Annotated in this window: 219 protein-coding genes and 7 tRNA genes (2 of these 226 running past the window's edge); 123 read left to right on the forward strand and 103 right to left on the reverse strand. The window is 64.6% G+C overall.

Features of this window, described 5'->3' with window-relative positions:
* Positions 1-62, reverse strand: the beginning of a protein-coding gene (locus tag I603_RS14470) for a hypothetical protein (RefSeq protein WP_143736743.1). Its footprint begins 673 nt before the window's first position; the window shows 62 of its 735 coding nt (coding positions 1-62); its start codon is at positions 60-62; its stop codon lies beyond the left edge, outside the window.
* 123 nt (positions 63-185) lie between these two features.
* On the opposite strand from I603_RS14470, the gene I603_RS05355 reads away from it, so the two are divergent.
* Positions 186-851 carry a hypothetical protein gene (locus I603_RS05355; RefSeq protein ID WP_068862883.1) on the forward strand — a complete coding sequence of 222 codons (666 nt, stop codon included), beginning with the start codon at positions 186-188 and terminating at the stop codon, positions 849-851.
* Between the two features lie 21 nt (positions 852-872).
* Here the strand turns inward: I603_RS05355 and I603_RS05360 are convergent, their stop codons facing one another.
* On the reverse strand, positions 873-1,610 hold the full coding sequence (locus tag I603_RS05360; protein ID WP_068862884.1) for a GGDEF domain-containing protein: 738 nt from the start codon (positions 1,608-1,610) through the stop codon (positions 873-875).
* Between the two features lie 265 nt (positions 1,611-1,875).
* Between I603_RS05360 and I603_RS05365 the strand changes: the two genes are divergently transcribed.
* The 3 genes from I603_RS05365 to I603_RS05375 all read left to right on the forward strand — a co-directional run bounded on the left by I603_RS05365 (position 1,876) and on the right by I603_RS05375 (position 2,850).
* Entirely contained in the window at positions 1,876-2,088 is a 213-nt protein-coding gene (locus I603_RS05365) for a cold-shock protein (RefSeq protein WP_068862886.1), read from the forward strand.
* 90 nt (positions 2,089-2,178) lie between these two features.
* Positions 2,179-2,406 (forward strand): hypothetical protein, encoded by a 228-nt coding sequence (locus tag I603_RS05370; RefSeq protein WP_068862888.1) that lies wholly within the window; start codon positions 2,179-2,181, stop codon positions 2,404-2,406.
* 93 nt (positions 2,407-2,499) lie between these two features.
* On the forward strand, positions 2,500-2,850 hold the full coding sequence (locus tag I603_RS05375) for an HPF/RaiA family ribosome-associated protein (protein WP_232305254.1): 351 nt from the start codon (positions 2,500-2,502) through the stop codon (positions 2,848-2,850).
* A gap of 13 nt (positions 2,851-2,863) precedes the next feature.
* Here I603_RS05375 and I603_RS05380 read toward each other — a convergent pair whose 3' ends face one another.
* Entirely contained in the window at positions 2,864-4,096 is a 1,233-nt protein-coding gene (locus I603_RS05380) for an FAD-binding domain-containing protein (protein ID WP_068862890.1), read from the reverse strand.
* Between the two features lie 65 nt (positions 4,097-4,161).
* On the opposite strand from I603_RS05380, the gene I603_RS05385 reads away from it, so the two are divergent.
* Together I603_RS05385 and I603_RS05390 are read left to right on the forward strand one after the other, a co-directional pair.
* Entirely contained in the window at positions 4,162-4,590 is a 429-nt protein-coding gene (locus I603_RS05385; protein ID WP_068862891.1) for a COG3650 family protein, read from the forward strand.
* Between the two features lie 27 nt (positions 4,591-4,617).
* Entirely contained in the window at positions 4,618-5,025 is a 408-nt protein-coding gene (locus I603_RS05390) for a GFA family protein (protein WP_068862893.1), read from the forward strand.
* Between the two features lie 8 nt (positions 5,026-5,033).
* Here the strand turns inward: I603_RS05390 and I603_RS05395 are convergent, their stop codons facing one another.
* A complete protein-coding gene (locus tag I603_RS05395) occupies positions 5,034-6,332 on the reverse strand; it encodes a S41 family peptidase (RefSeq protein WP_324613986.1) in 1,299 nt (432 codons plus the stop codon).
* 423 nt (positions 6,333-6,755) lie between these two features.
* On the opposite strand from I603_RS05395, the gene I603_RS05400 reads away from it, so the two are divergent.
* Both I603_RS05400 and I603_RS05405 read left to right on the forward strand, forming a co-directional pair.
* Positions 6,756-7,346, forward strand: a complete 591-nt coding sequence (locus I603_RS05400) for a YbhB/YbcL family Raf kinase inhibitor-like protein (protein ID WP_068862897.1) — start codon at positions 6,756-6,758, stop codon at positions 7,344-7,346.
* A 30-nt stretch (positions 7,347-7,376) separates the two neighbouring features.
* Positions 7,377-7,628 (forward strand): SWIB/MDM2 domain-containing protein, encoded by a 252-nt coding sequence (locus I603_RS05405; RefSeq protein ID WP_068863310.1) that lies wholly within the window; start codon positions 7,377-7,379, stop codon positions 7,626-7,628.
* Between the two features lie 40 nt (positions 7,629-7,668).
* On the opposite strand, the gene I603_RS05410 is transcribed toward I603_RS05405, so the two are convergent.
* Positions 7,669-7,905 (reverse strand): DUF3253 domain-containing protein, encoded by a 237-nt coding sequence (locus tag I603_RS05410; protein ID WP_232305255.1) that lies wholly within the window; start codon positions 7,903-7,905, stop codon positions 7,669-7,671.
* Entirely contained in the window at positions 7,902-8,345 is a 444-nt protein-coding gene (locus I603_RS05415; protein ID WP_084439916.1) for a cupin domain-containing protein, read from the reverse strand. The genes I603_RS05410 and I603_RS05415 overlap by 4 nt, the downstream gene beginning before the upstream one ends.
* Before the next feature lie 52 nt (positions 8,346-8,397).
* Between I603_RS05415 and I603_RS05420 the strand changes: the two genes are divergently transcribed.
* The gene (locus I603_RS05420; RefSeq protein WP_068862900.1) at positions 8,398-9,687 is read left to right on the forward strand and encodes a dipeptidase; all 1,290 of its coding nucleotides are present in this window, start codon (positions 8,398-8,400) and stop codon (positions 9,685-9,687) included.
* Here the strand turns inward: I603_RS05420 and I603_RS14475 are convergent, their stop codons facing one another.
* The 6 genes from I603_RS14475 to I603_RS05445 all read right to left on the reverse strand — a co-directional run bounded on the left by I603_RS14475 (position 9,688) and on the right by I603_RS05445 (position 16,022).
* A complete protein-coding gene (locus I603_RS14475) occupies positions 9,688-9,849 on the reverse strand; it encodes a hypothetical protein (RefSeq protein WP_157090860.1) in 162 nt (53 codons plus the stop codon). It abuts the gene before it with no gap.
* 82 nt (positions 9,850-9,931) lie between these two features.
* The gene (gene dapD / locus I603_RS05425) at positions 9,932-10,768 is read right to left on the reverse strand and encodes a 2,3,4,5-tetrahydropyridine-2,6-dicarboxylate N-succinyltransferase (RefSeq protein ID WP_068862902.1); all 837 of its coding nucleotides are present in this window, start codon (positions 10,766-10,768) and stop codon (positions 9,932-9,934) included.
* Between the two features lie 66 nt (positions 10,769-10,834).
* Positions 10,835-11,917 (reverse strand): phosphotransferase family protein, encoded by a 1,083-nt coding sequence (locus I603_RS05430; protein ID WP_068862904.1) that lies wholly within the window; start codon positions 11,915-11,917, stop codon positions 10,835-10,837.
* On the reverse strand, positions 11,917-13,005 hold the full coding sequence (locus tag I603_RS05435) for a zinc-binding dehydrogenase (RefSeq protein ID WP_068862906.1): 1,089 nt from the start codon (positions 13,003-13,005) through the stop codon (positions 11,917-11,919). Before I603_RS05435 ends, I603_RS05430 begins: the two co-directional genes overlap by 1 nt.
* A 117-nt stretch (positions 13,006-13,122) precedes the next feature.
* Entirely contained in the window at positions 13,123-14,457 is a 1,335-nt protein-coding gene (locus I603_RS05440; protein WP_068862908.1) for an acyl-CoA dehydrogenase family protein, read from the reverse strand.
* Between the two features lie 80 nt (positions 14,458-14,537).
* Positions 14,538-16,022, reverse strand: coding sequence for an MFS transporter (locus I603_RS05445; RefSeq protein ID WP_084439873.1), 1,485 nt, complete (start codon positions 16,020-16,022; stop codon positions 14,538-14,540).
* Between the two features lie 213 nt (positions 16,023-16,235).
* On the opposite strand from I603_RS05445, the gene I603_RS05450 reads away from it, so the two are divergent.
* From I603_RS05450 to I603_RS05460, 3 genes are all read left to right on the forward strand, one after another.
* Positions 16,236-17,429 carry an acyl-CoA dehydrogenase family protein gene (locus I603_RS05450; RefSeq protein ID WP_068862910.1) on the forward strand — a complete coding sequence of 398 codons (1,194 nt, stop codon included), beginning with the start codon at positions 16,236-16,238 and terminating at the stop codon, positions 17,427-17,429.
* 117 nt (positions 17,430-17,546) lie between these two features.
* Positions 17,547-18,686 (forward strand): acyl-CoA dehydrogenase family protein, encoded by a 1,140-nt coding sequence (locus I603_RS05455; RefSeq protein ID WP_068862911.1) that lies wholly within the window; start codon positions 17,547-17,549, stop codon positions 18,684-18,686.
* A 136-nt stretch (positions 18,687-18,822) separates the two neighbouring features.
* Positions 18,823-19,632: an SDR family oxidoreductase gene (locus I603_RS05460; RefSeq protein WP_068862913.1), complete on the forward strand. Its 810-nt coding sequence runs from the start codon at positions 18,823-18,825 to the stop codon at positions 19,630-19,632.
* 67 nt (positions 19,633-19,699) lie between these two features.
* Here I603_RS05460 and I603_RS14480 read toward each other — a convergent pair.
* Positions 19,700-19,792 (reverse strand) — tRNA-Leu (locus tag I603_RS14480).
* Positions 19,793-19,960: 168 nt separating this feature from the next.
* Positions 19,961-20,401 carry an Lrp/AsnC family transcriptional regulator gene (locus I603_RS05465; RefSeq protein WP_084439875.1) on the reverse strand — a complete coding sequence of 147 codons (441 nt, stop codon included), beginning with the start codon at positions 20,399-20,401 and terminating at the stop codon, positions 19,961-19,963.
* A gap of 136 nt (positions 20,402-20,537) precedes the next feature.
* On the opposite strand from I603_RS05465, the gene ald reads away from it, so the two are divergent.
* Entirely contained in the window at positions 20,538-21,632 is a 1,095-nt protein-coding gene (ald, locus tag I603_RS05470; protein WP_068862917.1) for an alanine dehydrogenase, read from the forward strand.
* 161 nt (positions 21,633-21,793) lie between these two features.
* On the opposite strand, the gene I603_RS05475 is transcribed toward ald, so the two are convergent.
* Positions 21,794-21,868 (reverse strand) — tRNA-Val (locus I603_RS05475).
* Positions 21,869-21,959: 91 nt separating this feature from the next.
* Positions 21,960-22,337, reverse strand: a complete 378-nt coding sequence (gene cpdR / locus I603_RS05480) for a cell cycle two-component system response regulator CpdR (RefSeq protein ID WP_068862919.1) — start codon at positions 22,335-22,337, stop codon at positions 21,960-21,962.
* A 130-nt stretch (positions 22,338-22,467) separates the two neighbouring features.
* Between cpdR and I603_RS05485 the strand changes: the two genes are divergently transcribed.
* A complete protein-coding gene (locus I603_RS05485) occupies positions 22,468-23,457 on the forward strand; it encodes an N-formylglutamate amidohydrolase (protein WP_232305256.1) in 990 nt (329 codons plus the stop codon).
* 210 nt (positions 23,458-23,667) lie between these two features.
* Here I603_RS05485 and I603_RS05490 read toward each other — a convergent pair whose 3' ends face one another.
* Positions 23,668-24,447, reverse strand: coding sequence for a SapC family protein (locus I603_RS05490; protein ID WP_068862923.1), 780 nt, complete (start codon positions 24,445-24,447; stop codon positions 23,668-23,670).
* Positions 24,448-24,532: 85 nt separating this feature from the next.
* Complete coding sequence (locus I603_RS05495; RefSeq protein ID WP_086621990.1) at positions 24,533-25,990, reverse strand: FAD-binding oxidoreductase; 1,458 nt, start codon at positions 25,988-25,990, stop codon at positions 24,533-24,535.
* A 338-nt stretch (positions 25,991-26,328) separates the two neighbouring features.
* Between I603_RS05495 and I603_RS05500 the strand changes: the two genes are divergently transcribed.
* Positions 26,329-26,727, forward strand: coding sequence for a hypothetical protein (locus tag I603_RS05500; protein WP_232305257.1), 399 nt, complete (start codon positions 26,329-26,331; stop codon positions 26,725-26,727).
* Between the two features lie 154 nt (positions 26,728-26,881).
* A complete protein-coding gene (locus I603_RS05505) occupies positions 26,882-28,309 on the forward strand; it encodes a DEAD/DEAH box helicase (RefSeq protein WP_068862929.1) in 1,428 nt (475 codons plus the stop codon).
* Positions 28,310-28,312: 3 nt separating this feature from the next.
* Here the strand turns inward: I603_RS05505 and I603_RS05510 are convergent, their stop codons facing one another.
* From I603_RS05510 to I603_RS05525, 4 genes are all read right to left on the reverse strand, one after another.
* The gene (locus I603_RS05510; RefSeq protein ID WP_068862931.1) at positions 28,313-30,619 is read right to left on the reverse strand and encodes an ATP-dependent helicase; all 2,307 of its coding nucleotides are present in this window, start codon (positions 30,617-30,619) and stop codon (positions 28,313-28,315) included.
* Between the two features lie 73 nt (positions 30,620-30,692).
* Entirely contained in the window at positions 30,693-31,247 is a 555-nt protein-coding gene (gene rsmD, locus I603_RS05515; RefSeq protein WP_068862933.1) for a 16S rRNA (guanine(966)-N(2))-methyltransferase RsmD, read from the reverse strand.
* Positions 31,244-32,035 carry a pseudouridine synthase gene (locus I603_RS05520; RefSeq protein WP_068862934.1) on the reverse strand — a complete coding sequence of 264 codons (792 nt, stop codon included), beginning with the start codon at positions 32,033-32,035 and terminating at the stop codon, positions 31,244-31,246. Before I603_RS05520 ends, rsmD begins: the two co-directional genes overlap by 4 nt.
* Before the next feature lie 18 nt (positions 32,036-32,053).
* Entirely contained in the window at positions 32,054-33,214 is a 1,161-nt protein-coding gene (locus tag I603_RS05525) for an aromatic ring-hydroxylating oxygenase subunit alpha (RefSeq protein WP_068862936.1), read from the reverse strand.
* A 72-nt stretch (positions 33,215-33,286) separates the two neighbouring features.
* Here I603_RS05525 and I603_RS05530 point away from each other — a divergent pair, with 72 nt between their 5' ends.
* Positions 33,287-35,002, forward strand: coding sequence for an AmpG family muropeptide MFS transporter (locus I603_RS05530; protein ID WP_068862938.1), 1,716 nt, complete (start codon positions 33,287-33,289; stop codon positions 35,000-35,002).
* Between the two features lie 7 nt (positions 35,003-35,009).
* Here the strand turns inward: I603_RS05530 and I603_RS05535 are convergent, their stop codons facing one another.
* The 11 genes from I603_RS05535 to radC form a co-directional block, all read right to left on the reverse strand.
* A complete protein-coding gene (locus I603_RS05535; RefSeq protein ID WP_068862940.1) occupies positions 35,010-36,332 on the reverse strand; it encodes a bifunctional folylpolyglutamate synthase/dihydrofolate synthase in 1,323 nt (440 codons plus the stop codon).
* Between the two features lie 7 nt (positions 36,333-36,339).
* Positions 36,340-37,191 carry an acetyl-CoA carboxylase, carboxyltransferase subunit beta gene (gene accD, locus I603_RS05540; protein WP_068862943.1) on the reverse strand — a complete coding sequence of 284 codons (852 nt, stop codon included), beginning with the start codon at positions 37,189-37,191 and terminating at the stop codon, positions 36,340-36,342.
* The gene (gene trpA, locus I603_RS05545; RefSeq protein ID WP_068862944.1) at positions 37,188-37,982 is read right to left on the reverse strand and encodes a tryptophan synthase subunit alpha; all 795 of its coding nucleotides are present in this window, start codon (positions 37,980-37,982) and stop codon (positions 37,188-37,190) included. The genes accD and trpA overlap by 4 nt, the downstream gene beginning before the upstream one ends.
* The gene (gene trpB / locus I603_RS05550) at positions 37,979-39,190 is read right to left on the reverse strand and encodes a tryptophan synthase subunit beta (protein WP_068862945.1); all 1,212 of its coding nucleotides are present in this window, start codon (positions 39,188-39,190) and stop codon (positions 37,979-37,981) included. Before trpB ends, trpA begins: the two co-directional genes overlap by 4 nt.
* Positions 39,187-39,816: a phosphoribosylanthranilate isomerase gene (locus tag I603_RS05555; protein ID WP_068862947.1), complete on the reverse strand. Its 630-nt coding sequence runs from the start codon at positions 39,814-39,816 to the stop codon at positions 39,187-39,189. Before I603_RS05555 ends, trpB begins: the two co-directional genes overlap by 4 nt.
* 11 nt (positions 39,817-39,827) lie before the next feature.
* Positions 39,828-40,334 (reverse strand): GNAT family N-acetyltransferase, encoded by a 507-nt coding sequence (locus tag I603_RS05560; RefSeq protein ID WP_084439877.1) that lies wholly within the window; start codon positions 40,332-40,334, stop codon positions 39,828-39,830.
* On the reverse strand, positions 40,331-41,005 hold the full coding sequence (gene pyrF, locus I603_RS05565) for an orotidine-5'-phosphate decarboxylase (RefSeq protein ID WP_068862948.1): 675 nt from the start codon (positions 41,003-41,005) through the stop codon (positions 40,331-40,333). The genes I603_RS05560 and pyrF overlap by 4 nt, the downstream gene beginning before the upstream one ends.
* On the reverse strand, positions 41,002-41,382 hold the full coding sequence (locus I603_RS05570; RefSeq protein WP_068862950.1) for a LapA family protein: 381 nt from the start codon (positions 41,380-41,382) through the stop codon (positions 41,002-41,004). The genes pyrF and I603_RS05570 overlap by 4 nt, the downstream gene beginning before the upstream one ends.
* A gap of 76 nt (positions 41,383-41,458) precedes the next feature.
* Positions 41,459-42,769: an adenylosuccinate lyase gene (gene purB, locus I603_RS05575; protein ID WP_068862952.1), complete on the reverse strand. Its 1,311-nt coding sequence runs from the start codon at positions 42,767-42,769 to the stop codon at positions 41,459-41,461.
* A gap of 104 nt (positions 42,770-42,873) precedes the next feature.
* Positions 42,874-44,802, reverse strand: coding sequence for an acyltransferase family protein (locus I603_RS05580; RefSeq protein ID WP_068862953.1), 1,929 nt, complete (start codon positions 44,800-44,802; stop codon positions 42,874-42,876).
* Complete coding sequence (radC, locus tag I603_RS05585; RefSeq protein ID WP_068862955.1) at positions 44,802-45,536, reverse strand: RadC family protein; 735 nt, start codon at positions 45,534-45,536, stop codon at positions 44,802-44,804. The genes I603_RS05580 and radC overlap by 1 nt, the downstream gene beginning before the upstream one ends.
* Positions 45,537-45,609: 73 nt before the next feature.
* Between radC and I603_RS05590 the strand changes: the two genes are divergently transcribed.
* From I603_RS05590 to I603_RS05630, 9 genes are all read left to right on the forward strand, one after another.
* Complete coding sequence (locus I603_RS05590) at positions 45,610-48,801, forward strand: intermembrane phospholipid transport protein YdbH family protein (protein ID WP_068862957.1); 3,192 nt, start codon at positions 45,610-45,612, stop codon at positions 48,799-48,801.
* Positions 48,802-48,872: 71 nt separating this feature from the next.
* Complete coding sequence (locus I603_RS05595; protein WP_068863316.1) at positions 48,873-49,076, forward strand: YnbE family lipoprotein; 204 nt, start codon at positions 48,873-48,875, stop codon at positions 49,074-49,076.
* Between the two features lie 53 nt (positions 49,077-49,129).
* On the forward strand, positions 49,130-49,492 hold the full coding sequence (locus tag I603_RS05600) for a YdbL family probable chaperone protein (protein WP_232305258.1): 363 nt from the start codon (positions 49,130-49,132) through the stop codon (positions 49,490-49,492).
* Between the two features lie 260 nt (positions 49,493-49,752).
* On the forward strand, positions 49,753-50,088 hold the full coding sequence (locus tag I603_RS05605) for an AtpZ/AtpI family protein (RefSeq protein WP_068862960.1): 336 nt from the start codon (positions 49,753-49,755) through the stop codon (positions 50,086-50,088).
* Positions 50,089-50,170: 82 nt separating this feature from the next.
* The gene (locus I603_RS05610; RefSeq protein ID WP_198157221.1) at positions 50,171-50,962 is read left to right on the forward strand and encodes a F0F1 ATP synthase subunit A; all 792 of its coding nucleotides are present in this window, start codon (positions 50,171-50,173) and stop codon (positions 50,960-50,962) included.
* A 62-nt stretch (positions 50,963-51,024) separates the two neighbouring features.
* Positions 51,025-51,249, forward strand: a complete 225-nt coding sequence (locus tag I603_RS05615) for a F0F1 ATP synthase subunit C (protein WP_066530046.1) — start codon at positions 51,025-51,027, stop codon at positions 51,247-51,249.
* 74 nt (positions 51,250-51,323) lie between these two features.
* Entirely contained in the window at positions 51,324-51,818 is a 495-nt protein-coding gene (locus tag I603_RS05620; protein ID WP_068862962.1) for a F0F1 ATP synthase subunit B family protein, read from the forward strand.
* On the forward strand, positions 51,811-52,341 hold the full coding sequence (locus I603_RS05625) for a F0F1 ATP synthase subunit B family protein (protein WP_068862963.1): 531 nt from the start codon (positions 51,811-51,813) through the stop codon (positions 52,339-52,341). Before I603_RS05620 ends, I603_RS05625 begins: the two co-directional genes overlap by 8 nt.
* Before the next feature lie 101 nt (positions 52,342-52,442).
* The gene (locus I603_RS05630) at positions 52,443-52,943 is read left to right on the forward strand and encodes a hypothetical protein (protein ID WP_068862965.1); all 501 of its coding nucleotides are present in this window, start codon (positions 52,443-52,445) and stop codon (positions 52,941-52,943) included.
* Positions 52,944-52,952: 9 nt separating this feature from the next.
* On the opposite strand, the gene I603_RS05635 is transcribed toward I603_RS05630, so the two are convergent.
* The 3 genes from I603_RS05635 to rpsA form a co-directional block, all read right to left on the reverse strand.
* On the reverse strand, positions 52,953-53,933 hold the full coding sequence (locus I603_RS05635; RefSeq protein ID WP_068862967.1) for an NADPH:quinone oxidoreductase family protein: 981 nt from the start codon (positions 53,931-53,933) through the stop codon (positions 52,953-52,955).
* 4 nt (positions 53,934-53,937) lie between these two features.
* On the reverse strand, positions 53,938-54,693 hold the full coding sequence (gene gloB / locus I603_RS05640) for a hydroxyacylglutathione hydrolase (RefSeq protein WP_068863320.1): 756 nt from the start codon (positions 54,691-54,693) through the stop codon (positions 53,938-53,940).
* Between the two features lie 108 nt (positions 54,694-54,801).
* On the reverse strand, positions 54,802-56,508 hold the full coding sequence (rpsA, locus tag I603_RS05645; RefSeq protein ID WP_068862969.1) for a 30S ribosomal protein S1: 1,707 nt from the start codon (positions 56,506-56,508) through the stop codon (positions 54,802-54,804).
* Between the two features lie 336 nt (positions 56,509-56,844).
* Here rpsA and I603_RS05650 point away from each other — a divergent pair, with 336 nt between their 5' ends.
* Positions 56,845-57,372, forward strand: coding sequence for a hypothetical protein (locus I603_RS05650; protein WP_143736742.1), 528 nt, complete (start codon positions 56,845-56,847; stop codon positions 57,370-57,372).
* A 21-nt stretch (positions 57,373-57,393) separates the two neighbouring features.
* On the opposite strand, the gene cmk is transcribed toward I603_RS05650, so the two are convergent.
* Together cmk and aroA are read right to left on the reverse strand one after the other, a co-directional pair.
* A complete protein-coding gene (cmk, locus tag I603_RS05655; RefSeq protein ID WP_068862972.1) occupies positions 57,394-58,017 on the reverse strand; it encodes a (d)CMP kinase in 624 nt (207 codons plus the stop codon).
* Positions 58,014-59,333, reverse strand: a complete 1,320-nt coding sequence (gene aroA / locus I603_RS05660; protein ID WP_068863322.1) for a 3-phosphoshikimate 1-carboxyvinyltransferase — start codon at positions 59,331-59,333, stop codon at positions 58,014-58,016. The genes cmk and aroA overlap by 4 nt, the downstream gene beginning before the upstream one ends.
* 172 nt (positions 59,334-59,505) lie before the next feature.
* Here aroA and I603_RS05665 point away from each other — a divergent pair, with 172 nt between their 5' ends.
* The 21 genes from I603_RS05665 to I603_RS05765 all read left to right on the forward strand — a co-directional run bounded on the left by I603_RS05665 (position 59,506) and on the right by I603_RS05765 (position 75,854).
* Positions 59,506-59,847, forward strand: coding sequence for a TIGR02300 family protein (locus I603_RS05665; protein WP_068862973.1), 342 nt, complete (start codon positions 59,506-59,508; stop codon positions 59,845-59,847).
* Between the two features lie 86 nt (positions 59,848-59,933).
* Positions 59,934-60,009 (forward strand) — tRNA-Ala (locus I603_RS05670).
* Between the two features lie 119 nt (positions 60,010-60,128).
* Entirely contained in the window at positions 60,129-61,592 is a 1,464-nt protein-coding gene (ffh, locus tag I603_RS05675) for a signal recognition particle protein (RefSeq protein WP_068862975.1), read from the forward strand.
* A 56-nt stretch (positions 61,593-61,648) separates the two neighbouring features.
* Positions 61,649-62,173: a 30S ribosomal protein S16 gene (rpsP, locus tag I603_RS05680; protein ID WP_068862976.1), complete on the forward strand. Its 525-nt coding sequence runs from the start codon at positions 61,649-61,651 to the stop codon at positions 62,171-62,173.
* A gap of 6 nt (positions 62,174-62,179) precedes the next feature.
* A complete protein-coding gene (gene rimM, locus I603_RS05685) occupies positions 62,180-62,680 on the forward strand; it encodes a ribosome maturation factor RimM (protein ID WP_068862978.1) in 501 nt (166 codons plus the stop codon).
* A 4-nt stretch (positions 62,681-62,684) separates the two neighbouring features.
* Positions 62,685-63,233: a glycine-rich domain-containing protein gene (locus I603_RS05690; RefSeq protein ID WP_068862979.1), complete on the forward strand. Its 549-nt coding sequence runs from the start codon at positions 62,685-62,687 to the stop codon at positions 63,231-63,233.
* Positions 63,233-64,051 (forward strand): TIGR04222 domain-containing membrane protein, encoded by an 819-nt coding sequence (locus I603_RS05695; RefSeq protein WP_068862981.1) that lies wholly within the window; start codon positions 63,233-63,235, stop codon positions 64,049-64,051. Before I603_RS05690 ends, I603_RS05695 begins: the two co-directional genes overlap by 1 nt.
* A gap of 23 nt (positions 64,052-64,074) precedes the next feature.
* A complete protein-coding gene (locus tag I603_RS05700; protein WP_068862983.1) occupies positions 64,075-65,025 on the forward strand; it encodes a carbon-nitrogen hydrolase family protein in 951 nt (316 codons plus the stop codon).
* The gene (locus I603_RS05705; protein ID WP_143736741.1) at positions 65,016-65,321 is read left to right on the forward strand and encodes a hypothetical protein; all 306 of its coding nucleotides are present in this window, start codon (positions 65,016-65,018) and stop codon (positions 65,319-65,321) included. The genes I603_RS05700 and I603_RS05705 overlap by 10 nt, the downstream gene beginning before the upstream one ends.
* Positions 65,322-66,065: a tRNA (guanosine(37)-N1)-methyltransferase TrmD gene (trmD, locus tag I603_RS05710; protein ID WP_068862987.1), complete on the forward strand. Its 744-nt coding sequence runs from the start codon at positions 65,322-65,324 to the stop codon at positions 66,063-66,065. It abuts the gene before it with no gap.
* Positions 66,062-66,430, forward strand: a complete 369-nt coding sequence (gene rplS / locus I603_RS05715) for a 50S ribosomal protein L19 (protein ID WP_068862989.1) — start codon at positions 66,062-66,064, stop codon at positions 66,428-66,430. Before trmD ends, rplS begins: the two co-directional genes overlap by 4 nt.
* Before the next feature lie 185 nt (positions 66,431-66,615).
* Entirely contained in the window at positions 66,616-68,859 is a 2,244-nt protein-coding gene (locus I603_RS05720; protein WP_068862991.1) for a S9 family peptidase, read from the forward strand.
* 79 nt (positions 68,860-68,938) lie between these two features.
* Positions 68,939-69,964, forward strand: a complete 1,026-nt coding sequence (locus tag I603_RS05725; protein WP_068862993.1) for an aspartate-semialdehyde dehydrogenase — start codon at positions 68,939-68,941, stop codon at positions 69,962-69,964.
* A 5-nt stretch (positions 69,965-69,969) separates the two neighbouring features.
* Positions 69,970-70,536: a hypothetical protein gene (locus tag I603_RS05730; RefSeq protein ID WP_068862995.1), complete on the forward strand. Its 567-nt coding sequence runs from the start codon at positions 69,970-69,972 to the stop codon at positions 70,534-70,536.
* Positions 70,533-70,994 carry an SAM-dependent methyltransferase gene (locus I603_RS05735; protein WP_068863324.1) on the forward strand — a complete coding sequence of 154 codons (462 nt, stop codon included), beginning with the start codon at positions 70,533-70,535 and terminating at the stop codon, positions 70,992-70,994. The genes I603_RS05730 and I603_RS05735 overlap by 4 nt, the downstream gene beginning before the upstream one ends.
* Before the next feature lie 29 nt (positions 70,995-71,023).
* On the forward strand, positions 71,024-71,677 hold the full coding sequence (locus I603_RS05740) for a 2-hydroxychromene-2-carboxylate isomerase (RefSeq protein WP_068862996.1): 654 nt from the start codon (positions 71,024-71,026) through the stop codon (positions 71,675-71,677).
* Positions 71,674-72,429 (forward strand): alpha/beta fold hydrolase, encoded by a 756-nt coding sequence (locus tag I603_RS05745; RefSeq protein WP_068862998.1) that lies wholly within the window; start codon positions 71,674-71,676, stop codon positions 72,427-72,429. Before I603_RS05740 ends, I603_RS05745 begins: the two co-directional genes overlap by 4 nt.
* Positions 72,430-72,487: 58 nt before the next feature.
* Positions 72,488-73,498: a beta-propeller fold lactonase family protein gene (locus tag I603_RS05750; protein ID WP_068863000.1), complete on the forward strand. Its 1,011-nt coding sequence runs from the start codon at positions 72,488-72,490 to the stop codon at positions 73,496-73,498.
* Positions 73,495-73,950, forward strand: coding sequence for an ATP-dependent zinc protease family protein (locus I603_RS05755; protein ID WP_068863002.1), 456 nt, complete (start codon positions 73,495-73,497; stop codon positions 73,948-73,950). The genes I603_RS05750 and I603_RS05755 overlap by 4 nt, the downstream gene beginning before the upstream one ends.
* Before the next feature lie 24 nt (positions 73,951-73,974).
* Entirely contained in the window at positions 73,975-74,880 is a 906-nt protein-coding gene (gene rimK / locus I603_RS05760; RefSeq protein ID WP_068863004.1) for a 30S ribosomal protein S6--L-glutamate ligase, read from the forward strand.
* 65 nt (positions 74,881-74,945) lie between these two features.
* Entirely contained in the window at positions 74,946-75,854 is a 909-nt protein-coding gene (locus tag I603_RS05765; RefSeq protein WP_068863006.1) for a DUF4019 domain-containing protein, read from the forward strand.
* Positions 75,855-75,868: 14 nt separating this feature from the next.
* Here the strand turns inward: I603_RS05765 and I603_RS05770 are convergent, their stop codons facing one another.
* The 5 genes from I603_RS05770 to rpsF all read right to left on the reverse strand — a co-directional run bounded on the left by I603_RS05770 (position 75,869) and on the right by rpsF (position 79,425).
* Positions 75,869-76,627, reverse strand: coding sequence for an SDR family NAD(P)-dependent oxidoreductase (locus tag I603_RS05770; RefSeq protein WP_068863008.1), 759 nt, complete (start codon positions 76,625-76,627; stop codon positions 75,869-75,871).
* Positions 76,624-78,060 (reverse strand): AMP nucleosidase, encoded by a 1,437-nt coding sequence (locus I603_RS05775; RefSeq protein ID WP_068863011.1) that lies wholly within the window; start codon positions 78,058-78,060, stop codon positions 76,624-76,626. The genes I603_RS05770 and I603_RS05775 overlap by 4 nt, the downstream gene beginning before the upstream one ends.
* Positions 78,061-78,204: 144 nt before the next feature.
* The gene (gene rplI / locus I603_RS05780; protein WP_068863012.1) at positions 78,205-78,822 is read right to left on the reverse strand and encodes a 50S ribosomal protein L9; all 618 of its coding nucleotides are present in this window, start codon (positions 78,820-78,822) and stop codon (positions 78,205-78,207) included.
* Positions 78,823-78,835: 13 nt separating this feature from the next.
* On the reverse strand, positions 78,836-79,060 hold the full coding sequence (gene rpsR / locus I603_RS05785; protein WP_034954295.1) for a 30S ribosomal protein S18: 225 nt from the start codon (positions 79,058-79,060) through the stop codon (positions 78,836-78,838).
* Positions 79,060-79,425: a 30S ribosomal protein S6 gene (gene rpsF, locus I603_RS05790; RefSeq protein ID WP_068863014.1), complete on the reverse strand. Its 366-nt coding sequence runs from the start codon at positions 79,423-79,425 to the stop codon at positions 79,060-79,062. The genes rpsR and rpsF overlap by 1 nt, the downstream gene beginning before the upstream one ends.
* A gap of 209 nt (positions 79,426-79,634) precedes the next feature.
* Between rpsF and I603_RS05795 the strand changes: the two genes are divergently transcribed.
* The 3 genes from I603_RS05795 (at position 79,635) to I603_RS05805 (ending at position 82,527) form a co-directional block, all read left to right on the forward strand.
* Positions 79,635-80,573, forward strand: a complete 939-nt coding sequence (locus tag I603_RS05795; protein WP_068863015.1) for a DUF808 domain-containing protein — start codon at positions 79,635-79,637, stop codon at positions 80,571-80,573.
* Between the two features lie 10 nt (positions 80,574-80,583).
* On the forward strand, positions 80,584-81,225 hold the full coding sequence (locus I603_RS05800) for a glutathione S-transferase family protein (protein ID WP_068863017.1): 642 nt from the start codon (positions 80,584-80,586) through the stop codon (positions 81,223-81,225).
* A gap of 207 nt (positions 81,226-81,432) precedes the next feature.
* Positions 81,433-82,527 carry a phytanoyl-CoA dioxygenase family protein gene (locus I603_RS05805; protein ID WP_068863019.1) on the forward strand — a complete coding sequence of 365 codons (1,095 nt, stop codon included), beginning with the start codon at positions 81,433-81,435 and terminating at the stop codon, positions 82,525-82,527.
* A 93-nt stretch (positions 82,528-82,620) separates the two neighbouring features.
* Here the strand turns inward: I603_RS05805 and I603_RS05810 are convergent, their stop codons facing one another.
* From I603_RS05810 to I603_RS05820, 3 genes are read right to left on the reverse strand one after another with little or no spacing between them, the layout of a single operon-like run.
* Entirely contained in the window at positions 82,621-84,162 is a 1,542-nt protein-coding gene (locus I603_RS05810) for a class I adenylate-forming enzyme family protein (protein WP_068863021.1), read from the reverse strand.
* A gap of 9 nt (positions 84,163-84,171) precedes the next feature.
* Positions 84,172-84,447 carry a hypothetical protein gene (locus tag I603_RS05815; RefSeq protein ID WP_068863022.1) on the reverse strand — a complete coding sequence of 92 codons (276 nt, stop codon included), beginning with the start codon at positions 84,445-84,447 and terminating at the stop codon, positions 84,172-84,174.
* A gap of 35 nt (positions 84,448-84,482) precedes the next feature.
* Positions 84,483-85,910 carry a glutamate ligase domain-containing protein gene (locus I603_RS05820; protein ID WP_068863024.1) on the reverse strand — a complete coding sequence of 476 codons (1,428 nt, stop codon included), beginning with the start codon at positions 85,908-85,910 and terminating at the stop codon, positions 84,483-84,485.
* A 56-nt stretch (positions 85,911-85,966) separates the two neighbouring features.
* Between I603_RS05820 and I603_RS05825 the strand changes: the two genes are divergently transcribed.
* The 5 genes from I603_RS05825 (at position 85,967) to I603_RS05845 (ending at position 90,934) form a co-directional block, all read left to right on the forward strand.
* Positions 85,967-86,797, forward strand: coding sequence for an LD-carboxypeptidase (locus I603_RS05825; RefSeq protein ID WP_068863026.1), 831 nt, complete (start codon positions 85,967-85,969; stop codon positions 86,795-86,797).
* A gap of 34 nt (positions 86,798-86,831) precedes the next feature.
* Positions 86,832-87,770: an ACP S-malonyltransferase gene (gene fabD / locus I603_RS05830; protein ID WP_068863326.1), complete on the forward strand. Its 939-nt coding sequence runs from the start codon at positions 86,832-86,834 to the stop codon at positions 87,768-87,770.
* Positions 87,770-88,534 carry a 3-oxoacyl-[acyl-carrier-protein] reductase gene (fabG, locus tag I603_RS05835; RefSeq protein WP_068863028.1) on the forward strand — a complete coding sequence of 255 codons (765 nt, stop codon included), beginning with the start codon at positions 87,770-87,772 and terminating at the stop codon, positions 88,532-88,534. The genes fabD and fabG overlap by 1 nt, the downstream gene beginning before the upstream one ends.
* 161 nt (positions 88,535-88,695) lie before the next feature.
* Positions 88,696-89,823, forward strand: a complete 1,128-nt coding sequence (gene dnaN, locus I603_RS05840; RefSeq protein WP_068863030.1) for a DNA polymerase III subunit beta — start codon at positions 88,696-88,698, stop codon at positions 89,821-89,823.
* 28 nt (positions 89,824-89,851) lie between these two features.
* On the forward strand, positions 89,852-90,934 hold the full coding sequence (locus tag I603_RS05845) for a DUF2855 family protein (protein ID WP_068863031.1): 1,083 nt from the start codon (positions 89,852-89,854) through the stop codon (positions 90,932-90,934).
* A gap of 9 nt (positions 90,935-90,943) precedes the next feature.
* On the opposite strand, the gene I603_RS05850 is transcribed toward I603_RS05845, so the two are convergent.
* Positions 90,944-92,710 carry an N-acyl-D-amino-acid deacylase family protein gene (locus I603_RS05850; protein ID WP_068863033.1) on the reverse strand — a complete coding sequence of 589 codons (1,767 nt, stop codon included), beginning with the start codon at positions 92,708-92,710 and terminating at the stop codon, positions 90,944-90,946.
* 172 nt (positions 92,711-92,882) lie between these two features.
* Here I603_RS05850 and I603_RS05855 point away from each other — a divergent pair, with 172 nt between their 5' ends.
* Positions 92,883-93,767: a glycerophosphodiester phosphodiesterase family protein gene (locus I603_RS05855; RefSeq protein WP_068863035.1), complete on the forward strand. Its 885-nt coding sequence runs from the start codon at positions 92,883-92,885 to the stop codon at positions 93,765-93,767.
* A 30-nt stretch (positions 93,768-93,797) separates the two neighbouring features.
* Here I603_RS05855 and I603_RS05860 read toward each other — a convergent pair whose 3' ends face one another.
* The 4 genes from I603_RS05860 to I603_RS05875 all read right to left on the reverse strand — a co-directional run bounded on the left by I603_RS05860 (position 93,798) and on the right by I603_RS05875 (position 99,570).
* Positions 93,798-94,862, reverse strand: coding sequence for a hypothetical protein (locus I603_RS05860; RefSeq protein WP_068863037.1), 1,065 nt, complete (start codon positions 94,860-94,862; stop codon positions 93,798-93,800).
* 129 nt (positions 94,863-94,991) lie between these two features.
* Positions 94,992-95,927, reverse strand: a complete 936-nt coding sequence (locus I603_RS05865; protein WP_084439882.1) for an ROK family protein — start codon at positions 95,925-95,927, stop codon at positions 94,992-94,994.
* Complete coding sequence (locus I603_RS05870; RefSeq protein ID WP_068863038.1) at positions 95,927-97,012, reverse strand: glycoside hydrolase family 68 protein; 1,086 nt, start codon at positions 97,010-97,012, stop codon at positions 95,927-95,929. The genes I603_RS05865 and I603_RS05870 overlap by 1 nt, the downstream gene beginning before the upstream one ends.
* 92 nt (positions 97,013-97,104) lie before the next feature.
* The gene (locus I603_RS05875) at positions 97,105-99,570 is read right to left on the reverse strand and encodes a TonB-dependent receptor domain-containing protein (RefSeq protein WP_068863039.1); all 2,466 of its coding nucleotides are present in this window, start codon (positions 99,568-99,570) and stop codon (positions 97,105-97,107) included.
* A 177-nt stretch (positions 99,571-99,747) separates the two neighbouring features.
* Between I603_RS05875 and I603_RS05880 the strand changes: the two genes are divergently transcribed.
* The 5 genes from I603_RS05880 to I603_RS05900 all read left to right on the forward strand — a co-directional run bounded on the left by I603_RS05880 (position 99,748) and on the right by I603_RS05900 (position 105,502).
* Positions 99,748-101,076, forward strand: coding sequence for an MFS transporter (locus I603_RS05880; RefSeq protein ID WP_068863327.1), 1,329 nt, complete (start codon positions 99,748-99,750; stop codon positions 101,074-101,076).
* Position 101,077: 1 nt separating this feature from the next.
* Positions 101,078-102,106: a LacI family DNA-binding transcriptional regulator gene (locus I603_RS05885; protein ID WP_068863040.1), complete on the forward strand. Its 1,029-nt coding sequence runs from the start codon at positions 101,078-101,080 to the stop codon at positions 102,104-102,106.
* A gap of 124 nt (positions 102,107-102,230) precedes the next feature.
* Positions 102,231-103,424, forward strand: a complete 1,194-nt coding sequence (locus I603_RS05890; protein WP_068863041.1) for an acyl-CoA dehydrogenase family protein — start codon at positions 102,231-102,233, stop codon at positions 103,422-103,424.
* A gap of 24 nt (positions 103,425-103,448) precedes the next feature.
* Positions 103,449-104,579: an acyl-CoA dehydrogenase family protein gene (locus I603_RS05895; protein WP_068863042.1), complete on the forward strand. Its 1,131-nt coding sequence runs from the start codon at positions 103,449-103,451 to the stop codon at positions 104,577-104,579.
* A 29-nt stretch (positions 104,580-104,608) separates the two neighbouring features.
* Positions 104,609-105,502, forward strand: a complete 894-nt coding sequence (locus I603_RS05900; RefSeq protein ID WP_068863330.1) for a DUF1295 domain-containing protein — start codon at positions 104,609-104,611, stop codon at positions 105,500-105,502.
* Between the two features lie 264 nt (positions 105,503-105,766).
* Here the strand turns inward: I603_RS05900 and I603_RS05905 are convergent, their stop codons facing one another.
* Complete coding sequence (locus tag I603_RS05905; RefSeq protein ID WP_068863044.1) at positions 105,767-109,078, reverse strand: TonB-dependent receptor domain-containing protein; 3,312 nt, start codon at positions 109,076-109,078, stop codon at positions 105,767-105,769.
* Between the two features lie 463 nt (positions 109,079-109,541).
* Between I603_RS05905 and I603_RS05910 the strand changes: the two genes are divergently transcribed.
* Complete coding sequence (locus I603_RS05910; protein ID WP_068863046.1) at positions 109,542-111,200, forward strand: acyl-CoA dehydrogenase family protein; 1,659 nt, start codon at positions 109,542-109,544, stop codon at positions 111,198-111,200.
* On the opposite strand, the gene I603_RS05915 is transcribed toward I603_RS05910, so the two are convergent.
* The gene (locus I603_RS05915; RefSeq protein WP_068863048.1) at positions 111,197-111,661 is read right to left on the reverse strand and encodes a response regulator; all 465 of its coding nucleotides are present in this window, start codon (positions 111,659-111,661) and stop codon (positions 111,197-111,199) included. The genes I603_RS05910 and I603_RS05915 overlap by 4 nt on opposite strands.
* 150 nt (positions 111,662-111,811) lie before the next feature.
* On the opposite strand from I603_RS05915, the gene I603_RS05920 reads away from it, so the two are divergent.
* Positions 111,812-112,615 carry a tyrosine-protein phosphatase gene (locus I603_RS05920; RefSeq protein WP_068863050.1) on the forward strand — a complete coding sequence of 268 codons (804 nt, stop codon included), beginning with the start codon at positions 111,812-111,814 and terminating at the stop codon, positions 112,613-112,615.
* A 55-nt stretch (positions 112,616-112,670) separates the two neighbouring features.
* Positions 112,671-113,645, forward strand: a complete 975-nt coding sequence (gene trxB / locus I603_RS05925) for a thioredoxin-disulfide reductase (RefSeq protein WP_068863052.1) — start codon at positions 112,671-112,673, stop codon at positions 113,643-113,645.
* A 21-nt stretch (positions 113,646-113,666) separates the two neighbouring features.
* On the opposite strand, the gene I603_RS05930 is transcribed toward trxB, so the two are convergent.
* The 5 genes from I603_RS05930 to I603_RS05950 form a co-directional block, all read right to left on the reverse strand.
* Entirely contained in the window at positions 113,667-114,101 is a 435-nt protein-coding gene (locus I603_RS05930) for an MAPEG family protein (RefSeq protein ID WP_068863053.1), read from the reverse strand.
* Between the two features lie 10 nt (positions 114,102-114,111).
* Entirely contained in the window at positions 114,112-114,564 is a 453-nt protein-coding gene (locus I603_RS05935) for an MAPEG family protein (protein WP_068863054.1), read from the reverse strand.
* Positions 114,565-114,635: 71 nt separating this feature from the next.
* Positions 114,636-115,268 (reverse strand): class I SAM-dependent methyltransferase, encoded by a 633-nt coding sequence (locus I603_RS05940; RefSeq protein WP_169711380.1) that lies wholly within the window; start codon positions 115,266-115,268, stop codon positions 114,636-114,638.
* Between the two features lie 2 nt (positions 115,269-115,270).
* Entirely contained in the window at positions 115,271-116,485 is a 1,215-nt protein-coding gene (locus I603_RS05945; RefSeq protein ID WP_068863056.1) for a BtaA family protein, read from the reverse strand.
* Positions 116,486-116,564: 79 nt separating this feature from the next.
* Positions 116,565-117,527, reverse strand: a complete 963-nt coding sequence (locus I603_RS05950; RefSeq protein WP_068863058.1) for a threonine ammonia-lyase — start codon at positions 117,525-117,527, stop codon at positions 116,565-116,567.
* A gap of 122 nt (positions 117,528-117,649) precedes the next feature.
* On the opposite strand from I603_RS05950, the gene I603_RS05955 reads away from it, so the two are divergent.
* From I603_RS05955 to I603_RS05970, 4 genes are read left to right on the forward strand one after another with little or no spacing between them, the layout of a single operon-like run.
* Positions 117,650-118,876 (forward strand): saccharopine dehydrogenase family protein, encoded by a 1,227-nt coding sequence (locus tag I603_RS05955; RefSeq protein WP_068863060.1) that lies wholly within the window; start codon positions 117,650-117,652, stop codon positions 118,874-118,876.
* Positions 118,876-119,883, forward strand: coding sequence for a N(4)-(beta-N-acetylglucosaminyl)-L-asparaginase (locus I603_RS05960; RefSeq protein WP_084439885.1), 1,008 nt, complete (start codon positions 118,876-118,878; stop codon positions 119,881-119,883). Before I603_RS05955 ends, I603_RS05960 begins: the two co-directional genes overlap by 1 nt.
* Positions 119,883-121,076: a carboxynorspermidine decarboxylase gene (locus I603_RS05965; RefSeq protein WP_068863062.1), complete on the forward strand. Its 1,194-nt coding sequence runs from the start codon at positions 119,883-119,885 to the stop codon at positions 121,074-121,076. Before I603_RS05960 ends, I603_RS05965 begins: the two co-directional genes overlap by 1 nt.
* A gap of 37 nt (positions 121,077-121,113) precedes the next feature.
* On the forward strand, positions 121,114-121,644 hold the full coding sequence (locus I603_RS05970) for a type III secretion system chaperone family protein (RefSeq protein ID WP_068863064.1): 531 nt from the start codon (positions 121,114-121,116) through the stop codon (positions 121,642-121,644).
* Here I603_RS05970 and I603_RS05975 read toward each other — a convergent pair.
* The gene (locus I603_RS05975; RefSeq protein ID WP_232305259.1) at positions 121,641-122,696 is read right to left on the reverse strand and encodes a DUF3137 domain-containing protein; all 1,056 of its coding nucleotides are present in this window, start codon (positions 122,694-122,696) and stop codon (positions 121,641-121,643) included. The two genes, I603_RS05970 and I603_RS05975, sit on opposite strands and share 4 nt — an antisense overlap.
* A 110-nt stretch (positions 122,697-122,806) precedes the next feature.
* On the opposite strand from I603_RS05975, the gene I603_RS05980 reads away from it, so the two are divergent.
* Entirely contained in the window at positions 122,807-123,379 is a 573-nt protein-coding gene (locus tag I603_RS05980; protein WP_068863068.1) for a LemA family protein, read from the forward strand.
* A 226-nt stretch (positions 123,380-123,605) separates the two neighbouring features.
* Positions 123,606-124,811, forward strand: a complete 1,206-nt coding sequence (locus I603_RS05985; RefSeq protein WP_068863070.1) for a type III PLP-dependent enzyme — start codon at positions 123,606-123,608, stop codon at positions 124,809-124,811.
* 112 nt (positions 124,812-124,923) lie between these two features.
* Here I603_RS05985 and I603_RS05990 read toward each other — a convergent pair.
* Positions 124,924-125,000, reverse strand: a tRNA-Pro gene (locus I603_RS05990).
* Between the two features lie 113 nt (positions 125,001-125,113).
* Here I603_RS05990 and thyA point away from each other — a divergent pair.
* The 5 genes from thyA (at position 125,114) to I603_RS06015 (ending at position 130,063) form a co-directional block, all read left to right on the forward strand.
* A complete protein-coding gene (thyA, locus tag I603_RS05995) occupies positions 125,114-126,082 on the forward strand; it encodes a thymidylate synthase (RefSeq protein ID WP_068863072.1) in 969 nt (322 codons plus the stop codon).
* A 114-nt stretch (positions 126,083-126,196) separates the two neighbouring features.
* Positions 126,197-127,513, forward strand: coding sequence for a 3-methyl-2-oxobutanoate dehydrogenase (2-methylpropanoyl-transferring) subunit alpha (locus I603_RS06000; RefSeq protein WP_068863073.1), 1,317 nt, complete (start codon positions 126,197-126,199; stop codon positions 127,511-127,513).
* Entirely contained in the window at positions 127,510-128,574 is a 1,065-nt protein-coding gene (locus I603_RS06005; protein ID WP_068863075.1) for an alpha-ketoacid dehydrogenase subunit beta, read from the forward strand. The genes I603_RS06000 and I603_RS06005 overlap by 4 nt, the downstream gene beginning before the upstream one ends.
* Before the next feature lie 7 nt (positions 128,575-128,581).
* Positions 128,582-129,868: a dihydrolipoamide acetyltransferase family protein gene (locus tag I603_RS06010; protein WP_068863077.1), complete on the forward strand. Its 1,287-nt coding sequence runs from the start codon at positions 128,582-128,584 to the stop codon at positions 129,866-129,868.
* 118 nt (positions 129,869-129,986) lie between these two features.
* Positions 129,987-130,063, forward strand: a tRNA-Asp gene (locus I603_RS06015).
* 43 nt (positions 130,064-130,106) lie between these two features.
* Here the strand turns inward: I603_RS06015 and I603_RS06020 are convergent.
* From I603_RS06020 to I603_RS06040, 4 genes are all read right to left on the reverse strand, one after another.
* Positions 130,107-130,361 (reverse strand): DUF2842 domain-containing protein, encoded by a 255-nt coding sequence (locus I603_RS06020; RefSeq protein ID WP_068863079.1) that lies wholly within the window; start codon positions 130,359-130,361, stop codon positions 130,107-130,109.
* Between the two features lie 2 nt (positions 130,362-130,363).
* Entirely contained in the window at positions 130,364-130,936 is a 573-nt protein-coding gene (locus tag I603_RS06025) for a 5-formyltetrahydrofolate cyclo-ligase (protein WP_086621866.1), read from the reverse strand.
* 300 nt (positions 130,937-131,236) lie between these two features.
* Positions 131,237-131,704: a cell division protein ZapA gene (locus tag I603_RS06035; protein ID WP_068863082.1), complete on the reverse strand. Its 468-nt coding sequence runs from the start codon at positions 131,702-131,704 to the stop codon at positions 131,237-131,239.
* Positions 131,705-131,709: 5 nt separating this feature from the next.
* Positions 131,710-131,925, reverse strand: coding sequence for a hypothetical protein (locus tag I603_RS06040; RefSeq protein WP_068863084.1), 216 nt, complete (start codon positions 131,923-131,925; stop codon positions 131,710-131,712).
* Between the two features lie 238 nt (positions 131,926-132,163).
* Here I603_RS06040 and tkt point away from each other — a divergent pair, with 238 nt between their 5' ends.
* From tkt to thiE, 7 genes are all read left to right on the forward strand, one after another.
* A complete protein-coding gene (gene tkt, locus I603_RS06045; RefSeq protein ID WP_068863086.1) occupies positions 132,164-134,140 on the forward strand; it encodes a transketolase in 1,977 nt (658 codons plus the stop codon).
* A gap of 15 nt (positions 134,141-134,155) precedes the next feature.
* A complete protein-coding gene (gap, locus tag I603_RS06050) occupies positions 134,156-135,163 on the forward strand; it encodes a type I glyceraldehyde-3-phosphate dehydrogenase (protein ID WP_068863087.1) in 1,008 nt (335 codons plus the stop codon).
* Between the two features lie 177 nt (positions 135,164-135,340).
* Positions 135,341-136,546: a phosphoglycerate kinase gene (locus I603_RS06055; protein WP_068863089.1), complete on the forward strand. Its 1,206-nt coding sequence runs from the start codon at positions 135,341-135,343 to the stop codon at positions 136,544-136,546.
* A gap of 1 nt (position 136,547) precedes the next feature.
* Positions 136,548-136,973, forward strand: coding sequence for a nuclear transport factor 2 family protein (locus tag I603_RS06060; protein WP_068863091.1), 426 nt, complete (start codon positions 136,548-136,550; stop codon positions 136,971-136,973).
* Positions 136,974-136,977: 4 nt separating this feature from the next.
* The gene (locus I603_RS06065) at positions 136,978-137,430 is read left to right on the forward strand and encodes a PaaI family thioesterase (protein ID WP_068863093.1); all 453 of its coding nucleotides are present in this window, start codon (positions 136,978-136,980) and stop codon (positions 137,428-137,430) included.
* 123 nt (positions 137,431-137,553) lie between these two features.
* Positions 137,554-138,438: a fructose bisphosphate aldolase gene (locus tag I603_RS06070; protein ID WP_068863095.1), complete on the forward strand. Its 885-nt coding sequence runs from the start codon at positions 137,554-137,556 to the stop codon at positions 138,436-138,438.
* A 41-nt stretch (positions 138,439-138,479) separates the two neighbouring features.
* Positions 138,480-139,133 carry a thiamine phosphate synthase gene (gene thiE, locus I603_RS06075; protein WP_068863097.1) on the forward strand — a complete coding sequence of 218 codons (654 nt, stop codon included), beginning with the start codon at positions 138,480-138,482 and terminating at the stop codon, positions 139,131-139,133.
* A gap of 659 nt (positions 139,134-139,792) precedes the next feature.
* On the opposite strand, the gene I603_RS06080 is transcribed toward thiE, so the two are convergent.
* Positions 139,793-140,236: a hypothetical protein gene (locus I603_RS06080; protein WP_068863098.1), complete on the reverse strand. Its 444-nt coding sequence runs from the start codon at positions 140,234-140,236 to the stop codon at positions 139,793-139,795.
* Between the two features lie 173 nt (positions 140,237-140,409).
* Between I603_RS06080 and efp the strand changes: the two genes are divergently transcribed.
* The 5 genes from efp (at position 140,410) to I603_RS06105 (ending at position 145,284) form a co-directional block, all read left to right on the forward strand.
* Positions 140,410-140,973 carry an elongation factor P gene (gene efp, locus I603_RS06085; protein ID WP_068863100.1) on the forward strand — a complete coding sequence of 188 codons (564 nt, stop codon included), beginning with the start codon at positions 140,410-140,412 and terminating at the stop codon, positions 140,971-140,973.
* A gap of 10 nt (positions 140,974-140,983) precedes the next feature.
* Positions 140,984-141,802: an inositol monophosphatase family protein gene (locus tag I603_RS06090; protein ID WP_068863101.1), complete on the forward strand. Its 819-nt coding sequence runs from the start codon at positions 140,984-140,986 to the stop codon at positions 141,800-141,802.
* Between the two features lie 145 nt (positions 141,803-141,947).
* A tRNA-Leu gene (locus tag I603_RS06095) sits at positions 141,948-142,032 on the forward strand.
* Positions 142,033-142,099: 67 nt separating this feature from the next.
* Complete coding sequence (locus tag I603_RS06100; protein ID WP_068863103.1) at positions 142,100-143,935, forward strand: SLC13 family permease; 1,836 nt, start codon at positions 142,100-142,102, stop codon at positions 143,933-143,935.
* A gap of 29 nt (positions 143,936-143,964) precedes the next feature.
* Positions 143,965-145,284, forward strand: a complete 1,320-nt coding sequence (locus tag I603_RS06105) for an amidohydrolase (protein WP_068863105.1) — start codon at positions 143,965-143,967, stop codon at positions 145,282-145,284.
* A 128-nt stretch (positions 145,285-145,412) separates the two neighbouring features.
* Here the strand turns inward: I603_RS06105 and I603_RS06110 are convergent, their stop codons facing one another.
* Together I603_RS06110 and I603_RS06115 are read right to left on the reverse strand one after the other, a co-directional pair.
* Positions 145,413-145,598 (reverse strand): hypothetical protein, encoded by a 186-nt coding sequence (locus tag I603_RS06110; RefSeq protein ID WP_068863107.1) that lies wholly within the window; start codon positions 145,596-145,598, stop codon positions 145,413-145,415.
* Between the two features lie 94 nt (positions 145,599-145,692).
* Positions 145,693-147,291 (reverse strand): isocitrate lyase, encoded by a 1,599-nt coding sequence (locus tag I603_RS06115; RefSeq protein ID WP_068863109.1) that lies wholly within the window; start codon positions 147,289-147,291, stop codon positions 145,693-145,695.
* Between the two features lie 178 nt (positions 147,292-147,469).
* Here I603_RS06115 and I603_RS06120 point away from each other — a divergent pair, with 178 nt between their 5' ends.
* From I603_RS06120 to I603_RS06145, 6 genes are all read left to right on the forward strand, one after another.
* A complete protein-coding gene (locus I603_RS06120) occupies positions 147,470-148,825 on the forward strand; it encodes a helix-turn-helix domain-containing protein (RefSeq protein WP_068863111.1) in 1,356 nt (451 codons plus the stop codon).
* 119 nt (positions 148,826-148,944) lie between these two features.
* On the forward strand, positions 148,945-150,330 hold the full coding sequence (locus I603_RS06125; protein WP_068863113.1) for a TIGR03013 family XrtA/PEP-CTERM system glycosyltransferase: 1,386 nt from the start codon (positions 148,945-148,947) through the stop codon (positions 150,328-150,330).
* A gap of 17 nt (positions 150,331-150,347) precedes the next feature.
* Positions 150,348-152,453, forward strand: coding sequence for an XrtA/PEP-CTERM system histidine kinase PrsK (gene prsK / locus I603_RS06130; RefSeq protein ID WP_068863336.1), 2,106 nt, complete (start codon positions 150,348-150,350; stop codon positions 152,451-152,453).
* Positions 152,453-153,817: a PEP-CTERM-box response regulator transcription factor gene (gene prsR, locus I603_RS06135; protein WP_068863114.1), complete on the forward strand. Its 1,365-nt coding sequence runs from the start codon at positions 152,453-152,455 to the stop codon at positions 153,815-153,817. The genes prsK and prsR overlap by 1 nt, the downstream gene beginning before the upstream one ends.
* Positions 153,801-155,282: a tetratricopeptide repeat protein gene (locus tag I603_RS06140; protein WP_158093659.1), complete on the forward strand. Its 1,482-nt coding sequence runs from the start codon at positions 153,801-153,803 to the stop codon at positions 155,280-155,282. Before prsR ends, I603_RS06140 begins: the two co-directional genes overlap by 17 nt.
* A 42-nt stretch (positions 155,283-155,324) precedes the next feature.
* A complete protein-coding gene (locus tag I603_RS06145) occupies positions 155,325-156,293 on the forward strand; it encodes a bile acid:sodium symporter family protein (RefSeq protein ID WP_068863118.1) in 969 nt (322 codons plus the stop codon).
* Here the strand turns inward: I603_RS06145 and I603_RS06150 are convergent.
* Together I603_RS06150 and panB are read right to left on the reverse strand one after the other, a co-directional pair.
* The gene (locus I603_RS06150; protein ID WP_068863119.1) at positions 156,271-157,338 is read right to left on the reverse strand and encodes a DUF475 domain-containing protein; all 1,068 of its coding nucleotides are present in this window, start codon (positions 157,336-157,338) and stop codon (positions 156,271-156,273) included. The genes I603_RS06145 and I603_RS06150 overlap by 23 nt on opposite strands.
* A 35-nt stretch (positions 157,339-157,373) precedes the next feature.
* A complete protein-coding gene (gene panB / locus I603_RS06155) occupies positions 157,374-158,246 on the reverse strand; it encodes a 3-methyl-2-oxobutanoate hydroxymethyltransferase (protein ID WP_068863121.1) in 873 nt (290 codons plus the stop codon).
* A 140-nt stretch (positions 158,247-158,386) separates the two neighbouring features.
* On the opposite strand from panB, the gene I603_RS06160 reads away from it, so the two are divergent.
* The 7 genes from I603_RS06160 to I603_RS06190 all read left to right on the forward strand — a co-directional run bounded on the left by I603_RS06160 (position 158,387) and on the right by I603_RS06190 (position 168,779).
* A complete protein-coding gene (locus I603_RS06160; RefSeq protein ID WP_068863123.1) occupies positions 158,387-159,790 on the forward strand; it encodes a sodium-dependent transporter in 1,404 nt (467 codons plus the stop codon).
* 176 nt (positions 159,791-159,966) lie between these two features.
* Complete coding sequence (locus I603_RS06165; protein WP_232305260.1) at positions 159,967-160,671, forward strand: recA-like protein; 705 nt, start codon at positions 159,967-159,969, stop codon at positions 160,669-160,671.
* Positions 160,565-162,184 carry a Y-family DNA polymerase gene (locus I603_RS06170; RefSeq protein ID WP_086621864.1) on the forward strand — a complete coding sequence of 540 codons (1,620 nt, stop codon included), beginning with the start codon at positions 160,565-160,567 and terminating at the stop codon, positions 162,182-162,184. Before I603_RS06165 ends, I603_RS06170 begins: the two co-directional genes overlap by 107 nt.
* Positions 162,185-162,238: 54 nt before the next feature.
* Positions 162,239-162,571 carry a PilZ domain-containing protein gene (locus tag I603_RS06175; RefSeq protein WP_068863126.1) on the forward strand — a complete coding sequence of 111 codons (333 nt, stop codon included), beginning with the start codon at positions 162,239-162,241 and terminating at the stop codon, positions 162,569-162,571.
* Positions 162,572-162,669: 98 nt separating this feature from the next.
* Complete coding sequence (locus tag I603_RS06180) at positions 162,670-163,908, forward strand: putative DNA modification/repair radical SAM protein (protein WP_068863128.1); 1,239 nt, start codon at positions 162,670-162,672, stop codon at positions 163,906-163,908.
* Entirely contained in the window at positions 163,908-165,350 is a 1,443-nt protein-coding gene (locus tag I603_RS06185; RefSeq protein WP_068863130.1) for a UdgX family uracil-DNA binding protein, read from the forward strand. Before I603_RS06180 ends, I603_RS06185 begins: the two co-directional genes overlap by 1 nt.
* Complete coding sequence (locus tag I603_RS06190) at positions 165,351-168,779, forward strand: error-prone DNA polymerase (protein WP_068863132.1); 3,429 nt, start codon at positions 165,351-165,353, stop codon at positions 168,777-168,779.
* Between the two features lie 16 nt (positions 168,780-168,795).
* Here I603_RS06190 and phoB read toward each other — a convergent pair whose 3' ends face one another.
* The 8 genes from phoB to recJ all read right to left on the reverse strand — a co-directional run bounded on the left by phoB (position 168,796) and on the right by recJ (position 177,351).
* Positions 168,796-169,485, reverse strand: coding sequence for a phosphate regulon transcriptional regulator PhoB (gene phoB, locus I603_RS06195; RefSeq protein WP_068863134.1), 690 nt, complete (start codon positions 169,483-169,485; stop codon positions 168,796-168,798).
* Between the two features lie 277 nt (positions 169,486-169,762).
* Positions 169,763-170,431 carry a phosphate signaling complex protein PhoU gene (gene phoU / locus I603_RS06200; protein ID WP_198157222.1) on the reverse strand — a complete coding sequence of 223 codons (669 nt, stop codon included), beginning with the start codon at positions 170,429-170,431 and terminating at the stop codon, positions 169,763-169,765.
* On the reverse strand, positions 170,431-171,198 hold the full coding sequence (gene pstB, locus I603_RS06205; protein ID WP_068863339.1) for a phosphate ABC transporter ATP-binding protein PstB: 768 nt from the start codon (positions 171,196-171,198) through the stop codon (positions 170,431-170,433). The genes phoU and pstB overlap by 1 nt, the downstream gene beginning before the upstream one ends.
* 17 nt (positions 171,199-171,215) lie before the next feature.
* Positions 171,216-172,523, reverse strand: coding sequence for a phosphate ABC transporter permease PstA (gene pstA, locus I603_RS06210; protein WP_084439893.1), 1,308 nt, complete (start codon positions 172,521-172,523; stop codon positions 171,216-171,218).
* On the reverse strand, positions 172,520-173,905 hold the full coding sequence (gene pstC / locus I603_RS06215; RefSeq protein ID WP_068863136.1) for a phosphate ABC transporter permease subunit PstC: 1,386 nt from the start codon (positions 173,903-173,905) through the stop codon (positions 172,520-172,522). The genes pstA and pstC overlap by 4 nt, the downstream gene beginning before the upstream one ends.
* Before the next feature lie 112 nt (positions 173,906-174,017).
* Complete coding sequence (locus tag I603_RS06220; protein ID WP_068863138.1) at positions 174,018-175,271, reverse strand: sensor histidine kinase; 1,254 nt, start codon at positions 175,269-175,271, stop codon at positions 174,018-174,020.
* 113 nt (positions 175,272-175,384) lie between these two features.
* Positions 175,385-175,459, reverse strand: a tRNA-Glu gene (locus I603_RS06225).
* 92 nt (positions 175,460-175,551) lie between these two features.
* The gene (recJ, locus tag I603_RS06230) at positions 175,552-177,351 is read right to left on the reverse strand and encodes a single-stranded-DNA-specific exonuclease RecJ (RefSeq protein ID WP_068863140.1); all 1,800 of its coding nucleotides are present in this window, start codon (positions 177,349-177,351) and stop codon (positions 175,552-175,554) included.
* Positions 177,352-177,435: 84 nt separating this feature from the next.
* Between recJ and I603_RS06235 the strand changes: the two genes are divergently transcribed.
* The 3 genes from I603_RS06235 (at position 177,436) to I603_RS06245 (ending at position 179,385) form a co-directional block, all read left to right on the forward strand.
* Positions 177,436-177,930, forward strand: a complete 495-nt coding sequence (locus tag I603_RS06235) for a flavodoxin family protein (RefSeq protein ID WP_068863142.1) — start codon at positions 177,436-177,438, stop codon at positions 177,928-177,930.
* Positions 177,931-178,131: 201 nt separating this feature from the next.
* Positions 178,132-178,866: a hypothetical protein gene (locus I603_RS06240; protein WP_143736740.1), complete on the forward strand. Its 735-nt coding sequence runs from the start codon at positions 178,132-178,134 to the stop codon at positions 178,864-178,866.
* On the forward strand, positions 178,867-179,385 hold the full coding sequence (locus tag I603_RS06245; RefSeq protein WP_084439895.1) for an AHH domain-containing protein: 519 nt from the start codon (positions 178,867-178,869) through the stop codon (positions 179,383-179,385).
* 3 nt (positions 179,386-179,388) lie between these two features.
* On the opposite strand, the gene I603_RS06250 is transcribed toward I603_RS06245, so the two are convergent.
* From I603_RS06250 to I603_RS06265, 4 genes are all read right to left on the reverse strand, one after another.
* A complete protein-coding gene (locus I603_RS06250) occupies positions 179,389-180,393 on the reverse strand; it encodes an NAD(P)H-dependent flavin oxidoreductase (RefSeq protein WP_068863146.1) in 1,005 nt (334 codons plus the stop codon).
* Positions 180,394-180,486: 93 nt separating this feature from the next.
* Positions 180,487-181,530: an amidohydrolase family protein gene (locus I603_RS06255; RefSeq protein ID WP_068863148.1), complete on the reverse strand. Its 1,044-nt coding sequence runs from the start codon at positions 181,528-181,530 to the stop codon at positions 180,487-180,489.
* A 58-nt stretch (positions 181,531-181,588) separates the two neighbouring features.
* Positions 181,589-182,368 carry a DUF2189 domain-containing protein gene (locus I603_RS06260; protein ID WP_068863150.1) on the reverse strand — a complete coding sequence of 260 codons (780 nt, stop codon included), beginning with the start codon at positions 182,366-182,368 and terminating at the stop codon, positions 181,589-181,591.
* 81 nt (positions 182,369-182,449) lie between these two features.
* Positions 182,450-183,490, reverse strand: coding sequence for a TIGR00341 family protein (locus I603_RS06265; protein ID WP_068863151.1), 1,041 nt, complete (start codon positions 183,488-183,490; stop codon positions 182,450-182,452).
* A 133-nt stretch (positions 183,491-183,623) separates the two neighbouring features.
* Between I603_RS06265 and I603_RS06270 the strand changes: the two genes are divergently transcribed.
* Positions 183,624-184,487, forward strand: a complete 864-nt coding sequence (locus I603_RS06270) for a CPBP family intramembrane glutamic endopeptidase (RefSeq protein WP_068863154.1) — start codon at positions 183,624-183,626, stop codon at positions 184,485-184,487.
* Here I603_RS06270 and leuA read toward each other — a convergent pair.
* From leuA to miaA, 7 genes are all read right to left on the reverse strand, one after another.
* On the reverse strand, positions 184,484-186,163 hold the full coding sequence (gene leuA, locus I603_RS06275; RefSeq protein WP_068863157.1) for a 2-isopropylmalate synthase: 1,680 nt from the start codon (positions 186,161-186,163) through the stop codon (positions 184,484-184,486). The two genes, I603_RS06270 and leuA, sit on opposite strands and share 4 nt — an antisense overlap.
* Positions 186,164-186,356: 193 nt before the next feature.
* The gene (locus I603_RS06280) at positions 186,357-186,803 is read right to left on the reverse strand and encodes a hypothetical protein (protein ID WP_068863160.1); all 447 of its coding nucleotides are present in this window, start codon (positions 186,801-186,803) and stop codon (positions 186,357-186,359) included.
* Between the two features lie 105 nt (positions 186,804-186,908).
* A complete protein-coding gene (locus tag I603_RS06285) occupies positions 186,909-188,057 on the reverse strand; it encodes an alpha-hydroxy acid oxidase (RefSeq protein WP_068863163.1) in 1,149 nt (382 codons plus the stop codon).
* 67 nt (positions 188,058-188,124) lie between these two features.
* Positions 188,125-189,144 (reverse strand): ketol-acid reductoisomerase, encoded by a 1,020-nt coding sequence (ilvC, locus tag I603_RS06290; RefSeq protein WP_068863166.1) that lies wholly within the window; start codon positions 189,142-189,144, stop codon positions 188,125-188,127.
* A 38-nt stretch (positions 189,145-189,182) separates the two neighbouring features.
* Complete coding sequence (gene ilvN, locus I603_RS06295) at positions 189,183-189,698, reverse strand: acetolactate synthase small subunit (protein ID WP_068863169.1); 516 nt, start codon at positions 189,696-189,698, stop codon at positions 189,183-189,185.
* Positions 189,699-189,714: 16 nt separating this feature from the next.
* Complete coding sequence (gene ilvB, locus I603_RS06300) at positions 189,715-191,514, reverse strand: biosynthetic-type acetolactate synthase large subunit (RefSeq protein ID WP_068863172.1); 1,800 nt, start codon at positions 191,512-191,514, stop codon at positions 189,715-189,717.
* A gap of 135 nt (positions 191,515-191,649) precedes the next feature.
* The gene (gene miaA / locus I603_RS06305) at positions 191,650-192,603 is read right to left on the reverse strand and encodes a tRNA (adenosine(37)-N6)-dimethylallyltransferase MiaA (RefSeq protein WP_068863175.1); all 954 of its coding nucleotides are present in this window, start codon (positions 192,601-192,603) and stop codon (positions 191,650-191,652) included.
* Here miaA and serB point away from each other — a divergent pair.
* Together serB and I603_RS06315 are read left to right on the forward strand one after the other, a co-directional pair.
* Entirely contained in the window at positions 192,596-193,468 is an 873-nt protein-coding gene (serB, locus tag I603_RS06310) for a phosphoserine phosphatase SerB (protein ID WP_068863346.1), read from the forward strand. The two genes, miaA and serB, sit on opposite strands and share 8 nt — an antisense overlap.
* 117 nt (positions 193,469-193,585) lie before the next feature.
* Complete coding sequence (locus I603_RS06315) at positions 193,586-194,425, forward strand: Coq4 family protein (protein WP_084439920.1); 840 nt, start codon at positions 193,586-193,588, stop codon at positions 194,423-194,425.
* Between the two features lie 10 nt (positions 194,426-194,435).
* Here the strand turns inward: I603_RS06315 and I603_RS06320 are convergent, their stop codons facing one another.
* Positions 194,436-195,122, reverse strand: coding sequence for a nitroreductase family protein (locus I603_RS06320; RefSeq protein WP_068863178.1), 687 nt, complete (start codon positions 195,120-195,122; stop codon positions 194,436-194,438).
* 107 nt (positions 195,123-195,229) lie between these two features.
* Between I603_RS06320 and I603_RS06325 the strand changes: the two genes are divergently transcribed.
* Positions 195,230-196,027 carry a Coq4 family protein gene (locus I603_RS06325; RefSeq protein WP_068863181.1) on the forward strand — a complete coding sequence of 266 codons (798 nt, stop codon included), beginning with the start codon at positions 195,230-195,232 and terminating at the stop codon, positions 196,025-196,027.
* Positions 196,028-196,034: 7 nt separating this feature from the next.
* Here I603_RS06325 and purL read toward each other — a convergent pair whose 3' ends face one another.
* Genes purL through I603_RS06340 form a run of 3 tightly spaced genes read right to left on the reverse strand, consistent with a single transcriptional unit; the run spans position 196,035 to position 199,391 of the window.
* On the reverse strand, positions 196,035-198,275 hold the full coding sequence (gene purL, locus I603_RS06330) for a phosphoribosylformylglycinamidine synthase subunit PurL (protein WP_068863183.1): 2,241 nt from the start codon (positions 198,273-198,275) through the stop codon (positions 196,035-196,037).
* Positions 198,276-198,303: 28 nt separating this feature from the next.
* Positions 198,304-198,978 (reverse strand): hypothetical protein, encoded by a 675-nt coding sequence (locus I603_RS06335; RefSeq protein ID WP_068863186.1) that lies wholly within the window; start codon positions 198,976-198,978, stop codon positions 198,304-198,306.
* The gene (locus I603_RS06340) at positions 198,978-199,391 is read right to left on the reverse strand and encodes a DUF2177 family protein (protein ID WP_068863189.1); all 414 of its coding nucleotides are present in this window, start codon (positions 199,389-199,391) and stop codon (positions 198,978-198,980) included. Before I603_RS06340 ends, I603_RS06335 begins: the two co-directional genes overlap by 1 nt.
* An 81-nt stretch (positions 199,392-199,472) precedes the next feature.
* Here I603_RS06340 and I603_RS06345 point away from each other — a divergent pair, with 81 nt between their 5' ends.
* The 10 genes from I603_RS06345 to I603_RS06390 all read left to right on the forward strand — a co-directional run bounded on the left by I603_RS06345 (position 199,473) and on the right by I603_RS06390 (position 207,046).
* A complete protein-coding gene (locus I603_RS06345; protein WP_068863192.1) occupies positions 199,473-199,742 on the forward strand; it encodes an exodeoxyribonuclease VII small subunit in 270 nt (89 codons plus the stop codon).
* A gap of 4 nt (positions 199,743-199,746) precedes the next feature.
* A complete protein-coding gene (locus tag I603_RS06350; RefSeq protein ID WP_068863194.1) occupies positions 199,747-200,658 on the forward strand; it encodes a polyprenyl synthetase family protein in 912 nt (303 codons plus the stop codon).
* 23 nt (positions 200,659-200,681) lie between these two features.
* Positions 200,682-201,194, forward strand: a complete 513-nt coding sequence (gene coaD / locus I603_RS06355) for a pantetheine-phosphate adenylyltransferase (RefSeq protein ID WP_068863196.1) — start codon at positions 200,682-200,684, stop codon at positions 201,192-201,194.
* An 83-nt stretch (positions 201,195-201,277) separates the two neighbouring features.
* A complete protein-coding gene (locus I603_RS06360) occupies positions 201,278-202,009 on the forward strand; it encodes a peptidylprolyl isomerase (protein ID WP_068863350.1) in 732 nt (243 codons plus the stop codon).
* Between the two features lie 43 nt (positions 202,010-202,052).
* The gene (queA, locus tag I603_RS06365; protein WP_068863199.1) at positions 202,053-203,090 is read left to right on the forward strand and encodes a tRNA preQ1(34) S-adenosylmethionine ribosyltransferase-isomerase QueA; all 1,038 of its coding nucleotides are present in this window, start codon (positions 202,053-202,055) and stop codon (positions 203,088-203,090) included.
* Between the two features lie 9 nt (positions 203,091-203,099).
* On the forward strand, positions 203,100-204,044 hold the full coding sequence (locus I603_RS06370) for an ABC transporter ATP-binding protein (protein ID WP_068863202.1): 945 nt from the start codon (positions 203,100-203,102) through the stop codon (positions 204,042-204,044).
* Positions 204,044-204,811: an ABC transporter permease gene (locus tag I603_RS06375; protein WP_068863204.1), complete on the forward strand. Its 768-nt coding sequence runs from the start codon at positions 204,044-204,046 to the stop codon at positions 204,809-204,811. The genes I603_RS06370 and I603_RS06375 overlap by 1 nt, the downstream gene beginning before the upstream one ends.
* A gap of 161 nt (positions 204,812-204,972) precedes the next feature.
* A complete protein-coding gene (locus I603_RS06380) occupies positions 204,973-205,503 on the forward strand; it encodes an outer membrane protein (protein WP_068863207.1) in 531 nt (176 codons plus the stop codon).
* A 107-nt stretch (positions 205,504-205,610) separates the two neighbouring features.
* Positions 205,611-206,744, forward strand: a complete 1,134-nt coding sequence (gene tgt, locus I603_RS06385) for a tRNA guanosine(34) transglycosylase Tgt (RefSeq protein ID WP_068863352.1) — start codon at positions 205,611-205,613, stop codon at positions 206,742-206,744.
* Positions 206,744-207,046 (forward strand): chorismate mutase, encoded by a 303-nt coding sequence (locus I603_RS06390; RefSeq protein WP_068863210.1) that lies wholly within the window; start codon positions 206,744-206,746, stop codon positions 207,044-207,046. The genes tgt and I603_RS06390 overlap by 1 nt, the downstream gene beginning before the upstream one ends.
* Here I603_RS06390 and I603_RS06395 read toward each other — a convergent pair.
* The 7 genes from I603_RS06395 to I603_RS06425 form a co-directional block, all read right to left on the reverse strand.
* Positions 207,036-207,674, reverse strand: coding sequence for an NAD(P)H-dependent oxidoreductase (locus I603_RS06395; protein WP_068863214.1), 639 nt, complete (start codon positions 207,672-207,674; stop codon positions 207,036-207,038). The genes I603_RS06390 and I603_RS06395 overlap by 11 nt on opposite strands.
* Before the next feature lie 112 nt (positions 207,675-207,786).
* Positions 207,787-208,401 carry a 30S ribosomal protein S4 gene (rpsD, locus tag I603_RS06400; protein WP_068863217.1) on the reverse strand — a complete coding sequence of 205 codons (615 nt, stop codon included), beginning with the start codon at positions 208,399-208,401 and terminating at the stop codon, positions 207,787-207,789.
* 180 nt (positions 208,402-208,581) lie between these two features.
* The gene (locus tag I603_RS06405; protein WP_068863220.1) at positions 208,582-209,328 is read right to left on the reverse strand and encodes an RNA methyltransferase; all 747 of its coding nucleotides are present in this window, start codon (positions 209,326-209,328) and stop codon (positions 208,582-208,584) included.
* Positions 209,329-209,335: 7 nt separating this feature from the next.
* Positions 209,336-209,797, reverse strand: coding sequence for a transcriptional regulator NrdR (nrdR, locus tag I603_RS06410; protein ID WP_068863222.1), 462 nt, complete (start codon positions 209,795-209,797; stop codon positions 209,336-209,338).
* An 8-nt stretch (positions 209,798-209,805) separates the two neighbouring features.
* Complete coding sequence (locus I603_RS06415) at positions 209,806-210,027, reverse strand: hypothetical protein (protein ID WP_068863225.1); 222 nt, start codon at positions 210,025-210,027, stop codon at positions 209,806-209,808.
* Positions 210,028-210,036: 9 nt separating this feature from the next.
* The gene (gene glyA, locus I603_RS06420) at positions 210,037-211,362 is read right to left on the reverse strand and encodes a serine hydroxymethyltransferase (RefSeq protein WP_068863228.1); all 1,326 of its coding nucleotides are present in this window, start codon (positions 211,360-211,362) and stop codon (positions 210,037-210,039) included.
* Complete coding sequence (locus I603_RS06425; protein ID WP_068863354.1) at positions 211,359-211,838, reverse strand: RpiB/LacA/LacB family sugar-phosphate isomerase; 480 nt, start codon at positions 211,836-211,838, stop codon at positions 211,359-211,361. Before I603_RS06425 ends, glyA begins: the two co-directional genes overlap by 4 nt.
* A gap of 116 nt (positions 211,839-211,954) precedes the next feature.
* On the opposite strand from I603_RS06425, the gene I603_RS06430 reads away from it, so the two are divergent.
* Positions 211,955-213,103, forward strand: coding sequence for a sterol desaturase family protein (locus I603_RS06430; RefSeq protein WP_068863356.1), 1,149 nt, complete (start codon positions 211,955-211,957; stop codon positions 213,101-213,103).
* A gap of 6 nt (positions 213,104-213,109) precedes the next feature.
* On the opposite strand, the gene I603_RS06435 is transcribed toward I603_RS06430, so the two are convergent.
* The 4 genes from I603_RS06435 to I603_RS06450 form a co-directional block, all read right to left on the reverse strand.
* Entirely contained in the window at positions 213,110-213,625 is a 516-nt protein-coding gene (locus I603_RS06435; protein ID WP_068863230.1) for a hypothetical protein, read from the reverse strand.
* An 8-nt stretch (positions 213,626-213,633) separates the two neighbouring features.
* A complete protein-coding gene (gene rpoD / locus I603_RS06440; RefSeq protein ID WP_068863233.1) occupies positions 213,634-215,661 on the reverse strand; it encodes an RNA polymerase sigma factor RpoD in 2,028 nt (675 codons plus the stop codon).
* Positions 215,662-215,724: 63 nt separating this feature from the next.
* Positions 215,725-217,596, reverse strand: coding sequence for a DNA primase (gene dnaG, locus I603_RS06445; RefSeq protein ID WP_068863236.1), 1,872 nt, complete (start codon positions 217,594-217,596; stop codon positions 215,725-215,727).
* 60 nt (positions 217,597-217,656) lie between these two features.
* Entirely contained in the window at positions 217,657-218,109 is a 453-nt protein-coding gene (locus I603_RS06450; protein WP_068863239.1) for a GatB/YqeY domain-containing protein, read from the reverse strand.
* Between the two features lie 142 nt (positions 218,110-218,251).
* Here I603_RS06450 and carA point away from each other — a divergent pair, with 142 nt between their 5' ends.
* From carA to greA, 4 genes are all read left to right on the forward strand, one after another.
* Complete coding sequence (gene carA, locus I603_RS06455) at positions 218,252-219,433, forward strand: glutamine-hydrolyzing carbamoyl-phosphate synthase small subunit (protein ID WP_068863241.1); 1,182 nt, start codon at positions 218,252-218,254, stop codon at positions 219,431-219,433.
* Positions 219,430-220,335 (forward strand): hypothetical protein, encoded by a 906-nt coding sequence (locus I603_RS14780; protein WP_232305261.1) that lies wholly within the window; start codon positions 219,430-219,432, stop codon positions 220,333-220,335. Before carA ends, I603_RS14780 begins: the two co-directional genes overlap by 4 nt.
* A complete protein-coding gene (gene carB, locus I603_RS06465; RefSeq protein ID WP_068863243.1) occupies positions 220,335-223,688 on the forward strand; it encodes a carbamoyl-phosphate synthase large subunit in 3,354 nt (1,117 codons plus the stop codon). The genes I603_RS14780 and carB overlap by 1 nt, the downstream gene beginning before the upstream one ends.
* Positions 223,689-223,811: 123 nt before the next feature.
* Positions 223,812-224,241, forward strand: partial view of a transcription elongation factor GreA gene (greA, locus tag I603_RS06470; RefSeq protein ID WP_068863244.1) — the 5' portion only. The gene runs 47 nt beyond the window's last position; the window shows 430 of its 477 coding nt (coding positions 1-430); the start codon lies at positions 223,812-223,814; its stop codon lies beyond the right edge, outside the window.

The following is a 224,241-nucleotide window of genomic DNA, read 5'->3' on the forward strand; positions in this document are numbered from 1 at the left end:
ATTTCGGCATAGTTATTGGGTCTAGCGAAAAGTGGGACAACAGCCTTTATAAGATTTGTCACGGCTCATGGCTCCCATCGCGCTCTAAGGTCCCAACTCTGACATAGGGAGGTGCGTCCGTCACGAGTTTTCCGCGCCCTTTCAACCCCTTTCCTACACCCCACCCCCTCAGTCATCCTCCCGCGATGACCCGCACCCCGTCCCCCCGTTCGCCCAGCAGCGCGGCCAAGCTTCGCGCTGTTCCTGACACCCCTGAAACGCCCCGTGGCCGACGCCATGATGGCTGGACCCGCGAAAAGCAGGTCGCTTTCCTGCGCCAGCTCTCCGCCACGCATTCGGTCTCGGAAGCCGCGCGGTCGGTGGGGATGAGCCGGCAATCGGCCTATCAGCTCCGATCACGCCTCAAGGGCCAGCCCTTCGATCTGGCGTGGGAGGTGGCGTTTCACCATTCCTATGATGTGCTCGCCCACACCGCGCTCGAACGGGCCTTGAACGGCGTCGAGGTGCCGGTGTTCTTTCAGGGCGAGCAGGTCGGCTCCTACCGCCGGTTTGACGAGCGGCTGACGGTCGCGCTGCTGTCGCGCTTTACCATGGGCGGCAATCCCGCCTTCGGCCGCCTAGGGCCGATGGCCGAGCGCCACGCCCGCGATTTCGAGGCGCTGCTGGCAAAGCTGGAAGCGGGCGAGGCGGTGGCAACCGGTGCGCTTTCTCCGCAAGACCCGGACGAGTTCGCAGCCTTGCGCGGCGGCTTCGGGGCTGCGGAACAGGGGGGCTTCCCCTGTCCGTCAAGCATGAGCGATGACGAATTAATGGATGTATTACAGGAACATGGCTGGGAAGGCGATGCTTGACAGGTTGTCAAGTTTGTCAAGTTACGCGGCGCGCTCGATGCGGTTGCGGCCGGCTTGCTTGGCGGCATAGAGCGCGGTGTCGGCGCGGGTGATCATGCGGTCTGCCGGCTCTCCTGCAAGGCGCTCGGCGAGGCCGAAGCTTGCGGTCATTTGCCACGGGCCGGCCGAAACGATCAGCGGGGTCTGCGCCACCGCGACCCGCACCGCCTCGATCCGCGCGGCAAAGGCGGGGAAGTCGGCATCGCGGGCAGCGATCAGGAATTCCTCGCCGCCGATGCGCGCCACCAGCCACTCGGCAGGGAGCAGCTTCCGGAGCATCGCGGCAAAGTGGACGAGGCTGGCATCGCCCGCGTCATGGCCGAGCCGGTCGTTGACCCTCTTGAAGAAATCGATGTCGGCAATCGCCAGCGCGATCCTGTCGGGTGTTCCGGCCCATTGTTCCAGCCGGGCCAGCGCCGCACGGCGGTTCGCCAGTCCGGTCAGCGGATCCTGGTGGGCCATCCGTTCAAGCTCGCGGCGCGAGGCGTCGAGCCTCAGGGTCAGGGCCGCGATCCACGCAAAGGCGAGGCTTGCCACCACCAGCGGGATCGCCACCGCGGCAACCATCGTGCCTGCATAGTCGATCGTGCCGAACATCGTGAAAGACAGATGCGCGAACATGGCCGAGGCGATGACCGACGCGCCAACCACCAGCAGGTCGGTCCGCCAGAGGTGGCGGCGCAGGGCACCGGGGGTGCGGGGGGCAAGGGGGGTGAACATTGCAACATCAGGTTAGCAGCGGACCTGTCGCGATTGTCTTAACGCCGGTCTAGGAGCCCGCGATTAGGAGAACCCTCTCTTCCGTGCTAGAGGCACGGTTGCTGACGTCGAAATTTGCGACGGACTTCGAACTTTGCGCTCCGCCGCCTGGGCTCTGGCCCCCCGGCGTTAACCAGACGACGACTTCCTTTCATCGGACGATTTGACGCACTTCCCGCCCGCATGTCGCAGGCGGGCAACGACATGTTCTTGAAAGGAACACACCATGAGCAAGACCGGAACCGTGAAGTTCTTCAACAGCGACAAGGGCTATGGCTTCATCCAGCCCGACGATGGTTCGTCCGACAGCTTCGTCCACATCACCGCCGTTCAGGCAGCGGGCATGGCGACGCTCGATAAGGACCAGCGCCTGAACTACGAACTGGAGCGCGGGCGCAACGGCAAGGAAAGCGCCGTGAACCTTTCGGCCGCCGACTGAGCGAGGATACCGGGGCAGGACGGCGCAAGGGTGCCGTCCTGCTCCACCCCTAGCCGCCTTCCCCTCTCTCTTACGGCAAGGACATTCCCCATGGCCCAGACCTACGAATTCTATTGCGAACGCGCGGACGAGGCGGCGGCGCTCGCCGATGCGGCGACGCTCGAGAATGTCCGTGAGCGTGAACTGCGCTCGGAAAAGACCTGGCGAGGCCTTGCCGAACAGGCCCGCAAGACCGCGATCCAGCGCGAAAAGGCCGAGCGTGAGCGGGCCGGGAAACGCGCTGCCGAAGCCGAAGAGGCGCTCGCCCGCGACGACTGATCGCCGCTGCCGATTTCGGCTGGAAACCTCCTGCGTCTCTCCCCATATTGAATGGTGCAACAGAACCATAACAAGCGCGAGGAGGAGAGCCCCATGGCAATGCAGTTCCAGTTCAATACCGACAGTTCGGTGATGGGCACGGAAAACGTGGCGGAGCGGATCGAACAGCAGGTGCGCCACCGGCTGGCGCGGTTCGAGGACCGGCTCACCCGCATCGAGGTGCATGTGAGCGACGTCAACGGGCGCAAGCATGGCGCGGATGACAAGCATTGCATGATCGAGGCGCGCCCGCGTGGCGGTCGTCCGATCGGGGTGACGGGCAAGGCAGCCGATGTCGATGCCGCGGCGCGGATCGCAGCCAATACGCTCGCCGAACGGCTCGAGCGGGTGTTCGGCAAGGCCGAGCGGCACAAGCACGACCCCTCGCCCGACAAGGCGCTCTGACAGGGAAGGGGGCCTAACCGCCTCCGATCCCGCATTCGCCCAGCACCGCGTCGATCTGCTTGGCGACGCCGAAGAACCCGGCCTTGGCGTGTGGCCAGGTGGCACGGTGGAGCGGGGCGAGGAGGGTGGTAACGCGGCCCTGCCGCTGCAGCTCCGCCAGTCTGGGAGCAAGCGCATCGCGGGTCCATCCGGCAGGCAGCCATGGCAGCGCCACGCGTTCCACATCCGCTTCGGCGAGCAGCGCTTCGATCGGCTCTCCGGCGCGCCATTGCATCGACGGACACCCGAAGGCGGCAGCAGCCTCGGTCAGGCCGCTCTCCATCGCTCCCGCAGTGAACGCTCGCGCCGGCGAGCCTGTCACTCCTGGCGAACGCGCCTCGGGACGGGTTGCGCCGATCACCAGAGCAGGACGCGCCGGGAGGATAAGCGGCGCGTGATGCGCTGCCTCGTCGTGTAGCAGCAGGGCGAAAGGCTGGGCGAGATCGGCAGTGGTAACAGGGGGCGGCAGGTCGGGCAGGCGGCGCGGATGTTCGACCGGCTCGGTCATCGGCGCGGCGTTCTCTGCAAGCCCCTCGGCCGTCAGCGGGCCATCCGCGCGCCCGGCGGTGAAGCGTGCGATGTTGTCGGGCCGGGCGAGGTAGTGCTTGCCCTTGGTATGCAGCCCCGCCACCCAGCGCCACGACAACGTGTTCGATGCCGCATCGCCATCCATCAGGTGCCGCAGGAAGAAATCCGCACCCAGCTGCCAGTCGAGCTTGAGGGTGAAGATCCAGATGCTGGCAAACCACATCCGCGCATGATTGTGGAGGTAGCCGGTCTCCACCAACTCGCGCGCCCAAACGTCGAAAGCTTCTATGCCGGTGCGCCCTTCGGTGGCCTCTCCATAGGCGGTGCACAATCCGGCATTGCGCTCCAGTGCGGCCAGAGCATCGTCACGGCCGGCAAGGTAGCTTGTCCATATCGACGGGCGCTGTTCGAGATAGCCCTTGAAATAGATCCGCCAGAAGACCTCCGCGATGAACTTTTCGGCTGCGCGCGGGCTGTGCTGTTCGAGCACTGCGCAAAGCACTTCGGCCTCTCCCAGCAGCCCGGCGTGAAGCCATGGCGAGAGCTGCGAGACGTTGTCGCGCCCGCCCCGGGCAGGGCCATGGTCGTGATTGCGCTGCTCGGCATAGCTGCGCCCGGCGAGCGGCAGGAAGCTGGCGAGACGCTCAAGGCCGCGCGCGCGGGTCGGGTTCCAGTCCATGCGCGCCCAACCCCTTGGCCCGTGCATGGTTCCGTCCTATCCTCCGGCAAGGAGGAGAAACCGTCATGATCTGTCGCCCCTGCGCTCTTGCCGCGCTACTGCTTGCCCTGTCGGCCTGCACCTCCGGCAATGATGCAATCGATCCCGAGGGCAAGACCTTCGATGCGGTGGCAACGGATGAGGTGGTGACGCTTCTGGGCAACGAGCCGTTCTGGAACACGCGCATCGATGGTGATGAGGCGTTGTGGGCCACGCCGGAAAATCCGGATGGCACGCGCTTTGCCGTTAGCCGCTTTTCCGGGAACAACGGGCTGGGCTTTTCCGGGACCTTGGCGGGCGAGGCCTTCACCGCCACGCTCACGCCGGGCACCTGCAACGATACCATGAGCGACCGTAGCTATCCCTTCGTCGCCACTATCGCTTTGGGCGGTGAGACATTGGAAGGTTGCGGCTATACGGACAGGCAGCCGTTTACCGGCGATCCTGCGCCCTGAGGCGCTCTCAGAAGGGGGAGAAAGCCCATGTCCATCACCGGAGGCTGCCTGTGCGGCAAGGTGCGCTATTCCTGCGCCGCCGATCCGCTGCTTTGCGTCACCTGCCATTGCAAGAACTGTCAGCGCCAGGCGGGCAGCAGCCTGTCGGTGATCATCGGCGTACCCGAGGATGCGGTGAGCTTCGAGGGCGAACTTGCCACGTACAACGACACGGGCGACAGCGGCGCGACGGTACGGCGGCAGTTCTGCCCCAATTGCGGATCGCCGGTGTTCACCCGCGTCGAGAGCCCGCCGGGAATGATGTTCATCAAGGCCGGGACGCTGGACGATACCAGCATCCTGAAGCCCGCCTTCCACTGCTATACCAAGAGCAAGCAGGACTGGGTCGATCTGGGCGATATTCCCGGTTTCGAGACGGTACCCCAGGGGCTTTAGGCCCGGCTTTAGAACAGACCGGGTAACTCGCGCTGTGCAGGGGTGGGCCGGTCCGGCTGGAGCGGCTGGCGTTCCGGCAGGTCGAGACCGATCCGCATGCGCTGGCTCTGGGTCATTCCGGTTGCGCTGATATCCCCGGCAGCCGAACTGATTGCAGTGCACGAGCGTCCGGCAAGGAAATCAAGCGCTGCCGCGATCGAGGCTTCGCGGGGGTCGCCAAGCGGGCGCGAAAGGTCATCCCCTGCGCGGCAGGTATTGGGCACCACACTGGCCAGACCCGTGAAATATTCGCCCTCGTCATCGGCATTGACGGTCTGGAACGTCACCGCACGCACCCTGAGGTCGCAGGCGGCAAGGTCGAACCCGAACTGGCCGACCGGTTTGCCAAAGGTGTTCGCACCCACCAGCGCCATGTTGTTGCCGAGATAGGGGATCATCGAATTGGTCACCAGCTCGCTCGCCGATGCGCTTGCACCGGTCGTGATGAAGGCGATACGGGTCGGAGTGATCGCGTTGGCCTCGCTCCGGAACACGCGCGTCTGGTTGTCGCCCGCCTTCGATGCCCGCAGCACTGTCTTGCTCCATACCTGTCCGGTCAGGCCCTGTCCCATCAGGTCGCCCAAGGTGTCAGCAACGTCGACTAGGCCGCCGCCATTATATCTGAGGTCGATGATGAGCTCGCTCACACCCTCGGCACCGAACTGTCCGAAGGCATTGCGCAGCTGGTTGGCGGCATCGGCGACGATGAAGGTTCTGAGATTGAGATACCCGACCCGCTTGCCACCCTCGTTGATGATCAGGGCGCCATAGCGGTCCGAGATCGGATCGAGCGCGAAATCGGTCTTGGTGATGCTGCGCTCGATGGTCGGGCCGCTGGGCTGGGTGAAGCGCAGCACGCGGGTGGTGCCGGCGGTCGAGGGGCCAAGCGCGTTGATCACTGCCTGCGGTCCACCGCTTGACATCAGGCTGGAGACGCTTTGCAGGTTGGCGCTCGATGTGCCGATTGCGGTGATCTCGCTGCCCCGGTCGAGACCCGCTGCCAGGCCGTTGGCACCTTCATAGGCCTCGGTAACGAATACCCGGTTGGCCTGACTGTCGAAAAACAGACGGATGCCGAAGCCGGCGCTCGCGCCCGAATTGATCAGCGCGTTTTCCTCCGCGATCGAGGTTGCGAAGGTGAAGAAGCGGTCGCGGTTCTGAGCGCGCGCCGGGGCCACGCGGGCATCGAGATAATCGTTGAGGTCGTTGAAGGCCGCCGGGTTGGCGTTGGCAAGCAGGCTGGGGAACAGGTACCATTCGTTCAGCACGCTGTCGGCAAAATCCTGCTGAGCACGCAAGGAGCAAGCGGTGTTGGTTGGCGTCGGCGTGGGCGCGGGGGTCGGGTTTACGGCGACCGGGGGGGCTGATGAACCGCCCCCTCCGCAGCCAACGAGAGCACAGGCCAGAACAGCGCTAAGAGCGGTACGAGCAACTTTCATGGGGAGATGCGACTCCGGATAGTGATGGGTTGGAGCTGTGACTTGTCTGAAGTCCTCCGGATACGTCGTGGATGCAATGTCTGGCAACCGAGGGCAAGAACCTGCACGCGATCTGCCCAAAAATGGCCCGCCTACGTGTTATTTTTGCCTGCTTTTGCTGGGTTTTCCTCAGAAACCGGCGAAAACCCCTTTCCCGCGTCTCGTTTCTCGCCGCCGATGGGACTAGCAAAGGGGCGATGAAACGGCAGAATCATGACTGAATTTCCCGCCTGGCTTGCCTCGCATGTACCCGCGCCCGCCCGCCATCCCGGCCTTGCGGTGGCTGCGCTCGGCGCTGCACAGACGCTCGGGCGCGGTGGTTTTGCGCTGACCAGCCCGGCCTTCGGTGCGGGCGAGGAACTGGATGCCAGTTTCACTGCGGGGGAAGAGGATGCCGTGGCTCCGCCGCTCGAATGGAGCGCGCCGCCGCCCGGATCGCAGGAACTGGTGATCGTGGTGGAGGAAGCCTCGGCCAAGGGAGCGGACCCTGCGTGCCACTGGCTCGTGTGGGGCCTGGCCGGCCAGCGCGGCAAGCTGCTCGAGGGCGAGGTCCCGCCGCGCACCGGCAAAAACGCTTTCGGCAATTCCGAATGGTTGCTGCCCGACCCGCCCGAAGGCGAGACGCGCCACTACCTGTTCCAGATTTTCGCGACCGACCTGCCACTGGTGCTGATGCCGGGGGCAAGCCGCGCGGAACTGCTCGCATCATTGCAAGGGACAATTACAGCCTGCGCAGTGCTCCACGCCACTTTTACCGGTGGCACACAGGACGATGATGCGGACTGGGACGACGACGATTTTTGAGTAACCTGCCACAAGACAAGGGAGTAGATGATGGCTGGCACTACCAACGCACTGCAGAAGCCGGTGCAACTTTCCGGTGAACTCGAAGCGCTGATCGGCAAGGGTCCGATGACCCGCGCCCAGGTGACTTCGAAGGTCTGGGACTACATCAAGGCCAATGGCCTGCAGGACAGCAAGGACAAGCGTCAGATCAATCCTGACGCCAAGCTCGGCGCTGTGATCGGCAAGGACCAGATCTCGATGTTCAAGATGACGGCTGCGGTTTCCAAGCACCTCAGCTAAGCGGCCGGGCGCCTTTGCGGCGCCTTGTCACCAACACACATCAGCGGCGTGCGATCCGGTAGGGTCCGCGCCGCTTTTGTATGGGCGCTCCTTTCCAGCTGAGTGCGATCGCCCCGCTCTCGAGCAGCCTGTCGGCGGCGGCGTGGATAAGGTCCATCTGACCCCGCCAGTTGCCGTGTGGGCCGGCGAGACGCCGCGCTGCCTCGCTGGGGCAGATGGTTGTGCCTCGCGCGCGTTCGGCCAGCAGTGTCAGGATCGCTTCCTCGGCTGGGCTCAAGCCTGTGGCTCCCATCCTTCAGGCGCGAGTGTGAAGCCGGCAAAGTCGAACCCCGGCACCACCACGCAGGAGACAAGGGTATAGCCGTGTTGCGGCTCGCCGAAGGGACGGGCCGCCTGCCATTCGTCCTTCGCAACCAGTCCCTGCAATTGCTGGCCGGTTGCGATGTCCTTGCCTAGAGTGACCGTGCGCACCGGCCCGGCATCGCTCGCCGCAAGGCGCAATTCAAGCGGATCGCCCGCCTGCCACAGCCACAGTTCGGACGCATCGACCCGGTGCCAGTGCGAAGCCTCGCCCGCTCGCAGGAGAAAGATGATCGCCGTGCCGCCCGCGCGCCCGTCCGCGCCGGGTTCGCCGCGCCAGGTTTCCTTGTACCAGCCCCCTTCTGGGTGGGGGGCGAGGCCCAATTGTTCAATCATTGCAGCCGCGCTATCACCCATCAGCATATCCTTGCCTGTCTGTGCGGGCGCTCTAGCTTCGGGAACCTCGCCCATGCAACTTTTCGTCTCCTCGCGAACCGTGCTCGCCGCTGCGCTGATGCTGTCAGCCCCGCTCGCCGCGCAGCAGATCGATCCGGCCGAGGAGACAGCAAAGGCCGCGCTTGAAGTCGCGCCGGTGTTTGACGGGCACAATGACGTGCCCAACCAGCTGCGTTCGCGTCGCGCCAACCAGATCGCCACCTTCGATTTCACGGACACCACCGACACCGGCGAGGACCACCCAGAAGGCCGCGCGTTGCACACCGATCTCGCCCGGCTGAATGAGGGGAAGGTGGGAGCGCAGTTCTGGTCGGTCTACGTGCCCTCCAACCCCGAAGAGGCCGAGGCGGTGCAGCAGGTGATCGAGCAGATCGATGTCACACGGCGCCTGATCGCCCGATATCCGGGCGCATTGCGCTTCGCGACGACCGCTGACGAGGTCGAAACCGCCATGGGCGAGGGCAAGATCGCCTCCTTGCTGGGCATGGAGGGCGGCCACTCGATCGGATCGAGCCTTGCGGTGCTGCGCCAGCTTTACGCTCTGGGCGCGCGCTACATGACGCTCACGCATAACAGCAATACGCCCTGGGCCGATGCGGCCACCGACACGCCGGTGCATGGCGGCCTCAGTGACTTCGGCAAGGACGTGGTGCGCGAGATGAACCGGCTGGGGATGCTGGTCGATCTTTCCCATGTGAGCGAGGCGACCATGCTCGATGCCATCGACGTGGCCAAGGCACCGGTGATCTTCAGCCACTCCGGCGCGCGGGCGATCAACGGGCATCCGCGCAACGTGCCCGACAGCGTTCTCAGGCGCCTGCCCTATAATGGCGGCATCGTGATGGTCGTGGCGCTGCCCGGATTTCTCAACGAGGAACGCCGTCAGTGGAATGCGAGGCGCGAGGCCGAAGCAGCGCGGCTGAAGGCGCTGTTCCAGGGTCAGCCCGAAGCCGTTGCTGAGGCCATGGTAGCGTGGGACAAGGCGAACCCCGAACCTGCGACAACGATCGGACACATGGCCGACCATATCGACCACATCCGCGAGGTCGCGGGAGTGGAATCGATTGGCATCGGCGGGGATTTCGACGGGATGCCGACAGGGCCCGTCGGGTTCGAGGATGTGCGCGGCTACCCGGCTCTGTTCGCAGAGCTCGCTCGGCGCGGCTATTCGCAAGCCGAGTTGGAGATGATCGCGAGCCGCAACGCGATCAGGGTAATGCGCGCCGCCGAGGCCTATGCAGCGAGTGTGCGCGACATGCCGCCGATCGAGGCTCTGATCGGCCAGCCTGCGACGGCGCAGTAATCAGTGCGCCGCGCGGGCGAGCGCGGGTATGATCCACACGAGGCTCATCGCGATCACCGCGAAACCCAAGCTGAAGGCCAGTACATAGCGCAGGCCCGTGTTGCTGACTGCCCCGCGAGCAGCTTCGTCGCTGATCTGGGTTGACGTGTTCTGATCTGTCATTGCCGCTCTCCCCGTTGTTATTGCCGTAACGGAAAGACTTTCCGTTACGGCAATCAACGTCAGGGCGCGTGCAAGGTTCCGGTCAGTCTCTGAGCAACTCGTTGATGCCGGTTTTCGAACGGGTCTGCGCATCGACCGTCTTGACGATCACGGCACAGTACAGGCTCGGCCCCATCGTGCCGTCGGGCAGTTCCTTGCCGGGCATCGATCCGGGGACGACCACCGAATAGGGTGGCACCTCGCCGCGGTGGATCTCGCCGGTTTCGCGGTTCACGATCTTGGTCGAGGCGCCGAGATAGACCCCCATCGACAGAACGGCGCCTTCGCCCACGCGCACGCCTTCGGCGACCTCGGCACGGGCGCCGATGAAGGCATTATCACCGATGATGACGGGTTCGGCCTGCAGCGGTTCGAGCACCCCGCCGATTCCCGCGCCGCCCGAAATATGGACGTTCGCGCCGATCTGGGCACACGAACCGACGGTGGCCCAGGTGTCGATCATGGTGTTTTCGCCGACATAGGCACCGATGTTGACGAAGCTCGGCATCAGCACCGCACCCTTGCCGATGAAGCTGCCGCGCCGCACCACTGCGCCCGGTACCGCGCGAAAACCGGCCTCGCGAAAGCGGCTGTCGCCCCAGCCGGCAAATTTCAGCGGCACCTTGTCGAAGGCGGACTCGCCAGCGGCACCAAATTCCATCACGCGGTTGTCGTTGAGGCGGAAGGATAGCAGCACGGCCTTCTTGAGCCACTGGTTCACTTTCCAGCCCCCGTTCCCGTCCGGCTCGGCAACTCGAGCCTCGCCGCAGTCGAGCATGGCGAGGGCATCGCTTACCGCATGGCGCAGTTCGTTGGTGGAGGTGAGGTCAGCGCGGTTCTCCCAAGCCTCCTCAATGACGGGGATCAGGTTTTCACTCATGGTGTTTCTCCGGCGCGGATTGGACGTTTGCGCGCTGCTAGCCCCGCCGGACAGGCTCGGCAATGCCTAACCCTTCATCCCCGCCGCAAGTGCGAACTGGTAGGCCCGCTCGGCCAGCGGACGAACCCGCTCGCTCATGGCCTGTGCATGGGCGCTTGACGCGGTGCCGTCGATCACGCGCTTCTTGATGCCCTGCATGATCCCCGCAAGCCGGAACAGGTTATAGGCGAAATACCAGTCCATCGGCGGCACGGGGTATCCGGTGCGCGCGACGTAGCGTTCCACCGCTTCTTCCTGCGAGGGGATTCCAAGCGCTTCTATGTCCAGACCAAGCAGCCCGGCGCGGCCATCGGCCGGGTTGTGCCAGTTGAGCATCAGGTAGCTGAAATCGGCAATCGGATCGCCCAGCGTCGACAGTTCCCAGTCGAGCACCGCGATGATGCGGCTTTCCGTCTTGTGAAAGATGACATTGTCGAGCCGGTAATCGCCATGCACCACGCTCGATGCGTTCTGCGGTGGGATGGTTTCAGGCAGCCATGCGATCAGGCGCTCCATTTCCGGCATGTGCTCGGTTTCGGAGAGCTTGTACTGCTTGGTCCAGCGGGCGATCTGGCGGGCGCAGTAATCGGTCGGCTTGCCATAATCGCCCATGCCGATTTCCTGCGGATCGTTGCGGTGCAGATCGGCCATGGTGTCGATCAGCGCGTGGTAATGCGCGCGGCGTTCATCCGGGGTCATGCCCGGCAGCGCGCCGTTCCACAGCGAGCGGCCATCGGCGAGGCTCATCACGAAGAATTTCGAGCCGATCACATCCGGGTCTTCGCACAGGCCATAGGTGCGCGGCACGGGAAATCCGGTGGGATAAAGCCCGGTCATCGCCGCATATTCGCGGTCGACCGCATGCGCGCTGGGCAGCAGCTTGCCGAAGGGCTGGCGGCGCAGCACGTAGCTCGCGCCCGGCGTGTCGATCCGGTAGGTCGGGTTCGACTGGCCGCCCTTGAACTTGGTGTAGCTGATCGGGCCGGCGAAGCCTTCGACATTGGCTTCGAACCACCGCGTCAGGCTGTCGAGGTCAAGCGCGTCCTTCTCGGTCACTTCGACCGTGCCGACCATTTCCTTGTCGAAATCGATTTCGTTCGTTTCTGGCATCAGTCGAACACCACCACGCTGCGGGCCGAATGGCCGGCACGCATCTTGTTGAAGCCCTCGTTGACCTGTTCGAGCGGGATGCGTTCCGCGATGATCGTGTCGAGATCGAGCAGCCCGCGCAGGTAGAAATCGACGAGGCGTGGCAGGTCGACGGGGAAGTGGTTCATCCCCATCAGCGCGCCCATCAGCTTCTTGCCGCCGAGCAGATCGAAGGCCGACAGCCCGACCTTGCAGTCGAGCGGCATCATGCCGAGGATCACCGCCGTTCCGCCACGCTTGAGCGATGCTACCGCGAGATCGGCCGAGGCTTGCCGACCCACGGCCTCGATCCCCCAGTCGACCCCGCCGCCGGAGAGGGCGATAATCTGCTTGGCCGCATCTTCCGCGAGCGCATCAACCGTGTGGGTCGCGCCCAGAACCTGTGCCAGTTCACGCTTTTCGGGGAGCGGATCGGCGGCGATGATCTTGGCCGCACCCGCGATCTTTGCGGCGTTGATGACGGCAAGGCCGACCCCGCCGCAGCCGACCACCGCCACGGTTTCGCCCGGCGTGACCTTGCAGGCATTGAAGATCGTTCCCGCACCAGTCGTCACCGCACAGCCGAGCAACGCGGCGCGATCGAACGGCATGTCCTTGTCGATCGCGACGCAGGCATGCTCGTGAATCAGCATCTGTTCGCTCAGCGCCGACAGGTTGAGCATCTGGTTGACCGGCGAACCGTCGGCAAAGGCGATGCGCGATGCATCTCCCTTGGCGCGTCGGGTGTCGCCGCCCAGGCACAGCGCCATGCGACCGGTCACGCAGAACTCGCAGTGTCCACAGAAGGCCGAGAGGCACGAGACGACGTGATCGCCGGGCTTAACCGTTTTTACCTCCGAGCCGACCGCGCGCACCACGCCCGCCGCTTCGTGCCCCGGAATGCAGGGCAGGGCGTGGGGGTAGTGGCCGTCGATGAAGTGCAGGTCCGAATGGCACAGCCCGCAGGCCTTGGTGTCGATCAGCACTTCGTGCGGCGCCGGGTCAGCATAGGTGACCTCGGCGATGCGCAGGCCCTCGCCAGGTTGTTCAAGGATGGCGGCTTTTGCCATGAGCAAACTCCGTTCGCCCTGAGCCTGTCGAAGGGCCGTTCTTCCTTCGCAGCTCAGGATCAGAAAGAAAAACGGTGCTTCGACAAGCTCAGCACGAACGGCAGTTTGTTCGGTTCCTTAACGCGCCACGCCCACGTCGCCCGAGCTGAAGCTCTGGGCGTCGGTTGCACGGCCATGATCGCCGCGCAGGGCATTGGCGGTCGGGCCGGGGCGGGGTGCGTGCTTGGCGAACTCCATGTGCGCGATCGAGCGGGCGTGGACCTCGTCAGGCCCGTCGGCAAGGCGCAGCGTCCGCTGGTTGGCGTAAGAGCGCGCAAGGCCGTAATCCTCCGAAACGCCGCCGCCGCCATGCGCCTGGATCGCATCGTCGATGATCCGCAGAGCCATATTGGGGGCCTGCACCTTGATCATGGCGATTTCCTGCTTGGCAGCCTTGTTGCCGACCTTGTCCATCATGTCGGCGGCCTTGAGGCACAGCAGACGGGTCATGTCGATGTCGATCCGCGCGCGCGCCACGCGCTCTTCCCAGACCGAATGCTTGTAGACCGGTTTGCCGAACGCCTCGCGCTCCTGCAACCGGCGACACATCTTCTCCAGCGCCTCTTCCGCCGCGCCGATGGTGCGCATGCAGTGGTGGATGCGGCCCGGCCCCAGGCGCCCCTGCGCGATCTCGAAGCCGCGCCCTTCGCCCAGCAGCATGTTGGTGGCGGGCACGCGCACGTCCTTGAGTTCGATCTCCATGTGGCCGTGCGGCGCATCGTCATAGCCAAACACCGGAAGGTGCCGCAGGATATTCACCCCCGGTGCATCGAGCGGCATCAGCACCATCGATTGCTGTGCGTGGCGCTGCGCGGCGAAATCGGTTTTGCCCATGACAATCGCAACCTTGCAGCGCGGATCGCCTGCGCCCGAAGACCACCACTTGCGCCCGTTGATCACATATTCGTCGCCGTCCCGCTCGATCCGGGTCTCGATATTGGTCGCGTCCGAGGATGCGGTGTTGGGCTCGGTCATCAGGAAGGCCGAACGGATTTCGCCGTTCATCAGCGGGCGCAGCCATTGTTCCTTCTGTTCACGTGTGCCGTAGCGGTGGAACACTTCCATGTTGCCGGTATCGGGCGCGGAGCAGTTGAACACTTCGCTGGCCCAGCCGATGCGGCCCATTTCCTCGGCGCACAGGGCATATTCGAGGTTGGTGAGGCCCGGGCCTTCGAACTCGAAGCTGTCATCGACATGGTGATGGCTGTCGTTGCGCGGCGGCATGAACAGGTTCCAGATGCCCGCTTCCTTGGCGAGCTTCTTCTTGTCCTCGATCACCTGGATTACCTTCCAGCGATCGCCCTCCATGTCTTGCGCCTTGTAGGTGTCCATGTTGGGGCGCACATGGGCCTCGATGAAATCGCGCACGCGATTGCGCCAGTAGACCTGACGTTCGGTGGGTTCGAAATCCATGGGTGAAGTTCCTCTCTCGTCCTGAATGAAAACCGAATCTGGCTGTGACCGTGGCAGAGCGCGGGCGGCGCGCCAAGCTCTCAATTGTTGGGTACTGCGACCCCTTCCGGCTCTGCCGTTGCGGTGCCGCTGGCAGGGGTGGGCGCATTGCGGCGGTCGCGGGCGCGGCGCTCTGCCAGCCGGGCGACGCGCGCTTCGTGTTCGGCGCGGCTGATCGGAAAGCGCGCCAGCCACCACGCCGATATGGCGGCGAGCAGCAGCATCGCGCCGCCATAACAGATCACCAGATGCTCGACGACAGCCAGCGGCACCTCGCCGGGCTGGGCGTTGGTGGGCAATTGCGACAGGGCGATGATCTGGCCCGAGACGAAAATCCCCGCCCCGGTTGCGCATTTCTGCACCAGCCAGTTGCCCGAATAGAACGACCCTTCCGCGCGCCGTCCGGTGCGTTCTTCAAAGGCTTCGACGATCTCCGCGATCATCGAGGTGGCCGATACCAGCGATAGGATGCCGAGCGCGGTCGCGACCAGTGCGAAGGCGTAGAACAGCGCGGCTGACAGGTTGCTGCCCGGCTGCGGCCACAGCCCCGCCAGCAGCAGCACGAAGGGGATCATCCCGATTGCGGTGCCCACGATCATCCCCATCGCCGCGCTGCCCGCCTTGCCGAGCTTGCGGTGCAGCGGCGCGATCACCACGAACATCACCAGCACCGAGCCAAACAGCACCAGCGGGAAGAACATCAATTGCGCGCTGGTGAGCTGCCAGACGAACAGATTGATGTAATTGGTCATCGAGAAGTTCAGCCCCTGATGCACATAGGCCGCCAGCCCGCCAGCGGCGAAGATCAGGAAGGCGCGTTCCGAAAAGGCTTCGGTAATCTCGTGAAAGGCGCCCCTGATGGTGAAGGGCGCGGGGCGCGTTGCGGGGAGGCGGGCAACGATGGAATGCTGCCCGGCCGCAGAGCCGATCACCGAAGCCGCCATCAGCACCGCGCCGAAAATGCCGAAAACGAGATAGCCCTCGCGCTGTAACAGCCCCTCCGGCCCCGGCATGAAAACGGTATAGGCTAGGATCATCATGCCCAGCCCTCCGATCCACCCGCCCAGCGCACGGTAGCGGAACAGGGTGGTGCGCTCGTCGTAATCGGCGGTGATTTCCGGCACGAGGCTCGCCGAGGGCACCTCGCAGGCCGACAGCAGCACGCGCACCGCAATCGCAATGCCGACCAGGCCTGCAAAGCTCGGCGCTTCGCCTGTTGGCGGACTCCACAGCATGATCCAGGCAAAAGCGAGCGGGATGGGCGCCGCATAGAGCCACGGCAGGCGGCGGCCCCATCGGGTGTAGGTGCGGTCCGACAGGTTGCCCAGGATCGGATCGACGACCGCATCCACCAGCAGCGCGATCAGCAACGCAAGGCTGACCAGACCCGCGTCCATCCCGAGCACCTGATTGTAGAAAATCAGCAGGAAGAAGGAAAAGCCGTTGTCCTTAACTCCGAATGCCACCGCACCGAAGCCCTGCACGAGCTTGATGCGCATCGGCAGGCGGCCTTCGGTAAAGCTCACGCGGCGCTGCTCCGCGCTGGCGCGGGCCGTGCGAATCCGGTCACGTTTCTCTCCCTCTCTAGGCTGCGAATCCTAGGCCGATTGCACGATGCGTCAATTGCCTCGCGGCTGACGCTACGGCATCGCGGACCGCACGAAGAGCGCTTGCAGCGCCGCGCGAAATGCCACTAACGTAAGCGTCAAGTGAGAGTGACAAGAGAGGAGAGTCGGCTGATGTCCGATCTGGAAACATTCCGTGCCGAAACCCGCGCATGGCTTGAAGCCAACTGCCCGCCCGAAATGCGCGAGCCGGTGCGCGATGACGAGGACGTGTATTGGGGCGGTCGCCGCGCGACTTTCAAGAACGCGGCGCAAAAGGCATGGTTCGAGGCCTGCGTTGCCAAGGGCTATACCGTGCCGGCCTGGCCCAAGGAATATGGCGGGGCGGGGCTTTCGCCGGCAGAAGCCAAGGTGCTGCGCGAGGAAATGAGCCGCATCAACGCGCGCCCGCCGCTGTCGTCCTTCGGCATCTGGATGCTCGGCCCGGCGCTGCTGCAATTCGGCACCGAGGGGCAAAAAGCACGCTTCCTCAATGAAATCGCCCGCGGCGAAATCCGTTGGTGCCAGGGCTATTCGGAGCCCGGTTCGGGTTCCGACCTCGTCAGCTTGCAGACCTTTGGCGAAGACGAGGGCGATCACTGGGTCGTCAACGGCCAGAAGATCTGGACCTCCTATGCCGATCAGGCCGACTGGATCTTCTGCCTGGTCCGCACCGACAAGAACGACAAGTACAAGGGCATCACCTTCATGCTCTACGACATGGCGAGCGAAGGGGTGACCACCAAGCCGATCCTGCTGATCAGCGGCAACAGCCCGTTCTGCGAAACCTTCTTCGACAATGTGAAGGTGCCCAAGTCCTATGGCGAGGATTGCCCGGCTTATGTCGGCGAGGTCAATCGCGGCTGGGACGTGGCCAAGTACCTGCTCGGCCACGAACGCGAGATGATTTCCGGTGCAGGCGGCGGGGAACGCAGCGCAGCCATCGGCGCGATGATGAAGCGCCATGCGGCCAAGCTTGGCGATGATCTCGACCCGGTGCTGCGGGCAGAGCTTGCCATGTTCGATGTCGATGCGCTGGCCTATACCGCGATGGGCGAGAAGTTCCTCGACGAGATCAAGGTCGGCAAGGCGCACCCTGCGCAGCCGAACATGATGAAATATGTCGGCACCGAGCTGAACAAGCGTCGCCACGAACTGATGATGGCGGTCGGCGGCTCGCGCAGCCTCGAATGGGAGAGTGAGGAGACCGGCGGCGGCAAGCCTGCGCGCGGCTGGCTGCGCACCAAGGCGAACTCGATTGAAGGCGGCACCTCGGAAGTCATGCTCAACGTGATTTCCAAGCGCATCCTCGATCTGCCGGGGGCTTGACTTAGCAACACGCGCCTCCCCGGGCGTGACCCGGGGCCCCGCTTCTTGTGGCGGGGAAGAAGGAAGCGGGATCCCGGGTCACGCCCGGGAAGACGAAGAATGGGAGAGGGAAAACCAATGCCCCTGTATCACAACGAAGATCAGGCGATGCTGGCCGATACCGCGGCCGGTTTCATGGCCGAGGAAGGCAATATCGCCAAGCAACTGCGCCACTGGCGCGACCGCAACTGCAAGGATGGTTTCGGCCACGGCTTCTGGAAGCAGATGGCCGAAATGGGGTTTACCGGGATGCTGGTGGACGAGGCCGATGGCGGGCTGGGCATGGGCCATGTCGAGGCCGGAATCGTGCTGGAGGAAATCGGCCGCAACCTCACGCCTTCGCCCTTCCTCACCTCCTCGGTGCTGGCGGCGACGGCACTTAAGGCTGGTTCGGACGATTTGAAGGGCCGCTATCTGCCCGGCCTGATCGCAGGCGATGCCGTGTTCGCGGTGGCGATCGACGAGACCGCCAAGCACCGCCCCAGCCGCATCGCCACCCGCGCCGAGAAATCGGGCAATGGCTTCCGCCTCACCGGGTCCAAGAGCTTCGTCATTCACGGCGGCAGCGCCGACATGATCGTGGTCGCCGCGCGCACCTCCGGTTCGGATGAAGACGCTGACGGCATTACCTTGTTTGCCGTTCCGAAGGATGCCGCCGGCATGAGCCACGATTCGGTGCGCCTCGTGGATTCCTCGATGGCTACTCATACGAAGTTCGATGGTGTCGAACTTGATGGCGATGCGGTGATCGGAGAGATCGACGGCGGTCGTGTGGTGCTAGAGGCCATGCTGCTGGCAGGCCGGGTTGGCGCGGCAGCGGAAGGTGTCGGTGTTGCCCGCGGGGCGATGGACATGACCGTCGATTACCTCAAGCAGAGGAAGCAGTTCGGCAAGCTGATCGGCGAGTTCCAGGCATTGCAGCACCGCGCCAGCCATCTCTATTCGGAGGTCGAAATCGCTCGTGCGGTGACGATCAAGGCGCAGCAATTGCTCGATGCGGGCAGCGAGCAGGCCGACCTCATGGCCAGCGTCGCCAAGGCCAAGGTCGCCAGGGCCGCGCGGCTTGCGGTGCAGGAAGGCGTGCAGTTGCATGGCGGCATCGGCATGACCGACGAATACGACATCGGCCTCTACATGAAGCGCGACCGCGCGTTGGCTGAGTTCCTGGGCGATGCCTTCTTCCACGCCAACCGCGTGGCGCAGCTGAGCGGATATTGATCAAACTTGCTCCTCGTCATTGCGAGGAGCCGCAGGCGACGCGGCAATCCATGGATCACGCTCTCCGCGAGCGGCAAGGTCGGGCCATGGATTGCTTCGCTCCGCTCGCAATGACGAATGAGGGAGAAATAAAATAATGGACATTCAATCACTTTTCAGCCTCGAAGGCCGAATCGCTCTCGTCACTGGCGGCAGCCGCGGGATCGGCAAGATGTTCGTCGAGGGGCTGCTAGCGGCAGGCTGCGCGCGGGTCTACATCTCGGCGCGCAAGGTCGAACAGATGCAGGCGACCATCGACGAGTTCGGGCCTGACAAGGTCATCGGCATCCCTGCAGACCTTTCACAGATGGACGGTATCGTCAGTCTCGCCAACGAACTGAAGGCGCGCGAGAGCCGGCTTGATATCCTGATCAACAATGCCGGCGCGGCCTGGGGTCAGCCCTATCTCGAATTTTCCGAGGCCGGCTGGCACCGGACGATGGATCTGAACGTCAAGACGCCGTTCTTCCTCACCCAGAAGCTGCACGACCTGCTGGTCGAAGGCGGCAAGGCGGGGCATCCGGCCAAGGTGATCCACGTCTCCTCGATCGACGGGCAGCGCATCAACCCGTGGGAGACCTATGCCTATCAGGCATCCAAGGCGGGCGTGATCCAGCTGACCCGGCGCATGGCTGCGCGGCTGATCCAGGACAATATCATCGTCACCTCGATCGCACCGGGGGCCTTCCCGAGCGAAATGAACAAGGCCGCCAAGGACGCGCCCGACGCCTCGGCGAGCGGCATTCCGGCCAAGCGCATCGGCACAGCTGAGGATATGGCCGCCGCCGCGATCTACCTGTGCAGCCGCGCGGGCGATTATGTGGTCGGCGAGACGCTGACCGTCGACGGCGGGGTGGTCAATGCGCTGCTCCCGAACCACTTCGCCGATCCGGGTGGCAAGGGCTGATCTGCCGCGCTGCCACGAGGCAACAAAAAGCCCCGCCAACTCTCAGATTTGCGGGGCTTTTTTGCGATGGTGGGCGTGGGAAGGATCGAACTTCCGGCCCCGGGCCTTTTGGAGGATCGGCGACCCGCAGATACCCGCCAGCTTCATTCTGGATCATCCCGGATTGATGATTTTTGCCGACGATTCCGCAGTATCCGGCACTTGATGGCTCCTTCATGCGGCATCGCCCTTTCTGACCGCGAAGGAGCGCGTCGCGGGATTCCCGATAAGGCGGGCTCCAGCTCTCCAACCAAGCCACGCAGGCCGCGCCTGCGTTTGCAGCGGTGGTTCATTCACCGCCGTTCAGCGTGCGAATGGTGAACTGGCTCACCAACCGCTGCACGCCGGGCAGAGCCGAGAGAATTTCCCGGTGGATACGCTCGTAGCTGTCATCGCTGCGCACCAGCACCTTGAGCAGATAATCGGATTCGCCGCTCATCAGATATGTCTCGGCCACAAGCGGTGTCTGCGCGAGCGCTTTCTCGAACGCCAGCATGGTCGCCTGGCGCTGATCGGTCAGCGTGACATGGACAAAGACGGTCGAGGGATTTCCGCGCGCCGCGTTCGAGAGGCGCGCGCGATAGCCGAGGATCGCGCCGCTTTCCTCCAGCGCCTTGACCCGTCGGTGGGCGGCTGAGGGCGACAGGCCCACGCGCTCGCCCAATTGTTCGCCGGTCAGCCGGGAGTCGCCTGCAAGCAGATCAAGAATTTTTCGGTCGATACGATCCATTCGCAAATTTCTTGCAGCATTAGGCAATTTCACACAAGCCATTCTCGATTAATCGCTGCCATGCGCCGATCATTGCGAAGATCATGCAGGCCCTTGCTGCTAAATCGCGCCCAGTCACCGCAAATGAGAGGCGAGCATGCGCATCGGGGTCCCGGCAGAGATCAAGAACAACGAATACAGGGTCGGGCTGACTCCGGCGGCAGCTCGGGAGTTGACCCGCGCGGGACATGAGGTGGTCGTCCAGAGCGGCGCGGGTCTCGGTGTGGACTTTGCCGATGCCGATTACCTTGCCGCAGGCGCGCAGATCCTGCCCGATGCCCGCGCGGTGTTTGATACGGCCGAGATGATCGTCAAGGTCAAGGAGCCGCAAGCCAGCGAGGTCGCCATGCTGCGGCCCGGCCAGGTGCTGTTCACCTATCTCCACCTCGCCGCCGACAAGCCGCAGACCGAAGGGCTGATGGCCTCGGGCGCGACCGCCATTGCCTATGAGACCGTGACCTCCCGCGACGGCACCCTGCCGCTGCTCAAGCCGATGTCCGAAGTCGCCGGTCGCATGAGCGTGCAGTGCGGGGCGCATTACCTTGAAAAGCATCAGGGCGGGCGCGGGGTGCTGCTCGGCGGGGTGCCGGGGGTTGAGCCGGGCCGGGTGGTGATCCTGGGCGGGGGCGTCGCAGGGTTCAATGCTGCGCAGATGGCGGTCGGCCTGCGCGCCGATGTGACGATCTTCGACATCTCCAACGCCCGCCTCGCCGAACTCGACACAATCTTCGACAACCGCATCAGGACCGCCTTTGCCTCGTCCGACGCGATTGCCGCGGCGGTGCGGGAAGCCGATCTGGTGATCGGTGCGGTGCTGGTGCCGGGGGCGGCGGCGCCCAAGCTCGTGACCCGCGAGATGGTGCGAACAATGCGGCGCGGGGCGGTGCTGGTCGATATCGCGATCGATCAGGGCGGCTGTTTCGAGACCAGCCATGCCACCACGCACGAAAACCCGGTGTTCGAAGTGGACGGAGTGATCCATTACTGCGTCGCCAACATGCCCGGCGCGGTCGCGCGCACCTCGACCATGGCGCTGGGCAATGCGACGCTGCCCTTCGTGCTGCGGCTGGCGAACATGGGGGCAGAGGCGGCGATGGCGGCCGATCCGCATCTGGCGGCGGGCCTCAATGTCGCCGGGGGCAAGCTGCTCCACCGGGCAGTGGCCGATGCGCTTGATCTGCCTTTCGGTTAGACTTCGCGGGCGCGGGGCGGGCCGTCATGCGACGTCGTCAGGAAGCCTAAAGGGCTCTGGCGCGGATTTCCGGGTCTTTCGATCCGCTCGTCGCTCGATCCCCCCATTGACCGGCAACAAAAAGCCCCGCCAACTCGCCGAGTTGCGGGGCTTTTTTGCGATGGTGGGCGTAGGAAGGATTGAACTTCCGACCCCTGCGATGTCAACACAGTGCTCTACCACTGAGCTATACGCCCATTCCATCGGGCAGCCTCTCGAAGAGGCGGAGCGCGCCCTTAACGTAAGCCCGCCGAAGGTGCAAGCGATTCGACCCGCATTTTCGCCGATCTAGCTTGCCTCTTCAAATACCCGTTCCACCTCCAGCACCAGATCGCGCAGGTGGAAGGGTTTGGAGAGAACCTTCGCTTCGGGTTGTTCACGGCTGGCACGCAGGGATACGGCCGCAAATCCGGTAATGAACATCACCTTGGTGCGCGGCGAGATTTCCGCGCAGCGCTGGGCCAGCTCGATTCCGTCCATCTCCGGCATCACGATGTCCGACAGCAGCAGGTCGAAATCGCCGCTCTCGAGCAGCGGTATGGCCTCGGTGCCGCGGTCTACAGCGCTCACCCGGTAGCCGGCATTGGTGAGCGCGCGCTCGAGATAGGTGCGCATCGCCTCTTCGTCTTCGGCGAGCAGGATATGAGGGGTATTTGCTGCGGTCATGTCCGCGTGACTAACATGGTCAGCTTAAGAAATCTTTCTCCGTTAGTGCCGGATTTCGGGCCACCCTGCGGACACCGCCCGCTATCAGGCTTTGACAGGTGAAGGCAGAGGCGGCAGCAAGGGATACGGCATGACTTCCTCTCCGCCCGATTTGCCATATCCGGATGCCATCCTGCATGGTGAGCACATGCGCGTGCGTGGCGGGCGGGTGCCGGGGCTGGAGGATGCGCCTGCCTACAGCTTTGTCGCACCGCGGCGTATGCGCTTGCCGGTCCTGGTCGCGGTGCCCCATGCCGGGCGTGACTATCCCGCGCAGGTCGTAACGCGGATGCGTGATCCGCAAGAAGCGCAATTGCGGCTTGAGGATCGGCTTGTCGACCGGCTCGGCATTGCCATTGCCGAAGCCACTGGTGCGAGCCTGCTGGTCGCCCATGCACCGCGCGCTCTGCTTGATCTCAACCGTGCCGAGGATGATGTCGACTGGGACATGATAGAGGGCGGCAAGCCCGAATTGTCCGACTTGCCGAAGACGGGGGTTCAGGGCTGCAACCGGCGAGCGCGCAGCGGGTTGGGGCTGGTGCCGCGCAGGCTTCCGGGAACAGGCGAGATCTGGCGCGGCCGATTGGGACGCAGTGAGCTTGCGGCGCGCATTGCCGGGATCCACCAAGCCTATCATGGCTTCCTCGCAGCCGAACTCGAACGCATCCGCAGGACCTGGGGTGCGGCCCTGCTTGTCGATCTGCATTCCATGCCGCCCCTGCGAGCCGCCGATGACGAGGCGAGGGCACCGCAGATCGTGCTGGGCGACCGGTTCGGAGCCTCATGTCATCACGGGCTGATGTCGGCTGCCCTGCGGCATCTCGACGCGCGCGGATGTCTTGCCGCGCAGAACCGGCCCTATTCGGGGGGCTATGTGCTTGATCGCCACGGTGCACCCCAGCTGGGTATTCATGCGCTTCAGGTCGAGGTGTGCCGCACCACGTATCTTGATGTGCGGCTGGCCGAGCCGGGCGAGGGTCTGGCGGCCATGGCGGAACTCCTGGCCACTTTGGTGTCTGCGCTTGGCTCCGAGACCGCGTTGATGGGCGATAGCGACAACCTGCTGCAGGCTGCCGAATAATCAGCCTTGCCGCTTCACAAGGAACCACCCCGATGCTTGAGGGGGGTGCATGGGGTGGCCAAGGTTCAGGGGAATTGCGCTTTTTCGCCAGCGCTTGACGGCAACACCCATGAGGGAAAGCGCTGCCGACTTGTTCCATATGGAAAGCGGGCGGCCCCGTTACAACCGGAGCCGCCCGCCTTTAGGGTCTTTGCGCTGTATGCGCGCTGCTCAGTTGGCAGCGCCCTGGCTCATCGGCACCTTGCCGAGCGCCATCTGGCGTTCGAACAGCGTGCGCATCAGGTTGAGCGAAAACAGATGCGCGTGGATCAGGATCAGCATCCCGTTCTTGTGCAGGGTTTCAAGAGTTGCCACCGGCAGTTCGCGCAGCTTGTTCTCGTCGACCATGCGGAAGCCGCGGTAGACGAACGGCTTGTCGGGCTCGTCGGCGCGGGTGATCGCGATCTCGCCATCCATCATGATGTCGAGCTTCTGCAATTCGTCCATGAAAGCCTTGGTACGCTGACCGGCTTCCTCAAAGCGGCGGCAGAATTCGAGCACACCCTGGGTGTATTCGGTCGGCTCGGTCTTTTCGTTGAACAAGGCAAGGCCGTCATCGCGCTTGCCGATGAACTCCACACTCGGGTCGAAGCACAGCGAAAGGTCTTCGGCATCGGGACGCAGCTTGGCGAGCATGAAGGGGTAACGCCGCACATAGGCCGGCACGTAAACTTGGCTGACGAGCTTGTTATCCGCGTCCATGAAGGTGTTCACGCCTTCGTTCAGGCCGAACAGCGCGATGGGCAGGGGGTTGTCGCCAGCGGTGAAAACGATCGGATAGTTGCGCTGGGCATCGATGAATTCATCGGTGGTCAGCGGCACGGCATGGGTCTGCGCCAGGAACGGGGCGCCTTGCATGGTGCCGACTTTCCATTCGGCATGGTCGCGGCTGTTGAGAGGCAGCAGGTCCTTGTAGAACAGCGGAAGTTGCGGTTGCGGCGCGCTGGCCATGTGGTCGTCTCCGAAAATCAGTTGCGGGTCATCCCTGCGGCAGGCTCCCCCGCCGGACGAGGGCGGCCCTTAAGCTGTTGCGGCCTCAGGTGCAAGCCGCCGCCGGATCGGGAATTACCAGTTTACCCGGATTGAGCAGACCATGCGGGTCGAGCGCCTGCTTGATGCTGGTCATCAGCGCCAGCGCAACCGGATCGTGCAAGCGGGCGAGTTCGGCGACCTTCATCTGTCCGATCCCGTGCTCGGCACTGATCGAGCCGCCCCACTGCGTGACCAGATCATATACTCGGGCGCTGACGGCCTTGCCCTCGGCCTCTTCCCAGGTTCCGGGCACCGCTCCTGGCGGGGCGAGCACATGGAAATGCACATTGCCGTCACCGAGATGGCCGAAGGCGACCGCGCGGGTGCCGGGAAATGCTTCCTCGATCAGCGGACTGGCAGCGAGGATGAATTCGGGCATCCGTTCGACCGGTACGGAGATATCGTGCTGCATCGCCGGGCCGAGCGCGCGCTCGGCGGCCGAAATCGAATCCCGCAGCAGCCAGAAATCCTCAGCCTGGCGTTCGTTGGCGGCGATGACCGCATCTTCCAGCAGCGCCTCGTCCAGCGCTCCGGCAAGGCTTGCCTCGAGCCGTTCGTAAAGGGCGGTACTGTCGGCGCTGGCAGAAACGCATTCGACAAGGGCGTTCCATTCATGCCGTCCGCCGAGTGGTGCGCGCGCGGCAGGCAGATGGGCGAGCACGCTGTCGAGGCAATGTGCGGGCACCACTTCGAAGCCCTCCAGCGCTTCGCCCATGTCGCGCTCGACATGGCGCAGGAGGCTGCGGGCTGCGGTGATCGAGGGCAGTCCCGCCCACGCCGTCACCCGCCCGGTCGCCGCGGGCAGCAGGCGCAGGGTTGCAGCCGTCACGATGCCTAGTGTGCCTTCCGAACCGATCAGCAGCTGTTTCAGGTCGAAGCCGCGATTGTCCTTCTTGAGCGGGGTCAGGGTGTCGAGCACCTCGCCGGTGGCCAGCACGGCCTCAAGCCCCAGAACCTGCGCGCGCATGGTTCCGTGACGCAGCACCTGCGTGCCGCCCGCATTGGTAGACACGAGCCCGCCGATGGTCGCCGAACCCTTGCCGCCCAGCGTCAAAGGGAAACGCATCCGCGCCGTCTCCGCGGCATCGTGGAGATGCTGGAGGATCACGCCTGCCTCGCAAACGACTTGTCCGGCATCCGGATCAAGGCTGCGGATCCGGTCCATGCGACGCATGCTAAGAAGCAGCGCGGTGCCCGTTGCATCGGGGGTCGCACCACCTGCCATCCCGCTATTGCCGCCCTGCGGCACGATCGGGACACGGTACGCAGCGGCCAGCTTCATCAGCGCTGCGACTTCCTCGGTCGATGCGGGCGCCGCCATTGCGATGGCGCTGCCGGTATAGCGTCCGCGCCAGTCGGTCAGCCAAGCTTCCATCAGCCCGGCATCTGTCGTCAAGCCGCGCGGGCCAAGCAGGTTGGCCGCCTTTTCCAGAAACGGGGTCAGGAAAGCAGGGTCGCTCATTGTGGCGCCCATGCCACACTCGGCAGCAAATTTGCCAGAGATTTCGCGCCCGCTTGCCGCACAGTTAAGCCGCGGTTCAATTGCTGCAGCTACGGGTACTGCTGCCCGCGTGCGCCTGTCGCACCCGTGTCACCTTCGAGGAGAAAGCCGCGGCTGCCATGCCAAGCCTGCTAACCCTGACAGCGCCCGCCGCGTTGCTTCTGCCGCTTGCGGCAGGAGCGGGCGTGCCTGCCGCTTGCGAGGCGCCGTCTGCGCATGAGGCGGCGCAGGCTTCGGGGTGTGATGGGGCGGTGCGGGCCGATGGAGGCGCACGCGTCAATCCCCTTTCCGCACTGAGCATGCAGCAGATCGCGCGTCAGGTGCGCATAGAACAGCGGGTTGTGGTGCGGATTGCCCCGCAGCGGCCTGCTGCCCGTCAGAACATGCTTGCCGAACTCCCCCAGCGCGCCATCCCGCGCCGGCTAGAAGAAACGCGCAAGGAAAAATGCGTGCCGCTTGACGGGATTGCGGGAGTGCAGACCGGAAGTGGCAACCGGCTGGTTCTGTTCTTGCGCGATGAGCGGATGATCTCGGTGAATCTCGAAAAGTCCTGCCGCGCGCGTGACTTCTATTCCGGTTTCTATGTCGAGAAGAACAAGGACGGCCGCTTGTGCGTCGACCGTGACAAGTTGCAGTCGCGCACCGGTATGCGGTGCGAGGTCGAAGCCATGCGCCAGCTGGTCGAAGCGAGCGACTGACGCGGGTCCACGCAAAGACGACCAGGATACGCGCGTTTCCTTGACTTTTGCGCGCAATTGGAGGAAAGGCGCGCCAGCCTGGCGACGTCTTCTGCGCGCGCAGGCCAGTAACCCGGCAGCAACCCTGCCAGCATATCCGGACAGCACGCCAAGCATGACCTTCGCCGATCTCGGCCTTTCGCCCGAATTGCTCAAAGCCGTGGAGGACGCGGGCTATACGACGCCCACCGCAATCCAGGCGCAGGCGATCCCGACCGTGCTGATGATGAAGGATCTCATCGGCATCGCGCAGACCGGCACCGGCAAGACGGCGAGCTTCGTACTTCCGATGATCGATGTGATGGCCGCCGGGCGCCGCCGCGCGCTGATGCCGCGCTCGCTGATCCTCGAACCGACCCGCGAACTCGCCGCGCAGGTGGCGGAGAATTTCGAGAAATACGGCAAGAACCACGATCTCAAGATGGCGCTCTTGATCGGGGGCGTGCAGATGGGCGACCAGCTCAAGGCGCTGGATGAAGGCGTGGACGTGCTGATCGCCACCCCGGGCCGGTTGATGGACCTGTTCGAACGCGGCAAGATCCTGCTGAATGGCTGCGAGTTGCTGGTGATCGACGAGGCCGACCGGATGCTCGACATGGGGTTCATCCCCGATATCGAGTTCATCTGTTCCAAGCTCCCCGAAACCCGCCAGACCATGCTGTTTTCGGCCACCATGCCCCCGCCGATCGAGAAGCTGGCGAAGAAGTTCCTGACCAATCCCAAGCGCATCGAAGTCAGCCGTGCGGCCTCGACCAATGCCGACATCACAGCCTTCAAGGTGCCGGTGAAGTCGCGTTCCAAGCGCGAGACGCTGCGCTGGTTTCTCGAAAATGACCTGATCGAGACGGCGATCATCTTCGCCAACAAGAAGACCACGGTGCGCGAACTGAACCAGAGCCTCAAGCGCCATGGTTTCCGTTCGTCCGAGATCCATGGTGACATGGACCAGACAAGCCGCTTGAAGGAACTGGAACGCTTCAAGTCGGGCGATGTAAACATCCTCGTGGCATCGGACGTCGCCGCCAGAGGCCTCGACATCAAGGGCGTCTCCCACGTCTTCAACTTCGACACGCCGTGGCACCCGGATGATTACGTCCACCGCATCGGCCGCACCGGCCGCGCCGGGGCCAAGGGCAGGGCCTTTACCTTCGTCTCGGAAGAAGACGCCGAAGCCATCGCCAATGTCGAGAAGCTGACCGGCAGCCCGATCAAGGTGTTCGGCAAGGAAGATGTGCGGGTCGATCTGAGCGAAGTCCTCGCAAAGGCCGAAGCGGCCAAGGCGGAGGCGCCTGCCGAGGAGGCGCGCGAAGATCGTCCCGAGCGCAAACCCCGCCGCGCCAAGGAAGAACGGCGCGAGGAGCGAACCGAGCGTGAATCGCGCGAGGGGCGCCCGCGTCGCGAGCGTTCCACCCCCCGCACAGACCGCGTCACCGCAAGCGAGGAGCGCAAGCCTCGCCGCCGCTATCACGAGGACGATGAACCCGTCCCCGCCGGTGAATGGAATGGCCCGCGTCCGGGCTTTCTGGATGTGGGTTTCGGCTGAGACCTAACCGACCACCGTCACGAAGCTGTCGAGCACCCGCTTTTCCCCAGCATCCTCGAACAGGATGGTGAGCTTGTTGCCTTCCTGATCGATCACGCAGCCGGTGCCGAATTTGTCGTGGGTGACCATCGCCCCGATCGCGATATCGCTGCGGGCCGGAGCGGCGAAGCTGGCCGCTGACCGCGTGTTTTCACGCAGGCGGGCGGGCCTTGTCTCGTAGCCCGATGTCAAAGCCCGCTGCCAGCCGGGCCCGCGCGTCTGCGCCTTTGCTGGATGATCGCGCGCGACATGGGCGAAGGGGTCTTCCTGCTCGCGCCAGTTTGCCCGCCACAGCGATGCGCCACCGGTGAGCGTGCTTTCCTGTTCGATATGATCTGCGGGCAGTTCCTCGATGAAGCGCGAGGGAATGGAACTGACCCACTGGCCATAGATCCGGCGGTTGGCGGCGTGGAGGATCGTACAATGCCGCTTGGCCCGCGTGATCGCCACGTAGGCGAGGCGGCGCTCTTCCTCCAGCGAGGCGAGCCCGCCCTCGTCGATCGCGCGCTGGCTGGGAAACACGCCTTCCTCCCAGCCGACACAGAACACGTTGTCGAATTCGAGGCCTTTCGCTGCGTGGATCGTCATGATCGTCACCGTCTCGCCCTGATCGGCGCGGTCATTATCCATGACGAGGCTGACATGCTCCAGAAACTCGCCGAGCGTCTCGTATTCCTCCATCGCTCGCGCAAGTTCGGAGAGGTTCTCCGCGCGTCCTGCGCTTTCGGGTGAACGGTCGGCGGCAAGCATAGTGTTGTAGCCCGATTCCTCCAGCACCAGCCGCAGGAGATCGGCGGGCGAAAGCGTCTCGGCCTGTTCGCGCCAGTGCAGGAACTGGCGCATCAACCCGCCGATGGTGTTCGCTGCGCGCTTGGGTAATTCGTCGCTGTCGGCCAGTTGCAGCGCCGCGGCTGCCAGCGGCAGGCCCATGCGCCGGGCGTGGAGGTGCATGGTCTCCAGCGCCTTGGCCCCAAGCCCGCGCTTGGGGACGTTGTGGATCCGTTCAAACGCCAGATCGTCCTGCGGCTGGGCGATCAGGCGCAGATAGGCCAGCGCATCGCGGATTTCGGCGCGTTCGTAGAAGCGGAAACCGCCGATGATGCGGTAATTGATGCCGATCTGTATGAAACGGTCTTCGAACTCGCGGGTCTGGTACTGGGCGCGCACGAGGATCGCGATCTGGTCGAGCGGGGCGCCCTCGGCCTCGAGCCGCTCGATCGCCTCGCCCACCCGGCGCGCTTCCTCGGGCGCGTCCCAAACGCCGATGACCTTGATCTTGTCGCCGCCATTGACCTCGGTCCACAGGGTCTTGTCGTGGCGCTGGCTGTTCGCGCGGATCAGGCCGGAGGCTGCGCCCAGAATATGCGGAGTGGAGCGGTAGTTCTGTTCCAGCCGGATCACCTCCGCGCCCGGAAAATCCTTTTCGAAGCGCAGGATATTGGCGACTTCCGCCCCGCGCCAGGAATAGATCGACTGGTCATCATCACCGACGACGCAGATATTTTTGTGGCTCTGCGCGAGCAGCCGCAGCCACAGATACTGCACCGCGTTAGTGTCCTGATATTCGTCCACCATGATGTAGCGGAAGCGGCGCTGGTAATCGGCGAGGATATCCGGGTGGCTGCGCAGGATGTTGAGCATGTGCAGCATCAGGTCGCCGAAATCGCAGGCGTTGAGTTGCTTCAGCCTCTCCTGATAGCGGGCATAGAGCGCGGTGCCCCTGCCGTTGGCGTAGGCCTCGTTCTCGACCGCGTCCAAGTCGGCCGGGTTCAACCCGCGGTTTTTCCAGCGGTCGATCAGCCCGGCAAGCTGGCGCGCGGGCCAGCGCTTCTCGTCGAGATCTGCCTCGCTGATGAGCTGCTTGAGGAGCCTGATCTGGTCGTCGGTGTCGATGATGGTGTAATTCTGCTGCAAGCCGACCAGCTCTGCATGGCGGCGCAGCGTCTTGGCGCAGATCGAATGGAAGGTGCCAAGCCAGGGCAGGCCCTCGGCCGCCGGGCCGAGGTGATGCGCCACCCGTTCACGCATCTCGCGAGCGGCCTTGTTGGTGAAGGTGACGCAGAGGATCTGCGAAGGGTAAGCGCGGCCCGTCGCGACCAGATGGGCAAGGCGCGCGGTAAGGGCTGCGGTCTTGCCCGTTCCCGCCCCCGCCAGCATCAGCACCGGGCCTTCGGTCGCCAGCACGGCGGCGCGCTGGGCCGGGTTCAGCCGCGCGGCATAGGCGGGGACGCTGTCACGCGCCGAAGCGGGAGAGGGCAAATTGTTGCTCATGGAGTAATATGAACAGGTAGGGAACATTGCCCGCGCGGGCAAGCGCGTTCGGTCGGCTTATCGACCGCGCGCATCAGGCATCGGGTGCAGCGAGGCGCAGAAGGTGCAGCTTGCCCTTGCCGACCCGGCGCTCTGCTTCGAGCGACAGATCCTTGACCGCAACATCTTCGTTGAAGGCGGTCTCCACTGCAATCCATGTCTCGGGGCCGATCCAGCCGAGGCGCAGCAGCCGGTCGAGCGCCACCTCGCCCGCGCCAGAGCGGTAGGGCGGATCGGCGAGGATCAGGTCGACCGGGGCGGTGGCGGCGCGCAGGCCCATCACCGAACCGGCTTCGATCCGTGTCTGCTCGCGCGCGCCCAGCGCCGCGATATTGGCCTTGATCGCATCGAGCGCGGCGCGGTCCTGTTCGACGAACAGGCAGGTGGCAGCGCCGCGAGAAAGAGCTTCAAGCCCGAGCGCACCCGAACCGGCAAACAGGTCCGCGACCCGCAAGCCCTCGAAGCTGCCAAGCCTGCTGGTGAGCATCGCAAACAGCGTCTCGCGTGCGCGGTCCGCGGTGGGGCGGGTGGCCTCGCCCTTGGGCGCGGCGAGCTTGCGCCCGCGCCATTCGCCCGCGATGATCCTCACTTGCGCTGCGTCCCTGCCTTGCCCTTCGCAAGGTCGGCAAGGAAGCGTTCGACCGGCTTGCCCCTGAGCTCCACCGCCTGGCCTCGCGGCAGATCGCCGAGATGGAACGGGCCATAGCCGACCCGGATCAGGCGGTTGACCTGAAGCCCGAGAAATTCGAGCACGCGGCGCACTTCGCGATTCTTGCCCTCGGTGATGGTCATCTCGATCCACAGGTTGCGGCCAGAGGAGCGTTCGAGATTGGCATCGATCGAACCATAGCGCACCCCGTCGATCTCGACGCCTTCGATCAGGTCTTCGAGGTGCGCCTGCGTCACTTCACCAAAAGCGCGCGCGCGATAGGTGCGCGGAATGCCGCTGGCGGGCAGTTCGAGCTTGCGCTTTACCTCGCCGTCATTGGTCAGCAGCAGCAGGCCTTCGGTGTTGAGGTCGAGGCGCCCGACCGGCATCACGCGGCCCGCGTTCTTCGGCAGGGCATTGCGCAGCGCGGTGTAGATCGTCGGACGGCCCGCCGGATCGCGCTCGGCTGTGATCAGGCCGGCGGGCTTGTGGAAGGCGAACAGGCGGGTAGGTTCGGCGGCGGTGACAGGCTTGCCATCAACTGTCACGCCCCTGAGGCTGGTCAGGATCGTTGCCGGGGTCTCCAGCACCTTGCCGTCCAGCGCAACGCGCCCCTCGGCGATCATCCGCTCGATCTCGCGACGGCTGGCTATGCCTGCGCGGGCAAGCAGCTTGGCGATGCGGTCGCCTTCGGGACGATTTTCGGAGCGTGGGGGCTGGGTGGGCATGGGCCGGCGCCTAGGCGCTCAATTGGCTGCCCGCAAGGCCTCGCTCACTATCTCGTCAAACCGCGTGATCCCGCCTTCCAGCGTGCCAAGCGTGACGTGGCTCACCGCGCCGCTTGATAGTCCCTGCTGGCCCAGCTCGGCCGCGCGGAAATCCTCTGACGCGAACACGCCGCCATCGAGCAGTTTCCAGCTGCGCTCCCAGTGATCGCGCGCCTTTTCGGTCGCGGGCGCTTCAGGGATGAGCATGAAATCCTCAACCAGCGTCAGGTCTGCTGCCTGCGGCATGAGCACCATGACATTGACGTAATCGGGGCTGGGAACGATGATCGTCGCGGGCAGCAACTGGTAGGCGAAGGTCACCACACGGCGCAGGGAGGCCATGTCGGTCAGGTCGACGCCCTCCATCTCCTCCAGCCGGCCGACTGCCGAACGCTGGTGCGGGCCGATCTGGTCGCCTGCGGTAATCCCGTCCTTGAAGAAGGGGCCGATGGTATTCGCGTGCAGCCGGGTGACATGGTAGCTTTCGAGGAAGGCATCCATGATCAGCTTCCAGTTGCCTCTTACCGTGTGCAGCTTGCGCCGGAACAGGTGCGATTGCGGCAGACCGAAAGCGTCGAGATCGCTGCCCAATTCTTGTGCATGGGTAAAATCGGCACCATCGACCGGCGCGAACCAGATTAGACCCCCTGCCTCCAAAACAGGCAGCTCGACGAGGCCGTAATCGCCCTTGTCGAGGCCCGGAAAGGTCTCGGGCCGGGGCAGGGCCATCAGACCTCCGTCCAGCCGGTAGGTCCAGGCGTGATAGGGGCAGACCAGCCGCTTTGCGCATTGCACCTCGCTGCCTTCGACCAGCCGCGTGCCGCGGTGGCGGCAGACGTTGAGGAAGACGTGGGCCTTGCCGTCATTGTCGCGGGTGATGAGCAGCGGGCGCCCGGTGGCATCATGTGGCACTGCCATGCCGGGTTCTGGCAGCAGCGCGGATGGTGCGATAACCTGCGGCAATCGGTCGAACAGCGCCGCCTGCTCGCGCGCGAAGTGATCGGGGCAGGTGTAGTTCGTCGACGGAACCGTCTGGACCCCGCCTGCCTGCCTGCCGATACCCCCGCGGATCGTTTCGGCCAGCGCCAATTGGCCCGGCGTCGGGCGCAAATCGGGCATATCTGTTGTCGCGGTGTTCATCGCTCTTTGCTCATCCTCTCGTCCCGGCGTAATGGTGCAGGGAAATGAGGTTAAGAACAAGGATCGATCCGAATGGCTGAAGCGCGCGCCGGAAAGCCCGGCTGGGGCGTGGTCCTGCGCGCGATGGGTCAGCGCAAGACCGGCTACATGGCGCTGTTCGGTTTTGCCAGCGGCCTGCCTTTCGCGCTGTTCCTCGGCACGCTCTATGCCTGGCTGTCAGAGGCCGAGGTTGATCTGGAAACGATGGGCGTGTTCTCGCTGATCGGGCTTTCCTATGCCTTCCAGTTCCTGTGGTCGCCGCTGATAGACAAGGTGAACATCGCAGGCTTTTCGCGGCTGGGGCGGCGCAAACAGTGGATGGTGCCCGCGCAATTGCTGCTCGGCGCGATTCTCGTAACGCTTTCGCTGCTCGATCCGGTGAGCCAGTTGGGCTGGTTCTCGCTGCTCGCCGGGATCGGGGCCTTCGCCAGTGCGACGCAGGACATTGCGATCAACGCCTGGCGCATCGATGTGGCGGACGAGAAGGCGACGCTCGACATTCTCTCGACTGTCTACCAGATGGGCTACCGTCTCGCCGCGCTGGTGGGCGGGGCTTTCGGCCTCATCATTGCGGCACGGATCGGCTGGCCGGAAACCTATGCGCTGATGGGCGCGATCCTGCTTGGAATCGGCACCTTGGGCCTGTTCGCGCCCGATACGCGCGTAGGGGACCTTGCCGAGGATGCCGCCTCGGACGCGCAGATTCTCGCATTGAGGCAGGCGGGCGAATTGCGCCCCGAGGTGCGCGCGCGGGCGCTGGTGGCGGTGGGCGTGCTGTGGGCGGCGGCGATCGGCGTGGTGCTGGCCTTCATGGTCATGTCGCTTGCCTTCCCGCCCGATCAGCGCCCCAATCCGACCGAGTTCACGCTCAATTACGGCCCGTGGATCATTGTTGCGACCGTGGTGGTGCCCGCGCTGATCGCAGGCTGGCTGGCGGGGCAGAAGCGCGATGGGACAAACCTGCTGGCCGAGGATGCGCCGCCCGCAAGCGGGGCGGGGTTTGCGATGGACCACCTCTACCGCGCGCTGGTGCTGCCACTTGTGGAGTTCGTCGGGCGGATCGGCTGGAGCCTCGTGCTGATCCTCGCGCTGGTGCTGACCTACCGCATCTGCGACGCGATCTGGGGAACGTTTGCCTATCCGTTCTATCTGGGCGAGCTTGAATACACCAATGACGAGGTGGCCTTTGCTTCGAAGTTCTTCGGCGTCGGTGCGATCATCGCCGGGCTGGCGCTGGGTGGCTATCTGCTCACAGTGCTGGGCCGCATGGCGACGCTGACGCTGGGCGCGCTGCTCGCGGCGCTTACCAACCTGCTCTATGCCGACCTCGCGATCGGCGGCGCGCGGATGCAGGCGGCGAGCGATGCGGTGGGGTTCACGTGGCTCATCATGCAGGTGCCGGTGATCGGCAGTCCGGCGCTCGCCAAACTGACCTTTACCGTGATGTTCGAGAACCTCGCCATCGGCATCGCGGGCGCGGCCTATGTGGCGTGGCTCTCATCGATCGTGTCGAAGCAATACAGCGCTGTGCAATATGCGCTGCTGTCCTCGCTCACCATGCTGGTGGGGACGCTCGGTCGCGGGGCGCTGGGCGAGATGATCGAGGATCAGGGCTATTATGATGTCTTCGTGCTGACGACGCTGATCGGGTTGGTCGCGGTGGCGCTGTGCATTGCCGAATGGGTGCGGCAGGCGCGGGCCGGGCGAACATCGGGGGTGGTAACGCCGGAGGCGGCTCCGGCGGAATAGCAGAGCTTCAGTCGGGTAGTTCGTCATTCAATCGCAGCGCTTCGCCTGCGAGGTAAAGCGAGCCTGCGATGATGACTTCGCCATATTTGGGCTCGCCCGGACGACCGGAGCTGCTGTGCCAGTGCGCGGCCGCTTCGATCGATTGTGACGTGTGCACGATTGGCACGCCCCGGCTGAAGGCATAGGCCGCCAGAGCCAGCGGTGAGGCGCTGTCGTGTCCCGGTACAGGAACTGCGACGAGCGCGCAGACATGGGACGCGATGCGGTCTATGAAGCCGCGCCAGTCTTTTGAATCCAGTAAGCCGATGATGGCATATCGGGGCAATTTGCTGCCGGTCTGTCGGAAAATCCGATGGGCCTCAAAATGCCGCGCGAGAGCATCAGCCGCCTGCACATTATGCCCCCCGTCCAACAACCAATCGCAGCTCTCGATCATCCTTGTTAGCGGACCAGCCTGCAAATATTGCAGGCGCGCAGGCCAGCGCGTTGCGAGCAGGCCTGTACGCACGGCCTCGTCCGAAACCGTGAGGGATTTTTGCTGTTGAACCATGGCCACGGCGAGGCTCGCGTTCGCGATCTGGTGATGGCCAAGTATGCCCAATTGATAACCTGGAAACGCCACTGCGACGTGGAGCGGAGCGCCAATCCGGCTGGCCACATCCGTGATCGCCTGCATTTCGAGATCGGGCTGAGGAATGGTCACCAGCGGCACGCCATTCTTCGCGATCCCCGCCTTTTCGAACGCGATCCGCGCCATCGGCTCGGTCGGCACGCCATTGTCAGGCGCAAGCAGGAAGCGTTCGTGATCGAGGCCTAACGCCGCGATTCCGCAGGCGGCTAGCGCCTCGGGCTCCAGCACATTGGTCGCATCGAACCGCCCGCCCATGCCGACCTCGACCACGCAGGCATCGGCAGGCGTGCGGGCAAAGGCGAGGAAAGCGGCGGCGATGGTGACTTCGAAGAAGCTCGGACCCAAGTCCTCACCCGCATCGAGCACTTCCTCCAGCACCTCGGCCAGCATCGCATCGGTGATCAGCTCGCCCGCCAGCCGGATGCGCTCGTTGTAGCGCACCAGATGCGGGCTGGTGGTGACGTGGACGCGATACCCTTCCGCCTCCAGCATCGCGCGCAGGAAGGCGCAGGTCGAGCCCTTGCCGTTCGTGCCCGCAACGTGAAAGACCGGCGGCAGCTGCCTGTGGGGATTGCCGAGCCGCTCCATCAACGCGCGGATCGTCTCCAGCCCGAGCCGCCCCTGCGGCAGGCTCAGGCGGGCGAGGCGATCCAGCTGGGCCTGAACCCGCGGGTCGTCGGACCGACCGAAATCGCGCATGGGTGCGTTACGCCGCCTTCACCGGAGCGAGGTAATCGAGCACGCTCGCAAGGGTCGCCTTCAGCTCGCGGCGCGGCACCACCATGTCGACCATGCCGTGCTTGTGGAGATATTCGGCGCGCTGGAAGCCCTCGGGCAGCTGTTCGCGGATCGTGTCCTGGATGACGCGCTGGCCCGCAAAGCCGATCAATGCGCCCGGCTCTGCAATATGGATGTCGCCGAGCATGGCATAGCTCGCCGTCACCCCGCCGGTGGTGGGGTCGGTCAGCACCACGATATAGGGCAGGCCGGCCTGCTTGAGCCGCCGGGTCATCACCGTCGCGCGCGGCATCTGCATGAGCGACAATATCCCCTCCTGCATCCGCGCGCCGCCAGCGGCCGTCACCACGACATAGGCGCAGTGCCGCTCGAGCGCCTTTTGCGCGCCCTCGCAGAAGGCCTGGCCCACGGCCATGCCCATAGATCCGCCCATGAAGCTGAAATCCTGTACGCCCACCACGGCAGGCCGGGTGTCGATGGTGCCCGAGCCGACCACGAAGGCATCCTCATGCGGATTGGCGGCGCGCGCGGCCTTCAGCCGGTCGGTATATTTCTTGGTGTCCTTGAAGCCCAGCGGGTCTTCGGTGACCTTGGGCAGGGGCAGCACCTCGAAGCCCGGATCGAGCAGCAGCGCAAGCCGCGCGTCGGCGCCGATCCGTCCATGGTGCTCGCATTTCGGGCAGACCGAGAGATTGTCCTCGTATTCCTGCACGAAGAGCATTTCCTGGCAGGACGGGCACTTGATCCACAGGTCCTTCTCGGTGGACTTCTTCTCGGGCGCGAAGCCGAGCGAATTGCGGACGCGGGTGAACCAGTTCATGCGGCTTGCTCCTGACGGGCGGTGTGAACCGCGTGGGCGAGGGCGGCGGTCAGTTCCTTTAGCTTGGCCGGAGCTTCGGCGCCATACTCCCCGCAGATCTCGACCAGCGCCGAGCCAACCACCACGCCGTCGGCGACCTTCGCGATAGCCGCAGCCTGTTCAGGCGTGCGCACACCGAAACCGACTGCGACGGGCAGGTCGGAGGATTGCTTGATGCGCGCGACGTTGGCCTCGATGCTTTCGATCTGAGCCTGCTGCTTGCCGGTGATCCCGGCGACCGAGACGTAATAGAGGAACCCTTCCGACCCGGCGAGCACCTGGGGCAAACGCGCGGCGTCGGTGGTGGGGGTGGCAAGGCGGATCGCGGCGATGCCCTTCGCGCGCAGGGCCGGGCCGAGCGCATCGTCCTCCTCGGGCGGAATGTCGACGCAAATCACCCCGTCAACGCCAGCGGCGGCGGCGGCCTCGGCGAACCATTCCGGCCCGCGCCGGACCATCGGGTTGGCATAGCCCATCAGCACCAGCGGCACGTTCGGGTGCCGGGCACGGAAGGCGGTGGCGTAGCGCAGCACGTCCGCCGTGGTCGTCCCCGCGCCCAGCGAGCGCAGATTGGCGCTCTGGATCGCGGGGCCATCGGCCATCGGATCGGTGAAGGGCATTCCCAGCTCGATCACATCCGCCCCGGCTTCGACCAGCGCATCGAGATTGGCTGCGGTGTCGCCATCACCTGCGGTGATGAAGCAGACGAGCGCGGGTACCGACTTTCCGAATGCCGAAGCGAACCGGCTCACAGCTCCACCCCCAGACGCTCCGCGACCGCAAAAATGTCCTTGTCTCCGCGCCCGCACAGGTTGGCGAGGATGATGCTGTCCTTGGACATAGTCGGCGCGACCTTCTTCACCGCGGCAATCGCGTGCGAGGGTTCCAGCGCCGGGATGATCCCTTCGGTCGCGCACAGCAGCTGGAAGGCGTCGAGCGCCTCCTCGTCGGTGACGGCGGTGTAATCGACGCGGCCCGATTCCTTCAGCCATGCGTGCTCCGGCCCGATACCGGGGTAATCGAGCCCTGCGCTGATCGAGTGGCCTTCGGTGATCTGGCCGTCCTCGTCCTGCAGCAGATAGGTGCGGTTGCCGTGGAGCACGCCGGGCGATCCGCCGAGCAGGCTTGCGGCGTGTTCGTCGCCGTCGAGGCCGTGGCCCGCCGCTTCGACACCCAGCATCTTGACCGACGGATCATCAAGGAAGGGATGGAACAGCCCCAGCGCGTTTGACCCGCCGCCGATCGCCGCGACCAGCAGGTCGGGCAGACGGCCGGTGCGGTCAAGCATCTGGGCGCGGGCCTCTTTGCCGATCACGCTCTGGAAGTTGCGCACCATCTCAGGGTAGGGGTGCGGGCCAGCGGCGGTGCCGATGATGTAGAAGGTGTCGTGAACATTCGCGACCCAGTCGCGCAGGCCTTCGTTCATTGCGTCCTTGAGCGTCGCCCCGCCGCTGGTGACGGGCACGACTTCTGCCCCCAGCAGCTTCATGCGGAACACGTTGGGCGATTGCCGTTTCACGTCCTCGGCGCCCATGTAGATCACGCAAGGCAGGCCGAAGCGCGCGCAGACCGTCGCGGTCGCCACCCCGTGCTGCCCCGCGCCGGTCTCGGCGATGATGCGCTTCTTGCCCATGCGGATCGCCAGCAGGATCTGGCCGATGCAATTGTTGATCTTGTGCGCGCCGGTGTGATTGAGCTCGTCGCGCTTGAACCACACCTGCGCGCCGCCCAATTCCTCGGTCAGGCGCGGCGCGAAATAGAGTGGCGAGGGGCGGCCGACGTAGTGTTCGAGCAGGTCGTCGAATTCCGCCTGGAACGCTGGATCGGCCTGCGCCTTGCGGTATTCGCGCTCGAGATCGAGCACCAGCGGCATCAGGGTTTCGGCGACATAGCGCCCGCCGAACTCGCCGAAATGGCCGCGATCGTCGGGTTGGTTACGAAATGAGTTTGGAGAGTTCATAAGCGGGCGGCTTTGCAGAAGGCGGCGATCTTGTCCATGTCCTTGATCCCCGGGGAACGCTCGACCCCCGAGGATGTATCCACCAGCGGCGCGCCTGTTAGCCGGATCGCCTCTGCGACATTGGCCGGGGTCAGCCCGCCCGCCAGCCCCCACGGGGTCGGCCCGCGGTAAAGCCGCAGCAGGTTCCAGTCGAAGGCCTCGCCGTTTCCGCCCGGTAGCGCCGAGGCAGGCGCATCGAACAGCAGGCGGTCGGCGGCGCCATGATAGGGCGCGGCCTTGTCCAGCGCGGCTGCGTCCTTCACGCCGAGCGCCTTCCACACCTCGACGCCGAACTCCGAACGTGTGCGGGCGAGCACAGCGGGCGGCTCTGACCCATGAAACTGCACCACTCTGGGGCCTATAACGCGGATCGCCTCGGCCAGCGCGTAGGGTTCGGGATCGACCACCAGCAGTACGACCCCGGCGCTTTCGGGCAGATCGCGCCGCAACATCGCCGCTTTCGCCACCGAGACATGGCGCGGGCTCTTGGGAAAATGGACAAGCCCGACATAGGCGGCCCCCGCCTGCACCGCGGCGGCGATGGTTTCGGGGGTCGAAAGCCCGCAGATCTTGACGAGGGTTGTCATTGCCAGCGCCTCTAGGCGGTGCGAAGCCGCTTTTCCAGCACCGCGAATGTCAGTGGCGGATCGCGCCGCACCGGAAAGGGGCGCGTCTCGCCGGTGCGCAGGTAGCCGCGCCGTTCATACCAGGCGATAAGACTTGCGCGGCTGTCGATAACGGTCATCTCCATAGCCGCGATGCCCAGGCCGCGCGCGTGATCCTCTGCCGCATCGAGCAGCTGTCTTCCGACACCTGCCGATTGCAGATCGGGCGCAACGCAGAGCATTCCGAGATAGGCAAGGGCTGCGTCCTTCACCGTCACCGCCACGCAGCCGGTCAGCGTGTCCCCGTCGCGCGCGGTCAGGATCGTCACTGCCGGATCTGCCAGCATCGCCTCGAGTTCGCCCGGAGCGATGCGTTCGTCATCCAGAATGTCCGCCTCGTGGTTCCACCCGCGGCGCGCCGAATCGCCGCGATAGCCGGCCTCGAGCAGGGCCTTGAGAGCGGGGGCATCCTCAGGGGATGCCGCAATGATTGCCTTCAAAGCGTTGCCTCGATCGCGCGCGCCGCAGCTTCCGGGTCCTCCGCGCGGCTGATGGGGCGGCCGATGACGAGCACGCTGGCACCATTGTCGCGGGCCTGACGCGGTGTCACCACACGCTTCTGGTCGCCTGTGCCGTTTCCGGCGGGGCGCAGGCCGGGGACGACGAAGAATCCGTCGCGCCAGGCCTTCCTCACCATGCCGACCTCCTGACCCGAACACACGATCCCGTCGAGACCCGCCGCATGGGCAAGCTCGGCCAGGCGCATCACCTGCGTTTCGGCGCTGCCATAGACTCCGGTTGCGGTCAGATCATTGGCATCAAGGCTGGTCAGCATGGTGACAGCCACCACCTTGCAACCTTCGGCAGCGGCGGCCTTGGCATCTTCCATCATCGCTCGCCCGCCGCTGGCATGGACAGTGACGATCGCGGGCTCGTAGACGTGGATCGCCTGCATCGCGGCGGCGACCGTATTGGGGATGTCGTGGAATTTCAGGTCGAGGAAGATCGGCAGGCCAAGATGCGCGATCTCGTGCACGCCATGCGCGCCATGGGCGCAAAAGAACTCCAGACCCAGCTTGACCCCGCCGACGTGGGCCTTGACCTTGCTGACCAGCGCCTTGGCCGCCTCGAGTTGCGGCACGTCGAGCGCGAGATAGACGGGGTTCGTCATTCGCCTGCGCCTCCGTCGGTGGCATTGTCCGCCGGCGCGAGCGGATCGGCGGATTCTCCCCCCTTTGTCACCGGCTTTTCCCCAGATGTATCCACCGGTGCGGGGGCATGTGGTTCATGATGGCGGGCAAGTGCGGCGGTCTTGAGCGAGTTCTCCAGCGCCTTCACGCGCCGGTTCAGCCCCCATTTCACGCTGAGGTGATAGGCCCACAAAGGCAGGAAACCCAGCATGAACGCCATCAGCGCCAGCACCGGCAGGCGCGTTTCCATCACGAGGTTCTGCCACAAGGTGACCTCGACCGGCTTCCAGTTGTAGATCGAAAAGATCAGGAAGGCGACGAGGGCGAGAACCCAGATCATGGTGCGCAGGATCTTCACGGGCGGTCTGCCTCCTTATGGCCGATGAGCGCGCTGAGCCTAGGCGATTTGGCCCCGGTGTCCAGTAGTCCCGCTTTCACCCGAAGACCCGCGCGAAGATCGTGTCGACATGCTTGAAGTGGTAAGCGAGATCGAATTTCTCTTCGAGTTGCTCCGGCGAAAGCGCGGCCGTTACTGCCTCGTCCGCCTTGAGCAGATCGAGCAGCGACAGCGCGCCGTCCGATTCCCACACCTTCATCGCGTTCCTCTGCACCAGCCGGTAGGCATCGTCGCGGGTGAGGCCGGCCTGCGTCAGCGCCAGCAGCACACGCTGGGAATGGATCAGGCCGCCCATGCGGTTGAGGTTCTTCTCCATCCGTTCGGGATAGACCAGCAGCTTCTCGACCACGCCGGTGAGGCGTGCCAGCGCGAAATCGAGCGTGATGGTCGCATCCGGGCCGATGAAGCGTTCGACCGAGGAATGGGAGATGTCGCGCTCGTGCCACAGCGCGACATTTTCCAGCGCGGGCAGGGCATAGGAGCGGATCATGCGGGCCTGACCGGTGAGGTTCTCGGTGAGGATCGGGTTGCGCTTGTGGGGCATCGCGCTCGAACCCTTCTGGCCGGGCGAGAAATATTCCTCCGCTTCCAGTACTTCGGTGCGCTGAAGGTGGCGGATTTCCACCGCCAGCCGCTCGATACTGCCTGCGATCACGGCGAGCGTGGCGAAATACATCGCATGACGATCGCGCGGGATGACCTGCGTCGAGACAGGCTCTACCGCGAGGCCAAGCTGCTGTGCGACGTATTCCTCGACCTGCGGATCGACATTGGCAAAGGTGCCGACCGCGCCCGAAATGGCGCAAGTGGCGATCTCGGCCCGCGCTGCGACCAGCCGCGCACGGCAACGGTCGAATTCGGCATAGGCTTGTGCCAGCTTGAGGCCGAATGTCACCGGCTCGGCATGGATGCCGTGGCTGCGACCGATGGTGGGGGTGTATTTATGCTCCTCGGCCCGGGTGCGGATCGCGGCGAGCAACGCGTCGAGGTCGGCGATCAGGATGTCGCTTGCGCGCGCCAGCTGCACCGAGAGCGTGGTGTCGAGCACATCGGAACTGGTCATGCCCTGGTGCATGAAGCGGGCTTCCTCGCCCACTTGCTGAGCGACCCAGTCGAGAAAGGCGATCACGTCATGCTTGGTGACCGCCTCGATTGCATCGATGGCAGCAACGTCGATCGCCGGATTGGTCGCCCACCAGTCCCACAGTGCCTTGGCGGCGCTCTGCGGGACGACACCCAGCTCGGCGAGCTTCTGGGTCGCATGAGCCTCGATCTCGAACCAGATGCGGTATTTCGCTTCCGGCTCCCACAGGGCGGTCATTTGCGGACGGGCGTAGCGGGGGACCATGATCGACTCCGGAAAGGCAGGTTTCGGCGTGCGCGGTAGGGAAGGGTGCCGCTCTAGGCAAGGACCCAGCGATGCCCGATCCGCACCCGGGCGTCGAGGCAGGTTCAGCGCGGCAGAAGTGCGGGCGGCTGCTGTGGCAATGCGATCCCGGCCATGACCCGCGCGGCGGCAGCATCGGTCATGTGACTGCCATCCCAGTAATTGAGCTTGCCCTCCTGTAGCAGGAGACAACGCCCGTTCGGGCAAAGCGGGGCTGCGGCGTCCACATAGTCGAACCGCTGCGAGCCGGCCGTGAAGTCGCGTAGCGCGGCGCTGATTGCGCGACCTTCGGCAAGGGATGCGGGATAGGAATCGGCGCAGGTCACGTTGCGCCAGGCCCGGCAGCGCAGCCAGCCCTTGCCGAACAAACTGCCAGCGGCCCAGGCCGTGGGCGAATTGCCGACGATGATGATCCGGGTGCCGGCCGGGAGGCGTGCTGCCAACCGTTCCATGGCCAGCAGCAGACGCGCCCTGCCTTGCGCTCCGGTGGTGAGACCGACTGATCGGTTGGTTCCTGCCGCGAAGAGCTCGCGCTCCCATCGCTGTGCCCAGATCACCGTGCCGATGCCGCGGCGCCGGACGATGTCGGTGAGCTGGCGGGGCAGCGCGCGGCAGGCTTCGCTCTGCGGATCGGCGGCGCTCCGGCTCGTCAATTCCCCGGTCGAAAGACAGCCCGAATGGCTCACTAGCGCCCCCGGTCCGAAACGCGCGGTCGCGGCGGCATAATATTGGGCGGCGTGACTGTCGCCATAAAGGACAAAGGCAAGCGGGTCGTCCGGCGGTTCGCTTATGCCCAGACTTGCCAAAGGGGGGCGCAGCCCGCCGAGCTGCCCTGCCTCGGCCATGCTGCGCGGACCGACAGCTCCGAGATATCCGGCTGCTCCCAACGCCAGCGGCAACGCGAGGCCCATTACGCTCGCGCCGGCCAGCAGATCCCGTCCGGCGAGCAGGCGCCCTCGGCGGACCGGCTGTTCGATCAGCCGGAAGGACAACCAGCCCAGCATGACGGAAAGCGCTATGCCGCCGATCTTAGTGGCCAGGGGCAGAGGGCCGAAATGGACGTAACCGATGAAGAACAGCACCGGCTGGTGCCACAGATAGATGCCGAAGGACGCCAGGCCGAGCAGCACCGGCAGCCGCAGTGCCAGCATCCGGCCCGCAAGCGTATTCCGGTCAGAGAACAACAGCACCAGCGCCGTGCCGACCGTGGGAAGAAGAAACATGGGGCCGGGTGCCGGGGTCGTCGGCCCGATCAGAACAAAGCCTGCAAGGATCAGTGCGATCCCCGCCGAAGCGGCCGCACCATTGGTGCGCGGCGCACGCGGAAGCAGCGCACAGGCAGCGCCAAGCATGAGCTCCCACATGCGCGTCGGCAGGAGATAGAACGCCGCGAGCGGCCAGCGCGGGGCAAGCGCGACGGCCAGCGCAAAACTCGCCAGCCCGATTGCCGCGACCGCCAGCCACATCGCCCGCCTGCCGCCCCGGCCAAAGGCGACCAGCATCAACAGCGGAAAGATGATGTAGAACTGTTCCTCCACCCCCAGCGTCCACGTGTGGATCAGGGGCTGCGCACCCTCGAAGCTGAAGAAATAATCGGTGCGCTCGGCGAAATGGATGTTGGCGGCGAAAACCGATGCGGCCACCAGCGCCTTGGCAAAGAACGTGAAGTCTTCCGGTATAAGCAGCGCCCAAGCTGCAAGCGATGTGGCCGCCAGCATGGCCGCAAGTGCCGGGACGATGCGGCGCACGCGTCGTTCCCAGAAGCGCAGCAGGGAAAACCGTCCCTCTGCCAGTTCGGTAGCCACAATCCCGGTGATGAGATAGCCACTGATAACAAAGAATATATCGACCCCGACGAAGCCCCCGGGCAAAAGCTCGGGTTCGGCATGGTGGAGCACCACCGGCGCAATCGCGAGAGCCCGCAGCCCGTCGATTTCGGGCCGATAGCGCGCACGGCTGTCCGGCAGCGCCCCGGGCGACGCCGCATCGGCCATCAGATGAGCCCCTTCGACCTCAGCGAGGTGTGCCCCTCGCGCCCGATAATGACATGATCGTGGACCGTAACGCCCAGCAGTCGGCCGGCTTCGGCGATGCGCTGGGTGATCTGGATGTCGGCGCGGCTCGGCTCCGGGGAGCCGGACGGGTGGTTGTGGACAAGGATCATTGCCGATGCACCCACGTCCATTGCCCGGCGGATCACTTCGCGCGGGTGAATTGCCGCCTCGTCGATCGACCCGTCGCCGAGGTGATGATCCTCGATCAGCCGGTTGCGGGTGTCGAGATAGAGGATCCGCACCCGCTCGATGGTCAGATGCGCCATGTCGGTGGTGAGATAGTCGATCAGCGCCTGCCAGCTGCCCAGCACCGGCTTCTTGACGATCTCGCCGCGGGTCATGCGCCGCGCGGCAATGGCGACGGCCTTCAATGCCGCAGCGCTGTTCTCGCCGACGCCCGCGACCCGCTGGATCGCCCGAGGGTCGGCATTGAGCACGCCGGCAAGGCTGCCGAATTGTGCGATCAGGGCCTTGGCAATGGGTTTGGTGTCGCCGCGCGCGATGGCCGCGAAAAGCAGGTATTCGAGCACCTCGTAATCGGCCAGCGCCTCGGCGCCGCCGGTGAGCAGCCGCTCACGCAGGCGGGCGCGATGGCCGGCCCCCGCGCTCTTGCCCGCATCGGGGCGAGCGCGCGGCGCCTCGCGAAAATCGAAACCCTCTTCAGCTTCCGGCAATGCGGCCCCCGGCAGGAATTACACCCGCTCTATCATTGCCTTTGGGCGGCGATGGGCGCAAGGGTGACGAGCAATGGCGGTGGCTGAAACGCATGACGAGACTTCCCTGCCAGTCGGGCGCAATCGCCGCTGGTTGCGGCTGTGGCGAACCCGGATCGGACTGGGCGGCGCGGCGCTGGCGCTGGCCGCCGGAGGTGCCGCATGGCTTGATCGTGACCGGATTGCGGGCAATTTTCTCGACGACTATCTGAAAGAGAGCGGCGTTCGTGCGTCGTATCGTATCCTTGCAATCGGTCCGCGCACACAGGTGATCGAGGACCTCGTGGTCGGCGATCCGGCCCGTCCTGATCTTACCGCGCGGCGATTGGTGGTGGAGTTGGGCGTCGGCTGGGCGGGGCCGGAGGTGCGGCGCGTGCGTGTCGACGGCGCGCGGCTCTATGGCTCATATGCCGGCGACAAGCTCAGCCTCGGCGCGCTCGATCCGCTGGTGTTCACCGGCAGCGACGCGCCGCCGGCATTGCCCGCGATCGACCTGGTGCTGAACGATGCCCGCGCGCTGCTGGAGAGCGATTACGGCGCGGTCGGAGTGAAGCTGGAGGGCCATGGACGGCTCGATGACGGCTTTGCCGGGACCCTCGCCGCGACCGCGCCGGGGATCGGGATCGCGGGCTGCAAGGCCGGGACTGCAACCCTTTTCGGAAAGCTGTCGACCGCAGGCGGCGCACCGCAGTTCAACGGGCCGCTGCGTCTGTCACAGCTCGATTGCGGCGGTGCGAGCGTGACACGGGCGGATATCGGCACCCGTCTTGCGCTGGCGCGGGATTTCGCCGGGGCCGAGGGCGACTTCCGCCTCGAGGCTTCGGGCATTCGCTCCGACACGCTGGCGGGCGAGGGGCTGGAAGGCACCGCCCGGCTCGCCTGGTCGGACAAGGGGCTGGTCATCGCGCATGATGTGGCACTAGCAGACGTCACTGCGCCGCAAGGCCGCCTTGCGCGGCTGGCCGCGAAGGGCACCTGGCGCTCGTCCGCCGGCGGCTCGCTTGCCGCGCGCGGGGAATGGCAGGGCGATTTCCGCGGCGAGGGGCTGAGGGCCGATGCCGCCCTGTGGGAAACCCTCGCCACGGCAGGGCACGGGCTCGAGGGCACGCTGCTCGCCCCGCTGCTTGGGCAGGCGCGCGGGGGACTGTCGCAGGCGCTCGATGGCGCAAGCTTCCGCGCCGAGGCGATCCTGCGCCGCAAGGACGCATCGACCGCGCTGATCGTGCCTGAAGGCAGCCTTTCTACCCGCACGGGCGAGCGGGTGCTGGCCCTGTCGCAGATCAGCGCCGGACTGACAGGCGAGGGACTGTCCGGCCTGCGCGGCAACATCCTTGTCGGCGGCGCGGGTCTGCCGAACATCAACGGCCGGATGGAGCAGGCCCGCGGCGGCTGGGGGCTGCGGCTGGCAATGGCTGAATATCGCGCGGGCGCAAACCGGATTTCCATCCCGCGGCTGACCGTGCGGCAGGAAGGCGGCGACGGCTTGCGGTTCGATGGCGTGGCCACTGCCAGCGGAGAACTGCCGGGCGGCGCGTTGGACGGGCTGGAGCTGCCGTTCGAGGGGCGCTGGTCGGCTGCCGGGGGCCTGGTGGTGGGCAACCGCTGCATGCCGCTGAAGTTCCGCGCGTTGGCGCTCTCCGGGCTGGAACTGGCGGGGCAGCAGGTCACGCTTTGTCCCGAGGATGGGTCGCCGCTCCTGGCCTATCGCGACGGGCTGCGCGTTGCAGCGCGCACCGGCCCGCTCGAACTGGCGGGCAGGCTGGGCGATACGCCTGCGCAGCTGGCGGCAGGCGGAGCATGGCTGCGCTATCCGGCGCCTTTTGCGCTGGAGGATGTCGCGATCCGGATGGGCGAAGCCGACAGCGAGGTGCGCCTCGCTGCCGCAAAGATCACCGGCAGCCTTGCCCAGGGGATTGGCGGCGCTTTCAGCGGCGGCACGGCCCGGCTCGTGGCGCTGCCGTTCGATCTCGATAGGGTGTCGGGCGAATGGACCTTTGCTGACGGGGCGCTGCGGCTGGTGGAGGGCGCTTTCACGCTTTCCGACCGCCCGCCCGAAGGCCCGGCGCGCTTTGTGCCGCTTGCCGCGCGCGGGGCCACGATGACGCTGAGCGACACGGCGATCGACGCCCGCGCCCGGCTGAACCATCCGGCATCCGACCGGCTTGTGGCGCAAGTGACGGTGTCCCACGATCTGGAATCGGCCGCAGGTGGCGCGCGCCTTACCGTGCCGAGCCTGGTGTTCGACAAGGGTTTTCAGCCCGAGGAGCTGTCCTACCTTGCCGAAGACCTGATCGTGTTCGCGGACGGCACGATCACCGGTGAAGGCCGGATCGACTGGCGCGGTGAGGAAATCACCAGCAGCGGACGTTTCGCCAGCGACGGCTTTGATTTCGCCGCACCCTTTGGTCCGGTGCGCGGCTTGAAGGGCGAGGTGGTGTTCACCGATCTCGTCAATCTCACGACCGCGCCGGATCAGTTGCTGACTATTGATGCCATCAATCCCGGGGTCGAGGTGCTGGACGGCACGGTGCGCTTTGATCTCAGCGAGGGCACGCTGCTTTCCCTGCGCGACGCGCGCTTCCCCTTCATGGGCGGCCAGCTGGTGCTGCGCCCGCTCAAGCTGGATTTCTCGCGGCCCGAGGAACGCCGCTATGTGTTCGATATCGTGGGACTGGATGCAGCCCGCTTCGTCGCACAGATGGAGCTCACCAATATCGGCGCAAGCGGCACGTTTGACGGCACGGTCCCGATCATCTTCGATGCCGAGAGCAACGGGCGGATCGAGAGGGGCGAATTGCGCAGCCGCGAGGGCGGCGGCAATGTCGCCTATATCGGCGAACTGACCTACGAGGATCTCGGTGCGATGGGCAATTTCGCATTCGCTGCCCTGCGCTCGCTCGATTACCGCAAAATGAGCGTCGGACTGAACGGCAGCCTCGGCGGAGAAATCATCACCAATTTCGACTTCGATGGCGTGCGCCAGGGGGTTGGCACCAGCCGCAACTTCATCACCCGGCGGATCGCGCGGCTGCCGATCCGATTCCGCATCAACGTCCGTTCCGAAAACTTCTACGAGTTGTCCACCATGGTCCGCTCGTTCTGGGACGTGGACTATCTCGGCAACCCGGTCGATCGCGGGCTGCTGAAGGCCGAAAACGGCCGCTTTGTCCCGGCCGACACCTTGCGCATTCCCGTTCAACCTCCCGAAAGCGAAGACCAGCCATGAAGATCACGCAATTGACCGCGTCCCGGCGCGCTGCCACACCCGAGGACGGACCGCGGGGAGGGGCAGCACGCATGGCAAGGCGAGGACACGCGAGGGCCGGAGCCAGTCTGGCGCTGGGCGCGCTCCTTTCGGCAGGTCTGGGCGGCTGCATCAATATCGCCGCGCCGGACGAGCCGATCGTGATCGAGCTCAACGTCAACATCCGGCAGGAAGTGATCTATCGTCTGGCCGAGGACGCGGCCAATACGATCGAAGAGAACGCGGACATATTCTGATGTTTATGCGCGGGCGACACGGAGGACTGACAATGCGCAAGGCGACCCTTGGGATGACAGCGGCAGCAGCAGCGCTGCTGGGTCTGGCAGCCACCCCGGCCATGGCCGATCGCGATCCCGCCTATGCTGCGGCGCGCGCGCAGGGCAAGGTGGGCGAGAAGCCCGACGGTTATCTCGGCATCGTCGGAAGGGCTGACCCGGCATTGCAGCGCGTGGTCGACAATATCAATATCAAGCGCAAGGCGGTCTATTCGCAAAAGGCGCTGGAGAACAAGGCTACGCCCGATGCCTATGCCTTTACCGCAGGTTGCCAGGCCATCGCCCGCACGGTTCCGGGAGAAAAATACATGGCGCCCGACGGCAGCTGGCAGACCCGCACCAGCGCGCCCCCGATCAGGGATCCGCGTTGTCCTTGATTCTTGCCTGTTCGCCTGCACGGGCATGTCGTCGGCGCCGTTTCAGCTGGTGCGGGCTTGAGCATCTGCAGGCAGCCGGCCTTCGGCCCGCGTAATCCAGGATTTCGTATCGCGGGGGCAATGCGGAACACAAAGGTTCGCAACTGCACAAACAAGGCCCGCCCGATGTTGACTTGGGTGTGACCCCCTTCTAAGGGGGCGGCGCCCTCGGCGGGCACCTCATTGCGCGTGCCTTGTCTTTCCTTTTTCGGTAGCATGGCATGAGCGACGAGAAACCCGCCCGAGAACCCATCGTCGAGGATGCGCGAATTGACGCGCTCGAAGCGCGGCTCAAGGCTGCACGCGAGCGCGAAGAGCAGCGCAACCGGCCGAAGGTGCAGGGGACCGATGCGAATTACCGCAGCGGCAACCGCGCTCTGGCCAACCTGCTCGGTGGGATCATCGGTGGTCTGGTCATCGGCTTTGCGGTGGATTCGCTGGCCGGTATCGCGCCATGGGGCCTGTTGGGCGGACTGTTCCTCGGAACCGCTTCGGCCTTCAGAAGCATTATCCTTGCGGCGAATACGCGCCCCGAGGAGCCGTCTGACGGGGAGTAGCGGGCGTTCAGCCCCTGTTTGCCCCCCTCTTGGACTGCTTTAGGGGCGTGTTTCATGTGAAACATTTGAGGGCCGACAGATCGTGGCAGCCGAAGAAGGCAAGGTCGATCCGATGAAGCAGTTCACCATCGAACCCCTCATGGGGTCCGATTGGCAGCTGGCTGACGGATACAACATCGCGTTCACCAATTCCGCGCTGTGGATGGCGATCACCGCCGTCCTCGTCTGGGTGTTCGTCGCCGGCGGGATGAAGCGCGAGCTGGTGCCGGGGCGCTGGCAGATGGCGGTCGAGACGATGACCGGCTTCATCGACGACCTGCTCGAAGCCAATGTCGGCAAGGCCGGGCGCAAGTATGTGCCCTATATCTTTACGCTTTTCATGTTCATCCTGTTCGGCAACCTGCTTGGCCTGGTGCCGGTGGGTCTTGTTCCCGGGGTGCACGCATTCACCTTCACCAGCCATTTCACGGTGACCGGGGTTCTGGCGATCCTGAGCTTTTCGATCGTCCTGATCGTCGGCTTTGCCAAGCACGGCCTGCACTTCTTCTCGCTGTTCTGGCCCTCGGGAACGCCGGTGTTCCTGGCGCTGCCGATCAGCCTGATCGAATTCGTGTCCTTCATGGTTCGCCCGTTCAGCCTCGCTCTGCGACTGTTCGTGGCGATGATGGCGGGCCACGTGCTGCTCAAGGTGCTGGCGAGCTTCGTCATCGCCGGCGGCGGGGCAGGGCTTGGCCTTGGCGCGCTGGTCGGCCTGCCGAGTTTTATCCTGATGGTCGCGATCAGCGCGCTCGAAATCCTCGTTGCGGGCATTCAGGCCTATGTCTTCGCGCTGCTGACCTCGCTCTATATCAACGATGCGGAAAACCTTCACTGAGAGCTAAGCGGCTCTCTTCACTACCCTCGACAACAATCAGAATTCAAACGGAGTTTAATACCATGGACGCTCAAGCTGCTGCTCTTCTCGGTGCCGGTCTCGCGGCGATCGGCGCTGGCCTCGCCGCGCTCGGCGTGGGCAATGTCTTCGCCTCGTTCCTCGAAGGCGCCCTGCGCAATCCGGGTGCCGCCGATGGCCAGCAGGGCCGTCTGTTCATCGGCTTCGCGGCCGCCGAACTTCTCGGCCTGCTCGCCTTCGTTATCGCCGTCCTGCTGATCTTCAGCTAAGACAAGGTGCATGGAATGGCCGGTGATGCGGGGTTACCCTCGCGTCCCCGGCATTCCGTACCAAAGGCGCAAGCATGCCCCAGATCGACCAAATCGCTGATACCCTCTCGAGCCAGGTGTTCTGGCTGCTGGTGTTCTTTGGCCTGACCTTCCTCGTGGTGGGGCTGGGCATGGTGCCGAAGATCATGGGCACGGTCGACCTGCGCGACCAGCAGATCGCCGGTGACCTCGCCGCAGCCCAGGCCGCGCGCGATGCGGCCAACAGCGAGGAAGAGGCCTGGCGCAAGCGCGAGAATGAAAATCGTGCCGCTGCCCAGGCGCTGATCGCCGAGGCCAAGGCCAAGGCGGCCAAGGCGAACGAGGCGAAGCTCGACAAGGCGCAGGCCAAGCTCGACAAGCGTCTGGCCGAAGCCGAAGCCGCGATTGACGCCGCTCGCAGCAGCGCCATGGCGGAAATCGAAGGCGTGGCGGCGGATGCTGCGCGCGAGATCGTCGCCCGGATCGCCGGGACCGACGTCGAACCCGCCGCCGCCGAGGCTGCGGTCAAGGAGGTGATGGCCCATGGCTGACATTCTGACCCTGCTTGCCAGCGGTGCCGAAGGCCATGCCGAACCGGCAGTGCTGGGGCTCGATTCCTACCAGTGGGTTGCGCTGGCGATGACCGTGCTGATCGCGGTGTTTGTGTGGAAGAAGGTCCCCGGCATCATCACCGGCGGGCTGGACGCGAAGATTGCAGAGATCCGCACCCAGCTCGACGAAGCCAAGACGCTGCGGGCCGAGGCCGAGGCGCTGCGCGCCGAGTATTCCGCCAAGATCGCCAGCGCCGAGAAAGATGCCGAAGCGATGCTGGCCGGAGCGCGCGAGGAAGCCGAAGCGATCCTCGCCAAGGCCGAGGCCGACAGCGAGGTAATGGTCGCCCGCCGCCAGCGTATGGCAGAAGACAAGATCGCCGCTGCCGAGCGCGCCGCTGTGGCCGAGGTAAAGGCGAAGGCGGTAACCGCCGCCGCAGCCGCTTCGAAGGTGCTGATCGCCAAGGCGCACGACAAGAAGGCCGACAAGAAGCTCGCCGACGAGGTGATTTCCTCGCTCTGAGCCACGCATTTTTCCGGTTACGGAGAGGGGGGCGGTCCAGCGAGGCCGCCCTTTTTCTTTTGTCCGTCGCAGTTTATGCGTTGGCAGAACGGGAGACAATCATGCGACATCCTGCCGCCCTGTGGTTGATCATGCCGGCCCTCGGCATTTCGGCATCGCTCGGTGCCAAGACCGACGGAACGCACGCGCCCATTGCGCTGTGGGGCCAGTTCACGACCGAGAGCACATCGGCGGACGTCAAGGCGTTCAAGGCCTCGCTTGAGAAGAAGCGGGTCGAGGTGCTGCCCGGCTGCGACGCTCCGATTGGCTATCGCACCGAGAAGAAGGCGTTGGTCACCATCATCTTTGCCGCGCAGGATGGCGATGCCGATTGCCATGCGCGCCTGCTTCGCCAGCTGCGCGAAGACAATGGCGAACCTGAAATCGGCCATACCACTTTCGGCAGTGTCATTGGTTACGGCAACGGCGGTGTGCTGGACACGACCTCGTCCGGCGTCGTCCTGATCTGGCGAGACGGCGAAAAGAAAACCAAGCTGATCAAGTCGCCGGGCAATGGCTACAATCTGATCTTCACTGTGCGCGAGGACAAGTACATCTATTGAGGCCGGTGCCTAGCTGCCCGGCACGAACACCACTTTGCCCACCAGCTGGCGCTGCGCCATCGCGTCGAAGCCCTCGCGCCAGCGCGACAGCGGCAGGGTGCAGTTGATCGCCGGGGTGATCCGGCCTTCCTCTGCCAGCTCCCTGATTGCGGCGTTGATCGCGGCTCCTCGTTCTGGGAAGCGGCGGGCATATTCCCCGGCGCGCAGGCCGATGATGCTGAAGCCCTTGATCAGCGGGATGTTGGTGGAAATCTCGGCGATGCGACCAGAGGTGAAGCCCACCACCACCAGCTTGCCGCCGAAGGCGACGCAGCGGGTCGATTCGTCGAACACATCGCCGCCGACGGGGTCGAAGACGATGTCGGCCAGTTTGCCTCCGGTAATTTCCGATACCCGCTCTCTGAAGCGTCCCTTGGCGAGCAGCACCGCTTGCGGAGAGGCGAGGGCGGCGATGCGCTCGGCCTTGTCGGCGCTGCCGGTGGTCGCGATCACCTTAGCGCCCAGCGCGCGGGCCAGATCGCAGGCGGCAAGGCCCACCCCGCCGCTCGCGCCGTGGACGAGCGCCCACTGGCCGGGCTGCAATCCGCCCAGTTCGACCAGGCCGGTATAGGCGGTGGAATAGGCCGCGCCCATGGCCGCCGCCTGCGCAAAGTCCATGCCGCGCGGCATCGGCGAAAGCTTGTCCGCCGCAACGCTGGCAATCTCGGCAAAGGCCCCGGTCTTGTTGCCGCCCATCACCCGGTCCCCGCGCGCAACGCCGCTTTCCGGATCCGCCTCGATCACTTCGCCGGCGAATTCCAGCCCGCTGGTGAAGGGGACTTGCGGTTTGAACTGGTATCCCCCTTGCGTCATCAGCAGATCGGGGAAGTTTAGCGAGGCTGCGCGCACCTGCACCAGCACCTCGCCCGTGCCGCGCACGGGTGCCGGGATATCGGCCAGCATCACGCCGGACAGGTCGTCCGACAGGCGCTCGACCCTGAGAGCCTGCATCGTCCTAGAAACTGTCCTTGGCCGCCCTGAGCGCTGCAAAAGTCTCGTAAGGCGCGGCGCCGCCCCACTTCGCCATCATCGCCGGATCATCGGCACGCAGGAAGGGATTGGTGGCAAGCTCGCGTTCGAGCGTGGTCGGCACTGTCCACTCGTCCTTTGCGCGCTTGGCCGCGATCTCCTCGGCATAGGCCTGAAGCGCCGGATTGTCGGGATCGGCATGGAGCGCGAACTTCGCGTTCGAGGCGGTGTATTCGTGCGCGCAATAGAGCAGCGTCTCCGGCGGCAGCGCCTTGATGCGGCTGAGGCTCGCCCAGAACTGCTTCGGCTCGCCCTCGAACATTCGCCCGCAGCCCAGTGCGAACACCGAATCGCCGACAAAGGCCACGCCCGCGCTCGGCAGATGATAGGCGATATGGCCGTTGGTATGGCCCGAGACGTCGATCACCGATGCCTCGACCGGCCCCAGCATCACCGGGTCTCCGTGGGCCACGATCCGGTCGATCGGGAACTTGCCCTCGATCTCTGCAGGGCCGGTGATGGTGCAACCGGTGGCTTCCTTGATTGCCGCATTGCCGCCGGCGTGATCGGGGTGCCAGTGGGTGTTCCAGATCTGGGTGATGCGCCAGCCCCTCAATTCGGCTTGCCGCAAATATTCCGCGCCATCGGGCGTGTCGATTGCCGCTGTCTCGTGGCTGTCGGTATCGTGGACGAGATAGCCGTAGTTGTCGCTGAGACAGGGGAACTGGTGAACATGGATCATGGCCGCCATCCTACAGGCGCAGCCCTCAAAGGAAAAGGCCCGCCTGCCGGAGCAAGCGGGCCTTTCGTCATTTCAAGGCGCTCGCCCAAGGGGACGAGCGCCTGAAAATCAGTCGTCCTTGCGCTTGAGCGCTTCGCCGAGGATGTCGCCCAGCGAGGCACCCGAATCCGACGAACCGAACTGCGCCACGGCTTCCTTTTCTTCGGCGATCTGACGCGCCTTGATCGAGAAGTTGGGCTTCTTCGAACGGTCAAAGCCGATCACCATCGCGTCGACCTTGCTGCCAACCTGGAAGCGGTCGGGACGCTGTTCGTCGCGGTCGCGGCCAAGGTCGCTGCGCTTGATGAAGCCGGTCGCGCCATCTTCGCCGACCTGCACCTCGAGGCCGCCGTCGCGAACTTCGAGCACGGTGACGGTGACGGTCTGGTTCTTGCGCAGGCTCGAGCCGCTGGCAGTACCTTCAGCAGAGGGCGCACCCTTTTCGAGCTGCTTCATGCCGAGGCTGATGCGCTCCTTCTCGACATCCACATCGAGCACGACGGCCTTGACCATCTCGCCCTTGCGGTGGAGCGCCAGCGCGTCCTCACCCGAGATGCCCCAGGCGATGTCCGACATGTGCACCATGCCATCCACGTCGCCGTCGAGGCCGACGAACAGGCCGAATTCGGTCGCGTTCTTGACTTCGCCTTCGACCACCGAGCCGACCGGGTGCTTCTCGGAGAATTCTTCCCACGGATTGCGCTGGGCCTGCTTCAGGCCGAGGCTGATACGACGCTTCTCGCTGTCGACTTCGAGCACCATCACTTCGACTTCCTGCGAGGTCGAAACGATCTTGCCCGGGTGGACGTTCTTCTTGGTCCAGCTCATTTCCGACACGTGAACGAGGCCCTCGATGCCCGGCTCGAGTTCGACGAAGGCGCCGTATTCGGTGATGTTGGTGACCTGGCCCGACAGCTTCATGCCGACCGGGTACTTGGCGGCCACGCCATCCCACGGATCGCTTTCAAGCTGCTTCATGCCCAGACTGATGCGCTGGGTATCGGCGTTGATGCGCACGATCTGGACGGTCACGGTGTCGCCGATGGCGATCACTTCGCTCGGGTGGTTGACGCGCTTGTAGCTCATGTCGGTTACATGCAGCAGGCCGTCGATACCGCCGAGGTCGACGAAGGCGCCGTAATCGGTGATGTTCTTCACGACGCCGTCGATGATCTGGCCTTCGGCGAGATCATTGATGAGTTCGCTGCGCTGTTCGGCGCGGGTCTCTTCGAGGACGGCACGGCGCGAGACGACGATGTTGCCGCGGCGGCGATCCATCTTGAGGATCTGGAACGGCTGCGGCACGTCCATCAGCGGGGTGACGTCGCGCACGGGGCGGATGTCGACCTGCGAGCCGGGGAGGAAGGCCACGGCGCCATCGAGGTCGACGGTGAAGCCGCCCTTGACGCGGCCGAAGATGCGGCCCTCGACGCGCTTGCCTTCGCCGAATTCGTTTTCGAGCTTGTCCCACGCGGCTTCGCGGCGGGCGCGGTCACGCGAGAGCATGGCTTCGCCATCGGCGTTCTCGACGCGGTCGACGAAGACTTCGACTTCGCCGCCGACGGTCAGGCCGTGGTCGTCCTCGCCGCGGGCGAATTCCTTGAGGGGGATGCGGCCTTCGCTCTTGAGGCCGACGTCGATCACGGCATAGCCGTTCTCGATCGCGGTGACGGTGCCCTTGACGACGCGGCCTTCAAAGCCGTCTTCGCCGGCGCCGCCGAGCTGTTCATTGAGGAGCGCCTCGAAATCGGCGCGGGTGGGCATCTGGGTTGCCATAAGGTCAGTCAGTCCTGTTTCGTTGTGCTACCGGCCACCGGTTTTTCCGGGGTCTTTCTCCGCTTCCCAGGCACCATTGCCGGGGCTGGCGGGGCAAGAGGCAGACTTCTCCGCAAGGCCCCATGCCTGTACGAAGGTTCCTTCAACCAGAGATGATTGCGAGAACGGGGCGGCGCCTATGCGAGATGCTCGCGAAATGCAAGGAAAACCGCCCGCGGCACAAGGAGAGGGGAAAGGACGATGTTAACCAAATTCCCCTATAATCCTGCCCCAGTGCTTCAGCTTTCACGGGAATTGCCGATCATGCCTGTTCTTGGACGATATCCGCGCCGAACCTTGGCGTTGGTTGCAGGATGCCTGTTTCTCGGGGCATGCGGTGCGGGTGCCGATGCTGACGTCTATGCCATCCCCTTGACCGAGGCCAAGGCGAAGGTCCGCAGCACCCAGGCGTCCTACATTGCTGGCTCGCAGACCCGTTCGATGCGCTCTGCCGGGGTTGAGGCCGGAGGGCTTCGGGTGACAATGCCCAACGCCGGCACCTTCTCGTCATCCTGCTTCCTTCGCTTCGAGGCGGTGGACGAACAGAGCACCCGAATTACTCCCGATTGCGGCGATACCGGAGCAGCCACCAGCGATGCGGCGGCACGCTTCGTCGAACTCGAAATTGCCGCACTGGTCCGCCAGACGCTGACGGGCGAGCCGGTCGATGCGGAGGCGCTCGGCAAGCAGATGGCGAAGGTTGCCTTGAAGAACATGCCCAAGATGCAGCAGGAAGGCTTCGCCGCGAACGAGGAGTGGGTCCAGCAGCAGCAGGAAAAGGCGATCCAGCGAGCCAAGGATGCCGAGGACGGTTGGGGCGAGTGACGTGCAAGTGGGCTGAGCCAGTCAGCCCGCGCGCATCTGCTCCACCGCCTCGATCGCCGCCTCGACCGCCGCTTCGCGCCCGAAATGGGTGGTGTCGATCACCAGTGCGTCCGTCGCGGCACGCAAGGGGGCGTCGGTGCGATTGATGTCACGCGCGTCGCGGGCGACGATGTCACGCTCGATCTCGGCCAGCGGAATGTCGATCTCGCGACCTGTCATCTCCAGCCAGCGCCGCCGCGCGCGCTCCTGCACGCTGGCGGTGATGTAGAGCTTTACTTCTGCCTCGGGGGCGATGACGGTGCCGATATCGCGCCCGTCGAGCACCGCGCCGCCGGGCTGGGTGGCAAAGGCGCGCTGGCGTTCGTATAGTGCCTGCCGCACGGCCGGATGCACCGAAACCCTGCTGGCGAAACCACCAACCTCCTCCGACCGCAGGATATCGTCATCAAGCAGCGTGTCGTAAAAGGTGCAGGCGGCCAGCGCGTCGGCGGGATTGTCCGGATCGCCGCCGTTCAATTGCACCTGCCGCCCGACCGCGCGGTAGAGCAGGCCGGTATCGAGATGCGGCAGGCCGAAATGCGCGGCCAGCGCCTTGGCGATGGTGCCTTTGCCCGAAGCGGTGGGGCCGTCGACGGCGATAATCATCCCGCTGCCTCGTCCAGCATGCCCATGAAGGTGGGGAAGCTGGTGTTGATGGGGGCGGTGTCATCGACGCTCACCCCGGTGCGGCTGACAAGCCCGGCCACGGCCATGCTCATGGCGATGCGGTGATCAAGGCGGGTGGCGACGCTCGTCCCCTCGCGTGTGCCGGTGAGCGGTTCTCCGCCGGTGCCGTGAATGGTGAGGCCATCCTCGTGCTCCTCCACCCGCGTGCCTGCCAGTTGCAGCGCGCTCGCCATGGTAGCCAGACGATCGCTTTCCTTGACCCGCAGTTCCTCAAGCCCTGTGGTGCGAGTGGTGCCGCTGGCGAGTGCCGCGGCGACGAACAGCACCGGAAACTCGTCGATCATCGAGGGGGCAAGGGCAGGGTCCACATCGACGCCCGAAAGCGGCGCATGGCGCACTCGCAGATCGGCCACCGGCTCGCCGCCGACCTCGCGGGGGTTCACCTCGGCAATGTCCGCGCCCATCTGCCGCAGCACGGCCAGCAGGCCTGCGCGGGTCGGGTTGAGGCCGACATTCAGGATTGTGAGGTCGCTGCCAGGGACGAGCGTGGCTGCGACCATGAAGAAGGCCGCCGAGGACGGATCGCCCGGCACGGTCACATCCATGGGCCGCAAATCGGCCTCGCCGCGGATTGCGATAATCCGTGTTCCATTTTCCTCGCCGACTTCGAGCCTCGCACCGAAGCCCGTCAGCATCCGCTCCGTATGGTCACGGGTCGGGACGGGCTCGATCACGCGGGTGATGCCGGGGGTGTTGAGGCCCGCCAGCAGCACCGCGCTCTTTACCTGCGCGCTCGCTACCGGCAGGTGATAGGTGATTGGCACGGCGGGGCTCGCGCCGCGCAGCATCAGCGGCAGGGTTCCGCCCGCGCTTGCCTCGATCGATGCGCCCATCATCGAAAGCGGATCAATCACCCGCTTCATCGGCCGTCCCGAAAGGCTCGCATCCCCGGTAAAGGTCGCGGTGATGGCATGGCTGGCGACAAGCCCCATCAATAGGCGCGTCGAGGTGCCCGAATTGCCCATGTCGAGTGCGGACTTGGGTTCGAGCAGGCTGCCGACGCCCGCGCCATACACCGTCCACGCACCTTCGGGGTCGCGTTCGATCTGCGCGCCGAGCTGGCGCATCGCGGCCGCCGTCGCCAGAACGTCCTCGCCTTCCAGCAAGCCGGTGATGCGGCTCTGCCCGACGGCAAGCCCTGCAAACATCAGTGCGCGGTGGCTGATCGACTTGTCGCCCGGCACGCGGATCGTGCCTTTGAGCGGGCCGGTATGCGAGAAGCGGTGGCTGGTCATAAGGCCGCGGTCTTTGACAGCGCCCCGCGCTTCTGGCAAGGCGCGCCGCGCGCGGGGCCGCTCGCTCTTGATAAAGGGCTTGCCGGAACCCACAATCCCGATCACAGCACCCGTGAATATCGCAAGTTTTCGCCCGCCCCTTAGGGGGGTTGGCCCCTATTGAGGAACAAAGATGGCAAAGCCCGAATGGGGTACCAAGCGTACCTGCCCCAAGTGCGGGGAGCGGTTCTACGATCTCGGCAAGGAAGATCCGGTCACCTGCATCGAATGCGGCGAGACCTGGACGCCCGAGCCAGTGCTCAAGTCCAAGCAGCCGATTCCCTTCGAGGAAGAGAAGAAGAAGGATGTCGAGGCCGATGCCGATCTCGGCGGCGATGACGATATCGACGATCTGGAGGATATCGAGGACATCGACGATGATGGCGATTCGCCCGACAACGACGTCGATCTCGGCGGTGACGATGACCTGGGCGTCTCGACCGGCAAGGGTGACGACGACGACGACGAGAGCTGATTTAGCTCTTGCAAAGGGAGGTGTGCCCCTATATTGGGCGCCTCCCGCGAGCAGGGTGAATGCCCCGTTCGCATGATGACTGGCTCGGGGCCTTAGCTCAGCTGGGAGAGCGCAACACTGGCAGTGTTGAGGTCAGCGGTTCGATCCCGCTAGGCTCCACCAGTCACTCTGATAAAGTCGGAACTTCGCGAGGAAGTCCGCAACGCTGGCCGACGAGGTTTCGTCCGCCGGCGTTTTTCGCGTTTTCCGGGCGTTTCGGCACCCGGCAGGAGAAGCAGGCGATGTTCGATACCCTGTCCGACCGGCTTGGCGGCGTATTCGACAAGCTTAAGGGTCGCGGTGCGCTGCGTGAGCAGGATGTGCGCGATGCCATGCGCGAGGTCCGCATCGCTCTCCTCGAGGCCGATGTCGCCCTGCCAGTTGCCCGCCGTTTCATAGATGCGGTCACCGAAAAGGCCGTCGGGCAGGACGTGCTGCGTTCGGTCACGCCGGGCCAACAGGTCATCAAGATCGTTCATGACGAACTGGTGGAAACGCTTGGCGGGGCCGAGACCGAGGGTCTGAACCTCGATGCGAAGCCGCCGGTCGTGATCATGATGGTCGGTCTGCAGGGCTCGGGCAAGACCACCACCACGGCCAAGCTCGCCAAGCTGATCCGCGAACGTCACGGCAAGAAGGCGCTGATGGCCTCGCTCGACGTCAACCGGCCGGCCGCGCAGGAACAGCTCGCCGTGCTGGGCGGGCAGGTCGATGTCGCGACCCTGCCGATCATCAAGGGCCAGCAGCCGGTCGATATCGCTCGCCGGGCGATGGAAGCTGCGCGTCTGCAGAATTTCGACGTGCTGCTGCTCGACACCGCAGGCCGTCTGCATGTCGATGATGCGTTGATGGCCGAGATGAAGGCCGTCGCCGGCGTTTCCGCTCCCAATGAAGTGCTGCTGGTGGTCGATTCGCTGACCGGCCAGGACGCGGTCAACGTCGCGCAGAGCTTTTCCGGCGAAGTCCCGCTGACCGGCGTGGTGCTGACCCGGATGGACGGCGATGCGCGCGGCGGCGCGGCGCTCTCGATGCGCGCGGTCACCGGCAAGCCGATCAAATTTGCCGGGACGGGCGAAAAGCTCGACGCGATCGAGGTGTTCCGCCCCGGCTCGGTGGCCGACCGCATCCTTGGCATGGGCGATGTCGTCAGTCTGGTCGAGAAGGCCGCGGCGACGATCAAGGAAGAGGACGCCGAAAAGCTCGCCCGCAATATCGAGAAGGGCAAGTTCGACCTCGACGACCTCGCCATGCAGCTGCGCCAGATGCGCAATATGGGCGGGCTCGGGATGCTGGCGGGGATGATGCCGGGAATGAAGAAGGCCAAGGCCGCGATGCAGGCCAGCGGCATGGACGACAAGGTGCTCGTCCATCTCGAAGCGGTGATCTCGTCGATGACGCCGAAGGAACGCGCCAATCCCGACCTGATGAACGCCAAGCGCAAGAAGAGGGTTGCGGCGGGCAGCGGGACGGACGTGCAGACCGTCAACAAGCTCCTGAAGATGCATCAGGAAATGGCCCGCGCCATGAAGCAGATCAAGAAGATGGGCGGCCTCAAGGGTTTGGCGGCCATGTTCGGCGGCGGGGGCGGGATGGGCGGCATGCCCGGTCTCGGCGGTCCGACGGGCGGTGGCCCCGGCGGTCTTCCCGGCCTTGGGTCAGGCATGGGTGGTCTGCCCGGCCTTGGCGGGCCTCCGCGCAAGAAATAGTTTCATCTCAGTATTTTCGTTTCAATAGTTCAATTCCAGTCGAAAGGTAAAACCCCATGTCCATTTCCATCCGGCTTTCGCGCGGCGGTGCCAAGAAGCGTCCTTATTACCGCGTCGTCGTCGCCAACAGCCGTTCTCCCCGCGATGGCAAGTATCTCGAGCAGATCGGCACCTATAACCCGCTCCTCGCCAAGGATTCGCCCGAGCGCGTGAAGCTCAATGAAGACCGTGCCCGCTACTGGCTGGGCGTGGGCGCGCAGCCGACCGACCGGGTTGCCCGCTTCCTCGACGCCGCCGGCATCAAGGAACGTGCGGCCCGCAACAACCCCAAGAAGGGTGAGCCGGGCGAGAAGGCCAAGGAGCGCGCCGAGGAGCGTGCGGCCAAGATCGCCGAGGCTGAAGAAGCCGCGCGCGCCGCTGAAGAAGAAGCCAAGGCTGCTGCTGCTGCCCCGGCTGCCGAAGAAGCGCCCGCCGAAGAAGCTCCGGCTGCCGAAGAGACGCCCGCTGCCGAAGAGGCGCCCGCTGCCGAGGAAGCTGCTGCTGCCGAGGAAGCTGCTGCCGAAGAGCAGTCCGAAGGCTAAGCCCGCATGACCAGGCCCGTCACCCTCGCTGCCATCGTTGGCGCGCACGGGGTGACGGGCGAGGTGCGCCTCAAGTTGTTCGGAGAGGGTGTCGCTGAACTCTCCCGTCACAAGACCTTCAACGACGGCGCACTGACACTCTTCAAGATCCGCGAGGACGGCAAGGGCGGGGCCATTGCCCGGCTCGCCGAAAGCACCTCGCGCGCCGATGCCGAGAAGCTGCGCGGCACGGTGCTCAGCGTACCGCGCGAGGCGCTGCCTCCGCTTGGCGAGGGCGAATACTACCACGCCGACCTGCTTGGCTTGCCGGTGCTCACCGACGCGGGTGAGCGCATCGGAATCGTCGCCGCAATCGAGAATTTCGGTGCAACAGACATCGTCGAAATTGCCCGCGAGCCTGTGCCGGAAAAAGGGCAGAAGACTTTCATGGTCCCGATGATTCCCGCAGCGGTTCTGGAGTGGGACGAACACCGGCTTGTGATTGCGGGCGCTTTCGCAGAAGACTAGGGGCGTGAGCCCGCCCGCCAATGACGCCTTGTGGCAGCGCCTAGCCGACCACTACATCGGCCCAACCGACGCATCGCTGTCTTTCGTCGCCCGGCTTGCCCGCGAAAACCGCTGGAGCTTGGCCCATGCCGAGCGTGTGATCGGCGAATACAAGCGCTTTTGCTATCTCGCGATGACCGCCGGCCACGAGGTCACGCCGTCGGATGCGGTCGATCAGGCCTGGCACCTCCATCTGACCTACTCGCGCGATTACTGGCAGGTTTTCTGCCCGCAGGTGCTAGGGGCCGACTTGCATCATGGCCCGACGCGCGGTGGACGCAACGAACGAAGCCGGTTCTATCATCAGTACGCCGCCACTCTGGCCGCATACCAAACCGCTTTCGGCCATCCGCCGCCGGGTGACATCTGGCCGGTTGCACACCGGCGCTTTACCATCGACCCGCAGGGAGTGCGTGTTAACTTTTCCGATGTTATCGTTCTTCGACGCCGGGTCGCGCTGGCGGTGGGTCTGCTTGCTTTCGTGGCAGGCTGGCTCGCGGGAAGGATAATATAATGCAGCTGTTCTCGTCTTGGACGGGCGGCGACTTTCTGTTGTTTTACACGCTGCTGCTTGGCTTTGCCATGCTTGCGTCATGGTGGATGCCGATGCAGCTGCGCCCGTCCGGGCGGACCGCCGAATCGCTCGAAGCCGAAGATCTTGCCCTGCTGTCAGGCGGCCGAGCGCGCTTTGCCGATTCGCTCATGGCCGATCTTTTCGTGCGTGGTGGCCTGGCTGAGGCAGGTCGCGGCAAGCTGGCGGTGGTTCAGAGCAGTCTGCCGGCCAGTCCTGCGGGCAAGGCATTGTTGAGGGTCTCGGGACCGATTTCGCCGGTAGAGGCACGGTCTCTGCTTGCCTCCCAGGCCGATCGAGTCGCTGCCCGGCTGGAACGCCACGGCTTGCTGCTGCGCTACGAGGAAATGCTGCGGCTGCGGATGCTCTGTATTGCACCCTTCGTTTTTCTGCTGGTGGTGGGTCTATACCGCCAGCGCGCGGGCAGCATGCTGGGTGAACCGACGGGGGCGCTTGTAGGGTTGATGGTGGTCACCGTGCTTGCGGCTGTGATCCGCTTGGCGAAGTTTGACCGCCGTACCGAAGGCGGCATCGCGACACTCCACAATATGCAGGACAAGTTTGCACGCCTGCGCCTTGCGCCGGAGCCGCAGGAGGTGCCCCTTGCTGTGGCGCTGTTCGGCACGGCGGTTCTGCTAGGTACCCCATGGGAGCCGGTCCACGCGATGCTCCACAAGAACAAGGACGGTGACGGCGGTGACAGCAGCGACAGTGACGGCGGATCGGGCTGTGGCGGTGGCTGCGGCGGTTGCGGGGGCTGATTTCCCGGCGTAAGCGCACGGGCATGACCACGCTTCCTGTCGCCGTCATTCAAGCCCCGCCGGTTCCGCTCGATTTTCAGGCGGGGATCGACAAGGCGCTGCATCTTGCCCGCGAAGCCACTGAAAATGGCGCGAAGGTGGTGGCCTTCGGGGAGACCTTCCTCGGCGGCTATCCGCTGTGGCTGGACGAGGCGCCGGGCGCTGCCTTGTGGGATCATCCGGGCACGCAGGCGCTGCATGCGATCATGCTGGAACAGGCGGTGGTGGCCAATGACGAGCGCCTTTTGCCTTTGCAGGAACTCGCGGACGCGAGCGGCGCGATCATCAGCATTGGCGCGCATGAGCGGGTGCGGCGCAGCCTCGTCAACAACCAGCTGACATTCCGCCCCGGCCTGCCGGTGCTGGACCATCGCAAGCTCGTGCCGACCCATGGCGAACGCCTGATCTGGGCACGCGGCGATGGTTCGACGCTCTGCGTGCATCAGGCCGAGTGGGGCCGCCTCGGCACGCTGATCTGCTGGGAGCACTGGATGCCCTTGGCGCGCGCGGCGATGCATAATCTCGGCGAGGATGTGCACGTAGCCGCATGGCCGACGGTGCGCGAGAGCCACGCGATTGCCTCGCGCCACTATGCAATGGAGGGGCGCTGCTTCGTGCTGGCGGCGGGGCTGGTGCAGGTGAAGGATGATTTGCTGGATGGGCTGGAACGTGTGGGCGGTGATGCCGACGCGCGCGAATTGCTCGAAGCCATCCCCGGCGAGGTGCTCAACAAGGGCGGCTCGCTGATCGCCGCGCCCGATACCCGTGTGATCGCACAGGCGGGTGAAGGGGAGGAGACGCTGTTTGCCGAGCTTGATCTTGCCGAGGTGGCCGAGGGTTTGACGAACCTCGATACCGACGGGCACTATGCGCGGCCGGATGTGTTTGAACTGATGGTCGATACGCGCGCGAAGGATGGGGTGGCATGGCAATAATCTCGGGTGTCTTGACGCTCGCCTTTCTCGCGGGTCTGGCGATGCTGTTCGGCTTCATCGCCAATTTCGCCTTCAAGCGCAGTTCCCCGGCACGGCGCGCCGGCTATGCGGCGGCGGCGCTGGGAGTGTTGCTCACAATCCCCGCCTTCGCCGCCTTGATCGGAACCGGTGCGGGGCTGCTTCCGATCATCGCCGTCGGGGTCGGGACGCTCCTCTTCGCTGCGCTGGCGTTCCCGCTCGCGCTGGTCGTGACGAAGCGCAGGCCGGCCGATCCGGATCACAATGTGTTCGACTGAATGACCTTCGCCGCCACCATCCTCACGCTCTATCCGGAGATGTTCCCCGGGCCGCTCGGGCACTCCATCGCGGGGCGCGCGCTGGCTGATGCCAAGTGGGCCTGCGAGACGGTGCAGATCCGCGACTTCGCCACCGACAAGCACCGCACGGTCGATGATACCCCCGCAGGTGGCGGGGCGGGGATGGTGCTCAAGTGCGATGTGCTCGCGCGAGCGTTGGACAGCGTGCCTGCCGCCGGTCGCGCGATCCTCGCCATGACCCCGCGCGGGAAACCCATCACCCAACAGCGCATCCGCGAACTCGCCAGCGGCCCCGGGGTCATCATCCTGTGCGGGCGGTTCGAGGGGTTCGACGAGCGGCTGTTCGAGGCCCAGCCGGAGATCGAGCAGGTCAGCCTCGCCGACATCGTCCTTTCCGGCGGCGAGATGGCAGCGCTCACCATCCTTGACGCTTGCATTCGCCTCATTCCCGGCGTAATGGGCGCGGCTTCCAGCGGGGCCGAGGAGTCGTACGAAAACGGCCTCCTCGAATACCCGCACTACACCCGACCTCAGGAATGGGAAGGGCGCACGATCCCCGAAGTGCTGCGATCGGGGGATCATGCGAAGATCGCTGCTTGGCGCAAGGCAAGGAGCGAAGACGATACACGGTCACGCAGGCCGGACTTGTGGGAGCGCCATGAGGGCGCTCGGGTCCAACCTGCCTCTGGCGCGCAGCGAAAAACGAAGGAACCGGACCAGTGAACCTGATCCAGCAGATTGAAGCCGAAGAAATCGCCAAGTCCGGCAAGGACATCCCCGAATTCCGCGCGGGCGACACCGTCCGCGTCGGCGTGAAGGTGAAGGAAGGCAACCGCGAGCGCGTGCAGAACTACGAAGGCGTCGTCATCGCCCGTTCGAACCGCGGCATGGGTTCCAACTTCACCGTGCGCAAGATCAGCTTCGGCGAAGGCGTGGAACGCGTCTTCCCGCTCTACTCGCCGATCGTCGAAAGCATCACCGTGGTGCGTCGCGGCGTCGTGCGCCGGGCCAAGCTCTATTACCTGCGCGGCCGCACCGGCAAGAGCGCGCGTATCGCCGAGCGCAAGGTCAACGCGCCCAAGGCGTAAGGCTTCATTGCCAGCAAATACACGAAGGGCGACCCTGCGGGGTCGCCCTTTTCGTTTTGGGCCCCTTGCCATTCCGGTCGGTCATTGCGAGGAGCGTCAGCGAGGAAGCAATCCAGAACGGCACGGACCGGCGCTGGATTGCCGCGCCGCCTTCCGGCGGCTCGCAATGACGAGGTGAGCTTTGGATGCGTTCGGTTTTTGCTGCGGTTGCCCTTTCCCTTTCCACTTGCCTGACAACTCCCGTGCTGGCGGAGACAGCGACCATGTCTGAGATGGCACCCACGCTCACTTTCGAGCGCGTCTTCGCTTCACCCGGCCTTGACGGCCCCGCACCCCGGCAGGTGAAGCTCTCGCCCGACGGGCGCTATCTCGCCCTGCTGAGAAACCGCGCCGACGAGCGCGAGCGCTATGACCTTTGGGGCTATGACATCGAAACCGGGGAATGGCGGATGCTGGTGGATTCGGAGAAGCTCGGCAGCGGCAAGGAATTGTCCGAGGACGAAAAGATGCAGCGCGAGCGCGCGCGCGTGGCGGGGCTCAAGGGCATTATCAGCTACCAGTGGGCAAGCGACGGTTCGGGTGTGCTGGTGCCCTTGGACGGCGATCTTTACCTCGCGCGGCTCGACGGCACGGTGACTCAGCTCACCGATACCGAAGGGACCGAACTCAACCCCAAGCTGTCGACCAAGGGCGGGTTTGTTTCCTTTGTCCGCGACCGGCGGCTGTGGGTTGGCCCCGTGGGTGGGGAAGCGCAGCCTGTTACGCCCGCCGATGAGGCCGATACGATCCGCTGGGGCGAGGCTGAGTTTGTCGCACAGGAGGAAATGGCGCGGCTTCAGGGCTATTGGTGGTCGCCCAATGACGACCGGATCGCGGTGCAGCGCACCGACGAGAGTCCGGTGGGCATCGTTACCCGCGCTGCCATCGGCGCGAAGGGCACCCGCGTGTTCGACCAGCGCTATCCTGCCGCCGGCACCGATAATGCCGTGGTAGAATTGTTCCTGATGGATCCCGATGGGGCGAACCGGGTGAAGGTCGATCTGGGACCCGATCTCGATATCTATGTCGCGCGGGTTAATTGGGGGCCGGACGATTACCTTTATGTCCAGCGGCAGGACCGCGCGCAAACGAAGATCGATGTGCTCAGGATTGATCCGGCAACCGGCGCGAGCACTGTTCTGTTCACCGAGAAGGCCGCGCGGTCGGATTACTGGGTGAACCTCTCGGATAATTACCGCTTCCTCAAGGATGGCAGCCTGCTGTGGTGGTCGGAGCGCGATGGCTACGGGCACTTCTACCGCTACGCCGACGGCCAGTGGACGCAGCTCACCAGCGGCACCTCGCCCACCACCACGCTGGTCGGGGTGGACGAGGAGGCGGGCACCTTCACCTATCAGGCGACAGCTGGCGTGCTGACCCAGCAGATCTACCGTGCGCGGCTCGACGGAACCGGAGAGCCTGAGTTGCTCACCGACCCAGCCTTCACCAATTCCGCCAGCATGGATGGCAAGGGACGGCTGCTCTACGTCACCCGCTCCGCGCCCGAACAACCGCCGCAGTCCTATCTGGCAACGCCGGACGGCAAGCGCGTGGCCTGGATCGAGGAAAACCGCGTCGAGGGCGAGCATCCCTATGCGCCCTACCTGGCGAGCCATGTCACCCCCGAATTCGGCGTCATCGCCGCAGAGGACGGGACGCCGTTGCACTGGATGATGCTCACGCCCAAGTTGGAGCCGGGCAAGCGCTATCCGGTGTTCTTCCAGCACTATGGCGGCCCCGGTCCGCAGACGGTGACGAAAGGATGGGGCGGTGCACTCGCTCAGGCGATTGTCGACAGGGGCTATATCTGGTTCCAGCTCGACAATCGCGGGTCGGCCAATCGCGGGGTGGACTTCGAGCAGCCGCTTTACCGCGCGATGGGCGGCGCCGAAGTGCGCGACCAGAAGACGGGCGCGCAGTTCCTGAAAGCGCTCGATTTCGTCGATCCGGCCAAGATCGCGACCTATGGTTGGTCCTACGGTGGCTATATGACGCTCAAGATGCTGGAGGCCGATCCCGGGCTCTACGCCGCGGGCATTTCCGGCGCGCCGGTGACCCGCTGGGAGCTTTACGACACCCACTATACCGAACGCTATATGGGCGATCCGCGCGAAGTTCCCGGGGCCTACGAGCAGGCGAGCGCTATTCCCGATGCTACGAAGATCGCTGACCCGCTGCTGCTGATCCACGGAATGGCCGATGACAACGTGGTTTTCGAGAACTCTTCCGAGTTGATCGGTGTCCTGCAGGAAGCCAACCTGCCCTTCGAGATGATGCTCTACCCCGGTTACACCCACCGCGTGTCGGGGGAGAAGATCGGCCCGCATGTCTGGAACACGATCTTCCGCTTTCTGGAGAGCCACGGCGTCGCGCCCCAGACCAAGGAATAGGTCTGCGATACGCGGATAGCGGTTGCGCTTGGCCGCGCGCGCGCTATCTCGCGCAGCCTAGATCCAAGGAGAACGTCTAGTGGGTTACCGGGTGGCAGTGGTCGGGGCGACCGGCAATGTCGGGCGCGAGATGATGCAAGTGCTCGCCGAGCGCGATTTCCCGTGCGACGAGGTTGCGGCGGTTGCTTCCTCGCGCTCGGTCGGCACCGAAGTCGAATTCGGCGACACCGGCAAGATGCTCAAGTGCAGGAACATTGAGCATTTCGACTTCACCGGCTGGGACATCGCGCTGTTCGCCGCCGGCAGCGGCCCGGCCAAGGAATATGCCCCCAAGGCAGCCGCAGCGGGTTGCATCGTAATCGACAATTCCTCGCTCTACCGCATGGATCCCGACGTGCCGCTGATCGTGCCGGAGGTGAACCCGGATGCGATCGACGGTTACAAGGCGCGCAACATCATCGCCAACCCCAACTGCTCGACCGCGCAGCTGGTGGTGGCACTGAAGCCGCTGCACGATGCCGCGACGATCAAGCGCGTGGTGGTGTCGACCTACCAGTCGGTCTCGGGCGCGGGCAAGGCGGGGATGGACGAACTGTTCGCCCAGAGCCGCGCGATCTTCGTCGGCGATCCGCTGGAGCCGCAGAAGTTCACCAAGCAGATCGCCTTCAACGTCATTCCGCACATTGACAGTTTCCTCGACGATGGTTCGACCAAGGAAGAATGGAAGATGGTGGTCGAGACCAAGAAAATCCTCGATCCGAAGATCAAGCTGACCGCGACCTGCGTGCGCGTGCCGGTGTTTGTCGGCCACTCCGAGGCCGTGAACATCGAGTTCGAGAACGAGATCTCGGCAGAGCAGGCAATGGACATCCTGCGCGAAGCCCCCGGCGTGATGCTGATCGATAAGCGCGAGGACGGCGGCTACATCACACCGGTCGAATGCGTCGGCGATGCGGCGACCTTTGTGAGCCGCGTGCGCGAAGACCCGACGGTGGAGAACGGCCTGACCTTGTGGTGCGTCTCCGACAATCTGCGCAAGGGCGCCGCATTGAACGCGGTGCAGATCGCCGAACTGCTGGGGCGGCGGCATCTGAAGAAGGGATAAGGCTTATGCGGCTCGGTCTGATGGCACTCACTGGTGCGCTTGCTCTCGCCGGCTGCGACAGCGGCGAGGTGCCGAGCCCGGCGGAGCGCCAGCAGGGCGAGGTGGCTGGACTGGCCGTCGCGGCCGATGTCGTCGAACTGCGGCCAGAAGGGCTCGCGGCGGGGCCGGAAGCCTTTTATTTCGCCGCCGGCCAGAGAGAAGTCGAAACCGCGCTCGCCAAGGCGCTCGGCCCGGCGCTGCGTTCGGGTTCCAACAAGGAGTGCGGCGCCGGCCCGATCACCTTCACCGATTTCTCCGGCGGCCTGACCGCGCATTTTCAGGACGGTCGTCTGGTCGGGTGGAACTGGCACCTTGCACAGGAAGGCGATGCTCCGGCGAGCGGTGTGGTGAAGCTTGCGGGCGAGGTGCAGGTGGGCAGCCCGCGCAGCCTCGCTGAAGCCGCGCCGGGCTATGCCCCGGTCGAAGGCAGCACGCTGGGCGAGGAATTTGCGCTGGGGCAGAGGATCGGAGGCTTCATCGCGGGCGATAGCGTGGAGATGCTCTACGCCGGTACCCAGTGTTTCTTCCGGTGAGTTTCACGCTTGACCCCGTCGGCACCGTACGCGGCGGGCGCGCTGTGGTGGAGGATGATGACTGGGGCATGGTCGAGGCGGAGATCGTGCTCGATCCGGCGCGCTTCGATGCCGAGGCGCTGGCGGGCCTTGATGCCTTCAGCCACGCCGAGATCATCTTCCTGTTCGACCGGGTGCCGGACGGGAAGGTCGAGACCGGCGCACGCCACCCGCGCGGGCGGAAGGACTGGCCGCGCGTCGGCATCTTCGCCCAGCGCGGCAAGAACCGCCCGAACCGTATCGGTCTGACCACCTGTGAAATCCTATCGGTCGAGGGAACGTGCCTCAGGGTGCGCGGCCTTGATGCGGTCGACGGCACTCCGGTGCTCGACATCAAGCCGGTGATGAGCGGTTTTTCGCCGCGCGGGGCGGTGTGCGAGCCCGATTGGGCGCGCGAAATCATGGCGGACTATTGGTAAGTGCCGCGCGATTGTCTAGCACCGGCGGCATGACCCTTCGCGCCGATCTGTTCTTCAGCTTCCGCTCGCCCTATTCCTATCTCGCCGTAGCCCGCTACCGGGCCATGGCCGAGGAATATGACCTTGCGATAGCGCTGCGCACCGTGCTGCCGATTGCGATCCGCGATCCCTCGATCCTGTTCGCCGGCAATCCCAATGTCGGGCGGTACATCTTCATCGATGCGGCGAGGAGCGCGCAGATGCTTGGCATACCTTATCGCTGGCCGCGCCCCGATCCGGTGGTGCAGAACCTCGCCACGCGCGAGATTGCGCAAGAACAGCCGCACATCCACCGCCTGTGCCGTCTGGGCCAGACTGCGGAGCGACGGGGTCGGGGGCTTGCATTCGCCGACGAGGTATCGCGGGTGATCTGGTCCGGCGCAGTTGATGACTGGCACGAGGGCGATCATCTCGCCGAGGCTGCGGCACGCGTCGGGCTCGATTTCGCCGAGCTCGAGGCCGAGGCGCAGCACGATGCCCACGCACTCGATGCGGAAATCGCCGCCAACCAGCAAACGCTTGAAGCGGCGGGCCACTGGGGCGTGCCGACCCTCGTGTTCGAGGGCGAGCCCTTCTTCGGGCAGGACCGCATCGCCATGGCCCAGTGGCGGATGGAGCAGCGGGGACTGGAGAAGCGCGCGTGAGCACCGGGCATTTCGTCAGTTTCGACGGCACCCGCATCGCCATCCACACCGAAGGCGAGGGCCGCCCGGTTGTCCTGCTGCACGGGCTGTTCTCCAGCGCGCAGATGAACTGGATCAAGTTCGGTCACGCAGACAGGCTGGCTGCGTCCGGCTTCCGCGCGATCATGCCCGATTTCCGCGTCCACGGCGAGAGCGAGGCCCCCCATGATCCGGCGGCCTATCCCGCTGGCGTGCTGGTGCGTGATGTTGCTGCCCTGGCGGAGCATCTGGAACTTGGGGAGGGCGTGTTCGACCTCGTCGGCTTCTCGCTCGGCGCGCGCACCGCAATCCACGCAGTTGCGCATGGCGTGCTGACCCCGCGGCGGCTGGCGATCTGCGGCATGGGTGTGTCGGGGCTTGGCGAATGGCAGCGGCGGGCGGATTTCTTCAAGCGGGTGATCGACGAATTCGACACCATCAGGCCCGGCGATCCGGCCTATCTCGCACGCACTTTCCTGAAGTCGCAGGGGGTGGACCCCGTGGCGGCGCGATTGCTGCTCGATGCGATGGACGATTTCGACCTTGCCCGGCTCGCGAATATCACCATGCCGACAGCGGTCATCTGCGGTGACGAGGACCAGGACAACGGCTCGGCTGAAGACCTCGCCGCGCTGCTGCCGGATGCGCATTATGTCGAGGTTCCAGGCACTCACATGAGCAGCGTCACCAAGCCCGAACTTGGCGAAGCGATAGCGGATTTCCTCGCCGCTTGATTCGTATGACGGTCGGGTTCACACCAATGTTGCGCGTCAGCCGAGGGGAGGGCTTGCCATGAAGTATGTTGCCGTGTTGGCCGTGGGGCTGGCTTTCTCGCTTGCAGCCTGCGCGCCTGCTGCCGGACCGGTGCAGGCGGGGGCTGATGCGATGCCGCCGACGCTGTTCGTAGCGAACAAGCGCGGGAACACGCTGTCCAAGGTCGATCTGGCAAAAGGCGAGGAGGTGCTTCGCCTGCCAAGCTGCACCAACCCCCACGAACTGGCGACTTCGCCGGATGGACGCCAAGTGGCGTTGGCCTGTTACGGCGGGACGAGCGTCGACATCTTTCGTACCGACAGCCTTGCCCGGGTAGCCAGCATCGACCTAGGAGAAAATGCCCGGCCGCATGGTATCGTCTGGCATCCGAACGGTAACCTCTACGCGACCGCCGAGGGTCGGCGATCGGTGTTCTGGATCCGCGATCCGCTCTCCGAAACGCGGGCTTTGTTCGAATACGGAACCGGCAAGGACGGCAGCCATATGCTCGCTGTCAGCCCGGATGCGCGCACGGCGTGGACCACCGATCTCGGCTCGCGGACTGTCACGCGCATCGATCTTGTCACCCGCCGCGCACCAATGTCTGTAACGGTGGGGGAGGAGCCCGAGGGCATCGCGCTTTCGCCTGATGGCAAAACCCTGTGGGTTTCGGCGCGTGGATCCAATCAGGCCTTCGCGCTCGATCCGCAGACGATGGAAGTGCGCGAGACGATCCCCACCGGCCGCTTTCCCCTGCGCATCGCCGTGCGCCCGCAAGGCGATGTCGCGGTGACGTCCGATTTGCAGGACGGCAGCCTCAGCGTGATCGACACCGCAAGCGCCAAGGTTATCCGCACCATTGCCGTCTCCAGCCCCGAGGAGACCGAGGCGCGGTTTCAGGTCACTATCCTGTGGTCCGACGATGGGAATCGCATCTATGTCGCAGAGACAGCGAGCGACACCGTCGCCGAGGTCGATTACGCCAGTGGCGCGGTGTTGCGGCGCCTGAAGGTCGGGAATGGCGGGGACGGGATGGCGATCCTGCCTTGAGCACTGCCAGACCTCTCACCGTCGTCGGCTGGCGCGAGCGGGTCAGCTTGCCCGATCTGGGGCTGGCGGGCATCCCGGCCAAGATCGACACCGGCGCGCGCACATCCTCGCTCCACGCCGAGGTGCTCGATGATTTTTCCCGCGACGGCCAGCGGTTTGTGCGCTTTGCGGTCGATTGGGGCGGGGAACGGCACTTCTGCGAGGCCGTGCATGTCGATATCCGGGGCATCACCAGTTCGATGGGCGAACGGCAGCGCCGGTTTGTCATAAAGACGCCGCTGAGGATCGGTAAGGCCACCTTCCGGGCGGAAATCAGCCTGGCGGATCGTTCCCAGATGCAATTCCCGATGCTGATCGGGCGCACGGCGCTCAGGCGTCGTTTCGTTGTCGATAGTGGTCATTCGTGGCTGCAATCGGAAGGATTTGCGGATAAGGGGCCGAGCCGCCGGTAGAGTGCCGGCTTTGAAAGGTATCCAATGAAAATCGCGATGCTGGCGCGTAATCCCAATCTCTATTCGCACCGGCGCCTGAAAGAGGCTGCCGAGGCACGCGGCCATGAACTCGACATTCTCAACACCCTGCGCTGCACGGTACATATCGCCAGCCACCGACCGCAGGTGTTCTATAACGGCAAGCCGATTGCCGCCTATGACGCGGTGATCCCGCGCATTGGTGCCTCGATCACCAATTATGGCCTCGCGATCCTGCGGCAGTTCGAGATGCGCGGGATCTGGTCCCTGAACGAGAGCGTCGCCATCGGCCGGAGCCGCGACAAGCTCAGAAGCCTGCAGATCCTCGCCAAGCACGGCCTTGGCCTGCCGCTCACCGCCTATGCCAATGACCCCAAGCAGGCCGAGGAGATCATCCGCGCGGTGAAGGGCCCGCCGGTCGTCATAAAGCTGATCGAGGGGACGCAGGGCATCGGCGTGGTTCTGGCCGAGACGATGTCGAGCGCCAAGTCGGTGATCGAGGCCTTCCGCGGGGCCAACGTCAACATCCTCGTGCAGGAGTTCATCAAGGAAGCCGGCGGCACCGATATCCGCGCGCTGGTGGTGGGCGGCAAGGTGGTCGCCGCGATGAAGCGCACCGGCGCGCCGGACGAGTTCCGCTCCAACCTGCATCGTGGCGGCAGCGCGGAAGTGATCAAGATCACGCCGGAAGAACGCTCCACCGCGGTTCGCGCGGCCAAGCGCATGGGGCTCAACGTGTGCGGGGTGGATATGCTGCGCAGCAATCACGGCCCCGTCATCATGGAGGTCAATTCCTCGCCGGGTCTGGAGGGCATCGAGACTGCGACCGGTAAGGACGTGGCAGGGCTGATCATCGACTTTATCGCCGCCAATGCGAAGGACGGGGCGACCAAGACCAAGGGGCGGGGGTAGACCGACCTTCGCTCGACTCTGACGAGCGGGCGGGCTAGCTTGCTGACTTTCATGGGGGATTTGCCGTGATCGTCAGGCTTGCCGCGCTCGCACTCGCTCTGTCTGTCAGCAGCGCTGTCGCCGCGCAGCAGACCATGCGCGAAGTCAATATCACGCAAGGCTCCAGCCCGGGCTGGATCCCCAGCGAAGAGCTCGAGGCCGAGGCACTGGCGACGTGGCAGCGCTTCAACGAGCTCGTCGAGACAGGCGATTACGATGCCGCCTATGCGATGATCGGCGAGGGCTTGCGGGCGAAGTATTCGCCGGAGCGGTTCCGCGAGGACCGGACGCAGGCCGCAGCCGACCGCGGTGCGCTTGTGTTGAGCAATCGGGTCAAGATCACCTGGACCAAGGATTCGCCCGGCGTTCCCTATCCCGGCACTTTCGTTGCGATCGATGCCAGCGCCGCCTTCGCCAAGGCAAACCGCATGTGCGGTTATACTATTCTCCATCAGGCGCCCGGTGCGAAAGGCTTCAAGGTCACCCGCTTCGAGGAAAACGTGATGGGCAATGCCAACTTCGCCCAGATCGCCGCGTCGCACAGCGAATTGCAGGCCGTGCTGGTGTGGCGAATGCTGGCGCGCAATTGCCCCAATTATGTCCCCGAGCCGCTGCCCGACACTCTTGCACAGGGGATCGAATATGGCAGCGTTGCCGAAGCACGCGCCGCCGTTTCGGCGAAGGAGGGTATCGAGACCAAGATCGAAAATGGTTGGACTGTGATCGCCCACCAGCCGAGCTATTCTGTCTGGTCGTTTGCTCCCGAGGGCGCGCTGACTTATCCTGCGGTGATCAAGCGGTGGGTGGAGCCTGTGGGAGAGAAGGGCTCACGCGCGATGATGGCGATGCGATGCGAGGCAAACAAACTGGCCTGTGATGCGCTGTTCGACGAAATGGCGCTGCGCAACGGCTTTACCCAGGCCGCGTTCGAGTAATTGGCACCCACGCCTCAGGCGTTCCTTGCCGTCAACCCGCCATCGACCGGGATCGCTGCGCCGGTAATATAGCTGGCTGCAGGCAGTACCAGCGAGAGCGTGACGTGCGCGACTTCTTCGGGTTCGCCATAGCGCCTCAGCGCAGTGCGGCGCTTGGCGAAGATCGTCTTGTGATCTTCGGCAACGGCGTCGGTCATTGCGGTGCGGATCGGGCCGGGGCAGATGCAGTTGACGGTGATGCCTTCGGGGCCAAGATCGACCGCAAGGCCGCGCGTCAGGCCGATCACGCCGGTCTTGGCCGCGACATAGGGCGTATCGCCCGGGGTCGCTCCAAGCCCCTCGGTCGAGGCGATATTGACGATCCTTGGTGCATCGCTCTGGCGAAGATGGGGCAGGGCGGCGCGCACCATGCGCTGGTGGGCGGTCAGCATCACGGCGATCGCACGGTGCCAGATGTCCTCATAGGCGGGATCATCAAGCCCGCAGAAGCTGGAGACTCCGGCATTGTTCACCAGAATGTCGATCCGCCCGAAATCTGCGGCGATCTGCGCGACGGTGCGCGTGATGGCATCGCCATCCGCCAAATCCAGCGCATAGGCTCGCGCGCCGTTCCCGCACTCGGTCGCTACTGCCTCGCATGCGGCATGGTCGAGGTCGATCACCGCCACCTTGGCACCCTCGGCTGCAAACAGCAGCGCGGTGGCCCGGCCCATGCCACTGGCGGCGCCGGTGATAATGGCAACCCGGCCCGCGACGGAGCGGGGGGCGCTCACCGGAACGGCGGTTCGTTGAAGGCGCGCAATTTACGCGAGTGCAACCGGTCGCCCTCGTCCCTCAGGCGCGCGCAGGCGACAATGCCGATCTGCAAGTGCGCGGCGATGGCTTCCTCGTAGAACTTGTTGGCCTGCCCCGGCAGCTTGATCTCGCCATGCAAGGGCTTGTCCGAGACGCAGAGCAGCGTCCCGTAAGGCACCCGGAAGCGGTAGCCCTGCGTGGCGATGGTGGCGCTTTCCATCTCGATCGCGATGGCGCGGCTTTGCGAGAAACGCTTGGCCGAGGAGGAATAGCGCAACTCCCAGTTGCGATCATCGGTGGTCACCACCGTGCCGGTGCGCATCCGCTGCTTGAGGTTTGCGCCCTGAACGCCGCTGACTTCCTCCGCCGCGCCGGCCAGCGCCTGCTGGACTTCGGCAATCGGCGGGATCGGCACTTCGGGCGGGAGCACGCAATCAAGCACGTGATCATCGCGCAGGTAAGCATGGGCAAGCACGAAGTCGCCGATCTTCTGGGTCGAACGCAGCCCGCCGCAGTGGCCGATCATCATCCACGCATGCGGACGCAGCACAGCCAGGTGATCGCAGATCGTCTTGGCGTTGGACGGGCCGACGCCGATATTGACCAGAGTAATCCCGCGCCCGTCCTCGCGGATCAGGTGATAGGCGGGCATCTGGTGCTTGCGCCAGGCGGTGTCATTGAGCTGGTCCTGCGCGTGCGGAGTGTTTTCGCGAATGTCGAGCCCGGCCGCGCCGGTCAGCGCGACATAGCCGTTGCTGCCGATCTGCGTTGCACCCCAGTTCACGAATTCATCGACATAGCGGTGATAGTTGGTGAACAGGATGAAGTCCTGGAAGTCGGCGACCTCGGTGCCGGTATAGTGCTTGAGGCGCGCCAGCGAATAGTCGGTGCGCAGCGCGTCGAACAGCGAGAGCGGCATGGCCTCGTCCTCGTCGAACTCGATGCCGTCGGCCAGTTCGTCACCGATCAGGGCAAGATCGGTCGAGGGAAAATATTGTGCAATGTCCTGCGGCGCGATGCCGACCATAGCCGCGCCCGCCTCGCCGTCGAGCACATAGGGGAAGGGGATTTCCTGACGCGAGCGTTCGACCGAGACATCGACCTCGTATTCGGTCGCGATCAGCTGCAATTGCTCGGTCAGATAGGTCGCGAACAGGTCGGGCCGGGTGATGGTGGTGGTGTAGATGCCAGGCGCTTCCAGCCTGCCGAAAGCCCTGCTGCGATCCTGCGGGCTACCGTTGCCGGCATAGCGCAAGGTGATCTGCGGATAGGCGTAGCTGCCATCCTCGCGCTTGCGCTGCGGAGGGACGGCGCCGTTCGTTCCGTAGGCGATCACGTCCTCGCGCAGGGCGGTCACGGCGGCATCGTAGTGCTGCTGGAGCTGGGCGAGAATAGCGGGAATGTCGATCATGGCAGTTCATCTGCTCCTTTGTTGTTATCGTTGTATGGCAGCACCTTCGCGCGAGCAGGCGCTGTTTACAAGAAGGGCGCGGAGATCGCATCCGATCCCCGCGCCCGCCTTTGTGTCCATGGCCGCGAAGGCCCGTGCAAGGGATCAGGCTTCGTCGCCTTCCTCGCCCTGTTCTTCAAGCAGCTCGGCGGGGATTTCGCCCGGCTCCAGGCCAGTGTCGATGCGGGTCGCTTCGGCCTGCTCTTCGATGGCGCGCTGTTCGTCTTCGAACATCTGCGCCAGCACGTCGACGCCTTCGCTCTGCAGCTTGGCTTCGTCGTCCGAGCGGGCCACGTTGGCCTTCACCGTCACGCGCACTTCAGGGTGCAGGGCGATGGTCACGTCATGCATGCCGATGGTCTTGATCGGCGCCCCGAGGATAACCATGCGCTTGTCGACGCTGTGGCCCTGATCGCCAAGGCCCGACACGATGTCGCGCACGCTGACCGAACCGTAGAGCTGGCCGGCGTTCGAAGCGGCGCGGATCAGCACCACTTCTGCGCCCGCCACCTTCTCGCCGAGCTTTTCGGCATCGGTGCGGCGTTCGGCGTTTTCCTTTTCGAGGCGTTCCCGGTTGGCTTCGAACACCTTCTTGTTCGCGTCGTTGGCGCGCAGGGCCTTTTTCTGCGGGAGCAGGAAGTTGCGCGCATAGCCGTCTTTCACGGTGACGATGTCGCCGATCGAGCCGAGCTTCTCGATGCGTTCGAGGAGAATGATATCCATGTGTCCTCTCCTCTTACTTCACAATGTACGGCAGGAGGCCGATGTGACGCGCGCGCTTGATCGCCTTGGCGAGTTCGCGCTGCTTCTTGGCCGAAACTGCGGTGATGCGCGAAGGCACGATCTTGCCACGCTCGGACATGAAGCCCTGCAGCAGGCGCACGTCCTTGTAATCGATCTTCGGGGCGTCCTTGGCCGCGAACGGGCAGGACTTGCGGCGGCGGAAAAACGGGCGGGCCATCAGTCGCGCTCCTCACGGGTTTCGCGGCGCTTACGCTCGCGTTCGTTCTTGCGCATCATGACGCTCGGACCTTCCTCGTGGGCGTCCACGCGGATGGTCATGTAGCGGATGACGTCTTCGTTGATGCGGGTCTGGCGCTCAAGCTCGGCCACCACGTTGCCGGGGGCTTCGATGTTGAGCATGACGAAATGCGCCTTGCGGTTGCGCTCGATCTTGTAGGCGAGCGACTTGAGGCCCCACGTTTCGGTCTTGGTGACCTTGCCGTTGCCTGCTTCGATGATTTCGGTGGCTTGCGCCGCCAGCGCGTCGACCTGAGCCTGGCTCAGATCCTGACGCGCGAGAAAGATGTGCTCGTAGAGCGCCATCCCGCGTCCTTTCACTTCCATGCCGATCGCTGGCTTATCCGTCTTGACGACGGGGCCCCTCCGGCTTTCTTCGATAAATCGCGAGGGCGGATCCCTTGCGAAGAGCGGCCCCTTACAGCTTTTGTCGCCGATTGCAAGACTTGTCGGCAGGCGGCGGGCAGGGCAGGCGGGCGACTGGCGCACATGATTCGAGCGCGAGGGAACGAAACATGCCTTCAGGACTGGTTGCGCTGCTGGACGATATATCGGTCATTGCCAAGGCTGCCTCGGCCTCGCTCGACGATGTCTCGGTCGCGGCAGGCAAGGCGGGCAGCAAGACCGCCGGCGTGGTGATCGACGATGCGGCGGTGACGCCGAGTTATGTCACCGGACTTTCGCCGGCGCGCGAATTGCCGATCATCTGGAAGATCACCAAGGGGAGCTTGCGCAACAAGCTGCTGTTCCTGTTGCCGGGCGCGCTGGTCCTGTCGGAATTCCTGCCGTCCGCGATCATCTGGCTGCTGATGCTGGGCGGGGCCTTCCTGTGCTACGAAGGCGCGGAAAAGGTGCTGGAGAAGCTCGGTGCGGACAAGCACGGCAAGACGCTGGAAGACGAGATCGCCGATCCGGTCGCCTTCGAGAGCAAGCGTGTCGCCGGTGCGATCCGCACCGATTTCATCCTGTCGGCGGAAATCATGGCGATTGCGCTCAACGAAGTCGCCGACGAGACGCTGTTCCTGCGCGGAGCCGTGCTGGCGGTGGTCGCTATCGTCGTGACGCTGGGGGTCTACGGCGTCGTCGGGCTGATCGTGAAGATCGACGATATCGGGCTTTACCTCACCAAGCAGGCCGAAAGCTGGAAGCAGAGCTTTGGCGCCTTCCTGCTGCGCTTCGTGCCCAAATTGCTCGCCGCGCTGGCGATGATCGGCACTGTTGCCATGTTGTGGGTCGGCGGGGGGATCATCGTCCACGGCACGCACGAGGTGGGCTTTCACGCCATCTACGATGTGGTCCACGGGGCCGAACATGCCGTTACCGAGGCGGCGGGCGGCGTGCTGGGCTGGGTCACCTATGCGGCGGGCTCGGCGATTGTCGGCTTGGTGCTGGGCGGCGTAATCGCTTTCGTCCTGCACAAAGTGCTGGGTGTGGGCGCGGAGGAAGGCCACTAGGTCTGACGCCATGACAAAGCCTGTTCTGTACACCTGCGCCCGTTCGCGCGGCCTGCGCGCCACCTGGGCGGCCGAGGAAGCCGGGGTCGATATCGACCTCAACATCCTCCCGTTCCCGCCGCGCTACCTTGCGCCCGAATATCTCGAGTTGAACCCGCTCGGCACCGTGCCGCTGCTGGTCGACGGCGAGACGCGGATGACCGAAAGCTGCGCCATCGCGCATTATCTCGCCACGCGCGAGGGGTTTACGCCGCTCGCGATTGCGCCGGGCGAGCGGGATTATGGCGAGTATTGCGACTATACCTACCACGCCGACGCGACGATCACTTTCCCGCAGACAGTCTACATGCGCTTTGCGATCTTCGAGAAGGACAAGGGCTGGGCCGAGGCCGGACACGCCTATGCCAAGTGGTTCCACAAGCGGCTGGTGAAAGTGGAGCAGCGGCTGGAGGGCCGCGAATACCTGTGCGCCGACCGCTTCACGGTGGCCGATATCTGCGTGGGCTATGCGCTGATCCTTGCCGAAAGCGTGGGGCTGGACGAGGGCGTGCCGCAGAGCCTGAAGGACTACCGCGCAAGGCTGACGGCGCGCGAGGCCTATCAGCGCGCCTTTGCGCGCGAAGAGGCGGGGCGGCAGGCGCTCGCGCGTTAACGCCGCCAGACGCGGCCCTTCGGGGCCTGCCTTGTTCAGATGATCTGCCGGGGGCTTCCTCTTGGTGATCAGCCCGTTAACCCGATCTAGAACTTTCTGCGACAAGGCCTTGTGCAAGCACCCCGGCCATCGGCACTGCCGCGCCATGATCTGGCCACAAGCGGCGGCGGTCCGGGAGAATGCCGGATCAGAAAGTGACGGATTGGCATGCGCGGACTCGAGGTTTCCAACGACACATCTGCCTTCGAAGTGCCTGTGGTTCTCGATGATCGGGGCATTCTGGCAGATCATTGCGTCCGGCAAGCCCTGGCAATGATGGACAGCCACGGTCTGGTCGTTCTGACCGGTCTGCTTTCGGATCGGGAAGCCGACGAAGGCCTTGATCTGATGCGCCAGACGATCGACGATCCGGATCGTCACAAGTGCACCTTTGCCAGCGAGACGGACAACCGTTACGTGCGCCGCGACTTCTGTTCGCTTCCTTCGACCCCGCCTGTGATCCGCTTTGCCGCCACATTGTGCCAGCGCCTTGAAGAGGTTTACTCCGAATATTGCGGCCGCTCGCGTGCGCTCCTCGAAGTCATTACCTTGACCAGCTATCTGGGCTCCTCGCACCAGTATATCCACCGCGACCCGAGTGGTGTAATCAGCCTTCTGGTCGCGGTGGAAGACGTATCCGATCAGCAGGGCGGGACGGTGTTCGTGCCGGGGACGCATATTTATGGCGGTGCCGGAAACAAACATGGGGGCAATGCCGAGGAGCTGATGCGCCTGTTCAGGATAAGGTGCAACTACCGGATAATGTTGTATAACCTGAAGAAGCTATGGGCAATGCGCAAGGGCGAGGGCGCGCCTTTGGCATCAGGTGAATTTCTTGACCGCGTTTTCTCGACCAGGTGGGACGAACACCAGCCGAACCTGTTGCGGTTTGTTCTGGGCAAGAATTCGCAGTTCAGTCTCGCGATGCTGAGCCCGGGTACCTTGTGGAAGCTCTATCGCCAGCGCGAAACGCTCGATAAGCTGTTCCGCCTTGTTCAGGCGGCGCCGCGCAAGGGCACCGCCATTCTCTACCGCAGCGACCTGCTGCATGCCGGGCCGGATAACCGCTCGTCCCGCCCCCGTCGTCTGTTCGGCATGAGCATTGCGCGCGATATCGTCGAGACCAAATACTGGCACGACGGCTATTCGCCCGACCCTTCGCTGATTGCCCATCCCATGAGCTTTGGCGATCTGCTCGAAGCCGCCCCGCGACACCCTGTCCCGGCATCATCGACCCACAAGGACAATGCCCTGGTGGACTGATGGCCGGGATCGCAAATCGCGGCGAGGTGCAGCGATAACGGAGCTCCGGCCGTGGTCATGCTCCGCGATCAGGGCGGCATTCCTCGCTTGAAGTTACGCTGCCTGATCGGGTGTCACGGGCCGTGCCGATAACTCCCGCCGCAACAGCTTGCCGATGGGATCGCGCGGGAGCTGATCGACGAACTCGATGTAGCGCGGGCGCTTGTAGCCCGCGATCTGCCCCTTGAAGCGCTGGGTGATCTCTTCGCGGGTCAGGCTGTGGCCGGGCTTCAGCACCACGAAGGCCTTGACCGCCTCGCCCCATTGCCTGTCGGGCACGCCGCAGCAGCCTGCGTCGGCGACTTCGGGCATGGCGGCGAAGATCGCGTCCACTTCCGCCGGGTAGACGTTCTCTCCCCCGGTCTTGATCAGTTCCTTCGCGCGGCCCAGAAGATAGCCGCGCCCGCGCTCGTCCATGGTGCCCAGATCGCCGGTGCGCAGCCAGCCATGGCCCAGTGCTGCCGCGCTCGCTTCCTCGTTACGCCAGTAGCCGAGCATGACCGAAGGTCCGCGCAGGCATAGTTCACCTTCTTCGCCCGGGGGGAGGTAATGGCCTTCGGGGTCGAGCACTGTCATCTGCACATGCGGCAGGGTCCAGCCGATCGAGCGCGGGGCCTCGAGCATGTCGGCATAGTCGATGAAGGTCGCAAAGCCGCAGACCTCGGTCTGGCCGTATCCCCCAACGACGCGGGCATCCCACTCCTTCTCGATGAACTCGTACATCTGCGGGCGGCCCATGCCTGCGCCGCCGGTGTAGTTGGTAAGCGGCATCACGCCATTGCGGATCGGCTCCATCGCCTGCCACGGGAAAGCAATCGTCGGAAAGGCGCTGGTGGTGGTGCAACCTTCACGGTGCAGCAGATCGAGGATCGCGGCGTTGTCGTCATCGCGGCCGGCAAAGACCGACGCGCCTCCGCATGCGAGCATCGCTGCAACCTGCTGCATGCCCACGACATGGAACAGCGGATTGACAGAAAGCAGTATCTCGTCCTGCGTAAAGCGCCGGTTGACCGCAAAGCCGAGCGCGCTGGTCGCGACCGCGCTTCCCGCCTGAAGGCAGCCTTTGGGCCGCCCGGTCGTGCCGCTGGTATACATCATGTAGAGGGGGCGGTCCGGGGCAAGGGCGAGGCCGAAATCATAGGTATGGCCGACAGGGCCGTGGGCAGTGCTTGCGGCGGTCTCGAACAAGCCGTCGGCCGCATGGGCCTCGTCGACCTGATGCACCTCGCCCGCATTGGCTTCGGCCAGCAGCGTGGCAAAGCGCGGGTTGGTGAAGGTCATGGCGGGCGCGGCATTGTTGCTGATCCACGCGATTTCGCCCGGTGCGAGACGCCAGTTGAGCAGCACCGCGATTGCACCGATCCGGCTACACGCCAGCAGGGTCGTGAGGAACGGCGCGCCGTCGGTCAGCAGCAGCGCGATACGGTCGCCCGGCGCAATGCCTTTTGCCAGCAGCCAGCCGGCAAGATTGGTGACGCGTGCGTCGAGCTCGCTCCAGGTGAGGCGCTGGTTACCGTCGACCGTGGCAAGGCGATGGGCGTGGCGCGCGGCGCAGTTCGCGAGCAGCGTATCGAGGGACAAATCACGGGGATGCATGAAGACAAGCTAGCCTTGTGCAGACCCTTCATCCATCAGCGTTTTAGGGAATAAGGGCGTATCGCAATCATGCCCGCAGCGGGTACAGATGCGATTGGGCCAAGGGACCACGAAGATCCCCCGGAAAAAGACATTCTTGCCGCATTGCGGGCAATTGAAACGCAGCATGGGCGCATTGGCGATTACCAGCAGCATGATTGCTGCGGCGAAGGCGATGGTCGAATGCCCGTAAAGCCGGTCGGCACCGGCTACCATGGCGATAGCCAGGGTCAGCACTCCCACCATCCGCCAGGCGTGGCGTCTGGCCCGGGCGTGGAGCGTCAGGGCAGGCGGTCGAGGATCGATCGGGCGAACTCCGTCAGCGTGTCGTCGCGCGCACCCATCACCACGATCCGGTCGCCGGGCCGGGCAAGGTCGATGATCCGCTCGGCACAATCGGCACGCGCGGGGATGTGTTCGGCATGGCCGCCGGCGGTGTTGATCAGGTCGACGATCCGCTCGCTGCCCTCGCTGCGATCGACCGTACCGCCGAAATAGACCGGGTCGCTGAAAATGGTGATGTCGTCGGGACCCAGTTCGCGCGCGAAGGTCTTTGCCAGTTCGTTCCCCATCTGGCGCAGCGGACCATAGCCGTGCGGCTGGAAGAAGGCGATGACACGTCCCTGGCTGGCCTTCAAAGTGCGAAGTGTGGCAGCGCATTTCTCCGGATTGTGGCCGAAATCGTCGATCACGGTGATGCCCGAAGGCGAGGTACCGGTCACGTCGAACCGCCGCGCCAACCCGGCAAAGCTGCGCAGCGCAAAGGCAGCGTTTGCGATGCCAATTCCCGCAGCGCTTGCGGCCGCGATTGCCGCCAGAGCGTTTGACAGGTTATGCAGCCCCGGCATCGGCAGGATGAGAGGAAAAATCTCTTTCTGGCGATTGTCGATCACCGCTGCGTGGATGCCCAGCTCGCTTTGTTCGATCGATTCCGGTTCGATCGTGATGTCCGCCTGCGGACTGCGCAGGCCAAATGTCACGCATTCTTGGGCGCGCGGCACAAGATAGCCTGCCTCGGGACTGTCGAGATTGATTGCCGCTATCCCTGCCTTGGCGACGAAGCCGCCGAACAGAACGCGCAGTTCCTCGATGCTCTTGTGATCGAGGCTGACATTGAGCAGCACGCCTACGGTCGGCCGGTAGAGCGCGATCGAACCGTCACTTTCGTCGACCTCGCTCACGAACAGGTCGGGGCGGCCGATCCGGGCGCTGGCAAAGGGGTTTTCCGGGCTGACGAAGTTCTTCATCACCGCGCCGTTCATCACCGTGGGATCATAGCCGCCCTCGTGCAGGATCCAGGCGATCATCCCGGTGACGGTCGATTTGCCCGAAGTGCCGCCCACCGCGATCGAGAAGCCGGCGTCGTTGAACAGGGTGGAAAGCAGCTCCGCCCTGCTCATGCGATCGCACCCCAGTTCCTTGGCGCGGGCGACTTCGGGCACGCTATCCTCGATCGCGGCGGAGGCGACGAGAACCTGATCGGGGGATGTCACCCCGCTTCCGTCTTGCGGAAACAGCGAGAAACCGTGGCCTTCGAGCCATGCGAACTTTTCCGGGGTGCGGCCCTGGTCGCGGCTGCGGTCCGAGCCTGCGACCTCGTGGCCGAGCCCGTGCGCGATCTGCGCCAGCGGCAGCATGCCCGACCCGCCAATCCCGCAAAAGAACAGCGGACGCCCTTCAAGCGACCCGGCCATGACCCCGTTATCCATATGCTGCAGGGTTATTGACTTGCGCGAGGACTGACAAGCGCCATAGGCTGCATGCTATGACGAATATCGCCATCTGTGCGCCGGCAACGCCGATCACCCGCGACCAGCAGACTGCGCTGGAAGAACTGGTCGCAGCGGAGTTTCCCGCGCATCGCGTCACATTTCACGATCAGTGCTTTGATCGGCAAGGGCATTTCGCGGGCGATGATCTCAGGCGGCTGACCGCCTTGCTCGAATGCGCCAATGATCCCGCTTTCGATGTCGTTTGGTTCGCAAGGGGCGGATATGGCTCAAACCGCATCGCCGAAGCCGCCGTGGCGCGGATGAACGCCTCTGCCCGCACCAAGACCTATATCGGCTTTTCCGATTGCGGCTATTTGCTCGCGTCGCTCTACCGGTCGGGGATCGGCCAGAGCGTGCATGGTTCGATGCCGGTCAGCGCGCGCTCCGAAGGCGGGCGCGATGCGATCCGACGAGTGCTCAGGTGGCTGGAAGGCGATACCAGCGGCGTTGAACCCAGCCTTGACGGGACCACGCCTGCGGCAGCCTTCAACCTCATCACCCTGGCGATGATCACCGGCACGCCGCTGATGCCCGATCTTTCCGGCCATGTGCTGATGGTCGAGGAGGTGAGCGAACATCTCTATTCGGTCGACCGGCTGTTCTTCCACCTCGCCGCCACGCTTCCCCGCCTTGCCGGGCTGCGGCTGGGCGGGGTGACGGACGTGCCGGAAAACTATGTCGAATTCGGCCAGAACGAGGAGGAAATCGCGCGCTACTGGTGCGACCGCGCGGGCATTCCTTACCTTGGCCGGGCGCTGATCGGGCACAATTCTGCCAACAGGGTTGTGCCCTTCGGGCTTGCCAGCCCGCCCTCGCGGACGTAACCGCGCGCGCCAAAAACCATAAGAAAGGTCGATGATGCGCGCGTTTGTTTTTCCGGGGCAGGGTAGCCAGAAGGTCGGCATGGGCAAGGAGCTTGCCGAAGCGTCGAGCGCGGCACGCGAAGTGTTCGAAGAGGTCAACGAGGCCCTGCTGCAGAACCTTTCCGGCATGATGGCGGATGGGCCCGAGGACGAACTTACCCTGACCCAGAACGCCCAGCCTGCGATCATGGCAAACTCGATCGCCGTGCTGCGCGTGCTGGAACGCGAATTCGGCGTGAAGCTCGCCGAAGCTGCCGCTTGCGTGGCGGGCCACTCGCTCGGTGAATACTCGGCCCTTTGCGCGGTCGGGGCCTTCGACCTTGCGACCACGGCGCGCCTGCTGAAGCTGCGCGGACGCTCGATGCAGGCTGCCGTCCCGGTGGGCGAGGGGGCGATGGCGGCGCTGCTGGGCGCAGATATCGCGCAGGCCAAGGCGCTTGCCGAAGCAGCGGCCGAGGGGCAGGTGTGCGAGATCGCCAATGACAATGATCCGACACAGGTCGTCATTTCCGGGCACCGCGCCGCGATCGAGCGGGCGGTGGCGCTAGTCAAGGAGCACGGGATAAAGCGCGGCGTCTTGCTGCCGGTCTCGGCTCCGTTTCACTGCTCGTTGATGCAGCCCGCCGCCGACCGCATGGCCGATGCGCTTGCCCATACGCCGCCCGCGCCGATGGCGCTGCCGGTCTATGCCAATGTCACCGCCGCCAAGGTCGAGGATGCCGAGGAGGAGGTCGCCCTGCTCGTCGAACAGGTCACAGGCCGCGTGCGATGGCGCGAAAGCGTGCTTGCCATGCGCGCCGATGGCGTGGAAAGCTTTGTCGAGATGGGGGGCAAGGTGCTCGGCCCGATGATTGGCCGGATCGACCGCGATGCGCAGGTGGCGAGCCTTGTGACGATGGCTGATCTTGAGGCCTTTGCGAAGGAGATCGCGTGATGTTTTCACTCAAAGGCATGAACGCGCTGGTTACGGGCGCTGCGGGCGGGATCGGTTCGGCGATTGCCCATGCGCTGGCCTCGCAAGGCGCGCGGCTGGCGTTGTCGGGCTCGAACGCGGCCAAGCTGCGCGCCTTCCGCGACGAACTGAACGAGACCTACGCCCACCACGATCATGACGGCCATGTCGAGATCACCTGCGACCTTGGCAACGCCACCCAGGTAGAGGAACTGGTGCCTGCCATGCTCGACACGCTCGGAAGCATGGACATCCTCGTGAACAATGCCGGCATCACCCGCGACAATCTCGGCATGCGGATGAAGGACGAGGAATGGGATCAGGTGATCCGCATCAACCTCGAAGCCGCCTTCCGCCTGATGCGCGCGAGCGCCAAGCCGATGATGAAGGCGCGGTTCGGGCGCATCATCAACATCACGTCCGTGGTGGGGGCGACCGGCAATCCCGGCCAGATGAACTATTGCGCGGCCAAGGCGGGCCTGACCGGCATGACCAAGTCCTTCGCACAGGAAGTTGCCAGCCGCGGTATCACCGCCAACTGCGTTGCCCCCGGCTTCATCCGCACCGCGATGACCGCCGCTCTGGACGAAAAGCAGCAGGCCGCGATCAATGCCCGCATTCCGATGGGCCGGATGGGCGAGGGTGCGGAAATCGGCGCTGCGGTCGCTTTCCTCGCCAGCCGCGAGGCGGCCTATGTCACCGGTGAAACCCTGCATGTGAACGGCGGGATGGCGATGCTGGGGTGATGCAGGGGTGATTCCGGCCCCCTTATCCCCAGCCGCGTTCCCCCTCGCTAAGGCGCCAACTTGCCCGTATTGTCCGGCGCGCTAAGGTTTCACGGACTTTCCGGCGCTTGGGGGCGATTCCTTCGGCCTCCTGCCATAAACAGGAACGATAGGGTTAAGCGATGAAGGCCACGATCGAACGCGCGACGCTGCTGCGGTGCCTTTCCCATGTTCAGTCGGTGGTCGAACGCCGCAACACCATTCCGATTCTTTCCAACGTGTTGATCGATGCGAGCGACGGCGGTTCTGTTCGGGTGATGGCAACCGACCTCGATCTGCAGGTGGTCGAGACGATGTCGGCCTCCTCCGTCGATCAGCCCGGCGCGATCACCGTCTCGGCGCACCTGCTGTTCGACATTGCCCGCAAGCTGCCCGAAGGCAGCCAGGTCAGCCTGACGGCCAACGACAACCGTCTGGAAGTCAAGGCGGGCCGCTCGAACTTCAAGCTGCCGACGCTGCCGCGGGACGATTTCCCGGTGATCGTCGAAGGTGACCTGCCGACCAGCTTCGAACTGCCGGCGCGCGTGCTGGCCGAACTGATCGACCGCACCCGGTTCGCGATCTCGACCGAGGAAACCCGCTACTACCTCAACGGCATCTTCCTGCATGTGACCGACGAGGACGAGCCGTTGCTCAAGGCCGCAGCAACCGACGGTCACCGCCTTGCCCGCTTCACCCTGCCGCGCCCCGAGGGTGCTGCCGGGATGCCCGATGTGATTGTGCCGAGGAAGGCTGTGGGCGAACTCCGCAAGCTGCTCGAGGAGGCTTTGGACGGCAACGTGCTGATCGACCTCAGCGCCAGCAAGATCCGCTTCACGCTCGGCGGCGAGGGCGGCGTTGTGCTCACCTCCAAGCTGATCGACGGCACCTTCCCCGATTACAGCCGCGTGATCCCGACCGCGAACGACAAGCTCCTGAAGGTCGATCCCAAGCTGTTCTTCTCTGGCGTGGACCGCGTCGCGACCATCGCCACCGAGAAGACCCGCGCGGTAAAAATCGGGCTCGACAATGACCGCGTGACGCTTTCGGTCACCTCTCCCGACAACGGCACGGCTGCCGAAGAACTGGCCGCTGAATACCGTTCGGAAGGCATGGAAATCGGCTTCAACGCCAATTATCTCAAGGACATTCTCGGTCAGATCGATGCTGACATGGTCGAATTGCACCTTGCGGACGCGGGCGCGCCGACGCTGATCCGCGAAAACGAGGCCAGTCGCGCGCTTTATGTGCTGATGCCGATGCGGGTGTGATCCCTGCCAGGTGGGAGGGGAACGACCGATGAATGCTGTTCAGGTTCACGTCCGCAAGGCCGCGCTCACCGATGCTGTGCTGGCGGATGTGCCGCTCGCTGAGCTGGCCGAGGGTGCGGTCAGGCTCCGGATCGAAAGCTTCTCTGTCACCGCCAATAATGTCACCTATGCGGCTGTCGGCGACGGGTTCAAATACTGGGATTTCTTCCCCGCCCCCGAGGGTCTCGGCATCGTGCCGATGTGGGGCCATGCGCGGGTGATCGAGAGCCGCTGCCCCGAGATCGCGGTTGGTGAGCGGGTTTACGGCTATCTGCCGATGGCGAGCCATCTGGACGTGGTGCCGGGCCGGGTAACGCCTTCCGGGTTCCTCGACACGACCGGTTATCGCCAGCCGATGAGCCCGGTCTACAACAGCTACACCCGCCTTGCGGCCGACCCCGAGCATGATCCGTCGCACGAGGCGGAGCGGATGATCTTCGGCCCGCTGTTCCGCACCGGCTTTCTGATCGAATATTTCCTGCGCGGCGAGGGCTGGTTCGGAGCCGAGCAGCTGGTGGTCACCAGTGCCTCGTCCAAGACCGCGATGGGTCTGGCGAGCGTGGCGCGGCAATCGTCGCCCCACATCCGGCGCATCGGGCTTACCTCGAAGGGCAATGTCGGCTTCGTTGAAGCGAGCGGGCTTTATGACGAAGTGCTGGCCTATGACGACATCGAGCGCTTGGCCGTGCTGCGCAGCGTCAGTGTCGATTTCGCCGGCAATGCCGATGTGCTGGCACGCATTCATCGCCATTTCGAGGACGCGCTGTCGCATTCGGCGCTGGTCGGGGCGACCCATATCGAAGCGCGCTCGACCTTCGGCGTCGGTGAGCCGCTGCCAGGCCCCAAGCCTGCGCTGTTCTTCGCCCCCGACCATGCGGTGGCCTTTTTCAAGGCGCACGGGCAGGAAGAAGGCGGGCGTCTTGTTGCCGCGGCATGGCGCGAATTCCTCAAGGCCGCCGACGGGACGATCAAGATCGAGCGCCACAAGGGTCTTGGCGCAGCACGCGACACCTTCACCGCAATGGTTGCAGGCCAGATCGACCCGGCCAAGGGGATCGTGATCGAACCGTAAGGCGGCAGATCACTCCGCCGCTTCCGCCATTGCCACACGCTGCGGGCCGCGGACCAGGCCGCCGGGAGTGGCTCCCGACCATTCTCCTTCGCGGAAGGTGACGACGCCGCTCTTGATCGTGGCGACATAGCCTTCCGCCTTCTGCAGCAGCCGTTTGCCGCCCGCCGGAAGGTCAAAGGCCAGCCACGGTTTGCCGAGCTTGAGGCGATCAAGGTCGATTACGTTGAGGTCTGCGAGATATCCCGGCGCGATCACCCCGCGATCCTCAAGTCCGTAAAGCACCGCCGTATCCCGGCACTGGCGCTTGATCGCCTGTTCCAGACTGATCCTCTCGCCCCGCCTTCGGCTCTTCACCCAGTGTTCGAGCATGAAGGTGGGCGAGGCCGCATCGCAGATCGTCCCGCAATGCGCGCCGCCGTCGCTAAGCGAATTGACCGTGTCATCGGCATGCTGGAGCGGGTGGAGGAAGTCGAGATTGCCCTCGGCATAATTGAGGATCGGCAGGTAGATAAAGCCTTTCCCATCGTCGCGGCACAGCAGATCATAGGCATATTCCTGCGCGTCGATCCCCGCTGCCTGAGCGCGGGCGTTGACGCTGGCTTCGGGCCCCGGTTCGTAATCGAAATCAGGGTCCATCTCGTATTGCAGCGCCCAGCCCTGGGTGATCACCATCACCACGCCAATAATGTCCATAGGGGCTTCGGAATAGTCATTGGGCTCGGCGAGCAGCTGCGCCTTGAAGGCCGGGTCGAGCAGCTTCGCCTTCTGTTCGGCCCACGGCAGTTCCTTGATCGCCTGCCAGCTGGGGCGGAAGGCGAAGGGGTTCACTGTGCCCTGCCATGCCATGATGATGCCATTGCCGCGCAGCGCGATCTGGGCGACGATGTTGGCGCCATTGTCGTTCTCGGCGCGCATCATCGCGATCTGCTCGTCCAGCGGCATTTCCTTGGCGATCGATTGCAGCGCGGCGAAGGTGACGGGGATGCCGGCCTCGCGCGAAAGCTTGCCCATCCATTGAAACTCGTTCCACTCGCGCTTCAAGTCGCTCGCCATCTCGAACACCGCGTGGCCGCCGGAAGCCTTGGCGCGGCCCATCGCCTTGCCGATTGCCACCAGTTCTTCCGGCGTGGCGGTGGTGCCGGGGACGAGTTCGCCGTCGACCGACTTGTGCAACACCGTGCGCGAGGTTGAAAAGCCCAACGCCCCGGCGCGAACGCCTTCCTCGACGATGCGGCTCATTTCCGCGATGTCCGCTGCGGTCGGGACCGCGCCGGGCTGTTCGCGATCACCCAGCACATAGGCGCGAACCGCGCCGTGGGGGACGTGGGTGCCGATATCGACCGTGCGGGGGAGCTTCTCCAATGCGTCGAGATATTCGGGGAAGGTCTCCCAATCCCACGTGATCCCTTCGGCGAGCGCGGTGCCGGGGATGTCCTCCACGCCTTCCATCAGGCTGATCAGCCATTCGTGCCGGTCGGGTTTGGCAGGCGCAAAGCCGACTCCGCAATTGCCCATGATGACTGTGGTCACCCCGTGCCAGCTGGATGGGGCCATTTCCTGATCCCAGGTCGCCTGCCCGTCGTAATGGGTGTGGATGTCTACGAAGCCGGGCGCCACGATCTTGCCGCGCGCGTCGATTTCCTCGGTGGCGGTGCCGCTTACACTGCCGACTGCGGCGATCAGGCCGTCCTTCACGGCAACGTCGCCGGTAAAGGACGGTGCGCCCGTCCCGTCGACAATTGTTCCGCCCCTGATGATGAGGTCGTATTGCGCCATGCTGTCTCTCCCTTATGGAGGCGAGGATGACGCAAACCGCGCGGCCCGACAAGGGCAGGCGGTGCAGATCGGTTATTCATGAAGCGGGAAAAGGGGCAGGAAATTGGGTCTCGTTCGGTCATTTCGTGCTGGGTTTGCAGGGCTTGCGGCATGGTCCGCGCTTGCCGGGCCCTTGGCGGCGCAAGAGCAAGCCGCGTGGCGGCTGTTGCCGGAACGGGAGCTGTCGGCCATGCTCGATTGCTTCGAGGCGGCCGGACAGACGCTTGTTTCCGCCCATCGTGGCGGACCGACGCCGGGTCTGCCGGAGAACGCGATTGCCACCATGGATGCGCTGCTTGCCGCGCATCCGGCGATCATGGAGGTGGATGTCGCGCGCAGTGCCGACGGGGTGCATTTTCTGCTTCACGACGACCGGCTCGATCGCACCACCACCGGGACCGGCGAGGCGGCGGCACAGGACTGGGCAGCACTCAGCCAGCTTAAACTCCGGGACAATTGGGGCTGGGTCACGCCCTATGCCATCCCGACGCTGGCCGAGGCGCTGGCCTGGGCGCGTGGGCGGACGGTGCTGCAGCTCGATTTCAAACGCTCTGCCGATTACGCGCAGGTGATCGAGGCGGTGCGGACGGCAGGCATGGCGAATGCCGTCATCCTGATCGTCTATTCTCCTGCGCAGGCCAAGGCGCTCCACGACCTTGCACCCGAGATGCTGCTGTCGGTCTCGATCGACGCTCCGGGCGATGTCGACGCGCTGAAAGCTGCAGGGATTCCCGAAGACCGGATGGTTGCCTTTACCGGAACCCGTTTGCCACGGCCGGAACTCTACCGTGAGCTTGACCGTGCCGATATCGAGGTGATCTTCGGTACGCTCGGACGTCCCCCCCGCTCGCTCGACGCAGTGATCGACCGATATGGTCTCGATGAACGCTATGCCGAACTGGGGCGCGAAGGGGTCGATATTCTCGCTACCGACCGCCCGCGCGAAGCCGCCGCAGCACTGTCGGAAGCCGGACGCCTGCCGCAGGCGGGGCAATGCGGGGTTAGCCGGGGCGGCTAGGCAAAGCGGCCTGCGCGCCGGCAGCGCGGATCACTGGTTCGGTGCAAGCGATCCCTGCGTGACGATGGCGCGGTGACTGGAACCGGATTGCGTTACCACCGAGGTATCGCCATTCTGGAACTGGTCGACATCGGCGAGGTTCAGCGTGCCGTTCTGCGTGATCCGGCTCACATTGTCGTCGCCGATCTGATCCAGTAGCGCATCATTATCGCTGCCATTGCCGATGCTCTGGCGGATTTCGCTGTCGTTGCGCTCGCCGGTCTGCCTGACGGATGCGGCTTGAAGGTTGCGCTCCTGATCAACGAAACTGCGGTTCGAGGCTCCGTTTTGCGTGATTGTCGCGGTGTTCTGTCCGGTTGAGACAAAGCGCCGGTTCTGCTCCACGTTACTGTTATTGGAACTGCCGGTCTGGCGAATAGTCGCTATGCTGTCGTCTTCGTCCTGCAGAACCGCGCTTATGTTTGACGTACCGTCCTGACGCACGTCCGCGTTGTTTCCGCCGGCGATGCCGACAATGTTTTGCCTGACAGTGCTTTCGTTCGAGTTGCCGATCTGCTCCACCCGCGCGATATTGTCATCCGATACGCCCGGACCCTGCACGATCGTGCTGCTGTTCAGGTCACCTGTCTGAATTAAGGTGATCTCATTGCCGTCGGCTTGGGCGCCGCCTTGCGAGCCGTCGCTGATATTTCCATCGCCGGTCTGTGTTATGTCGGTGCGGTTTACCCCGTCACCGCCTTGGGTGAAGTTTGATCGGTTGTTGTCCCCGATCTGGCGCACGAAAACGTTCGAGACACCAGCAACGAAGTTGTCATTGCCTGACTGGGTGATCGCAGAAATGTTTCCCGATCCGCGCTGGAGGGCGTCCGCGTTGTTGGTCTCGCTGGCCGCAGTTTGGCTTATGCTTGAAACGTTGCCCGTACCACCGTCCTGCTCGATGTTTACCGTGTTGTCCGTCCCCCCGGAGTCAACGACGCTGCAATTGCCAACCACACCGTCGCATTCGGCAGGTACTGTCGGCAGGGTCTGCGCGAGCAGCGGTGAAGTCGCGCTCAGCGCGAGAACCGAGATGCTCGCCAATACATTCATCTTCATGGCTTTCCCCCACTTTTGTCCGCCGACTTGGGCTGGCCTGCATGGCCGCAGCACGCCAGGCGCTTCCCGGTCACGCCATCTTTACGGGGTATGCATAACAAGCAGAGGCGTGGCGGGAAATGATTTTCGTTAACTTTTTCCGGTGTCCTGATTGCAGCGCGCCAGTGCCGGGCGAGTTTCGCTCTCGCGCCATTCCGGCCAGAGCGCAGGCTCCGCCAATGCGGCCAGCATGGCTGCCCCTGTGATGCCGGCGCTGTCACCATGTGCCGGCGCAACGACGCGGTGACGCGCACCGCCGGGCAGATAGCCCGCAGCAAGCGCTTCAGTCCGTGCAGCAATCCGTGCCAGCAGGCCGGGGGTCTTGGCCACGCCCCCGCCGACCACCACCCGCTCGACCGCCAGGGTGGCGAACAGCGTGTGGCAGGCCTGGGCGATGTAATCGGCGATGATGCCATGCCCCGGGTGATCGTCGGCAAGTTCTGATAGCGACGCGCCCCAGCGCGCCTTGATCGCCGGGCCGCTGGCAAGGCCTTCGAGGCAGTCGCCATGATGCGGGCAGAGGCCGGAAAAGTCGCGATCCTCGGAATGGCGGCGCGGAAAGATGTGACCCATCTCGGGGTGGGCGATACCGTGCACCGGCTGGCCGTCCAGCACCAGTCCGCCGCCGATCCCGGTACCGATGGTGAGATAGGCGAGGCTGCGGCATCCCTGCGTCCGGGCCGATGCATATTCGGCCAGCGCCGCCGCATTGACGTCGGTATCGATGCTGACCGGGACGCCCAGCCGCGCGCGGAAGAAGCCGGCGATATCGCAATCGCCCCAGCCGGGCTTGGGGGTATTGGTAATGAATCCCCGGCGCGGAGATGCAGGGTCAAGCTCCAGCGGCCCGAAAGAACCGATGCCGAGAGCCTTGAGCGCACCTTGCGCCGCGAACCAGTCTGCCGCTTCGGCCAGCGTGGTGGCGGGATCGCGGGTGGGGATCCGGGTTTGCGCGGTGAGGCGGTCGGGCGAGGGACCGACCGCCAGCAAGAACTTGGTGCCGCCCGCCTCGATCGCGCCAAGCATCAGGCCGCGTTCTCGCCGGTCAGCGTGGCAATGCCGGCGCGCTCGCCGTCCAGTTCCAGCCGCAGCAGCGGGGCGGGGACTCCGCCGAACTCTCCGCCCGGCAGCATGTCGACAAAGCTGCACACCGTCAGCGAGGCATCGACATACCAGCTATAGGTCTGGGAAGGGCGGTCTTGCGGGTTGGCGAGCACCAGTCCGCTGCCGTTGAGCGGGCGCCAGGGCCCTGCCATGCTGTCCGCCACCATCCCGTACAATCCTCCCGGCGCATCGCGCAGCTCCGGCGCGAAGGTCGCGGTCTGCGTCGACCAGAAGGCGTAATAAAGTTTCCCGTGAAACACCAGATGAGCGCGCTCTAACTCGTTGTTAACGCCGTCTGCGTGGAGGCAAGGGGGGGTCAAGACCCACCCTGAAGCGGTCTTGCGCGCCAGTCCGAAGGCGCCGTTGAACGCGCTGTCCGATCCCGCCAGCGAAGCGCTGAAGGCGAGATATTCGGTGCCGTCGGCCGGATCGCGGAACCAGGCCGGATCGCGGAACGCCTTGATCTTGCCGGCCTCGCCCTCGTGGGCATCGGCAGGCATATAGTGGGAAGCATGGCCCCGGACGAGCGGGGCAGGGTGCGACCAGCCATACGGCAGTCTGTCCGCGCCCATCCTCGCTGTGGCGGACCATAGCTCCTGCTGGTATCCGCCCGCCTTCGCACTGGTCCCGGCAGCGGTGAAGAACAGGGTCAGCACGCCATCGGCAAGCAGCGCCGAGCCGGCCCATTCGCGCTCGTAGGGAACGGGTGCCTCGGGCAGCACCGGGCCAAGATCGATCCAGTCCGCGTCCTTGTGTTCGAGAAGATGGATCTTCGCCTCGAAGTGCCGCAGCGAGGGATCTGCGCGGTCGGGCGCCGTCAGCGCCATCCACAATTCCCGCCCTTCCATCGCCACGCGCGCGCCAGCGGTGTCCTGCACCGGCCACATGTCCCAGTAAAGCCGTCCGCGCTCCAGCCCGGAACAATCGGGCGCGATGACCGGCGGAATCCGCGCCACATCCTGATGCGCGATCCGGTGCACGTGCTCCGCGGTCCAGGCGGTGGTCATGACAGCTTTCTATCCCGGGTCATTACTGGAAAAGAGGGGCTGGCCGTCCGGGGGGAGAGAAGGCGGCCAGCCCTTTGGCTTTGTTGCGGTCGTCAGAAGTCGAACCGCACCGAAGCAAGCACCGTGCGCCCGGCGATCGAGCGGGCGCGCACCAGCCCGTTTGCAGGGATCGACCCTTCCTCCGCCTCGGTGAAGCCCGTGGCGTTGAACAGGTTGGTGGCGTTCAGCCCGACCTCGACCCGGTCGATCGGACGGAACGCAAGGAAGGCGTTGACCTGCGCGAAGGCGGGCAGCACCAGATCGTTGTTGTCCTGCGTGAAGCTTTCCGTGGTGCCGACGATGTTCGCGCCCAGCGTGAACTGGTCGGCATCATATTGCGCGGTCGCCTGATAGACGAGATCGGCCTGACGGCGCGGGGTATTGCCGATGGTTGCGGCATTGAGCGCGTCCTTGATCTCGGCATCGGTCCAGGTCGCGCCCGCCGACAGGGTGAACGGGCCGGTGCGGTATGCGCCTTCCAGTTCGATCCCGAAAGCCTCGAAGGTGGTGTCGAACAGCACGACGGGCGCGATGTCGACATTGGTCTCGGCGGTTTCGGCATAGAAGCCGGTGGCATAGAGCGCGAGCCCGCCCGACTGGTATTTCAGCCCCGCCTCAAGCTGGTCGACCCGCGCGATCACGCCCGCATCGCCGCCCGGCAGGCTACCGTCGACCGCGCTGACTGCGGGCGAGAACAGGCTGCGGTCGGCGGTGTGGCGACCGCCCTGGCTGTAGCGCGCGAACACGCCCAGGTCGTCGGTCACGAGGTAGTTCGCGCCAAGCGAGAAGCTGAAATAGTCGAAGTCGTAATTGACCGGACGCGCATTGCCGAGGGGCAGCACGCTGGTCTGTGCCTCGGCCGGGCTGATCGCGCCGTCATTGTCGAAGTCGAAGCTGGTCAACCCGACCCCGAAGCCGCTGTCCGCGCCGGTGATCGTGCCGCTGGCATCGCCGAAATCATAGCGGATGCTGGCGTCGATCGTCAGCCGGTCAAGCTCGAGCGAGAGTGAGGCAAACGGCGCATAGGTGCTGTAGGCCACATCGTAATTGCGACGGCAGCAATTGCCGAAGAAGCTTGCCCCGAAGCCGACCGTGCCGTTCTGGGTGACGAGATCGCCGCCCGCATCGCGGATGTCGACCAGCACGGCATTGCCATTACCCTCCACCGTCTGGACGTGGCTGGTCCACAACCAATCGGTGTTCACATCCTGGCGCGACATGTAGAAGCCCGTGGTGAAATTGGCCGAGCCGCCGCCGAAATCGAATTCCTTGTTGATGCGGAAGTCGTTGGTGACATTGTCGAGGCTGTTGAGCCTGACGTTGAACACCACCACGTTGGCGAGTAGCCCGTTGCCGCCGATATTCGCCGCATTGGCGGCCTGGCCGGCATTGGGGCCGGAGGCGAAGACGATGCTCGACCCTGCGCCGCCGATGCCGTCGGCAATCTCCTGCGCCGCACCTGCGCCGGCCGGGAAGGGCGACTGGAAGCTGCCCGAATTGTCGGCGAAGCGGAAGCGGTTGGTCAGCGTCCAGCCGCCGCCCACGTCGATCTCGCTTTCGATCCCGAAGGCGAGGCTCTGGACCGAAAGCCCGTCGCGGAAGTCGAAGCTGGCCGGATTGTTGGCGCCGTCGAGCGTTACTGCCGGGGTGAGGAACGGGCTGTAGAGCGAATCCGTGCGCGGATCGAAGCCGGGGATCGCCTGGTAATCGGGGTTGCCGCCCGTGCCTGTCACCCGCACCGGCTGGGGCAGGATGGTGGGGGTGGTGTCGTCGAGATACTTGGCATGCAGGCGGATGTAACCGCCATCGAAGCTCTTGGTGATATTGGCCTTGATCTGGCCGCCGTCATAGCCGTTGTAGCCGATGGCGCGCGGGCCTTCGCCGGTGCGGTAGAAGCCGCCGATATGGAAGGTGAGATCCTCGGCCAGCGGTGCGCCGTAATCGAAATCGAGCCGGTAGCTTTCGAAATCGAGGCCGACGCTGGCCTGGATCGCGCCGCCTTCACGCTCGCCGGTCTTGGAGATGAAGTTGATCACCGCACCCGGCGCGTTGGAGGCAAAGGTCGAGGCCGAACCGCCGCGCACCGCCTCGACCCGGGCGACCGAGCGATCAGCACGCAGGAAATTGTCGGCATTGCCGAAGATGATGTCACCGAATTCGAGGATCGGCAGACCGTCTTCCTGCAACTGGATATAGCGCGCACCGCCGGTGGAAACCGGGATACCGCGCACCGCGATGTTGGCGTTGCCTTCACCGCCCGATGCTTCGGAACGGATACCGGGGATCTGGCGGATCAGGTCTGCCGATGACGGGGCGGCGAGGTTGGCGATGGTCTGCGCGCCGATGGTGCTGACCGAGACCGAGCTTTCGATCCGGTTCTGGCCGCGCGCAACCGCGGTGACGATGATTTCATTGCCTTCGGCCTCGACCGAATCGCTTGTGGCCTCGTCCTGGGCGAGGGCGGGGCTGATCAGGCAGCACAGGGCTGCACTGGCGCAAAGCGCGTGTCGCAATCTCATGATCTCTCTCCTCTCGGGTTCGCGCTTCTTTGGCGACGACGGTCTGATGGGTAGCGTGCCTGCAAACGATTGCAACAGGAATCTTGCAAACGTTTGCAAATTTCCCCCGATCGTGTCACCCCTGTATCGCAGCGCGACGCAACGATCGCGCGCGACCCGAGGACCTGGAAACGCCAAATGACCGGAAAACCGCGCCTTTCGCTGCTGCGAATCATCGAGATGAACATCGGCTTCTTCGGCCTGCAATTCTCTTTCGGGCTGCAGCAGGCCAATATGGGGCCGATCTACGGCTTCCTCGGGGCGGACGAGGCGACAATGCCTCTGCTGTGGCTGGCAGGGCCGATGACCGGCCTTATCATCCAGCCAATCGTGGGCGCGATGAGCGACCGCACAAGCTCGCGCCTCGGCCGCCGCACGCCCTATTTCCTGATCGGCGCGGTCATCTGCACGCTTGCGCTGTTCGCCATGCCCTATTCGAGCACGCTGTGGATGGCCGCAAGCCTGCTGTGGATCCTCGATGCGGGCAACAACATCACGATGGAGCCTTACCGCGCCTATGTCGCAGACAGGCTGGCAGCCGACCAGCGTTCCACCGGGTTCCTGACCCAGAGCGCCTTTACCGGGCTGGCGCAGACCTTGTCCTACCTCGCGCCATCGCTGCTCACGGCTTTTGTCGCGCGCGATGTGCTCGATGCGAACGGCATTCCGGTGATCGTGCGCATCGCCTTCATCATCGGCGCGATCCTGTCCATTTCCACCATCGTCTGGTCGGTGTGGCGGGTGCCCGAACTCCCGCTCGACGAGGCCGAGCGCGCCGAAATGGCGAGCAAACCGCTGACCGTGCGCGCGACCTTCGCCGAAATCGGTGCGGCGCTGCGAGACATGCCGCGGCCGATGAAGCAGCTCGCTGCCGCCATGCTGTGCCAGTGGTATGCCATGTTTGCCTATTGGCAGTACATCACCTTTGCCGTCGGGCGCAGCATCTACGGCACCAGCGATCCGGCCAGCGCCGCCTTCCGCGAAGCGACGCTGACCACCCAGCAGGCCGGCGCGCTCTACAACTTCATCGCCTTTCTCGGCGCATTGGCGCTGATCCCGGTGGTGGCGCGGTTCGGCGCGCGCCACGTCCATGCGGTGTGCCTGGCCGCTTCGGGCGCGGCGATGCTGATGATTCCCGGCGCCAGCACCCCGCTGGCGCTGTTCGTTCTGATGCTGGGCATCGGCATCGGCTGGGCCGGGATGATGGGCAACACCTATGTCATGCTGGCCGACTGCATCCCGCCGGCCCGCAACGGCATCTACATGGGTATCTTCAACCTGTTCATCGTCATTCCCATGCTGATCCAGACCCTGACCATGCCGCTGATCTACCGTCCGTTGCTGGGCGGCGACCCGCGCCACGTTCTGATCCTTGGCGGCGTCTTGATGCTGGCGGGCGCGCTGGCTACGCTGCTGGTCGACGCGGGCCACCGGCAACCGCGCGAACAGGGACTGGCGACGGGATAGCATGGCGACAGGGGATGATCGCACCACGCGCGCAAGAGTGCGCACGATCACCGATCTGGCACGGATCGCGGGGGTCTCTCCCGGTACGGTCAGCCGTGCGCTGGCGGGCAAGAGCCTGGTCAATGCCAAGACCCGCGAGAAGATCGTCGGCCTTGCCCGCGAACACGGCTTTCGTCCCAACCAGATGGCGAGCGGATTGCGCCGTCAGAAGACCGGTGTGATCGGAGTTGTCATTCCGCTCGGCCACGATGCGCGCCAGCAGATCTCCGACAGCTTCTTCATGACCCTGCTCGGCTACCTTGCCGACGAGCTGACGCAGGAAGGCTATGACCTCATGCTGCGTCGTGTCGTGCCGGGCGAGGATGCCGACTGGCTCGACCGGTTCATCGGTTCGGGCATGATCGACGGCGTGATCGTGATCGGCCAGTCCGACCAGTTCGCGCTGATCGAGGACGTTGCCGACGGCTATCTGCCCATGGTGGTGTGGGGCAATCACAAGGAAGGCCAGCGGCACTGTGTGGTCGGCACCGACAACCGGCTCGGCGGACGGCTTGCGGCCGAGCGCCTGATCGCTGCCGGGGCCCGCCGCCTTGCCTTTCTGGGCGATACCGGGCCGATCGAATTTGCCGCCCGCTTTGCCGGGGCCGAGGATGCGGCCTCGCGCATGGGAGTCTCGCTGGTTGCGCTGCCAACCCTTCTTTCGCCCGACCGCGCAAGCGAGGAGATCGCCGCGCACCTCGCCGCGCATGAGGGCGAGATCGACGGCATCTTCGCGGCCACCGACACGCTCGCCGCGCTGTGTCTTGCGGCCCTGCGGGAAGGCGGGATTGCCGTGCCCGAAACGGTGCGGCTGGTCGGTTTCGACGATCTGCCGATTGCCCGCCAGACCGCACCCCCGCTGACGACCATCCGGCAAGACATTGCGGCAGGCGCGCACGGACTGGTGCAGCTCCTGCTGCGCCGCCTTGCAGGCGAGGAGACCGAAAGCCTCGTTCTGCCTCCGCAACTGGTAATCCGCCAGTCGGCCTGATCCGTAGCTTTGCGACGGGGGACGGGAAACGCGCTGTTCCCGCAAATTGCCCCCTTCCGGTTCGCCGCCTCTCGTGACAAGAGGCAGGTTGCAAACAAGAGACCCATTGAGGAGAGACGGGATCATGAACCTCGAATTCACCCCCGAAGAACAGGCGTTCCGCGACGAGGTGCGCGCCTTCATCGCCGAGAACTACCCCAAGCACCTTGCCGATTTCGGGATGCGCGAGGACATGGCGCGCGAGGACTTCCTCGCCTGGCACAAGATTCTGGGCAAGAAGGGCTGGTCGGTTCCGGCATGGCCTGTCGAATATGGCGGCACCGGCTGGACCCCGACCCAGCGTTACATCTGGTCTGAAGAAAATGCCCGCGCCAGCACCGTCATGCCGCTGCCCTTCGGCGTCTCGATGGTCGGCCCCGTCATCTATACTTTCGGTTCCGAAGAGCAGAAGTCCAGGCATCTGCCCGGTATCGTTTCGGGCGATGTATGGTGGTGCCAGGGCTATTCGGAACCGGGCGCGGGCTCCGACCTTGCCAGCCTCAAGACGACGGCGGTGCGCGACGGCGATCACTACATCATCAACGGCCAGAAGACCTGGACGACGCTTGCCCAGCACGCCGACTGGGGCTTTTTCCTGTGCCGCACCGATCCCACCGCCAAGCAGCAGGAAGGCATCAGCTTCATTCTCGTCGACATGAAGACGCCGGGCGTGGAAGTGAAGCCTATCAAGCTGCTCGACGGCGGTTACGAGGTCAACGAGACCTGGCTGACCGATGTGCGCGTGCCGGTCGAGAACCTGGTCGGGCAGGAGAACAAGGGCTGGACCTATGCCAAGTTCCTGCTGGCGCATGAACGCTCCGGCATTGCGGGCGTGGCGCGGTCGAAGCGCGGCGTCGAAAAGCTGCGCGAAATCGCGACGCACGAAACGCTCGACGGCGCGCCCCTCATCAAGGACTTCGATTTCGCCAAGAAGGTGAGCCAGCTCGAAATCGATCTCGCCGCGCTCGAAATCACCGAGCTGCGCACGCTTGCGGGCGAGCAGGCGGGCAAGGGGCCGGGGCCGGAAAGCTCGATCCTCAAGATCAAGGGCACCGAAATCCAGCAGCGCCTGACCGAACTGACGCTGGAAGCGGTCGGCACATATAGCGCGCCCTACATGGGCGGGGTGTCGAACGACAATTCCAACGAACACCCGGTCGGGCCGGATTATGCGACCCACGCCGCGGCGACCTATTTCAACATGCGCAAGACCAGCATCTATGGCGGATCGAACGAGATCCAGCGCAACATCATCACCAAGATGATCCTCGGCCTCTAAGCGGCTGACGACGGGAGAGAATTCGTGGATTTCAACTTCACCGAAGAACAGGACATGGTGCGCGACGGCCTCTCGCGGCTGGTGCGCGAGCAGTACGACTGGGAAACCCGGCGCAAGGCTATCGCCAGCACCGAAGGCTGGCGGCCCGAAGTCTGGGCGCAGCTGGCTGAGCTGGGTATCCTCGGCATGCCTTTCAGCGAGGCTGATGGCGGCTTCGGCGGGGGCGCGGTCGATGCGATGGTCATCATGGAGGAGTTCGGCAAGGGGCTGGTGGTCGAGCCGTTCATCCCCACCGTGGTCTGCGCGGGCGGGTTCCTGAAGCACGGCGGCACGGCGGCGCAGAAGGAAGAGCATATCGGCGCAATCGTTTCGGGCAGCGCCGTCTTCGCCTTCGCCTATGCCGAACCGCGCGGACGCTATGACTATGCCGATCTCGAAACCACTGCGAAGAAGGACGGCGCGGGCTATGTCCTCAACGGCCACAAGGCAGTCGTGATCGGCGCGCCCTGGGCAAGCCACCTCGTCGTCACCGCGCGCACCGGCGGCGAGCGGCGCGATCGCAGCGGCGTATCGGTCTTCGTGCTGGCCAAGGATACGCCCGGCGTCACCACCCGCGATTATGTCACGGTCGACGGACGCCGCGCTTCGGAAGTCTATTTCGAGAACGTCGCGGTGGGCGTGGATTCGCTGATCGGTGTCGAGGGCGAGGGGCTGGCGCTGATTGAGCTGGTTACCGACGATGCCATCGCAGCGCTGTGCGCCGAGGCCTGCGGAGCGATGAAGGTCGCCCATGCAATGACGGTGGAGTACAGCCGCCAGCGCAAGCAGTTCGGCGTGCCGATCGGCAAGTTCCAGGTGCTCCAGCACCGCATGGTCGACATGTACACCGCCTACGAACAGGCCGTCTCGCTCACCTATCTTGCTACCCTGCGCCTGGGCAGCGACGAGGTCGAGCGCAAGAAGGCTGTCAGCGCGGCGAAGGTCGGGGTGGGGCAGGCCGCACGCCTGATCGGCCAGGAAGCGGTGCAGATCCACGGCGGCAACGGGGTGACCGACGAATATGCCATCGGCCACTACTTCAAGCGCCTGACGATCTTCGATTCCGAGTTCGGCAATGTCGATCATCACTTGAAGCGCCACGTGGCGCTGTCCTGACGACGGGGCGAGACATGGCGGACAATGGCATGTCGTTCGAACATGCGGGGCGCAGCCTGATCATAGCAGTGATTGCTGCGCTTATCGGGCTCGCCTTTGCCTGGGGCGCGGGCAGCGGGAGCGTCGTCTTTTCGGGCGTCCCTGCGGTGTTCCTGTGCGCTCTCGTCGCCTTCGCGGTGAACTGGCTCGCCTTCATTCCGGCGGCGCTGTTCCAGAGTGACCGCTTCTACGACACCACCGGCGCACTGACCTATCTGACGGTGATCGCGCTGGCCTGTGCGGCGGCGATCGAGGCCAACGGATCGCTCGATCCGCGCCGCGTGGTGGTGGCGGGGATGGTGGCGCTCTGGACGATCCGGCTGGGCAGCTTCCTGTTCACCCGCATCCACGCTGCGGGCGGCACCGATGTTCGCTTCGAGAAGATCAAGGTGAACCCGCCGCGCTTTCTGGTGGCGTGGACTTTGCAGGCCTGCTGGGTGATCTTCACCGCCTCGGCCGCGCTGGTGATCATCACCGCGCCCGAGCGCGCGCCGCTCGATGCGTTTTTCTGGGCGGGGGCCGCGCTGTGGGTGGTGGGTTTCGCCTTCGAGGTTGTCGCCGATGACCAGAAGCGCCGCTTCAAGGCCGATCCGGTGAACAAGGGACGTTTCATCACCTCTGGCCTGTGGGCCTGGTCGCAGCATCCCAATTATTTCGGCGAGATTACGCTGTGGACGGGCATTCTGGTGATTGCCCTTCCAATGCTTTCGGGCTGGAGCTGGCTTGTGGTGTTCTCGCCGGTTTTTGTCACCCTGCTTCTGACGAAGGTGAGCGGGATCAACCTGCTTGATGCCATCGCCAGGAAGCGTTGGGGCGATGAGCCGGCTTATCAAGCCTATCGCGCGCGCACCCCGGTGCTGTTCCCCCGTCTGCCGCGCGGCTGACGCTGACGGGGACGAATGAAACCGGCGGAGCGGCTCCCCTGCTGCTCCGCCGTTTCGCTTTCGTATCGCCCGCTCACGATGACCGGGCGGCGCGCATCGGACGAAGGGAACGGGGGCTGCGGGTTAAACCGCATAGGCTTGCCGGCTCTTGCAAGGTCCGGGGTCACCTGTCGGGTCAACGCCCCCACTTACCTTAACGATAAATCAAGGGCGCAAAGGCTGGTGCCTTTGCGCCCCCCGATTTTCGACAGGACTGTGTCGGTCTTAGAAAGAGCCCGACAATCCGAGGAAGAAGAACCTGCCGCGCGGCGAGACCGGGCGGGTCAGGTTGCCGAGGAAGGGTTCGGTATCGGTTAGGTTGTTCACGCCGCCATAGACCTGGATCTTGTCCGAGACATCGTAGCTGACGGTAATGTCGTGTTCAAACCCGTCGCCGGTGAACAGCTGGCTGCGGTCGAGGATGCCGACATTCGGCGACACGACCACTTCGCCCCCGACGATCTCGACGTCGGTCGCTGCCGCATTCGAGACCTGCAAGGTGGAGTCTTCCCAGCGCGTACGCCAGCCGATGTTCCACTTGTCGACTTCCCAGTTGATGCCGAAATTGACGATCCAGTCGGGAACGCCGACCACACCGAGCAGATTGCTGACCGTTGCCTGGTCGGCGATCAGCAGCTGCTGCTGGAGCGGATCGGGCTCGTCGGCGATGGTCTGCTGGATCACGGGATCACCCTCGGTGAAGCGCTCGAGGAAGTGCGTGCCGGCCGCGCTCAGGGTGAAGCGACCATAGTCACCATCCCCGAACGGCGCATCGAAGGAATAGCGCGTCTCGAAGTCGATACCGCGGGCACGCAGCACCTGAAGGTTGATGTTGCCCGAGGTGAAGCCGACGATGGCGCCGCCGCGATTGGGATCGCGCTCGATCGCGTCGCAGAACTGGTTCTGGATGGAAGGCAGGTCGACGCAGGCCGCCGCAATCGCCGCGCCCGAAAGGCTGCCGACCGCGTCGGTGATCTCGATGTCGTAGTAGTCGACGAGCACCACCAGATTGTCGAGCGCGCCGCCCAGAATGCCCCGCGGCTGGAAGATCGCGCCGATAGTGTAGCTGTCCGAGGTTTCTTCCGAAAGCAGCGGGTTGCCGCCCGTCGTCCCGGTCGAGAACGCCGTCAGGAACTGCGAGGAGTCGAAGCCGGGCACCACGAATTGCGCACAGTTCGCGGGACGGTTGCTGGAGCCGTTGTTGATGTTGCCATCGTCACACGGGTCCGCGTCCACGCCGATGGTGGCAATGGATTGCGGTGCGAACAGTTCGCCGATGTTGGGCGCGCGAATGGCCCGCGAAAGCGTGCCGCGGAAGCTCAGCCAGTCAGTCGGCGCATAGATCGCGCCGAAGGAGTAGGTCTCCGTCGAACCGATCGTGTTGTAGTCCGAATAACGGCCCGCTGCGGTGACTTCGAGATTGTGGACGAAAGGCATGTCGGCAAGGATCGGCACGCGGATTTCGCCGAACAGTTCCCACACGCTGATCCCTTCGCCGTTAAGCGGCGAGTTGAACAGCGGTGCGGCATTGTTTTCGACCACGCGGGCCTCGATCGACTCGAAGCTGTCACGGGTGAACTGCGAGGTGTCGCGCCGCCATTCGAAGCCCGCGGCAAACCCGATCGGGCCGGCCGGCAGCTCGAACAGGTGCTCCGTGTCACCGGCCAGAACCGCGAGGAACTGCTGCTGCTCGATGACGGTCTTCTGGTTGATGTCCACGAAGGCGAAGTCGAGCGCGGCGCCCTGGCTGGCGAAGTCGCCCAGCAGGTTGAGCGGAGCACAGCTGCCGTCACCGATCTGGAAAGTCACCGGGCGGGTAAGGCCGCTGACATCGGTACCGTTGATGACGACACCATCGTTGTAGATCGGCGGACCGCCCACGAGGAACGGCGCGTTGGACGGCGAGGGCAGGCCGGTAACTTCCGCACGGCAGACGATGTCGCCGATTTGTGCGGTGCCCGAGGTGATCTCGATGTCCTGACCGTTACGCACAGCCTTCAGGGTTCCCGAACCGCTGGTGAAGTTGAACACCGGATCGGTGCCGTCGATGTTGTCCTGCGTCAGGGCAACAGCATCGAACGCGGTGAAATAGCGGTCGTTGAGGCGGGTCCGGCGGTTGGTGTCGTTCACCTCGGTGCGACCCCAGCTGTAGCTGGCCTCGAAGTTGACGTTGCTTTCGGGCGCTTCCCAGCGCAGCCCGCCCGAAGCGCGGATGGTCGTGCGCTCGATATCGGTGCCGCGGCCGGTATCCGACGCAAGGTTGTCGAGCGCCACGCCGACGAAAGACCGGCCCGTTTCGACAAGCTGATCCTGAATGGTCGTGGGAAGGAAGGGGTTGTCGCCGGCGAGGAACAGGTCGTCAGCGAAAGGAATGCCATCGATGTTGCTCGTCTCGACATAGGCGAGCTTTGCGTCGGCGAAGAAGGTGAGCGTGTCGGTAATCTGGTAATCCACGCCACCAGCAGCAACGACGCGGGTCTGCTCGGGGATAAGCGTCAGGCCCGGGGCGTTGCCCGTGAAGATGCCGTCACCGCCGCTGGCATTGAAGGCGCTGGTCGAGATGCCGGGGTTATAGGCCCGCAGCTCTCCGGTCTGCGGATCGATGATCTGCAGGATCGGGATGTTGGTTCCGGGGAAGGTCGGGACCGTGCTGGTGCCGGGCAGGAAGTTGGAGGCAACCCGCGGACCGAAAGCCAAACGGTCGAACGGGAAACCGCCGATTGCGATAATGCCCGCCGAGCTGGAAACCGGAAGCCTGCGATCAGGGATGAAGGCGTTTTCCGTTCCCGGAGCAAGGCCGAGCTGCTCGTTCAGGAAGTCGTTGCTCTGACCGAAAATGGAGTAACCCGGGCCCGCGGCGAAATCGCGGTCGCCGGCGAGGATGCCGGCGTTCTTCGAATACTCCACCGCGAACACGGCGCTGCCGCGGCCATCCTGGAACGATCCGCCGCCGGCGACCGAGGCGAAGATTTCCTCGGAATCGCCTTCGTCGCTGATGCCGGTTTGGACGCGGTATTCGAGCCCGTCGAAATCACGGCCGCTGCGGGTGATGTAGTTGACGACGCCCGAAACGGCGTCCGCGCCATACACGCCCGACGCACCGCCGGTCAGCACCTGCACTTCGCGGATCAGCGCCTGCGGGATCGAGCCAACGTCGACTGTCGCGGTGCCGGCAATGCCGGGCACGTGACGCCGGCCGTCCTGCAGCACCAGCGTACGGTTCGAGCCGAGCGAACGCAGGTTCAGCGTGCTCGCCCCCGACAGGGCAAGGCCCTGCGCCGTGTCAAGGTTGGCCGGATCGGAGCCCTGCAGTGCGGGCAGTTCGCGCAGCGTCTGGGTGATATCGATCTCGCCGGTGCGCTTCAGCTGCTCGGCAGTGAGCACCTGGACCGGACCCGCCGAGGAGGTGGTGGCGTCGGTAGCGATGCGCGACCCGGTGACGACGATCTGGGCCTCTTCGGGTTCGGCCTCGGCGCCGTTGCCGGAGACGCTGTCCTGCGCCGCGGCAACCGAAGGCGCCAGGGCAGAAACGAGCATCGCGGCAGCGAGCGCGCTTAACGAAGAAGTTTGGCGGGCATGTGTCATATAACGCATTGTGTGTCCTCGCGTTGACAATCAAGACAGTGACCCACGGATCGCAGACGCAACCCGCAGCATTTCGTTATCGGGCCATGCCGGAATCCGAGGCGAAAATGGCCTGCGGAGCCCTGCGGGACCCGTTGTTGGTTCTTCCTGCACAAGACGTCGGCCGGATTCGTGCCCAAGCCTGTTTTCGCCCCCGACCCGCTCTGCTGTGCTTTATGCGCAGCTTTGCAGATAGTTCGTGGTGAGAATGACGCAGTCGTTCCTGTTTCTCAACCCTGCGAGAGTCGCATCCCGGATCGCATCGGGGCTTTTGCGCCATAGGTGTCACCGAATTGCAACAGGCGGTATCGGCCCCCGGCGGCCCGTCCCATTTTGCGGGTTCGCCTCGCCAGCCTCGCTCTGCTAGCACCACCTCATGAGTGAATGGATCGACGAGGCGCACCGCGCGATTGCGGCGGCGCGGCGGTATTGCGAGACGGTGCGGAGCGGGCTTGCGGCCAAAGTCGCCCCTATGGGCGTCCCCGATGCAGGGCTGCTGGAACGCGAACAGCATGCAGTGCATGGCTATGCATGGGCGGCGGCCAGCCTCGCCGCTCTCGAAGCGACCGCCGACTGGGCCGCGCGGGCTGCGGCTGGCGGGCGCTTTGCGCAGGCGGAAGAACTGGCGCTGTGCATCGGCTTTGGCGAGGTGCTGGCCCAACTGGTCCACGGGCTCCCGATGAGCGCATCGGAAATCGTGCGCCCGGCAGCGTTCGGCTGCGCTGACGAGGCTGCGGCTCTGGCGGCCGAGTCTGCGGTCGCGCGCTTTCTGGCTAACGGCAGCACCGCCGAAACCCGCGCCGCCTTTGTAGCACTGCTGGCCGAGGGCGCGCGACCTGACGAGGCGCTGGGGGATGAGACGCTCGATCTTGTGCGCGCGCAGTTCCGGGCCTTCACCGCCGAGCAGATTACGCCCTTTGCCCATCATTGGCACCTTGCCGACGCGCTGATTCCCGACGCGGTGATCGCCGAGATGGCCGAGCTCGGCGTGTTCGGGGTGTGCATCCCCGAAGAGCATGGTGGCCTCGGGCTCGGCAAGCTGGCTATGGCGGTAGTCTCGGAGGAGCTATCGCGCGGGTGGATCTGTGCAGGTAGCCTCGGCACCCGTTCGGAGATTGCCGGCGAGCTGATCACCCATAACGGCACCCCCGAACAGAAGGCGCATTTCCTCCCCCGCATCGCTGATGGTTCCTGCCTGCCGACCGCAGTGTTCACCGAGCCTGATACAGGATCCGACCTTGCGGCGGTGCGCACCCGGGCCGCGCGGCAGGCTGACGGCAGCTGGCGGGTGACGGGCGCCAAGACGTGGATTACCCACGCCGCGCGCGCCGACCTGATGACAATGCTGGTACGCACCGATCAGGCCAGCCCGGGCTATGCGGGCCTGTCGATGCTGCTCGCTGAAAAGACCCGCGGCACGGAGTCCGATCCGTTCCCCGATGCCGGGATCGATGGCAGCGAGATCGAAGTGCTCGGCTATCGCGGGATGAAGGAATATGCGCTCGGGCTCGACGGGTTCGTTGTCGCGGCTGACGGCCTGCTCGGCGGGCGCGAGGGGCAGGGGTTCAAGCAGCTGATGCGCACTTTCGAGGGCGCCCGAATCCAGACTGCCGCGCGCGCGGTGGGTGTGGCGTGGAACGCCTTCGACCTTGCACTCGATTATGCGATGGGGCGCAGGCAGTTCGGTCAACCGCTCAGCGCTTTCCCGCGGGTGTCCGACAAGCTGGCCCTGATGGCCGCCGACATCGTCATGGCCCGCGAGCTGACCTATCAGGCCGCGCGCGCCAAGGATCGCGAGGCGCGTTGCGATATCGAGGCGGGGATGGCGAAACTGCTCGCCGCGCGCACCGCATGGACGGCGGCCGATAATGGGGTGCAGATTCACGGCGGCAATGGCTATGCGCTAGAATACCCGATCAGCAGGGTGCTGTGCGATGCAAGGATTCTCAATATCTTCGAAGGCGCAGCCGAGATCCAGGCGCAGGTGATCGGGCGCGGGCTGCTGGCCGCGCAATCGCAGGCGAGGGCCGCCTAGACCATCCGGCGTGGCATTGCGATGCGGGGCTGCGGCACCATGCCGCTGTCGATCGCGAGGGCTGTCTTGAGGTCGACGTGGCGCGGTCGATTGCCGCGCAACTTGACGATTCGGGCCACGCGGCGCGCCAGCATGGAGGCATCGAAGGGTTTGCGAATGAAGTCCTGCGCGCCGGCATAGATCGCCTGCGCCTCGTCTGCCGCGCCGTTCATGGCAGTGAACATGATGACCGGCAGATCATAGAAGCGCTCCGACTGGCGCAGGCGGCGCAGCAGTGTGAGGCCGGATTCGCCCGGCATGGTCTGGTCGAGCAGCAGGATATCGGGCCGCTTGTGCCCGATGCACTTCCACGCGGCTTCGGCGCTGGTGACCCAGCCGCAGGCGTGTCCTGCGTCGATCAGTACCTCGCTCGCCAGTTCGGCAACCAGCTCGTCATCATCGGCAATAAGGATGCGGGCCATTGGGGGCCTTTCGTTGGTCTGCGTTATGGCTTCGGGTTAACCATCCCATGCTCAAGGGCGGCTTTGTAGTGACCTCCGCAATTGCCCCTAGCCCCGGGCCCGGAGCTCGCGCCTTGCCCCTGTCACCGGGCGCTGCCAGTGTCGCCAGCGATGATTCGTGACACTTCTCCTGCCGCCGAGGTTTCGCCGTTTCTGCCGACCGAGGGCATCCACAACCTGCGCGATTATGGCGGCTATGCCGTGCCGGGCGGGGGCAGGGTGCGCACGGGCCTGCTGTTCCGTTCGGGCCAGCACATGGAGGCAAGCGATGCCGATCTCGACCTGCTCCACGCGCTCGACATCCGCACCATCATCGACCTGCGGGGCGCGAGCGAGCGCGCGGGCTTTCCCTGCCGCCGCCATCCCTCCTTCGCGGCCGAGGTGATCGCGCACGAGGGCGAGACCAGCAATTCCCCGCCGCATGAAGGCGGGGGCGGCAAGGTCGTCATGACCCCCCGGAAAGCGCGCGAACGGATGCTGGCGGTCTATACCCGCATGCCGGTCAACCCCGCGATGATCGCGATGTTCAGCCGCTATTTCGCCGCACTTGACGAACGTGACGGGGGCAGCCTTGTCCATTGCTTTGCGGGCAAGGACCGCACCGGGATCGCCGCGAGCCTGCTGCTGCATGTGCTCGGCGTGCATCGCGACGATGTGGTGGCCGAGTTCCTGCGCACCAACGACGCGCCCACCCGCGCGATCCTGGAACGCCAGTCGCTCCCTCGCATGGAGGCCCACTATGGCAGCATAGAGCCCGAGGCGCTGCGTAACCTGATGGGTGTGCTGCCCGAATATATCGACACCTATTTTGCCGAGGTCACCCGCGATCACGGCTCGATCGACACCTACCTCGCCACGCATTTAGGTGTGGACGAGGCAAGGAAACAACGCCTGCGCGCGCGCCTTGTGGCGTGACAATCGGGCCGGCCGGCCCCATATCGCGGGCCTGAATTCACAAGAGGCAAACATCATGGCCACCCATCACACCAAGATGCTCATCATCGGCTCCGGCCCGGCCGGTTATTCCGCCGCGATCTATGCCGCGCGCGCGATGTTGGAGCCGATCGTGGTGCAGGGGCTTCAGCCCGGCGGGCAGCTCACCATCACCACCGATGTCGAGAACTACCCCGGTTTCCGCGACGTGGTGCAGGGCCCGTGGCTGATGGAGGAGATGAAGGCGCAGGCCGAGCACGTTGGCACGCGCATGATGTGGGACACGATCGTCTCGGTCGATCTGGACAACGGCCCCCCGTTCCGTGCCATCGGCGATAGCGGCGATGAATATATCGGCGAGACGCTGGTGATCTGCACCGGCGCGCAGGCCAAGTGGCTTGGCGTTCCGGGCGAGATGGAATTGGGCGGCAAGGGCGTGTCTGCTTGCGCCACCTGCGACGGGTTCTTCTACCGCGGCAAGAAGGTGGCGGTGATCGGTGGCGGCAACACCGCCGTGGAAGAGGCGCTCTACCTCACCAACCATTCCGACGACGTGACGCTGATCCACCGCCGCGATTCCTTGCGGGCGGAGAAGATCCTGCAGGAACGCCTGTTCAACAATCCCAAGATTACCGTGCTCTGGAACAAGGCGGTGGAAAGCTTCGAGGCGGGCGAGGGGGGAATGCTCCACCATCTCGCGCTCAAGGATACGGTGACGGGCGAGGCATCGACGCTTGAGGTCGACGGGGCCTTCGTCGCGATCGGCCACGCGCCCGCGACCGAGCTGTTCAAGGGCAAGCTGCCGATGGACGAGGGCGGCTATCTGCTGACCGAACCCGGCACGCCCAACACCGAGATTCCCGGCGTCTTCGCCGCTGGTGACGTGACCGATCGCGTTTACCGCCAGGCGGTGACGGCGGCGGGCATGGGCTGCATGGCTGCGCTCGATGGCGAGCGGTTCCTCGCGGCACGCCAGCACGCGGGCGCCCGGCAGGCCGAAGCGGCGGAGTAGCCTTCCGCTGCCCGCGGCTTCCTATATGTGGATGTCGAATACCGGGATCGCGGCGTGGAAAATCAGCACCATGAGCACAATGGTGGACAGCGCATATAGCGCGAAGCGTAGCGCCACCTTGTTGATCGTCGCCTGCACGATGGAATGCGCGATCCGCAAGGTGACATAGGCCCAGGCCAGCACCGTGTTGAACCCGTCACCTTGTCCGATGATCGCCAGAACGATCGCGACCGCGTAAAACAGCGTGGGCGCTTCGTGCAGGTGGTTGTAGTTATGCGCGGGCCACTGGGTCTTGGCCGGCAGCTTCTCGTCGAGCGCCTTGGTATTGCGCGCATCGTCGGGCTTCAGCCCCGAGGCGGTCAGCGCAGGCAATCGCACCGCATACATCCACAGCCACATCACCATCGTCCACGCCAGAAGCGCGACGACCGGCTGAAGAATGTCCATTCCGATCATTGGTTTGTCCTCAAGCGGGAAGGGCGGAAGGGTCGGCCAGGAGGGTAGCGATCACCGCCCGGATAGCGAGCGCGATCAGCGCGAAGGTGCTGAGCAGGAACAGGCCGAAGCGCACCGGAATGGTGTTGACGAGGATCTGCCAGAGCGAATGGACGATCCGGATCGCGACATAGGCCCAAGCCAGCGTCACATCCATTGCCGCAGGACCGGCCACCGCGAGGATCAGCACGGTGGCATAGAACAGCGTCGGCTGTTCGTGCAGGTGCGTATGGTTGTGCGCGGGCCAGTTGGCCTTGTCGGGGATCACGCCTTCCAGGTCGCTGCCGCGCACGCCCTGCTTGGCAGGCAGGGCGGACTTGTCGAGCTTGGCGATCGCTCCGAAGCGCGCCGGAATGATCCACATGAGCACGACCAGCGTCCAGACCACCAGCACGGCGGCGGGCGCGAGGATTTGGGCCTGCATCGATTGATCCCCTGTCGAAAGCCTGTCGCGCCTAACTGCGCAAGCGGCAATGGATTGTCAAATGCAACCCATCAGGCGCGAAGGACATGCAGCTGGAAATAACCGAGCGGCCCGCGCCGGCTTTCGAGCGACAGGCCGCGCGCTGCCGCGATACGGGCGGCGACGGCGGGCAAGGCGGTTCTGGGTTTCACGTGAAACTTCGCCAACCAGCCTCTAAGCAGGGTCTGGAGGGGGTCTGGCAGCCCTTCAAGGTCGCCGAAATCGACCACGTGCAGCTCTCCGCCCGTTGCCAGCTGCCCGGCGGCATGATCCATCGCGCCTTGCCAATCGGGGATCATCGAGAGCGAATAGGACAGCACGATCCGTTCGAACGCGGGCTCTCCCAGCAGGCTTTGCGGGTCGAACGAACAGGCATCGCCTTCGCCCAGTCGCGCCTCGCCGCCCAGCGCCGCGCGCGCGCTCTTGAGCATTTCGGCCGAGATATCGAGCCCGAACAAGCGCACTCCCGGCCAGGCCTTGCCCACCTTGGCGAGATTGCGTCCGGTGCCGCAGGCGACTTCGAGCACCCGCATCTCCGGTGCGGCCGCCAGACCTTCGATCAGCGTGTCACGCCCGAAAAGGTAATATTTGCGTGTGAAATCATAGATATGACGTTGCCCGCGATAGACCTCGTCCATCAGCGCGGCGTGGGAGGTGGTCGCCATGCTCAGACCAGCTCGTAGACATGCACACCGCCATAGATCGATGAACGATCGCGGCGGGTGCAATCGGCCGAAACCTCGTCGAGATAACGCCACCTGGACAGGATCGCATCGTCCAGCCGCCCGGGCAGCAGGCTCGGCTCGGCAGCGGTGCGGAACAGCACGCGGGCGCCGGGACGGCTGGCGCGGGTGATGCGGCTCCACAGGTCATCGAGCTGGGCATTGTTCATCCAGTCCTGCGCATCGAGCAGCACGAAGCGGTCCATGCTGGCCTCCTCGCGCGCGCCGATCCAGTCGACCATATTCACGCGGGTAACCTCCAGCCGCTGCACCCGCTCCTTCATCGCCTCCCAGTTGGCGCGCTGGAGATAGGGCGGGAGCGGCGCGGATTCCGAACGGTCATAGCCGCGCCCGAAGGCCTGCCATGCGAAGTAGTTATCCTTGACTGCGAAATCGCAGGCGAGTTTTTCGAGCCGCCGCCGCAGCACCTCGGCCATGCGTTCATCGCCCGCCAGATGCTCGAACTGGGCGGGCGGGATACCGAGACCGAACAGCGAGGCGGGCTGATCGGTCAGCCAGCGGATGAACTTCTTCTCGAATACCGGAGCCAGCTCGCGCTCGAACACCTCGCGCTGTTCCTCCAGCGTCGAGGCTTCGAGAACCCGTGACAGGTCGATCTTGTAAAGTCTCGCAAAGACGTGCGCCAACCCGATGAAATTGCCGAGTAATCCCTGGCGATAGATGCCCCGCGTGAAATAGGAGATGCGCCTGCGGCCGCGAATGTCGCGCTTTTCCCAATAGGCGCGGCTTTCCGCGTCGAGGTGGGGCGCGATCATGGTCCGGTAGACTTCCGCATTCTCCTTGTGGTCGGCATGGGCGAAAAAGCGGTGGAAGCGCTCGTAGTTCGGCAGATGGCGGATCGCCGCGATCTTGAGCTTGCCCAGCGCCACATGCGCGCGGTTGAGATCTACCGCGGTCACGCTTTCAGGGTTCGCGGTGAGATAGGACAGCGCGTTGCAGGACCCGCTGGCGATGCACATCACGCGCGAATCCGGCTGGATGGCAAGGCCTTCCATGTCCACCACCGGATCTTCCCAGATCTGGGCATAGACCAGCCCCTTGAAGGCGAGGGCGAAGGCCCTGTCGAGCAGCTTGTCGCCAAGCCCCGCGTCCTTGCGGACCACCGCATCCTCGATGATCCGCTTTGCCTGAGTTGCCATGCGCGCCTTGTCCTTTGCCGTAGCGTCAGGCGGCGGTCATATGGCCCTTGCATGTCGGCAGTGTTACGCTTTCCACAGGCTAATCGGTGCCGGTGATGGTCGCCGCGAAGGCCGCCGGATCGGCATTGCCGCCGGTCAGCATGATGACGGTGTCCGGATCGACCGGAACCTTGCCCGCCAGCGCCGCCGCCAGCGCCGCCGCGCCGCCCGGTTCGACCACGAGGTGAAGCTGCGCAAAGGCGAAGCGCTGCGCTTCGCGCACCTCGGCGTCGGTCACGCTCACGCCCGGTTCGGCGCGTCCCTTGAGCAACGCGAGGTTCAGGGGCTTGGTTATATTGGGCTGGAGCGCGTCGCAGATCGTCTTCGGCGCATCCGGCGCGGCATGGACCAGTTCGCCCGCCGCCATCGCCTGCCCGACCATGTCCCAGCCCACCGGCTCGACGGGGTGGATCGCACTGTTTGGCGCGCCCAGCGCCAGCCCCGCCGCCAGCCCGCCGCCGCCGCAGCAGGCGATGATCCGCGACGGCGCGTGTCCGAGCTGCGCGGCGATCTCGATCGCGGCGCTCCCTTGCCCCTCGATCACCCACGGATCGCCGAACGCATGGACGAGCGTGCCGCCCCGTTCCGCGATCAACCGCGCCGCCACTTCGTCGCGGTCCTCGCCCGGGCGCTGGTAAAGCACCACTTCGGCCCCCAGCGCCTGCGTGTTCGCCAGCTTCACCTGCGGCGCATCATGCGGCATCACGATCGCCGCGCGGATGCCGAGCCGCTTTGCCGCCCAGGCCACGCCCTGCGCATGATTGCCCGATGATACCGCGACTACGCCGCCCTTACGCTCCTCGGGCGTGAGCGAGGAGAGCCGCCACCACGCGCCCCTGATCTTGAAGGCGCCGATGGGTTGCAGGTTTTCCGCCTTCACCCATGCCGGCACGCCATTGATTGCGACCGGAAGCAGCGGCGTGGGAGGCAGGATCGCGGCGACAGCCTCGGCGGCTGCGCGCACGCCCCCGGTGGTCGGCATTCTGACATTGTCCTGGATCATTTGTCCCCTCAGGCGCGTTCGACTAATTGGTTCTCGCTTTGCCTTGCCCCAAAACCGGTTCCCACTTTTCGGGGCAATGCTTTAAGGCACGCGCAAGATTCGCATAACGAAAGGTTCCTATCATGTCGGCAGCAAAATCCAGCACCGTCCTTGTCATCGGTGCCGGCGGGGTCAGCTCGGTCTGCGTCCACAAGATGGCGTTCAACCCGGACATCTTCCCCGAAATCCACCTTGCCAGCCGCACCAAGTCGAAATGCGACGCGATTGCCGCGAGCGTGAAGGAGCGCTGCGGGCGCGATATCGCGACCTACGAGATCGACGCCGAGGAAGTCCCGGCGATGGTCAACCTGATCCGCAAGACAGGCGCAGGGTTAGTCGTCAATCTCGCGCTGCCCTATCAGGACCTGCCGATCATGGACGCCTGCCTTGAAGCGGGCGTCGATTACCTCGACACCGCGAATTACGAGCCCAAGGACGAGGCCAAGTTCGAATACAAGTGGCAGTGGGCCTATCACGACCGCTACAAGGATGCAGGGTTGATGGCGCTGCTGGGTTCGGGCTTCGATCCGGGCGTCACATCCGTCTTCACGATGTGGCTCAAGAAGCACAAGCTCAAGACCATCCGCCAGCTCGACATTCTCGATTGCAACGGCGGCGATCACGGCCAGCATTTCGCCACCAACTTCAACCCGGAAATCAACATCCGCGAAGTGACCGCGCCTGCGCGGCACTGGGAAGGTGGCGAGTGGGTCGAGACCCCTGCCATGTCGAACAAGGTGGCCTTCGACTTCGAGGCCGTGGGCCCGAAGAACATGTACCTGATGTATCACGAGGAGCTGGAAAGCCTCGCCAAGTTCGTCCCCGAACTGGAGCGCGCGCGCTTCTGGATGACCTTTGGGGACCAGTACATCACGCACCTCACCGTGCTCCAGAATGTCGGCATGACCTCGATCGAGCCGGTCAAGTATCAGGGCAAGGACATCATCCCGCTGCAATTCCTCGCCGCCGTGCTGCCCAAGCCCGAAACGCTGGGCGAGACCACCAAGGGCAACACCAATATCGGCGTGATCGCGACCGGCGAGGCGCTCGATGGCTCGGGCGAGAAGACGTTCTACATCAAGAACATCTGTTCGCACGAAGCCGCCTATGAGGAAACCGGCAACCAGGCTGTCAGCTACACCACCGGCGTGCCCGCGATGATCGGCGCGGCGATGATGGTGCAGGGCAAGTGGGCCGGCGAGGGCGTATTCAACATCGAACAGATGGACCCCGATCCCTTCATGGAGATGCTCAACGCGCACGGTTTGCCGTGGAGCGTCGAGGAAATGGACGGGCCGGTAGGATTCTGATGAGCGACAAGAGCATCCTTACTCGTCGCGGGTTCATTGGCGCCTCATCGGCTGCCGCAGGGTTGGCGGCCACCACGCGGCTTTCGGCGCAAGCCGGGGCGGGTGTCGGCGGAAAAGCAACCGGCCCCTTCATTCTCACGACATGGGACTTTGGCCCCGGCGCGAACGAGGAAGGTTGGCCGATCATCGCGGCTGGTGGTTCGGCGCTTGATGCGGTTGAGAAAGCCATCAATTACGTCGAGCTGCTCCCCGATGAATACTGGGTAGGCTATGGGGGGGTCCCCAACGAAGTGGGTGAGACCACGCTTGATGCGACGATCCTGTGGGGTCCAACCCATGATTGGGGCGGCGTGGGGTGCCTGAAGCGGGTCAAGCGCGCCATCTCTGTCGCGCGCAAGGTCATGGAGGAGACGCAGCACACGTTGATCGTCGGTGATGATGCAACGCGGTTTGCTGCGCGCATGGGGTTTGCCGAGACCTCGCTTACCAATGTCCGTTCACAAACCAGGTGGGAGGAATGGGCGGCCAAAGGTGAGCCCACCGACGCCTTTAATCCGGAGCCTATCGGAACGCCCGACGGCTTGCCGGGGCATGACACAGTCGGCACCATTGCGGTTGACGCGGACGGCAACCTTAGCGTCGGATGTTCTACCAACGGGCGCGAGTTCAAGATCCCGGGCCGTGTGGGCGATTCGCCGATCCCCGGTGCGGGCTCCTATGGCGATCAGGAGGTCGGCGGCGCGGTTGCGACAGGCAATGGCGATGTCATGATGCGCTTTTTGCCATGCTATCACGCGGTCGAGCTTATGCGGCACGGGATGCCGCCGCAGCTCGCTTGCGAGGCTGCGATCAAGCGGATCACCGACCGTGGGTACCAGTTCGGCGGCGGTATGGCGGCGATCGGTATGGACGGCCGGCATGGCGGAGCGCAGGCCGGGTGGGAAACCGAAGGCTTCAGCTATTCTGTGCGCGATGCGAGCGGAAATGTGAAAGTGCCGGTGGTCTGATGCAAACCAAAGCAGGTGATCCGGGCGCTTTCGCCCATTTCGATCTGTCGCGCGTCGACAGCCCCGCCTTCGTGGTCGATGCCGCCAAGCTGCGCGCCAATTGCCGCGTGCTGGCCGGTGTGCGCGATGCAGCTGCGGCCGACGGGGCCGATATCAAGGTTTTCGCGGCATTGAAGGCGTTCTCGATGTTCTCGGTCGCGCCGATCGTCGGCGAATATCTCGACGGGGTTTCGACCTCGGGCCTGTGGGAAGCGCGGCTCGCATCCGAGTTCTACGACGGCGAGATCGCCACATACTCGGCTGCCTTCAAGCCCGAGGAGCTGGAGGAGATCTGTCGCCTCTCCGATCACGTGATCTTCAACTCGCCCGGCCAGCACCAGCGCGCACGGCTGATCCTCGAACAGGCCGCCGCCAACGGTGCGCCGGTCAGCGTCGGCTTGCGCATCAATCCGCAGGTAGCCACCGGCGAGGTCGCCAAATATGACCCCAGCGCCCCCGGCTCGCGCCTCGGCTATCCGCTCGACCAGCTCACAGAAGAAGACATGGAAGGGATCGAGGGCATCCATTTCCACAACCTGTGCGAACAGGATTTCGAGCCGCTGCGCCAGACTTGGGACCGCGTGTTCGACGCGATCGAGCCGTATTTTGACCAGCTCAAGTGGATCAACATGGGCGGCGGCCACCATATCACCCGCGCCGATTACCAGCGCGAGGAGCTGGTCGAATTCCTGAAGGACGCGGCCGAGGATACCGGTTGCCAGATCATCCTCGAACCCGGCGAGGCGGTGGCGCTCGATGCCGGAATTCTGGTCGGCACGCTGCTCGATACGCACTTCAATGAAATGCCGGTGGGGATCACCGATATCTCGGCCACCTGCCACATGCCCGACGTGCTCGAGGCGCCCTATCGCCCGGCTATGCTGGGAGAGCTGACCGATCCCGCGATCATCCCGATCCGCCTTGGCGGGCCGTCCTGCCTCGCTGGCGACGTGATCGGCGATTATCGCCTGCCCGTGCCCGCCGAACCCGGGGCGCGTTTCGCCTTCCTCGACCAGGCGCATTACTCGATGGTCAAGACCAACACCTTCAACGGTGTGGCGCTGCCGAGCATCTGGCTGTGGGACAGCGAAACCGATGCGCTCGACTGTATCAAGCGCTTCGACTACGAGGATTTCAGGGATCGACTGAGCTGAACCCGGGCGCGCCCGGCCGGCGCTTGCGGGAGGCACTATGAAATTCGTTCCGATCATCGCGGCATGCGCGCTTGCGCTCGCGATTGGTGCGCCTGCGCGTGCACAGGACTATGCGGGCGACCGCGTGAAGGCTTCGGTCGGCGCGGCCGATCTGGCCGCGATTGTCGGCTCTCTGGGCCATCAGGTGCTTGAGGAAGGCGAGGGCGAGGAGGTTCTGGTGCTGGCCGAGAACCCGGACCAGCTGCGCTATGTCCTGCTCGGCACTGCCTGCGACATGGACGTTGTGCCCGGCTGTCAGGGCGTGCTGATGCAGGTGCAGTTCGATCTGCCGCCGGCCACGACCTACGAGACCGTGGCCGCGACCAACCTCAATTTCGCCGCGCTTAACGTGTGGGTCGATTTCGAGGAGAAGTCACTGGGCTTCACCCGCTACGTGGTGCTCGACCAGGGTGTCACCATGGCGAACATCCGCGCCAATGTGGAGGTCTTGCTGGCACTGGTGGCCGAAGCCTACCCGTTGGCTGCCGGCGAGCCGGAGCAGACGGACATTGGCGCGTCGAGCGCCTAGAGTCCCTTTCGGCCAAAGCCGCCCGCGCGCGGCATGGCCGCGACCGGCCTTTCGTTTTCGAGCATGCCCGTATCTGCTTGGGGCAGGTTGCCGGAGGGGCTTGCACCGGGGGGGATTGCCTCGCCCATGGTCCGGCCGCGTTCGTTCTGGTTGATCGCCAGCGCAAGCCCTGCCAGCGCCGCGATCTGGTCGGCGGTTTCCTCGGCGCGCATCCGGTCCTCGTCCGGGTTCATCGTGCCGCTTTCGAACAGGTTGCTGCTTTCGACCGCGAGGATGACATCGCCCCGGGCAAACAGGGCGCGCATTTCCTTGGCGCCGAAAGCCGTCTCCAGCCGCAGCAGGTGCTCGATATAGGAAGGATGCACCAGCACGCGCGCTTCGACCTGATCATCGCTGAACAGGGTGAATTTCTCGGCGAAAGCGGGGTGGACCTGATCGACCAGATCGAGCCGGTGACCCTTGAAGCTGACACTGTCCGCATCGCTGCCGAGCCCGAACCACTTGCGATGCTTGCCCGCGCGTTGCAGCAGGCTGGTCGAGCGGAACGGTCGCCCGAAGCCCATCTCGATGATCACCCCCCGGAATACCGTGACCCAGCGCCGGTTGCGGCCTGAGCCGCGGCGTTCCTCGCAATGCGCCTCGTAGAGGTTGAAGCTGTGCCCTTCGAGCATGCCGTGCCAGCGATCCTCGCAGCGCACGCGCTGGTGCGAGGGGACGAGCCCGTAACGTTTGGCCGCCTCGAATTCCGCGCCCGGTTCGACCTCGTGCGAATAGGATATGCCAAGGCTTGCGGCGATCGCGGAATTGATCCCGATCTTGATCGCCTCCTTGGCCTCGGCAATCGGCTGGTAGCCCCACACGACCGCGCCGATAATGGCGATGAAGCTCGCAATGCTGCGCGATCCGAAATCCCACACTTCGCCGAACCACAGGAAGGCCAGCACCGGCATCAGCCCAGCGGCCGCCCATGTCCAGCGGCTGGCGGCGCGCTCCTTGGCCTGGCTGCGCATGCCGGTCTGACCGGCGAGCCACTGGCCGAGGTCCCCTTGCATCAGATGTCCGACATTTGCGCGCATGCTCAGCGCCCTAACGCGATCTTGTGTGCAATCCCTTAACGATTGCGCCCTATGCTGACCGCCAAGCTAAAGGGAGCTGATGCATCATGGTTGATATTCTCGGCTGGTTCTGGACTTCGGCGATCCTTGTGATCGCGGTTGCTCTCGTGCTGCTGTTGATCGGCATCTACAACACGCTCGTGCGTCTGCGGCAGAACGTGCGGCAGGGCGTGGCGGATATTGATGCACAGCTGCGCCAGCGGCATGACCTTATTCCCAATCTGGTCGAGACGGTTAAGGGCTACGCCGGGCACGAGGCCGGCACGCTCGAAGCGGTGATCGCGGCGCGCAATGCCGCGGCGCGGGGCGAGCCGTCCTCGCGCAGCGAACAGCAGCTGCGGGTCGCGCTCGACAACCTGCTTGCGCTTGGCGAGGCCTATCCCGATCTCAAGGCTTCAGCCAATTTCCAGGTGCTCCAGAGCGAACTGGCCGATGTCGAGGACAAGCTGGCCGCTGCCCGCCGCGCGCTCAACGCGGCTACCGCCCGCTTCAATTCCGCGCGCGAATCTTTCCCGGCGGTGCTGTTTGCGGGTCTCCTCGGATTCGGCGAGGCGGACTTCCACCGGCTCGACGACAGCGAGAAGGGCAGCGTCGACCAGGTGCCACGGATCGCCTTCTGAGTGCGACGGAACGTGCAGAAAAACAGGAACAATTTCGTCGCTCTCCGTTGAAAGAGCATGATCAGTCTTCAAAAAATGACCCCCCGCCCCGTGCGGGGGTTTTTTTCGTTTGCATTTTGGCCCCCAGACCCTAAATGCGCGCTTCCGCTGCCCCAAGGGGACTTCCAAACCGCAAGGCAGCTTGTCGTTTTATGGTTTCAACAAACCGTTTTGGGGGTCCCTTGAGTTGCACATCTATCCCGATGCCAAGGCTGTAGTCCGCGACCTTCGTCCGGACGAACCCGTTATCCTCAACCGTCCGCATGCTGCGCGGAGGGCCGCCCGCTTCTTTGTCGAGAAGTTTCCGGGCAAGGTGCTCTATGCGGTGAAGGCAAATCCCGCACCCGATCTCATCCAGGTGCTTTGGGATGCAGGCGTGACGCATTACGATGTCGCCTCGATTGCCGAGGTGCGGCTGGTGCGCGGTCTGCTGCCGCAGGCGGTGCTGTGCTTCATGCACCCGGTAAAGACCACCGCGGCGATCGCGGAGGCCTATTTCGAGCACGGCGTGCGCACTTTCAGCCTCGATTCACTCGAAGAGCTGGAAAAGATCGTCGATGCCTGCCGCAATCCCGAAACCGGCGAGGCCGCGCGGGACCTGCGCCTGTGTGTCCGGCTGCGCGTGTCGAGCGAATATTCCGAGCTCAGCCTCGCGTCGAAGTTCGGCTGCGACCTGATCGAAGCGCCCGCGCTGCTCCAGCAGGCCCGCCAGCATTGCGACTGGCTGGGTGTGTGCTTCCACGTCGGCAGCCAGGCGATGACCCCGTTCGCCTTCGTGCAGGCGATGGACCGCACCCGTGCGGCGATTGCCGAGGCATCGGTGGTGATCGACATGGTCGACGTGGGCGGCGGCTTTCCGAGCGCCTATCCCGGCCTCGAACCGCCGCCGATGGAAGATTATTTCGCGATTATCGCCCGTCACTTCGAAGCCCTGCCGATCGCCTACAACGCCGAGCTGTGGTGCGAGCCGGGCCGCGCGCTGTCGGCCGAATACAGCTCGATGATCGTGCAGGTGAACAAGCGCCGGGGCGAGGAGCTCTACATCAATGACGGCGCCTATGGCGCGCTCTATGATGCGGCGCATGTGGCATGGCGTTTCCCGGTGCGTGCGCTGGAGGACGACCTGATCGAGGAAGACGGCGATTTCGCCTTCTACGGGCCGACCTGCGACGATGCCGACTACATGAAGGGGCCGTTTGCACTTCCGGCGGACATTCAGGCAGGCGACTATATCGAGGTCGGGATGCTGGGCGCTTATGGCGCGGCGATGAAGACCGGCTTCAACGGGTTCGGCGCGGCGCAGGTGGTGATCGTGCAGGACGAGCCGATGATGAGCCTGTTCGACGGCAGCCGCGTGCGCGAGGCAGCCGACAATGTGGTCAGCCTGCGCTAGGGCGCGCCCGAGCTTACCGTTTCGGCCAAACACCAGGACGCCGGGGCAACCATGTTGCTCCGGCGTTTCTGCATACGCCAGTCAGGAAAAACCGCCCGTGAGCGGAGGAAATTGGTCGGGGAGAGAGGATTCGAACCTCCGGCCCCTGCCTCCCGAAGACAGTGCTCTACCAGGCTGAGCTACTCCCCGACCGTGTCGGCTCCGCAAGGGCAAAACCCCGGTGCGGATCGAGGCAAGGCGCGCCCTATAGGTGTGGATGAGCACAGTGGCAAGCGGGCAATTGCGCTCTTATAGTCACCCGCATGGCCAGCGCAGCGATTCCCCTTTCCGACGGCGGCAAACCGCATCCCGAACAGCAATATCTCGATCTGATGAAGACCATCTGGGAGACGGGCAGCGAGCGGCAGGATCGTACCGGCGTGGGCACGCGCTCGATCTGCGGGGCGGTGCTGCGATTCGATCTGGCGGACGGGGCCATGCCGCTGATCACCACCAAGCGGGTCTACTGGAAGACCGCGACGCGCGAATTGCTGTGGTTCCTCACCGGCGAAACCAATATTCGCCCGCTGGTGCTGCAAGGCGTGAAAATCTGGAACGAATGGCCCCACGCCAATTATGTCCGCCAGACCGGCGAGGATATCGCTCTGGATGATTTCGTTGCGCGAATCGCCGATGACGAAGCCTTCGCTGCGCGCTGGGGCGATCTCGGGCCGGTCTACGGCAAGCAGTGGGTCGACTGGCCGACCTATCGTTATCGGCCTGATGGCCTCTACGAAAAGGGCGAGGGGATCAATCAGGTCGCGCAGCTGATCGAAAGCCTGCGGACCAGCCCCGGCAGCCGCCGGCACATCATCGAAGGCTGGAACGTCGCCGAACTTGACCGCATGGCCCTGCCGCCGTGCCACAAGACCTACCAGTTCCATGTCGCGGGCGAGGGTGAGAGCGCGCGGCTCAACTGCCTGCTCTACCAGCGCAGCTGCGATGTCGCGCTCGGCCTGCCTTTCAACTTGTGGTCAGCTGCGCTTCTGACGCGGATGATTGCGCAGCAGGTCGGGATGCAGCCGGGCGAGCTGGTGTGGATGGGCGGGGACGTTCACCTCTACCTCAATCACGCCCATCTGATCGAGGAACAGCTGTCCCGCGCGCCGCAGGGCCAACCCAGGCTCGAGATTGTGCGCCACCCGGAAACAATATTCGATTACGCGATAGAGGATTTCGTGGTGCATGATTACGTGCCGCTGGCTCCGATCAAGGCCCCCGTTGCGGTGTGACATTCGCCCATGCGTCACGCTTGACCGCACTCGGGCGCTGAAATAAAAATACACGGTCAAGCAATGATTGCACTCGCCTGAGGGCGGGGTGCGAAGCAAGGGGAGAGCGCTGTCATGGCCGAAGAGGCCCAACCTGCGAACCTGGCAGCGAGCGGCGGCAAGGCCAATCGCCCGGCGCTCGCCCTGCACGTGCCCGAGCCGAAATATCGTCCGGGCGATACGGTCGATTTCTCGGATATCGACATCGGCAAGGCGGGTGCGCAGCCGCGTCCCGACGAAAGCGCCCATCCCTCCGAAATGGGTGAACTCGCCTACAGCCTGATCCGCGTGCTGGGCGAGGACAATCAGGCCCACGGTCCCTGGAATCCCCGGCTCGATGCCGATACCCTGCGCGCCATGCTCGGCCACATGGCAATGGTGCGCGCCTTCGATGAACGCATGTTCCGCGGCCAGCGGCAGGGCAAGACCAGCTTCTACATGAAGTGTACCGGCGAGGAGGCGACCTCGATCGCGCCTGCCATGGCGCTCGCGAGTGACGACATGGTGTTCCCGTCCTATCGCCAGCAGGGCATCCTGATCGCGCGCGGCTATCCGCTGATCGAGATGATCAACCAGATCTATTCGAACAAGGCCGACAAGCTGAAGGGCCGCCAGCTGCCGATCATGTATTCGAGCCGCGAGCACAGCTTCTTCAGCATTTCGGGCAACCTTGCCACGCAATGCCCGCAGGCAGTGGGCTGGGCGATGGCAAGCGCGTGTCGGGGAGACAGCCGGATCGCGGCGAGCTGGGTGGGCGAGGGCTCGACGGCCGAGGGCGACTTCCACTCCGCCTGCACCTTTGCGGCGGTTTACAACGCGCCGGTGATCCTCAACGTCGTCAACAACCAGTGGGCGATTTCGAGCTTTTCGGGGTTTGCCGGTGCAGAGCGCACCACCTTTGCCGCGCGCGGCCTCGGTTACGGGATTGCGGCGCTGCGCGTTGACGGCAATGACGCGCTCGCCTGCTATGCCGCCGCCCAGTGGGCCGCCAATCGCGCGCGGGGCAATCACGGCCCGACCCTGATCGAATATTTCACCTATCGCGCCGAAGGCCACTCGACCTCGGATGATCCGTCCGGTTACCGTTCCGCCCAGGAACGCGAGGAATGGCCGCTGGGCGATCCGGTGATGCGCCTCAAGAACCACCTCATCGCGAGTGGCGAATGGGACGAGGAGCGGCAGGCGGCGATGGACCTTGCCTGCGCCGAGAAGGTCAAGGAAACCACCAAGGAAGCCGAGAAGAACGGCATCCTCGGCCATGGTCTGCACCACCCGTTCCACACCATGTTCGAGGATGTCTACGAGGAGCTGCCCTGGCATCTCGAAGAACAGGCCGAACAGGCGATCCGCGAGCGCATCACCAAGTTCGGCAGCGAAAGGCCCTTCGGATGAGCCCAGAATCGTCAAGCGTGACCGAAACCGCAGTGGAAGCGGCCACCGAACGCCGCCTCAACATGATCGAGGCGATCAACGAGGCGCTCGACATCATGCTCGCGCGCGATCCCGACGTGATCATCATGGGCGAGGACGTCGGCTATTTCGGCGGGGTGTTTCGCGCCACCGCCGGGCTTCAGGCGAAGCATGGCAAGACCCGCGTGTTCGACACGCCGATTTCGGAATGCGGGATCATCGGCGTCGCGGTGGGAATGGGCGCCTATGGCCTCAGGCCCGTCCCGGAAATCCAGTTTGCCGATTACATCTACCCCGGCCTCGACCAGCTGATCTCCGAAGCCGCGCGGCTGCGCTACCGTTCGGCGGGGGATTATATCGCCCCGCTTACGGTGCGCTCTCCCTTCGGCGGGGGGATTTTCGGCGGGCAGACCCACAGCCAGAGCCCCGAGGCGCTGTTTACCCATGTCTCGGGCCTCAAGACCGTGATCCCCTCCACCCCGCACGATGCCAAGGGGTTGCTGATCGCCGCGATCGAGGACAATGATCCGGTGATCTTCTTCGAGCCAAAACGCATCTATAACGGCCCGTTTTCCGGCTTCTACGACAAGCCGGTGGAGCCGTGGAAGAAGCACCCCGACAGCATCGTGCCCGAAGGTTACTACCGCATTCCGCTCGGCAAGGCGCGCACCGTGCGCGAGGGTGAGGCGATGACGATCCTCGCCTACGGCACGATGGTGCATGTGGTCGAGGCGGTGGCGCGCGAGAAGGGCGTGGACGCGGAAATCCTCGATCTGCGCACGCTGGTTCCGCTCGACATCGAGGCGATCGAGGCTTCCGTGGAAAAGACCGGCCGCTGCATGATCGTCCACGAGGCGACCCGCACCTCCGGCTTCGGCGCCGAACTCTCGGCGCTTGTCACCGAACGCTGCTTCTACCACCTCGAAGCCCCGGTCGAACGCGTCACCGGCTTCGACACGCCCTATCCCCACAGCCTCGAATGGGCCTACTTCCCCGGCCCGGTCCGCATCGGCGAGGCGATCGACAAGCTTCTGAGCGAGTAAGCGCACCATGGCGAAATTCACATTCAACATGCCCGACGTGGGCGAGGGCGTGGCCGAGGCCGAAGTCGTCGAATGGCACATCAAGGTCGGCGACCGGGTCGAGGAAGACCAGCACCTTGTCGATGTCATGACCGACAAGGCGACCATCGACATCGAAAGCCCGGTCGCGGGTGTGGTCACCGCGCTGGCGGGCGAGGTCGGCGACACCATCGCCATCGGCGCCATGCTGCTGGAGATAGAAGTCGAGGGCGAGGTGGAAGATCAGGCCGAACCCGCCCCAGCGCCGGCTCCCAGAGCCCCCGAGGTCGAGGAGCGGATCGAGGTGGAAACCTCTGACGTCTCCGATGCCGATGATGCGTTGGCCGCCGATCCCGAGCCCGAGCCGCTGCCGGCGCCCACGCCCGCCCCCGAGCCGCGCCACGAGGCCAAGGTTCTCGCCAGCCCCGCGGTGCGCCAGCGCGCGCGCGATCTCGGCATCGACCTTGCAGAGGTGAAGCCCGCCGAGGATGGCCGTATCCGCCACGGCGATCTCGACCAGTTCCTCGCCTATAATGCCGGCGGCGGTTTCGCAGCGGGCAAGGCGCGCGCCGACGAGACGATCAAGGTCATCGGTCTGCGCAAGCGCATCGCCCAGAACATGGCCGCGTCCAAGCGCCACATCCCGCATTTCACCTATGTCGAGGAATGCGACGTGACCGAGCTTGAGGACCTGCGCGCCCAATTGAACGCCTCACGAGGCGAAAAGCCCAAGCTCACCATGCTCCCGCTGCTGATCCGTGCGATCTGCAAGGCGCTGCCCGATTACCCGATGATCAATGCGCGTTATGACGACGAGGCAAATGTCGTCACCCGTTATGGCTCTGTCCATCTCGGCATGGCGGCGCAGACGGGCTCGGGCCTGATGGTGCCGGTGATTCGCGATGCGCAGAGCCGCAACCTGTGGCAGCTCGCGCGCGAGATCGGCCGTCTCGCCGAGGCAGCGCGCAGCGGCAAGGCCACCTCGGAGGAACTTTCCGGTTCGACTCTGACCGTCACCTCGCTCGGCCCGCTCGGCGGGGTGGCGACCACGCCGGTCATCAACCGGCCCGAGGTCGCGATCATCGGCCCCAACCGCATCGTGGAACGCCCGATGTTCGTCTCCGACGGCATGGGCGGCGAACGAATCGCCAAGCGCAAGCTGATGAACATCTCGATTTCCTGTGACCACCGCGTGGTTGACGGACATGACGCAGCCAGCTTCATCCAGAGCGTGAAGCGCCTGATCGAAAGCCCGGCGCTGCTGCTGGTCGAGTAGGCGAAAATAATGCGCCAGGGGGCCGCAAGAGGGCGTTGACAGCCCGATGCACCGGCCCTAATGGCGCTGCTCCACGAGCGGGACGGTATCGCCGTCATGCTCGGTCAGGACAAGATGCGCGGGTGTAGCTCAGTTGGTTAGAGCGCCGGCCTGTCACGCCGGAGGTCGCGGGTTCGAGCCCCGTCACTCGCGCCACTTGTCACCCAAGGCTACCGAAAGCCATCGAACAAGGCGGGCGTCAGTCCGCCTTTTCTTTTGCCTGAGGGGCAGGGGCGGGCGCGCTCCAGCGACCGGTTTCCATCCAGATCAGGAACCGCTTGAGCGGCAGCAGCCATACAAGGCCGAGCACGACATAGATCACCGTCTGGGCCCAGCCCGGCCAGTTGCCGATCAGCGAAGGCGCATAGCGCGCGATCACGATGCCATAGACCATCAGGGCTGCAAAAAGCGCAAGGATGCCGAAGGGAATTCGCCAGGTCGGGGTTTCGCGCATGGTCAGATCAGGCCATAAATCCGGGTCGGGGTGACAACCGCATCAAGCGGCAGGTCATGGGCTTCGGCGGGAAGCGCCTCACATAGCTGCGCGTCCCACGCCAGTCCAATGGTCAGGCGGCCGGGATGTTCCGCCAGCCAGCGATCATAATGGCCGCCGCCTTGTCCGAGCCGTTCCAGCGCGGCGGTAAAGCCCACCAGCGGGACGAACAGCACATCGGGCACCAGCGTGTCGGCACCGTCATCGGGCTGAAGCATCCCGAACGGGCCGGGTGCAAGGTCGCTCTCGCCATAGGGGTCGGTGTGGCGGGCGAAGGCCATGGGGGTGCTGCGCGCGGCGAAGGAGGGCAGGGCGATGGTGTGCCCGGCCTCGTGGAAGAAGCGCGCATAGCCGCCCGCAGGCGCCTCGAACGGCCCGGCATGATAGAGCCCGACCACCGCATCCGGCGCAATCCGCGCCAGCAGCGGGGCAGGGGGACGATGGAACAGCAGGCCCCTGACGGAATCGGGTAGGCTCTCGACATGCGCGCGGCGCGCGGTGCGAAGAGTGCGGCGAAGTTGGGATTTGGTGGTCACGCGATGCTCAATCCCGCTGAAGAGCGCTCAACGGGCCGCAGGCCCGCAAGGGCGACCGCCCGCCCACAGCCATGCGGCCGAACGGCCGCATGAGCGAGGATGCCCGAACAAGAACGTGGCGGAACCACCATGGGTCGTTTGCACTAGAAATCCTCTGACGCCAGTAACGTCAGGTGGGCGCCGTTTACCCGAGCGCTCGGGACGAACCCGCGAACCCGGGCAGGGACAGCTCCCATGGATTGCTTATAGCCTCAGGGATATTCAGTCGGCTCGTGCCGGGCAGTCCCGCCAAGACCTTATCTAGGCGTTCGCGCCAAACGCTTCAAGCGCCGCCGCGCTGGCTTCGGCGCGCTCGGCAAGCGCTTCGAGCCGCTCGGCAATCTTCTCGGCTGCCTCGGGCCCGCCGAACAGGTCGCCCTGCGGGGCGGGTGCGGGGGAAGGGGCCGGAGCGGCGGGCGCGGCACGCGCTTTTGCGAGTTCGGCCTCCAGCCGGGCCAATTCGGTCCGCAGCGCGGCGGTTTCCTCATCCCCGGCCGCGCCGGGCATGGCCGAGGGCGCCGTTCCGCCCTTGCGCGTCTCGGCCAGTTCGTCGGCGAGGAACAGCGCGGCAAACAGCAGGTTCTGCGCTTCGGTTGGTGCACGCGCGCTGCCGAGCAGCGCATATTTCTCCGCGATCATGGCACCGAGCGCTTCGATATGGGCTTCCTCACCGTCGGCACAGGCGACGGGATAGGATTTGGGGCCGATGGTCAGCGTCACGGTGCTCATGCGGGCTAGTCTTCCAGCTGGTCGATAAGTTCATCAAGTTCGCGAAGGCTTTCCGCCACTTGCTCGCGCAATTTCTCGTGCTGGTTGACCAGTTCGACGACTCTGGCCGAGGCTGCCGGTTGCTGTTCGGTTCGCGCCTGCGTCGCCTCGCGTGCCGCGGCAATCCGCTCCATCGCGGCTTCGATGCGCTGGACGGCGCTTTCGATGCGGCCTGCTTGCATGGGTTTCAGATACCAAGATTGGCCCGTTCACGCAAAGTCTTGGGGAGGGCTGTTGATAAGTCTTCGCGTCCGCGCCTGCCCTTGCGCGCCTGCACAAGGTTGACCTCATCCGGCGGCTCGGCAATGGCACAGCCCGCAACCGGGGGATCGAATCGCCCGGCCGCCTGTCTGGCGCGGCTCGGCTCGGGTTGGTCTCGGCGAGCAAGAGCCGGGACAGCAGCAGGAGAAACGTGCGCCCATGACGATCGAACCCGCCCGCCTGCCGCTCATGGCCAATGCCATCCGCGCCCTGTCGATGGACGCGGTCGAAGCGGCCAATTCCGGCCACCCCGGCATGCCGATGGGCATGGCGGATGTGGCGACGGCGCTGTTTACCGGCCACCTCAAATATGATCCCGGCGCACCGCATTGGGCCGACCGCGACCGCTTCGTGCTGTCGGCAGGTCACGGCTCGATGCTGATCTACAGCCTGCTCTACCTTACCGGGTATGCCGCGCCGACGATCGAGGACATTCGCAATTTCCGCCAGCTCGGTTCCCCTTGCGCAGGACATCCTGAAAACTTCCTGCTCGACGGGGTAGAATGCACCACCGGCCCGCTGGGGCAGGGGCTGGCGATGGCGGTCGGCATGGCGATGGCCGAGCGTCACCTCAACGCCGTGTTCGGTGACGATCTTGTCAATCACCGAACCTGGGTGATCGCAGGCGATGGCTGCCTGATGGAAGGCATCAACCACGAAGCGATCGGGCTGGCCGGGCACCTTGGCCTTGGCCATCTCAACGTGCTGTGGGACGACAACCGCATCACCATCGACGGCGCGACCGACCTTTCGACGTCCGAGGACATCAAGGCGCGCTATGCCGCCACGGGCTGGCATGTGACCGAATGCGACGGCCATGACTTCGCCGATATCGAGCGCGCGCTGAATGAGGCCAAGGCCGATCCGCGCCCCTCGCTCGTCGCCTGCCGCACGCTGATCGGCAAGGGCGCTCCCAACAAGCAGGGCACCAGCGCCACCCATGGTTCGCCGCTGGGCGGGGCCGAGGTCGCTGCCGCGCGCGAGGCGCTGGGCTGGACCGCCGCGCCGTTCGAGATCCCTTCGGATATTCTTTCCGATTGGCGCATGGCGGGCGAACCGGGCCGCCGCGCGCATGGCACCTGGGCGGGCCACCTCGAAGCCAGCCCCCGCAAGTCCGAGTTCGAGCGCCGCATGGCGGGCGACTTGCCCGCAGGGTTCACTCTTGATGATCACATCAACGGCCTGATCGCCGCGCCGCAGAAGATTGCCACCCGCAAGGCCAGCGAGATCGCGCTTGCCGCGATCAATCCGCAGCTGCCCGACACCATCGGCGGCAGCGCCGACCTGACAGGCTCGAACAACACACTGGCGGGCGGCATCGGCACCTTCTCGAAGGAGAATTACGCCGGACGCTACGTCTATTACGGCATCCGCGAATTCGGCATGGCCGCGGCGATGAACGGCATGGCGCTGCACGGTGGCGTGATCCCCTATGGTGGCACCTTCCTTGTCTTTACCGACTATGCCCGCGGCGCGATCCGGCTTTCGGCGCTCCAGCATTGCCGTGTGATCTATGTGATGACGCATGACAGCATCGGGCTGGGCGAGGACGGGCCGACCCACCAGCCCATCGAACATCTCGCCTCGCTGCGCGCGATGCCGAACCTGCTGGTGATGCGCCCGGCCGATGCGGTCGAAACCGCCGAATGCTGGCAGATCGCGCTTGAACAGAAAGACCGTCCGACGGTGTTGGCGCTCACCCGCCAGAACCTGCCGCAGCTTCGGCTCGAGGCGGGTGAGAACCTTTCGGCAAGGGGCGGCTATCGCCTGAAGGCGGCCGAAGCGGCGCGCAAGGTCGTGATCCTTGCCACCGGCTCGGAAGTCTCGCTCGCGGCTGAATGCGCCGCGCAGCTCGAAGCGTCGGGCATCGGCGCTGATGTCGTCTCAATGGTGTGCACCGAACTGTTCGATGCGCAGGATGCGGCCTACCGGGCCGAGCTTCTGCCCGCCGACGCGCTGATTGTTTCGGTGGAAGCGGCGAGCACCTTTGGCTGGCAGCGCTACACCGGCACCGCCGGCCTCAATATCGGGATCGACAGCTTCGGCGCCTCGGCCCCGGCAGGCGATCTGTTCGCCCATTTCGGTCTCACGGCGGAGGCAATTGTCCCGCAAATCCTTCAGAAATTGAACAGCTAAGCAGGAGCATTTCTCATGGCCACCAAAGTTGCCATCAACGGCTTCGGCCGCATCGGCCGGCTTGTCGCGCGCGCCATTCTCGAGCGCAGCGACCACGATCTTGATCTGGTCGCGATCAATGATCTGGCCGATGCGAAGTCCAATGCGCTACTGTTCGCCTATGACAGCGTCCATGGCCGCTTCAACGGCGAGGTAAGCGCCGAGGGCGATGCCATCATCGTCAACGGCAAGCGCATCGCGGTGACCGCCGAGCGTGATCCCGGCAAGCTGCCGCATGGCGAAATGGGCATCGACATCGTGCTTGAATGCACGGGTTTCTTCCAGTCGGACGAAGCGAGCCGCCCGCATCTGGCCGCCGGGGCCAAGCGCGTGATTATCTCGGCGCCCGCGACCGGCGTTTCCAAGACCATCGTCTACGGCGTGAACCACGAAACGCTGACGGCCGACGACGTGATCATCTCCAACGCCAGCTGCACCACCAACTGTCTCGCGCCGGTGGCCAAGGTGTTGAACGACACGGTGGGGATCGAGCGCGGTTTCATGACCACGATCCACAGCTACACCAACGACCAGCGCATGCTCGACCAGATCCACAAGGACCTGCGCCGCGCGCGGGCGGGGGCAGCCAACATGATCCCGACCACCACCGGCGCCGCGCGTGCGGTGGGCCTGGTGCTGCCGGAGCTCAAGGGCAAGCTCGACGGGTCGAGCGTCCGCGTGCCGACCCCCAATGTGTCGATGGTCGATCTGGTCTTCGTGCCGGGCCGCGACACCACGGCCGAAGAAATCAACGCCGCACTGAAGGCGGCTGCCGAAGGGGCGATGAAGGGTGTGCTCGACTATACGGACGAGCCGCTTGTTTCGAGCGATTTCAATCACTACCCGGCGTCTTCTACCGTCGATTCGCTGGAGACCAGCGTGATGGAAGGCAAGCTTGCCCGCGTGGTCAGCTGGTATGATAACGAATGGGGCTTCTCCAACCGGATGATCGACACTGCCGGGGTGATGGCGAAGTTTCTGTAAGCGCATCTCCCCTCCCGCCGAAGGTTGGCCCTGCCAAGCGTCAATTTGGAACAACGGGAGGGGCCGGGGGTGGGCCTATGCCTCTGGCGGCCGAAACCCGCCCCGCTGCGACTAGCCAGCAAGCTGGCAAGTCTCGCTGCCCCTCCCGCAGGTGGGAGGGGGTCAACGGAGTGAACCATGCCCAAGTTCAAGACCCTTGATGATCTGCCCGCCGATCTCACCGGCCAGGTTGCGCTGGTGCGTGTCGATCTGAACCTGCCGATGAAGGATGGCTCGGCCACCGATGTGACCCGCGTCGAGGCGGTGAGGCCGACCATTCTCGAACTGGCGGGCAGGGGTGCCAAGGTGCTGCTGCTGGCGCATTTCGGCCGTCCCGGGGGCAAGCGGCATTCGACGCTTTCGACCAGCATGGTGATCGGCGATGTCGAACAGGTGCTGGGCAAGGAAGTCATGTTCATCCCCGAAATTGCCGGGCCCGTTGTGGCGCAGGCGGTGGGCAGCATCCTGCGGCCGGGGGACATCGGTCTGCTCGACAACACCCGCTTCTGGCCCGGCGAGGAGGCGAACGATCCCAATCTCGCGCAGGCGATTGCGGCGCATGGCGACTTTTACGTGAACGATGCCTTCAGCGCCGCGCACCGCGCCCATGCCACCACCGAAGGGCTGGCGCATTTCCTGCCCGCCTATGCGGGCCGCTCGATGGAAGCGGAGTTGAAGGCACTGGACGCAGCCCTCGGCACGCCGGAACAGCCGGTGGCCGCCGTGGTCGGCGGAGCCAAGGTCTCGACCAAGCTTGCCGTGCTCGAAAACCTCGTGGGCAAGGTGCAGCACCTGATTATCGGCGGGGGCATGGCCAACACCTTCCTCGCCGCGCGCGGGGTGAATGTCGGCAAGAGCCTGTGCGAGCATGACCTTGCGCCCACCGTGGCGAAGATCATGGACGAGGCCGATCACGCGGGCTGCACCGTACACCTGCCCTATGATGTGGTGGTGGCGAAGGAATTCGCCGCCAACCCTGCATCCTTGCGCACCTGCAACGTCCACGAAGTCGCCGCCGACGAGATGATACTTGATCTCGGCCCGCAGGCGGTCGAGGCGCTCGCCGACGTGCTCAAGACCTGCCGCACGCTGGTGTGGAACGGGCCGTTGGGCGCCTTCGAGACCGAGCCCTTCGATGCGGCCACCGTGGCACTGGCGCGCACTGCGGCGGCGCTGACGCTCGAAGGCTCGCTGATCAGCGTGGCGGGCGGCGGGGATACGGTGGCGGCGCTCGCCCATGCCGGCGCTTCGGAAGATTTCAGCTATATTTCAACCGCTGGCGGGGCGTTCCTTGAATGGATGGAAGGCCGCGTCCTGCCCGGCGTGGCGGCGCTCGAAGGCTGAGATGGCCGATGTCGCGGGGCAGATCGAGGCGCTTGAACTGCGCCTGATGCGGGCCTGGCTTGCGGGTGACGCAAAGGAGACGAAAAAGCTCCTCGGGCGCGATTTCATGGCGATGATCGGCACCCTGCCGCCGCAACTGCTCGACCGGCCGAGTTTCCTGGCGGGAATCGAGCGCGGCTTTGCCTGCACCCGCTTTGCCTTTCACGAGGTGTTCGTGCGCGAGCACGGCAAGAGCGCATGGTTCGTCGCCGGCGCCGAGCTTGAGCTGGGGCTTGGCGCGAAGGTGTGGTCGGGCCCCTTCCTCGTTACCGGGCTGTGGCGCAAGGGTGCGATCGGCGGCTGGAAGCTCGCCGAGCGCAGTCTCGCGCAGCTCGAGGCGGGCGACAATCTCGCCGCGGCGGTCGGCAAACTGCAATTGTGGAAGTGAAGCGATGAGCGAAGCAGTCGAAACCTCCTATGGCGCCTTGAAAGTGATGGAAGAGGGCGAGTTTGCCGGGTGGCGGTTCTGGGAGGGCGATCCCTACGAGACCCGCTCCGGTCCGTTCTTCTATCGCCGCGAGGACGATGGCTCCTACGTCAGCGCCTTTCGTGCCGAGGCCCGCCACATGAACGGCGGCGGCTTCATGCATGGCGGCTGCATGATGACGTTTGCCGACTTCGCCCTGTTCGCCATCGCCACAGATGTGCTGGAAGGCGATCACGCGGTGACGCTTAATCTGGCGGGCGATTTTCTCGGCCCGATCGCGTCCGGCGCGCTGGTCGAGGCGCGCGGGGAAGTGACCCGCGGAGGGGGCAAGACGATCTTCGTGCGCGGTCTGGTGACGGGTGACGGCCAACCGGCGCTCAGCTTTACCGGCATCATCCGGCGTCTGTCGAAACGCTGATCGCGCGCACCACGTGTTCGCGGTTGCAGCATCCGCAAGGCCTCGCTAAGGGCGCGCTCGAAGGCCTGTGCATAGGTATGCACAGTGCAGCGAATTCGCGACGGCAACAGGGAAACGAGCGCAATGAACACCCAGGAAATGACGACCCGCATCGCCACCGGACAGGGGTTCATCGCCGCGCTCGACCAGTCCGGCGGCTCCACTCCCAAGGCGCTGCGCGGTTACGGGGTGGAGGACAGCGAATGGTCGGGCGATGACGAGATGTTCGCCCAGATCCACGCCATGCGCGCCCGCGTCATCACGTCCCCCTGCTTCGGCAGCGGCAAGGTGATCGGCGCGATCCTGTTCGAAAAGACCATGGACGGCGAAGTGGACGGCAAGCCCACTGCCGATGCGTTGAAGGCGCGCGGCATCGTCCCCTTCATCAAGGTCGATGAAGGGCTGGCCGACGAGGCTGATGGCGTCCAGTTGATGAAGCCGATGACCAGGCTCGACGCCCTGCTCGAAAAGTCGGTCGCCAACGGGATGTTCGGCACCAAGATGCGCTCGGTCATCAAGGCGGCCAATCCGGAAGGGATTGCCGCCGTCGTCGCGCAGCAGTTCGAGGTGGGCGCGCAGATCATCGCTGCAGGCCTGATGCCGATCATCGAACCGGAATATGACATCACCGCCGCAGACCGCGTCGCGGGCGAGGATATCCTTCTGGCCGAGATCATGAAGCACCTTGATGCGCTTGCGGAAGGTAGCCAAGTGATGCTCAAGCTGTCGATCCCTGCCACTGCCGGCCTCTACACCCCGCTCGTCAGCCACCCGAAGGTGCTGCGTGTGGTGGCGCTCTCGGGCGGGTTCTCGACCGATGATGCCTGCGCGCGTCTGGCGCAGAACCCCGGCATGATTGCCAGCTTCAGCCGCGGCTTGCTGCAGGACCTGCGCAAGACCCAGTCGGACGAGGAATTCGACGCGGTGCTCGGCAAGGCCATCGACCAGATTGCCAGCGCCAGCGTGTGAACAGGTGACAGTGGCGCGCGGAGCGACTAGCGAGCGCCGCCATGACCCAGACACAGCTCTATCTCATCTCCCCGCTCGACGTGGGCGGCGATTTCCCGCAGCGGCTCGAACGCGCGCTGGCAGCGGGCGCGCGCCGCCATGGTGATCTCGTCACCGCCTTCCAGTTCCGGGTAAAGGGCGTTGACAGCCACGAGGCCGCGCGCCTCGCCGAACCGCTTCAGGCCATCTGCGCCGCGCACGATGTGGCCTTCATCGTCAATGATTCGATCGCTCTGGCCAAGCGGTTGAAGGCCGACGGGGTGCATCTCGGGCAGGACGACGGCTCGCCGAAGGACGCCCGCGCCGAGCTGGGCCGCGAGGCGCAGATCGGGGTGACCTGCCACGCCTCCCGTCACCTTGCGATGGAAGCGGGCGAGGCGGGGGCGGATTACGTCGCCTTCGGAGCGTTCTATCCCTCGACGACCAAGGACGTTGTAAAGGACAGGGGGGGTGACGCCGAGCGCCCGCTTCCCGAACTCCTCAGCTGGTGGACGCAGCTGTTCGAAATCCCCTGCGTCGCCATCGGCGGGATCACGCCCGACAACTGCAAGCCGCTGGTCGAAGCGGGGGCGGATTTCCTCGCGGTGTCGGGGGCGGTCTGGAATGGCGACGAGGTTGCCGCGATTGAGGCCTTTGCCCGGGCCATGCGAGGCTAGACCCGGCGCGCGCGGCGGGATCGCATCGCCATGCCGCGTCCGCTTTCGGGCGTTGAGTTGCTGAGCGCGGATGGCCGGGATTGGGTGGGGAGCTGAAGTTCTGCTTGAGATCGACAATAGCTTGGGAGATTTGTAGCGCTCGCCTATTCCAGAAGGGCAATGAGTTCAGAAACTTGGAATCAAACAATGCGACTGCATGCCTTGCTGCTTTTCATCACTCTTGCCAGCTGCGCTAGTCCGGCGCCCGAGCGAAGCTCAACTCAAGAACTGACAGAGCGTGCTTACAAACATGCGCTGGCTGTGGGCCAAAGCGAGATTAACTGTCGAACGGCTATTGGGGCTGAGGCTGCCTTGGCTGTGGTGCGCTACTGTCGCGATGTTAGTTCCGCGAGCCATCCTCCATGCAACTCGGGAAATCGCTGCCAACTGATCGTCGAGCACATCCAGAAAATGTGTCAAGCTTTCCCAAGCGATGACGATCATCCGCTCCCCTGCACCGCCGGACTTCCTCCTCCAGACTGGGACCGGATAAGTAAGATGCCTGCGCTCTAAGTCGAAGTCTGGATGGCAGCAACGGGGTCGCTTGCCGAACGGCAGCTTTTGTCCATCATCAACCCCGAACCGGACGCTGCCTCTCCGGCGCTTTCGCCCGCCGCCTGTCAGCCGCGGTAGCTGCCCAGCCGGGTGCAGATCAGCTTCGACAGGCTGCCGTCGCTCTCCAGCTTCTGCAGGGTGTTCTCGCCCAGCACCCTGAAGCGTTCGTCCTTCTTGGGGCCGCGGGTGAAGACCAGTTCGCTGCCGCGCAAGAGGTAGATGCCGCTGCCTTCCGCGTTGCGGTAGCTCGAGGCGTTGCCGATAGTGAAGGCTTCGGCCTCGACCACCCGGAAGGCCTCGCCCCCAGCATCCCCCGGCAGGGCGCATTGCCATTCGCCGCGTTGCAGGGTGGACAGCATCCCTCCGCCGGGCGCCGCAGCCGGTCGGCCTTGCGGCACCGCGTCCTTGCGGTCCTGCGCGCTCGCATCCCGGGCGCCGGCAAAGCCCGATCCGAGGCTGGCGACGGCTGCGGCGAAAAGCGTCAGCAGGATGATGGTGCGGGTTCGCATGGCGCGCCTCTACCAGCCTCGCGGCGCCAAGACCACGGCTTTCCGGCGTCCGTCTGCCCGCGCTTGCCGAGCGATGCGCTATCGGCTATCGGCGCGCATCATTTCGGGTGGCACGCCGTGCAAGGCGGTGCGCCCATCTGCTCTTTCCACCTCGAATAAAGGCCCACAGCCCCATGAAGATCAGCGGCGTCGATATCCGCCCCGGCAACATTCTGGAATATGAAGGCGGCATCTGGAAGGTCGCCAAGATCCAGCACACCCAGCCCGGCAAGGGCGGGGCCTACATGCAGGTCGAAATGAAGAACCTGCAGGATGGCCGCAAGACCAACGTGCGCTTTCGCAGCGCCGACACGGTCGAGCGTGTGCGGCTTGATACCAAGGACTTCCAGTTCCTCTATGAAGACGGCGACATGCTGGTGTTCATGGATCAGGACACCTACGAGCAGATCAATCTGCCTTCCGACCTGCTGGGCGATGCGCGCCCCTTCCTGCAGGACGGGATGCAGGTGATGCTCGAGCTGTGGGACGAAAAGCCGATTTCGGTCGAATTGCCGCAGCAGGTCGAAGCCACCATCGTCGAGGCCGATGCCGTGGTGAAGGGGCAGACCGCTTCTTCGAGCTACAAGCCTGCGATCCTCGATAACGGCGTGCGCATCATGGTGCCGCCGCATATCGAAAGCGGCACGCGCATCGTGGTCGACGTCTACGAACAGGCCTACGTCGGCAAGGCCGGCTGAGGACACCCAGATGGCAGCTATTTCCGGCCTCATCCGCGTCATGGAACGCGCCGCGCGCAAGGCGGGCGGACGTCTGCGGCGCGATTTCGGCGAAGTCGAACATCTCCAGGTCAGCCGCAAGGGGCCGGCCGATTTCGTCAGCAAGGCCGACATGCGCGCCGAGCGTACGCTGTATGACGAACTGTCCGCCGCGCGTCCCGGCTGGGGCTTCCTGATGGAAGAGGCGGGCGAGATCGCGGGCGAACCGGGGATGCCGCGCTGGATCATCGATCCGCTTGATGGCACCAGCAACTTCCTTCACGGTATCCCGCACTTTGCCATCTCGATCGCCGCGCAGGAGCCGCGCCTTGATGGCAAGGGCTGGGGCGATGTGGTGGCGGGCGTGATCTACCAGCCGGTAACTGACGAGACCTACTGGGCGGAGAAATCGCGCGGCGCATGGCTCCACGATGCGCGCTTGCGCGTCTCGGCCCGTTCGCGCCTGACGGATGCGCTGGTCGCGACCGGCATCCCGTTCTTCGGACGCGGCGACTTTTCGGAATGGAGCCGCATCTTCGGCGCCATCGGCCCCGAGGTGGCGGGTATCCGTCGTTTTGGCGCCGCTTCTCTCGATCTGGCCTATGTCGCGCAGGGCCGCTTCGACGGGTTCTGGGAAAGCGGACTGTCCGAATGGGATACGGCGGCAGGCTGCCTGCTGGTGCGCGAGGCGGGCGGGTTCGTCAGCGATTTCCGCGGGCGTTCCGAGCCGGTCCACGCCGCTCAGGTGCTGGCGGCGAATGATGCGCTGCACTCCAAGCTGCACAAGCTGCTGGCAGGCGCGCTTCGGTAAGGTCTTGCGCGGTCTTGTGGCGGGCCTGACCCGCCTTCGACCCCCGCTTGACCCCCTCCAGACCCTGTTTGCGGCAGTGTTTTACGTGAAACATTTGCCAGAGCCGATGGCTCTCGCTAACAGCGCGGTTCTTCCGTTCTGGTGTGCCCCTGTGGTGGAATTGGTAGACGCGACCGACTCAAAATCGGTTGGAGAAATCCGTGCCAGTTCGAGTCTGGCCAGGGGCACCACCGGCACCACTTGCCCACAATCCGCTTGTCTTTGCCCCAAGTGATTGGGTAGCCACCAAAGCGGACCATGCTGGAAGCCCCATCCTATCACGCGATAGCGGCCATGGCGGTGACCATTGCCATGTTCATCGCCTTTGCGCGCGGGCGCTATCCAGTCGAGATCATCTCGCTGATCACGATCGCGGTGATAGGTGTCGGGCTCTATTTCGCGCCGCTTGAAGGGACCAAGCCGACCGACGGTCTGGCTATCGCCTTTGGCGGGTTCGGGCACCAGGCGCTGATCACGATCTGCGCTCTCATGATCCTGGGACGGGGCCTGGTCGTCACCGGCGCGCTGGAACCCTTTGCACGGCTTCTTGAAGGCGTGTTTCGCGCCAATGGCCAGTTGGGCCTGCTGTTTGCGCTGCTGATCGCCTTCACCTTGTCGATGTTCGTCAATGATACCCCGGTGATGGTGCTGTTGCTGCCGATCCTCGTGGCGCTGGCGGGCAAGGGTGTGGCAGCTTCGTCCAAGACACTGATGCCGGTCAATTCCGCAGTGCTTATCGGCGGCATGGCGACCACCATCGGCACCTCGACCAATATTCTCGTCGTCTCGATTGCTCAGGATATCGGGATGGAGCCGATCGGGGTGTTCCAGTTCACGCCCATCGTGCTGATCGCGGCGACTGTCGCCTTGCCCTACCTGTGGCTGGTCATGCCCCGGTTGCTGCGCGACAATTCGGTTCTGGCGGAGAATGTGCGGCGGATCTTCCACACCCGCCTGAGGGTTGGCGCGTCGAGCCTGCTGGCTGGCGCCGAGCTTGCGGCGATCCGGGACAAGCTGCCCGAAGGCATCACCTTCCATGACCAGCCCGCCGGTCCACTCCAGCCGCAGCAGCGCCTGCATATCTCCGGGACGCACGAGGCGATCGAGGAAGCCGCCCGCGCGCTCAAGGGCGAGCTTGCGCCCTCCTGGGTGCTCGACCGGATCCGCCGCATCTCCAAGTCGCAAGGGCAGGATATTGTCGCTGTCGAGATGACGGTGACAGCGGATTCGCGGCTCATCACCCGCACTCTGGCAAGTTCGGGCATTGCCGATCTCTATGGCGTCGCAGTGCTCGGCATCCACAGGCCCGACCGCGTGCTGGGCGAGCGTGACACCTATAGCGAGGCCGGCGATCTTCGCATCCTTGAAGGCGACGTGCTGCTGGTGATGGGGATTGAGGAGGACCTCCAGAACTTCGCCAACAACGACGGCTTGCTGCGGCTGGAAGGCGCGCGCGAGCTGCCGCGCCGGTCGAAAGCGGTGCTGGCGGGCGCCATCATGCTCGGCGCGATTGCCACCGCCTCGCTCGGCCTGCCCTGGTTCGATGAAGGCGGTTATGCCCCGATCAAGCTGCCAATCGCAATTTCCGCACTGGCGGGCGCCATTGCGATGTTCGTGACCGGTTGTGTGAAATTCGACCGGGTGGGCCGTGCGCTGTCGGCCAAGGTGATCGTGCTGATCGCCGCGAGCATTGCTATCGGCCGGGTGATCGACGCAAGCGGCGCGGCAGCGTTCCTTGGACAGGCGCTCTCGCTCGGCCTTGCCTATCTGCCGCCCGCGCTGGTGCTTTCGGCGATCATGATCTTCGTCACCATCGTCACCAATTTCGCCTCCAACGCTACGGCTGCGACCATCGGCACGCCCATCGCCTTCAGCATCGCCGCCCAACTGGGGCTCCCGCCGGAGCCGCTGGTGCTGGCGGTGCTGTTCGGCTGCAACCTGTGCTACGCGACCCCGATCGCCTATCAGACCAACATGCTGATCATGTCCGAAGGCGGCTATGAGTTCGGCGACTATCTGCGCGCCGGTGTTCCGTTGGTGGCGCTGATGGTGACCGTACTCTCGGTCCTGCTGGTGCTGTGGTACGGGCTTTGAAAACAGACCGGTGAAACAGGGAGAAGACCATGAAACTGGGTTTCGCATTGGCCACAGCGAGCGCTTTTGCGTTGATGGCGGCGCCGGCACAGGCGAACGAATTGCGTGATGCGGTGGCCGCCGACATGCCGGGCCTGGTAGAGCTCTATCAGGATCTTCACGCCAATCCGGAGCTGTCCTTTCAGGAGTTCGAGACCGCGAAGAAGCTCGCTTCCCGCGCCCGCGCACTGGGCTTCGAGGTGACCGAAGGCGTCGGCAAGACCGGTGTGGTCGCGGTGATGAAGAACGGCGCCGGGCCGGTTGTGATGCTGCGTGCCGACATGGACGGGCTGCCGGTGATCGAGCAGACCGGGCTGCCCTTCGCGTCCAAGCGCAAGGGCGTGCCTGCAAGCGGGATCGAGACCGGCATCATGCACGCCTGCGGCCACGACACCCATATGACCGCGTGGATCGGCACCGCCCAGCTGCTGGCCGAGCGCCGCGACCAGTGGTCGGGAACGTTGGTGATGATCCTCCAGCCCGCCGAGGAAATCGGCGAGGGCGCCAAGGCGATGCTCGATGACGGGCTCTACACCCGCTTTCCCAAGCCCGACTATGTGCTGGGCTTTCACGATGCCGCGCAATTTCCGGCTGGGATGATCGGCTATTCCAAGGGCTTTGCGCTCGCTAACGTCGATTCCGTCGATGTGGTGGTGCCGGGGGTGGGCGGGCACGGCGCCTATCCGCACACCACCAAGGATCCGATCGTCATTGCCTCGAACATTGTCACCCGCCTTCAAACGCTGGTGAGCCGCGAGCTCGATCCGCAGGAGCCCGCCGTGGTGACCGTCGGCAGCTTTCAGGCCGGGGCCAAGCACAACATCATTCCCGACGAGGCACGCCTGCAGATTACCGTGCGCTCCTATGCCGACGAGACCCGGCAGCATCTGCTTGAAGGGATCGCCCGGATCGCGCGGGGGGAGGCGCTCGCCGCCGGAATGCCCGAGGACAAGCTGCCCAGAGTGACGGTGCAGGACCCCTATACGCCTGCGACCTACAACACGCCCGAATTCACGGACCGCGTGATGGCAGGGCTCAAGACCCGCTTCGAAGGCCGGGTGATGGAAACCCCGCCGGTGATGGGTGGGGAGGACTTCAGCCAGTATTATCGCGCTGACCGGGAGAACGTAGAGTCGCTGATCTTTTGGGTCGGCGGGGTGCCGCAGGCCGAGTGGGAGAAGGCAGAGAAGGGCGAAATCGCGCTGCCTTCGCTGCATTCGCCGTTCTGGGCGCCCGATGCGCCTGTTGTGATCGCTACCGCGACTGAAGCGATGACGGCGGCGACGCTCGACCTGATGAAGAAGGGCTAACGATTACCGTCCTCAAGAAGCGTAGCGGTAGGACCACGAAATTCGGCCGCCGGAACGCCCCCTGGAGGAGCATCCCGACGGCCGTTTCTCCTCCCCAGGAGAACTGTTGAAGGGGTGAGGCCTCTGCCTCAGCTGCCCGAGGGGACGTAGGTCCCGAGGCGGTGGTGCAGGGCATTGATCTTGGCGAGTTCCTCGCGGTCCTCGGTGTTGCGGGCGTGGCTTTCGAGCGCGCGGCGCAGCAGCTTCATGTCGGCGGTCGAAAGCAGTGCGCGGGCGCGGGCCGGTTCGGTCTTGGGGGTATCTGTATCGCTCATCGTCACTCTCCTCGGGTGAATACCCCGAGTCCTTAGGCGGTTCGGTGGGGAACCGGAAGGCTGCAAATCCGCAGCCCTCCGGCCTTGTCCCCGATCAAGCCGCCTCGAACTGGTTCATCGTGTTGTGCGCACCGCCCGCCTTCAGAGCGGCTTCCCCGGCGAAGTATTCCTTGTGATCATCGCCGATGTCGCTGCCGGCCATGTTCTGGTGCTTCACGCAGGCGATGCCTTCGCGGATTTCCTTGCGCTGCACGTTCTTGACGTAGCCGAGCATCGCCTGCTCGCCGAAGTACTCGCGCGCGAGGTTGTCGGTCGAAAGCGCCGCGGTGTGATAGGTCGGCAGGGTGATGAGGTGGTGGAAGATGCCGGCCCGCGCCGCGCCGTCGCGCTGGAAGGTGCGGATCTTCTCGTCGGCCTCGGCGGCCAGTTCGGTGCCGTCGTAGTCGACGCTCATCAACCGGTCGCGTTCATAGGCCGAGACATCCTTGCCCGCGGCTTCCCACGCATCGAAGATCTGCTGGCGGAAATTCAGCGTCCAGTTGAAGCTGGGCGAGTTGTTGTAGACGAGCTTGGCATTGGGCACGACTTCGCGGATGCGGTCGACCATCTTGGCGATCTGCTCGACGTGGGGCTTTTCGGTCTCGATCCAGAGCAGGTCGGCGCCGTTCTGGAGCGAGGTGATGCAGTCGAGCACGACGCGGTCCTCGCCCGTGCCGGGGCGGAACTGGTAGAGGTTCGAAGGCAGGCGCTTGGGGGCGAGCAGCTTGCCGTCGCGGCTGATGAAGACCTGGCCATTGGTGATGTTGGCCGGATCGACTTCATCGGCATCCAGGAAGGCGTTGTACTGGTCACCCAGATCGCCCGGTTCCTTTGAATAGGCGATCTGCTTGGTGAGGCCGGCGCCCAGCGAGTCGGTGCGGGCAACGATGATCCCGTCTTCCACGCCCATTTCGAGGAAGGCATGGCGGCAGGCGCGGATCTTCTGGAGGAAGTCCTCGTGCGGCACAGTGACCTTGCCATCCTGGTGGCCGCACTGCTTTTCGTCCGAGACCTGGTTTTCGATCTGCAGCGCGCAGGCGCCCGCTTCGATCATCTTCTTGGCGAGCAGATAGGTTGCCTCGGCGTTGCCGAAGCCCGCATCAATGTCGGCGATGATCGGCACCACGTGGGTTTCGTAGTTGTCGATGGCGTTCTCCAGCCGCTTGGCCTCGACCGCGTCTCCTGCTTCGCGGGCTTTGTCGAGCGCGCGGAACATCATGCCCAGTTCGCGGGCGTCGGCCTGCTTCAGGAAGGTGTAAAGCTCCTCGATCAGCGCGGGCACCGAGGTCTTCTCGTGCATCGACTGGTCGGGAAGCGGGCCGAATTCGCTGCGCAATGCGGCGACCATCCAGCCCGACAGGTAGAGGTAGCGCTGCTTGGTGGTGCCGAAGTGCTTCTTGATCGCGATCATCTTCTGCTGCGCGATGAAACCGTGCCAGCAGCCCAGCGACTGGGTGTACTTGGCCGGGTCGGCATCATAGGCGGCCATGTCGGCGCGCATGATCTTGGCGGTGTACTTGGCGATGTCGAGCCCGGTGGCGAAGCGGTTTTGGATCACCATGCGGGCGGCGTTTTCGGGATCAATCGCGGCCCAGCTCGGCCCGTTTGCGGTGACGATTTCGCGCATCCGGGTGATGGTGTTCTGGTAGGTCATTTGCTTCTCCTGTCCATCCTGGGGAGTGGAGCGGGCCGAAAGGGACTCGCGCCATCGGATGGGCAGGCTTTGGCGTTTTGCGGCGCAGCAAGACAGGAAAAATTACAAAAAATCGTGTCGCTATCCCGACATTTGCCCAAGATCTTGTGTAAATTAGTAATGTAATTTACAAAACGTCATGATCGACAGCAACCTGCTCGCCGGGCCTGCCTTGCGCCGTCTGCGTAAGCGCGAGGGTCTCACTCAGGCCGCCATGGCCGCTGCACTTGGCATTTCGCCCTCCTATCTCAATCTTATCGAGCGCAACCAGCGCCCGCTTTCCGCCCGCGTCCTGGTGCAGGTGATAGAGCGTTTCGATTTCGATCCCCGGTCGCTGCGCGAGGACGACGCGATCGGCGGGCTCGACGGGTTGGTGCGGCGCATGGCGGACAGGCGTTTCGCGGATCTCGGCATCGACCGCGAAGAGGTTCAGGAGTTCCTCGCCGCGGCGCCCCAGATCGCTGCCGCCTTCGCCCGATTATATGATCAGGCAGGCAGTGGTCCGGCCGCGGAAGGCGAAGATGCCTCGGCAGTTGCTCGCCGCGCGATCGAGCGCTGGCAGAACCACTTTGCCGATCTTGACCATGCCGCCGAAGATCTGGCCGACGAACTTCGACTCTCGCGCGGTGAAATCAGCGCCGCTCTGGGCGAGCGACTGCGCGAAAAGCACCGCATCACTGTGCGCATCCTGCCCGCAGAGGTCATGCCCGGTCAGGTCCATCGGCTCGACCTGCATGCACGCCAGCTGCAGTTGTCCGAGATGCTGCCAGGCGCGGCGCGGCGCTTCCAGATCGCCCGGCAGGTCGGTGCGCTGGAGATGCGGGAGGGTATCGAGACGTTGGTGGCCGGAGCCAATCTGCCATCCGCCGAGGCGCGAAGTATCTTTCGCGAGCACATCACCGATTACCTCGCTGGTGCGCTGCTGCTTCCTTATCGTCGCTTCCTGCGTGCCTGCGAGCAGACTGGCTATGATCTGGCGGTGCTCCAGCGCCGTTTCGCGGTGAGCTTCGATCAGGCGGCGCGCAGGCTTACTACCCTCGGGCGCGTGGGCGAACGCGGCTTGCCGTTCTTCATGGCGATCATCGACCGGGCTGGCAGGCTGGCGGATTTTACCGCGGGCGGGGCAGGCGCTCTCTATCCGCTCGAAGGAGCGCGCTGGCCGGCATGGATCCCTTACGCCGCTTTCGAACGGCCAGGAACAGTGCTGACCCAGGCGGTCACTTTCGGCGAAGGCGAGGCGGCGCCGCGCCACTGGTTCACCATCACCCGTACGGTCGACGGTGACGGCGTGATGTGCACCGCCCGCCGTGCGGTGGTGCTGGGGATCGAAGCACGCTTTGCCGGAGAGCTCGCCTATGCGCGCGGGGTATCGCTGGATCCGGCAGATGCGGTGCCGCTGGGCACGCCCTGCCTGCGTTGCGGACGGGCCGAATGTCTGACCCCGGCTCCGTCCCGCATGGCCAGTGCCCTGCCGCGCCCCAGGCAGATATCCTGATGCGGCATTAACCCTGGGCAACCGCGGAAAAGCGGCATTTGCAGGTGGTGTAAAGTTTACCGACACTTAAGGTCTGGGCACTAGACCGGCAGGCGGACCCCACAAGAAAGCCGCCTCCGATGATCCGCCTGTTCAAGCACTACATTCCGCATGCCGTGCTGCTGCTCGGATTGCTGGACCTTGTGTTGCTTGTGTTGGCGAGCGAACTGGCGTGGCAGCTTCGTGCAGCCCAGATCGGGATGCACGTGGATCATTTCGCGACCCGCTGGATGCCGCTTACCGGCACGGCCATCATCATCTGGCTGGCGATGATCGCAGTCGGGGTTTACGGTCCAAATGCCTTGCGATCCCTGCGGTTTGCCGGGGCCAGATTGCTCGTCGCGATCAGCCTCGGGATCATCGCGCTGGCAGTGATCGACTTCGTTTTTCCCAGCGACTTCTTCTGGCGATCGACCCTGCTTTACACCATGGCGCTTGCAATTGTGGTGCTGGTGACGGATCGCATTCTTCTGACCAGCTTCCTCGGGTCCTCGGCCTTCCGGCGGCGGGTCATGGTCTTGGGGGCAGGCGACCGCGCGCAGCGGCTAAGGAGTCTCAGCGAAAAGCCTGAAGCCGGTTTTGCAATCGTCGCCTATATCGCGATGAGCGACGACCAGCGCATCGTCGAGGAGGCTATTCCGCGCGCGGCAATCCATGATCTGGGGCGTTTCGTCGAGAACCTCGGGGTCAGCGAGGTTGTGCTGGCGCTGCAGGAGCGTCGCAACGCACTGCCGCTGAAGGATCTGCTGCGGATCAAGACCAAGGGCGTGCATGTCAACGATTTCTCCAGCTTTCTCGAGCGGGAGACGGGCCGGGTCGATCTCGACACGGTCAACCCCAGCTGGCTGATCTTCTCCGACGGATTTTCGAGCGGCCGGATGCTGTCGAGCGCGGTCAAGCGCATCTTCGACATCCTTGCCAGTTCGGTGCTGCTTGCGCTGACCCTGCCGATTATCGCGCTGTTCGCCCTGCTGGTGAAGCTCGACAGCGAGGGGCCGGCCTTCTTCCGCCAGCAGCGTGTCGGTCTTTACGGCGAACCTTTCACCCTGGTGAAGCTGCGTTCGATGCGGACCGATGCCGAAAAGGACGGTGCCAGGTGGGCGGAGGAAAACGATCCGCGCATCACCCGGCTCGGTCGCTTCATCCGCAAGGTCAGGATTGACGAACTGCCGCAGACCTGGAGCGTGCTCAAGGGTCAAATGAGCTTTGTCGGTCCAAGGCCCGAGGTTCCGCGCTTTGTCGAGAGCCTCGAACAGGAAATCCCCTTCTACGGGGAACGCCACATGGTGAAGCCCGGCATTACCGGGTGGGCGCAGATCAACTATCCCTATGGCGCCTCCGTCGATGATAGCCGGCGCAAGCTCGAATATGATCTTTACTATGCGAAGAACTACACGCCCTTCCTCGACTTCGTGATCCTGTTGCAGACTGTGCGAGTGATCCTGTGGCCGGAGGGCGTGCGGTGACGACCTTCGCGGGATATATGGCGTTTGCACCGCTCGTCGCTTCATTTGCCGGCGCGCTGCTCGGTTTTGGCGCAACGATCTGGCTATGGCAGTGCGGCGATCGCGCGCGCCCCGACCGCTTGCCGCTTGCGATTGCGAGCCTGTTGGCCGGAACAGGGTGTGCCGTGACCGCGGCGCTGGGGCCGGAAAGCATATTGGATGTTCCCTTCATCATCGCGCGCAATCTGGCCTTGTTTGCAGCCATATTCGCGATGTTCAGCGCCGATGGCCGGGCAGCGAGCCTCAAGCCGATCCGGCCTTTGATCATAACACTGGTGATGGTGCAGCTATGCCAGCCCTTGGTGCTGATACTGGAGCTGCGCGCCACATCCGTTCCCGCCCTGGCACAGCTGGCTTTCGAGGTCAGACTGCTGATCGATCTGCTGATGGCGATCGGAGCGCTCATGCTCCTGCACAATCTCTATGCCGGTGCAGCGGTCGCGTCGCGCTATCTCCTGCGCTGGACGGTAATCGGCCTGTCAGGGATTTTTGCCTATGATCTGAATCTCGCCACCATTGCCTATCTGGGGGGTGAGTATCCGCCGCTGCTGCGCGACTTGCGCGGCCTTTTTGCGGCGGTGATGGGGGTCTTGTTCGCGCTCGGTGTCAACCCTGTCGGACCGCGGGTCCAGTTCAGTCCCTCGCGCGCGGTTACCTTTCGCACCCTCTCGCTGCTTCTCATCGGCAGCTATCTGGCGCTGATGTTTCTGGTAGCCAAGTCGCTTCCGCTGATTGGCGGCGACTTTGCCCGCACCGCGCAAGTGGTTTTTCTGATGCTGGCGGCAGGTGCGGCGATCATGGCGCTTCCCTCGCCCCGGCTGCGTGCCTGGCTTAGGGTCACAGCGACCAAGCACCTGTTCCAGCATCGCTACGATTATCGCGAGGAATGGCTGCGTTTCACCCGTACTATCGGCCGTGGTGGCAAGCACAGCGCAAGTCTGGAGGAGCGCGCGGTCAAGGCATTGGCTGACATTACCGAGAGCCCGGCAGGCCTGCTGCTCATGCCCAACGAAGAGGCACAACTGGAGCTGACCGCGCGCTGGAACTGGCCCACTATCGCGGTTCCGGCGATTGCCGGTGACCATCTGCTTTCCGCCCTGTTCGAGCAGCACCAGATCATCATCGCGCTCGACGAAGCGCGCAGCGGGATCGACCATCATGGCGAAACCCCGCACATTCCCGGATGGCTGGCCGACGCCGAGGACGTGTGGGCAATGGTTCCGCTTATCCATTTCGATCGGCTGGTGGGCGTAGTCGTGCTGGCCCGGCCTCGGATCGAACGCCGGCTTGACTGGGAGGACTTCGACCTCCTGCGCGTCGCCGGACAGCAGCTTGCAAGTTACCTGTCCGAGCAGGCGGGCCAGCAAGCGTTGATGGACGCGAGCCGGTTCGACGATTTCAACCGCCGCATGGCCTTCGTGATGCATGACATCAAGAACCTCGCCAGCCAGCTCTCGCTGCTTGCGGCCAATGCCCAGAAGCACGCCGACAATCCCGCGTTCCGCGCGGACATGTTGGTGACATTGCGCAATTCGGCAGACAAGCTTTCCGCACTGCTGGCCCGGCTCGGGCGCTACGGGTCGAACCCGATGCAGGATGTGCGGAGTATTGATCTTGCCGAGCTTGCCCGCAGCCTTGCCGAGCGTTTTCGCCCGGTACATCCCGTCTTGCTGACCCGTGACGAGAGTGTGCACGTGATGGGCAATTCCGAGGCTCTGGAACAGACCTTGGTTCATCTCGTGCAGAACGCGATCGACGCCAGCGATCCGGAAATGCCGGTATGCATCGACGTCTCCGCTGAAGGCCTGCACGGGATGATCGAAGTGATCGATACAGGCTGCGGGATGAGCCCCGAATTCGTGCGCAGTGGCCTGTTTAAGCCCTTCGTCTCGTCCAAGCCAGGGGGCTTCGGTATCGGCGCCTTCGAGGCCCGCGAACTTGTCAAGGCCATGGGCGGGCGGGTTACCGTCGAATCGCGCGAAGGCTTGGGGACCCGCTTCAGCGTTGTGCTGCCGCTGGCCGATGCGGTTCGCCTGCTGGACGGACAGAATGGAAATGATCCATCAAAGCAGGAGGTTGCCTGATGGCCGACAAGAAACCCCCCTTGCTCGTGATCGAGGACGATCCGGGCCTGCAGGCCCAGCTCAAATGGTCCTATGACGATTTCGAGGTGATCGTGGCCGGAGACCGCGACTCAGCGCTTGCCGCATTGCGGGCAGAAATGCCGGCGGTGGTCACGCTCGATCTCGGCCTGCCCCCCGATCCCGACGGCACCAGCGAAGGCTTTGCGGTGCTTGATGCGATCATGGCGCTGAAGCCGGATACCAAGGTGATCGTGGCAAGCGGTCATGGTGCGCGCGAAAGCACGTTGCAGGCGATCGAGCGTGGAGCCTACGACTTCTATCAGAAACCGCTCGATATCGACGCGCTCGGTCTGATCGTGAGGCGTGCGTTCAACCTGCACCAGATCGAACAGGAAAATCGCCGACTCCTTGCCAGCGCGAATGCCGACAAGACTGTGCTTGGCCGGCTCATCACCGGTGCGCCGGAGATGGTCAAGGTCGCCCGCACCATAGAGCGCGTTGCCAAGACTTCGGTTTCCGTGATGCTGCTGGGCGCGAGCGGCACTGGCAAGGAACTTCTGGCCAGGGGCCTTCACGATGCAAGCGACCGTGCCGACGGTCCGTTCATCGCCATCAATTGCGCCGCGATTCCGGAGAATCTGCTCGAAAGCGAACTGTTCGGGCATGAGAAGGGTGCATTCACCGGAGCGGTCAAGACCACAGAAGGCAAGATCGAAAGCGCCAATGGCGGCACGCTGTTTCTTGACGAGGTTGGCGATATCCCGCTCCCCCTTCAGGTCAAGCTGCTGCGTTTCCTCCAGGAGCGTACCATCGAGCGCATCGGTGGACGCCGGGCAATTGCGGTCAATACCCGGATCGTGTGCGCCACCCACCAGGACCTAGAGAGCATGATTTCCGCAGGCAGTTTCCGCGAGGACCTCTTCTATCGCCTCGCGGAAATCGTGGTACGCATCCCCAGCCTGGCCGAGCGCCACGGCGATCCGGTGCTGCTTGCGAAGGTGTTCCTCAAGCGTTTTGCCGCAGAGATGAATCCGTCTGTCACCGGTTTTGCCGCAGATGCGCTTGCCGCGATCGACGCGCACGACTGGCCGGGCAATGTTCGCGAGCTTGAGAACCGCGTGAAGCGTGCTGTCATCATGGCGGAGGGAAAACTTGTCCATGCCGAGGATCTCGACTTCGGTGATGCGGAGAGTGACAGCGCAGATGTGCTCAATCTCAAGGCCGCGCGCGAGGCCGCCGATCGCCGGGTCATCCGTCATGCGCTGGCGCGCAGCGAAGGCAATATCTCCAGCACTGCCAAGCTGCTCGGGATCAGCCGGCCGACGCTCTATGACCTTATCAGGCAGTATGACCTCCAGACCTAGATGCCTCGCGCCGCTTGTCGCGCTGGTGCTGGCTGGATGTGCTGGCGCGCAAGGCGGGTCAGGCGAAGGAGACGCGACGGCTGCCACCTCGCCTGCTCTTGCGGCTCTGCTTGGTTCGGCCGATCGGGCCATGGCGCAAGGCGAACTGGCCGAGGCAGGACGTCTGCTCGACGAGGCGCGTGCGATCGGGCCTGAAGATCCAGGATTGTGGGTCGCCATTGCCCGCCTGCGCTTTCGCGGTGGCGAGCACCTCACCGCTCTCGAGGCCGCCGACCGCGCACTGGCACTGGGACCCGATCACGCTCCGGCCTTGCTGATGCGGGCCCTGATGGTGCGCGATGCACATGGATTTGTCGATGCCCTGCCATGGTTCGAGGCTGCGCTTGCTGCTGACAGGACCAACGCCGATGCATGGGCCGAATTTGCGGCGACGCTGGGCGATGGCGGGCGGTATCGCGAGATGCTGGAGGCCGTGCACGAATTGGCCAAGGTTGCTCCCGACGATCCGCGCCTATTCTATCTTCAGGCGGTATTGGCCCAGCGCGGTGGCAAGCCGGTTCTGGCGCGCAGCTTGCTCCAGCGCAGCGGTATGACAGCTGGCGGCGTTCCCGCAGCGCAGCTGCTCGATGCGCTGATCAATCTCGATCAGGGCAATTTCGATAGCGCCGCGGCGCAACTCGAAGCGCTTGCCGCGCGCCAGCCTGCCAATGCGCGTGTGCGGACACTGCTGGCGCGCGCGCTTTTTTTGGGTGGGCGCGAGGCGGAACTGGTGGATCAGTTTGCGTCCGATGCCGAACGGCCGGCAGCCTCGCCATATCTCGTGATGCTTGTGGCGCGCGCGTATGAGCGGCTCGGCGACAGGGGCGCTGCAGCACCTCTGCTGGAACGTGCTTTTGCCGAGGCAAGCAGGGTGCCTTCGGCATTGGCCCGGCGATCGAGTCTGCCGCAGCCGACCGCGGAACTGCGCACGCTTGCCACCGCCGGAAACTGGAACGGAGCGCGTAGTGCGGCGCGGGACTATCGCAGCCGCTTTCCGGCCTCGGCTGATCTCGCCCAGCTCGAAGGCGATGCTGCCCTTGGCGCAGGCGACGGGCAAGCCGCGCTTGCAGCCTACGCAGCGGCGGCTCGCTTGCGCCGGCCATGGCCACTTACCCGAAAGGTGCTTTTTGCCTCACGACGCATCGGCGAAGGTCTTGCCGCAGACACGCTGCTGGCGCGGCATGTGGCGGGCGAACCTGACAATATAGCGGCGCTCGTCGACCTTGCCCGCCTGATGGGCACAGGCGCGGACTGGCAGCGCAGCGCGATGCTGCTCGATCACGCGATCGCGCTTGGCGGAGGGCATGATCCGGCGCTGCTGGCGCTAAGGGCCAAGGCAGCGGAGGGGCTCGGTAATGACGCGGAGGCTAAGCGGTTTGCAGGTCTTGCCGGCGAACTTCGTCCACCGGCTCTTGCCGCTCGGTAAAGCATGACTGCTCGACATTCGTGGCGATGAGGGGCAGGGCGCATGACGATGTTCTCCCGCCGCCTTCCCTTCCTGAGCGATCCGATGATCGCGGTGCTCCTGATCGCCACCGCGCTTGCACTCTTGCTGCCGGCAACGGGTGATGGAGCCGATATCGCGCGGCACGTTTCCAATGGCGGGATCTTTCTGCTGTTCCTCGTCAACGGTATGCGGATCCGCCGCAGCGAGATTTCACGCGGGATTGCCAACTGGCGCTTCTTCGGTCCGTTGATGCTGTTTGTGTTCGGCGGAATGGCTCTGGCGGGGCTCGGTTTTGCCAGCCTTGCCGGCGGCATGCTGCCCCCGCTGGTTGCGCTCGGGTTCATTTATCTCGGTTGTTTGCCGTCCACGATTCAGTCGGCCACATCTTACACTAGCCTTGCTGATGGAAATGTCGCGCTGGCGGTGATCGGTGCGGCGCTGATCAACATTGCGGGGGTGTTTGTCAGCGCGCCGCTGTTTGCGCTGCTTGGCGGGGGCGAAGCAGGCGACATCGGCAACGAGGCGATCATCCGTATCGGGCTGATCCTGGTACTACCCTTCGTGATCGGACAGGCGGTGCAGGACAGGGTCATTGATCGGATCGCGGCCCAGCGGGCGCGCATTGTCTGGTTGGATCGCGCAGTTATCGGTCTTGCTGTCTATGTCGCCTTTTCAGGTGCAGTCGAACAGGGGCTTGTTCGCCTGTTCGCGCCCGTCGACTGGGCCGTGCTGGTGACGCTGGTGATGGTGCTGCTCGCGCTGGCGCTCGGCGCAGCGTGGGGCACCGGCGGTCTTTTACGCCTGCCAAGGGCGGACCGCATCACCTTCCTGTTTGCAGGATCGCAAAAGAGCGTCGCAATCGGCGCGCCGCTGGCTGCCATCCTTTTTCCTGCCGAGAGCGCCGGTTTCCTGATCGCGCCGCTGCTGCTCTATCACCTCGCTCAGCTGGTGCTGGCAGCCCCGCTGGCTACGCGTCTGGCACGGGGTTAGTCGCGCGTCCTGCGCGGTTGTGGCGGATCGACCAGAATAGCGACAATCCGATCAGGATCGCACCGATCAGCCCGGTGAAGGTTTCCGGGATGTGGTATCGCGCCGAGACAAGCATGATCGCGCCCAGCACGATGATCGCCCAGAAGGCACCGTGTTCGAGATAGCGATACTCCGCCAGCGTCCCGGCCTTGACGAGGTGGATTGTCATCGAACGCACGAACATGGCGCCGACCGACAGGCCGATGGCGATCACGATCATGTTGTTCGACAGCGCAAAGGCCCCGATCACCCCGTCGAAACTGAAGCTCGCATCGAGCACTTCGAGATAGAGGAACCCGCCGAGCCCGGAGCGCACGATCGCGCCGCTTGCCTTCTTGGCCGCCTCGCGCTGTTCGATGATCGCGCCCAGCGCATTGACGCCGATATAGGTGACAAGGCCGAGGATCCCGGCGGTGAGAAAGGTCAGCGCATCATCGGGTGCAAGCATGGTCGAAACGCCGTAGACCAGCGAGAGCACAAGCCCGATCTCGACCGCGGGCACTGTGGAAAAGCGGTTGATCGCCTGCTCGACGGACGCGATCCAGTGCACGTCCTTGTCGGAATCGAAAAAGAAGCTGAGGCCGACCATCGCCAGGAACGCGCCGCCGAACCCGGCAATGCCGATATGCGCGCTGGAGATGATGCGTTCATATTCCTCGGGATTGCCTAGCGAGAGCTCGACCGCCTCCCACGGACCGATCTGTGCGGCGATCGAGACGATGGCGATGGGAAAGATGATCCGCATCCCGAACACCGCGATCAGGATACCGATGGTCAGGAAGCGTTGCTGCCAGACCGGGTCCATCTCGCGCAGGACCGTGGCGTTGACCACGGCATTGTCGAAGCTGAGCGAAATCTCGAGGATCGAAAGCACGAAGACGATCCACAGGATCGACAGCATCCCGCCGAGTGATCCGGTGCTGGCCCAACCGTAATAGCCCGCCAGCGCAAGGCAGACGGCGGTGAAACCGAAGGAAAAAGCGTAGAAGCGCAGCAGGGTGTGCATGGCGGACTGGGGCCTTGCTTGAGCGGGGGTGAGACTCAGTCTTTGGGCTGATAGGTTTGTTCTTCGCCCGGGAAGCTGCGCGCGCGCACTTCCTCGGCATAGCGGGCAACGGTGCGGTCGATCACGCCGGCGATGTCTTCATAGCGCTTCACGAAGCGCGGCACCCGTTCGAACATGCCGAGCATGTCCTCGGTGACCAGCACCTGCCCGTCGCACTGTGCCGAGGCACCGATGCCGATGGTAGGGCAGGCAACAGCCTGTGTGGCGGTGATGGCGATGGGTTCGACCACGCCTTCGATGACGATGGCAAAGGCTCCGGCCTCATCCAGCGCCTTGGCGTCGGAGACGATCTTCTCGGCCTCGGCATCGGACCGTCCGCGCGCGCCGTATCCGCCCAGCACGTTGACGGCTTGAGGGGTGAGGCCGACATGGCCCATCACCGGGATGCCACGCTGGCTGAGAAAGGCCACCGTCGGCGCCATCGCCGCGCCTCCTTCAAGCTTTACCGCCGCAGCGCCGGTCTGCTTGAGGAGTAGGGCCGCGCTTTCGAAAGCCTGTTCGGGCGAAGCCTCGTAGGATCCGAAAGGCATGTCGACCACCACCACCGAATGGTAGGATCCGCGCACCACCGCCGCACCGTGGTTGGCCATCATTTCCAGCGTCACCGGCACGGTCGATGGCAGGCCATAGATCACCTGCCCGAGCGAATCCCCCACCAGCAGCAGGTCGCAATGCGCATCGAGCAATTGTGCCTGGCGTGCGGTATAGGCGGTGAGCATCACCAGCGGCTCTGCAGTGACGCCATCCACTTTGCGTGCGCGAATGCGCGGCACAGTGAGGCGGCGGATCGGCTGCGGGGTGGGGTTGGCCCGGCTGGTGCTCGTATCGAGCTGGAAAGTGGTGGACATGATGCCGCCCTTAGCCTTCGCGTGGGCAGAACGCAAAACCTCCCCCTTGGCGTGGCCGGTGAAACATTGCACAGAGGGCGGCACATGCGCTGATGCGTGACGCGCGCATCCGGGATTAGCGACAAAAGGATTCTTCGATCATGGTAGCCACTTCAGCAACAGCGCGCGACGGCTGGTCATCGCGCACGGCTTTTGTGCTGGCGGCGATCGGTTCGGCGGTGGGGCTGGGCAATCTTGTGCGTTTTCCGGCCGAGGCGGGGGCCAATGGCGGCGGTGCCTTCGTGCTTTTCTATATCCTGTGCATCGTGCTGATCGGCCTGCCGGTGCTCTTGTGTGAAACCCTGATCGGGCGGCACGGACAGGCGGCTGCGCCCGAAAGCTATCGCAAGCTCGCAGTTGAATCCGGCGCGTCCAGGGCATGGGAACTGGTGGCGTCGCTTGGCGTCTTTTCGGCCTTTCTGGTGCTCAGCTTCTACTGCGTGCTGGGCGGCTGGGTGCTCTATTACATCGGCACCTTTGCCGCCGATCTGGCGGCGACCGGCGTGACCGGCCCGGCCTTCGACGGGGTTCCCTACGAGGAAGTCGAGGCGCTGTTTCCGGCCATGATCGGCAACGGGATGGTGACCAGTCTGCTCGATCTCCTGTTCCTTGGCATCACGCTGGTGTTCGTTGCTCGCGGGGTTTCGGGCGGGATCGAGAAGGTCGCGGTTTACCTGATGCCGACCTTCTTCGTGCTGCTGCTGGGCATCACGGTCTACGGCTTTTTCGGCGGAGCGATGCAGGAGACCTTCGCCTATCTGTTCACCTTCGAGCCGGAAAAACTCACGCCCGAAGTGATGCTCGCCGCTGTCGGACAGGCGTTCTTTTCGCTCTCGCTCGGGGTTGCAGGGATGGTGACCTATGGCGCCTATGTAGGGCGCGACGTCAATCTTGCGGGGACTTCGGTGGTGATTGCCGGGGCCGATACCGCTGTGGCGCTGATTGCAGGGCTGTGCATCTTTCCGATCGTGTTTGCAGCGGGTCTTGCGCCGAATGGCGGGCTTGGTCTCATGTTCCAGACCCTGCCCCATGCCTTCCAGGAAATACCGTTCGGGTCGCTGATCGGGCTCGCGTTCTTCGTCATGGTCGCCTTTGCCGCGCTGACCAGTTCGGTGGCGCTGATGGAGGTGCCGACAGCTTGGGTAATCGACCGCTTCAACCTGCGCCGCGGGGCTGCGGCGGTGTTGGTGACGTTCGGTGCGGCGTTTCTGGGGGTGCTTTCGGCGCTTTCGACAGGAGCTTTGGCGGATTTCCATCCGCTCGGGTTCATTCCATTGTTCGAAGGCATGGGTACGCTTGACGCGCTCGACGGGCTGACCAGCAAGCTGACCATGCCGATCTGCGCCTTGCTGACTTCGGTCTTTGTCGGCTGGATTGCCGACCGGCGGCTGGTCGACAGCGAGAACGGACTTTCGGGTGGAGTGCATCTGTTCTGGCGCTTCCTTGTCCGCTTTGCCTGTCCCCTTGCGCTCGTGGCTATCATGGTCTTTGGCCTGATGGGCTGACCCCTCGCGCGGGGGATGGTGCGAGGGCGTTGCAAAGGCGCGCCCGATATGGAACATAATGGGAACAAATCCAGCTCTCCCGAGTCTTCCCATCGAGTCGTTCCATGTTTGAAGCTATTGCCATTCCGGGTGCGCCGTCACCCTTGATCTGCTCTCCGCTTCCGGGTGTCCCTGGCGTGCGTCAACCCGACGCGCGATGGCGTCCGGGGCTGGCGGAGCAGCCCTTGCATTCGGAGATCTTCGCTTCCTGCGAGGAGGCGAGTGGTGCCGCTCTGGCGCTTGCACTGGCGCGCGATGCCTTGGCCTTGTCGGGGGAGGAGGGGACGAAACAGGGGCGCCATGTGCTGTGGGTGCAGGACCGTGCGGCGATCCGGCGGGGCGGGCGGCCCTGCCTTCAGGGCCTGCCTGCGGACCTGCGCCACCGGCTGATCCATGTCGCGGCCAATACGCCCGAGGATGCGCTGTTCGCGCTGGAGGAGGGGCTGAAATGCCGCGACCTGGCCTGCGTGATCGGCGAGATCGCAGGCAATCCGCGGGCATTGTCTTTCGCTGCCTCGCGCCGCCTGAGCCTTGCGGCGGAGCGCCATGGGATTGCGCTGTGGCTGGTGCGGCTTGATGCTGCGCCTGATCTCAGCTCTGCCCGGATGCGCTGGCGGGTGCGGGCAGCGGTCTCCCCGCGCCCGCGCTGGAACCCTGCCGCACCCGGCCGTGCCACATGGCATGCCGAGTTGTTCCGCGCCCGGGCCCACCCGCCGGGCAAATGGATGCTGGACGATGCCGATGGAACACTGCGCCCCGTCTCGGCCGCGGACGCGCCGGATCCTCGCGATCTGGCTCGCCCGACTGTCGGTCGATCGCTGGCGGCTCGCGCTCGCGCCTGAAGACCGCATCGCCGCAGATAGCGTCCCCACCGCGCTGGTTGCCGAGACCGCACATGGTCCGCGGATTGCCGCCGCCAATGATGCGGGTCTTGCGGCAGGTGCCCGCCCCGGCATGCTGCTGGCTGATGCGCGCGTGCTATGCCCCCAACTGGCCGTCGCCCCATCCGACCCGGCGGGCGATCTTGCTGCGCTGGAAAAGCTGGCGCTGTGGGCGCAGCGCTGGGGACCATGGAGCGCGCTCGACCCGCCCGATGGCGTATTGGTCGACGTCACTGGTGCCGCGCATCTGTTTGGCGGCGAGGATGCTCTGCTGACGGACGTTTCCTGTAGCTTTGCCCGGCAGGGTCTGACGGTGCGCGCAGCGCTCGCGCCCACCGCCGGTGCAGCATGGGCGCTGGCACATTTTGCGCCTGCCGGGACCATCCTTGTGCCTGACGAGGATCCATTGCCACTGCTCGCCGACCTGCCGGTGGCCGCGCTGCGGCTTGATGAAGATGTACTAACCGTCTTGCGGCGCTTGGGCATCAAACGGCTTGGCGAGTTGGCCGGTGTCTCAGGCATCGGGGATGATCCACAGCACGAGGCCGCGGCCCGCGATGCGCTGCGCCGCCGGTTCCGGGGTCGCCATTCCCCCGCCGCCAATCCGCTGCTGCGGCTCGACCAGTTGCTGGGCAAGGTGCCCGAGCCGCTTCTGCCTGTGCTCGCTCGCCCCCAGCCGATGGTGCAGCGCCGCCTGCTGGAGCCGATTCGTCACCGCAATCTGCTTGATCGGGTGGTGCGCGACCTTGCCGAAGATATGGTGCGCGCTCTCGAAGCGCGGGGCGAGGGCGCGCGCCGGCTTGAACTGGGACTGTGGCGGGTCGATGGCGAGGTGCTTGTGCGTCGCATCGAACTCGCCGCCGCCACCCGCGAGGCGGACCACATGATCCGGCTGTTTGCCACAAGGCTTGATGATGTCGAGGCCGGTTTCGGGATCGAGGTTATCCAACTGCGCTCTAGCTGGAGTGAGCCCTTGGCACTCTCGCAGGCCGATCTCGACTCTGCCGCCGAACGTCACGGTACTTCGCTTGCTGCCTGCGTTGATCGGCTTGCCGTCCGGTTGGGGACCAGAGCAGTCACCCGTCCGGTCGCTCGCGCCAGCCACATTCCCGAACGCGCGCAGGGCTGGCAGGCGCCGTTTGATCCCTTGCCACCGGTGCAGGGTATGCTTCCCTTCAACGTCCGCCCCTTGAAGCTGTTCGACCGGCCAGAGCCTATCGCTGTGCTCTATGCCTCGCCCGATGGCTACCCTCAGCGCTTCCGCTGGCGTGGCGCTGTGCGCGACGTGGTGCGGGTGGAAGGGCCGGAACGCATCGCACCGGAATGGTGGCGCGAACGTTCCACTGCCCGGCTGCGCGATTATTACCGGATCGAGGACGAGACGGGACGGCGTTACTGGATATACCGTCAGGGGCTGGCAGATGACGGGCGCGGCGGCATGCCGGAGTGGTTCCTGCAAGGGCTGTTTGCCTGAACTGTCGGATTGTGCGCTCAGATTTCCTTTACCGGTTCGTGCTAACACGACAGCATGAACCTGAAATCGATCCCTCGCGCCTCGGAGCGCCGCGCGCTCAGCCTGATGGTAAAGAGCCGGGTTCGTTCACGCCCTGTCTTTGTCGATCTGATCGACATTTCCGAGGGCGGGTGCAAGATCCGCGGCAAGCCCGGCTTTGCCAGCATCGGTGACCGGGTGACGATGAAGGTCGCCGGAATCAACGCGCCGCTTGGGCTGATTGCCTGGATCGAGGGACCCTTCGCCGGAGTGGCCTTCGAAGGCATGATGCACCCTGCGGTGCTCGATCATCTGTGCAGCGAGGGCATCATCAAGCCCGAGGATACCAAGCTCTACCGTTCGCGCTGACGACAGCAGCAGGCATGCCGCGCTTGCAAGCTTTGCATTTGGCAGGGGAGCGCATGGAACATATAAGGAACATATAGCAATGTTCCCCAAGGTTCCCGATGGCTCAGCAGACACTCCGCCAGAAACTCGAAATTCTCGCCGACGCGGCCAAGTATGATGCTTCCTGTGCCTCTTCAGGCACTGCGAGGAAGAATTCCCTGGGCGGAAAAGGCGTGGGCTCGACCGAGGGGATGGGCATCTGCCACGCCTATGCGCCGGATGGTCGTTGCATCTCGCTGCTCAAGATCTTGCTGACCAATCACTGCATCTTCGATTGTCACTACTGCATCAATCGCAAGAGCTCCAACGTTGCCCGTGCACGCTTCACACCGCAGGAAGTCGTCGACCTGACGCTCAGCTTCTATCGCCGCAATTATATCGAGGGACTGTTCCTCTCGTCGGGCATCGTGAAAAGCGCCAATCACACGATGGATCAGTTGGTCGAAGTCGCGCGGATCCTGCGCGAGGAACATGACTTCCGCGGCTATATCCACCTCAAGACCATTCCCGAGGCCGATGCGGAGATCATCCACCAGGCCGGGCTTTATGCCGACCGGGTCTCGATCAATGTCGAACTGCCGACCGACAGCGGCCTCACTCGCCTCGCGCCCGACAAGAACGCCCGCCAGATCGAAGGGGCGATGGGGCGGACGAAGGCGCGGATCATCGAGGCTAAGGACGAACGCAAGCGCTTCCGCAACGCGCCGCGCTTTGCCCCGGCGGGGCAGTCGACCCAGATGATCGTGGGGGCAGACGATGCCAATGATACCGCAATCATCGGCAGGGCCAGTACGCTCTACACAGCTTTCGGTTTGCGCCGGGTTTATTACAGCGCCTTCTCGCCGATCCCCGATGCCAGTGCTGTCTTGCCGCTCAAGCGCCCGCCGTTGCTGCGCGAGCACCGGCTCTACCAGTCCGACTGGCTGATGCGCTTCTACGGCTTCGCGCCGCAGGAGGTTGCTCAGGCGGCGGAAGCCGATGGCAACCTGCCGCTCGATATCGACCCAAAACTGGCCTGGGCATTGAAGTTCCGGGAGCATTTCCCGGTCGATGTCAACCGAGCGCCGAAGGAGATGCTGTTGCGGGTGCCGGGACTGGGGACGAAAGCGGTAGCGCGCATTCTTGCTGTGCGCCGGCACCGGCGGCTGCGGCTCGATGATGTCGCGCGGCTGACGGCGTCGATTGCCAAGGTGCGGCCATTTGTCTGCACCATCGACTGGCGCCCGACCTTGCTCACCGACCGCGCCGACCTGCGCGGTTTGTTGACACCGAAATCCGAGCAGCTGGAGCTGTTCTGATGACCGCGATGCAGAACGTCTCCCTTGGCGCACATTATGCCGTGCACCTGCCTGCGCCCGACGATTTCGCCTTCTGGCGCGAGCGGGCCCGCGGGCTGCTTCAGTGTGATGTGCCGCCCGACCGGGTGAGTTGGATCGAGCCAGGCGGGACGGGCGATCTGTTCGCGAGCGAAGGCCCGTCGCGGAGCGAGAAACGCTTGCCGGCTCCGCCCGCCGACGCGCCGCCGGTGCGCGCCAGCAAGCGCTTTCTCGATCTCGCCCGCCGTGCCGCACAGCACTCGGATCCGGCGCGCTTCGGTTTGCTCTACCGCGTGTTGTGGCGGCTCCAGCGTCAGCCCCGGCTGATGGAGGACAAGGCCGATCCGGAGGTCCGCCGGATCGAGGAACTCGCCAAGGCGGTGCGCCGCGACGCGCACAAGATGCACGCCTTTGTCCGCTTCCGCGAAGTCGCGGAGGAAGACGGCACCCCGCATTTCATCGCCTGGTTCGAGCCCGATCACCACATCGTCCGTGCCGAGGCGGGGTTCTTCATGCGCCGCTTCGCCAACATGCGCTGGTCGATCCTGACCCCGCGCGGGAGCATCCACTGGGACGGCGAGGCGATGCGCGAGGGCCCGCCTGCCCGCCGCTCCGACGCGTCGGCGGGTGATCCGGTGGAAGACCTGTGGCGCTCCTACTATGCCGCAATCTTCAATCCCGCTCGGCTCAAGGTCTCCGCGATGCTCTCGGAGATGCCCAGGAAATATTGGAAGAACCTGCCCGAGGCAGAGCTCATCCCCCAGCTCATTGCCGGTGCTCAGGCGCGCGAGGCCGCGATGGTCAAGGCAGGCGCGCGCGAGGAAAGGGCGCGGCCTGCAACGCTGGTCGAGATCGCGCAAGGCATCGCCGCCTGCCGTGATTGCCCGATTGCCGATTGCGGCACCCGCGCGGTCGCGGGCGAGGGCGCAACGGGCGCTGCGCTGATGATCGTGGGCGAACAGCCGGGCGATCGGGAGGATGTGGCGGCGCGTCCCTTCGTCGGCCCTGCGGGGCAATTGCTCGACGAACACCTGCAAGCCGCGGGGATCGACCGCAGCGCCGCTTACGTCACCAACGCGGTCAAGCACTTCAAGTTCGCGTGGAAGGGCAAGCACCGCGTCCACCAGTCGCCCACGGCCAAGGAGATCGACACTTGCCGCTGGTGGCTGGAGAGCGAGCGTGCTCTTGTGCGGCCCCGCCTTGTTCTGGCGCTGGGGACGAGCGCGGCACGCGGGCTGCTGGGACGGACCGTCAGTGTCACGCGCGAGCGGGGCAGGGCAATCCCGCTCGATGACGGCACCGAATTGTGGGTGACTGTCCATCCCTCATACCTGCTCAGGCTCGACGGTGCGGCGCGTGATGCACAGGCGGCGCTGTTCGCGGCCGATCTGGCGGCGGTGCGGGAGCGGTTGCGGGAGGTGTGAGTGCCCGACGCCCCGCTTACCCCTGACAGGCGCACCCTTCAGGTCGATCCCGACGGGATTGCCGCGCCGCCGCGCGCGCCGTTCGTCGAACTGGGGCTTGTGAGCTGCTTCAGCTTCCTGCGCGGAGCTTCGGATGCGGTCGATCTGGCGCTGGCGGCCCATGCGGCGGGCTATGACGCGATCGGGATCGCCGATGTGAATTCCATGGCCGGCGTGGTGCGCATCCACACCGAGGCGAAGACGCTGAAACTGCGCCCCGTGATCGGCTGCCGGATCGAGACGGTGGAAGGCCTCGCCTTCCTCGCCTACCCCGAAGACCGCGCCGCCTATGGACGCCTCTGCAGCCTCATCAGCCTGGGGCGGATGCAGACGCTTTCCGGGGAATGGCAGGACAAGGGCGTGTGCGAGATCGACCTTGCTATGCTGGCGGCCCATTCGGAAGGCGTGCAGCTGATCCTGCTCCCGCCCGACGACCTCGACGCCAAGTTCACCATCGCGGTGCCGAGTAACGTGGTCTTCTTCCGTCGCCCCGGACTTGATCCGGACCTGTTGGCCGAGAGCGATTCCGGCTTGCGCCGGGATGAAGTGAGTGAGCTGCCTTTCTCCGGTCTCCTCCTGCATCTCACCCACCAACTGCCCACACTGAAGCATATCGCCGCCAGCTACCTTTATCGCGGCGATGACATTGCGCGGATCGGGCGGCTTGATGCCCTCGCGCGCAAGCACGGTCTTTCGCTCCTCGCCACCAACGATGTTCACTACCACGTGCCCGAGCGGCGCGCCTTGCAGGATGTGATGACCGCGATCCGCCACAAGACCACCGTGGCCTCGGCAGGACACCTGCTCCACCCCAATGCCGAGCGGCACCTCAAGTCCCCGCAGGAGATGCAGCGCCTCTTCGCGCGCTGGCCCCATGCCACCCGCGCCGCGCGCGAAGTGGCAGACCGCTGCCACTTCAGCCTCGACGAACTGGCTTACGAATATCCGCAGGAGATATATCCCGACGGCCAGAGCCCGCAGGCCTTCCTCGAAAGCGAAGTGTGGAAGGGGGCAGGACGCCGTTACCCGAAAGGCCTCCCCGATACCGTCCGTCAGACGCTCGAACGCGAGCTGGCGTTGATCGCCAAGCTCGATCTGGCGCGCTACTTCCTCACCATCAAGGACATCGTCGATTTCGCGCGGGGGTGCGATCCGCCGATCCTGTGCCAGGGGCGCGGCTCTGCGGCCAATTCTGCCGTTTGCTACGTCCTCGGCATCACCAGCGTCGATCCGGCCAAGCACCAGCTCCTGTTTGACCGCTTCATCTCCGAGGAACGGAAAGAACCGCCCGATATCGACGTCGATTTCGAGCATGAACGGCGCGAGGAGGTGATCCAGTACATTTACCGCAAGTACGGCCGCCATCGCGCAGGGCTGTGTGCGACGGTGATCCATTACCGCCCGCGCATGGCGATCCGCGAGGTGGGCAAGGCGATGGGGCTGTCGGAGGATGTCACCGGCGCTCTCGCCCGTACTGTCTGGGGCGGATGGGGCCGCGAGATTTCCGAAAGGCACGCCGCCGAAAGCGGGCTCGACATCACCGATCCGCACTTGCGCCGCGTGCTCAAGCTTACCGAGCAAATGATTGGAATGCCGCGCCATCTGGGTCAGCACGTCGGCGGTTTCATCCTCACCGAAGGCGCGCTGACCGAGACTGTCCCCATCGGCAATGGTGCCATGCCCGATCGCTCTTTCATCGAATGGGACAAGGACGATATCGAGGCGCTGGGCATCCTGAAAGTGGACGTGCTGGCGCTGGGGATGCTGACCTGCATCCGCAAGTGCCTCGATCTCTTGGCCGATCACCACGGGCGCAGGCTCACCCTCGCCACCGTCCCGCGCGAGGATCCTGAGACCTATGCGATGCTGAGGAAGGGCGATTCCCTCGGCGTGTTCCAGGTCGAAAGCCGCGCGCAGATGAACATGCTGCCGCGTCTGCGCCCGAGGGAGTTCTACGATCTCGTCATCCAGGTCGCGATCGTGCGCCCTGGGCCGATTCAGGGTGACATGGTCCACCCCTATCTCAAGCGCCGGCGGGGTGCCGAGCCGGTGCAGATCCCCGCACCCGCGCCCGGACACGGGCCTCCGGACGAGCTCACCAGTATCCTCGGAAGGACGCTGGGCGTGCCGATCTTCCAGGAACAGGCGATGAAGATCGCATTGGATGCGGCGAAGTTCTCCAGCCTCGAGGCCAACCGGCTGCGCAAGGCGATGGCGACCTTCCGCAGCCGGGGGATGGTCGACGAGCTTCAGGACATGATGGTCGAACGCATGGTCGCGCGCGGCTATGATCGCGACTTCGCGCAGCGCTGCTTCAACCAGATCAGGGGCTTCGGCGAATATGGCTTCCCCGAAAGCCACGCCGCCAGCTTCGCGCAGCTGGTCTATGTGTCGAGCTGGCTCAAGTGCCATTACCCCGCCGCCTTTGCTGCCGCGCTGCTCAATTCGCAGCCGATGGGCTTCTACGCGCCCGCGCAGATCGTGCGCGATGCGGCCGAGCACGGGGTACGGGTGTTGCCGGTGGATGTGAACCACTCTGCGTGGGGCTGCACGCTGGAGGGTGAGGCCTTGCGTCTCGGACTGAGACAGATCGACGGCTTGCCCGAACACGTCGCCGCCGCGCTCGTCACCGCGCGCGAGGCGGGCGGGGCTTACCGCAGCATTGCCGATCTGCGAGAGCGCACCGGACTTTCGCCCGCGCATATCGAGCGGCTTGCCAGCGCCGATGCCTTCACCTCGCTCGGGCTTTCGCGGCGACAGGCCTTGTGGGATGCGAGGAGCCTGATTGCCGTTCCCGATCTCCCGTTATTCCGCGCCGCCGGGGTGCGCGAGGAGGGTGCGGAGCGGGCGCGGATCGCGCTTCCCGCGATGCCCTTGTCCGAGGAAGTGGTTGCCGATTACCAGACCACCCGCCTCAGCCTGAAGGCACATCCGCTCGCCTTCCTGCGTGCCGACCTCGCCGCGCGGGGGTTTGTGCGGGCCTGCGACCTCAGGGCGAGGAAATTCCGCAGCATGGTACAGGTGGCGGGCGTGGTGCTGATCCGCCAGCGGCCGGGCAGCGCCAAGGGCGTGACCTTCATCACGCTCGAGGACGAGACAGGGGTGATCAACCTCGTGGTCTGGCCCGATCTGAAAGAAAGGCAGCGCAAGGTGGTGATGGGCGCGCGGCTGATGGAGGTGCGGGGGCGGGTCGAGTATGACGACGAGGTAATCCATGTCATCGCCGCGCAGCTGACCGATGCGACGTCGGCCTTGCATGCCCTGTCGGACGATCTACTGGCGGCCCAGCTCGCCCGGGCGGACGAGGTCAACCGGCCCATGCCCGAACGCGGGCCGGGCGGGCATCCCCGCGACACCCGGATCATTCCGAAATCCCGCGATTTTCATTAGGCTTGCGAGACGAATGTCAGCTCGCTTCGAGGGCATATCCGGCTGAGCGCACTGTGCGGATCGGGTCCTTCGCGCCGTCGATGCCGATTGCCTTGCGAAGGCGGCGGATGTGCACGTCGACCGTGCGCAGTTCGATGTCGGAACCCGTGCCCCACACCCCGTCGAGCAACTGGCCGCGACTGAACACCCGGCCCGGGCTCTCCATGAAGAACTTGAGCAGGCGGTATTCGGTCGGCCCCAGTTGAAGGGCGCGGCCGCGGCGCTGGACCTTGTGCGCGACCGGATCGAGTCGGATGTCGCCGACCTCGATCGTCTCGCCCGCCAGCGCCGGACGGATGCGGCGCATCACGGCGGCGACACGCGCCAGCAACTCTCTGGGGGAAAAGGGTTTTGTCAGGTAATCATCGGCCCCCGTTTCCAGGCCTCGCACCCGGTCGTCCTCGGCCTCGCGGGCAGTGAGCATGATGATCGGCACGTGGGCGGTATCCTTGTCGCGGCGCAACCGGCGGCACACCTCGATCCCGCTGGTGCCCTCGATCATCCAGTCAAGGATAATCAAATCAGGCACTTCCTCGGCAGCCAGCACCAGCGCCTCGTCCCCGTCGCCGGTGCAGCGCACGTTATAGCCTTCGTTCTGGAAACGGTATTCGAGCAGTTCCGACAGCGCCGGATCGTCTTCGACCAGCAGCAATTTGGCAGCGGACATACGCAAGATGCCTCCTCAGACCCGCCAGCGCGGGCGATCGCCAACCCTATGTGTCATTCGCGCGACAGTTTGATGAAACCGCGCCGGAATTCAACCATCGCCTTCCGCAGGAGCGATGTTTCACGTGAAACCGCGCGCCTGAAGCGCCGCAAACACCCGGCGAGCGCTGGTCAAGGATGGGCAAAAGGGGGTCGAAAGGGGGTCTAAAGGGGGTCTAAAGGGGGGCAAGCAGGAGGCTGGAGCGGAAACGGTCCGAAACAGGACCGCCTTCAGCCGCTCAGCGATCTCCCTCGGGCGGATAGGCGCCGGTTGCGGCGAAGTGCACCATCTCGGCCACGTTGGTGGCATGATCGCCGATCCGCTCGATATTGCGGGCCACGAACAGCAATTGCGCCGCGCTCGAAATGGTCGAGGGATTTTCCACCATATGACTGACAAGATTGCGGAAAATGCTGTTGTAGAAAGCATCGACCTTGGCGTCCGTGGCAATCACCTCGCGGGCGAGGTCCGGATCGCGCGCGGCATAGGCGGTCAGCACGTCGTGCACCATCTCGCCCGCCAGTTCGCCCATTGCGGGCAACAGGGTCAGCGGTTCGAACCGCGACCGGCCTTCGATCATGCCCACCCGCTTGGCAATGTTCTTGGAATAGTCGCCGATCCGTTCGACCACGCCGCCGATCTTGAGCGCAGCGATCACTTCGCGCAGGTCATCGGCCATCGGCGCGCGCAATGCGATGATCCGCACCGCCAGCTTGTCGACCTCGGTTTCCAGCGCGTCGATCCGCTTGTCGCGGGCGACAACCTTTTCCGCGAGTTCCTCGTCACCGCGCACCAGCGCATCCAGCGCTTCCTGGATAGCGACTTCGGCCAGACCACCCATCTCCGCGATCAGGCCGCGCAGGCGGGTGATGTCCTCGTCGAATGCCTTGACCGTATGTTCGGCCATCAGCCGTACCTTCCTGTGATGTAATCCTTCGTCCGTTCCTCGATCGGATTGGTGAAGATATCGGATGTGGGGCCGTATTCCACCATCTTTCCGAGGTGGAAAAAGGCGGTGCGCTGGCTGACGCGGGCAGCCTGCTGCATCGAGTGGGTGACGATGACGATGGCATAGCGGCCCGAAAGTTCGTCGATCAGTTCCTCGATCTTGGCGGTAGCGATCGGATCGAGCGCCGAGGCGGGCTCGTCCATCAGGATCACCTCGGGATCGACCGCGATGGCACGGGCGATGCAAAGCCGCTGCTGCTGACCGCCCGAAAGCGCCGTGCCGGAGTCGTCCAGCCGGTCCTTGACCTCGTCCCACAGGCCCGCGCGGGTCAGCGAGCGTTCCACGATGACGTCAAGATCGGCCTTCTTTTCCGCCAGGCCATGGATCTTGGGGCCATAGGCGATGTTCTCGTAGATCGACTTGGGGAAAGGATTGGGCTTCTGGAACACCATGCCCACCCGCGCGCGCAGCTGAACGACATCCATGGTGTCGTCCAGAATGTTCTCGCCTTCGAGTTCGATCCGTCCGGTGACCCGAGCCGAGGGGATCGTGTCATTCATCCGGTTGAAACACCGCAGGAAGGTGGACTTCCCGCAACCCGACGGGCCGATGAAGGCGGTGACGTAATCGGGCGAGATGTCGATCGAGACATTGTCGATCGCCTTCTTGTCGCCATAGAAGACACAAACATCACGCGCGTGGATCTTCGCGCTTTCGTCGGCCATGTTGGGATGGATCACAGTCACCAGCGTTTCTCGAACTTGTTGCGAAGATAGATGGCAAGGCCGTTCATGGCGAGCAGGAACACCAGCAGCACGATAATGGCTGCGCTGGTGCGCTCGACAAAGCCGCGGTCGATTTCATCCGACCAGAGGAAGATCTGCATCGGCAGCACCGTGGCGGGCGAGGTGAAGCCGTCGGGCGGGGTGGCGACAAAGGCGCGCATACCGATCAAGAGCAGAGGTGCCGTTTCCCCCAGCGCGCGCGCCATGCCGATGATGGTCCCCGTCAGCATCCCCGGCAGCGCGAGCGGGAGGACGTGGTGGAACACGACCTGCACCGGCGATGCCCCCACCGCCAGCGCGCCGTCGCGGATCGAGGGCGGCACCGCCTTGATCGCGTTGCGCCCCGAGATCACGATGACCGGCATGGTCATCAGCGCCAGCGTCATCCCGCCGATAAGCGGCGCTGAACGAAGGTTGGGGAACAGCGACAGGAAAATCGCCAGACCCAGCAGGCCGAAGATGATCGAAGGCACCGCGGCAAGGTTGTTGATCGATACCTCGATCAGGTCGGTCCAGCGGTTACGCGGGGCATATTCCTCGAGATAGAGAGCCGACAGAACGCCGATCGGGAAGGCCAGCGCCAATGTCACCAGCATCGTCAGGATCGAGCCCTTGAGCGCGCCCCAGATGCCCACCGCCTGCGGGCTGGTCGCATCAGAGCGGGCGAGGAAGCCCCAATCCCAGTTCTTGGACAGGGTGCCATCTGCCGAAAGCTTTGCGGCCAGCGCCTGCATTTCCGGTAACCCTTCGCCTTCAAGACCTGCGGCAAGGCCTGATGTGGCAGGAAGCTGGAAGGTCCGGCTGCTGTTGATCAGCGCAGGATCGCTTGTCACCGCGGCGGCCACGTCGCGCCACGCATCGGGGGAGAGCTGTGCCGCGGCTTCCGCACCGAGCTGCTCTTCGGCAAAGAAGGCAACCACTTCCGGCAGGCCCTGCATTTCAAGGGTCTGCACCGCGCTTGGCGCGGTCAAGGAAACGGCATCGCCGGTGACGCCGCTGGCCGGAAAATCGATTGTCACATCGAGTTCGGCGCGCTGGAAACCGCCGATGCCATTCATCAACATCGTCGCCAGCAGGAAGACCAGCACGGCTACCGAGAACACGACCGCCGAAAGTCCGAGCAGTCGGAAATTGCGTTCGGAGCGGTAACGCCGGGCAAGGCGCTTTTCGAAGGCAGGCGTGCGTGTGGGGCCGCGCGCCTCCGGTCTTGCGGATGCGATTGCCTCGGAAATCGAGCCGGCGGGGGGCAGGGCGGAACTACTCATTCATAGGCCTCCCGGAAACGCTTGACGACGCGCAGGGCGACGAAGTTCAGGGCCAGCGTCACCATGAACAGCACGAAACCCAGTGCGAAGGCGCTCAGCGTCGCGGGGTGATCGGTGCTCTGTTCACCGGTCAGCAGCTTCACGATTTGCACTGTCACGGTCGACATCGGCTCCAACGGGTTGGCGGTGAGGTTGGCTGCGGGCGAGGCGGCCATCACCACGATCATCGTTTCCCCGATCGCGCGGCTGACGGCCAGCATGATCCCGGCAACAATCCCGGGAAGGGCAGCGGGAAACAGGACGCGGCGGATGGTCTCGGACTTGGTCGCACCCATCGCCAGGCTGCCGTCGCGCATGGCGCTCGGCACGGCGGCCATGGAATCGTCGGCCATCGAGGAGACGAAGGGAATGATCATCACCCCCATCACAACGCCCGCTGCCAGCGCGCTTTCTGTCGAGGCGCTGGTGATCCCGATCGCCACGGCCGCATCGCGGATCGCCGGGGCAACGGTGAGTGCGGCGAAATAGCCATAGACCACCGTCGGCACCCCGGCGAGGATCTCCAGCAGCGGTTTGACCCAGGTTCTGAGGCGTGGATCGGCATATTGGGTGAGATAGATCGCGCTCATCAGCCCCAGCGGGATGGCAACGATCATGGCGATGATCGCGCCGATGAAGATCGTCCCCCAGAACAGCGGGATGGCACCGTAACGGGTCGGATCGACGGCATCGGGGCTCACCATCGTGTCCGGACCCCATTTGGTGCCGAACAGGAAATCCACCGGCGAGACCATGCCGAAGAAGCGCACAGTTTCGAATACGAGGCTGGCGAAGATGCCGAAGGTCGTCAGGATCGCCACCAGCGAGGCCAGCAGCAAGATGGCGAGTACCGTGCGCTCAACTCTGGTGCGGGCGCGGAAATCGGGACGCAGGCGCAAGAACGCGAGGCCCCCGCCGCCCAGCGCGATCACTGCCGTCACGACGATCCCGATGACGCTGTACCGCGAGATTGCGGCACGGAAGGGTTCGATGAGCGCTTCGGCCTCGTCATTGAAGACGCCCGGGGCATTGCCTTGCGCGACCGCGCGCGCCTCGCCCAGAAATGCGTCGCGCTCAAAGCCGAACGCCGGAAGGTTCGCGGCTGCGGGCGAGGCCAGCACGCTTTGGGTGACCAGCTGCGGCGCCATCACCGACCAGAGGGCAACGAAGGCGAGCACCGGGATGACCACCCACAGCGCTACATACCATGCGTGATAAACCGGACGCGAAGCCGGACGCAGGGCTGGGTCGCTGCTCTGGAAGCTCCACGCCTTTGCCCTGCCTGCCAGCCATCCGGCAAGGCCAAGCCCGATGGCAATCAGGATAAGCGTGATCGGCGACATTGAATGAACCTGTTTACCCCGTCGGCGGCCGGCGAGAATCGCTTGGCCGTTGGCGCCGTATTTGTCTGGCGCTCATGCCATGGCGGGCGCATGTTGAATAAATAAGACACTACTATGACAGTTGTTGGGTTTCGGGTTCGCGCTCGTCGCCGTCATGATCCTCGTCAATGCCTTCCGCCGTTAGCGCTTCTTGTTCCGCCAATGGCAGGCGAACCACCACGCGGGTGCCCTTGCCGAGTTCGCTGGTAATGTCGAGCCGCCCACGATGGCGTTCCACAATGTGCTTGACGATTGCAAGGCCGAGTCCCGTACCGCCCGAGGCGCGGCTTCGGCCAGGATCGGTGCGATAGAAGCGACGGGTCAGGTGGGGGATCTGTTCGGGCGCGATGCCTTCGCCTTCGTCCTCCACGGCAATGCGGGCCTGATCCGCTGTCGCAAGGTCAAGGACGACTCTCACCGGGCGGTCATCCGCCCCGTATTTCAGGGCGTTGTCGACCAGATTGCGGACGACTTGTTCAAGCTGCTGGAGGTCGCCGATCACGCGCGGCGCGGCTGCGAACTGGATATCGAGCCGCTCCATCCTCGCAGAACCGGCCGCATCACGCGCGGCCCGCTCGACCAGGGGAGCAAGCTCGATCTGTTCCGTCGGTAACTCGTGCTTTTCCGCCTCGACCCGCGACAGGCTCATCAGGTCGCTCACCAGCGCATGCAGGCGCTGCGCCTCGCGCTCGATAATCCCGAGAAACTTCTGCGCTGTCGGGGTGTCGACCTTGCCCTCGTCCTCGCGCAGAGTTTCGACATAGCCCAGGATCGCGGCCAGCGGCGTGCGCAGTTCGTGACTGGCATTGGCGACGAAATCGGTATGCGCGCGGCTGATGTCGGCCTCGGCGGTCTGGTTGGTCAGTTCCAGCATCGCCAGCCGGTCGTTGATGGCCTGACGGTTGATCTGCCAGATGTCCTGTCGCCGCACCAGTCCGCGCACGATCGCCTCGCCGTTGCGGTTCTCGTTCAGCAGCGAAATCGCTTCGGGCTGGCGCAGCGCCACGCGCGCATCCTGCCCGACGACATGCGGTCCGAGCATCGTGCGCGCGGCACGATTGGCAAGCGCGATGGTGTTGCGCTCGGTGATCATCAGCGGGGTGGAGAAATTCTCGATCAGGTCGCTGATCGAGCCGAGGTCGAGCTGCTGCCTGACGACGGCCTTGGGCGGCTCGGGCGGACGACCGGCGGCGACCATCAGCGAGCCGACCCATACCAGCAGCACCGAAAGGGCGATGACCGCGTCGACCCCCAGCAGTATCATCGCCACAAAGGTCACCGCTGCCAGCGCGATTCCCGCAACCGGAAAGTTCTGACCCATGCCCATGGCCGGGTGCCTTACAGCCAAGCGGCGACGGTTGAAAGCGGGCAAGGCAGGTGCGGCAACGAAAAGGTCGGCAAGGCCAAAGCCTGGCGCCCGTTCTGCGCGCATCCGGAAGGTGGTGACCCGTACGGGAATCGAACCCGTGTTTCAGCCGTGAAAGGGCCGCGTCCTAACCGCTAGACGAACGGGCCACGCTCGTTGCGGAAGCGCGCAACTAGGGGTGTGAATCGCATCGGTCAAGTCCCGTTTGCGCGGCCGGGCGGAAAAATCGCGAGCCTGCCGCTCAATCGGCGAAAGCGGCATCCTCAAGTTGCAATTCGGCCGCCGGTCGATTGCCCCAGTCGTCAATCCGCGCGCGGCCCGCAAGGTGAAAGCGCCGACCTGCGCTGCGGTGAAGCAAGGTCTGCGCCATCTCCGTCTCGGCCGCGCGGAAAGCGATGGCCTTGAAACTGCGCCCTTCACTGCCGCTCGCGATCAGCCGCAGGTGATCCTTGCCGACGATGTCGGCCTTCACGATCCGGACCGGACCAACCGCGATCCGCGGGGCGGGCCAACCGACGCCATAGGGTCCGGCAGCTTCAAGAGTTTCGACCAGTTCCGGGGCCAGTCCGCCCGGTGCAAGCGCGAGGTCAAGCAGCATCGCAGCCCCGGTGCGGGCGCGTTCGACGTCGCGGGCGAGACGTTCGTCGAGGAAACCGGCAAAGTCGGCCAGCCTGCCGCTTTCGATCGTCAGCCCCGCCGCCATGGCGTGCCCGCCGCCCGCTACCAGCAGCCCGGCCTCGCGCGCGGCGATGATCGCCGCACCCAGATCAACCCCGCTGATTGAGCGGCCGGAGCCTTTGCCTTGCGCCTCGTCCAGAGCGATGACGATGGCGGGCTTGCCGGTCTTTTCCTTGATCCGTCCCGCGACGATCCCGATCACGCCGGGATGCCAGCCATGCCCGGCGAGCACCTGCACCGCCATGTTGTGCTGGCCGGCCAGCTGCGCTTCGGCCGCCTCTTGCACTTCGGCCTCGATGGCGCGGCGTTCCTCGTTGAGTTGCGACAGCTGGATCGCGATGGCCCGCGCTTCTTCGGCATCGGTGGTGGTCAGCAGCCGCACGCCGAGGGTCGATTCTCCGATCCGTCCGCCCGCATTGATTCGCGGGCCAAGCGCGAAGCCGAGATCGCTCGCCTGCGGGGCGCGGTTGATACGGCTTGCGTCGATCAGCGCAGCCATGCCGATCCGTTCGCGGCGGGCGAGCACCTTTAGGCCTTGCGCCACGAAGGCGCGATTGAGCCCGTGCAGCGCCGCGACATCGGCAACCGTGCCGAGTGCGACCAGATCGAGCAGGCTTATCAGGTCCGGTTCGCGGCGCTGGGCGAACCAGCCCCTGCCGCGCAAGGTCCGCACCAGCGCGACCGCCAGCAGGAAGGCGACGCCGACAGCCGCGAGGTGTCCGTGGGCAGCGCCCAGATCGCTCTCGTCGAGCCGGTTGGGATTGACCAGCGCGGCCGCTTCGGGAAGCTCGGGGGCGCATTTGTGGTGATCGACCACGATCACGTCGACGCCGGCGCGTTTTGCCATCGCCAGCGCCTCGTGCGCCATGGCGCCGCAATCGACGGTAACGATCAGGCTGGAACCCGCTTCTCCCAGCCGCACCAGCGCCTCGCCGGAAGGGCCGTAGCCTTCAAGTAGGCGGTCGGGAATGTAATAGCCCGCATCGTGACCGAGTTGTCGTAGCAGCTCGACCAGCAGGGCGGCACTCGTCGCCCCGTCGACATCGTAATCCCCGTAAATCGTGACACGCTCACCGCTGGTCACGGCATCGGCAAGGCGCGCGGCTGCGGCATCCATGTCCCGAAATGTCGAAGGGTCGGGCAGAAAATCCCGCAAGGTAGGCCGGGCATGCCGGGCGAGATCGTCTTTGGCTACACCGCGGGTCAGCAGCAGCTGGTCGAGTATGGAATGCTCCAACCCCTGAATGCTTTCGCCGCCGAGTTCCATGTTGCCTCCCCGCCAGCGCCAGGCCTTGCCCGACAAGGAGGCGGTCACGCCAAGGACATGGGCATGAGAGGACAGGGACAATTGCGGGGCGGCCATGGCCGGAGCCTAGCTGATTGACTTGCATCATGACAGTCGCAGGCGATTGACAATCGACAGGAACGCAAGGCACCTGCGGGTGCAATGGAGGACAGCCCGCCCCCAGCGCGACTGCTGATCGCTTGGCACAGCCGCACCGGCGCGAGCGAGGCGATGGCGCAGGCCGCCGCCGAAGGCGCGGGCGATGCTCTGCTGCTTCGTGCGGACGCGGTCACCGCCGATGCCCTGCTGCGGGCCGGCGGCTATCTGTTTGTCTGCCCCGAGAACCTTGCCGGAATGAGCGGGTTGATGAAGGAGATGTTCGACCGCACGTATTATGATGTGCTGGGCAGGATCGAGGGGCGGCCCTATGCCACGATCATTGCCGCCGGTTCGGACGGGGAAGGGGCTCAGCGCCAGATTGACCGGATTGCGACCGGATGGCGCCTGCGCCGGGTTGCCGAATCGATGATCGTCAATTTTGCCGCCCAGACCCCCGAAGCCATTGCCGCGCCCAAGACCGTGCCCGGCAAGGCCTTGAAAGAATGTCGGGAACTTGGGAGCGCTCTGTCAGAAGGCATCTCTCTTGGAATCTTCTAAGATAATATACCGAATTGGGACCCGGAGAATATTCGGGACTCGACGATAGCGCTTAAACGCGCCAGACTTGACTGCCGGATTGTGGCCCGGTCAGGCGCAATACGAAGGGGGGCCTCGACAATTCTTGGATTGCAGCATGCTGAGTCTGCGGGGCTGCATTTGCTGTTTGCGCCGGGCAAGCGGCCCACGCGCGCTGCAATCTTGCGGTTCGTATCCCAGCAGCACGCGGTTGCGCTGAGTCATGATCCTGCCGAGCAGAAGGATGGCAAGTTTCTGGTTTCGCAGGGCGGGCCGGCGAGCGCCGCTGCTGGCGGGTTAGGCACGTCCGAAGCTGTCTGGCTGGAACTCCTGCGTGATGGGTTGACGTATGACGTGAAAGGCCTTGCGCCCGGCCCGGCAGGCAAGTCGCCGCAGATCATCCACCGGTTCGACTTTGCCGAGCAGCCTGACGAGGCCGGTTTCGAGGTCATCGGCATCACGCCCGGCCCCCACCTTTCGGGCGGCGAACGCAGCATTCCGGTATTACGGGGCATGCTTGCCCTGGCGCGTGACCTTACCCAGCATTTCGAGGACGCACGGGCAGTCTTCTGGCAACCTTCGGCGAGCGCGATCGGCCGCCGCTTTTTCGAATCGATCGTGACCGCTTGGCTTGAGGGCGGAGCTTTTCCCGCGCTTGGTCTGACCGCTTTCGAAGAGACGGCCGAGGGGGCGCTGCAAAGTGTCGGACTGGGCTTCTGGATCGGTCAGGAATTGCGCATTGAAGCGCCCCTGAGCGCCGACAAGGTTGCCGCAACCAGGCTTGGCGTGCGTCTTGTCAACCAGCTGGTGATGGTCGGCGGGATCGACGAAAGCGAGCGGATCGTTGCGCCTGATGGCACCCGACTTGTGATGCAGGCATCCCGCAATAGCCAGTTCATCAGGGTCAGGCGCGAATAGATGCAGGATCCCGGTCGCAACGCCTATCGCCCTGTCATTGCCTTCCGCGCAGTTAACCGGCGCGACCAGCCTGGTTACGATCCCGCTCTGCAACGCCACCACCTGCTGCCTCGCCAACTTCTCTCGCGCCGCTGCTTCGGGGCGATGTTCGAAGCACTTGGCCGCGAGCGGGTAGGGTTTGATGATTTTCGCGCCAATGGTCTGCTGCTGCCCGCCCGGGAGGAGGCATCGGCGCGCACCGGCATGCCGCTCCACCGCGGGCCGCATCACCGCTACAACGAGGTCGTCATCGCCCGCGTGGGCCGGATCGAGCAGAGCTGGGCGCAGGAACGTCTTCGCAGCGATCAAGAAGCGCTCTGTGATGCGCTGATGCGATTGCAGCTGCTTCAGGGGGCCTTGCGGCGGCAACTTCTCGCCCAACGCCGGCGGATCCTGCTCAACCGCAGGGATCCGCTTGGCACCGGCTTCGACTTTACCGAGCTTGACGCGATGGCCGAGGCGCTGTGGTCGGCGCGCTAGACGCTATTCCGCAGCTTCTGCCAGAGCGCCCCAGGGGCTGTAATCGGAATTGGCCAGCAACCGCGCCTTGGCGGCGTGATATTCGCGCTCCAGCCGGGCGACCAGATCCTCGACCGTTCCGACCTGCTTGATCGTGCCGATTCCCTGTCCCGAACCCCAGATATCCTTCCACGCCTTGGCCTTGGTGTTGCCACCGCTGCCGAAGTTCATCTTGGAAGGATCGCTGACCGGCAGGTCGTCGGGATCGAGCCCTGCCGCCTCGATCGAGGAGCGCAGGTAATTGCCGTGCACACCGGTAAACAGGTTTGTGTAGACGATCCCTTCCGAGGAACCTTCGACGATGCCCTGCTTGTAACCTTCGGTCGCATTCGCCTCCCTGGTGGCGATGAAGGCGCTGCCGGCATAGGCAAAGTCGGCGCGCAGGGCCTGGGCTGCAAGGATCGAAGCACCGTGACCTATCGAGCCGGACAGCGCCACGAGGCCGTCAAACCACTCCCGGATTTCCTGCATCAGGGCAAAGGGCGAGAGCGCGCCGGCATGGCCGCCAGCGCCTGCCGCGACCGGAATGAGACCGTCCGCGCCTTTTTCGATCGCCTTGTGGGCGAAGCGGTTGTTGATCACGTCATGCATCGTGATGCCGCCCCATCCGCGCACGGCGGTGTAGATGTCCTCGCGCGCGCCCAGCGAGGTGATGATCATCGGCACCTGCCACTTGGCACAGGTCGCCATGTCGGCATCGACGCGATCGTTGGTCTTGTGGATGATCTGGTTGACCGCAAAGGGCGCGGCCGGACGGTCGGGATTGGCGCGGTTATGGGCGGCCAGTTCCTCGGTGATCTGATGCAGCCATTCATCAAGCTGCGATTGCGGGCGCGCGTTCAGTGCCGGGAAGCTGCCGATGATCCCCGCCTTGCACTGCGCGATCACCAGTTCCGGGCCGGAGACGATGAACAGCGGCGATCCGATCAGCGGCAGGCGCAGACGATCGAAAGGGGCGGGAAGGGGCATTTGTTTCTCCTCGAAATCTGTTCGGCCTTAACCAGCGTCTCTAGCGGTGGTTCCGCCAGAGCCAAGCGCGATTTTGACAAGGGCAGGCAGTGCTTAGCCGAGCAAATCCTCAAGGCCATAGAACCGCGTGGCGGTTCCCGCATAGAGCGCCGCTTTCTCTTCGACACTGGCCGATCGGGTAAGACGCTTGAAGGCGTTCCACAGTACGGCGTAGTCGGCCCCCCAGTAATCGACGGGGTAATTGCTCTCGAACATCGCGCGCTGCGGGCCGAAAGCCTCGATGCAGGTTTCGATATAGGGCCGCCAAAGGGCCGCCAGATGCTCCGAACCGTGACCGGCGGCAGGGCCGTCTTCGGGCAGGGCGCAAAAGGCCATCGCGAGCCCGCCAAGCTTGACCACCACGTTCTCGCACCGCGCCAGTTCGTGGATATTGTGCCGCCAGGTGTCGAACCGCTCGTGCAGCTTGCCCCGGTAGGTCGCCACCCCCAGCGGCGTGCCGCAATGATCAAGGCAGATCGGCTGATCGGGAAAGGCGCGCGCCAGATCGATGACGTCGGGCAATTGCGGCTCCAGCACCCAGGCATCAAAGGTCATGCCGCGCTTGCCAAGTTCCGCGAAGCCCTGCCGGAAGGTTGCGTCGCGATACAGCCCTTCTGGCGCATGGAACGGCGGGCCGAGCACTTCCGGATCGGCATCCCAGGCGCCCTGATGACGGATCCCCTTGAAGCGCCCTGATGCGGCGGCATGCAGCGCGTCGAGCACCGCGCCCGCGCCGTCGCCCAGCATCAGGTCCGCATGGCCCACGATCCCGGCGCAATAGCGCGAAGGGCCGTAGAGCCCGCTGGCCGATTGCGCCGCGACCCCGTTCACATATTCGACCTCGCCCACGACTTTGCGGGCCTCGCCATAGGCGCCGTTGTAGAAAGCGCCGCATTCCATGAAGACCGTGCCGATGATGTTGTGCCCGCTCGTCAGGTGCGCGTGGAGCTGGTCGAATGTGTAGTGCGCATTATCGACCAGCCCGGCGATGAAGTGATGGCGCGGCTCTGGAAACAGCGACAGCATCGGCCGCAAATCCCACAGGTGGTGATGCGGATCGATGATCGGCAGATCCGGTTCGATGATGGCTTCGCTCATGTCTCTCTCCCTCGCGCCTTACTAGGCAGGGAGCGACGCGCGGCAAAGTGCAAAAGCGTCAGGCGATGGCTCCGCGATAGAGGTGCCAGGTGGCATGGCCGAGGACGGGCAGGGCCACCATCAGGCCAAGAAACGCCGGGATCATCGCTGCAAACAGCACCGCGGCAATGATCGCCGCCCAGGCCAGCATAACGAAGAGGTTCGTGCGCACGACCTTGAAACTGGCAATGATCGCGGTGAGGAAATCGACCTTGCGTTCGACCAGCATCGGCAGACTGATCACGGTCATGGCATAGAAGGCGAAAGCCATGACCGCGCCGACTGCGCTGCCGACGGCCAGCATGGTGAGGCCTGCCGGAGTAAGCAGCGCGGCCACGGACTCGCCGCCCATGCCGCTCTCCGCCATGAACACGGCGAAGATCGCGTGGGCGACGATCATCCAGAAGGAAAAGGCGACAAACACGATCACCCCCATCGACAGGATCTGGTCATCGCCATGCCCCTTCAGCGCGCCGAGCACCGCGCGCCATGACGGTGCCTCGCCGGCTTCGCGCCTGCGGCTTGCCTCGTAGAGACCGACCGCGACAAATGGCGCGACCAGCGGGAAGCCCGCCATTGCCGGGATCAGCCATGTCGGTTCCCCGCCGGCGATGGCCGCGCCGCCCATCGCCAGCCCCGCCAGCACATAAAAGCCGCCGAAGAAGATACCGAATTGCGGCATGGCGAGGAAATCGCGCCAACCGGCCGCCAGCGCCCTGCCAAGGTCGCCAAGGACCAGATCCTCCGCCACTTGGGGGGGCGGAAGGGGCAGGGCCGGATCCTGTTCTATTGCGTTCATGAGCGACTTGCCTCCCGTCGTCGCGATGGCGCAATCCTGCGACCAAAAGACGCGCTTCGCAAGCGCGGAGTGGCGATGGGTTCAGCTTGCTGCGGAGAGAAAATCGGCGCTGCCTATGCCCAGCACCAGCCGCCCGGCGGCAATCAGCACGAGAAGGGCCAGGATGCTGGTCCACGCGCCCAGCAGGCCCAGCGTGATGCGCCAGTTCTTGGGCGGCAGGCCTTCGACCAGAAACATCACGATCCCCGCGACGTTGAGGCATACGAGGTTGCTCGCGAACAAGAACAGTGCGCCGGTTGCCGGCACCCATTCTCGCGCACCGAGGAAAATCCCTGCGGCAGCGAGCGGCGGCACCAGCGCCACCGCGATCATCACGCCGACCAGCGAAAGCGAGGCGGCTCTGCTCATCGCCAACACACCGGCTGCCCCGCAGGCCAGCGCCAGCGCGATATCGCCAGGACTGACCAATGCGCGATCGCTCAATTCAGGTTCGGCAAGGTCAACCGCAAATGCTGCGCCCACCAGCGCGCCCGCCATCACCGCCATGACCGCGCCGACAGCGAGCGCCAGCGCCGCCTTGGCCCCGCGCCGCGCATCGCCAACCGTCGCCGCCAGCGCGATGCCCATGGTCGGACCCAGCAGCGGTGCAATCACCATTGCCCCGATGATGACCGCCACCTGTCCACTGCGCATCCCAAGCGCTGCAATCACTGCCGACAGGAAAACCGTAAACAGAAAGCTCGGAGTGATCCTCAGGCTGACCTCGATGTCCTCGTAGAGTTCGCTGGTGCTGATCCGGTCGCGGCTGAAGAAGCGTTCCAGCGCTGTCGGCGGGGGAAGGTCGGGATCGGCGGGCAGCGCGGTATCGGGCGTCTCGAGCACCGGCGGGATCACCGCCTCAAGCTCAGCGACATGGGCGATGAAGCGCGGATCGGCGCCGAAAGTGTCGGTGAGGTCATCGAGCAGGCGCTCGGTATAGCGTTGCTGCACGATGCAGGTGAATTTCTCCATGCCCCCCGGCACGGTCTCGCGCCAGAACCGGCGCGAGTGCTTTGCGAGGATCACCTCGAGCGCGGCGATCCCGCTTTCGGGAAGGAATATCTCTACCAGTCTCGCCGTCATGGCTGGGCACTATAGGCCTTCGATCCAAGACCGGAAAGCGTCAGGCCGGCGCGGCCTTCTGCTTGCGCAATGGCGCACGGGCGCGGCATATTGGGGGCATGACATCGTTGCCTCGGCGAGCTTGGGGGGAGCTATGGAAACATCAGCCGTTGTCCAGGTCAGGCGGACGACGTTTGCTTCTTTCGTTGCGGTGGTGATCACCGGCACGCTTGCAGTGACCTTGTCCAACCTTCTGCTCTTTTCGCGCGAGGACAGCTTCGTGTGGGCGTTGCACCGCGCGACCGGTGGCTGGATCAATGCCAATCTCACGACTTTCGTGCCTTTGACGCTGATCATCATCGGCGGGATGGTGATGGCATGGGGGAGACAGAGCCTTGCCGATCTCGGTCTGAGTGCGGGCTGGGCGCTGAGACTGGTGTTGCTGTTGCTGGCCGGATGGGCGGCGATGCAGCTCGTCGCGGTGGCCGCCGCGCTGGCAAGCGGGATGGAGATCGCGCTGCATCCTGCCTGGACAGAATATGGCGCGGGCACGGTGCTTGGCCTGTTCATCGCGATGGTGCTGGGCACGGCGCCGTTCGAGGACGGATTGTTCCGCGGCTATGTGCTGCCGCAGCTCTATTTTCTGCTGGGCCGCCGCATTTCGGGCGAGACAGCCCGCATGCTCGCCGCCCTGATGCTGTGCGCGGTGATCTTCGCGCTGTGGCACCTTCCGACGATCCTGCTCAATCGCGGAGAGATTGCGCCGGGTGCGGTTGCCGGGGCGCTGGCTTACATGCTGCTGGGCGGGGTGATGCTGGGCCTGCTCTATCTGCGCACCGGGCGGCTCGAGATCGTGATCGCGCTGCACGCGCTGGTCAATGCGCCGACAATGCTGGTGGCCAGCCCGCTCCCCGGATCGGCGCTCGCGGGCGCGATCGGGGTGGCGGCGATCATTGCGGGGCCAGTGCTGGCGGGCGAGCGCCGGTCGGCCGGTCTGGTCCGCTTCGTGCCGCGCTAGCTGGCAACGGCGCTGTTCGCTGCCGATAGCACCGCGCGCACGCTGGCGGTCGCCACGTCCTCGTCGATCCCGCAGCCCCAGATGGTGCGCCCGTCGCCGCTGCGGCATTCGAGATAGGCGGCCGCGCGCGCATCCGTGCCCTGGCCGAGCGCGTGCTCGCTATAGTCGGAGACCTCCAGATCGACTCCGAAAGCCTCGCGCAGGGTGCCCATGACGCTGGAGATAAGGCCATTGCCGCGGCCCGAGACGCTTTGTTCGACCCCGTCGACCGCGATCGTCCCGGCGAAGATGCGGGTGCCGTCCGACGCACGGCTTTCTTCGTAGCGCACCAGCTGGAAGTGCTTGGGGTGGGTCTTGACGTGATAGGCGCGGCGGAAGGCGTCCCAGATGTCGGCGGCATTGAGTTCGCGCCCCAGTTCGTCGGCCAAGGCCTGCACGTGGCGAGAGAAGTCGGCCTGCATCTTCTTGGGCAGCTTGAGACCCTGGTCCTTTTCCAGCACCCAGGCAAAACCGCCCTTGCCGGACTGCGAATTGACACGGATCACCGCTTCGTAGCTGCGCCCGAGGTCGGCCGGATCGATCGGCAGATAGGGCACGCGCCATTGCTCGTCATTCTGGGTCTCGCGCGCTTCGAAGCCCTTCTTGATCGCGTCCTGATGGCTGCCGGAAAAGGCGGTATAGACCAGTTCGCCGCCATAGGGATGACGCTGGTGGACGGGGATGTCGTTGCAATATTCCACCGTCTCGATCACCCGGTCGATGTCCGAGAAATCGAGCCCCGGATCGACGCCTTGGGTATAGAGATTGAGCGCCATGGTCACGAGGCAGCAATTGCCGGTGCGCTCGCCATTGCCGAACAGGCAGCCCTCGACGCGGTCCGCGCCTGCCATCAGCCCCAGCTCCGCCGCCGCGACGCCGGTGCCGCGGTCGTTGTGGGTGTGAAGCGAGATCACCGCGCTCTCGCGGTTCGGCAGGTGGCGGCAGAAATATTCGATCTGGTCGGCGTAGATATTAGGCGTCGCCGCCTCGACCGTGGCCGGCAGGTTGAGGATGATCGGGTGGTCCGGCGTGGGGGCAAGCACCTCCATCACCGCGGCGCAGACCTCGATGCTGAAATCGAGTTCCGCGGTGGAGAAGGTTTCGGGCGAATACTGGAAATGCCAATCTGTGTCCGGATATCGCGCCGCCTCGTCGCGCATCACCTTGGCACCTGCGATCGCGATGGCTTTCACCTCGTCCTTGCTCATCCGGAACACGATGTCGCGCCACGCGGGGCTGACCGCATTGTAGAGATGTACGATTGCCGCGCGCGCGCCTTCGAGGCTGGCAAAGCTGGTGCGGATCAGATCCTCGCGGCTTTGCGTGAGGACCTGCACGGTGACATCGTCAGGGATATCGCCGGAGCGCACGAGGCCGGAGATGAAATCGAACTCGGTCGCGCCTGCACTGGGAAAGCCGACCTCGATTTCCTTCACGCCGATTTCAACGAGCAGGTCGAAGAAGCGGCGCTTCTTCACCGCATCCATCGGGTCGATGATCGACTGGTTGCCATCGCGAAGGTCGGTCGACAGCCAGCGCGGCGCGCGCTCGATCAGGCGCGAAGGCCACTGGCGGTCGGGAAGATTGATCTGGCCGAACGGACGATATTTTGCGGAAGGGTCACGGAGCATGGACATGGAAAAAAGCTCGTCGCGGGAGGGAATGGGAGGCTGCGGCGGGTTACCCTTGGGAGCGGGCCGCTCGCATTCCTCGCGCGCGGCTGCCTACGCCCAAGGGCGCATAAGTCGAAGCAGCGAAAGTCCGTTCCGCGTCATGGCCCCATCCTTTGCCGATAATTGCGCAGGGTGCAAGCCGGTAATCCCGAAATGATCAGCCGCAGCGCGCGTCGCGGATGATGTTCTGCTCATCCAGCATCAGGCTGAGGCGCGGATTGGTGGGGTCGGGATTGACGTAGCCGGGCGAGCCATGGACGACGAAGCGCAGGTTGTCCGTGCGGCCCAGCGTCTCGGTGATCGCCGCGCGGGTCACCTCGTCGGCGGGCTGGCCGATGAAGGGGCCCATCAGGTTCGCGCCGCAGGTCACCGAGGCCGGATCGGTCTGGGTGCCGGGGACAAAGACGCCGGGGGCGGCGCCGGGCTTGGACTCGGCTACTGTCGGCGCCACCGTCCCCTGCGGCACCGGCGTGGCCGTGCCGTTCTGGTTGATGCGCGCGGCGAAGGAATCGGCGCTGTTGGCCGCAGGATCGGGCTCGCTCCCGCAGGCGGACAGCACAAGCGCGAGGGGCAGGGCGAGGAAAGCGGGCGAAAGCTTGGTCATGATCGCGTTTCCGTGAATAAGGTCTGCGGCCTCAGACGCCTCTTTCGTTACCCGATTATGACATTGCTGTCCGCTCTGGCAGTTCCTTGCCCAAGCGCGGGGAGGTCATCGCAAGCGCAACCGGTCGCGGGTCAGCTGGTCGACCCGCGTGACGCCCATCAGCCGCATGCCGCGCTCGATCTCGTCCTTGAGGATGCCGAGCGCGCGTTCGACGCCGTACTGCCCGGCCGCCGCGAGCGCGTAGAGATAAAGCCGCCCGCCCGAAGCCGCACTCGCGCCGCTCGCCAGGGCCTTCATCACATGGGTGCCGCGCCGGATGCCGCCGTCGCAGATGATCTCGATCCGCCCGCCCACCGCATCGACGATTTCGGGCAGCTGGTCGAACGGCGCGCGGCTGCCGTCCAGCTGCCTGCCGCCGTGGTTGGAAATCATGATCGCGTCGGCCCCGATCTCCACCGCGCGGCGGGCATCACCGGCGCTCATCACGCCCTTGAGCACGAAGGTGCCGCCCCATTGCTGGCGGATCGTGGCGGCGGTGTCCCAGTCCATCGACGTATCGAGCATGGTGTTGAAATATTCGGCGATGCTCACCGCCTTGTTGGTCCCCTCGGACACATGGGTATCGAGATTGGGGAGGCGGAACTTCTCGCGGAAAAGATAATCGAGCGTCCAGCGCGGGCGGGTGGCGTAGGACCAGATGCTGGCGGGCGTGAAGCGCGGCGGGGTGGTGAAGCCCGAGCGCAGGCAGCGCTCGCGCTTGCCCGAAACGATGGTGTCGACCGTCAGCGCCAGCGCATCGAATTTCGCAGCCTGACAACGTTCGATCATGTGGGTGTTCAGCCCCTTGTCCTTGTGGACATAGAGCTGGAACAGCTTGGGGCCGCTGGTGAGCGCGGCGATCTCCTCGATGCTGCGCGTCGCAAGGCTGGAGATGCCGAACCACAGGCCGAACTTTTCGGCAGCTTTCGCCACCGCAGTCTCGCCCTGCCAGTGGAAGGCGCGCTGGACGGCGGTGGGCGAGAGCATCAGCGGCAGCGCCGATCGCCGCCCGAGGATGGTGCAGGAGGTGTCGATCGTCTCGACCCCGGCGAGTACATCCGGCACCAGATCGACCGTATCGAAGGCGGCAGTGTTGCGCGCCTTGGTCAGCTCGTCATCGGCCGCCCCGTCGATATAGTCGAACACGGGAAACGGCAGGCGGGCCTTCGCCAGCCGCCGGAAATCATCGATATTGTGGCAATCGGCGAGGCGCATGGGAGTGCTGTCGCGCGAACGGGAGCGCCGGGCAAGCCCGAAGCGCTCCCGTCCCTGTGCGCCGCGATCAGTTCTTGGCCTTGTCGACCAGCTTGTTGGCGCTGATCCACGGCATCATCGCGCGCAGCTTTGCGCCGGTCTGCTCGATCGGATGGGCCTCGGCCTGCTTGCGCGCGGCCTTCAATTCGGGCTGGCCCGCGCGGTTGTCGAGCACGAAGTTCTTGACGAAGCGGCCCGACTGGATGTCGGCGAGCACGCGCTTCATCTCGGCCTTGGTTTCGGCGGTGATGATGCGCGGACCTGTGGTGATGTCGCCATATTCGGCGGTGTTCGAGATCGAATAGCGCATGTTGGCGATGCCGCCTTCATAGAGCAGATCGACGATCAGCTTGGTTTCGTGGAGGCACTCGAAATAGGCCATTTCGGGAGCGTAACCGGCCTCGACCAGCGTCTCGAACCCGGCCTGGATGAGGTGGGTAATCCCGCCGCACAGCACGGCCTGTTCGCCGAACAGGTCGGTCTCGCATTCCTCGCGGAAGTTGGTCTCGATAATGCCGCTCCGCCCGCCGCCGACGGCGCTCGCATAGGCCAGCGCCACGTTATGCGCGCTGCCCGACGCATCCTGGTGGATCGCGATGAGGCAGGGTACGCCGCCGCCCTTCACATATTCGCTGCGCACGGTGTGGCCCGGACCCTTGGGCGCGATCATGATGACGTCGATATCGGACGGCGGCTCGATCAGCCCGAAATGGATATTCAGGCCGTGCGCGAAGGCAAGTGCGGAGCCGGGCTTCATGTGGCCCTTCAAGTCATTCTCCCAGATCGCGGCCTGATGTTCGTCGGGCGCGAGGATCATGATCAGGTCGGCCCATTGTGCCGCCTCCGTGTTCGAAAGCACCTTGAAGCCGGCGCCTTCGGCCTTCTTCGCGGTGGCCGAGCCTTCGCGCAGGGCGATGGCGACTTCGGCCACGCCCGAATCGCGCAGGTTCTGGGCATGGGCGTGGCCCTGCGAGCCGTAGCCGAGGATCGCGACCTTCTTGGGCTTGATAAGGTTCAGATCGGCATCGGCGTCGTAATAGACTTTCATCACTGTTCTCTCTTGCGGATTGTATTCGTTGAAAAGATTCAGGCGCCCTCGGCCCCGCGCATCATGCCCACGATCCCGGTTCGGCCGACTTCGACCAGCCCCAACTCGCGCATCAGGGCGATGAAGCTGTCGACCTTGTCGGGCGGGCCGGTGATTTCGAAGATGAAGCTTTCGGTGGTGGTATCGACGGGGCGCGCGCGGAAGATGTCGGCGAGGCGCAGCGCCTCGACCCGCTTTTCGCCTGTGCCGGCGACCTTGATCAATGCCAGTTCGCGCTCGACATGCGGGCCGGCGGTGGTGAGGTCGGTGACCTTGTGCACGGGCACGAGCCGTTCGAGCTGCGCCTCGATCTGGTCGATCACCTGCGGCGGGCCGTTGGTGACGATGGTGATGCGGCTGACCGCATGATCCTCGGTAATGTCGGCCACGGTCAGGCTGTCGATGTTGTACCCGCGCGCGGTGAACAGCCCGGTGATCTTGGCGAGGATTCCGGGTTCGTTATCCACGGTAACAGCGAGCACATGGCGCTCGGAGGCCGCTTCGGCAATCTTCATGGGCATGGAGGTGTCCTTAGACCAGCGCCTTGGCTTCGTCGTCCATCGTTCCGTCGACCTTGTCGCCGTAGAGGATCATGTCGGTGTGAGCCGCGCCCGAAGGAATCATCGGCAGGCAGTTGGCATCCTGTGCGACGAGGCAATCGACCATCACCGGCCCGTCGTGGGCGAGCATCGCGGCAATGCCTTCATCAAGCTCGCTTTCGTCGTGGATGCGGATGCCCTTCCAGCCATAGGCTTCGGCGAGGCGCACGAAATCGGGGAGGCTGTCCGAATAGGAGTTTGAATAGCGGCTCTCATAGGTCAGTTCCTGCCACTGGCGGACCATGCCCATGTATTCGTTGTTGAGGATGAACACCTTGACCGGCAGGCGATACTGGCTTGCCGTGCCGAGTTCCTGGATGTTCATCTGGATGCTCGCCTCGCCCGCAATGTCGATCACCAGCGCATCGGGGTGGCCCAATTGCGCGCCGATTGCGGCAGGCAGGCCGTAGCCCATTGTGCCGAGCCCGCCGGAGGTGAGCCACTTGTTGGGGTCATCGAAGCCGAAATATTGCGCCGCCCACATCTGGTGCTGGCCAACCTCGGTCGAGATGATCGGCTTTTGCGCGTGGGTGAGGGCGTGCAGGCGCTCGATCGCCTTCTGCGGCATGATCATGTTCGGATGCTTGGCCGAACGTGGCGGATAGGCGAGGCATTCGCGCGCACGCCAACCTGCGATGCGGGCTTTCCATTCGCCAAGGTCCTGCGGCTTGCGCGCGCCCCATGCCTCGACCAATTGGCCGAGCACCGCGGCGCAATCGCCGACGATCCCGAGATCCACCGCCACCGTCTTGTTGATCGAGGAGCGGTCGATATCGATGTGGATCTTTTTCGAGTCCGGCGAGAAGGCGTCGAGCTTGCCCGTGACACGGTCATCGAAGCGTGCGCCGATGCAGACCATGACATCGCATTTGTTCATCGCCATGTTGGCTTCATAGGTGCCGTGCATGCCCAGCATCCCCAGCCAGTCGGGATGGGTCGATGCGAAGGCGCCCAGGCCCATCAGCGTCGAGGTGACGGGCGCGCCGGTAAGGTCCTGCAACCGGCGCAGCAATTCGCTCGCTTGCGGGCCGGAATTGATCACGCCGCCGCCAGTATAGAGGATCGGACGTTCAGCTGCAGCGATCATCTCGATGGCCTCGATGATCTGTTCGGCCGGTGCGACCATTTGCGGCGCGTAGCGGTGCGATCCGGCGCGAACGAGAGTGCGGCGCTCGCTGGGCACGGCAATCTGCACGTCCTTGGGAATGTCGATCACCACCGGGCCCGGGCGGCCCGTGGTGGCGATACGGAACGCCTCGGCAATGGTCGCAGCGAGATCGGCCGGGTCCTTCACGAGGTAATTGTGCTTGGTGCAGTGCCGGGTGATGCCGATGGTGTCGGCTTCCTGAAAGGCGTCGGTGCCGATCAGGCCGGTCGGCACCTGTCCGGTGATCACAACCAGCGGGATCGAATCCATCCATGCATCGGCAATGCCGGTGATGGCGTTGGTCGCGCCGGGGCCGGAAGTAACGAGCACAACGCCCGGCTTGCCGGTGGCGCGGGCATAACCTTCCGCCGCGTGCGCCGCGCCCGCTTCGTGCCGGACGAGGATGTGGCGGATGCGTTCGTCACCGAACAGTTCGTCATAGATGGGCAGCACCGCGCCGCCGGGATAGCCGAAAACATATTCCACGCCCTGCTCAATCAGGCACTGCACCAGAATGGCTGCACCGCTGCTGGGGGCGCTTTTGGGTTGGGCGGGGGCCGGCTGACCGGTCACGAGGTACTCCATAGATCTAGCAATCGGCGCAAAAGGCACCTGTCGGGGGCATTGGCTGCCAAACAACAAAACCGGCCCGATGCAGGGGGACGCATCGGACCGAGTGATGTTGGCGCTAAAGGTCACAATCTGATAAGTCAACCCCAATCAGCGTAATAATGATGCAAAATAAACATCGATATCGATATTTTCAGATTCAAACCCGATCTCTGCCCGAGGCCAGTCCTCGGGAGGCTGGCGCCGGAACCAGGTATATTGGCGTTTCGCGTAGTTCCGCGTGGCCTGCTGGCCGGCAGAAACCATCGTCTCCTCGTCAATCTCGCCTGCAAGCACGGCGGCAATTTCCGGTACACCGATCGCGCGCATCACTGGCAGGTCGGGGGCCAGCTCGCGTTCGAGCAACGCGGCGACCTCCTCGATCGCGCCCGTATGCAGCATCGCCTCGAAGCGCTGATCGCAGCGTTCGTACAGCCATGTGCGGTCGGGCAGCAGCAACAGCGGGTGAAGATCGATCTCCTCTCCTATGCCGCCTGCCTTGGCGAGCTGCCAGTCTGCCAGCGTAACGCCGGTAGAGCGCTTGACCTCCAGTGCGCGGGCAACCCGTTGCCGGTCGCCTGGGTCGAGCTGGGCAGCGCGCAGCGGGTCTTCGATCTGAAGCAGCTTGTAGGCGGCATCTTCGTCAAGGGCGCGCACTGTGGCTCGAATATCGGGGTCGATCTCCGGTATCGGAGCGATGCCTTCGAGCAGCACCTTGATGTAGAGCCCGGTTCCGCCGACCAGGATCGGCACGTCACCGCTTTCATGGATATCCGCAATCTCGGACTTGGCGCGGGCTGCCCATGCTGCGGCCGAACAGGCCTCCGATCCGTCCCAGGCGCCGAACAGACGATGGTCGATCCCTTTCATTTCCTCTTCCGAAGGGCGGGCTGAAAGGACGCGCAGATCGGCATAGACCTGGGCGCTGTCGGCATTGACGATCACGCCGCGCCTGCCTGCCTTGGCGAGCCGGTGCGCGAGCGCAATCGCAATCGCGCTCTTGCCGCTCGCGGTCGGCCCTGCAATGAGCGCCACGGGAGCTGCTGGAGAAGAACTGATGCTCATTGCGCGGCTGATAGCAGACGCAGCGACAAGGGAAACACGCCTTGATGCGATGGCCGATGCGTTGAAGGGTGGTGGCACGGTTCTGGCCGGGGCGGCGATGCTGCCTGACGGGGAGGTGCTCGAACTGCGCTTTGCCGAGGGCGATCCCGTGGCGGTGCTTGCGGCGCTCGACCGTTTTTTCGCGCCGGCCGACATGCTGGTGAGCGAGCAGGAAATCCTTGTTCCGCAGGTGTTCGTCTCCGATATGGATTCGACCATGATCGGGCAGGAATGCATCGACGAACTGGCCGACTATGCCGGTATCAAGCCGCAGATCGCCGCCATCACCGAACGTGCGATGCAGGGCGAGCTCGATTTCGTCGAGGCGCTGTATGAGCGCGTTGCCCTGCTCGAGGGATTGGACGAGAGTGTTGTCGATGTCTGCCTGAACGAGCGGATCACCGCCACACCAGGCGCCCGCACTCTTGTCGCGACGCTAGGCGCGCTTGGCACGCGGACGGTGCTGGTAACCGGCGGGTTCCATCACTTTGCCGATCCGGTTGCGCGGATGCTGGGGTTTCAGCGGGTCGTGGGCAACCGGCTCGATGTTGTTAACGGGCAACTGACCGGAAAGCTGCTCGGCTCCATCACCGACAGCGCGGTAAAGGCCGCGGTGCTGCGCGAGGAAGCAGGGGAGGGGCTGGTTTCGCTGGCTACAGGCGACGGGGCCAATGACATCCCGATGATCGAGGCTGCGACCTATGGCTTTGCCTATCGCGCCAAGCCGAAAGCGCGCGCGGCGGCTAATGGCCGGGTTGATACCGGAGATCTAACCTCGGTTCTGCGGTTGCTGGGCGTGCCGCGTGCGCAATGGCGGGAGGCTTGAGCGCGCGGCGGGTTCGGGGCGCTGAAATTCGGGTTTTCTTTGCAGACCGAATCGGCTATTAACACTGATGTAAGCAAGTCGGGCCATAAGCAGCCCATCTTGAAGGACCAGATATTCATGACCCGCTCCGATCGTGACGCCTATATCCGCCTGAATGCCGCCGACGGAACGGTGCTGCTTCATCCGGAACGCCCGGCGGCGCGCTATCGGCCGATCCGCGCGGTCAAGGCCTTTCAGGCGCTCATCAAGGACAAGGAAGACACCTCGCTGGTGTTCAAGATTTTCGAATCGCTCCCCTCGAAGACGTTCCTTCCCCGTGTGCAGGAACTGGCCCTGTCCGATCGGGGCGAGCACTTGCGTCGCACCGAGCCGCGCCTGCCCGAAATCCTCGATGATCATGCCGCCCTGCGCCGCACGCCCAAGGGCAGCCTTGCCCATGCCTATTGCGATTTCATGGAGAGTGAAGGCCTGACGGCGGCAGGTCTGGTGGCCGAAGCCGAAAGTCTGGGTCGTCAGAAATATCCCGACCTCGTGCAGTGGTTCATGGAACGCTCGCGCGATACGCATGATCTGTTCCACGTGCTCACCGGTTATGGGCGCGACGCGCTTGGCGAGCAGTGCGTGCTGCTCTTCACGCATGGCCAGTCGCCCAGCCAGGGCCACCTTCTGATCGGCTATGCCGGTGCGGCAAACATCGCCAAGATGGTGCGGGGCAGCAAGGCGCCGGTGTTCGGCGCCGTGCGGCAGGCGCACCGAACCGGGAAGGGCGCCCCGCGCCTGATCGAACAACCGATCCGCGATCTGCTCGCGCGTCCGCTGGAACAGGTGCGCGCCGATCTGCGTATCCCCGAGCCGGGCAAGTATCGCGAATGCCACCGCATCTGGAAGGCCGAGGGCATCGATCCCTACAACCTCCTCGCCAGCCCGAACACGCCGCAGGAACTCGCTGCGGCCTGACCGGTCCGGCCTACAGCCAGCTGGCAATCTGCGTCAGCGGCTTCTTGACGAGCGCGTGAGCAGGCACCGTGGCATCGGCCGCTGGATGGCCTGCGACCACGATCATTACCGGCTTTTCCCATTCCGGGCGCCCGCAGGCCTCGCGCAGGAAGCCCATCGGCGAGGGCGTGTGGGTGAGCGTCGCCAGACCCGCCTCGTGCAATGTCGCCAGCAGCATCCCGCAGGCGATGCCGACGCTTTCGCTGACGTAGTAGTTTTGCGTCTGTCCATCCTCGGCGATCCCGCCTTTCCTCTGGGCAAAGACGACAATCAGAAAAGGCGCGGTTTCGAGAAACGGTTTGTCCGCATCCGTGCCGAGCGGGCCGAGTGCTGAGAGCCATTCCTCGCCGGCTTTGGGAACATCGCCATTTGCGCCGTAGAAGCGGCGCTCCTCCGCTTCGGCGGCTTCGCGGATGGCATACTTTTTCTCCGGGGATTCGACCACCGCGAAATGCCAGGGTTGGTGATTGGCTCCCGATGGTGCGCTGCCCGCTGCCTCGATCGCGGCCGCAATGACTTCGCGCGGGACCGGTGCGGGAGAAAACCAGCGGCAGGTGCGTCGTTGCTTAAGTTTTGCGGCCATGCTGCGGGCGCGGGCGATCGCCTCGGCGTCGTCCATGGCGGGCAGGGTGTAGGGCAGGCTGTCATGATCCGGCATGGCTATTCGTTTGACCTCGATCAACGGCGGAATGGACTATTAACTGACATTGATGTAAGTGGCTTCGGGTGAACCTGGTTCGCGACTCGCGCAAAGGACGTTACACTATGGCGCTGCTCGATCTTCCGCTGGTGGCTCCGGACCGCAAGATGGCCGGCTTCCGTCCATTCAAGGTGCTACACCATTTCGGCAAGCTGGTCGCGGACAAGGAGGACACCGAGCAGGTGTTCCACATCATCGAGGCCACCAAGGGCCGCAAGAGCCACGCACAGGCCCACGGCTTCATCCGTTCGCCGGAAGGCCAGCGTTTCATGCGCGACGGCGTCGACATCCCCGCCATGCTAGACGACCATGCGCGCTGGGCCGATTGCGGTCCTGATAGCGTGGCAGCGCACTATATCGCCTTCATGAAGCGCGAGGGGCTGTCTGCGGCCGGGCTGGTGGCGGAAAGCCACAAGTGGGCGCCGCCCGAAAGTCTGCCGAAGGACCAGACCCAGTGGTATTTCGACCGGCTGCGCGACACGCATGACCTGTTTCACGTGCTCACCGGCTATGGCCGCGACGCGCTGGGCGAGGCGAGCCTGCTCGGCTTCAGCTACGAGCAGAACCACAACAAGGGCATCCTGTTCATCGCTTATGCGGGCGCGCGCCAGATCAAAAAGATGAGCGGGACAAAGGCGCCGCTGTTCGCCGCGATCAAGGAGGGGCGCAGGCTAGGCCGCGCGGCTGCCAAGATCGCCCACCAGGATATTGCCGCGCTGATGCGTGAGGATATTGGTGCGGCGCGCGCGCGGCTCGGCATCGGCAAGCCCGATGTTTATCGCCAGTGTCTCGCGATTCTTGCGGGCGAGGGCATCCTCAGTCAGGAACTGACGCTGGGAAGCGGACAGGCTCAGGCGGCCTGAGCCGCCCTTAGCCTTCCATCCATTCCGCAAAGAACCGCTGGTTGGCCGCGCGCAATTCGGCGAGCGGCACGCCCAGCACATTGTCGCCGCCGACCGTTCCGATCCTCTGGAATCCGATCTGTGCGGTCTCGTCATCGCGCGTGCCCTTGGCGAGCGCGGCGTTGAGCGCTTCGACATCGGGCACAGTAATGAGATAGCGACCCTGATCCTCGCCGAACCACCATTGTGCCGGAGTGTAGTCGGGGTTGCCTTCGGATGCGACCTCGGCGCCGATCCCGCCCGCCAGCGCCATTTCCGCCAGAGCGACCGCGAGACCACCGTCCGAAAGGTCATGCACTGCATTCACCAGCCCGTCGGCGATCAGTTCGTGGATGATTTCGCCCGCGTTGCGCTCGACGGTAAGGTCGGTCGGCGGGGTGCGGCCGGCCTCCAGCCCCTTGACCACGCGCAGCCACAGCGACTGACCAAGGTGCGAGCGGGTCGGATCGGGCTTTGCCCAGAACTCCGGCCCGACGAGGTAGATCGCATCGCCCGCCTGCTTGAAGTGCATCGTCATCATCTTCGACAAGTCGGTAATGATGCCGACGCCGCCGATCGCCGGGGTGGGCAGGATCGCCGAGCCGCCGCCGGTCGCCTTGGACTCGTTGTAAAGGCTGACGTTGCCCGAAACGATGGGGAAATCGAGCGCGCGGCAGGCATCGCCCATGCCTTGGAGCGCATGGACGATCTGGGCCATGATTTCGGGGCGCTGGGGGTTGGCGAAGTTGAGGCAGTTGGTAACCGCCAGCGGCCGCGCGCCGACGGCGCACAGGTTGCGATAGGCCTCGGCAATCGCCTGCTTGCCGCCTTCATAGGGGTCGGCAAAGACATAGCGCGGGGTGCAATCGGTGGTGATAGCCAGCGCCTTGCCCGTCCCGTGCACCCGCACCACGCCCGCATCGCCGCCTGTCTGGAGCGTGTCGGCGCCGACCTGCGAATCATATTGCTCGGCAATCCAGCGGCGCGAGGCGAGGTCGGGAGAGGACATGAGCGTCAGCAGGTCTGCCGCCACATCATCGGTCGCAGGCACTTCGCCGAGCGGCTTCACGCCTGCCCAGGCCTTGTATTCCTCCTTCGACAGGTAAGGACGGTCATAAAGCGGGGCTTCGTCGGCCAGCGGGGCGAGGGGAATGTCGCACACCACCTCGCCATTGAATTCGAGCACCATGTGCCCCGTATCGGTGACTTCGCCGATCACCGCGAAATCGAGCTCCCACTTGCGGAAGATCGCTTCGGCCATCGTCTCCTTGCCGGGCTTCAGCACCATGAGCATCCGCTCCTGGCTTTCGGAGAGCATCATCTCGTAAGGGGTCATGCCCTCTTCGCGGCAAGGCACCTTGTTCATGTCGAGCCGGATGCCCGCGCCGCCCTTGGAGGCCATTTCGACGCTCGAGCTGGTGAGTCCCGCCGCGCCCATGTCCTGGATCGCGACGATCGCATCGGTTGCCATCAGTTCGAGGCAGGCTTCGATCAGCAGCTTTTCGGTAAAGGGATCACCGACCTGCACGGTCGGGCGCTTGGCTTCGGCATCCTCGCCGAAATCGGCGCTCGCCATGGTTGCGCCGTGGATGCCGTCGCGCCCGGTTTTGCTCCCGACATAAACGATCGGATTCCCCACGCCGGTCGCCGCCGAATAGAAGATCTTGTCGGTGTCTGCCACGCCCACCGTCATGGCGTTCACAAGGATATTGCCATCATAGGCCGGGTGGAAATTGGTTTCCCCCGCCACGGTCGGCACGCCGACGCAATTGCCGTAGCCGCCGATGCCTGCGACCACGCCCTGCACCAGATGCTTCATCTTGGGATGGTCAGGCCGTCCGAAGCGCAACGCATTGGCATTCGCCATCGGCCGCGCGCCCATGGTGAAGACATCGCGAAGGATGCCGCCCACACCCGTCGCCGCACCCTGATAGGGCTCGATGTAGGAGGGGTGGTTGTGGCTCTCCATCTTGAAAATCGCCGCCTGCCCGTCACCGATGTCGATCACGCCCGCGTTCTCGCCCGGGCCGCAGATCACCCAGGGGGCTTCCGTGGGCAGCTTCTTCAGATGCAGGCGCGAGGACTTGTAGCTGCAATGCTCCGACCACATCACCGAGAAGATGCCGAGTTCGACAAGGTTCGGCTCGCGGCCCAGGGCGTGCAGGACACGCTCGTATTCCTCGGGGGAAAGGCCGTGCTGTTCGACGATTTCGGGGGTGATGGCGGTCATGCGGAGGCTCCTTGCGCCGCCCCCTAGATTACTGATCGCCGAAGGCCAAGCCGCCGCGTTTCTGGAACCAGCGATTCTCCCCGACCCATGCGGCCAGCGCGGTCAGGATAGCGAAGGCGAGCAATGCCTGCAGATAGAGGAACGGGCCAGCTTGATCGGGGTGCGGGGCGAACCAGTTGACCGCCTGCAACAGCAGCATCACTGCCAGCAGGACCAGCGGCGGGCCGATGGGGCCGCGGGTGCGGCGCACGTAGAAGGCAAATGCGCCGCCGGTCAGCAGCAATTCCAGCGGCATGGCGATGGCCGGATAGTTCCACAGTCCCAGACCCAGCTTGGGGGGTTCTCCATCGATGGTCAGGTCGGGCACATGCACCAGCCAGTCGAGCCCCCAGTGCGACACGACCACCAGCCCGGCCAGCACGCCTGCAAACAGGTTGCGCTGCCACGCGGCCACCACCGCGAGGCAGGCGAGCGCCCAGACGCTCGCGCCGATGAGGCTGTGGGTGTAGGGCATGTGGTAGAGATCGAGCGGCACCATGACGCTCGCCGCCGGATCGACCCTGAGCTTCTCCACCCCGATAAGCGCCAGCGCAAAAAAGGCCCAGTCGACCAGCTGCGCCGCCACGAACAGCGTGCCGAGCCGCGGGCTTTTGGGGCTGACGGCGGCGGCGATGAAGGCCGGGGCGAAGTGGCCGATGAACATCAGGCAGCAGCAGGGGCGAAGCGCAACGTCACCCAGGTCGCGACCGCGCTCGCCGTGCCGGTGGCAAACGCCCCCCACAGGATATCGAGCACGCTGACATGGGTCGCCCAGACCTTGAACACCGCCTGGCTGGTCAGGTCGAAGGTGGCATAGCACAGCCCGCCAAGCAGGATGCCGTTGAGCAGCGCGGCCTGCACCGTGCCGCTTTCAAGCCCGGGCTTGATCGCGAACCAGGTCATGCCCGCCAGATAGATGAAGTAGAACGCCCCCGCGGCGGCGACGTTGAAGTTTTCCGCCATGATCTCGCCGATTACCGGCTTGTAGAGATTGCCCGAGGCCCAGCGCAGCCACACCGCATCCAGCGCGCCAAAGACAAGGGCAGCCGTGCCATAGGCGATGATCCATTTGGTCATGTTCTTTTCTATCCCGGTTTGTCCCGCCCCGATACCGGCCAGCCTTGACCGGACACGGCGCCTCCGTCAATGCTGCCGGGCATGGACGAGGGCAATACCGCCGCCGGATCGGCGCCAGACATTTCGGATATGAGCTTCGAGCAGGCCTTGGGTGCGCTCGAGCAGATCGTACAGCAGCTCGAGCGCGGCGATGTGCCGCTTGACCAGTCGATTTCGCTTTACGAGCGCGGCGAGGCGCTGCGCGCGGCGTGCCAGCAGCGGCTCGACGCAGCCCAGGCGCGGATCGAGAGCATCGTCACCGGCGCCGATGGCCGTCCGGCTTCTACCCGTCCCTTTGATACGGAGAGCTGAGACAATGCTGGCCGGGGTGGAGACCGATATTCTGGGCGAGGGCCTGAAACGCGTGCAGGCCGATATCGATTCGCTGTTCGACGCGCTTTTGCCGGTTCCCGAGGATACCAGCGCGCGCCTGATCGAGGCGATGCGCTATGCCGCGATCGGCGGGGGCAAGCGGGTGCGCCCGCTGCTTGTCGTCAGCACCGCCAGCATGTTCGGCGTGTCGCGGGATGCTGCCCTGCGCGCAGGCGCGGCGATCGAGGCGATCCACGTCTATTCGCTGATACACGATGATCTGCCCTGCATGGACGATGATGACCTACGCCACGGCAAGCCGACGCTGCACAAGGTCTATGACGAGGCAACCGCGGTGCTCGCCGGGGATGCGCTCCATGCGCTGGCCTTCGAGATTCTGGCCGAAGAGGAAACCAGCACCGATCCCTTCGTGCGTTCGGAACTGATCGCCACGCTGGGCAAGGCTTCGGGCATGCACGGCATGGCCGGCGGGCAGATGATGGACATGGTCGCCGACGAGGAAGGCGTGACCTATGACCTTCAGGCCATCACCCGGCTGCAGCAGCTGAAAACCGGCGCGTTGCTTGCCGCCAGCGTCGAAATGGGCGCGGTGCTGGGCCGGGTTGCGCCGCAGGGCCGGGCGCATCTGCGTGCCTATGCCCGCGATATTGGCCTTGCGTTCCAGATTGCCGACGATCTGCTCGATGTCGAAGGCGACGTCGAAAAAGCCGGCAAGGCGCTGCGCAAGGATAGCGAACAGGGCAAGCAGACCTTCGTGACGCTGATGGGGGTGGACAAGGCCCGCGAACAGGCCCGCGCGCTGGTCGACCAGGCGATCGGCCATCTCTCCTCGCACGGCCCCGAAGCCGATATCCTGCGCGCGCTCGCTCGCTTCATCGTCGAACGCGACCGCTGAGTTCGGGACAAAGGATACGCCCTATGACACGCCGCGTCGGGATCTATCCCGGAACCTTCGACCCGATTACCCTCGGCCATGCCGACATTATCCGGCGCGGAGCCAAGCTGGTCGACTGGCTGATCATCGGTGTCACCACCAACCCGAGCAAGAACCCGATGTTTTCGACCGAGGAGCGCTTCCGCATGGTCGAGCGCGAGGTCGCCAACATGGGTCTGGGCAATGTCGAGGTCGTCGGCTTCAATGCGCTGCTGGTGAAGTTCGCGCAGAAACAGGGTGCCAGCGTCATTATCCGCGGGCTGCGGGCGGTCGCGGATTTCGAGTACGAATACCAGATGGCCGGGATGAACCAGCAGCTCGACGACGATATCGAGACGGTTTTCCTCATGGCCGATGTCTCGCTCCAGCCGATCGCGTCCAAGCTGGTCAAGGAAATCGCCATCTACGGCGGCGATATCGCGAAATTCGTCAGCCCGCCGGTGCGCGCAGACGTCGAGGCGCGGGTGCGCGAGACCGGGACGAAGGGCGATTATTGAGGCGCCCTGTCCACAGCCGCGCCTTCATTCATTGAAGTGTCAGCCCGGCATGGCTAAACGGCGCGTCTGATACGGATGAAATGATGATCAAAGCCACCCTCTCTTGTGCCCTTGGCGCCTTTCTTATCGCTTTTGCCGCGCATCCCGCGCTGGCCCAGCAGCAGCGCGACGACACGCCGCCGGTCGCTTTCGGTGACAATGCCGAGAGCGAGGACGAGGACGAGGAAGCGGCCGCCCCGCCCAGAACCTATCCCGCGATCAATTACGATGTGACAGCTGATCCCGAAAACGTGTGGGTCCTCGACCTGTCGAACGGGGAGCGGGTGAAGATTCGCCTGATGCCGGAATGGGCGCCGGAACACGTGGCGCGAATCAAGGAACTCACCCGCCGCGGCTTCTACAACGGCGTGGTCTTTCACCGCGTGATTGACGGCTTCATGGCACAAGGCGGGGATCCGACCGGCACGGGGCAGGGCGGAAGCGAGCTTCCCGACCTCAAGGCCGAATTCAACCCGATGCCGCATGTGCGTGGCAGCGTGTCCATGGCCCGCGCCTCGGAAGAAGATAGCGCCAATAGCCAGTTCTTCATCGTGTTCTATCCGCGCTTCAGCCTTGACAAGCGCTACACCAATTTCGGTCGGGTGATCGAGAACATGGACGCGGTCGACGCGATCAACCGGGGCGAACCGCCAAGCGATCCGAGCTACATTCTTCAGGCCTCGCTGGCGAGCGACAATCTCCCGCCGCCGCCTCCGCCTGCGCCCAAGGACGATGAGCCGATCACCGTCGACATGCTGAGCGGGCCGCTGAGCTAAAGTCCTTTCCTGCGCCCCGTCGGCGCATTATGCGCGCCGCACCATGAAAGTAGACCTTTTCGATTTCGAGCTGCCGCAAGATCGGATTGCGCTGAGGCCTGTGCGCCCGCGCGATGCGGCGCGGATGCTTGTGGTGCGCGGGAGCGAGGCACCGTTCGAGGATCGCGGCGTGCGCGACCTGCCGAAGGTCCTCGATCCGGGCGATGTGTTGGTGTTCAACGATACGCGCGTGATCCCCGCCCAGCTTGAAGGCCGCCGCGCCGATGGTGAGGCAAGGATCGGGGCAACGCTGCACAAGCGGATCGACTTGCGCCGCTGGCAGGCGTTCCTGAGGAATGCCAAGCGGGTGAAGATTGGCGACAGCCTCGTGTTCGGCGGCGGTGTCACCGCACGTGCCGAGGAGCGCCATGCCGACGGCTCGCTGACGCTGTTCTTCGAGGGCGAGGAGCCGGTCGAAGTCCTGCTCGACCGCGCGGGCACCATGCCCTTGCCGCCCTATATCGCGTCCAAGCGCGGGGTCGATCGTCAGGATCTGGAGGACTACCAGACCATGTTCGCGCGCGAGGAAGGCGCTGTCGCCGCGCCCACCGCCTCGTTGCATTTCACCCAGAGGCTGGTCGACGCTATCGACGCCGCCGGGATCGGGCGGGCCATGCTGACACTCCACGTCGGTGCGGGCACTTTCCTGCCGGTCAAGGCGGACGACACCGACGATCACCAGATGCACGCCGAATTCGGGCGTATCTCTCAAGCGACCGCAGACCAGCTCAATGAAGCGCGCGCGAAAGGCGGCAAGATCATCGCTGTCGGCACTACCGTTCTGCGCCTGCTGGAAAGTGCGGTGGACGAAGACGGCTTGATCCAGCCCTTCGCGGGCGACACGTCGATCTTCATCACCCCGGGCTACCGGCTCAAGGCGGTTGACGGGCTGATGACCAATTTCCACCTGCCCAAATCGACCCTGATGATGCTGGTCAGCGCCCTGATGGGCCGCGAGCGGATGCTGGCGGCCTACCAGCACGCCATCACCAATGAATACCGCTTCTATTCCTATGGTGACTCCTCGCTACTGCTCCCGTAACGGCAAGCGATGCATGAACCCGTTCTGTCAATCCGCGGCCTGACCAAGACCTATCGCGGCGGCACCCGCGCGCTCGACAATGTCGATCTCGATATCCGCAAGGGCGAGATCTTCGCGCTGCTGGGGCCGAACGGGGCGGGCAAGACGACCCTGATCGGCGCGGTATGCGGTCTGGTGCGGCCAACCGGCGGGACGATTGCTGCCTTCGGTCACGATCTGGCGCGCGACTGGCGCGCGGCGCGGGCGCGGATCGGGCTCGTCCCGCAGGAGCTTTCGACCGACATGTTCGAAACCGTGCGCCGCGCTGTCACCTACTCCCAGGGCCTGTTCGGCAAACGCCATGATCCTGCGAGGATCGAGGAGATCCTCAGAGGCCTGTCGCTGTGGGACAAGCGCGACACGCAAATCCGCGCGCTTAGCGGCGGGATGAAGCGGCGCGTGCTGATCGCCAAGGCGCTGGCGCATGAGCCTGAACTGCTGTTCCTCGACGAGCCTACCGCGGGCGTCGACGTGGAATTGCGCAAGGGCATGTGGGACCAGATCGCTGCGCTGAAGGAGCGCGGGGTAACGATCATCCTCACCACCCATTACATCGAGGAAGCAGAGGAAATGGCCGACCGCGTCGGTATCATCCGCGGCGGGCGCATCCTGATGGTGGATGAAAAACACGCTATGATGGAGCGGCTCGGCACCACGGAGGCGGTGATCGACCTCTCCGAGCCGCTGGCCGCATTGCCCCCGGCAATCGCCGCGTTCCCGGTCGAGCTCGCGGGTGAGGGCATGCGTCTTGTCTATCGCGGCGGCAGCGGGGCGGGCGGGGGCGCGGCCGAAGTCGCCCGGCTCACCCAGGCGCTTACCCGCACGGGCATCGCCTATACCAGCCTCGACATCCACGATAGCTCGCTGGAAGACATCTTCGTCGGCCTGCTGGGCGCACAGGAGGTGTCGGCGTGATGCATTTCAACTTGCGCAGCGCCTACGCGATCTACCGCCGCGAAATGGCCCGTGCCTTCCGCACCGCGTTCCAGTCGATCCTCTCTCCGGTGCTGACGACCTCGCTTTATTTCGTGGTGTTCGGCAGCGTTATCGGTGCACGCATGGAGCCGGTCGGCGGGGTGCCTTACGGCGCCTTCATCATCCCCGGCCTCCTGATGCTGACCCTGCTTGGCGAGACTACCAGCAATGCGAGCTTCGGCATCTACATGCCGCGCTTTACCGGCACGATCTACGAACTGCTGTCCGCGCCGGTGGGTGTGGCCGAGACGCTTGCCGGTTTCGTCGGCGCGGCGATGACGAAGGGTCTTATCCTTGCCGCGATCATCCTCGCAACAGCACGGCTGTTCGTCGACTACGAGATAGCCCATCCGCTGTTTGCCGCCGTCTACATCATGCTGGTTGCGGCAAGTTTCGCGCTGTTTGGCTTCATCCTCGGCATCTGGGCCGATTCCTTCGAGAAGCTCGGGATCATCCCGCTGCTGATCCTCACCCCGCTGACTTTTCTGGGCGGCACCTTCTATTCGATCCGCGACCTGCCCGCGCCATGGGACGCGATCGCCCTTGCCAATCCCATCGCCTTTCTGGTGAGCGGACTGCGCTGGACCTTTTACGACACGGCAGATGTGCCGATTGCGCTGTCGCTGGGCCTGACGCTCGGATTTCTTGCACTGTGCACCGTCGTGATCGCGGTAATCTTCCGGACCGGATGGCGGCTGCGCGAGTGAGCGCGAGGGTCTGGAAACGCATTTGGTCGACCCGCCAGCACTTTCCGTCGGAGCTTAACGGCGACTTGTCTACCCGTTCACCGGCGAGAAAGTGACCGAATCCTAACCGATTGGCCACCGCCGCACCCCCTGCGGCGGGCAAGAAACAAGGATACAAACGCATGAGGAAAATCGCATTCACCACGCTTGCAGCGATCGGCGCGATGGCACTTCCGGCGACTGCCCACGCGCAGTCGAATGACGATCCCAAGGTAGAAGGCTTCATCGGTGCCTCTGCCGGGATTCATGATCTCGGCAGCGGCATTCCCGATGACGACGGCGGCATTTATGGCGTCGTTGCCGGGTTTGATGTTCCCGTGGGCGACACCTTCTTCATCGGTGCCGAGGGCAATTATCACTTCGGAGACGGCGCGATCGACAACGAATACGGCGTCGCAGCCCGTGCCGGCGTGCGCTTTGGCAACAACGCCAAGGTGTTCGTGCGAGGAGGCTATCAGGAAGTCGATATCGACGTGTTCAATCTGGTCGGCGTGAACCCGCCCCCGGGCTTCGATACCAGCGCGGGTGACTATCTCGTTGGTGCCGGCGTCGAGTTCGGCCTTGGCGATAGCCCGGTTCGGTTCCGCGCCGGACTGGACACCATTGCCTTTGATTCGACCCGTGCGACCATAGGCGTTCTCTACGCCTTCTAAGGTTCAACCGGCACACAACAGGGCAGGGGCCGCATCCGCGCGGTCCCTGCCTTTTTGATGTGCGCGTGACAGCTCGGCACGCGGGCGCTAGGGGCGCGGTCGAAATGATTGCTCCCCGTTTCTCCTTCACTCTCCAGGCAACCGACGGCAAGGCCCGCACCGGCGCCATCGCCATGCAGCGCGGCGAAATCCGCACGCCTGCTTTCATGCCGGTCGGTACCGCCGCCACAGTCAAGGCGATGAAGCCCGAAGCTGTTCGCCAGACCGGTGCCGACATCATCCTTGGCAATACCTATCACCTGATGCTGCGCCCGGGGGCCGAGCGCGTTGCCCGTCTTGGCGGTCTGCACAAGTTCATGAACTGGCCGCGTCCGATCCTGACCGACAGTGGCGGCTATCAGGTCATGAGCCTTTCCGATCTGCGGAAACTGACCGAACAGGGCGTGGAGTTCCGCAGCCATCTCGACGGGTCGAAGCACATGCTGACACCCGAACGCAGCATGCAAATCCAGCGCCTGCTCGGCTCGGACATCGTCATGGCTTTTGACGAATGCCCGCGTGCCGATCGCCCGCGTGACGAGATTGCCGCTTCGATGGAGCTGTCGATGCGCTGGGCACGGCGCAGCCGCGAGGGGTTTGATGCGGGCGAGGAACACGCCGCTCGCGCGGCGCTGTTCGGTATCCAGCAGGGCGCGCTGCACGAAGACCTGCGCCGGGTGAGCGCCGAAAAGCTCACCGAGATCGGGTTCGATGGCTATGCCGTGGGCGGGCTGGCGGTGGGCGAGGGCCAGGAGGCGATGTTCGGCGTGCTCGATTATGCACCCGACATGCTCCCCGCCGATCGCCCGCGTTACCTGATGGGGGTGGGCAAGCCCGATGATCTGGTCGGCGCGGTGGAGCGCGGCATCGATATGTTCGATTGCGTGTTGCCGACACGATCAGGGCGTAACGGGCAGGCGTTTACCTGGAACGGGCCGCTCAACCTCAGAAACGCCCGCTTCGCCGAGGATACAGGCCCGCTCGACGAGCGTTGCCGGTGTCCGGTCTGCACCACCTATAGCCGCGCCTATATCCACCACCTCGTCAAATCGGGCGAGATGCTGGGGGCGATGCTCGTGACCGAGCACAACCTCAGCTTCTATCAGGCCTTGATGCACGGGATGCGGGATGCCATTGCGGAAGGGCGCTTTGCCTCCTTTGCCGCCGCATTCCGGCGCGATTACCTTGGAAGTTCCGATTGATGCCCAAACCCCCCGAAGCCTGCACCACCATGGCCGAGGTGCGCGAAGGCGTTGATGCCCTTGACCGCGAACTGGTAGCCCTGCTCGCGACCCGCTTCGGCTACATGCGCGCTGCCGCCCGGATCAAGCCGACCCGTGAGGCGGTGCGCGACGAGGAACGCAAGGCCAGCGTCATCGCCGCCGCCGTAGCCGAGGCCGAGGCGCAGGGTTTGCCGGGGGACGTCGTGGCCGACATCTGGGAACGGCTCGTTGAAGGCTCGATCGCCTACGAATTCACCGAATGGGACCGGATCAGGCGCTGACCTCGCCCGCGAGGAAGGCGGCAAGCCGGGCCTCTTTCTTGTTCGGCGCTTTCTGACGGATCGAACGGGCCATTTTCGTCACCCGCGCCTCCCATGCGGCGATGTTGCGCGGCGGGGTGTTCTCCCCCACCGGCCCCAAGGACAGCGTGCGCACCGGGGCAAAGCCGCAGAAGCCCAGAATCTGCCCCTTCCAGCGCCGGATCACCGGATTGCGGTGCCACCACTTGAGCACGAAGGGCGGGGTGTCCATCGTCACGATCAGATCGGCCGAACGGCCCTGCATCAGCTTGTCCCACCACGGATCGCCGACGTGATAGGCGAAGGTGAACTTGGGCAGGAACAGCCGGTCGATCAGGCCCTTGAGCTCCGCCGGTTCCGCGCCCCACCACATCGGGAAGGCGACGACGAGGTGATCGCAGGCATCGAGCTGCCGGGCGAGCGCGACCATGTCCTGCTCCCACTCGGTGCGCTGCCGGTAGCCGTGGCGCAGCACCGGTGCGAAATCGAGGTCGCGGACCGCGACGCGGGTCACCTGGGCGGAAGCGGGAAGGGCGGCAGCGTAAGTATCGAGCAGATGGGTGGTCAGGCGGCCTTCGTCAGGATGACCGTCCAGCAGAAGCACATTCATGATGAGGCGATCCCTTTGCCGATTTGCCGAAGGTGATGGCAAAGGGCGGCGCAAAAGAAAAGGGCGACCCCGCCGGGGCCGCCCTCTTGTCTTTGCCTTGAGGCGAAAGCCTTTAACGCGAGTAGAACTCGACGACCAGGTTCGGTTCCATGGTGACCGGGTAGGGCACCTCGTCCAGCTTCGGCACGCGGGTGAAGCTCACCTTGTCGTTACCGTCAGGAGCGACGTAATCGGGGATGTCACGCTCGGGAAGGCTCTGGGCTTCGATCACCAGCGCCATTTCCTTGGCCTTGCTGCCGAGGCTGATGACATCGCCCACGTCGATCCGGCGCGACGCGATGTTGCACTTCACGCCGTTCACGTAGATGTGGCCGTGGCTCACGATCTGGCGCGCGGCGAAGATGGTCGGTGCGAACTTGGCGCGATAGACGACCATGTCGAGACGACGCTCGAGCAGGCCGATCAGGTTCTGGCTGGTGTCACCCTTCATCCGCGCGGCTTCGGCATAGGTGCGCTTGAACTGCTTTTCGGTGACGTCGCCGTAATAGCCCTTGAGCTTCTGCTTGGCGCGCAGCTGCAGGCCGAAGTCGCTCATCTTGCCCTTGCGGCGCTGGCCGTGCTGGCCGGGGCCGTAGGAACGCTTGTTCACGGGAGAATTCGGGCGACCCCAGATGTTTTCGCCCATCCGGCGGTCAAGCTTGTACTTGGCGCTCTTGCGCTTCGACATAAGTCGTATCCTTCAAATTGCTCGATCAGCCCTATGCTGACCATTCAACCCGGCATCGCTCCATCGTGACGTTCGGTCATGATGCGGCCACCGCTTCACCGGGGTGCGGGGCCCATTTGCGAAGGCGCGCGCTTAGCAGGAACGCAGGCGAGGTCAAGCTTTGTGCGCGCGCGCCCGCTATCAATCGCGCATCTCGCGCTCCAGGGTAGAAAGAACGCCGCGCAAGGTGCGCACCTCGAGATGGTTCCAGCCCGGCTTGGTGAGCAGGCCGCGCAAGGTGCGGCGGGTGGATTCGGCGCGGGCTTCGGGGCGGAAATAGCCGCGCGGCTCGAGCAGCTTCTCGAAATGCGCGATCATCGCATCGAGTTCCTCCTGCGGGGCAGGCGGCAGGGCTTCTTCGGCGGTGGGCTGGACCAGCACTTCGCCCGCATCCCCCAGTTCGCGCCCGATTCGCGACCATTCATAGGCGACAAGGATGACCGCCTGCGCGAGGTTGAGCGATCCGAATTCGGGATTGATCGGGATGGTCAGGATGTTGCGGGCGAGCGCGACGTCCTCGGTCTCCAGCCCCGAACGTTCAGGGCCGAAGATGATCGCGTGGCGGCCGGGCAGGGTGTGCACCAGCCGTCCGGCCTCGTCCGCCCCGATCACCGGCTTGGTCACGCCGCGTTTTCTGACCGTGGTTGCATGGACATGGGCACAGTCCGCGACTGCCTCGGCGGTCGTGTCATAGACCCTGGCCTGTTCGAGCACGATATCCGCGCCCGAGGCAGCGGGACCTGCAGAAGGGTTGGGCCAGCCGTCGCGCGGGGCGACGAGGCGCATCTCGGTCAATCCGAAATTGAGCATCGCGCGCGCCGCCTTGCCGATATTCTCGCCCAGTTGCGGGCGCACGAGGACGATCACCGGCTTGCTGAGATCGGCCATATTTCCGTTACTCTTTCGCAGCTTGTTGTACGGTGCTTGCAAACTCTTCGAAGTCGCGCGCCTCGGAGAAATCGCGGTAGACCGAAGCGAAGCGGATATAGGCGACCGAATCGATCTGGCGCAGGCCTTCCATCACCAACTCGCCGATCCGGGCGGAAGCGACTTCGGCCTCGCCCGAGGTTTCGACCTGCCGCTGGATACCGGAAATGAGCTGGTCCAGTCGTTCCTGCTCGATGTCGCGCTTGCGGCAGGCGAGTGCGATGGATTGTTCGAGCTTCGAGCGTTCGAAGGGCTCGCGCCGGTCACCCGACTTGACCACGACCACTTCGCGCAGTTGCACCCGCTCGAAGGTGGTAAAGCGTGCACCGCAGGATGAACACTGGCGCCGCCGGCGGATCGAGGCATTGTCCTCGGTCGGGCGGCTATCCTTTACTTGGGTATCATCATGGGCGCAAAAGGGACAGCGCATTCAGGGGGTTACTTCCTGATCCTCTGATAAAGCGCAAACCCTGCGCCAACCGCTAGGCCTACAGGCCACGAGATTACAGGCAACAGGACTCCGGCCACCGCACCGATCGCCGCACCGGTAAGGACGGGTGCGGTCGAAGGGTGATTGACCCCCTCCTTGGCCATGCCCGTAATCTCGGCCTTGGCATCCTCGACCCAATCGGGGGTCTGGCGCGGTTCCTGATCGCTCATGGTGGTTCCTTACATGCCGGGATAGACGGGGAAGGCAGCGCAGAGTTCGGACACACGCCCGCGCACGCTCTCTTCCACCTGAGCATCGCCTTCGGGGCCGTTCTTGGCAAGGCCTTCAACCACTTCGGCGATGAGCCGGCCGACAATCCGGAATTCATCCGGGCCAAAGCCGCGGGTGGTGCCGGCCGGCGTCCCGAGCCGGATGCCGCTGGTGACGAAGGGCGAGCGGGTGTCGTAGGGGATGCCGTTCTTGTTGCAGGTGAGGAAAGCGCGATCGAGGCCCTTTTCCGCGTCCTTGCCGGTTACGTCTTTCGCGGTGAGATCGACCAGCATCGAGTGATTGTCGGTGCCGCCGGAAACGATGCGCAAGCCGTTTTCCTCAAGGCTCGCGGCGAGCGCGCGGGCATTCTCGACGATGCGGTGGGCATAGGTCTTGAACGACGGATCAAGCGCTTCCTTGAAGGCGACCGCCTTGGCCGCCACCACGTGCATCAGCGGGCCGCCCTGCAGGCCGGGGAACACCGCCATGTTGAGCGGCTTGGTGAACTTCTCGTCGTTCCACAGGATGATGCCCGAACGCGGGCCGCGCAGGCTCTTGTGCGTGGTCGAGGTAACGATGTCGCAATGCGGGAAGGGCGAGGGGTGCGCGCCGCCCGCGACAAGGCCGGAGATGTGGCTCATGTCGCACAGCAGCACCGCGCCCACTTCATCCGCGATAGCGCGGAAGGCGGGAAAGTCCCAGGTGCGTGAATAGGCGGTGCCGCCGCAGATGATGATCTTCGGCTTGTTTTCCCGCGCCTTGGCCGCAACCTCGTCCATGTCGATCGTCTCGGTCTCGCGCGAGACGCCGTAGGAGACGACGTTGAACCACTTGCCGCTCATGTTGACGGGCGAACCGTGGGTGAGGTGGCCGCCCGAATTGAGATCCAGCCCCATGAAGGTGTCGCCCGGGTTGAGCAGGGCAAGGAACACCGCCTGGTTCATCTGCGAGCCGCTGTTGGGCTGCACATTGGCGAAATTGCACCCGAACAGCTGCTTGGCGCGCTCGATCGCCAGCGTCTCGACCACGTCGGCATAGTCGCAGCCGCCATAGTAACGCTTGCCCGGATAGCCTTCGGCATACTTGTTGGTGAAGACGCTCCCGGTGGCTTCGAGCACCGCGCGGCTCGCGATGTTCTCGCTCGCGATCAGCTCGATCTTGTCGCGCTGGCGCGCCAGTTCCTTGGCCACGGCAGCCGCGATTTCCGGGTCTGCGGTGGCGAGGTCATCACGCCAGAAGCTGTCCATCGACTGGGCAGCGTGACGGGCGGAGAAATCTGCGGGGGCGGTGCTCATTGATGGGTCTCGATATGATCGGGGAAAAACGGGGGCTTGCCGAGCTTGCCGACCCGGCGCTGGTGACGCCCGGCAGGATCGCCGGCGTCGGCGAACTCTGTGTCGAGAAAGGTAGCAACGCAGGACTTCGCCATTTCGATCCCTACGAGACGCGCGCCCATTGCGATGCAATTTGCATCATTATGTTCGCGGGCGAGAGCGGCAGACAGCGGTTCCGACACCAGCGCGCACCGCACCTCGGGGTGGCGGTTGACTGCCATAGAGATGCCGATCCCGCTGCCGCACAGGGCAATGCCGAATTCGACCGTGCCTTCCGCGATGATCTCGGCAAGGCGATAGCCGTAGTCGGGGTAATCGACGCTCTGCCCGGGTTCGGGGCCGAGATCAGCGACCTCGTGGCCTTCCTCGATGAGCCATTCGGCGAGGTCGGCCTTCAATTCGGTCGCGGCGTGGTCTGAGGCGATGGCGATGCGCATGGCGCTGCCATAGTCGCTGGGGGCGCGATTCTCCACCCCGCAGGCGCGGCTTTTCGACGGCCGGCACAGGAAATCCTTTACGCAGCAGAAAGGGCGCCTGAATTATGGGAGAAGTCATGGAGAAGCCCATTCCCGCCCAGACCGCCGAACAATGGCTGGCGCGCGTCTTTGCCGACGATCGCCCGCGCCATTTCGGCACGGGCTGGATCAGCGGGGTGCTGGGGATCGTGCTGGGGCTGCTGGCGCTATTGGCGGTGCTGTGCCTGCACTTTCCGCAATATCTGACCCTGCCCGAACTGCGCAGCCGCTACCCGCTCGGGCTGGTGCGGCTTGCGATTGATGTCGGATTGCTGGCGGCGATGGCGCTGGCGGGCCTTTCGATGCTGCTGCGACGCAGAAAGGCGCTGGGGGTGACGGGGCTGGCACTGGCGGCTGCGGCTTTGGCACTGGGCGCGGGCGGCGTGGAGATTCCGCGCGGGGGTGCGAGCACGGTCTATCTCGGGCTCGACTGGTTCGTGCTCGGCGTGCTGACTACGGCGGCGGTGTTCGTGCCGTTGGAACGCGCTTTTGCGCTGCGCCGCGAGCAAGGCGCGTTTCGGAGGGGCTGGCTGACCGACACGCAATATTTCTTCGCGAGCCACGTGCTGGCACAGGTGATGAGCGTCGCGGTGCTGGCCCCGGCCGTGGCGGTGGGCGAGGTGCTGGCCGTGCCTGCCGCACAAGACGCGGTGCAAAGCATGCCGCTGGTGGTGCAATTCCTCGCCTGCGTGCTGGTCGCGGATCTTGCGCAATACTGGGTGCACCGGGCGTTCCATGCGATCCCCTTCCTTTGGCGCTTCCACAAGGTGCACCATTCGGTCGAGGTGATGGACTGGCTGGCCGGATCACGGTTGCATCTGGTCGATGTGATCGTGACACGCGGCCTCGTGTTGCTGCCGCTGGTGGTGCTGGGGTTCGATTCTGTCGCCGTCTACGCCTACCTCGCGCTGGTGAGCTTCCACGCGGTGTTCATCCACGCCAACTTCGCGCCGCGTTGGGGCTGGCTGGAGCGGTGGATCGCCATGCCCCGCTTCCACCACTGGCACCACGGGGTGGAGCCGGAAGCGCGGGACGTGAACTTCGCCGTGCATCTGCCGATGATCGACCGCTGGTTCGGGACGTATCATATGCCGGACGGGCGCTGGCCCGAGGGCTATGGGGTTGCCGGGGAGCGCGCGCCTGAGGGTTGGGCGCGGCAGTTGGTGTGGCCGTTTGGGAAGGGATGAGAGAACCTAGCGTCCGACCAGCCACGCTCTGCTGTCTTTCAGCCAGAGCGGATCGAAGCGATCGGGAAATGCCTCTTTGAGGGCCGCAACACCGCCTGCGACATGGCCGGGATAAATGCGAAACTTCCCTCGCTCGCTCTCCAGCAACACATCCCCCTGCAATATGCGGGGCCGGATTGATGTGATCTCGTTCCGCTCAATCCGTATCCCTTGAACTTCAATGCCTTCTGGTTCCAATGCGAACATCAAGGGTGATCGGATGTAGCGGAGCATGGGGACGAAGAAATAAAGCCCCCACAGCAGGAAAGCCCATCCGAATGGATAGGCCGCCCAGCTTGGCAATGCGCGCCGACCTGAACCTCTGTAAGTCCAGTCAATCGTGCCGGTGCTGATGAGCTCATGTAGACTTATTGCCGGGAGCAGTGCCGTTATCGGCAAGAGGATCAAGCCCACCAGAAAGATGGTGCGGGGCAGGACTTTGAACTCGCGCCTAGCGAGCGGTTCAGTGGCTTGCCCCGTCAACCCCTAACTCACTGATCGAGGAACGACCGCATCTTGCGCGACCGGCTCGGGTGCTTGAGCTTCCTCAGCGCCTTCGCTTCGATCTGGCGGATACGCTCGCGCGTCACCGAGAACTGCTGGCCGACTTCTTCCAGCGTGTGATCGGTGTTCATCCCGATGCCGAAACGCATGCGCAGCACGCGTTCCTCGCGCGGGGTGAGGCTGGCGAGCACGCGGGTGACGGTTTCCTTGAGGTTGGCCTGGATCGCGGCATCGACGGGGATGATCGCGTTCTTGTCCTCGATGAAATCGCCGAGGTGGCTGTCTTCCTCGTCCCCGATGGGGGTTTCGAGGGAGATCGGCTCCTTGGCGATTTTCATCACCTTGCGCACCTTTTCGAGCGGCATCGAAAGCCGCGCGGCCATTTCCTCAGGGGTCGGCTCGCGGCCTTCCTCGTGCAGGAACTGGCGGGACGTGCGCACCAGCTTGTTGATCGTCTCGATCATGTGCACCGGAATGCGGATGGTGCGCGCCTGATCCGCGATGCTCCGCGTGATCGCCTGCCGGATCCACCAGGTCGCATAGGTGGAGAACTTGTAGCCCCGGCGGTATTCGAACTTGTCGACCGCCTTCATCAGGCCGATATTGCCTTCCTGAATGAGATCAAGGAATTGCAGGCCGCGGTTGGTGTATTTCTTGGCGATGGAAATCACCAGGCGCAGGTTCGCCTCGACCATTTCCTTCTTGGCGATGCGCGCCTCGCGCTCGCCCTTCTGCACCATGTTCACGATACGGCGGAATTCGGGGAGGCTCATACCGGTCTGCGCGGCGATATCGGCAATCTCGGCACGGATGCGTTCGATCGCGGCTTCCTCGCGCTCGGCGAAGGCCGCCCACTTCTTGTCCTTCTTTGCGCGCTCCTTGATCCAGGCATCGTCCATCTCGTTGCCGACATAGGATTGGAGAAAGTCGATGCGCTTGATCTTGTGGCGCTCGGCAAGGCGAAGCATCTGCCCGCCCAGCGTGGTGAGGCGGCGGTTGAAGGCGTAGAGGTTGTCGACCAGGAACTCGATCTTGGTCGCGTGGAACTGCACGCTTTCGACCTCGGCGGTAAGGTCTTCGCGCAGCTGCTCGTATTTCTTTTCCTTCGCCGCCGGAAAATCATTGCCCGCCGCCAGCGTTTCCACACGTTCGGCCTGCAGCTTCTCGAAGTCCTTGAACAGCTTGGTGATGCGCGCGAAGCGTTCGAGCGCCTCGGGCTTCAGCGCCGCTTCCATCTGGGCGAGGGATAGGGTGTTGTCTTCCTCGTCCTCCTCTTCGCGCTTGGCGCGCGGCTCGCCGTCCTCGTCCTCGTCGTCGGCTTCGGGCTCTTCCTCGACCTCGTCATCCTCGCGGATGGTCGGGCCGGCGGTGGCTTCGGAGATTTCGCCGTCGTCGTCGTCGTCGTCGGCATCGTCGTTCATCTTGTCGGCCGGCGGCTCCTTGGACAGCATCGCGTCGAGATCGAGGATCTCGCGCAGCTGCATGTCGCCGTTGTTGAGCGCTTCGGACCACTGGATGATGGCGTGGAAGGTGATAGGGCTTTCGCACAGCCCCATGATCATCATGTCGCGGCCGGCCTCGATCCGCTTGGCGATGGCGATCTCGCCCTCGCGGCTGAGGAGTTCCACCGCACCCATTTCGCGCAGGTACATGCGCACCGGATCGTCGGTGCGCTCTCCGGTGGCGAGTTTCTTGTTGGCGGCGCGGGCATCCTTTGCCGGGCCCTTCTTCTCGCCATCCTCGTCGTCTTCGTCGTCGCTGTCCGCGACCAGCGATTCGACTTCGTCGCCTTCGTCTTCGGCCTCGGCTTCCTCGTCGGTCTCGACGATCTGCACGCCCATTTCCGACAGCGCGGTCTGGATGTCCTCGATCTGGTCGGGGCTCATCTCGCCCGAGGGCAGCGCCTCGTTCAGCTCGTCATAGGTGACATAGCCGCGCTTCTTGGCCTTGCTGATCAGCTTCTTGATCGAAGCCTCGTTGAGATCGATCAGCGGGGCGTCTTCCTTCTCGGCCATAATATTCGTTCAATCCGTTGCCTTGCGATCCCTTCCTGCACGAAAAAGCAGGCGGTCGCCGGTTTATCCCATGTCTTCCGCCGGAGCGGAGTCGTCCCCCGTGGCCACCGGAGCAGCCTTTCTGCGTCCGAAAGCCTTCAGGCGTTCGTCAACTGTCATGAGCTGTGTGCGCAGCCTGGTCTGTTCCGCGAACGATCCTTCGGGATCGCTGTCGAAACGGGCTATCGTGGCCGCAAGCGCAGCCTCCAGCGCCGGTCGTTCGACCAGCAGCGACACAGCTTCGGCCAGTTCCTCGCACGCATCGCCGGTGGATGTGCCTTCATCAAGAAAGGCGTAACGGATGTCTGCCGGCGGGGCAGGGTGACCTAGTGATTCGCATATGGCGGTTGGCGCGCGCGAATCAAGCCTTTCTGCAAGTTCGAAGAGCGATTCGATCGCGGGCGCGGATTTCGGGTCATAGCTGGCGAGGCGGGAAAGCGCTTCGGCGTGGCGGCGGATTTCCCGTGGGAAGCGCGCAAGGCCGACGATAACGGCCTGGAACAGCTCTTGCCGCTGCCCCCCCGACATGACTGCCGAAAGCCGGGCACGTGCATCGTCCGAAAGGCCTGCCGGGGCTGGCGCGGCTGCGCGGCGCGGCCCGCGCTGCATCGGAGCAGACCGGGGCGGGCGCGGCGGGTAGGCGAAGGCGGAAAAGCGGTCGGACAGTTCGCGACGATAAAGCGCCTTGATCTCCGGATCGGCGATGGTGTCGACATGCGCCATAAGCCGCGCCTTCAGTCCGGCCTTGGCTTCCGGCGTTGAGAGGGGCTGGGCATCGCGCTCGAATTCCCACAGCGTGTCGATCAGGCTGGCGGGCTTTTCCAGGATCCGCTCCATCGCAGCCTTGCCCCGGGTCTTGATCAGGTCATCGGGGTCGAGTCCGGCAGGCAGGCGCACGATCGCGAGCGAGCGCATCGGAGCGAGCAGCGGCAGCGCCCGCGCAATCGCCCGCATCGCCGCGCGCTGGCCTGCCGCATCGCCATCGAAACACAGCACCGGCACCTCGACCATGCGCCACAGCAACTCGAGCTGCATTTCGGTGAGCGCAGTGCCGAGCGGGGCGACCGCATCGGCAATGCCCGCATTGGCCAGCGCGATCACATCCATGTAGCCTTCGACCACCACCACGCGGCCCGATTGGCGGGCGGCAGGGGCGGCGCGGTGGAGGTTGTAGAGCGTGCGGCCCTTGTCGAACAGCTCGGTGTCGGGCGAATTGAGATACTTTGCGATGCCGTCCCGCTTGTCGAGGATACGGCCCCCGAAGGCGATCACCCGCCCGCGCGCGTCCTGAATGGGGAGCATGACGCGGCCCCGGAAACGATCGTAACGTTCGCCCTGCTCGGTGTGCGCGCGCATGCCTGCCCCTTCGAGCATCTCATCGCTGAATTGCGCCAGCGCCTTGGGTAGGGCCTGGCGTTCGTCGGGCGCCCAGCCGAAGCCGAATTCGCGGCATATGGCAGGCGAGAACCCGCGCCGCTGGAGATAGTCCCGAGCCACCCTGCCGCCGGGCGCGGCGAGGCTTTCGACGAAGAAGCGCTGCGCCGCCTCGGTGACATCGATCAGGCTGGCGCGCTGTTCGGCACGCTTGGCCATCTGCGGGTCCGGGGCAGGGACTTCCATCCCCGCCATCGCCGCCAGTTCCTTGATAGCGTCCATGAACTGGAGGCCCTGTTGGTCCACCATCCAGCTGATCGCATCGCCATGCGCCCCGCAGCCGAAGCAGTGGTAGAACTGCTTCTGGTCGTTGACGTAGAAACTCGGGGTCTTCTCGTCATGGAACGGGCAGCACCCCTTCCACTCGCGCCCCGCGCGCGTGAGCTTGACCGATCGCTGGACAAGCGAGGACAGCGTGATCCGCGCACGCAGCTCGTCTTTCCATTGCGGGGTGATGGCCATGGCAGATAGGTGCGCCCGAACGCCGCTGCGTTCAAGCGCGCGCTGTGGAAGGAACTGTGGTCAGGACAGAGCCGCCTTTACCAGACCGCTTGCCAGCTTCCCGTCGAGCACCGCGCCGTGACGGGCTTTGAGCTCTGCCATGACCGTGCCCATGTCCTTCATCGACGATGCACCGGTTTCGGCCTTGATCGCCTCGATCGCGGCACGGGTGGCGGCTTCGTCCATCATCTGGGGCAGGAATTCCTCGATAACGCTGAGTTCGGCCTTTTCCTTGTCGGCCAGTTCCTGCCGTCCGCCGCCTTCGTACATCTCGATCGATTCGCGGCGCTGCTTGGCCATTTTCTGGAGGACGCTCACCACCAGCTCGTCATCGGGAATGTTCTTCCCCGAAGTGCGCTCCTCGATGTCGCGGTCCTTGATCTTGGCGCTGATCTGGCGGAGCGCGGCGGTGCGGTCCTTCTCGCCCGCCTTCATCGCGGCGATGGTGGCGGCCTTGATGTCGTCACGGATCATTGCATCATTTCCTGTGGATGGGTTTCGTGGGCGCGCCTCTAACGCAAATATCGGGCGAAGCCTAGGTTGACGCGGGGGGCGGGCAGGCCTAGCGGTCGAAACTTAGCAACATCGCTGGCAACACCCCAAAACGGAGCGCCCCATGGCCGACCCCGCATCTTCCCGCGCGCAACCTTCAGGGGCCACGGGTGTCCTCGTTCTGGCGGATGGCACGGTCATCTGGGGGCGCGGCTTCGGTGCTGCCGGGAGCGCGGTGGGCGAGGTGTGCTTCAACACCGCGATGACGGGCTATCAGGAGGTGATGACCGATCCCTCCTACGCCGCGCAGATCGTCACCTTCACCTTCCCGCATATCGGCAATGTCGGGGCCAATGCCGAGGACGTGGAAAGCCGCGTCGAAGGCGCGGTCGGCTGCATTGTGCGCGAGGACGTGACCGAGCCGAGCAATTTCCGCTCCATCGAACGCTTCGGCGAATGGCTGGCACGCAACGGGAAGATCGGGCTCAGCGGCGTCGATACCCGCGCACTAACCCGCCGCATCCGCCAGAGCGGCGCGCCCAACGCGGTGATCGCCCATGCACCGGACGGCAAGTTCGATATCCCGGCGCTGCTGAAACGTGCGAAGGATTGGCCGGGGCTGGAGGGCATGGACCTTGCCATTCGCGTCACTCGCGAGGGGCAGGAGGGCTGGGAAGGCGGCTACTGGCGCCTGGGCCACGGCTATGGCCGCGCGGCAAGGGATGCCACTCCGCACGTGGTCGCGGTGGATTACGGCGCGAAGGACAATATCTTCCGCAATCTGGTGCGCGCCGGCGCGCGGGTGACGGTGGTGCCGGCCAAGACCTCGTTCGATGAGGTGATGGCCCTCAAGCCCGACGGCGTGTTCCTCTCCAACGGTCCGGGCGATCCGGCGGCGACCGGCGAATATGCCGTGCCGGTGATCAAGGCGCTGCTCGATGCGGATGTGCCGCTGTTCGGGATCTGCCTCGGCCACCAGATGCTCGCGCTCGCCGCGGGCGCGAAGACGATCAAGATGCACCAGGGCCACCGCGGCGCGAACCACCCCGTCCAGCGCGTGGGTGAGGGCTGGGGCGAGACCACCGGCCTCGTCGAGATCACCTCGATGAACCACGGCTTTGCGGTGGACGCGGCGAGCCTGCCGGAGAATGTCGAGCAGACCCATGTCTCGCTGTTCGACGGGACGAACTGCGGCATCGCGATCAAGGGCAAGAAGGCCTTCGCGGTGCAGTATCACCCCGAGGCAAGCCCGGGGCCACAGGACAGCTTTTACCTGTTCGAGAAGTTCGTGGGGGGGCTGGGGTGATCGATTTCCCCCCTGAAATCCCAGAAGAGAAGCTTCTAAAGAAGGCCGTTCGATGGGCGATGCGGCATCGATACCATATTCCGACGCTCAGCGATCTCGAGCCGAAGAAGCCATTTAGCGAGCTAACGGCCATCGGAGAAAAGTGGCAGAAGGCAGGCTTCGGTTCGATGTTCATCGGCGAAGGAGACGGCAAGCGCTGGGTCTCTTTCGCTTTGAACGATGAAGCGCGCGACTATGTAGATCGGTTGAATAGGCGCTCGTTCTGGGGCCGCGTCCGATCTGTGAGTCGTTCTGACTGGATTTCCCTAGGTGCACTGATTGTTTCGTTTCTTGCGCTTCTAGTCGCTGCGTATCCAATTTTTGCCCAGAACCCCGCCATGACCCCGCGACCGCTGGCCGATTGGCCGGGTGCGGAGATTGCCGAGGGCGTGGCGTTTCAGGGCGATGGTTCGGTGACGCTCGAAGCCTCGGAGGAAACCGGTCTGCCGGTGGTCGCCTTCTGGCGGCCGGTGCTGCATGACGAGGACAGCCGCTATCCGGTCGCGGGGCGGATGGATTGCCGCATCGCCGCCTCCGAAGGGCCCTTCGACGAGGCCGATTTCGACCCCGAAGCCCGCCACGAAGCCGTCGTCGAAGCCCGCCGCGCGAAGGGTTTCATCGACATGGAGCGCCTCGCCTCCGGGGACGACATCGTGAAACAGCTCGACGTGACCGGCCGCCGTAATTCTCCGCGCTCCTACTACGTCCTCAGCTACATCATGGCCCGCGATGGCGCGCGCCTGATCGACATTCGCCGCAACTGTACCTTTGTCTTCGGCGCCGCCGCCTCCAAGCCCGACGTGCTGCCTTTCGTGAACCGCTACACCAAGCTCACCTTCGCCTTTTCCGAGCAGGACACCTGATGCCCAAAAGAACCGACATTTCCTCGATCCTCGTCATTGGCGCTGGCCCGATCATCATCGGCCAGGCCTGCGAGTTCGATTACTCCGGCACGCAGGCGATCAAGGCGTTGAAGGAGGAGGGCTACCGCGTCATCCTCGTCAACTCCAACCCGGCGACGATCATGACCGATCCGGAGTTCGCCGACGCAACCTATATCGAGCCGATCACACCCGAGATCGTCGCCAAGATCATCGCCAAGGAGCGGCCCGATGCGCTGCTGCCGACGATGGGTGGGCAGACCGCATTGAACTGCGCGCTGAAGCTCGACGAGATGGGCGTTCTCGCGGAATACGGCGTCGAGATGATCGGCGCGAAAGCGGACGCGATCGACAAGGCGGAAAACCGCCAGCGGTTTCGCGATGCGATGGACAAGATCGGACTGGAAAGCGCGCGCTCGGGTGTCGCCAATACCGTCGACGAAGCCTTCGCGATCCTTGAACGCACCGGGTTGCCCTCGATTATCCGCCCCAGCTTCACCCTTGGCGGCACGGGCGGCGGGATTGCCTATAACAAGGCCGAATTCGAGAAGATCGTGCGCGAAGGCCTCGATGCCTCGCCCACCACCGAAGTCCTGATCGAGGAATCGCTCCTCGGATGGAAGGAATTCGAAATGGAGGTGGTGCGCGACCGCAAGGATAACGCGATCATCGTCTGCTCGATCGAGAACGTCGATCCGATGGGCGTGCACACCGGCGATTCCATCACTGTCGCTCCGGCGCTGACGCTGACCGACAAGGAATACCAGATCATGCGCAACGCGAGCATTGCCTGCTTGCGCGAAATCGGTGTCGAAACAGGGGGTTCCAACGTCCAGTTCGCGGTGAATCCCAGGGACGGGCGCCTGATCGTGATCGAGATGAACCCGCGTGTCAGCCGCTCCTCGGCGCTCGCATCCAAGGCGACGGGCTTTCCCATTGCCCGCGTCGCGGCCAAGCTGGCGGTCGGCTACACGCTCGATGAACTCACCAACGAGATCACCGGCGCAACCCCTGCCAGCTTCGAACCCACCATCGATTACGTCGTCACCAAGATCCCGCGTTTCGCCTTCGAGAAGTTCAAGGGCGCGGCCAATGACCTGTCGACCGCGATGAAGAGCGTTGGCGAGGTGATGGCGATCGGGCGCAATTTCCAGGAAAGCATGCAGAAGGCCCTGCGGGGTCTCGAAACCGGGCTCGACGGGTTCAACCGCGTGCCGGAGCTGGAAGGCGTATCCCGCGATGTCATCACCGCTGCCTTGTCGCGCCGCACGCCCGACCGGCTGCTGAAGGTCGGACAGGCGTTCCGCGAGGGCATGAGCGTGGAAGAGATTGCGGCAGTGACCTTCTATGATCCTTGGTTCCTGCGGCAGATCGAAGCCATCATTGCTGCCGAGCGCGAAGTGCAGAAAGACGGGCTTCCCATCGATGCGCCCGGCCTCAGGCGCCTCAAGGCGATGGGCTTTTCCGACAAGCGGCTCGCCACCCTTGCCGTCCGGTCTGTCGGTGTTGCGGGGGGTCTTGCCGAAACGCAGGCGCGCCGTTCCGGGTTGCTGCACGATGCCTTGGTCGCGATGGCAGGCGCCACCAGCGAGGAGGAAGTGCGTGCGCTGCGGCATCGCCTAGGGGTGCTGCCGGTGTTCAAGCGGATCGACAGCTGCGCCGCCGAATTCGAGGCGATCACGCCCTATATGTATTCCACCTACGAAGCCCCGAGCTTCGGCGTTTCCGGTTCCATTGGGCCTGAATGCGAGGCCTACCCCTCGGATCGCAGAAAGATCGTCATCCTCGGCGGCGGGCCCAACCGGATCGGGCAGGGGATCGAGTTCGATTACTGCTGCGTCCACGCCTGCTTTGCGCTGGGCGAGGAATGGCACGGGCCAGCGTTCGAGACGATCATGGTCAACTGCAACCCGGAGACCGTCTCGACCGATTACGACACCTCCGACCGCCTCTATTTCGAACCGCTGACGGCCGAGGATGTGCTCGAAATCCTACGGGTAGAGCAACAATCGGGCGAGCTGGTCGGCGTGATCGTCCAATTCGGCGGGCAGACCCCGCTGAAACTCGCGCAGGCGCTGGAGGATGCGGGGATCCCGATCCTCGGCACCTCCCCTGACGCAATTGACCTCGCCGAAGATCGCGAGCGCTTCGCCAAGCTGGTCAGCAAGCTGAAGCTCCAGCAGCCCGACAACGGCATCGCCCGCAGCCGCGACGAGGCCGCCGCGGTCGCCGCGCGCATCGGCTATCCGGTGCTGCTGCGCCCGTCTTACGTGCTCGGCGGGCGGGCGATGGAAATCGTCGACAGCGAAGCCCAGCTTGACGATTACATCGCCACGGCGGTTAACGTGTCGGGCGATAGCCCGGTGCTGATCGACCAGTATCTGCGCGATGCGATCGAATGCGACGTCGATGCCGTGTGCGACGGCAACGAGGTGCGCATCGCTGGCGTGATGCAGCATATCGAGGAAGCCGGCGTCCATTCGGGCGATAGCGCCTGCACCCTGCCGCCCTATTCGCTTCCGCCTGAAATCATCGCCGAGATGGAGCGTCAGGCGGAAGGCCTGGCCTTCGCGCTGGGCGTGAAAGGCCTGATGAACGTGCAGTTCGCGGTCAAGGACGGCACCGTCTACCTGATCGAGGTCAACCCGCGCGCCAGTCGCACTGTGCCGTTCGTCGCCAAGGCCACCGGGCAGCCGGTTGCCAAGATCGCCGCGCGGGTGATGGCGGGCGAGCCGCTGTCGAGCTTCGAGCCCTTCCGCCGCGATCTGCCCTACATGTCGGTAAAGGAGGCCGTTTTCCCCTTCGCCCGCTTCCCCGGCGCGGACCCGATCCTCAGCCCCGAAATGAAGTCGACCGGCGAGGTGATGGGGATCGATACCAGCTTCGAGGCCGCCTTCCTCAAGTCGCAGATCGGGGCAGGCATGAAGCTGCCGCGCGCCGGCACACTGTTCGTATCGGTCAAGGATACCGACAAGGCGGCAATCGTACCGGCGGTGCGGCGCCTGATCGATCACGGCTTCACCGTCATCGCCACCGGAGGAACCCAGACCTATCTTGCCGAACAGGGACTGGCGGTCGAGCGGGTCAACAAGGTGGCCGAGGGCCAGCCGCATATCGTCGACAAGATTATCGATGGCGAGGTCGCGCTGATCTTCAACACCACCGAAGGCTGGCAGTCGCTGATGGACTCGAAATCGATCCGGCAGGCGGCGCTGGCAGGCAAGGTTCCCTACTATACCACGGCCGCTGCATCGCTCGCGGCGGCGGCGGCGATTGCCACGGTCGGACCGGAGCAGCTTGAAGTCCGGTCATTGCAGGACTATTATGCACAGTAACTGACCTTGCTCTCCCCGACATTTTCCGTTCGTCGTGGCCGCGCTCTTGTGAAATGCGGCCCTCCGGCAATGGGATTTCTGTCTGTCGGGCGGGGCGAGAAGCAAACAGGAAGAGAACAAGGCATGGCTACTGTAGAAAAGGTCCCGATGCTGGCCGAGGGTTACGAGCGGCTCACCGCAGACCTCAAGGCGCTGCGTGAAGAACGCCCGAAGATCGTCGAGGCGATCGAGGAAGCGCGCGCCCACGGCGACCTTTCGGAAAATGCCGAATATCACGCCGCCAAGGAACGCCAGGGCCAGGTCGAGGCGCAGATCGCCGATATCGAGGACAAGGTCAGCCGCGCGCAGATCATCGATCCCACCACGCTGTCGGGCGAGAAGATCATCTTCGGTGCGACCGTGACCCTGATCGACGAGAACGACAAGCCGGTGCGCTACCAGATCGTCGGGCAACCCGAAGCCGATGTGACCAAGGGCCGCATCTCGTACAACTCGCCGCTGGCCCGCGCGCTGATCGGCAAGCAGGTTGGCGAGGAGATCGAGCTCACGGTGC

It is taken from the genome of Erythrobacter dokdonensis DSW-74, from assembly GCF_001677335.1.
GTDB lineage: Bacteria > Pseudomonadota > Alphaproteobacteria > Sphingomonadales > Sphingomonadaceae > Erythrobacter > Erythrobacter dokdonensis.

Bases quoted from the DNA above. Each gene is read 5' to 3' on its own strand.
- I603_RS05440 (WP_068862908.1), bottom strand. From the start codon at position 14,457: ATGGATTTCGAACCCACCGAACGTCAGGTCTACTGGCGCAATCGCGTG.
- I603_RS06170 (WP_086621864.1), top strand. From the start codon at position 160,565: ATGCCGATGGAACACTGCGCCCCGTCTCGGCCGCGGACGCGCCGGATC.
- I603_RS06405 (WP_068863220.1), bottom strand. From the start codon at position 209,328: ATGGCCGATCTCAGCAAGCCGGTGATCGTCCTCGTGCGCCCGCAACTG.
- thyA (WP_068863072.1), top strand. From the start codon at position 125,114: ATGGCCAGCGCAGCGATTCCCCTTTCCGACGGCGGCAAACCGCATCCC.
- I603_RS05730 (WP_068862995.1), top strand. From the start codon at position 69,970: ATGCGGCTCGGTCTGATGGCACTCACTGGTGCGCTTGCTCTCGCCGGC.
- I603_RS05615 (WP_066530046.1), top strand. From the start codon at position 51,025: ATGGACGCTCAAGCTGCTGCTCTTCTCGGTGCCGGTCTCGCGGCGATC.
- I603_RS06110 (WP_068863107.1), bottom strand. From the start codon at position 145,598: ATGAGCGATACAGATACCCCCAAGACCGAACCGGCCCGCGCCCGCGCA.
- I603_RS06160 (WP_068863123.1), top strand. From the start codon at position 158,387: ATGGTAGCCACTTCAGCAACAGCGCGCGACGGCTGGTCATCGCGCACG.
- ffh (WP_068862975.1), top strand. From the start codon at position 60,129: ATGTTCGATACCCTGTCCGACCGGCTTGGCGGCGTATTCGACAAGCTT.
- I603_RS05865 (WP_084439882.1), bottom strand. From the start codon at position 95,927: ATGCTTGGCGCGATCGAGGCGGGCGGCACCAAGTTCTTGCTGGCGGTC.
- I603_RS06235 (WP_068863142.1), top strand. From the start codon at position 177,436: ATGGAGGACAGCCCGCCCCCAGCGCGACTGCTGATCGCTTGGCACAGC.
- I603_RS05820 (WP_068863024.1), bottom strand. From the start codon at position 85,910: ATGGATAACGGGGTCATGGCCGGGTCGCTTGAAGGGCGTCCGCTGTTC.
- I603_RS05490 (WP_068862923.1), bottom strand. From the start codon at position 24,447: ATGGCCAGCGCGCCGCAACCGCAACTTCCGCTGTTCTACAAGGACCTG.
- dnaN (WP_068863030.1), top strand. From the start codon at position 88,696: ATGAAGGCCACGATCGAACGCGCGACGCTGCTGCGGTGCCTTTCCCAT.
- I603_RS05700 (WP_068862983.1), top strand. From the start codon at position 64,075: ATGACCACGCTTCCTGTCGCCGTCATTCAAGCCCCGCCGGTTCCGCTC.
- I603_RS05455 (WP_068862911.1), top strand. From the start codon at position 17,547: ATGCCCCTGTATCACAACGAAGATCAGGCGATGCTGGCCGATACCGCG.
- I603_RS05900 (WP_068863330.1), top strand. From the start codon at position 104,609: ATGTCGTTCGAACATGCGGGGCGCAGCCTGATCATAGCAGTGATTGCT.
- purL (WP_068863183.1), bottom strand. From the start codon at position 198,275: ATGACCGCCATCACCCCCGAAATCGTCGAACAGCACGGCCTTTCCCCC.
- I603_RS05620 (WP_068862962.1), top strand. From the start codon at position 51,324: ATGCCCCAGATCGACCAAATCGCTGATACCCTCTCGAGCCAGGTGTTC.
- I603_RS06320 (WP_068863178.1), bottom strand. From the start codon at position 195,122: ATGCCGGATCATGACAGCCTGCCCTACACCCTGCCCGCCATGGACGAC.
- dnaG (WP_068863236.1), bottom strand. From the start codon at position 217,596: ATGGCCATCACCCCGCAATGGAAAGACGAGCTGCGTGCGCGGATCACG.
- I603_RS06080 (WP_068863098.1), bottom strand. From the start codon at position 140,236: ATGCGAACCCGCACCATCATCCTGCTGACGCTTTTCGCCGCAGCCGTC.
- gap (WP_068863087.1), top strand. From the start codon at position 134,156: ATGGCCACCAAAGTTGCCATCAACGGCTTCGGCCGCATCGGCCGGCTT.
- miaA (WP_068863175.1), bottom strand. From the start codon at position 192,603: ATGAGCATCAGTTCTTCTCCAGCAGCTCCCGTGGCGCTCATTGCAGGG.
- I603_RS05740 (WP_068862996.1), top strand. From the start codon at position 71,024: ATGACCCTTCGCGCCGATCTGTTCTTCAGCTTCCGCTCGCCCTATTCC.
- I603_RS05705 (WP_143736741.1), top strand. From the start codon at position 65,016: ATGGCAATAATCTCGGGTGTCTTGACGCTCGCCTTTCTCGCGGGTCTG.
- carB (WP_068863243.1), top strand. From the start codon at position 220,335: ATGCCCAAAAGAACCGACATTTCCTCGATCCTCGTCATTGGCGCTGGC.
- rpsF (WP_068863014.1), bottom strand. From the start codon at position 79,425: ATGGCGCTCTACGAGCACATCTTTCTCGCGCGTCAGGATCTGAGCCAG.
- rpsD (WP_068863217.1), bottom strand. From the start codon at position 208,401: ATGTCGAAGCGCAAGAGCGCCAAGTACAAGCTTGACCGCCGGATGGGC.
- I603_RS05635 (WP_068862967.1), bottom strand. From the start codon at position 53,933: ATGCAGGCTCTCAGGGTCGAGCGCCTGTCGGACGACCTGTCCGGCGTG.
- I603_RS06395 (WP_068863214.1), bottom strand. From the start codon at position 207,674: ATGAATGTGCTTCTGCTGGACGGTCATCCTGACGAAGGCCGCCTGACC.
- I603_RS06375 (WP_068863204.1), top strand. From the start codon at position 204,044: ATGCATTTCAACTTGCGCAGCGCCTACGCGATCTACCGCCGCGAAATG.
- tkt (WP_068863086.1), top strand. From the start codon at position 132,164: ATGACGATCGAACCCGCCCGCCTGCCGCTCATGGCCAATGCCATCCGC.
- I603_RS06005 (WP_068863075.1), top strand. From the start codon at position 127,510: ATGAGCCCAGAATCGTCAAGCGTGACCGAAACCGCAGTGGAAGCGGCC.
- queA (WP_068863199.1), top strand. From the start codon at position 202,053: ATGAAAGTAGACCTTTTCGATTTCGAGCTGCCGCAAGATCGGATTGCG.
- pstC (WP_068863136.1), bottom strand. From the start codon at position 173,905: ATGTCGCCGATCACGCTTATCCTGATTGCCATCGGGCTTGGCCTTGCC.
- I603_RS05850 (WP_068863033.1), bottom strand. From the start codon at position 92,710: ATGGCGCAATACGACCTCATCATCAGGGGCGGAACAATTGTCGACGGG.
- I603_RS05810 (WP_068863021.1), bottom strand. From the start codon at position 84,162: ATGCATCCCCGTGATTTGTCCCTCGATACGCTGCTCGCGAACTGCGCC.
- I603_RS05405 (WP_068863310.1), top strand. From the start codon at position 7,377: ATGGCTGGCACTACCAACGCACTGCAGAAGCCGGTGCAACTTTCCGGT.
- I603_RS06040 (WP_068863084.1), bottom strand. From the start codon at position 131,925: ATGCAAGCAGGCCGCATCGAAAGCGCCGTCCAGCGCATCGAAGCCGCG.
- I603_RS06125 (WP_068863113.1), top strand. From the start codon at position 148,945: ATGATCCGCCTGTTCAAGCACTACATTCCGCATGCCGTGCTGCTGCTC.
- rimM (WP_068862978.1), top strand. From the start codon at position 62,180: ATGACCAGGCCCGTCACCCTCGCTGCCATCGTTGGCGCGCACGGGGTG.
- coaD (WP_068863196.1), top strand. From the start codon at position 200,682: ATGACACGCCGCGTCGGGATCTATCCCGGAACCTTCGACCCGATTACC.
- I603_RS05525 (WP_068862936.1), bottom strand. From the start codon at position 33,214: ATGAACACCGCGACAACAGATATGCCCGATTTGCGCCCGACGCCGGGC.
- I603_RS05605 (WP_068862960.1), top strand. From the start codon at position 49,753: ATGAGCGACGAGAAACCCGCCCGAGAACCCATCGTCGAGGATGCGCGA.
- cmk (WP_068862972.1), bottom strand. From the start codon at position 58,017: ATGATTATCGCCGTCGACGGCCCCACCGCTTCGGGCAAAGGCACCATC.
- pyrF (WP_068862948.1), bottom strand. From the start codon at position 41,005: ATGACGAACCCCGTCTATCTCGCGCTCGACGTGCCGCAACTCGAGGCG.
- aroA (WP_068863322.1), bottom strand. From the start codon at position 59,333: ATGACCAGCCACCGCTTCTCGCATACCGGCCCGCTCAAAGGCACGATC.
- phoU (WP_198157222.1), bottom strand. From the start codon at position 170,431: ATGGCCGAACATACGGTCAAGGCATTCGACGAGGACATCACCCGCCTG.
- I603_RS06175 (WP_068863126.1), top strand. From the start codon at position 162,239: ATGAACCTGAAATCGATCCCTCGCGCCTCGGAGCGCCGCGCGCTCAGC.
- I603_RS06315 (WP_084439920.1), top strand. From the start codon at position 193,586: ATGACCCGCTCCGATCGTGACGCCTATATCCGCCTGAATGCCGCCGAC.
- I603_RS05495 (WP_086621990.1), bottom strand. From the start codon at position 25,990: ATGAGCGACCCTGCTTTCCTGACCCCGTTTCTGGAAAAGGCGGCCAAC.
- I603_RS05720 (WP_068862991.1), top strand. From the start codon at position 66,616: ATGCGTTCGGTTTTTGCTGCGGTTGCCCTTTCCCTTTCCACTTGCCTG.
- I603_RS06260 (WP_068863150.1), bottom strand. From the start codon at position 182,368: ATGAACGCAATAGAACAGGATCCGGCCCTGCCCCTTCCGCCCCCCCAA.
- I603_RS05380 (WP_068862890.1), bottom strand. From the start codon at position 4,096: ATGGACTGGAACCCGACCCGCGCGCGCGGCCTTGAGCGTCTCGCCAGC.
- I603_RS05370 (WP_068862888.1), top strand. From the start codon at position 2,179: ATGGCCCAGACCTACGAATTCTATTGCGAACGCGCGGACGAGGCGGCG.
- trxB (WP_068863052.1), top strand. From the start codon at position 112,671: ATGGCCACCCATCACACCAAGATGCTCATCATCGGCTCCGGCCCGGCC.
- I603_RS06325 (WP_068863181.1), top strand. From the start codon at position 195,230: ATGGCGCTGCTCGATCTTCCGCTGGTGGCTCCGGACCGCAAGATGGCC.
- I603_RS06065 (WP_068863093.1), top strand. From the start codon at position 136,978: ATGAGCGAAGCAGTCGAAACCTCCTATGGCGCCTTGAAAGTGATGGAA.
- I603_RS05625 (WP_068862963.1), top strand. From the start codon at position 51,811: ATGGCTGACATTCTGACCCTGCTTGCCAGCGGTGCCGAAGGCCATGCC.
- I603_RS05430 (WP_068862904.1), bottom strand. From the start codon at position 11,917: ATGCCAGAAACGAACGAAATCGATTTCGACAAGGAAATGGTCGGCACG.
- I603_RS05465 (WP_084439875.1), bottom strand. From the start codon at position 20,401: ATGGATCGTATCGACCGAAAAATTCTTGATCTGCTTGCAGGCGACTCC.
- I603_RS14475 (WP_157090860.1), bottom strand. From the start codon at position 9,849: ATGACAGATCAGAACACGTCAACCCAGATCAGCGACGAAGCTGCTCGC.
- I603_RS05750 (WP_068863000.1), top strand. From the start codon at position 72,488: ATGAAGTATGTTGCCGTGTTGGCCGTGGGGCTGGCTTTCTCGCTTGCA.
- I603_RS06340 (WP_068863189.1), bottom strand. From the start codon at position 199,391: ATGACCAAATGGATCATCGCCTATGGCACGGCTGCCCTTGTCTTTGGC.
- nrdR (WP_068863222.1), bottom strand. From the start codon at position 209,797: ATGCGCTGTCCCTTTTGCGCCCATGATGATACCCAAGTAAAGGATAGC.
- I603_RS06055 (WP_068863089.1), top strand. From the start codon at position 135,341: ATGCCCAAGTTCAAGACCCTTGATGATCTGCCCGCCGATCTCACCGGC.
- I603_RS06380 (WP_068863207.1), top strand. From the start codon at position 204,973: ATGAGGAAAATCGCATTCACCACGCTTGCAGCGATCGGCGCGATGGCA.
- I603_RS05975 (WP_232305259.1), bottom strand. From the start codon at position 122,696: ATGCAAGGGGACCTCGGCCAGTGGCTCGCCGGTCAGACCGGCATGCGC.
- I603_RS06360 (WP_068863350.1), top strand. From the start codon at position 201,278: ATGATCAAAGCCACCCTCTCTTGTGCCCTTGGCGCCTTTCTTATCGCT.
- I603_RS06285 (WP_068863163.1), bottom strand. From the start codon at position 188,057: ATGCGCCTCGCCGATTGCCACAATATCGATGATTTCCGGCGGCTGGCG.
- I603_RS05910 (WP_068863046.1), top strand. From the start codon at position 109,542: ATGAGTGAATGGATCGACGAGGCGCACCGCGCGATTGCGGCGGCGCGG.
- I603_RS05860 (WP_068863037.1), bottom strand. From the start codon at position 94,862: ATGAAGATGAATGTATTGGCGAGCATCTCGGTTCTCGCGCTGAGCGCG.
- I603_RS06390 (WP_068863210.1), top strand. From the start codon at position 206,744: ATGCCCAAACCCCCCGAAGCCTGCACCACCATGGCCGAGGTGCGCGAA.
- pstA (WP_084439893.1), bottom strand. From the start codon at position 172,523: ATGAGTAGTTCCGCCCTGCCCCCCGCCGGCTCGATTTCCGAGGCAATC.
- ilvC (WP_068863166.1), bottom strand. From the start codon at position 189,144: ATGAAAGTCTATTACGACGCCGATGCCGATCTGAACCTTATCAAGCCC.
- I603_RS05800 (WP_068863017.1), top strand. From the start codon at position 80,584: ATGACAAAGCCTGTTCTGTACACCTGCGCCCGTTCGCGCGGCCTGCGC.
- I603_RS06120 (WP_068863111.1), top strand. From the start codon at position 147,470: ATGATCGACAGCAACCTGCTCGCCGGGCCTGCCTTGCGCCGTCTGCGT.
- I603_RS05450 (WP_068862910.1), top strand. From the start codon at position 16,236: ATGTCCGATCTGGAAACATTCCGTGCCGAAACCCGCGCATGGCTTGAA.
- I603_RS05460 (WP_068862913.1), top strand. From the start codon at position 18,823: ATGGACATTCAATCACTTTTCAGCCTCGAAGGCCGAATCGCTCTCGTC.
- I603_RS05920 (WP_068863050.1), top strand. From the start codon at position 111,812: ATGATTCGTGACACTTCTCCTGCCGCCGAGGTTTCGCCGTTTCTGCCG.
- I603_RS05775 (WP_068863011.1), bottom strand. From the start codon at position 78,060: ATGATCGACATTCCCGCTATTCTCGCCCAGCTCCAGCAGCACTACGAT.
- I603_RS06090 (WP_068863101.1), top strand. From the start codon at position 140,984: ATGGCAGCTATTTCCGGCCTCATCCGCGTCATGGAACGCGCCGCGCGC.
- I603_RS05875 (WP_068863039.1), bottom strand. From the start codon at position 99,570: ATGAGATTGCGACACGCGCTTTGCGCCAGTGCAGCCCTGTGCTGCCTG.
- I603_RS05950 (WP_068863058.1), bottom strand. From the start codon at position 117,527: ATGATCCAGGACAATGTCAGAATGCCGACCACCGGGGGCGTGCGCGCA.
- I603_RS05930 (WP_068863053.1), bottom strand. From the start codon at position 114,101: ATGATCGGAATGGACATTCTTCAGCCGGTCGTCGCGCTTCTGGCGTGG.
- I603_RS05825 (WP_068863026.1), top strand. From the start codon at position 85,967: ATGACGAATATCGCCATCTGTGCGCCGGCAACGCCGATCACCCGCGAC.
- serB (WP_068863346.1), top strand. From the start codon at position 192,596: ATGCTCATTGCGCGGCTGATAGCAGACGCAGCGACAAGGGAAACACGC.
- I603_RS05880 (WP_068863327.1), top strand. From the start codon at position 99,748: ATGACCGGAAAACCGCGCCTTTCGCTGCTGCGAATCATCGAGATGAAC.
- rpsR (WP_034954295.1), bottom strand. From the start codon at position 79,060: ATGGCCCGCCCGTTTTTCCGCCGCCGCAAGTCCTGCCCGTTCGCGGCC.
- I603_RS05600 (WP_232305258.1), top strand. From the start codon at position 49,130: ATGACAGCGGCAGCAGCAGCGCTGCTGGGTCTGGCAGCCACCCCGGCC.
- I603_RS06140 (WP_158093659.1), top strand. From the start codon at position 153,801: ATGACCTCCAGACCTAGATGCCTCGCGCCGCTTGTCGCGCTGGTGCTG.
- I603_RS05695 (WP_068862981.1), top strand. From the start codon at position 63,233: ATGCAGCTGTTCTCGTCTTGGACGGGCGGCGACTTTCTGTTGTTTTAC.
- I603_RS05400 (WP_068862897.1), top strand. From the start codon at position 6,756: ATGACTGAATTTCCCGCCTGGCTTGCCTCGCATGTACCCGCGCCCGCC.
- carA (WP_068863241.1), top strand. From the start codon at position 218,252: ATGGCCGACCCCGCATCTTCCCGCGCGCAACCTTCAGGGGCCACGGGT.
- rplI (WP_068863012.1), bottom strand. From the start codon at position 78,822: ATGGATATCATTCTCCTCGAACGCATCGAGAAGCTCGGCTCGATCGGC.
- thiE (WP_068863097.1), top strand. From the start codon at position 138,480: ATGACCCAGACACAGCTCTATCTCATCTCCCCGCTCGACGTGGGCGGC.
- I603_RS05940 (WP_169711380.1), bottom strand. From the start codon at position 115,268: ATGGCGACCACCTCCCACGCCGCGCTGATGGACGAGGTCTATCGCGGG.
- I603_RS06265 (WP_068863151.1), bottom strand. From the start codon at position 183,490: ATGACGGCGAGACTGGTAGAGATATTCCTTCCCGAAAGCGGGATCGCC.
- I603_RS05420 (WP_068862900.1), top strand. From the start codon at position 8,398: ATGCAACTTTTCGTCTCCTCGCGAACCGTGCTCGCCGCTGCGCTGATG.
- I603_RS05885 (WP_068863040.1), top strand. From the start codon at position 101,078: ATGGCGACAGGGGATGATCGCACCACGCGCGCAAGAGTGCGCACGATC.
- I603_RS06150 (WP_068863119.1), bottom strand. From the start codon at position 157,338: ATGCACACCCTGCTGCGCTTCTACGCTTTTTCCTTCGGTTTCACCGCC.
- rpsA (WP_068862969.1), bottom strand. From the start codon at position 56,508: ATGGCAACCCAGATGCCCACCCGCGCCGATTTCGAGGCGCTCCTCAAT.
- rpoD (WP_068863233.1), bottom strand. From the start codon at position 215,661: ATGGCCGAGAAGGAAGACGCCCCGCTGATCGATCTCAACGAGGCTTCG.
- cpdR (WP_068862919.1), bottom strand. From the start codon at position 22,337: ATGACCGCAGCAAATACCCCTCATATCCTGCTCGCCGAAGACGAAGAG.
- pstB (WP_068863339.1), bottom strand. From the start codon at position 171,198: ATGGCCGACGAAAGCGCGAAGATCCACGCGCGTGATGTTTGTGTCTTC.
- rpsP (WP_068862976.1), top strand. From the start codon at position 61,649: ATGTCCATTTCCATCCGGCTTTCGCGCGGCGGTGCCAAGAAGCGTCCT.
- I603_RS05530 (WP_068862938.1), top strand. From the start codon at position 33,287: ATGGCTGAAGCGCGCGCCGGAAAGCCCGGCTGGGGCGTGGTCCTGCGC.
- I603_RS06000 (WP_068863073.1), top strand. From the start codon at position 126,197: ATGGCCGAAGAGGCCCAACCTGCGAACCTGGCAGCGAGCGGCGGCAAG.
- I603_RS05555 (WP_068862947.1), bottom strand. From the start codon at position 39,816: ATGACAACCCTCGTCAAGATCTGCGGGCTTTCGACCCCCGAAACCATC.
- I603_RS05355 (WP_068862883.1), top strand. From the start codon at position 186: ATGACCCGCACCCCGTCCCCCCGTTCGCCCAGCAGCGCGGCCAAGCTT.
- I603_RS06220 (WP_068863138.1), bottom strand. From the start codon at position 175,271: ATGGGCATGGGTCAGAACTTTCCGGTTGCGGGAATCGCGCTGGCAGCG.
- I603_RS05845 (WP_068863031.1), top strand. From the start codon at position 89,852: ATGAATGCTGTTCAGGTTCACGTCCGCAAGGCCGCGCTCACCGATGCT.
- I603_RS05630 (WP_068862965.1), top strand. From the start codon at position 52,443: ATGCGACATCCTGCCGCCCTGTGGTTGATCATGCCGGCCCTCGGCATT.
- recJ (WP_068863140.1), bottom strand. From the start codon at position 177,351: ATGGCCGCCCCGCAATTGTCCCTGTCCTCTCATGCCCATGTCCTTGGC.
- I603_RS06425 (WP_068863354.1), bottom strand. From the start codon at position 211,838: ATGCGCATCGCCATCGCCTCAGACCACGCCGCGACCGAATTGAAGGCC.
- I603_RS05870 (WP_068863038.1), bottom strand. From the start codon at position 97,012: ATGACCACCGCCTGGACCGCGGAGCACGTGCACCGGATCGCGCATCAG.
- I603_RS06370 (WP_068863202.1), top strand. From the start codon at position 203,100: ATGCATGAACCCGTTCTGTCAATCCGCGGCCTGACCAAGACCTATCGC.
- I603_RS05915 (WP_068863048.1), bottom strand. From the start codon at position 111,661: ATGGCCCGCATCCTTATTGCCGATGATGACGAGCTGGTTGCCGAACTG.
- I603_RS05805 (WP_068863019.1), top strand. From the start codon at position 81,433: ATGCGCGGACTCGAGGTTTCCAACGACACATCTGCCTTCGAAGTGCCT.
- I603_RS06185 (WP_068863130.1), top strand. From the start codon at position 163,908: ATGACCGCGATGCAGAACGTCTCCCTTGGCGCACATTATGCCGTGCAC.
- I603_RS06035 (WP_068863082.1), bottom strand. From the start codon at position 131,704: ATGAGCACCGTGACGCTGACCATCGGCCCCAAATCCTATCCCGTCGCC.
- I603_RS05535 (WP_068862940.1), bottom strand. From the start codon at position 36,332: ATGCGCGATTTCGGTCGGTCCGACGACCCGCGGGTTCAGGCCCAGCTG.
- I603_RS05360 (WP_068862884.1), bottom strand. From the start codon at position 1,610: ATGTTCACCCCCCTTGCCCCCCGCACCCCCGGTGCCCTGCGCCGCCAC.
- I603_RS05435 (WP_068862906.1), bottom strand. From the start codon at position 13,005: ATGGCAAAAGCCGCCATCCTTGAACAACCTGGCGAGGGCCTGCGCATC.
- gloB (WP_068863320.1), bottom strand. From the start codon at position 54,693: ATGATCCATGTTCACCAGTTCCCCTGTCTCAGCGACAACTACGGCTAT.
- I603_RS05510 (WP_068862931.1), bottom strand. From the start codon at position 30,619: ATGAGCAACAATTTGCCCTCTCCCGCTTCGGCGCGTGACAGCGTCCCC.
- trpB (WP_068862945.1), bottom strand. From the start codon at position 39,190: ATGAACTCTCCAAACTCATTTCGTAACCAACCCGACGATCGCGGCCAT.
- purB (WP_068862952.1), bottom strand. From the start codon at position 42,769: ATGGTCCCCCGCTACGCCCGTCCGCAAATGACCGCCCTGTGGGAGCCG.
- prsK (WP_068863336.1), top strand. From the start codon at position 150,348: ATGGCGTTTGCACCGCTCGTCGCTTCATTTGCCGGCGCGCTGCTCGGT.
- I603_RS05580 (WP_068862953.1), bottom strand. From the start codon at position 44,802: ATGGCCGATGCGGCGTCGCCCGGGGCGCTGCCGGACAGCCGTGCGCGC.
- I603_RS06245 (WP_084439895.1), top strand. From the start codon at position 178,867: ATGCAGGATCCCGGTCGCAACGCCTATCGCCCTGTCATTGCCTTCCGC.
- rimK (WP_068863004.1), top strand. From the start codon at position 73,975: ATGAAAATCGCGATGCTGGCGCGTAATCCCAATCTCTATTCGCACCGG.
- I603_RS06415 (WP_068863225.1), bottom strand. From the start codon at position 210,027: ATGAGCGATCAGGAACCGCGCCAGACCCCCGATTGGGTCGAGGATGCC.
- I603_RS05970 (WP_068863064.1), top strand. From the start codon at position 121,114: ATGAAATTCGTTCCGATCATCGCGGCATGCGCGCTTGCGCTCGCGATT.
- I603_RS05385 (WP_068862891.1), top strand. From the start codon at position 4,162: ATGATCTGTCGCCCCTGCGCTCTTGCCGCGCTACTGCTTGCCCTGTCG.
- I603_RS05980 (WP_068863068.1), top strand. From the start codon at position 122,807: ATGGTTGATATTCTCGGCTGGTTCTGGACTTCGGCGATCCTTGTGATC.
- I603_RS05945 (WP_068863056.1), bottom strand. From the start codon at position 116,485: ATGGCAACTCAGGCAAAGCGGATCATCGAGGATGCGGTGGTCCGCAAG.
- ilvN (WP_068863169.1), bottom strand. From the start codon at position 189,698: ATGAAGATTGCCGAAGCGGCCTCCGAGCGCCATGTGCTCGCTGTTACC.
- I603_RS05955 (WP_068863060.1), top strand. From the start codon at position 117,650: ATGTCGGCAGCAAAATCCAGCACCGTCCTTGTCATCGGTGCCGGCGGG.
- I603_RS05485 (WP_232305256.1), top strand. From the start codon at position 22,468: ATGACTTCCTCTCCGCCCGATTTGCCATATCCGGATGCCATCCTGCAT.
- I603_RS05815 (WP_068863022.1), bottom strand. From the start codon at position 84,447: ATGGTGGGAGTGCTGACCCTGGCTATCGCCATGGTAGCCGGTGCCGAC.
- I603_RS06070 (WP_068863095.1), top strand. From the start codon at position 137,554: ATGAACACCCAGGAAATGACGACCCGCATCGCCACCGGACAGGGGTTC.
- I603_RS06345 (WP_068863192.1), top strand. From the start codon at position 199,473: ATGGACGAGGGCAATACCGCCGCCGGATCGGCGCCAGACATTTCGGAT.
- ald (WP_068862917.1), top strand. From the start codon at position 20,538: ATGCGCATCGGGGTCCCGGCAGAGATCAAGAACAACGAATACAGGGTC.
- I603_RS06105 (WP_068863105.1), top strand. From the start codon at position 143,965: ATGAAACTGGGTTTCGCATTGGCCACAGCGAGCGCTTTTGCGTTGATG.
- I603_RS06280 (WP_068863160.1), bottom strand. From the start codon at position 186,803: ATGACCAAGCTTTCGCCCGCTTTCCTCGCCCTGCCCCTCGCGCTTGTG.
- I603_RS05365 (WP_068862886.1), top strand. From the start codon at position 1,876: ATGAGCAAGACCGGAACCGTGAAGTTCTTCAACAGCGACAAGGGCTAT.
- I603_RS06350 (WP_068863194.1), top strand. From the start codon at position 199,747: ATGCTGGCCGGGGTGGAGACCGATATTCTGGGCGAGGGCCTGAAACGC.
- panB (WP_068863121.1), bottom strand. From the start codon at position 158,246: ATGTCCACCACTTTCCAGCTCGATACGAGCACCAGCCGGGCCAACCCC.
- I603_RS05500 (WP_232305257.1), top strand. From the start codon at position 26,329: ATGCAGCAGATCGCGCGTCAGGTGCGCATAGAACAGCGGGTTGTGGTG.
- I603_RS06060 (WP_068863091.1), top strand. From the start codon at position 136,548: ATGGCCGATGTCGCGGGGCAGATCGAGGCGCTTGAACTGCGCCTGATG.
- I603_RS05595 (WP_068863316.1), top strand. From the start codon at position 48,873: ATGGCAAGGCGAGGACACGCGAGGGCCGGAGCCAGTCTGGCGCTGGGC.
- glyA (WP_068863228.1), bottom strand. From the start codon at position 211,362: ATGAGCACCGCCCCCGCAGATTTCTCCGCCCGTCACGCTGCCCAGTCG.
- trmD (WP_068862987.1), top strand. From the start codon at position 65,322: ATGACCTTCGCCGCCACCATCCTCACGCTCTATCCGGAGATGTTCCCC.
- I603_RS05665 (WP_068862973.1), top strand. From the start codon at position 59,506: ATGGCAAAGCCCGAATGGGGTACCAAGCGTACCTGCCCCAAGTGCGGG.
- I603_RS06180 (WP_068863128.1), top strand. From the start codon at position 162,670: ATGGCTCAGCAGACACTCCGCCAGAAACTCGAAATTCTCGCCGACGCG.
- leuA (WP_068863157.1), bottom strand. From the start codon at position 186,163: ATGTCCATGCTCCGTGACCCTTCCGCAAAATATCGTCCGTTCGGCCAG.
- I603_RS06115 (WP_068863109.1), bottom strand. From the start codon at position 147,291: ATGACCTACCAGAACACCATCACCCGGATGCGCGAAATCGTCACCGCA.
- I603_RS05890 (WP_068863041.1), top strand. From the start codon at position 102,231: ATGAACCTCGAATTCACCCCCGAAGAACAGGCGTTCCGCGACGAGGTG.
- I603_RS05415 (WP_084439916.1), bottom strand. From the start codon at position 8,345: ATGGGTGATAGCGCGGCTGCAATGATTGAACAATTGGGCCTCGCCCCC.
- I603_RS05965 (WP_068863062.1), top strand. From the start codon at position 119,883: ATGCAAACCAAAGCAGGTGATCCGGGCGCTTTCGCCCATTTCGATCTG.
- I603_RS06450 (WP_068863239.1), bottom strand. From the start codon at position 218,109: ATGATCCGTGACGACATCAAGGCCGCCACCATCGCCGCGATGAAGGCG.
- I603_RS06100 (WP_068863103.1), top strand. From the start codon at position 142,100: ATGCTGGAAGCCCCATCCTATCACGCGATAGCGGCCATGGCGGTGACC.
- I603_RS06020 (WP_068863079.1), bottom strand. From the start codon at position 130,361: ATGCGCGAAACCCCGACCTGGCGAATTCCCTTCGGCATCCTTGCGCTT.
- I603_RS06250 (WP_068863146.1), bottom strand. From the start codon at position 180,393: ATGCCCCTTCCCGCCCCTTTCGATCGTCTGCGCCTGCCGCTGATCGGA.
- I603_RS05390 (WP_068862893.1), top strand. From the start codon at position 4,618: ATGTCCATCACCGGAGGCTGCCTGTGCGGCAAGGTGCGCTATTCCTGC.
- I603_RS05905 (WP_068863044.1), bottom strand. From the start codon at position 109,078: ATGCTCGTTTCTGCCCTGGCGCCTTCGGTTGCCGCGGCGCAGGACAGC.
- I603_RS05935 (WP_068863054.1), bottom strand. From the start codon at position 114,564: ATGCAGGCCCAAATCCTCGCGCCCGCCGCCGTGCTGGTGGTCTGGACG.
- I603_RS06010 (WP_068863077.1), top strand. From the start codon at position 128,582: ATGGCGAAATTCACATTCAACATGCCCGACGTGGGCGAGGGCGTGGCC.
- I603_RS05375 (WP_232305254.1), top strand. From the start codon at position 2,500: ATGGCAATGCAGTTCCAGTTCAATACCGACAGTTCGGTGATGGGCACG.
- fabD (WP_068863326.1), top strand. From the start codon at position 86,832: ATGCGCGCGTTTGTTTTTCCGGGGCAGGGTAGCCAGAAGGTCGGCATG.
- I603_RS06335 (WP_068863186.1), bottom strand. From the start codon at position 198,978: ATGTTCATCGGCCACTTCGCCCCGGCCTTCATCGCCGCCGCCGTCAGC.
- dapD (WP_068862902.1), bottom strand. From the start codon at position 10,768: ATGAGTGAAAACCTGATCCCCGTCATTGAGGAGGCTTGGGAGAACCGC.
- fabG (WP_068863028.1), top strand. From the start codon at position 87,770: ATGTTTTCACTCAAAGGCATGAACGCGCTGGTTACGGGCGCTGCGGGC.
- I603_RS05960 (WP_084439885.1), top strand. From the start codon at position 118,876: ATGAGCGACAAGAGCATCCTTACTCGTCGCGGGTTCATTGGCGCCTCA.
- I603_RS05590 (WP_068862957.1), top strand. From the start codon at position 45,610: ATGGCGGTGGCTGAAACGCATGACGAGACTTCCCTGCCAGTCGGGCGC.
- I603_RS05520 (WP_068862934.1), bottom strand. From the start codon at position 32,035: ATGCCCACCCAGCCCCCACGCTCCGAAAATCGTCCCGAAGGCGACCGC.
- accD (WP_068862943.1), bottom strand. From the start codon at position 37,191: ATGAACTGGTTCACCCGCGTCCGCAATTCGCTCGGCTTCGCGCCCGAG.
- I603_RS05505 (WP_068862929.1), top strand. From the start codon at position 26,882: ATGACCTTCGCCGATCTCGGCCTTTCGCCCGAATTGCTCAAAGCCGTG.
- efp (WP_068863100.1), top strand. From the start codon at position 140,410: ATGAAGATCAGCGGCGTCGATATCCGCCCCGGCAACATTCTGGAATAT.
- prsR (WP_068863114.1), top strand. From the start codon at position 152,453: ATGGCCGACAAGAAACCCCCCTTGCTCGTGATCGAGGACGATCCGGGC.
- I603_RS06145 (WP_068863118.1), top strand. From the start codon at position 155,325: ATGACGATGTTCTCCCGCCGCCTTCCCTTCCTGAGCGATCCGATGATC.
- phoB (WP_068863134.1), bottom strand. From the start codon at position 169,485: ATGTCCGCTGCCAAATTGCTGCTGGTCGAAGACGATCCGGCGCTGTCG.
- I603_RS06270 (WP_068863154.1), top strand. From the start codon at position 183,624: ATGGAAACATCAGCCGTTGTCCAGGTCAGGCGGACGACGTTTGCTTCT.
- I603_RS06430 (WP_068863356.1), top strand. From the start codon at position 211,955: ATGGAGAAGCCCATTCCCGCCCAGACCGCCGAACAATGGCTGGCGCGC.
- ilvB (WP_068863172.1), bottom strand. From the start codon at position 191,514: ATGGAGTACCTCGTGACCGGTCAGCCGGCCCCCGCCCAACCCAAAAGC.
- I603_RS05795 (WP_068863015.1), top strand. From the start codon at position 79,635: ATGCCTTCAGGACTGGTTGCGCTGCTGGACGATATATCGGTCATTGCC.
- I603_RS06255 (WP_068863148.1), bottom strand. From the start codon at position 181,530: ATGAGCGAAGCCATCATCGAACCGGATCTGCCGATCATCGATCCGCAT.